This is a genomic window from Pseudomonas sp. App30 (assembly GCF_047947025.1).
Lineage (GTDB): Bacteria > Pseudomonadota > Gammaproteobacteria > Pseudomonadales > Pseudomonadaceae > Aquipseudomonas.
Genome location: NZ_CP133165.1, coordinates 1 through 228935, shown reverse-complemented (window position 1 = coordinate 228935; position 228935 = coordinate 1). Strand labels below are relative to the sequence as shown.

Genomic DNA, 228935 nt, shown 5'->3' with positions numbered 1-228935 from the left:
CGCCCCGGAAATACGCCCGCCGAGCAACGGCGAAGAGCTGTTCCGCACCCGCTGCGCGTCCTGCCACAGCCTGGGCCCCCTGGATGGCCAAGGCCTGGGCCTGCGCAGCATCGGCCCCGACCTGATCGGCGTGACCCGCCAGCGCGACCCCGAGTGGCTGAAACGCTGGCTGAAAGAGCCCGACCGCCTGCTGGCCGAGAAAGACCCGCTGGCCGTGCAGCTTTACCAGCAGTACGACAGCGTGGCCATGCCCAACCTGCGCCTGGACGACACCTCGGTGCTGTCTATCCTGGAGTTCCTGGACAGCGAGACCAACCGCCAGCGGCCGTTGCCCGCGCCGATGGCCGATGCCGAGCCTGCGCACGTGCACCAGGTCGATCACAGCCAGCACAACATGTCAGGTATGCAATAGAGGCAAATTACTATCATTGGCAGGTCCGTCATAGCGAATCATCAGTGGCAGGGGTCAAGACGGGTCTATATCTTCAAAGACAAAAAGCAGCCAGGAACGCCTGACATGCAGACAATAAACCCCACGGCCAGCGGTGCCGCCCAGCACGAGCCGCGCCCGGCCAGCTTCAACCTGCTGCGCTGGTTCTCCCTGGCCAGCCTGTTGATCATCGGCGCCGTGGCGCTGGGCCTGGGGTATGTGTCCACCGGCTTCGTGGTCAACCAGAGCGTGGAGCGCGATGCGCTGCTGACCGCGCAGTTCATCCAGTCCATCGGCGAGGCCGAGTTGCGCCACGCGCACATTCCCGGGGCCCTGACCATCGGTGATGTCCTCGACAACCTGCCGCACCCCGAGCTGGCCGGCTTTGACCCGCGCCTGCAGCTGGCGGCGCGCGACGAGTTCCTCGATCACCTGGCGCAGCTGCCCGACTTGCTGCTGGCCAGCGTGTATGGCCTGGACCACAAGGTGATCTGGTCCACCAACCCGCAGCTGGTGGGCGTGAACATCGAGGACGACGACGAGCTGGACGAGGCCTTCGAGATGAAGGTGCCGGTGGCCGCCAGTTACCACCGCATCGCCGAGGAGCGGCCGGAGCAGAAGCTGCTGCGCGAGCCCGAATACCTGTTCATCGAAAACTACATCCCGCTGTTCAACGCCGACCGCAGCAAGGTCGTCGCCATGGTGGAAATCTACAAGGAGCCGGCCGACCTGGTGGCCCGCATCCGCCGTGGCTACCTTCTGATCTGGCTGGCCACCATTGCGGGCGGGGCGCTGATCTATGGTGGCCTGTACTGGATAGTGCGGCGCGCCGCCACGTTGTTGCGCACCCAGGAGCGCCAGTTGGTGGCCAACGAAACCTTCGTGGCCCTGGGCGAGATGTCCTCGGCGGTGGCCCACAGCCTGCGCAACCCCCTGGCCACCATCCGCTCCAGCGCCGAGCTGGCCCAGGAGGTGGCGAGCGAGGACTCGCAGAAGAACATCGCCGACATTATTGGCCAGGTCGACCGCATGTCGCGCTGGGTACGGGAGTTGCTTGTGTCCCTCAAGCCCATGAGCACCGAACGCGAGGCGGTGGACCTGACCGCGGCCATCGAGCAGGCCTGCAAGCAGCATGAAGGGCTGATACGGCGCTGCAACGTGCAGTTGAACTGGTCGCCGCGCGGCTACCCGAAGGTGCTCAGCCACCAGATGCAGCTGATGCAAATTCTCAACAGTTTGTTTACCAACGCCGTGGAGGCCATGCCCGACGGCGGAATCTTGACCATCGAGGTGCAGGAACAGCCCGGCGGGCGCCTGACCCTGGCCCTGAGCGATACCGGCAAGGGCATGACGCGGCAGCAGGAACGCATGGTGTTCAAGCCCTTTTTCACCACCAAGCAGGGTGGGCTGGGCGTGGGCCTGTCGCTGGTCAAACGGATAATGGAACGCTTCGAGGGCTCGGTCGACCTGACCAGTCAGGAGCAGGAAGGAACCCGTGTGTGTCTTAATTTCAGAGTGGCAGCGGGAGGGGACTATGGAGCACAGCATACTGCTGGTCGAGGATGATGAAATCCTGGCGCAGAACATACAGACCTATCTGGAGCGCAAGGGCTTCGAGGTCAGTGTCTGCCACAGCGCCGAGGATGCGCTGGAGCAATTGCGCAGCTTCCAGCCCGACGCCGTGCTGACCGACAACTCGCTGCCGGGCTTGAGTGGCCATGACCTGATCCAGAAGCTGCGCATCAGCGCGCCGGATCTCAAAGTGATCATGATGACCGGCTACGGCAACATCGAGGACGCGGTGGTGGCCATGAAGGAGGGCGCCTTCCACTACGTGACCAAGCCGGTGGCGCTGCCTGAGCTCAAGCTGCTGCTGGACAAGGCCCTGGCCACCGACCGCATGGAGCGCACCTTGTCGTTCTACCAGGACCGCGAGGCGCAGAAGTCGGGGATCCAGGCGCTGATCGGCGAGTCGCCGGCCATGCTGACCATGAAGAACACGCTGATGCAGCTGCTCGACGCCGAGCGGCGCATGCCCAACAACGACCTGCCGCCCGTGCTGGTGGAAGGCGAGACAGGGACCGGCAAGGAACTGGTGGCCCGCGCGCTGCACTTCGACGGCCCGCGCGCCAAGGGCCCGTTCATTGAGTTCAACTGCGCGTCCATTCCCTCGAACCTGCTGGAATCGGAGCTGTTCGGCCACGAAAAGGGTGCGTTCACCGACGCCAAGGACCGCCGCGTGGGCCTGGTGGAGGCCGCCGACGGCGGCACGCTGTTCCTCGACGAGGTGGGCGAGATGGACCTGCTGCTGCAGGCCAAGCTGCTCAAGCTGCTGGAAGACCGCACCATTCGCCGGGTGGGTTCGGTGAAGGAGCGCAAGGTCGACCTGCGCATCATCAGCGCCACCAACTGCAACCTGGAGCAGATGGTGCAGCAGGGCAAGTTCCGCCGCGACCTGTTCTTCCGCCTGCGCATCATCTCCATCAAGGTGCCGCGGCTGTTCAGCCGCGGCAACGACATCCTGCTGCTGGCCCGGCACTTCCTGGCGGCCCACGGCAAGCGCTACGGCAAGCCGAACCTGTACTTCAGCGACCAGGCCCAGGAGCTGATGCTCAGCTACAGTTGGCCGGGCAACGTGCGCGAGCTGCGCAACATGCTTGAGCAGACTGTGCTGCTGGCACCCAGTGACTGCGTGGGCGCCAGCCAGTTGAACGTCTGCCACAGCCTGACCGACACGCCCATCGCCCCGCCCCGCGAGGAAGTCAGCGAGCCGCGCCCGGTGTTCGAAGACACGGCCAGCATGACCCTGCCGGCGGTGGAGCGCGACATGGTGCGCAAGGTGCTCGACAAGACCGACTGGAACGTTACCAAGTCCGCGCGGCTGCTGGGCCTGAGCCGCGACATGCTGCGCTACCGTATCGAGAAACTGGGCCTGATGCGCCCTGACAAGCGTCAGTGGTAGCCCTTCGCCTGCGCGGGGTCGGCCAGGCAACTGGGGTCCGGCACCCGCGTATCCACGTACACCCCCAGCCTTGGGTCATAGATCCGCGCCACCACCTCGCTGCGCTCGGCCAGCGCGGGTAGTTGCGAGTCGTAGAACTGATGGGGGTATTCCACCACCTCGAAGGCCTGTGGCGGCACATCGACGAAGGGCTGCGGGGGTGAGGAGTGGACCGTGGGGTAGTAGGTCTGCGCCATGGCCAGGGGCGACAGCAGCAGACAGCAGACGAGCAAGGACAGGCGAAGCGACATGGTCATGACGGCACCGTTGGATACACCCCCACGTACAACCCCAAGGCCATCAATATAGCACCTGTTAGCCTGCACAGCAGTCTTGTGGGAGCTGGCTTGCCAGCGAGCTTTTAGGCCCCAACAGCTCGCTGGCAAGCCAGCTCCCACAGGATGCCGCCTTGACGCGGTTCTGCGGGAGCACCGCAGGCCGCGTCCGTCGGTTACAGATCGTTCACGAACGGCTGCAGCGGGCCTTCGGTGGCCTTGCGCCCTTCGGCGCCGATTTCCCGCAACGGCACCAACGCATCCTGGGCCCGCGGCGTGGTCACGCCCGCGTCCGGCGCCCGGGCGGTCACGCTGTTCTCATTGCCCGTCTCACCCTGGGGTATGACCAGCGAAGGGTGGTCGAACGGCGCCCGCTCCCACGCCACGCGCGGGTCGGTGAGGGCCACTTCCATGAACTTGACCAAGGCGTCCTCTTCGTCCGGGGTCAGGTTGAGGGAAGTCATGTCGGCGTCCAGGTTGGAGCCGTTGTGCTGGTTCACCGTGGGGTGGTCGAAGCCGCTGGTGTTGTTGGCGTCCTGGCCACGGCGGTCGCCGCCGCGGTTGTAGAACTCCACCACCTGCTTGAGGGTGGAGCGGCTGCCGTTGTGGAAGTACGGGCCGGTCAGGGCGATGTTGCGCAAGCCCGGGGTCTTGAACGCACCGTCCACAGCGTCGCGGAAGCCCACCGGCGGCTTGGCCGTGGCGTCGCAGGGGATGGCCGCGGTCAGCGGTATCTCGAACTTGCACACGTCCACCTCGAACGGGTCGGGCACGTTGCCGCCTTGCAGCAGGGTGTTGTATTGGCGGGTGAACGACAGCGGGTTGCCCCAGGGGTCGCTACCGCCCACGGCCAGGTCCTCGGCCGTGGGGCGCACGCCGGTGTTGTAGAAGCCGTTGTCATACAGGGTGGTGAGGTTGTCGGCCATCAGCATGCGCTCGATGCGCTCGCGCGGTTCCAGGCGCAGGCGGGTGCCGGCGTTGGTCAGCTCCGGGCCACCGTGGCAGTTGACGCACTTGCCCTTGCCCAGGAACAGGTTCATGCCCTGGACCTGCTGGGCGTTCATGGCCTGGGTGTTGCCCTGCAGGTAGGCGTCCAGCGGCGTCTGGTCAGACACCAGGGTGGCCTCGTACAGCTGGATGGCCAGGCCGAAGAACAGCGGGAAGTTGGCTTCGATCTGGGTGTAGTTGGCGCCGCCCAGGGACACCGGTTGCGTGGCGTTCCACAGGCGCGGCTGGAAGGCTGCCTTGACCATGTCGCGGTAGGTGGGCCGGCGTGGCCCGGACATGGCGGCCAGCACCGAGTCGGTGGGGGCGATTTTCTGCCGGCTGAGGATCAGGTTGTCGAGGATTCGCCGGCCGATGTCGGCAAAGGTGCGGCCGCCACAGGACATTTCCACCGGGCTGCCGGGTGGGCCCACGGCCTGGGACGCTGCCGAGGCGTCGACCAGGGCCAGGCGCACCTTGCTGGCCACCGGGCTGCGGTCGGCGGTGACGAAGATGCCGGCGTCGGGGTCGCGGTTGCCGAACGGCGAGAAGCCGTTGAACACGTTGTTGGCGCGCCCGTCCCAGAAGTTGCGCACGTTGAACACGGCGTTGATGGTGGTGGGCGCGTTGCGCCCGGTGCTGCGCCGCACGTTGATGTTGTTGACCTGGAAGATGCCGTCCGGCTGCTGGGTGCACTTGTCGAACCGCGACTGCTTGGGCTTGGTGTAGTTGGCGTCGAACACGCCCTGGGAGCCCACCACGTCGTCGGTGGAATAGACGATGGGGGAGTTGCGGTCCAGCGGGTCGGCCAGCACGTGGGTGGGGAAGTCCGTGCGCTTGAGGGTGTAGTTGGGGCCGCCCTTGCCACCGGACAGGGTGGTGTAGGAGGGCACGTCGCCGGGAATGTCACCGGCGGCGAACGGCTTGTTGAACAGCGACGCCACGTTGGCGTTGGTGTTGGCCTGGCCAGGGTTGAGCTGGTTGGTGATGCGGTGGTCGACGCCGGCGTGGAAGTGGCACGAGGCGCAGGCGGTGCTGCCGTCGCTGCCCACGTCCATGTCCCAGAACAGCGCCTTGCCCAGGCGCACGGCGGCGTCGCGGTTTAGCACATAGTCGGTCATCAGGTCCACCTTGCGCCCGCCCTCGTAGCCGGAAGGGTCGGGGGGCAGCACGCCCTTCAGGGTTTGCAGGGTAGGGGCATCGACCACGGGGGCGGCGGGCTCGGTGGCCGCCAGGGTTGCCGCCATGGGCAACCAGCACGCCAGGCCCAGGGGCGGGATCAGGCTACGGTAGGGAAGTGTGCGCATGTGAGGGCTCGCTATCGGTTGGTTGTTGCTGTTTTTATTGTTCGTTTCCCTGGCGGTTATTCTTTTGCGCGCACAGCGGCAGTCCCGGGATATCGGGGCTGATAAAAAGCGCTAAGTTGCCTGATTGAAACTATAGCGAAGTTCACGGCGAATTTTGCACGTCTTTTTCAACTTTCTAACAATTAATTTAAGTTGGGGCTGTTTGCCATTATGTGGGGAATTTGCCCCGAAAGTGGCGTCGCAGGGCCCAGTGGCTGGGCGGTTTGGCAGGCGCTGCGGGGCTTGTGCAAGTTGGCATAGTTGTCGCTAGTTGCAAGTCTATTTGTTTGAAGTTTGCGCACTTGCTGTTTGTCGTGCGGCTCGTGCATCATGTTCAACCTCTTGCCCGGAAGCGCTTCGGTTGAATACTTCACCTGCCATCTCCTTGATTACCGCCGTCGACGTCTCACGCCTGGATGCACGCACCGGCACGCCACTGTTGCAGCCCCTGCATTTCACCCTGGCCGCCGGCGACCGGGTGGCAATAACCGGGCCGTCCGGCTCCGGCAAAAGCGTGCTGCTGCGCACCCTGGCGCTGCTGGACGCCACCCAGGGCGGCGAGGTGCACTGGCAGGGCGCGGCCATCAGGGCCACGCAGATCACCGCCTACCGCAGCCACGTGTGCTACATCGCGCAGAAACCGGCGCTGCTGGACGGCAGCGTCGAGGACAACCTGCGTTACCCCTATTCCCTGAAGGTGCACGCCAGGGCGCGCTACCAGCGCGAGGCAGCGCTGCAACTGCTGGCGCAGGCCGGCAAGCCCGCCAGTTTCCTCGACAAACAGGCCAGTGAGCTGTCCGGCGGTGAAAGCCAGGTGCTGGCCCTGGTGCGGGCCCTGCAGCTGAACCCCCAGGTGCTGTTGCTGGATGAACCCACCGCGGCCCTGGACCCGGAATCGGCGCGCCAGGTGGAAGCCCTGGTGGACGCCTGGTTCGACGGCGGCCGGGCGCTGATCTGGGTGTCCCATGACCCGGCGCAGGCCCAGCGGGTGAGCAACCGCCAGCTCGTGATGAAGGCGGGGAGCCTGACATGAACTACCAGAGCCTTTCCAACCTGGACATTGCCATTGCCGCGGCGCTGATCCTGATCAACGGCATCCTCTCGCTGTGCCTGAACCTGGGCCTGGGGCGGCAGCTGCTGGTGGCCTCGGTGCGCACCGTGGTGCAGTTGCTGGCCATCGGCTACGTGCTGACCTGGATCTTCGCCAACGCCCAGTGGTACGTGGTGTTGCCGGTGATGTGCTTGATGACCCTGATCGCCGGGCTGTCGGCGGCCGGGCGCGGCAAGCGCACCTACGTCGGGCGCCGCGCCGACAGCGTGTGGTCCATCTGGGTGAGCAGCTGGCTGGTGGCGGCGGTGGGGCTGTTCGCGGTGATCCGCATTCACCCCTGGTACGAGCCGCAGTACGCCATCCCGATCCTGGGCATGATCCTGGGCAATACGTTGACCGGTGTGTCCCTGGGCATCGAGCGCATGATCCAGGAGCTGACCGCCGGGCGCGGGCAGGTCGAAATGACCCTGGCCCTGGGCGGCACCCGCTGGGAGGCCGCCCAGCTGGCGGCGCGCCAGGCGGTGCGGGCGGGCATGATCCCGACCCTGAACCAGATGACCGTGGTGGGGCTGGTGAGCTTGCCTGGCATGATGACTGGCCAGGTGCTGGCAGGGGAAAGTCCTTTGCAGGCAGTGCGTTACCAGATAATCATCATGTTCCTTATAGCAGCGGCGTCGGCGTTGGGCACGGTGGTGGCGGTGCTGTTGACCTACCGTAGGCTGTTTTCGCCGCAGCATCGGTTCCTGCCCGCGAAGCTGATTACCCGCGACTGAGCGCAGCGTGCGATCAGGCAGTTGATCTGCTTGTGATCTGCTTGTGATTGGCTTTTGATCTTGATCTGGCTTGTGATCTTGATTGTATGCCCCGTAAAGCGCCCGGGCCGACTGGAGGCGTCGATCAACGGGCTGCCCGAAGGGCCGAGGCCGCAGGCCGAAGAGACGGTAACCCGCAGGCTTCTATAGCGGGTGCCGTCTGCCCGTTGAGCGGCGCCGGAAGGAGGGGACCCGTAGCGCAGCGGAGGGCCCAAGCAGGGGCAAGCCTTTTTTGCTTACTTTTTGTGGCGTTTGACAAAAAGTGAGTCGCCGTAAGGGCGAAACGGTCGGTGGTCGCACCACGAAAATGGATATATCCAGAAACGTCAGAAGCGGGATCCGACCATCGTGAACATATCCATTATCACGGGTGATGCAAAATCACCTTTCCGGCCTTACGTGAACTGACCCCCGAATGTTGGACACCTGACCTCGCCGGAGGGTGTTCAATGACGAAGTACGACCGATCGCTCAAACAATCACTGATTGAGGAATGTCTGTCTGCGGGCAGTGTTCATGAGGTGGCAATCAAGCATGGCCTGAGCCCATCGATCCTGCGCCGCTGGGTCAAAGGCTATGAGACGCACGGCGCCGCAGGTTTGGCTGCCAAATACAGCCACTACGATGCCCAGTTCAAAATGAAGGTGTTGCAGTGCATCGAGCAAGAGGGGCTGTCAACCCAGCAAGCGTGCATACGGTTTGATATCCGCGGCCCGAGCAGCATCAGGCAATGGAAAACGCGGTACGATGCAGGCGGAATTGAAGCACTTCAATCGCATCGTCACCGAGAGCCCAGCGTGTCCCGCAAAACCTCCAAAGCACCCACAGTAAGTCCTGAGAACCATGCGGACGCTGACCTGACACCTGAGCAAATGCTCAAGGAGCTGGCCTATCTGCGCGCCGAGAATGCCTATCTAAAAAAGCTCGATGCCTTGATCCAGGCGGATCCTCGGACTGCGCAATCAAAAAAACGCAGGCCGTCCAAGGATTGAGGCAGGTATATCCACTTGCTTTGCTGCTTCGTGCTGCCGGGTTGGCGCGCAGCACCTTCTACTACCAAGGCAAGGCACTGCTGACTGACAAGCATTCTGATCTGAAAGACCGCATACGCAGCGTCTATCACAAGCATCGAGGGCGCTACGGCTATCGCCGCATCACCGCAGCCCTTGGGCGCACTGGTGAGTCGGTCAATCACAAGAAGGTGCAGCGTCTGATGCAGTTGATGGGCCTAAAATCGCTGATCAGGGTGAAGAAGTACCGTTCTTATCGGGGCGATGAGGGGCTTGCCTCACCTAATCTGCTTAAGCGCGAATTCAAGGCAGAAGCCCCCAACCAGAAATGGGCGACCGATGTGACGGAGTTCAACGTAAGAGGGCAGAAGTTGTTTCTTTCGCCTGTGATGGACCTGTACAACGAAGAAATCCTGGCTTACCAGACCAACCGCCGCCCTGAGTTCAATATGGTTTCGAGCATGTTGGAGCAAGCTTTTGGGCGGCTTAATCAAGGTGACAAACCGATCCTGCACTCTGATCAAGGCTGGCAGTACCGCCAGCCGACCTACCGGCACATGCTGGCCGAAAAAAACATTGAGCAGAGCATGTCGCGCAAGGGCAATTGTCTGGACAACGCCGCCATGGAAAGCTTTTTCGGCACGCTCAAGAGTGAGTTCTTCTACCTGGAATCTTTTGAGAGCGTGGAGCAACTGGCATCAGGGCTAGAGAGCTACATCGCCTACTACAACCAGGAACGCATAAGCCTCAGATTGAATGGCTTGAGTCCGGTACAATTTCGGACCCAAGCACGGAAACACTAACCCTTGTCCAACATTAGGGGGTCAGTTCAACGCCGGGTCACTTTTTGACAAACGCCTCAAAAAGTAACCAAAAAAGGCTTGCCCCTGCTTGGTCCCTCCGCTTCGCTGCGGGTCCCCTCCTTCCGGCGTCGTCCAAGCGGCCGACGGCCCGGAATAGAAGCGCCTCCGGTTCCGTCTTCCCCGGCTACGCCGTGGACCGCTCGGCCGACGCCTCCAGTCGGCCCTGGCGCTTTACGGGGCACACAATCAAGATCAAAGGCCGCACGGGATCAAGATCAAAGGCGGTCCGTGTGAAGGCAGCCTGCGAAGCAGGCGAAATGCTGGCCCCCAAGGCTTTTACTTCCCGCCAAAATCACTTCAATTTCAGGTGCTTGGGGCAGGGATTAAATGCGCAATGTAATGATTACGCTTGCAGGGGTTGCACTCACCGGGGCCACGCTGTGCGCCCAGGCCCGGGACCTTCGGCCCGATGACCGCTACATGTGCGCCTGGGGCGCCGGCACCGCGGCGCGCGCCCAGGAACTGAAGCTGGCCGGGGTGTCGCGCTACGCCGCGCGGGAAAAGATCCACACCATGAAATTCAGCAAGGGCTGGATGCGCATGCTGGCCCTGGGCATCACCGAGCAGACCTACGACAACGCCACCCGCGCCAGGCCTGCGGTGGTGCACGACACCTTCTACGAAGGCTGCCTGCACTACAAGCTGGCGCGCAAGTAGAGCCGATCGCGCCTATCCTTGGCCATTCAGCCAAGGCAGAGGTGAATTATGACCGATCATTCCAATTCCCTGATCGACACGGCCCGGGCGTTGATGGCGGCAGGCAAGGGCTTGCTGGCCATGGACGAGAGCCTGGGCACCTGCAACCGCCGGTTCGCGCCCCTGGGCATCGCCCAGACCGAGGAGAACCGCCGGCGCTACCGCGAACTGCTGGTGACCACCCCGCAGCTGGCGCAGCACATCAGCGGCGCCATTCTCTTCGAGGAAACCCTGTACCAGCACGCCAAGGACGGCACGCCCTTCGTCGATATCCTCAAGGCCGCCGGCATTGTCGTCGGCATCAAGGTGGACGCCGGGGCGCAGCCGCTGGCCGGCTTCCCCGGCGAGCGCATCACCGAGGGCCTGGACGGGTTGCGCGAACGCCTGCAGCAATACGCAGGCCAGGGGGCGCGGTTTGCCAAATGGCGCGCGGTGCTGAGCATCGACACCGGCCTGCCCAGCCGCACCGCCATCGAAGCCAACGCCCAGGGCCTGGCGCGCTATGCCGCGCTGTGCCAGGAGGCCGGCGTGGTGCCCATTGTCGAGCCGGAAGTGCTGATGGACGGCGACCACGACCTGGCGCGCTGCCAGGCAGTGACCCGCGAGGTGCTGGACGTGGTATTCGCACAGCTGCACCGCCATGGCGTGCTGCTGGAGGGCATGTTGCTCAAACCCAACATGGTGCTGCCGGGCGAGGGCGGCCCGCAGGTGTCGGTGCAGGCCGTGGCCCAGGCCACCGTCGAGACGCTGCGGCGCGCGGTGCCGGCGGCGGTGGGCGGCATTGCCTTCCTGTCGGGCGGGCAGTCGTCGGCGCTGGCCACCGAACACCTCAATGCCATGCACCAGGGTGCGCCCTTGCCGTGGCCGCTGACCTTCTCCTACGGCCGCGCCTTGCAGGACGATGCCCTGCGCCTGTGGGCCGGCGACGACGCCAATGTGCAACGCGCGCAGCAGGCGCTGCTGTTGCGCGCCCGCTGCAACGGCGCCGCCGCCCAGGGCCAGTACCGCCCGGCCATGGAAGGCTGATTACTCGGGCGGGTCGTTGCGGGTTTCGACCGACCAGTACACCGAGCGCTGGTAGTGGGTGTACAGCACCGTCTCGTGCTCGCGGCTCAGCGGCGCCGTCTCGTCATAGGGCGGCGACGCCTGCACCGTGGCGCGGTCGATGTCGAGGAACACCTTCTGCTCTTCCCAGGCAATGGAATCGATCCATTCCGGGGCAATCAGCACCTTGTGGCCCACCCACCAGTTGCTGGTGTTGATGACCAGGTACTGCACCGCCCAAGAGTCCTCGTTCACCAGCAGCGTGGCGACGTGGCCGATGTCGCCGTCACTGGCGTGGATATGGTAGCCGCTGACTTCCTCGCCGCTGCGCAGGCGCACGTCGTCCTTGGGCTCACGCGGCGCGGCGGCGGGTTCGATGGCCGTGTCCCAGACCCCGCCCGTGCCCCAGTAGAAGGGCAGGCCGTAATAGCCCAGGTGGTCCATTTCGTGCTGGCGCGAGACGGGCCTGGCGGTGTCGATGTCCGGGCTGGCCTTGACCTGCTCGCGGGTGATATTGACGGTGAGGCGGTGGTTGCTCCAGTCGCACTGCTGGATGGAGGCGGGGGCGATCAGCACTTTGCGGCTGGCCAGCCACGAGCCGGTTTCCACCACCAGGTAGCGAACCACCCAGGTGGCGTCGTCGAAATAAACGTCCTTGACCTTGCCGATGTCACCGTCGGTGGCACCCAGGGTGTAGTGTTCCAGGTCATGCAGGTTTCTTAACATGGGGAATGTCCTGTCGCAGGGGGCAGTACAAGAGTAGGCCCTGCCCCTGAGCACAAGTTCCCGGCCTGACAGGCGTCAGGCCTGGGCGACATCCACCCATTGCGCGTTCACCAGCGTGGCCATGCGCTGGGGGCAAAGGCGCACTGCGGCATTGGTGGCGCCGCCGGCCGGCAGCACTTCGGCAAAGGCCTGCAGCGACACGTCGCAGTACACCGCCACGGCCGCCGGCAAGCCGAACGGGCACACCCCACCTACCGGGTGGCTGGTGTGCGCCTGCACCTCGGCGGCGTCGAGCATCTTCGCCTTGACCCCGAACCGTGCCTTGAACTTCTTGTTGTCCAGGCGCGCATCGCCGCGGGTGACGATCAGGATCACCTGGTCATTGACCCGCAACGACAGCGACTTGGCGATCTGCCCCGGCTCGACGTTGTGCGCGCTGGCGGCCAGGGCCACGGTGGCGGTGCTTTCGGCCAACTCAATGACCGAGAGGTCCGGGGCGTTCGCCGCCAGGAAGGATTTGACGGTTTCCAGACTCATTGCTGCTCCTTGGTTCGCGGGCCAAAACGGTCCATACCTTACCATAGCGCTGCAGCACCGGGGTCAGCCGGGGCACCGTGGCTGCGGGCTCCGGCACCGTTTCACCGTCCATGGCCCGGCGCAGCTTGTCGCTGTCCAACGCGCCCACCCATTTGGCGATGGCCAGGGTGCCGACGCCATTGCCGATGGTGTTGGTGATGGCCCGCGCTTCCGACATGAAGCGGTCCACGCCCAGCAACAGCACCATGCCCGACACCGGGATGGTGCCCAGCGAGGCCAGGGTGGCTGCCAGGATGATGAAGCCCGAGCCACTGACGCCCGCCGAGCCCTTGGAGGTGAACATCAGCACCGCCAGCACGATCAGCTGGTCGCTCAGGCTCAACGGCGTGTTGGTGGCCTGGGCAATGAAGATTGCCGCGATGGTGTAGTAGATCGCCTGGCCATCGGGGTTGAAGCTCAGCCCCGCCGGAATCATCATGCCGGCGACCGGCTTGGAGCAGCCGGCCTGCTCCATGCGGGTGATCATGCGCGGCAGCACCGATTCAGAGCTGCTGGTGCCCAGCACCGTGAACAGCTCTTCCTTGATGAACCGCAGGAACTTCCACAGGCTGAAGCCGGTGTAGCGGCAGATCGGCCCCAGCACCAGCACCACGAACAGGATGCAGGTCAGGTACACGCAGGCCATCAGCTTGCCCAGGGCGAACATCGAGCCGAAGCCGTACTTGCCGATGGTGAAGGCAATGGCGCCGAACGCGCCGATGGGCGCCAGGCGCATGACCATGTTGACGATGTTGAACATGCCCTTCATCAGGCTGTCGACCACGTCGATGAACACCTTGGCGCGCGGCCCGGCGTTGGCCAGGGCCACCCCCAGCAGAATCGAGAACATCAGGATCTGCAGGACGTTGCCCTTGGCGAAGGCGTCGACGATGGTGTCGGGGATGATGCCCAGCAAAAAGTCCATGAACGAGGCGTGGGGCGCCGCCGCGGTGTAGGTGGCGATGCTGGAGGTGTCCAGCGCCTTGGGGTCGATGTTCATGCCGGCGCCCGGCTTGAACAAGTTCACCACGATCAGCCCCAGGCCCAGCGCCAGGGTCGAGACCACCTCGAAGTAGAGCAGGGCGCGCACGCCCACGCGGCCCAGTTCCTTCATGTTCTCCATGCGCGCGATGCCGCTGACCACGGTGAGGAAGATCACCGGGGCCAGCAGCATCTTGATCAGTTTGATGAAGCCGTCGCCGATGGGCTTGAGCGCAGCCCCCGTGTCGGGCCACAGCACGCCCACCAGGGCGCCAAGGGCTACAGCGATGAGTACCTGTACATAGAGTTTGCCGAGTATGCGTTTCATGACGGACCCTGATTCTTGTTGTTGTCAGGCGCCGCCCCGGCGCGGGCGCGGTGATTCGTGCAGCGCCGGGGCCGCGGTGTGGCCAGCGTCGGGGAAATCAGCGCTGCAGCAGTTCGATCACCGCGGCGGTCACCTGGCGGGTAGTGGCAGTGCCGCCCAGGTCCGGGGTGTGCACGCCGGCTTCGGTGACGGCTTCGATGGCGGCCATCAACTGCCGGGCCGCGGCGACCTCTCCCAGGTGTTCGAGCATCATGGCGGCAGTCCAGAAGGTGGCGATGGGGTTGGCCACGCCCTTGCCAGTGATGTCGAAGGCCGAGCCGTGGATGGGTTCGAACATCGACGGGAAGCGCCGGGTGGGGTTGAGGTTGGCGGTGGGGGCGATGCCCAGGCTGCCGGACAGCGCCGCGGCCAGGTCGGAGAGAATATCGGCGTGCAGGTTGGTGGCCACGATCACGTCCAGGCTGGCGGGCTTGAGCACCATGCGCGTGGTGACCGCGTCCACCAGTTCCTTATCGGTGACCACGTCGGGGAAGTCCTTGGCCACTTCGTGGAAGATCTCGTCCCACAGCACCATGCCGTGGCGCTGGGCGTTGGACTTGGTCACCAGGGTCAGGTGCTTGCGCGGCCGGGTGCGTGCCAGTTCGAAGGCGAAGCGGTGAATGCGCTCGACGCCGGCGCGGGTGAACACCGAGACCTCGGTGGCCACTTCTTCGGGTAGCCCGCGGTGCACGCGGCCACCGTTGCCGGAGTATTCGCCTTCGGAGTTTTCGCGAATCACCACCCAGTCGATCTCGTGGCCGTTGTGCAGCGGGCTCTTCACCCCGGGCAGCACGCGGGCCGGGCGCACGTTGGCGTATTGGTCGAAGCCCTGGCAGATGGGCAGGCGCAGGCCCCACAGGGACACGTGGTCGGGCACGTTCAGCGCGCCCACGGCGCCGAAGAAGATCGCGTCGAAGGTTTTCAGTTCCGCCAGGCCGCCTTCGGGGATGTAGTGGCCGCGCTTGAGGAAATTGTCGGAATTCCAGTCGAAGTGCTTGAACTGCAGGGCAAAGGCGCCGCTGCGACGGGCCAGGGCGTTGAGGACTTCGACGCCGGCCTCGATCACTTCCACGCCAATGCCGTCACCAGGCACGGCAGCAATGTTGTAGGTCTTCATGGCTCTCTCCAGGGTCTGTTGTTGTGCGCCGGCACTGGGCTGCGGCGGGTGATTGGAGTATATGTAGTGAGCCAAAGCCATTGGTTAACCACAAATCACTACATCATTAACCTGGAGTTATGAATGAACCAGGCCCAGGACCTGTCCTTTTTCCATCTGTTGGCCAAGCAGGGCAGCCTGGTGGCCACCGCGCGCGAGCTGGGCGTGACGCCACCGGCGGTGAGCAAGCGCCTGGCGGCACTGGAAGCACGGCTGGGCGTGCGCCTGGTCAACCGCACCACCCGTTCCATGAGCCTGACCCCGGAGGGCGAGCTGTATTTCGCCCACGTGGCGCGCATCCTCGCGCAGATCGACGAGGCCGAGCAGCTGGTGAGCAGCAGCCGCGCCACGCCCAAGGGCCTGATCCGGGTGAATGCCTCGCTGGGCTTTGGCCGCCGTCACATCGGCCCGGCGCTGGCGGCGTTCTTCAGCCACTACCCGGAGGTGGAGATCCAGCTGGAGATCAGCGACCACCCGCTGGACCTTGCCACCCACGGTTTCGACCTGGGCATCCGCTTCGGCAGCCTGCCGGACGCCGCGCTGCATGCCCGCAAGATCGCCTCCAACCGGCGCCTGTTGTGTGCCTCGCCGCTGTACCTGGAGAAGCACGGCACGCCTGTGAAGCTCGCGGATCTGGCCCGCCACAATTGCATTTTCATTCGCCAGAACGAATCACCCTACGGCGTGTGGAGCTTCAACCACGGCGGCCGCACCGAGAACGTCAAGGTGCACGGTGCCCTGGGCTGCAACGACGGAGAGGTGGCGTTGAACTGGGCGCTGGAAGGCTACGGCATTCTGCTGCGCGCCGAGTGGGACATCGCCCGCTACGTGCGCAGTGGGCGACTGCGGCTGGTGTTGGAAGACCAGACCCCGACCCGCGCCGACGTCTACGCCGTGTACCCGCAGCAGCTGCACCTGTCGGCGCGGGTGCGGCGCCTGATCGACTTCCTGATCGAGCGCTTCCGCCATATCGATGGCGTGTGATCAGCCGCGCTTGCCAATGCGGCTGATGCTCACGCACATCGCCAGCCCGGACGCCACCGCGGCCACTGCCAGGGCCATGTGCATGGCCCGCGCTTCCAGCACCGCGGCATCGGCCAGCGCCTGGCCCGCCGGCGGGTGCCCCAGGTACGCCGCCAGCACCACGGCCACCAGCGCTGCGCCCAGGCACTGGCCGAAGGTGCGAGCGATGGCCAGCACCCCGGAGGCGTTGCCGCTGCGTTCACGCGGGACGTTGGCGAGCATCTCGCGGTTGTTGGGGCTCTGGAAGAAACCGAAGCCCACGCCGCACAGGCATTCGCGCCAGAGAATGCCGAACGTACCGGCGTCGGCCGGCAGCAAGGCCATCAGCACCAGCCCCAGGGTCAGCAGGCCCAGGCCGATGGTCGACAGCACGGCGGGCGGATGGCGGTCGGCCAGGCGCCCAGCCTGGGGCGCAGCCAGGATGATGCCCACCGGCCAGGCGGTGAACAGCAGCGCCGCGCCCAGCACGTCGTAGCCGTAGGCGTTCTGGAACAGGAACGGCAGCGACAGGATGGCAATGCCCTGGCTGACGAACGCCGTCAGCGACGTCAGGGCGGCCAGGGAAAAGCGCAGGTACTTGAAGATTTCCAGGGGCAGCAAGGGCACCGGCGCGCGGCGTTGGCGCCAGATGAACGCGGCGCCGGCGGCCACCATCAACAGTGAGTAAGCGCCAGCCTCGCTGGCAGCCGCCGCGCCGGTGGCCATGATCGCCGCGCCCATGGTCACGGCCGACAGCACGGCGCCGGCGTAGTCAAAGGGCTCACCGCTGCTGGCCCGCTGCCCGGGCACATAGCGCCAGCCCAACAGCGCGGCGGCGATGCCCAGCGGCAGGTTGATCGCGAACAGCCAGGGCCAGCTGGCCAGCCACAGCACGGCGCCGCCGAACGCCGGGCCCACGGCGGTGGCCAGGGCCACCAGCAGGGCGTTCAGGCCCAGGGTGCGGCCCAGCAAGCGAGTGGGGAACACCGTGCGGTAGATGGCCGGGCCGATGCTAAGCGTGGCAGCACCGCCCACGCCCTGGACCACGCGCATGGCCACCAGCACGTCCAGCGACGGCGCCAGCGCGCAGCCCAGCGAAGCCAGGGTGAATAGACTGACGCCGCCGACGAACAGGCGGCGAAAGCCGATGCGCGTGGCCAGCGAGGAGAAAATCATCAGCGTCATGGCGGCCGCCAGCAGGTAGCCGTTGGCGACCCAGATGGTGGTGGCGGCGGGTACGTTGAAGGCATGGGCCATGGAGGGCAGGGCGATGTTCACCACCGTGCCGTCGATCACGGCCATGGCGGTGGCGGTCATGATCGCCACCATCGCCAGGCGTCGTTGGGCGCCGGGCAGGCCGTCGTCGTTGGGTAAATCCTGGAACAGCGACATGCAGATCCCTTGCAAAAGGAGGAGGGCAAGGAGGATAAGCCAGACGGGCGGCGCTGTCTTTGTGGGAGCTGGCTTGCCAGCGAGTTTTTAGGGCCTCAACAGCTCGCTGGCAAGCCAGCTCCCACATTACGTAGCAGCGGCCGCAGGCCGCGTCAGGGCTTAACGATAACGCTCAAGCCAATGGGCATAAGGCGCTGGCAGGGTCCACGAGGCTTTATCCACGCCCAGCTCCTTCGCCGCAAAGTACGACCAGTGCGGGTCGGCCAGGTGGGCACGGCCCACCGACACCAGGTCCAGCTGGCCGGCGCTGACGGCGTCGTGGGCCAGTTGCGGGGTGCCAAAGCCCCACGCCGAGGTCACCGGCAGGTCGGCCTCGCGGCGCACGCGCTCGGCGATCGGGCCGAGGAACGCCGGGCCCCACGGGATGTTGGTCTCGGCGATGGTGAAGCCGACGCTGACGCTCAGCAGGTCCAGGCCACCGGCCTTGAAGCGGCGGGCCAGTTCGATGGACTCGGCCAGGGTCTGCTCGTCGCGACCGTCGTATTCGATCACGCCGAAACGGGCGGTCAGCGGCAGGTGCTCCGGCCACACTTCACGCACCGCGGCCAGGGTTTCCAGGAGGAAGCGGCTGCGGTTGTCGAAGCTGCCGCCGTAGGCGTCGGTGCGCTGGTTGGCGTGTTCGGAGAAGAAGCTCTGGCCCAGGTAGCCGTGGGCGAAGTGCAGCTCGATCCATTCAAAACCGGCGTCACGGGCGCGGCGTGCGGCGTCGACGAAGTTCTGCTTGACCCGGGCGATGTCGTCCAGGGTCATGGCGCGCGGCACTTTCGGCAGGTGGTGGCCGAAGGCGATGGCGGACGGCGCAATGGTGTCCCAACCGTTGGGGTCACCAGCGGCGATGTGGTCGTCACCTTCCCACGGGCGGTTGGCGCTGGCCTTGCGGCCGGCGTGGGCGATCTGGATGCCCGGCACCGAGCCTGCGGCCTTGATGGCCTGCACCACGGGCACGAACGCCTGGGCCTGCTCGTCGTTCCAGATGCCGGCGCAGCCCGGGGTAATGCGGCCTTCGGGGGCCACGGCGGTGGCTTCGACCACCACCAGGCCGGCGCCGCCACGGGCCAGGCCCGCCAGGTGCACGTGGTGCCAGTCGTTGATCAGGCCGTCGGTGGCCATGTATTGGCACATGGGCGGGATGGCGATGCGGTTGCGCAGCGTCACGTCCTTCAGGGTGAAGGGTTGGAACAATGCAGACATGGGAAAACTCCAGGGGATAGCTATTTTCGCTTGTTCGATCATAATCGAACTATGGCAATTTATGGAAGCCTCGATATCATGTGCGCCATGCGAGCCTATACCCACCCCAATCCCGAAGACTTCACCCTCGAGCGGCTGTTGTACGCCTTGAGCGACCCCGTGCGCATGGACATCGTCCGGCACCTGGCCGGCGTGCCCGAAGCCACCTGCGGCGAACTGGACGGCGGGCGGCCGAAATCGAGCATGTCCCACCATTTCCGCGTGCTGCGCGAGGCAGGGCTGGTGCAGACCCGCAACGTCGGCACCACGCACATGAACTCGCTGCGCAGCGCGGCGCTGGAGAGCCGTTACCCGGGGTTGCTGGCCAATATCCTGTCGCACCGCTAGCCGTGTTTTATATTCCTTAAGAATATAAACAAATAATATTATATTCCTTTTGGTTTTTTAGCCTTGCTGCAAGACTTCTGGTGCAGGCACTTTGCCTATCTGCCCCTACAGGAAGTCGAGCCCATGAAAAAACTTACGGCCCTTGCGGCCCTGTCCCTGGCGTTGCTGTCCGGTATCGCCCACGCCGACCGTCTTGAAGACATCCAGAAAGCCGGCGTGCTGCGCGTCGCCGCCTTCGACAGCAACCCACCGTTCGGCTTCATCGACACCAAGACCAAGCAGCTCGCCGGCCTGGACGTGGACTACGCCAAGGCCATCGCCGCCAAGCTGGGCGTGAAGCTGGAACTGCAGCCCACCAACCCGGCCAACCGCGTGCCGCTGCTGGTGGCCAACAAGGTCGACCTGGTGCTGGCCAACTTCACCATCACCAAGGAACGCGCCGAGCAGGTCAACTTCAGCACCCCGTACTTCGCCTCGGGGCAGCAGTTCATCGTCAAGAAGGGCACGCTCAAGAACGAGAGCGACCTCAACACCTGGCGCGTGGGCGTCGACAAGGGCACCACCAACGAAGGCGTGCTGCGCGAGAAATTCCCCGGCGCCAAGGTGGTGGCCTACGACGACACCCCGTTTGCCTTCACCGCGCTGCGCAACGGCAACGTCCAGGCCATCACCCAGGACGGGCCGAAGCTGATCGGTCTGCTGGCCAACGTGCCGGACCGCGACAAATATGAAGTGCCACCTTTCACCATCTCCGACGACCTGATCGGCGTGGGCTTGCCCAAGGGCGAGACCGCCCTGACCAACTTCGTCAACGACACCCTGGTGGCGCTGGAGAAAGACGGCCAGGCCCAGAAGATCTATGACACCTGGTTCGGCCCGACCACCAACACGCCACTGGCGCGCCTGTTCAAGATCGGCGACAAGGGCTGACCCCGCCCTTGTGACTGCACACGGCATGCGCCTGCACGGGCGCGTGCCTGGTTTCGTTTGACCTGGATACGCGCCTACATGTTTGGTGAATTGCTTGCCCCCCGCTATTTGCAGTGGCTGGCCGACGGCTTCCTGCTGACCCTGGGGCTGTCGCTGCTGGTGTGCCTGGTGGCCACGGTGCTGGGCGCCTTGCTGTACCTGGCGCGCAGTGCGCCGTCGCGGCTGCTGGCGTGGCCGGCGCGGGCCTACCTGCTGGTGATCCGCAACACGCCGCTGCTGGTGCAGTTGTTCTTCTGGTATTTCGGTGCCACCGCGTTGCTGCCCGACAGCCTGGTGACCTGGCTCAACACCCCGCGCAGCCTGGCCCTGGGACCGCTGGCGGTGGAGTGGCCATCGTTTGAATTCATCGCCGGCTTCTGGGGTTTGACCCTGTATACCACCGCCTTCGTCGCCGAAGAGCTGCGCGCCGGCATCGACTCGGTGCGCAAGGAACAGCGCGCCGCCGGCCTGGCCCTGGGCCTGCGCCCGGCGCAGGTGTGGCTGCACGTGGTGCTGCCCCAGGGGTTGCGCACGGCCCTGGGCCCGTTGCTGGGCCAGTACATGAACGCGGTGAAGAACTCGTCGCTGACCATGGCCATTGGCCTTGCGGAACTGTCCTACACCTCGCGGCAAGTGGAGACCGAAACCTTCAAGACCTTTCAGGCGTTCGGCTACGCAACCCTGCTGTACATCCTCACCATCGCCCTGATCGAAGCGGCAGGGCAGTTGATCCAACACAGTCGGCGCTACCGCCGGGGAGCGGCCTGAGCCATGGACTTTTCTGTCATCGTCGACAACCTTGGCTATTTCATGTGGGGCGCCTACCCCGACGGCCCCTTGGGCGGCGCGGCGCTGACCCTGCTGCTGAGCCTGCTGTCGGGCATCGCCGCCGGCGTGCTGGGGCTGATCGGCGGCATTGCCCTGGTGACCAGCCGCGGCTGGCTGCGCTGGGTGTTGGTGGGCGTGCTGGGTTTCCTGCGGGCGATTCCGGTGCTGATGCTGATGTTCTGGAGCTATTTCCTGCTGCCGATTCTGTTCCACGTCAACGTGCCGGCTTTGGCCACGGTGGTGTGCGCGCTGTCGCTGATCGGCGGCGCATACCTGTCGCACTCGGTGGCGGCGGGCATCAACAGCCTGCCGGCCGGCCAATGGGCCGCGGCCAGGGCGCTGGGGCTGCGGCCGGCGCAGGTGTTGTGGCTGGTGATATTGCCCCAGGCGCTGCCGCTGATGCTGCCTTCGTTCCTCAACCAGTGGGTGTCGCTGATCAAGGACACCTCGCTGGCGTACGTGATCGGGGTAGGGGAGCTGTCCTATGAGGCCACGCAGGTGAGCAACCGGGTGATGGTGCACCCGGTGGAGATTTTCCTGTTCGTGGCGCTGGTCTATTTCGTGCTGTGCAGCGCCCTGCAACTGGCGGCCAGCCGGGTGGCCCGGCGTGGCGCCAGTACCGCCCCGTAGCCGCTGCCGCAGGCTGCTAGGGGTTTTATGTGGGGCTGGAAATAATTAGACACAAAGGGCAACGGCAGCCCCTTCCTATCACGTATTTTTCACATCGGCTGGCGTACTTTGAAAGTGCTCCAGATGCTTTGCCAGGCCCGCTTTCCCCCATCGCCCGCCTGGCGTGCACAGAGCGCAGTCGGTATCACACACTTGCCCCAGCAGCACCCGGGTGGCAGCCCAGGAAGGGTCGCTGACTGGGGCAAGGGTGCCCTAGCTGAGCCAGGTCGTCACCACGCGCCGGTCCAACTCTTCCCAGTCCGCCATCCCCAGCACCCGCACCGTGTTCAACCCTCGCAAGTACCCGCGCAGCTGATTGGCCACCGCCCGCTGGGTGTCCGGGTCGGCAGTGTTCGCGCGCAGCACGTCTTCGTACTCGATCAGGTAATCGGCCACGCGCTCCTTGAACTCGGGTAGCACGGCGGCGCGAATCAGGTCGAACGTTCGCATGCAACATCCTTTTTTCGTTGTCATTGGACTGTCGGCCAGTCTGCACGCGCTATTGCCTCGGGATCAAGCGCCTTGAGCGGGGCTGGCGAGGGCAAGATGAAACTTGTCGGTTTTGTGACACTGGTTTATTGACGCTCCGGGGGGTGATGGCAAAATGCTCACCCGCGCGGCGCCCCAAGCCCGCGAATCTGGAAAAAGTGTCGCCTGGACACTTTGCTATTTGACCAAGGAAGTTACCCATGAAGTTCGCAAAAACCCTGGCCCTGGCCGTTTCGCTCACCCTGGGCGGCTGCGCCAGCTTTACCAAGGACGAAGTGGCGCCGGTGACGATGCCGTCCATGGCCAGCTACGCCAACAAACCTAACGTGTTCGTGGATTTCGATTTCTACCAGGGCACGCCAGGCAGCAGCAACGCGGTGGAAGTGCCCCAGGCGCGCAACCAGTTGCGGCCGCAGTTGGAAAAGTCGCTGAACGACTCCAAGCTGTTCGGCCGCGTAACCCTGGACGAATTCAACAAGCAGCCGGGTGACTACACCCTGCACTTGAAGGTCTACAACCACCCGCCAAGCGGTGGCCAGGTGGTTTGGGCGTTCCTGAGCGGTTTCACCCTGATGCTGGTGCCGGCGCTGGGCACCGACCAGTACACCATGACCCTGGAAGCGCAGGATGCGCGGGGCAAAACGTTGAGCACCGAGAGCAACCACGATGCGATCAATACCTGGATGGGGGTGTTGTTTGTGCCGCTGATGGCGAATACGCCGAAGGAGGCGGTGAGTGATACGTTTACGCGGCAGGTGAACGCGTTGCTCAAGCAGATGGTGGATCGGCAGAGTTTGAAGTATTCGGGGTTGGATGTGCGTGTTCCACGTGCATAAAGCAAGTTCGCGCGCCGCAAAACCGCCGTTGATCTTGATCCCGTGCGGCCTTTGATCTTGATTGTGTGCCCCATAAAGCGCCAGGGCCGACTGGAGGCGTTGGCCAAGCGGTCCCCGGCGTAGCCGGGGAAGACGGAACCGGAGGCGCTTCTATTCCGGGCCGTCGGCCGCTTGGGCGACGCCGGAGGGAGGGGACCCGCAGCGAAGCGTAGGGACCAAGCAGGGGCAAGCCTTTTTTGCTTACTTTTTGTGGCGTTTGACAAAAAGTGAGCCGGCGTAAGGCCGGAAAGGTGATTCTGCATCACCCTTGGTAATGGATATGTTCACGATATGTGGATCCCGCTTTTGAGGGTTTCGAACATATCCAATTTCGCGGCGAGACCACCGACCGTTTCGCCCTTACGGCGACTCACTTTTTTTCAAACGCCAAAAAAAGTAAGCAAAAAACGCTTGCCCCTGCTTGGGCCCTACGCTGCGCTACGGGTCCCCTCCTTCCGGCGCCGCTCAACGGGCAGACGGCACCCGCTATAGAAGCCTGCGGGTTACCGTCTCTTCGGCCTGCGGCCTCGGCCCTTCGGGCAGCCCGTTGATCGACGCCTCCAGTCGGCCCTGGCGCTTTACGGGGCATACAATCAAGATCACAAGCAAGATCAAGATCAAGAGCCAGATCACAAGCAGATCAACAGCAGATCAAAATCCGATCGAGAGCTACCGCAATTACTTCTGCGCCAGCGCCTGGGTGAACAACGGATCGCTGTACAGCGCTTTGAGCAGGTCACGCACGAGCGGGTTATAAGCATTCGCCGCATTCGCGACGGCAATCACCCCGAAAAAACTACTGCTCCACTCGCTGTTCACCGTCTTGGTAGCGTCATACTTCACCACCGAACCGTCCAGCAAGGTGAACCGCGCCGCCAGGGTGCCATTGCCTGTCACCAGGCCTGCAGCCAGGTTGGTTTCGGTTACCAGCACATTCAGATGGCGTGGCGACTGCGGGTTAACCAGCCCGGCGCGGGCCAACTCACCGTTGAGCGCGTCCTGCACGTGGCCGGCAATGCTGCCGCTGGGCGAGCTGATGGGGTTCATGCGCACGAACATCGAGCCCTGGCCCGGCGCCGCAGTCACCTGGGCCGGGGTCACCGGTTGCAGGGGAGCGTGCTGCTTGAGGGTCTGGACGTTATCGAAGTTGGGCTCGTAGGGGGTCATGGTGGCGCCACAGCCTTGCAGCAACAGGGCGAACAACGGCACCAACAATAAAGCTTTTTTCACAGCGGTTCCTTGCTTGGGGGTATTCAGAGGGCTTGATTATCGGGGGCAGGGCGCGACAGGGCAACCATGGGTGATGGCATAACGATATCTTTCATGTTCACGCTCCCTGACGCGGCCTGGGGCCGCTGCTACAGGAGTGCTGAACGGTTGCTGAAGCGGCGGCTGGTTTATCGCACGGCGCCGGCCCATGTCGTTAGGCTGCGCTGGCGCTTCGGGCGCCAATGACCTGGACGATCAAGGAAACCTACATGGACCGTTTTTTCCGTTATCACCCTCGGCTGGTGCAGCTGCAGCTCTACGGCGTCATCTGTCCGTTGATGTGCGTCTATGCGTATTTGTCCTTCCGCTACGTGCCGCTCATCGCGCTGTTTGCCTTTGGCGCGGTGTCATTGCTGGTCTTGCTGCTTATCCCCTTATTTCTGTGGTGGGGACTGTTTGGCCTGGTTCGCCTGTTCAGGTATTTCAGTGGGGAACAGGTACGGATCGGCTTCAAGACCTGGCTGGGTATCGGCGGTAGCCTGGCTGTCATGGCGTTGATGCTGCTATGGAAAAAAACGCCCGGCGGGAAATTGATGTGGCTGGCTGCCGGGGGGGCTTATTTGCTGGTGGCTACGCATTGGACGTGGCTGTATCGGAAACACTACCGACAAACCATCCTGGCCTCCCGAGGATTTAACTGGGTGGTCATCATGATGCTGCTGGTTGGATGTGGTTACGCACTCAACGTGCCGCTGGGGATCAACTTCGGCCGGCTTTGACCGCCGTCATACCCCGTAGCAGCGGCCCCAAGGCCGCGTCCTCAGGCGCCGCGTGCCCACGGTCCTGGTGGTGTCGTACTTGACCACCGAGCCGTCAAGCAGGGTGAAATGCTCACCCTAGCTAAGGTAGTCTACCGCCCGTTCATCTCCCTCACTGCCAAGCGACACCCCATGACACCCGAGCCGCCCGCCAAACTCACCAGCCAGTCCCCCGTGCCGCTGTACGCGCAACTCAAGGAACACCTGCGCTCGCGCATTCTGGATGGCACCTACCCGCCCAGCAGCCGCATGGGTTCGGAGAGCGAACTGGGCGCAGCGTTCGGCGTCAGCCGCATTACCGTGCGCCAGGCGCTGGGCGACCTGCAAAAGGAAGGGCTGATCTTCAAGATCCACGGCAAGGGCACCTTTGTGTCCAAGCCCAAGGCATTCCAGAACGTCAGTTCACTGCAAGGGCTGGCCGAAGCGCTGGCGGCGTCCGGGCACGAAGTGGTCAACCGCATGTGTGGCTTCGAGTACGTGCCGGCGGATGCCATCGTCGCTCAGCGGCTGGGGCTGGAGGAGGGGCAAGCAGTGGCGGAGATTCGCCGGGTGCGGCTGGTCAATCGCGAGCCCGTGTCGCTGGAAATCACCTACTTGCCCGAAGCGGTGGGGCGCCGCCTGGCCTCGGCGGACCTGGCCACCCGCGACATTTTCCTGATTCTGGAAAACGACCTGGACATTGCCCTGGGGCATGCGGACCTTGCCATCGACGCCACCGAAGCCGATGCAGCCATGGCTGCCGCGCTGGGCGTGAAGGCGAAGGCGCCGATCATGCGCATCGAGCGCTTGACCCACACCGCCGACGGCCAGCCGCTGGACTTCGAATACCTGTATTACCGCGGCGACGCGTTCCAGTACCGTCTGCGCATCGACCGCTGACAGCCAATATATCGTTATAGCCAAACAGTATTTACGGCTCTCCCGTGATAACCAATAACATCCTCCCCTATCTTGTTATAACAAGTTGCATCAAGGTGCGGCGGCGACCTGTTGGGTGCCGCGCAAGAGGAGCAGGGGATGACCGAGTTCAAGACAATCGAGCGCGAGTACGACATCGTCGTCATCGGCGGTGGCACGGCCGGCCCCATGGCGGCCATCAAGGCCAAGGAGCGCAACCGCGACCTGCGCGTGCTGCTGCTGGACAAGGCCAACGTCAAGCGCAGCGGCGCCATCAGCATGGGCATGGACGGCCTCAACAACGCGGTCATTCCCGGCCACGCCACGGCGCAGCAGTACACCAAGGAAATCACCGTCGCCAATGACGGCATCGTCAACCAGACGGCCGTGCTGGCCTACGCCGAACACAGCTTCGAAACCATCGAGCAGCTCGACCGCTGGGGCGTGAAGTTCGAAAAGGACGAGACCGGCGACTACGCGGTGAAGAAGGTGCACCACATGGGCGCCTACGTGTTGCCGATGCCCGAAGGCCACGACATCAAGAAGGTGCTGTACCGCCAGCTCAAGCGGGCGCGGGTCGAGATCACCAACCGGGTCATCGCCACCCGTTTGTTGACGGATAGCGAAGGCGCGGTCAGCGGCGTGATGGGCTTCGACTGCCGCACCGCCGACTTCCACGTGATCAAGGCCAAGGCGGTGATTCTCTGCTGCGGCGCCGCCGGGCGCCTGGGGCTGCCGGCTTCGGGCTACCTGATGGGCACCTACGAGAACCCCACCAACGCCGGCGACGGTTACGCCATGGCCTACCACGCAGGCGCGGAGCTGGCGAACCTGGAGTGCTTCCAGATCAACCCGCTGATCAAGGACTACAACGGCCCGGCCTGCGCCTACGTCACCGGCCCGCTGGGGGGCTACACCGCCAACAACAAGGGCGAGCGTTTCATCGAGTGCGACTACTGGAGCGGCCAGATGATGTGGGAGTTCCACCAGGAACTCGAGGGCGGCAACGGCCCGGTGTTCCTCAAACTCGACCACCTGGCCGAAGAAACCATCCAGAACATCGAGCAGATCCTGCACAGCAACGAGCGCCCCAGCCGTGGCCAGTTCCACGCAGGGCGCGGCACCGACTATCGCCAGCAGATGGTGGAAATGCACATCTCCGAAATCGGCTTCTGCAGCGGTCACAGCGCCTCCGGCGTGTGGGTGAACGAGCGCGCGGAAACCTCGGTGAAAGGCCTGTACTCGGCGGGCGATATGGCCGCAGTGCCGCACAACTACATGCTCGGCGCCTTTACCTACGGCTGGTTCGCCGGCGTCCACGCTGCCGACCACGTGGCCACCGTGGCTTTCCAGGCGCCGTCTGCCGAGCAGGTGGCGGCTGAACAGGCGCGGGTCTACGCGCCGTTGCTGCGTGAACACGGCCTGCCGCCAGCGCAGGTGGAATACAAGCTGCGGCGCATGGTGAACGATTACCTGCAACCGCCCAAGGTCACCCGCAAGATGGAGATCGGCCTGCAGCGCTTCGCGCAGATCGAGGCGGACCTTGCCAGCATGAAGGCCAGCAACCCGCACGAACTGATGCGCGCCCTGGAAGTGACGGTGATTCGCGACTGCGCGGAAATGGCCGCGCGCGCCTCGCTGTTCCGCGAGGAAAGCCGCTGGGGCCTGTACCACCACCGCGTGGACCACCCGCTGCGCAACGACGCCGACTGGTTCTGCCATTGCCACCTGAAGAAGGACGCCGATGGCCGCATGGTCAGTTTCAAGCGACCGGTGGAACCCTATGTGGTGGCCCTGGATAACGACGAGCGCACCGCCTACAACCGGCTGCGGGTGGCCCCCGGCCAACCTGCCTGACTTCTGCCCGCCATCGAGGACTGCACCATGGCCTTTGCCCCCCAGGATATTTTCTTCCGCAGCACCGCCCCGGTGACCGTGGACAGCGACAAGTGCATTGCCGAGAAGGGCTGCACCGTGTGCGTCGACGTTTGCCCGATGGACCTGCTGGCCATCGACCCCACCACCCACAAGGCGTTCATGCAGTTCGATGAATGCTGGTACTGCATGCCCTGCGAAACCGACTGCCCCACGGGCGCGGTGAAAGTGGAAATTCCTTACCTGTTGCGCTGAACACCCGCCGAGGGGATAACCTATGATGCTTCGTACCACACTGGCCGGCCTGCTGCTGGCGGCCACCGCTTTCGGCGCCCAGGCGCAGACCATCCGCATTGCCATCGGCACCCAGGACACCACCATCAATTGCGCCGCCGGTGGCCTGATGATTCGTGAGCTGGGCCTGCTGCAGAAGTATTTGCCCCATGACGGCCAGTACAAGGACGCCCAGTACGACATCCAGTGGAAGAACTTCACCAGCGGCGCGCCCCTGACCAACGAGATGGTCGCTGGCAAGCTGGACTTCGGCGCCATGGCCGATTTCCCCGGCGCCCTCAACGGCGTGGCCCATGAGGCGGCGGGGCATCACAGCCTGTTTATCAACGTGTTGTCGGGCAGCGTGCAGGGCAGCGGCAACGGTATCGTGGTGCCCAAGGACTCGTCGGTGCAGTCGATTGCCGAACTCAAGGGCAAGACCGTCTCCGTGCCGTTCGCCTCCACGGCCCACGGCATGCTGCTGCGCGCCGTGGCGGCCCAGGGCTGGGACCCGGAGCGCGACCTGACCATCATCGCCCAGCCGCCGGAAGTGGCCGGCTCGGCGCTGCAGGCGGGCAAGATCGACGCCCACGCCGACTTCGTGCCGTTCGCCGAGCTGTTCGTCAGCCGAGGTTTTGCGCGCAAGATCTACGACGGCTCGCAAGCCAAGGCGCCGACCTTCCATGGCGCCCTGGTGGAACAGGATTTTGCCCGCCAGTACCCGGAGATCGTCGTCGCCTACCTGCGAGCCACGCTGGAAGCCAACCGCCTGCTGGCCGAGCAGCCCGAGCAGTACAGCGAGTTGATCGAGCAAGTCACCGGCATCGACGCTGCGGTGAACTACCTGTACCACGGCCCGCTGGGCCTGCAGACCCGCGACCTGACCTGGAAGCCTGAATACCGCCAGGCCGTGAGCACCGCCATCGATACGCTCAAGCTGTTGAAGAAGGCTGACCGTGGCTTGAACACCGACACCTTCATCGACGACCAGTACCTGCGGGCAGCCTTCAAGGCCAGCGGCGTCGATTACGCCAAGGCCCTCGCCAACTATGCGCCGCAGCCGCTGGTGGCCAAGGACGCCGTGACCGGCCAGCCGATCACCGATTTCAAGCGGGTGGCGCAAATCTGGGTCAAGGGCGAAGCCAAGGTGCGCAGCTATGCCACGCCTGAAGAGGCGCTGGTGCAACTGGCGGCGCTGAAGCAGGCCGGCACGCCGATCCGTGGCTTCTACGCCCAGGCCAGCGACAGCGGCATCAAGTTGCTGGCCGACGACGCCTGGTTCGTCAAGACTGCCCAGGGCCGGGTCGACGCTTTCCTGCTCAAGGACCAGGCCAGCCGTGACGCGCAAAGCCGCGGCGGGCAGGTGCTGGACTTCGCCGGCGTTACCGGCACCGCTGCGCTGACTGCGCGCTGAGGACCAGCCATGAGCCATTCCAACCCGGCCCGCTGGGGCCTGCGCGGGCTGTCGATACTGGCCTGCCTGCTGTTCTGGCAGGTCGCGGCCGGCCACCACCTGGACCTGGGGTTAGTGACCTTTCGCAACGTGCCCACCCCGGGCGAGGTGTACGCGGCGCTGCACGAACTGCTGTCGTCCGCCGCCCTGGCCCGCCACGTGGCCGCCAGCCTTGCGCGGGTGGCGGCCGGCTATGCCACGGCGGCGCTGCTGGGGGTGGCGCTGGGTGTATTGATTGGCCGCTGGCGCTGGGCGTCCGACCTGCTGCTGCCGCCACTGGAAGTGCTGCGGCCGATTCCGGCGGTGGCGTGGATTCCCCTGGCGATCCTGATGTTCCCCTCATCGGAGCTGTCGATGGTCTTCATCACCTTCACCGGCGCGCTGTTCCCGATCCTGCTGAACACCGTGCACGGCGTGGAGAACGTCGACCGCCGGTTGGTGGCCTCGGCCCGCAGCCTGGGGGCAGGGCGGCTGGCCATCCTGCGCGAAGTGGTGCTGCCGGGCGCCGGGCCCAGCATCGTCACCGGCCTTGCCATCGGCATGGGCACCTCGTGGTTCTGCCTGGTGACCGCCGAAATGATCTCCGGGCAATGGGGCCTGGGCTATTACACCTGGGAGTCGTACACCTTGCAGAACTACGCGGACATCATGGTCGGCATGCTGCTGATCGGCCTGTTCGGGCTGCTCAGCAGCCTGCTGGTGAAACGCCTGGGCGCCTGGTGCATGCCATGGCACAGCCAGGCGGGGGCGCAGCAATGAGTGCCGGGCGCATTGAAGGCGAACGCGTGGGCATTCGCCTGGGCGCTGGTGCCGAGGCGTTCGAAGCGGTGCAGGCGCTGGATTTCAGCATCGAGCCGGGCCAGTTCGTGTGCATCCTGGGGCCTTCGGGTTGCGGCAAATCCACCTTGCTGGGCGCGCTGGCCGGCCACCTGCAGCCCAGCAGTGGCCAACTGCGCGTGGACGGCGCCGCGGTGGACGGGCCATCGCCGAGCCGTGGCATGGTGTTCCAGCACCACACCTTGCTGCCCTGGCGCAGCGTGCTCGACAACGTCGCCTTCGGCCTGAAGATGCAAGGCGTGGCCACTGCCGAGCGCCATCGCCAGGCCCTGGAAATGCTGCGCTGGGTGGGCCTGGAGGATTTTGCCGGGCATTGGCCGCGGCAGCTCTCGGGCGGCATGCAGCAGCGTGCCGAAATCGCCCGGGTGTTGATCAATCGGCCGCGCCTGCTGCTGATGGACGAGCCCTTTGGCGCCCTGGACGCGCAGACCCGTGCGCGCATGCAGCAACTGCTGCTGGATATCTGGGGGCGCATCGGCACCACCGTAGTGTTCGTCACCCACGACATCGATGAGGCGTTGTTCCTGGGTAACCGCATCCTGGTGATGAGCGCCCGGCCCGGGCGTTTCATCGCCGACCTGCAGCTGCCGTTCCAGCGGCCCCGGCAGCCGGGATTGCTGACCAGCCCCGAGTTCGTCGCCCTCAAGCGCCACTGCCTGGAGCTGCTGGAACACGGCCCCGACGCGCCGGCGTTGCCGCGCCTGACCCCCCTTGGCCTGCCCCTGCCACACGACCTGTCCCGAATTGCACTGTGAGCCAACCATGACCCTGAGCACCGACAACCCCGATATCCTTGACCTGCAACCGCGCCTGGAAGACGCCGACCCGGTGGTGCGGCGCATCGCCGTGATCGCCCTGGCCGACCTTGAAGACCCCGACAGCCTGCCGTGGCTCGTCGCCACCCTCAAGCACGACCCCGCCGCCAGCGTGCGCGCCGAAGCCGCGCGCCTGCTGGAAGCCTGGGAAGAACAGCCGGTAGTAGCCGGCCTGTGCGAAGCCCTGGCCGACACCGACGCCCAGGTGCGCGAAGCGGCCGCGCAAAGCCTGTCCCAGCTGAAGACCGAAGCCGCCGGGCGCTGGGTGTTGCCCTGGGCGCGCCACGCCGATCCCTTCGTGCGTGCCAGTGCCTTGCGCGCCTTGCGCGAGCTGCGCCTGGCGGACAGCGCCGAGGTGGCCCGCGAAGCGTTGCAGGACGCTGCGGCCGACATTCGCCGCGAAGCCGTGGGCATTCTGGGGTGGTTGAAGCACACCGAAGCGCTGGCCGACCTGGCCCGACACCTGGCCAACGACGACGACCTGGAAGTACGACGCATGGCCGCCGGCGCCATTGGCTTTGCCAGCACCCCGGCAGTGACCGACGCCCTGACCGCCGCGCTGGGCGACCCGCACTGGCGGGTGCGCGAGGAAGCTGCCAGCACGTTGGGCAAGGTCGGCGACGACGGCGCCGGCCCGGCGTTGGTGGCCGCGGCAGACGACGCCTATTGGCAAGTGCGCCTGCGCGCCGTGCGCTCCCTGGGCCGCCTCAAATACCGCCCGGCACGGGCCGCGGTCGAGGCGTTGCTGGCGCACAGCATCAGCAACCTGCGCAAGGAATCAGCCCTGGCCCTCGGCGAGTTCGGCGACGCCCGCGCCTTGCCGGCCCTGTGGGCGGCCGAAAACGATGGCGACCCCGAAGTGCGCAAGGCCGTGCGCATCGCCCTGTCGCAGCTGCAGCCATGAGCACGCCCGTGGCCGTGCGCAACAGCTCGCACAGCGGTTTGCTGAAGGTGGAGTGGCCCGGCGGCAGGGTACAGGTGCTCACCCATGGCCAGTTGCGCGCACGCTGCCCCTGTTCCCACTGCCGAGCGGCACGGCTGCGTGGGCGAATCGACGTGGTGAACCCCGAGGTGCGCATCACCCAGGTGGTGGACCAAGGGTATGGGCTGCAGGTGGTGTTCAGCGATGGGCATGACCGCGGGATTTACCCGTGGGCGTATGTGGCGGGGCTGGGTTAAGGAGTGTGGAGTACATGTGTACTCCTTCAGGCAAGGCTCAGGACGCAGCCTTCGGCAGCTGCTACGGGGTGGTGCTTCTAGGCGGTTTTGATGCGGCGTGGCACACTGGCGCCCCGTTTTTTCATGGACTCGATTTATGCCCGCTCCCCACGTCTCGCCCGCGCTCTGGCAAGCCATCACCGAAGCCGCCGGCGCCTCCCTGCTGACGCCCGGCGGCCAGCGCAATTTCCTCGTAGGCGAGGGCGGCGAGACGCACATCGACGTGTTCACCGGCGCCGAGCGTGCCACCCGCGTGCGCCTGCCGCGCCGGGCCTTCGAGCAGACCCTGGGTTACCTGGCCAGCAACGGCCACCTCGACCGCCCCAATGCCGTCGAGGTCAAGGCCAACCAGGACCCCGAGCGCGCCGGCCCGCTGTGCCGTGCCGCACGCCAGCGCCCCGACGGCAGCTTCGGCGCCCGGGTGGTGACCTACGTGCTGCCGATCCTGGAGTTCTGCGACGTGGTGGGCATTAACCGCACGGCGCTGCCCAGCGTTGCCTGGCTGGAGCCTTCCTGACGATGTTGACCTTGCAGCAATTCCTCGGATTCCTCGCAGCCGCGCTGCTGATCACCGCCACGCCCGGCCCGGACAACCTGATGGTGCTGGGCATGGGCATGTCCAAGGGCCGGCGCCAGGGCATCGCCTTCGGCTTGGGCTGCGCCTTTGGCTGCCTCAGCCACACGCTGCTGGCGGTGGTCGGCGTCAGCGCCTTGATCGCCGCGTCGCCCACCGCCTTCACTCTGCTGAAGATCGCCGGCGGCCTGTACCTGATCTGGCTTGGCTACAACGCCTGGCGCAGCTCGGGCGCGGTGAAGGTCGGCGCGGTCAAGGTCGCGGACGAGTCGCTGGCAAAGCTGTTCTTCAAGGGCTGCTTCGCCAACGCCATCAACCCCAAGGTGGTGCTGTTCTTCCTGTCGTTCCTGCCGCAGTTCGTGGTCGCCGGCAACGGCAGCGTTGGCGCCCAGGTGGCGCAGCTGGGGCTGACCTTCACCCTGCAGGCGGCGCTGCTGTTCGGCCTGCTGGGCTATTTTTCTGGCGCGCTGGGGCAATGGCTGAACCGTCGGCCCAAGGCGGGGGTGATCCTGGATCGGGTCGCGGGCACGGTGTTTATCGGGTTGGGGTTGAAGATCATGTTGACGCGCTGAGCGCTTAGGCCGCGCAATTTTCGCCGGGAGCGCTGGCGAGTGAAGAAAAAATGGTGATAATCCCCTTAAGTTAAGATTTTCTTGGGTCGCTGAAGAAAAAATGCCCGGCGACGCGAGCAATTAAGGATTTACCAAGTGAGTGCTGGACCACACCCACCTGGGAGCCACTTGCCAGCCTTGCGCCCTAGCGCGCCGCCAACAACCGCTTCACCGTCAACGCCAACGGCACCGTGAAGAAGAAGTGCGACATGAAGCCGCCGATGATCACCGCCGGGTCGTAGTAGTTGGGGTGGTTGTCGGAGGCGATGGAGATGGCCACGTGCATCGCCAGCCAGGCGATGACTGCGTAGAACAGGGCGATGAAAGTGGCTTCATAGCCGCGACGGCGGAAATACGGCCAGATCAGCGCGAACAACACGCCCCAGCCGATGGCGAAGGCGAAGTGAATGACCGTACCCAGCACCGACGCCCACAGGCCCAGGGCCTCCTGCACGTCCTTGCCGAACACCAGCCCCGTGGCGTTGCGCGGGATGCCGGCCAACGGCAGCAAGTGCTGCACGCCCACCCAGATCAACGCCTCGTAGACCCAGATGCACACCGCGCCGGTCAGGCCGCCCAGTGCACCGGCGCGCAACAGGGTCTTCAGGGTGTGTTTGTCCAGGCTGGCGCCTGTGCTGCGGCCGCTGGCGTTCAAGCTGAAATCTGCTTCGTGACTCATGCGCTCACCTTTTTATTGTTGTACGGAGGAACCGTCCGACAGCCGAACGTTGGGCACGACTATAGGCCTCGGGTGGTGGGCGCCTCCTCCGGGAAATGCTTAAGCAGGTATCGGTTCTTTTTATCGGCTTGAAAGCGCTCAGGTGGCGCTGAGCAACCGCTCCAGCTGCGCCCGTTCCCAGCCGCTCAACAGCTCCACGGGGTTGCTGCCGTAGGGCTTGGACGCGTCGAAGCGATAGGCCCGGGCATCCGGGCCGTGGCAGCTCTCGCAGTACTCCGGCACGGCGCCGTCGCAGTGCAGCGTAATGACCCAGTCATCGACGTCGAAGGTCACGGCGTCCAGCCGTTGCAAGCGGCGTTCGCCCATGGCGACGTCGCGCAGCACTTGGTAAACCTCGCGCGCAGCGAGGGGTGTGGTCGGCACGGTGGCAGCCCCTTTCATTCTGACGACGCGGGGCAGGGTACACGAACAGGGGGCTTGCCGCTCGCCCGAGGCATGCGGCAAGCGGCAAGCGGCAAGCGGTGGCTATTTGAAACGCGCCGCGAACAGCGGCACCTGGTCAGGCTTGATCAGCTGGAAGGGCACGAAGGTATCGCCACTCACCTGTTCGCCCTGGATCATCTTCAGCGCGATGGCCACCGCCGCCTGCGCCTGGGCCTTGGGGTCCTGGAACACCGAGGCGGCGAGCAGGCCCTTGTCGATGGCGGCCAGGCCATCGGGCAGGCCGTCGATGCCCACCACGGGAGTATCTTGCTGGCCGGCCTGCTTCAAGGCCATGGCCGCGCCGATGGCCATCTCGTCGTTGTTGGCGGCGATGCCGTCGATGCGGGTGCCGGCCAGCAGCCAGTTGCTGGTCAGGTCCATGCCTTTGTCACGCTGCCACAGGGCCGTTTGCTCGCCGACGATCTTGATGTCCGGGTACTGCTTGAGCACCTGCTTGAGCCCTTCGGTGCGGCCCAGCGTGGCGTTGTTCACCAGGTCGCCCATGATGATCGCCAGGTTGCCCTTGCCACCCATTTTCTCCGCCAGGTAGCGCATCTGCAGTTGGCCGGCCTCGATGTCATTGGAGGTCACCGCCGCCACGCCGGGTGGCAGCGTTTTCTCGTCCGGGCGGCGGTTGACGTACACCAGCGGCACCTTGGCGGCGGTGGCCGCGCGGGTGATGTTCACCGCGCCGGCGGTGTCGGCGGGCAGCACGATCACGGCGTCGACCTTCTGCGCCAGGAAGTCCTCCACCTGGCTGAGCTGGCGCACCACGTCGCCCTGGGCGTCCTGCACCTGCACCTGGATGTGCTGCTCCTTGGCGGCGTCCACCAGGTTGTTGCGGATATAGGTCATGAAGTTGTCGTCAACCTTGGCGATGGTGATGCCGACGCGGTAGTCGGCCAACGCCAGCTGGCTGGCCAGCAAGGCAGCGGCGGCAAGAAGCAGTCTGGAGCTACGCATGGGGAGTGTCCTGTTGTTGTTATGGGGTGGAATACAGGCTTAAAGGTGCAAGGTGAACGCCTCGCGGAACCGCTGCAACGCCAGCACCGAGTCGCCCGAGGCCCAGCCTTCGAGGCCGACCACGCCGGTGTAGCCCAGCGCGTGCAGGGCCCTGGCGATGGCCGGGTAGTTGATCTCGCCGGTGCCGGGCTCCCTGCGCCCGGGCACGTCGGCCACCTGGATCTCGCCGATGGCGGGGCCGGCGCGGCGCAGCAACTCGATCAGATTGCCCTCGCCAATCTGCGCGTGGTACAGGTCCAGGTTGAGCTTGAGGTGCGGGCTGCCGACGGCCTCGATCAGGGCCAGGGTGTCCTCGGCGCGGGCGAAGGGCACGCCGGGGTGGTCCACGGCGGTGTTGAGGTTTTCCAGCAGGAACACCTTGCCGTGCGCTTCGCCCAGGCGGGCGAGCTGCTCCAGGGTGTTGCAGGCCTGCAGCCACATGCGCCCGGTGGTGACCTGCACCGGCCGCACCGGCAAGCCGCCTTCGCCAAGGCCGGTGCCGTGCAGGTTGAGGCTGGGGCAGCCCAGTTGCTCGGCCACGCCCAGGGACTCGCGCGCGGTTTCCAGCAGGCGTTGGATGCCGTCGGCCTCGGTGAGGTTGCCCTCGATGTAGCCGGTCATGGAGGTGAAGCGCGCGCCGGTGGCCACCAGCGCGGCGATGTCCTTGTTAGTCCAGTCCCAGATCTCGGCGGCAAAGCCCTGCGCATGAATGCGCCGCACGCGCTCCACGAACGGCAGGTCGAGGAAGACCATTTCGGCGCTGATGGCGAGGGTGAACGGGCAGTGGCTCATGCCGACACCCCCGCCAGCTGGATGGCCTTGCCCTGTTGCACAGACTCGATGCAGGCGCGGGCGATGGCCAGCGCGGCGCGGGCGTCGGCACCACTGGCCAGCGGCGTGGCACCGGTGCGCAGGCAGTCGACGAAGTGGTTGAGCTCGGCCACGTAGGCGTCGCGCAGCAGGTCGGTGTCCAGGCGCTGGGTGTCGGCCTGGATGCCGTCGGCCAGGTAGCGCACCAGCTCGGACTGGGCAACGCTGCCCATGGTCAGCATGCCGGCGCTGCCGAACACTTCGCCGCGCACGTCGTAGCCGTACACGGCCTGGAAGTTGGCCTCGGCGGTGGCGATGGCGCCGTTGTCGAAGCGAATCGTGACCACGGCGGTGTCCAGCAGGCCCTTGGCCTTGAAGGCGGGCGCCACCAGCGCGTCGGCCATCACGAACACCTCCACCGCCTGGGCGCCGGGGTTGAGGTAGCGCAGGGCGTCGAAGTCGTGGATCAGGGTTTCCAGGAAGATCACCCACTGGCCAATGCCCGCCGGGTTGTTCAGCGCCGGGTCACGGGTGACCGAGCGCAGCAGCTGCGGCGTGCTGATGCGCCCGCCGACCACGTCCAGGTGCGCCTGGCGGAAGCTGCGGGCGAAGCGGCGGTTGAAGCCCACCTGCAACGGCACCCGGGCGTCTGCGGCGGCAGCGATGGCGCGGTCCGCTTCGTCCAGGGTGATGGCCATGGGTTTTTCGCAGAAGATGCCCTTGCCGGCGCGGGCGGCGCTGATCACCAGCTCGGCATGGCTGCGGGCCGGGGCGGCGATCAGCACGCCGTCGATGTCCGGGTCGTCGAGCAGCTGCTGCGGGTCGGTGTAGACCTTCTGCACGCCCAGTTGCCCGGCCAGGCGCGCGGCCTGGCCGGGGGTGGGGTCGGCAATGGCAGCCAGGCAGGCGCCGGGAATATGCAGTGCGGCGGTCTGGCCGTGGAAGCTGCCCATGCGGCCGGCGCCGATCAGGCCCAGGCGAATGATCTTGCTCATCGATGACGCTCCTTTTTTGTTGTTGGGCGAAAGCGTGGTCACGCTTGGACAGGGAGAGAGCAAGGCCTGTGCCAGCGCCATAAGTTGCTGATTGCCTTGGGCTTTATGGGTTTTGCATGGCCTGGGGGTGTCTATTTCCAAGACATGTCTACACTGACATGTCCAGAATCCAGACACTGCCAAGGCCCGCCATGACGCCCATGGAGTTGACCCAGGAAGCCCTCGACTACATCACCACCCTCGACCCGCGAGAGCTCAGCGACGGCCCCGTCGCCGGCCTCGAACAGGCCTGGCAGGCTTGCCTGGAGGGGCAAACGGCGCGGCCGCCCAAGGTCCGCCCGCTGATCTGGGAGTCCTGGCGGCGCAGTTGCGCCGCCGGCATCGATCCGCAAGATGCCGCCTACCGCTTCGTCAGCCCCCAACGCCTGACCGCCAAGCTGCACGAGCACCGGCTGTTGATCGACACGGCGATGGAAATCATGGGCGGCCTGCTGGCCTACAACCCGCGCGGCCACATCAACCTCACCGACGCCGAAGGCACCACCCTGTGCTTCTGCGGCCTGGAGCTGACGCCCATCGGCAGCCAGCTGCTGGAGTCAACCCAGGGCACCAACTGCACCGGCCTGGCCATTGCCGAGGACCGCCTGGTGTACGTGCTGGCCGAGGAAAACTTCGCCAGCGCCCTGCGCCAACGCCGCATGCATTGCGCCGCCGCGCCGATCCGCGACGCCAAGGGCCGTACCCTGGCCATCCTGACCCTGACCGCCGAGCCCGGCTGGTTCCACTTCCACACCCTGGGCACGGTGCAGGCGGCGGGCGAGGCCATCTCCCGGCAGCTGGCGCTGCACGGCCTGCTGCAGGAACAGCGCAGCGTGCTGGAACTGCTCAACGAAGGCCTGGTGGTGCTCGATGAGGCGGGGCGCATCAAGGCCCTCAACCACTACGCCCGCCAGCTGTTCAAGGCCGGCCCGGAGCTGGTGGGCAGCCCTTTCGCACAGCTGGGGCGCAGCGACCTCAATGCCGAAATCTGCCAGCACGCCGGCGACGGCCTGCGCGACCTGGACTGCACCTTCCAGCTGCACGACGGCAGCCAGCTGGCCTGCCTGGTGTCGGTGTGCCTGGTGGGGCGCCAGGGGCGGGTGGTGTCGGTGCGCGAAAACCGCCGCATCCGCGAGATCACCCGGCGCATCATGGGCGCCCAGGCGCGCTACACCTTCGACACCATCCTGGGCGGCTCACCGGTGATGCAGCACGCCCTGCGCCTGGGGCACATCGCCAGCCAGAGTGATTCCACCACCCTGATCCTCGGCGAAAGCGGCACCGGCAAGGAGCTGTTCGCCCAGGCCATTCACAACGCCAGCCCGCGCAGCGGCGGCGCCTTCGTGGCGGTGAACTGCGGGGCCATTCCCCGTGACCTGGTGCAGAGCGAGCTGTTCGGCCACAGCGAGGGCGCCTTTACCGGCGCGGCCCGCGGCGGCTCGGCGGGCAAGTTCGAGCTGGCCGACGGCGGCACCATCTTCCTCGACGAGATCGGCGACATGGCCTTCGACGCCCAGGTCAGCCTGCTGCGCGTGTTGCAGGAAGGCGAGGTGACGCCGGTGGGCGCGCGCAAATCGCGGCGGGTGGACGTGCGCATCATCGCCGCCACCCACCGCAACCTGAGCCAGGCCGTGGCCGAGGGCGCCTTTCGCGAAGATCTCTACTACCGTCTGAATGTGCTCAACCTCAGCGTGCCGCCGCTGCGCCTGCGCCGCGAGGACATTCCGCTGCTGGCGCAGCACTTCCTGCAGCGGTGCGCACGGTCGTTGCGCAAGGCGGTCAGCGGTTTCGCCCCGGCAGCCCTGGAGGTGCTGGCCGCCCATGGCTGGCCGGGCAACGTGCGCGAACTGGAGAACGCGGTGGAGCGGGCGGTGCACATGGCCTCCGGCAGCCTGATCGAGCCAGCCGACCTGCCGCTGGAACTGATGCACAGGGGCCGCCGCGACGCGGGCCAGGACCCGGCGGGCGGCATGGACCTGGGCACCCAGGAGATGAGCGCGATCATCGGCGCCTTACGCAGCACCGGCGGCAACGTGCGGGTGGCGGCGCAGCTGTTGAAGGTGTCGCGGGCGGGGCTGTACGGCAAGATGGAGCGGTTTTCGATTCGCGCGGGGGATTTTCGCTGAGGTCTTGCTGATACGTATTACGGTATGAATCAACGCACAACAATAACAAGGAGAGGGTATGGAACACTCGCTGCTGGCCTACGAACGCAGCACGCCGACCCCGGCGGACCTGCGCCAGTGCCTGCGTTTCTCGGACGAGGAGGCGCGCATCTGGCTGGACGACCAGAGCATGGTCATGCTGCATTCAACGGCCTTGGGCGCGTTGCGCCAGGAGCTGATCGACAGCCTCGGCCAGGACGGCGCCCAGCGCGTGCTGACGCGCATCGGCCACGCGGCCGGCAGCCAGGACGCCCTGCGCGTGCGCAAGCGCTGGCCCGGCTCGGACCCGCGCAGCGCCTTTATTGCCGGCGGCCGGCTGCACGCGCTGCAAGGCATCGTGCGGGTGCAGACCCTGCAACTGGAGCTGAACCTTGCACAGGGGCATTTCCACGGCGAGTACCTGTGGCACGAGTCCCGCGAGGCCCACGAACACCTGGCCCGCCACGGCGTCGGCGACCAGGCGGTGTGCTGGATGACCCTGGGCTACGCCGCCGGTTATGCCAGCGCCTTCCTGGGCCGGCCGGTGGTGTTCCGCGAGGTCGAATGCGTGGCGGCGGGCGGGCATGCCTGCCGCATCGTCGGTGACACCGCCGGCCACGCGCCCGGCCTTGAACTGGCGGCGCAGGCCCCGGTCGCCGCCTGCAGCCATCCCCAGGAAGCAATGATCGGCATCTCCACGGCCTTCCAGCTGGCCCGCCACCAGATCGCGCAAGTGGCGCCCACCCGGGCGACGGTGCTGTTCAGTGGCGAGTCGGGGGTAGGCAAGGAGGTGTTCGCCCAGTGCCTGCACCGCCTCAGCCCCCGCGCCAACCGGCCGCTGGTGGCGGTCAATTGCGCGGCGCTGCCGGAGAGCCTGCTGGACGCCGAGCTGTTCGGCGCGCAGAAGGGCGCCTACACCGGCGCCAGCCATGACCGCGCCGGCCGCTTCGAACGGGCGGCGGGCGGCACGCTGTTTCTCGATGAAGTGCAAGCCCTGAGCCTGGGCGCCCAGGCCAAGCTACTGCGGGCGCTGCAGGAAGGGGAAATAGAGCGGGTGGGTGGCACCCGGCCGATCAAGGTGGACGTGCGCGTGGTGGCGGCCACCAACGCCAACCTGCGGGCGGCCATTGCCCAGGGCACCTTTCGCGAGGACCTGTTCTTCCGCCTCAACGTCTTCCCCATTCACCTGCCGCCCCTGCGCGAGCGGCGCGACGACCTGCCACTGCTGATGGAGCACTTCCTCGCCCACTTCACCCAACTGCATGGCAAAGCGGTGAGCGGCTTCAGCGCCGCGGCCGTGCAGGCGCTGCTGGCCCACGACTACCCCGGCAACGTGCGCGAGCTGCAGAACCTGGTGGAGCGCGGGGTGATCGCCGCGCCCGCCCATGGCGCCATCGGCCCCCAGCATGTGTTCCCGGGTGGGGAACAGGCGTATGTCTGCGTAGGCACGGCACCGCTGCGGCAGGCAGTGCGGCAGCAACAGTTGCAGCAGTATCACCAGGTGCTCCACGCCTGCGGCGGCAACCTCTCGGCGGCCGCGCGCCAGCTGGGCATGACCCGGCCGCAACTGGCCTACCGGCTCAAGGCCCACGGCCAGCGGTGAGGGTCAAGGCTGGTGCGGCGCAACCATGACCTTGCAGTGGTGGGTGCGCTGGCGCAGGGCGTCGAACGCCTGGGGCAACTGCGCCAGCGACACGGTGCTGCTGACCAGGGCCAAGGGCGCCGCGCCGGGCCCCTCCAGCACGTCGACCGCGGCGCGGAACTCGTCGCGCTCGAAGAACGCCGAGGTCACCAGGTTGACCTCCTTGGACACCGCCCGGAACGGGACGAAGCTATCGGCCACGGTGCACAGGCCCAGCACCACCACGGTGCCACGGGGCCGCACGTGCTCCAGCGCCTGGGCAATCAAGCCGGGGCGGCCCACGCATTCGAAGACGATGTCCGGCGGCCCGCCCAGCTGCTCGGGGATGCGCCTGTGCAGGCTGCCGTCGTCCACCAGCAAGGCACTGGCGCCCAGCTGCAGGGCGCGCTCGCGTTGCCAGTCGCCCAGGTCGGTGACGGCCACCTGGGCAGCGCCCAGGCGCCGGGCCCAGAACGCCACGGCGAGGCCAATGGCCCCCGCGCCCAGCACCAACACCTTGGCACCGGGGCGCAGCTGCGCGCGCATGACCCCGTGCAACGCCACCGCCAGGGGTTCGGCCAGGGCGCTGTCCGCCACGCCCACGCTGGCGGGCAGCACCACGCACTGGTGCCAGCGGGCGGTCGCCCACTGGGCGAAACCACCGCCCTGCAGGCTGAACCCGGCGCACCAGGCCGGCCTGCCGCGCTGGCACTCGGGGCAATGGCCGCAACCGCGCAAGGGCGCCACCGCGACGTGGTCGCCGACGCGCACCCCCTGCACCTGGTCGCCGCATTCCACCACGCGGCCGCTGTACTCGTGGCCCAGTACGCTGCCGGGCGCCAGGCCGAACGCCGGTTCTTGGGTCATGTGCAGGTCGCTGCCGCAGATGCCGCAGCGGCACACCTCGATCAACACCTCATCGGCCCGGGGCACCGGCATGGGCAAGGTGTGCAGCTGCATGGGCTGCTTCAGCGCCTTGAAGACAATGGCTTGCATGTGCACCTCCTCAGTCCACGCGGCCGAGCATCTGCCCGCCATCGATGACGATCTGCGCGCCGGTGATGTAGCTGGCCGCCGGGGAGGCGAGGAACAGCGCCAGGCCCTTGATCTCCTCCGTGGAAGCGATGCGGTGTTGCGGCACCCGTGTGGCGAAGGCGGCGCGGTCCGCCGGGTTGCGCAGGCGGCCGCCGGCGATGTTGGTCACGAACGGCCCCGGGGCAATGGCGTTCACGGTGATGCCATGGCGCGCCAGCTCCATTGCCGCCTGGCGCACCAGCGCGGCGGCGCCGGCCTTGGCCGGCATGTACGGGGTGCCGACGATGGCTTCGTTGAGCATCGCCGCGTTGGAGGTGGTGACGATGATGCGCCCCTGGCCCCTGGGCTTCATCAGCCGCACCGCGGCCCTGAGCGTGGTGAACACCGAGGTCAGGTTGGTGGCCAGCACCTTGTCCCAGTGGGCCTCGTCGAGCGCCTCCAGCGCGCCTTGCGGGCAACGCTGGCCGTCGCAGTCGAGAAAACCGGGGCCGGCGTCGATGCCGGCGTTGGCGAATACCACGTCGAGGTGGCCGTAGTGCGCGCCCACCCGCTCGAAACAGGCGTACAGGGCCGCGCGGTCGGTGGCGTCCACCACCTCGCCGCGCACCGCCAGCCCCTGGGCTTGCAGGCGGGCCAACTGGTCGTGCAGTTGCGCGGCGTCAATGTCCAGCAAGGTCACCTGGGCGCCGCCTTCGGCCATCACCTCGGCGTAGGCCAGGCCGATGCCGCTGGCGGCGCCGGTCACCACGCAGGTCAGGCCGTCCACGGAGAATCGTTGCACTGTGTTCATGGTGATTCCCCCGGCACTCAAACGAATAGCGCGGTATTGATCGGCAGGCCGTGCTGCCGGCAATGGTTGACGTAATGGTTGATGAACCAGAACACGTCGGTGGTTTCGGTGTGGTTGCCGCACTCGTCGAAGAACTCGATGGGCCCGTGTATCCAGAACAGCGCCTTCATGCCGTCGGGGCCTTCGGCGTACAGGGTGTGGGCGGTGCCCGGGGTCTCGTACACGTAGCTGCCGGGGCGCGCCAGCCAGTCATATTCCTCGTAGCCCCAAGTGCCTTCCAGGGTCACGGCCTGCACCGCCGCCCGGTGCCGGTGGGTGCCGATGCGCCCGCCGCCCTTGACCCAGAGGATGTTGCAGACGCTGCCGGTGCGCACGTCGAAGCTCAGGTGGCGGATGGCGGCGCTGTCGCCGAAGGGCACCCAGGGCGACTCATCCTCGCCGGTGCCGATATGGCCGCCGTGCAGGCCGAAGCGCTCGATCATGGCGGCGTGGGGTTCTGGGGGGAGCTGGACGATAGAGGGGGAGGTAGGCATGGGACGGTTCCTGCTGATTGTTATTAGGTAGCAGGGCGGTTGCATGGGCTGTGCCAGGCGGGCAGGGGCCCGGATTTGCGAGGGGAAAGGGCGGCGGGAGTTGAGCGGATTGGTGCGGTTTGATGATCAAAAGTGGTGAAAAGGTGAAAGCCGGCAAGTCCTGTAGCCGCTGCCGCCAGGCTGCGTTGGCCCCTGCGTGCGCTGAAGCTCTATCCACGGTCATTTAACCGACACATGTGCAGGCTACAGTGGCCGCAGGGTCAATCATTCGGAGCAGCGCATGAAGGCAATGGACATTGCTACAGCCAGGCGCAAGGGCATCAAGCTTCGCGCCACGGTCATTTATCGCAGGGACGGCGAAGTGTTGTTTGTGCGCAAGCGCAACGCGAAGTGGAACCTGCCAGGGGGCAGGGTCGAGGCGGACGAGACGCCGTTGCAGGCGGCGCAACGGGAAATGGCCGAGGAAACCGGCCTGGCCTTCGATGAACTGCGCTACATCTCCGAGTACCGCGAAGACAAGGTCATCCATTACCTGTTCGAAGCGCGCAAGTCGGCTGACAAGCCGCGCCCACTCAACGAAATAGACGCCTGCCGCTGGATCAAGCCCCGTGACGTGGCCAAGCGCCGCGTGCGCCGGCCGATCAAGACCCTGCTCAAGCGCTGCGCATAACACGCCAGCCACCCCCGTAGCAGCTGCCGCCAGGCTGCGTCAGCTTGGTCGCCCGCCAGGCCCGGCGTAGCAGCTGCCGCCAGGCTGCGTCAGGCACACCTCGGCGCCCGTGACGCGGCCTTTGGCCGCTGCTACAGGGGTTCTGCGGCTGGCGGCAGGGCGCATTGGGTTGCCAACGCCGACCAATCCAGCTCCCCAAGGCCTGCGTCCACGCACGCCGCCATGACCTGCTGCACCCGTGCCGCCCCCGGCAATGCCAACCCTTCGGCGCCGGCGGCCTGCAAGGCCAGGCCGACGTCCTTCAACCCCAGGCGCAGGGCAAACCCCGGCTCGAAGCGCTGCGCGACGATGTTGCCGGCGTAGCGCTGGTAGCTGGCGCAGGCGAACAGCGTCTGGGTGACCACCTCGGTGAACACCGCAGGCGGCAGCCCATGGCTGCGCACCAGGGCGCAGGCTTCGGCGATGGAAGCGATGGCCTGGGCGATCATCAGGTTGCCGGCGATCTTGGCGATACTCGCCTGGCGCGGCTGCGTGCCTAGGCGCCAGGTGTGCTTGCCGAGGGTGTCGAACAGCGGCTGCACCTGGGCGACGGCCTCGTCCGCACCGGCCGCCAGAATGTTCAACTGCCCCTGGCGGGCCACGGCAGGAATGCCGAACACGGGCGCTGCGACGAAACCGATGGTCGCCTGCCGATGCAACGTCTCCAGTTCACCGACCATCTGGGGGGAAAGCGTCGACATCACCACGTGCACCTTGCACGCGACCGAAGGGTGAATGACAACTGGCGCCACCAGCGTCTGCCGCACTGCAGCGTCATCGGCCAACAGCGTGATCACCACGTCCTGCTCGAACGCCTGCGCCACGCCCGCCAGGGCCCGCACCCGTCCTAGCCCCTCAAGCGCACCGGCGCTGCGGTTCCAGGCGCTGACTTCATGGCCTGCCTCCACCAGCACCGGGATGATTGCCCGGGCCATGCTGCCAATACCGACGATTGCTACTTTCATGGAAGCTCCGTTGCCTGTGCATGTGCCGAGCATTGTCGGCGCCCGGCGCCTTGCTTGAGGACTGACAGGGGTGCATATTCGGCGTGCATTTTTGTAAGGGCGGCACATGAACTGGAGTGACATCAGGGTTTTCCTGGCAATCGCATGGGCCGGCTCACTGGGCGGCGCGGCGAAGGCGCTTGGCATCAGCCACCCCACGGCAGGCCGACGCCTCAAGGTGCTGGAGCAGGACAGCGGCGGCGCCTTGTTCCGGCGCGTGGGCGAGCGTTTGATCACTACCCAGCTGGGCGACTCGGTGCTGGCGCTGGCCGAGGAAATGGAAGCCAGCGCGCTGGCCATCGACCGCACCCTGGCCGGCAGGCCCCGGGAGGTGGAGGGCATCCTGCGGATATCCTCCGCGGACTGGTTTGCCGCCCATGTGCTCACGCCCGTGCTGGCCGAGCTGAGCCGTCGCTACCCCTTGATCGTGCCCGAGATACTGCCCGGGGCGCGCCAGTTCGACCTGGCCCGGCGCGAGGCCGACCTGGCGTTTCGCCTTGTGCCGTTCACCGAGCCCGACATTGTCCAGCGCAGGGTCATGAACATGGCCTACGGGCTCTACCGCAGTGCCCGCCACTGCGTGCCGTTCGACCCCGGGCAACCTGGCCAGGCGCTGATCCTGATGAACACCGCGCAGCTGCATTACCCCGACGTCGCCTGGCTGCAAGCGACAGTGCCGCACGCCAGGACCGTCGCGCACAGCAGCAGCCGCTCCGTGCAGGCGCAGCTCTGTGCCCAGGGCCTGGGCCTGGCGGTGTTGCCGCGGCCGGTCGGCGACAGCCTGGCGTCATTGACCCGCGTGGCCACCGCCGATCCGCCACCGGCGCGGGACATCTGGATGGGCTACCACCAGGACCTGCGCCGCAGCGACAAGCTGCGGGCCCTGGCCGACCTGGCAGGCGAGATGCTGGCCAGTGGTTAAGGGGGAGGGCGGGCTCGGCGTTTTGATATAGTGCACGGCTGCCTTCCCAGGAACCGCCCCATGAACCGCCCGCTGTTTATCTCTATGGATGGCCCCAAGGGCACCGGCAAGACCACGCTGCTGGAAACGGTGACCCAGGCCCTGAGGGCCACCGGCCAGAAGGTCGTCCGCCTGTGCGAGCGCAATAACGATCCCTACCGGCGCGAGACCATGGCCCTGGTCAATCAGCTTGCTCGCCAGCCGTGCGCGGACCTGGAGTGGCAGGTGTGCGAGCGGCTGGCGCAGAGCCGCGCGTGGATAACCGAGCAGGTGCTGCCCAAGCAGCCGGCCGGCAGCATCATCCTCATCGACCGCTGGTACCCCTCCGATGCCGCATTCCGGCGGCTGGTGCCGTTCGCCGACATCCTGCGCTTGAACCTGGCGCTCGACGTGCGCGTGCCCGACCTGCACATCGGCGTGGTCACCACGCCTGAAATTTCCTGGGCGCGGGCCGCCGCGCGCAGCCGTGGCCTGGGCAGCACGGTAATCCTCGACCAGCAGGAGCAAGTGGCCTGCACCCAGGCGTTCGAACGCGCGGCCGCCGAGCAAGGCTGGCTGGTGTGCCGGAACGAGGGCAGCGTCGACGACGCGAGCCGGCAGATAGCCGCCACCATCAATCACCTGCTGTAACCCGTCGCATCACCCCCAAGGCGGTTTGACAACAAATCTGCATTCCGTTTACGTTAACGTCACATCTGCACAGGTGGCACATCAAGCAGGAAGCGACATCAGCACACAATAAGCACAACAAAGGTTTACGCCATGAACCCGCTGAGCTATTCCCACGGATCGACACACCCTCCACTGTTCAACCAGACCATCGGCGCGGTCTTCGATGCCACCGTCGCGCGGTTTCCCGAGCGGCCCGCCCTGGTGGTCCACGACCAGGCCGTGCGCTGGTCATGGGCCACGCTCAAGGCCAACGTCGACCGCCATGCGCGGGCGCTGATGGCCCTGGGCGTCCAGCCGGGCGATCGCGTCGGCATCTGGGCCTCCAACCGCGCCGAGTGGTGCCTGACCCAGTTCGCCTCGGCCAAGGTCGGCGCCATCCTGGTGAACATCAACCCGGCCTACCGGGCCAGCGAGTTCGAGTACGCGCTGGCGCAGTCAGGCTGCAGCTGGCTTATCGCCGAAGCCGCGTTCAAGTCCTCCGACTACCACGCGATGATCAACCAGGTGCTGCCCGAGCTGGCCGCTACTGCGCCCGGAACCCTGTGCATCGAGCGCCTGCCCAGCCTGCGCGGGGTAATCAGCCTGGGCGCCGAGCCGCCTGCCGGCATGCTCGCCTGGGCGGCGTTGCAGCAGCTGGCCGAGTCGGTCAGTGACCAAGCGCTGCAGGCCCGCCAGGCCGCGCTGCAACCCAGCGACCCGATCAACATCCAGTACACCTCGGGCACCACCGGCGCGCCCAAGGGCGCAACGCTCAGCCACCACAACATCCTCAACAACGGCTTCCTGGTGGGCGAAAGCCTGGGCCTGTGCGAACAGGACAAGGTGGTGATCCCGGTGCCGCTCTACCATTGCTTCGGCATGGTCATGGGCAACCTGGGCTGCATGACCCACGGCAGCACCATGATCTACCCCTGCGCAGCGTTCGACCCACTGAAGGTGCTGGAAGTGGTGGCGGCCGAGCGCGCCACCGCGCTGTACGGCGTGCCCACCATGTTCATCGCCCAGCTGGACCACCCCCGGCGCGCAGCGTTTGACCTGTCCAGCCTGCGCACCGGCATCATGGCCGGCGCCGCGTGCCCGGTGGACGTGATGCAACGGGTGATGGAACAGATGCACATGGCGCAGATCCAGATCGCCTACGGCATGACCGAGACCAGCCCGGTGTCGCTGCAGACCGCGGCCCACGACGAGGTGGACAAGCGCGTGGCCACCGTCGGCAAGACCCAGCCGCACCTGCAAAGCAAGATCGTCGACGCCAGCGGCGCCATCGTGCCCAGGGGCGAGGTGGGCGAACTGTGCACCCGCGGCTACAGTGTGATGCTCGGCTACTGGGGCAACCCCCAGGCCACCGCCGAGGTGCTGGACGGCGAGGGCTGGATGCACACCGGCGACCTGGCGACCATGGACGCGCAGGGCTACGTCAGCGTGGTGGGGCGCATCAAGGACATGATTATCCGCGGCGGCGAGAACATTTACCCGGGCGAGATCGAAGCGTTCTACCGCGGCCACCCTGCGGTGGCGGACATCGCCATCATCGGCGTGCCCGACCCCAAGTACGGCGAGGCCCTTGTGGCCTGGGTGCGCTTGCATCCTGCCCAGCATGCAACGCAGGAGGCGTTGAAACTGTGGGCCAGGGAGCGCATCGCCCACTACAAGATTCCGCGGGACTTCACCTTCGTCGAGGCGTTTCCCCTGACCGTCACCGGCAAGGTGCAGAAATTCAAGATGCGCGAAATCACCCTCCAGGCGCTAAAACTCGGCTAAGCCCACCGTTAGATGGCAAAATTGCCGGGAACCGATGATTTGGAGACCCCCATGCTGCGCGTGCTTGAACGATGGCTCGACCCTTTCCCACCCGATGAACTGCCGCCACCGCCCGAGGGCCTGGCCCGGTTCATGTGGGCGTGCACGCGCGGCGCGCGGGGCTACGTGCTGGCGCTGGCGCTGCTCAGCGCCGGCGTGTCGATCTACGAAGCCTGGCTGTTCTCCTTCCTCGGCCAGGTGGTGGACCTGCTGTCCACCTGGCAGGCCGGTGGCGACGCCGCCGCGCAAGAGCGCCATGTGCTGTGGGGCATTGGCCTGGTGCTGCTGGCCAGCATCGGCCTGGTGGGGCTGCGCACGATGGTCCAGCACCAGGTGCTGGCCATCAACCTGCCGCTGCGCCTGCGCTGGGACTTTCACCGGCTGATGCTGCGCCAAAGCCTGTCGTTCTTCTCTGATGAATTCTCCGGGCGGGTGACCACCAAGGTCATGCAGACCGCGCTTGCCGTGCGCGACGTGCTGTTCACCATCATCGAGATCGTGCCGGGCATCGGCGTGTACTTCATCGCCATCATCGCCCTGGCCGGCGCCTTCGACCTCAAGCTGGTGCTGCCTTTCATTGCCTGGATCGTGCTGTTCGGCCTGGCCATGCTGTACTTCGTGCCACGCCTGGGCAAGGTCGGCCAGGAACAGGCGCACGCGCGCTCGTCGATGACCGGGCGCATCTCCGACGCCTACACCAACATCACCACCGTGAAGCTGTTCTCCCACTCCAAGCGCGAGGCGCAGTTCGCCCGCGCCGCCATGGAAGACTTCAAGGACACCGGCTTCCGGCAGATGCGCCTGGTGAGCCAGTTCGAGATCGTCAACCAGACCCTGGTGGTTGCGCTGATCATCGGCGCCGGCGGCTACGCCCTGTGGCTGTGGCACCAGGGCCAGGTCGGCACTGGCGCGGTGGCGGCGATCACCGCCATGGCCCTGCGCATCAACGGCATGTCGCACTGGATCATGTGGCAGATGACCTCGCTGTTCGAGAACATCGGCACCGTGCAGGACGGCATGGCCACCCTCACGCGCGGCCCCAAGGTGCAGGACCGCCCCGACGCCGGCACCCTGGTCACCCGCGGCGGCGCCGTGACCTTCGACCACGTCAGCTTCAACTACAACGGCGAACGCCAGGTGCTCGACGGCCTGAGCCTGAACATTCGCGCGGGCGAGAAGGTCGGCCTGGTCGGCCGCTCCGGCGCCGGCAAATCGACGCTGATCAACCTGCTGCTGCGCTTCTATGACGTCGACAGCGGCACCATTCGCATCGACGGCCAGGACATCGCCCACGTCACCCAGGACAGCCTGCGCAGTGCTATCGGCATGGTCACCCAGGACACCTCGCTGCTGCACCGTTCCATTCGCGACAACATCGCCTACGGCCGCCCCGACGCCACCGACGCGCAAATCCGCACCGCCGCGGCCAACGCCCAGGCCGATGGCTTCATCGCCCAGCTCAGCGACCGTGACGGCCACTCTGGCTACGACACCCTGGTGGGCGAGCGCGGCATCAAACTGTCCGGCGGCCAGCGCCAGCGCATCGCCATCGCCCGGGTGATGCTCAAGAACGCGCCCATCCTGCTGCTGGACGAAGCCACCAGCGCCCTGGACTCCGAGGTGGAAGTGGCCATCCAGGAGAGCCTGGACGAGATGATGCAGGGCAAGACCGTGATCGCCATCGCTCACCGGCTGTCGACGATCGCGGCGATGGACCGGCTGATCGTGATGGATGAGGGGCAGATCATCGAGCAAGGCTCCCACGCCGAGCTGCTGGGGCGCAACGGGGTGTATGCGCGGTTGTGGCAGCATCAGAGTGGCGGGTTTTTGGGTGAGGATCGCGGGGTGGTGGAGGAAGTGGAGTAGGGGGTCGTGCGCCTTGGACGCGGCCTTTGGCCGCTGCTACGGGGATACGACCAAGGGCCAATTATGGAATACAAGGCTCTAATGAATGGAATTTCACCCAATTAATCTATTTCAGGACGAAGGCTAGAATCCCGCCCCAGCCGTGTGGCCACGCCTGCTGAAGGCCATCACGTTCAACCTTCACACCCATACCCACCTGCGCACGAGCCCGGTTTTTTCGGGCTCGCGCATTCGTGCACCTTGACGAATGCCGCAGGGTCCTGGAGCTTCCATGAAAAGATTATTTCCCCTCGTGCTGGCAGCGGGCCTGCCGCTGTCGGCGCTGCTGCTGGCGGGGTGCAGCCCCTCCCAGGCGCAACCCAAGGCCGCCACGGCGGTTAAGGTCGGCTACTACGAGGTGGCCGCCGCGCCCCTGACCCTCACCACCGACCTGCCAGGCCGCACCGCAGCCTTGCGCGTGGCGGAAGTCCGGCCGCAGGTGGCCGGCATCCTGCAGCGGCGCCTGTTCACCGAGGGCAGCGAGGTCAAGCAGGGCCAGCCGCTGTACCAGATCGACCCGCGCACCTACGTCGCCCAGCAAGCCCGCGCGCAGGCCAACCTGCGCAGCGCCCGCAACCTGGCCCAGCGCTACGGGCGCCTGCTGCAGGCCCACGCCGTCAGCCAGCAGCAGTACGACGACGCCGTCGCGGCCTGGAAGCAGGCCGAGGCCGACCAGCGCGTTGCCGACATCAACGTGCAGTACACCCAGGTGCTGGCGCCGATCACCGGGCGCATTGGCCGCTCGGCGGTGACCGAAGGCGCGCTGGTGACTGACGGCCAGAGCAGCGCCATGGCCACGGTCAACCAGCTCGATCCGATCTACGTGGACGTGACCCAGCCCGTGACCCGCCTCCTGGCCCTGAAGCGTGCGCTCAAGGCCGGCGACTTGCAGACCGCTGGCGCCGACCAGGCCGAGGTAAGCCTGACCCTCGACGACGGCAGCGCCTACCCGTTGAAGGGTACCTTGAAATTCTCTGAGGTCAGCGTTGACCCAGGCACCGGCTCCGTCACCTTGCGCGCGGTGTTCCCCAACCCCGAGCGGGCGTTGCTGCCCGGCATGTTCGTGCACGCCCAAGTGAAGGAGGGCGTGCGCGAGCAGGCCCTGCTGGTGCCCCAGCAGGCCATCGTGCGCGACAGCCGCGGCGTGGCCACCGCCTGGGTCATCACCGCCGACAACCACGTTGAACAGCGCGACCTGCAGACCCTGCGCACGGTCGGCAACGCCTGGCTGGTGGACAGCGGCGTGCAGCCGGGCGAGCGGGTCATCACCGAGGGGCTGCAGTTCGTGCAGGCCGACTCGCTGGTGGACGCCCAGCCAGCGGACAACGTCCAGCTGCACACCGCCCTGACGGCAAACTGAGAGGTCGACCATGTCCCGCTTTTTCATTGATCGACCGATCTTCGCCTGGGTGATCGCCCTGGCCATCATGCTCGGCGGCGTGCTGGCGATCCACGGCCTGCCGGTGAACCAGTACCCCAACATCGCAGCGCCCGCGGTGCAGATCACCGTGACCTACCCGGGCGCCTCGGCGCAGACGGTGCAAGACACCGTGGTACAGGTCATCGAGCAGCAGCTTAACGGCCTCGATGGCCTGCGCTACATCAGCTCGGCCGCCAACAGCGACGGCAGCGTCGAAATCACCGTCACCTTCGACCAGGGCATCAACCCCGACATCGCCCAGGTGCAGGTGCAGAACAAGCTGCAACTGGCCACCCCGAACCTGCCCGAGGAGGTGCAGCGCCAGGGCATTCGCGTGGTGAAATACCAGGCCAACTTCATGTTGCTGGTCAGCCTTTATTCCAAGGACGGCAAGCTCAACTACGGCGACCTGGGCAACATCATCGTCTCCAGCTTCCAGGACCCGCTGTCCCGCACCCAAGGGGTGGGCGACTTCTTCGTCTTCGGCTTCCAGAACGCCATGCGTATCTGGCTCGACCCGGCCAAGCTCAACAGCTACCAGCTGATGCCCAGCGACGTGACGGCGGCCATTGCGGCGCAGAACGTGCAGGTGTCCTCCGGCTCGATTGGTGGGCTGCCGACGCGCAAAGGCGTTGAACTCAGCGCCACGGTCATCGGCAAGACCCGCCTGCGTTCGGCGGATGAGTTCAAGGAAATCCTGGTCAAGGTCCAGCCCGACGGCTCGCAGATCCGCCTGAAGGATGTGGGCGAGGTGGTGCTGGGCAACGAGACCTACTCCTACGACGTCAACTACAACGGCAAGCCCGCCGCAGGCATTGCCCTGCGCCTGGCCACCGGCGCGAACATGTTGGACACGGTAGAGCGCGTCAAGAAAACCGTGGACCAGCTCAAGCCGTACCTGCCGCCCGGTGTCGAGGTGGTCTACCCCTATGACACCAGCCCCTCGGTCAAGGCCTCGATCGAGTCGGTGGTGCACACGCTGTTCGAAGCCATCATCCTGGTGTTCCTGGTGATGCTGCTGTTCCTGCAGAACTTGCGCGCCACGCTGATCCCGACGCTGGCGGTGCCGGTGGTGTTGCTGGGTACCTTCGGGGTGCTGTACGCCTGTGGCTTTACCATCAACGTGATGACCATGTTCGCCATGGTGTTGGCCATCGGCCTGCTGGTGGATGACGCCATCGTGGTGGTGGAGAACGTCGAGCGGCTGATGGCCGAGGAACACCTGTCGCCGCGCGAGGCTACCTACAAGTCCATGCAGCAGATCTCCGGGGCGCTGGTGGGCATTGCCCTGGTGATCAGCGCGGTGTTCATGCCGATGGCGTTCTTTGGCGGCTCGGCGGGGATCATCTACCGCCAGTTTTCCATCACCATCATCACGGCGATGGCGCTGTCGGTGCTGGTGGCGCTGATCTTTACCCCGGCACTGTGCGCCACGCTGCTCAAGGCCCACCCGGCGGCCGGCGAGAAGAAACAGAAAGGCTTCTTCGCCTGGTTCAACCGCGTGTTCGAGCGCAACACCGGGCGCTACGAAGCCGCTGTCAGCAGGATTCTGCGCAACCCCCGGCGCACCTTCGTGGTGTATGTGCTGCTGTTGGCCGGCGTGGCAATGATGTTCCGGCACCTGCCCACCGCGTTCCTGCCCGATGAAGACCAGGGGCTGCTGATCGTGCAGATCCAGACCCCGCCCAACAGCAGCGCCGAGCGTACCGAGGCGGTGCTGAACCAGGTGCGTGGCTACCTGCTGGACCACGAGCAGGCCGGCGTGGTCTCGGCGTTCTCCATCAGCGGCTACAACTTCGCCGGGCGCGGGCAGAACTCCGCCGTGGTATGGGTGCGGCTCAAGCCGTTCGAAGCGCGCACCGGCGGCGACAACACGGCGAACGCCATTGCCCAGCGCATCACTCAATTCGCCAGCACCGTGAAGGACGCCAGCATCGTCTCGATCGTGCCGCCGGCGATCATGGAAATGGGCAACGCCACCGGCTTCGACCTGTTCCTGCAGGACAACGGCGCCCGCGGCCACGCCGCCTTGATGCAGGCGCGCAATCAGCTGATGAAGCTCGCTGCCAAGGAGCCGGCATTGGCTATCACCAGGGCCAACGGCCTGGACGACGAAGCGCAGTACCAGGTGACCATCGACGATGAAAAGGCCCGGGCGCTGCAAGTGTCCATCGAGGCCATCGACAACACCATGTCAGTGGCCTGGGGCTCGACCTACGTCAACGACTTCATCGACAAGGGCCGGGTGAAGAAGGTCTACGTCCAGGGTGAAATGGACGCGCGGCTGTCGCCCGAGGACTTCGACAAATGGTACGTGCGCAACGACGCCGGGCAAATGGTGCCGTTCTCGGCGTTCGCCTCGGGCCAGTGGGTGTACGGTTCGCCGAAGCTTGAGCGTTACGGCGGTATTCCGGCGGTGGAACTGCTGGGCCAGCCGGCACCGGGCTACAGCACGGGCGATGCCATGGCGGCCATCGAGCGGGTAGCCGCCCAGTTGCCAAGCGGCTTCGGGGTGTCCTGGACCGGGCTGTCATTTGAAGAGCGGGCGGCCGGTTCCCAGGCGACGATGCTCTACGTGCTGTCGCTGATGATCGTGTTCCTGTGCCTGGCGGCCATGTATGAAAGCTGGTCGGTGCCGGTATCGGTGATGCTGGTGGTGCCCCTGGGCGTGCTGGGCGCCGTGGCCGCCACCTTGGGCCGCGGCCTTGCCAACGACATCTTCTTCCAGGTGGGGATGCTGACCACCATGGGCCTGGCCGCGAAGAACGCCATCCTGATCGTCGAGTTCGCCAAGGACCTTCACGACAACCAGGGCCGCACCCTGGTGCAGGCCGCCACCGAAGCGGCACGCCTGCGCCTGCGGCCGATTATCATGACCTCGATCGCCTTCGTCATGGGCACGCTGCCGTTGGCCCGCGCCCATGGGCCGGGCAGCGGCAGCCAGCACTCGATCGGCACTGCCGTGGTCGGCGGCACCCTGGCAGCGACCTTCCTGGCGATTTTCTTCGTGCCGTTGTTCTACGTGGCGGTGATGCAGCTGTTCAAGCCCACGCCACGCCACGCCAACCTGGAAGGGGCCCGCCATGACGCCTAAGCCACTGCTGCTCGCCCTGGCAATGACCTTGGGCGGTTGCAGCCTGATCCCCGCGTACCAGCGCCCGGCCTTGCCGGTGCCCGCGCAGTTCCCCCAAGGTGGCGCTTATGCGGCGCCCGTGGCGGGCAGCGGCGCCCAGGTCAACTGGCAGCGCTTCTTCAAGGACCCGGCGCTGCACCAGCTGATTGACCTCGCCATCCGCCACAACCGTGACCTGCGCAAAGCCGTCCTTAACGTCGACGCCTACCGCGCCCAGTACCGCATTCAAGGCGCTGCACTGCTGCCGGAAATCGGCGTGGATGCCAGCGCGGGTCGCTCACGCACGCCGGCGGACCTGTCGTCCACCGGCCAGCAGCTGACCACCGGCAACAACAGCCTGCAGGTTGGCCTGACAAGCTATGAACTCGACCTGTGGGGCCGCGTGCGCAGCCTGGACAAAAGCGCGCTGGAGACCTACCTGGCCAGCGAACAGCACCAGCGCACGGTGCAGCTGGCGCTGGTGGCCAACGTCGCCGTTGCCTACCTGACCTGGCAGACCGACCAGCAACTGCTCGGCGTCACTCAATCGACGCTGCAGAACTACCGCCACAACCTGGCGCTGGTACAAGCCAGCAGCGAAGCGGGTACGGCCTCGGACCTCGACGTGCGGCAAGCCCGCACGCTGGTCGACAGCGCCCGTGGCCAGCAGCAGGCCTACCTGCGCCAGGTGGCCCAGGACGTCAACGCCTTGCAACTGCTGGTGGGCACGCAGCTGCCGGCAGCGCTGCCCAGCGCCAGCCTCGACCAGCAGGTGCTGGCGCCGATTCCTGCCGGGCTGCCGGCGGCCAGCCTGCTGCAGCGGCCCGACATCCAGGCCGCCGAGCACCAACTGCTGGCCGCCCACGCCGACATTGGCGCCGCGCGCGCCGCGTTCTTGCCCAGCATCACCCTGACCGGCAGCGGCGGCACGGCCAGCAGCCACCTCAGCGGGCTGTTCGACAACGGCTCGGCAAGCTGGAGCTTCGTCCCGCAGATTCACCTGCCGATCTTCACCGGCGGCCGCCTGCAGGCCAGCCTCGACTACGCCAACATCCAGCAGGACATCGGCGTGGCCACCTACGAGCAGGCCATTCAGGCCGCGTTCCGCGAGGTGGCTGATGGCTTGGCGGCGCTGGGCACTTGGGACGAGCAACTGCGCAGCCAACAGGACCTGCTGCACACCGCCGAGGCCTATGCGCAGATGGCCCAGCAGCGCTATGACGAGGGCGTGGACAGCTACCTGGTGCTGCTGGATGCCCAGCGGCAGCTGCTCAGCGCACGGCAGCAGCTGCTGACCGACCGCCTGGCCCAGCTCACGGCCCAGGTCCAGCTGTACAAGGCACTGGGAGGAGGGTGGTCGCCGCCGGCGGCAGGCTAGCCAAAATCGCGCCCAAGCCTTGCCTGGGCGCATCACCGATTGGTGTATGATTCAGCGCTACACAGGGCAAACGCCCACCTATTGCAGCCTCGGATTCCACAATGCCCACCCCAAGCTTCGACGGTATCAGAGAGTTCGTGACCTGCGCCCGCACCCTCAGCTTCACCACTGCGGCCCTCGAGCTGGGCGTCACCAGCTCCGCCGTCGGCAAGAGCGTCACCCGCCTTGAGGCCCGCCTGGGCGTCAAGCTGCTGCACCGCAGCACCCGCCGCCTCATCCTCACCAGCGAAGGCGAGGCCTACCTGGCCAGCTGCCAACGCGCCATGGACGCGTTGGCCGAGTCCGAGAGCTTCCTCACCACCGGCCAGCAGGAGCCCGTGGGCCGGCTGCGCGTCGACCTGCCCGCCGCCTTCGGCCGCCGGCACATCGTGCCGACGCTGGTCGCGCTGTCGGTGCGCTACCAGCAACTGGACCTGTCGGTGAGCTTCAGCGAGCGCCTGGTCGACATCATCAACGATGGCGTGGACCTGGTGGTGAGGATCGGCAATCTCAAGGACGACGGGGAAATTGTTGCGCGCAAACTGGGCAGTCAAAGCCTGCTGATCTGCGCCACCCCCGACTACCTGGCCCGGCGCGGCACGCCCAAGGTCGCCGAGGACCTGCTGCACCACGACTGCATCGTCGGCTGGCGCAACGGCACCCGCAAGACCTGGATGCTGCTGCAGCCCAACGGCAACGTGGTGGAGCAGGAAGTGTGCGTGAAGCACGAGATGGGTGACGGCGAGATGCTGCTGGACATGACCCTGGCCGGCGGCGGGCTGGCGCAGCTGCCCACCTGGCTGGTGCAGGACTTCATCGACCAGGGCCGGCTGGTGCCGGTGCTCGACGCCTATGCGGGCGCCGAAATGCCGATCAACGTGCTCTGGCCGCGCACCCGCTACATCCAGCCCAAGGTGCGGATGATCGTCGATGAGCTGGTGGCGCTGTCCCGGCGCGAGGCGAAGGTGTTTCGCCCGGATTGAACAGGGGCCTGCACAGGGCAGCCCCCCGGTTGTTTACTCCGCTGCCGAATAGACCGGATAGTCCACATAGCCTTTGGCACCACTGTTGCCGTAGAACGTGGCGCGGTCCGGCGTCGCCAGCGGCCAGTCGTTGCGCAGGCGCTCAACCAGGTCCGGGTTGGCAATAAACGGCCGGCCAAAGGCCGTCAGGTCTAGCTCGCCGGTCTCCAGCGCCCGCTGCGCCGAGTCCCGCGCAAACCCACCGGCAGCAATCAACGTGCCCTGGTACGACGCCCGGAACGTGCGGGCAAAGCCCTCCGGCATGCCCTCGGCACCAATGGTCAACTGGTCGCTGAGGTGCACATAGGCAATGTCGCGCTGCTGCAGCGCCTTGGCCACCTGCACCCAGGTCTCGGCTTCATCCTCGAACGCGGCCATATCAAACAGCCGGCCAAACGGCGAAATACGCACGCCGACCTTGCCCCGGCCAATGGCCGCAGCTACCGCATCAACGGTCTCCAGCAACAGCCGCAGGCGGTTCTCGATCGAGCCACCGTACTCATCCGTGCGGTCGTTCACCGTAGGGTTGATGAACTGCTCGAACAGATAGCCGTTGGCGCCATGGATCTCCACGCCATCAAAGCCCGCCTCGATAGCGCGCCGCGCCGCCAGCACAAAGTCCGCCACCACGCCCTTGACCTCAGCCGTCGTCAACGCCCGCGGCACCGACGCCTGCACCGGTCCCGGCTGCCCGTGCTCGTCATAGGCATATGCCATGGAATGGGCCGCCTGCTTGCCGCTGGCCGACACCGGCGCCTCACCCTCGGCCTGCAACGTGGTGTGCGACACACGCCCCACATGCCACAGCTGCGCAAAAATCCTGCCGCCCTCGGCATGCACCGCAGCGGTCACCGTCTTCCAACCGTCCACCTGCGCCTGGGTGTACAGCCCCGGGTTGAACAGATAGCCGCGGCCCTGCAACGACACCGGCACGCCCTCACTGATAATCAGCCCGGCGCTGGCACGCTGGCGGTAATAGCGCTCGGTAAGCTCATCGGGCACCGTCGTCACGGCGCGGGCCCGGGTCATGGGCGCCATGACCACGCGGTTCTTCAGCTGGGTACCAGCCAAGGTGTACGGCGAAAACAAAATACTCATTGGGGGCTCTCAAGTGAAGCGCTGCGATGCGCTGACCCTGGCCACCATACGCACAAAAAATGCGTAGATAACCGGGCTCCAAGGCCAAGCAGTCTGGAATGCGCGTCCAGAATCGCCCGGCACACTTCATCCTCCGGGGCTCAAGTGCCTGGAATCCAACCCGGATTATCTTTCCCCTGCGCAGGGTTACAGTAATCACCATCGAGCGTTGCTCGCATCAAACAGAGGTCAAACACGATGGACACCACACTCAAGGCACTGCTCGACCGCGAAGCAATTCGCAACCTGCGCACCCTGTACGCCCACCACCTGGACAGCAACAACATCGCCCAGCTTGACCAGGTGTTCACCGAAGATGCAGTGGTGGAAGTAACGGTTGGCCGAATGGAAGGGCTTGACGCCATTCGCGCCGGCTTGACGGACGCATTCGCGCTGTACGACCGCGATCATCGGGGCAGCTACCCGTTCCTGCACGTGATCGCCAACCACTGGATCAACGTCACCGGGCCGGATACGGCGGAGGGGCGCTGTTACCTGGTGGATTTCGAGACGGCCAAGAAGCCTGATCCGAACCCGTTGCTGCTGCTGGGGGTGTATGCGGATGAGTACCGGCGGGTGGCGGGGGAGTGGCGGATCAGTTGGACGCGGTTGGAGGTTGTTTGGCCGGGGAGTGGGGAGTAGTGGCCTGTGAATGACGGTATGCTGCCAGCCTTACTCGTCAAGGACAGAGCACAGGAATGGCATCCATCAATCTCCACTTCATAGACGCCCGCGGCCTACTGGCCGACCACCGCGACTGGCTTCAGGCGCGCCTGACAGCCACCCACCACAAGGCCAGCGCGTTGCTACCGCTGCGCCCGCTGGATGTGATCGTGAAAGCCGGCAGCCAGGTTATTCCTGAAAAGGGGCACCTGGGATACGCGCCTGAGCCTGGGCTGATCTATTTGACTGTCGATCCAGCGAGTGACGTTTTCAGGGCGAATGAAAATGCCTCGCTGGAGCGGATGTTCGCGCATGAACTTCACCATGCGGCGCGTTGGGATGGGCCGGGGTATGGGTCGACGCTAGGCCAGGTTCTGGTTTCCGAGGGGCTTGCGGGTGTGTTTGCGCAGGAGGTTTGGGGTGGTTGCCCTGAGCCGTGGGAGCGGGTTGATGTGGAGGTTGTACGGCGGTATGTCGATATGGCGGCGGCCTACTGGGACCGGGAGGATTATGGGCATGGGGCGTGGTTTTTTGGAGTGGGTGAGTTACCTAGGTGGTTTGGGTATTCGCTTGGGGTTGGGTTGGTGAGGCGGTATTTGCGGGAGCATGAGGGGGGTAGTGCGGCAGGGCTTGTGGGGGTGGAGGCGGGGGTGTTTCGGGGTGGGCTTGGGGGGATTTGATGGGTTTGGGGCTCGGCGTTGGTTCGGCGGGGATATTTGCCAAGTGCGGCTAATGCAGCCGGCCGTGATGGGATCAAACAACTGATAGCCCTAACCCGTGCCGCGCTGCTAAACGAAGGATAAGCTAATGGTCTCCCTCAACGTGTGGGGATCAGGATGCCAGCGCTGTCTCCTGAGCCGCATTGGGTTGAATAATGCCCAGCGTCTGTAGATCCTCTACGTACCGGCCGATGAGCGATGCGGTGATCTGAGCGGCCTCTCTAGGCTGAGCGTGCCCTTGGGCCAGGGCGATCTGAAATCTGTGAGAGGGGATAGCGGAACCTCGCTGGACGCTGCTGGGGCTTGATAGGCTATGGATCAAGGGAAGCATCGACTGAGTTTTGATCCGCTCTGGCAAGCCACGCATGCCTTGTTCGAAACGTTGCACCTACTCGTCATAGTCGTCGACGATGTGAATAGGTACGCCGCGTGCGATCATCCAGGAAATGATCACATCGAGTGAAACCCCGTCATCGTGGTAGTTGACCAGGTTGAATGATCGGTATCCGGTCGGCTGCTGCTCAAGGCTTGTCTTGATGATTGCCGCCGAGGTGAAGTCGACAGGCAAGCCGTCGTAGTGCGCGTCTTTCACCGATTGGCCTACTTGTGCTTGATAGAATGACTTTGGTGCCAATCCCGTAGCAGCCACGCTCAGCAGCAACCGTGTAAACATGTCCGGCACGTTAAGCTGACCGGCTTCGCTGCGGTGCGCAAGTATCATGCTGGAGCGGTAGACCGTCACCGGAAGGCCGAGGCGCTCATGTGCCTCTCTCAACAGGACTTCACTGGCCCACTTGGTCAAACCATAACCTGCCGCGTACGTATCCTCAGCGGAAATGAGCGGGGCCCATTTGCGAATGTCTTGGTCTTCATCGAGCGGGTGCTCTGGGTGTTCCCCGTTCAGCGTTGCTACAGCGATGCTGGACATGAAGCTAATCGGCTTTTGATGATGCGTAAGCGCCAAACTGATCAGTTCTGCGGTGCCATTGACGTTCGCATCAAACAGGCTCGCATACGGCAGCAAGTGGTTTACCAGCGCGCCGGCGTGGATGATGCTGTCGACCTCTTTGGTCAATCGGCCCCACGTATCGAAGTCGACCCCAAGGTGCTCTTCGCCAATGTCGCCGGTAACGATCTCAAGGCCAGCTTCAAGCTGCAAAATCCTTTTTCCTAATTGGCTCTCGCCGCCGCCAAACGCTGCCATTAGCCGAGTGCGAGCCAGCCCCGAATCCTTGCCTCGAACAAGACAGATTAACTTGCCACCCTCTCGATGTATGCGTTCCAGGATATCAAGACATAGGAACCGGCCCAGAAAACCGGTGGCCCCCGTCAGCAGCACCGTTGGAGGTGAAACCTGTGCGCGGTTAATTGGGAGGGTGCTGGACAGGACCTCCGCGGAAACGAATTTTTCCAGCGTCAGGTCGGAAGCTGGAATAACACCGCGTCTTTTCCGTGTATTTGTTGGGCCGTGGCCCTGGCCTTACCCGAGCTGACTTTAGTCTGGATATAATCCGCTACATGCTGCAGGTCGTACGCAGTACTGATGATGACATCGACTGGCACGGTGATCCCGAAGGCCTCTGACAGCAAGGAGGAAAGTGTAAGTGCCGAGAGTGAGTCGCCTCCCAGGTCACGGAATTGCATGTCGGCGCGGATCTCCCCCGACGGGCTGCCCAGCACGGTTTGGGTCGCTTGTAATACGACATTAATCGCTGGGCTGTCTTTGGCGTTGCGATGAACATCCAAAAGCAGGCGAGCTTCACGGGATTTGATTGCTTCGTGCAGCTCACCCAACTGCCCTTCGTAGCGCTGTCGAAGCCGAGTCCACAGCGGTTTGCCGTGGTCGGAAAGCATGCCATTTTGTTGGGTGAATCGTTCGCTTGTCAGGACAAAGTCCCTGGGGATTTCAAAACTACGCAGCCCTGCTTCCTTCGCCGTCCCTCGTATGCTTTCCATGAGACGGGCGCGTATCGTCCGCTCGTCATCCTTGCACACCTCACGCAGCCGTCCGGTTGGAACAATGATCGCAAGGGGAAACGACCAACTGCTCTCGGCATGTACAAATATGCTGTCCAGCTCGGGGATCCCGGCGAAGAGCGTTTCGAGCCTGGCCAATGTGACGAACTCTCCTTGAGAGAGCTTCACCACGTTTTTACGCCGATCCAGAAAGTGCAGTACGTTTTGACCGTGCTCAGCCACAATGTCACCGGTACGGTAGTAGCCGCCTGCATCGAAGAGCGCTTCGGTGAGTTCAGGGCGTTTGTAGTAACCTGGAATGATCGACGATGTCTTGAGCAGCAGTTCGCCGCGAGGGTAGGGGCGATCAGTCAGGTAGTAGCCCAGCTCAGGAACGTCAATAAGCCTGTAATCCTCCACGGGTGGGCGCAGCAGCTCGTTATCAATCCAGATCGCTCCCGCTTCTGTCGAACCGTAGACGTTATGCAGCGGGACACCTAGTAAGCGCTCGGTGAACGTTTTTAGTTCGGGCCCGATCGGAGCGGAACTGCAACTTGCCCAGGTCACGCAGCCTCCCATGTCCTGGTGCCGCATCAGATCAAGGATTTCGAGCGCGCGCGGGTCACCGTCCGCGGCGTTGTGCCTGGCCAGCTCTGCTTGATATTTCTGGTAGAGCATCTCGCAGACGCGGGGCACCAGGGACAGCTCAGTCGGTTTGACCAGCGAGATGTCCTCGATCAGTGTCGAGAGGTTCGCCTGCGCCGTGAAGAAGCACGTTCCTCCTCGGGTTAGCGTACTCTTGAGCGAGGAGTGACCCGCTACGTGACTCATCGGCATGTAATGGAAGGTCAGGGCTCGCTCTTCTGAAAAGATGGTCGCCCACGAGCCGCCCCACATCCCGGCGGCCAACCTTTGGGTATACATCGCCCCTTTGGGGGATCCGGTACTTCCCGAGGTGTAGATCAGCATGGCTAGCTCGTCGTCGCTTTGTTCGCGTGCATCCAGGGGCACCGCAGGTAGTTCTTGGCCAGCCTCGACAAGATCGTGAAAAAGAGCGAGTTCAACCTGGCTACCCTCGTCGCGAAGCTTAAGTGCTGCGGCCTGAATGACCAGGAGCTGGGCACTGCTTGTTTCTGCAGCGTCCAACACAACCAACCTCATGACAGAAGGCGTACGGGCGATACAGGCGACGGCGGTCTCCAGCTGCTCGATGCTGCAGGCAAGGAGACTAGGCTGGGTTTCTTCGAGAATGGCGAGTAGATCGGGTAGGGAGGTGCCGGTCTGCAAGGGGACAGTCATCACGCCTAGCCTGATGCAGGCGATATCCAACGTTGCATAATCGGCATTGGTGAAGGACAGCATTGCCACAGTACTGGCGGCACGTAATGGGGCTGGGTGGTGATGGTAAAGGGCAGCTGCCACATGCCCCGTCCTTGCCCATAGTTGTGAATAGGTCAGCGTTTCGTAGCGAGGTTCAAGGTGAACAGTGCGCTCCCCGAATTGATCCAAAGAGGTACGTTTCACTCGCGTCCCAATGGCTGAGCGATCCGCATATTTTTCGAATACGGCAGCGACGACGGTGGCCAAACTCATGACAGAATCCTTTGTACTGTATGGCTAAAAAAGGTGGGTAGCGCCGGATTACTCGGGCAGTTTGCGGGGCAACCAAAGCATGGCGAGCACCGCCACGATGAACGTCAGCAGCCCTGCGATTCCAAGTGCGGTGTGCATACCTGCAACAAAGGCTTCCTTGGCGAGGGCGATAGCGTCCAGGGGGATTGAAGCGTGATCGAGGGATTCGTTCAGCGTGCTGGCTACGCCTGGGCCATAAAGTCTGAACCACAGGGCAGCAACTGAACCCAAGACCGAAATGCCCAGGGCATTGCCAATCTCATTGCTGGTTTCCGCGATCGACGCTGCCGCGCCTGCACGTTCTGGAGGCACTGCTGAAACCGCGATTTCCGCAACCAGGCTGAATGACAAGCCATAACCGACGCCCGCTACGATCGTGGACGCGACGTAGAACGCGGCACCGTCCGAAGTCGTGGTTAGTAATAGCAAGCCCATACCAGCAGTGATCAACAAGTGAGTTGCAACCAGCGCCCACTTACGACCAATTCGATCGACGATGTGGCTTGTCCAGATGCACGTGGCAGTAAGCACCAAGGCGCCGGGGATCGTCAGCAGGGCCGTGGTGAACACATCGAACCCAAGCACCGATTGCATGTAGACGCCCGCCAGGTACCCGGCAGACGACCACACAACCAGGGACAGCAGGCCCGTGAGGATGGCGATGGTGAAAATGCGGTCTTTAAACAGCGTCACATCCAACAGTGGATGCTCCAATTTTCGCTGGCGCAGGGTGAACCAGATCAGGCCTGCGATCCCTACCGTTCCGATCAGCAATTGTTGGTTCGACAGGCCATGCACGGCGCCAGTCTTGAGCGAGTACGTAAACAGCAGGATCCCTGCGAACGACAGCAGCAAGCTGAGTAGATCAATTTTTCCTTCAGTTGGGGCGTGTACTTCCTTGAGAAGCTGAGGAGCAAACAGGACGAACAACACAACTACCGGCACATTGATCAGGAACACGGAACCCCAGGTAAAGTGCTGAAGGAGCATCCCGCCGATCAGCGGTCCTACCGCGAAACCAGCCGCAAAGGTGGCAGCGAAGATCCCGATTGCCTGTGCACGCTGTTTTGGATCGGGGAACAAATTGGAGACGATTGCCAGTCCTGAAGGAAGAAGCGTGGCACCGCCCAAGCCCATCAGCGCTCTAAATGCAATCAGGCTGGTAGGTGTTTCCGAGAAAGCCGCTCCAATTGAAGCGGCGCCGAATACGCAGGCACCGACCATCACCAATCGCAGCCTTCCAAAGCGGTCACCGATGTTGCCGAAGGCAACCAGCAACGACCCTACGACAAATCCGTAGATATCAAGAATCCACAGGGCCTGGTCTGCAGTGGGGGTTATCGCCGACGTGATGTGGGGCATCGCCAGGTAAAGTACGGAGCCATCCATGGCGACCAGTGCCACAAGTCCGAGAACTGTGAACAGTCCGAGCCACGCCTGCCTGCTGGCAGGTTGGGCGAAAGTTGCCTCTTGCATATTGAAAGTCCTGTTGTGGTAGATGGTTCAGTGCTAGGAGAAAAGCGCCGCTGCTGCTTCGCCCAGGAGCCTTTCGCCTCCCAGCGTGAGCACGGATTCAGGGTGAAACTGGAAGGACTTAAATGAGGGGCCGTGTATGGCGTGGATCTCATTAGTCACAGGGTCGCGGCACAGATACGCTTGAATGCCCTGGGGGAGACTCACAGCTGGCAAAGCGTGTGTTGCCGAAAAGGCGTTATAAAAGCCAACCTTTACTTGCTCACCGAAGAGGTCGATCTGCTTCTGGGTACCCTGGTTAGGGCGCGGCTTTTGCGTCACCTGGAGACCCAGGTGGCGACACAAAATCTGATGACTCAGGCAAATGGCCAGGAACGGCTTGCCTTGATGGAGAAGCGTTTTGACAGCCTTTTGAATCTGGTTGACGCGAACATCGCTTTCGTCGTTGGGATCGCCTGGCCCAGGGCCAAGAACACACAGATCAAAACAAGCAGGGACAAACGCCTCTGTGGCAGGGATAACGGTAACGTCCAAGCCAAAGGAGCTGAGTTGATGGCAGATCATCGCCGTGAAGGTGTCTTCGGCATCCAGCACCAGAACCTTACGACCCATCAGCGTGGAGTGGTGTTGCTTTCGCAGCGATGGAGCCGACTGCCAGTACCGGGAGATGGATTCATTACGACGGTGCAGCGCTTCAATTACTCGTGGGTCTTGAGCGATGTTACTCAGGACAAGCGCATCGTCAGTGCCGGTCTCCGGCATGCCCGGCGTTTTTTCCAGAACTCCCAACGCGCTTAACATGCCTGCTGCTTTGGCACGGGTTTCAGCGGCTTCTGAGTGAGGATCTGAGTTTCGTACCAGTGTCGAGCCTGTGGAGATACGCAGGGTTCCATGCTTGTTGATGTCTGCTGTGCGAATCAGGATGGACGAGTCCATGGTCTCGTTTCCAACCTTGTCGCGACCAAACAGCGCAATGACGCCGCTGTAGTAACCGCGCCCCTCGGGTTCATATTTTTTGATCACGCGGCATGCATTTTCCAGCGGGCTACCCGTGATTGTCGGGGCGAAGAGCGTCTCCCTCAGAATTTTCCACGGCGCGAGCGTTGTGTGACCGCTGATGAGATATTCGGTATGTGCAAGCTTTGCCATGGGCTTGAGGTAGGGGCCACGAACAGTCGCGCCTTCACCGCACACCCTACCCATCATTTTCAGCTCCTCATCGACCACCATGAAGAGCTCTTCGCTTTCCTTGTTGTCCGCCAGGAAATCCAGGACACCCTCAACGGTTGGGCCCATTGGCGGATAGCGAAAGGTTCCACTAATAGGGTTCATAGTTGCCAAACCTGCTGCAAGGCTCACATGGCGTTCAGGCGTGGCGCCTATGAACACTCGCTCTCCGGTGTCGACTAAAAACACCCAGTAAGCTCCCGCGCTTTGAAGCAGCAGCCGGCGATAAAGCGACAGCGCCTTGGCTCGTGAGTAATTGGCAATTGATGCGACATAGGAGCGCTTGAGCACGAAATTTGCGCCGGCGCCGGTGCCGATTTCCTCGCGAATAATTTGCAGCGCTGTTTGCGCATAATCCTCATCCTCGCGGTCGTAGTGTCCACCGTTGAGGCTGATTTCCGAGTCGATTATTGCGTTAAGCAGCACTTCTTTGCGGACACGGCTTGTGGTGCCAATCTTCATGACCGAAAGGGGTTCACGGTCATCGACGCATTCAAAGCCACGTTCGGTAATCTGGCGGTACGGGATAATCGCCAGGAGCTCGCTGCCTTCGCTTTCAGCGCCTTGGGCCCGTCGGCATGCAGGAATGTCCTGGAGCTTCGCCACCTGAGTCATGACACCGGTAATCAGTTCAACCTGGTCGGCGTCGGTTTCAGGGCGATAGAGCAGGGCGTATGCGTCCGAACTGCCGCCCAGGATGGAGGCGAGCAGCTCGTCTTTACCCAAATAGCCATCGGAGTCGTTCATACCAGCGTCTCCTGGGTAGTGCACAACACTGCACAACGTTGAGCCGCGTAGGTGAGCGCTAGCTGGTGTTCCTGCTCCGAGAAGTCGGCCACGGCATCGGCCACCAGAAACGTCTGGATGTCATTGGTGAATGACTCGATGGCAGTGGAGAGCACTCCAATATGCGCATATACCCCGCAAATCACTAATTGATCGCGCCCTGCATCGCGCATCCGCTCCAGGAGCCCGGACTGAAAGAATGCGCTGTAGCGCAGCTTCGGCGTCATCCAGTCGCTTTCGCTTTGTTCAAGCTCATCAACGACTTTCCGGTCTTCAAGATCGACCTTCATGCCGGGGCCCCAGAAGTCGTTCAAGAGGCCGCGCTGCTCGGCGGTCATTCCGCCCGGCTGAGCTGAAAATGCCACAGGAACAGCATTTTTCCGGCTGCGAGAGCAAAGCGCCGCAACATTCGACACGAGCTCATCACGCAGAGGGGCTGCGAAAGGTTTAAGGAAGTACCGTTGCATGTCATGCACCAGCAGGACAGCTCGGTTTGGGTCGATGGCCCACTGTGCTTTGTTGGCCGGTAGTTGAGCCAGCTTGGGCATGGGATAAGCTTGGATGGACGGAATACCTGCCATGAATCACTCCTTGATCAGCAACAGACGGTAGCCAGTGAATCGGCCTGGCTAAGAGGGGGCCGTAAGCGCCTCAAAAATACTGTCACTCTGCGACAGATTATGTCAACAGACATTATGCATTCGATGACATTAGGTCTGCGATGACATTTCTTGTTACATTTTGCCTGGTAGTCTGTGCTGCGTCCTGACCCCAAGCGACACCTATCACCATTGCGTTAGCGCCAAAAGGAACCAATCGATTCACCCGGTGACAAATGTATTTACGGGAAAAAAATCCCTAGGCGTCAGAATTGGATTCCCGTAGCATCGGACGTTGTGAGGTTCAGTTGGTTTAAGTGCGGGCCGACTATCAAAAATAGAGGGGCACAGTGAAGACATCAGAAGAGTTGGGACGGCGCGAGCGAAAAAAACTTATGCTTCGCGAAGCTTTAATTGAAGCTGCATATAACTTGTTTGAGGAAAAGGGGTTTGAAGAAACCCGGGTTGAAGATATAACGGACAAGGTGGACGTCTCGTCTAGAACCTTCTTTCGATATTTTTCCTCCAAGGAAGATGTTGTTCTCGACTATCAAGAAGTTGAACATGACGAAGTGATCGTCGCACTGCGCGCTCGCCCCAACGGGGAGCCGATTCTAACGGCTCTGCGACGTGCGGTGGTTGAGGTTGTGCATGGGTGTGAGATGGGCTCGTATGGCTTGGACTCAAACCGATTTAAAGTGCTGAAACATTTGATTCGAGGCCATCCACTTGTATGTGCTCGCAACTTGGAGAGGACTCAGGCGCGCAAGCAACTACTCGTCGAGGTTTTAGCAGGAAAGATGGGTGTAGATCCAGCGACTGATACCCGGCCTGGTCTCGTAGCAGGAGTACTGGAGTATGCTTACAGCGCCGCATATGAGATATGGAAAGATATCCCTGATGGCGCCGTCATGTACTCAAAAATTTTGGATGAGGTATTTGAAGCTGTTGAATCAGGCCTCAATTATCCTTGTCCAACCGTAGATGCTTAGCTGCGCATTGCGGCAATGCGCCAACGATACCCTGGATGTCCGGAACCGTTACCGCACTCACTAGATCCCGGAGGCTCAACCTCCGGCAGGTCGACTGGATAATCGTCGAGAGCAAACAATATGAGCGCGTCACTGGCCCAGCAGGATATCGGTCGGTTCATGATGCAGCGGTACAACTGGCAAAGGCCGCATCAGTTCAACGATGGGTTGCCGCTGGCGATTACCGGATGAAGCTAACGCAGTGCCCGGGACCAGTTGACCACCATAGTGAGATGTTTTAACTGGCTCATGCGCCTCAAGCTACCAAGGCACATGAGATTACTGCTCCGACTAGGTACGAAAATCCTACACGCTATCTCACCCCAATCAACGCATCCACCAACCCCTTAGCCCCCTCAACATGATGCAACGCTGACCAAACCAACCCTACGTCACTCACTATATGAATCCCTATGAAGATAGACCGGGTGGCCAGCCAGCAAGGCATAGCCACGGAAAACTCCAGTTGAGCAGGTGACCAAACCCGGCCGCTGTGTAAGCGGCGAGGGGAGGTTAGTCACCTGTCCAGAAGGGTGCAAGCGCGAAAATGTAAGCGATTTATTCGATTATCGCAGAACTTGTAAGACGTTTCTGAGGAGAATTCCGACAGTTGTATTTCCAGGTGGGTACGTGTTTTTAGGGGGATCACATCCCTGGCGCCTTGTGCCGAACATATGGCGCACGATTGCGAGTGGACTTCAGCGGTGGGGCTCGCCTAATACCGAAGGTTCTTACTGCACCCGATCAACGTGGGTTACACCAACCAGAGCACAGCCTTCCGGTCGTTTCCGACTGAACGCACCGACTCCTTTCACCACCCCGAGGACGATAAGGCCAATGCCAATTGCTTCTGGCACTGTCGGGTATCGGTGGTGAAACGCCAGGCCCAAACAAGTCGCAAACACCATCTCCATTGAGAGCAGTTGGCTGGCCAAGGTAATCGGCAGGCGCTGGGAGGCGATTGTCCACGCGCCGGCTCCAAGAATTGATGCAACTACGGCAAGCATGGCCGCAGGGAGCAAGAGATGGGTAGCGGTATTGATATCCAGATGGAGGCCCGCCTCGCCAATCGTGAATACACCTAGTTGCATCCCTAGCGGGATAGCGACTAGGGTTTGGACACTGCCTCCGATCATCATCAATGCTGTCCAGACCCAAGCGTCCATGGACGGCCGTCGCGCTAGGGCCTTTTGGTTTGCCAAGCCGAACCACGTCCAGAGTGCCACCGCAGAAATGGATGCCGCAACGCCCAACAAGAGCGTCGAAATGGGGGTGTGAACCGGGAGCGTAAGCGTCTGAACGTTCACCAGTATCAGGCCGGTGGCAGCCATGCCGAAGGGAAGGTAAAGGTAGCGCCAAAGCGTACCTCCACCCAGGTTCCCGCTTATCGCAAGTATTACCGGAACAAGACCGAGAAATGCGGGGGCGATGACTGGCCCGGCGTAGGTCGCGGCGATCATCACCGCCATGAAATAGCCTACATAGCCAATGAAGCCGATGGCTGCTGCGGCGACCCAGTCTTGCAGGACCAAGCCACGCACACCCTTGCTGCGGATGGCCAAAATCGACACGCCGATTAGCCCTGAGATGATGAATCTACAAGCGGCCAGGTCGTAAATGGTAAAGTCGCCAATCACCAGCGGTGCGACAAAATTCATCGACCATGTCAACGCCGCAAAGAGGGCCGCGGCTATTCCCACGGTTGATGTACTGCTAACGCCAAGTGATGGGCTCATGGGGAAACTCATTCGAATGTAAGAGAGGCGGCGACGGGCTGCTGAAGCGATTGTCTATTGCTTACAGGTGCGCGCTAAAACGGCGATCCTGCTCTTCAATTCGGAAGAGTCCAGATAGCAACCTTGGAAAAAACGGTCACCGCTTGAAGTATCAAACCCATTCCTGCCATGCAAAATCCGCCTGTTATTGAAGGCCAGCATTTCACCGGGTTGAAGTTTTATTGTGATGAGGTGATCAGGATGCTCCAGTTGCGCCACAAACAGCCGGATTGCCTCTCGCATCTTTTCCATTCGCGAAGGGGGCACGTCCAGTGGAGCGGAGGTGCTATTGGACCAGTTTATGTACCGGGGTATCTTGTGATGATCACACTCGATCAACGGGTGCCTGGCCGTGTAATCACTATCGGCATCCTGAAAGCGATAAGGTATTGTCTCGGAGCACAGGATATTGTACGCGTCCGGATGGGATTCTTTAAGCTTGATGGCTACGTTCAGGCCATCCGACAACAGCGACTCCCCACCACTTGCTGAATTAATTCGACAATGAAGCAGCTGAAACCCTGGTGGGAGTTCGTAATGCGGCATGTCCGTGTGCAGGGGTAAGTAGTATGATGTGTAAGCATTGCTGTTGGGGTTGGGCTTGGAGCGCACGTCGAAGCTGAATCCAAAGTTGCTAGAACGGATCACTCCGATTTTCTGCCCGAACTTAATGCACGCCCCGTCCTCATTCGGCACCCCGCTGACAACTGACCATCCCATTTCGTCCATATTCGATAGCCATTTGAAGAAGTGTTCCTCGTTGTCCATTAACGACTGCCAGTCCCCGCGCAATGGTGCGCGGCCTCTGCTGATGGGCGTGGCTAAAGCATTTCCCGGCTCTGGACTTAAGGTGTAACAGTGCGCTCGCAACCAGCCCGGGGTGTAGAGGCTTCGATGGCCAGCGTCGGTCGATTGTTGATTTGCGGTCGGCCAGATTATTGCCAAGGCACCGTGACTATCGAGGCTGACTGATAGTGGTTGTATCGTCACGGGAATGCTGAGCGGATGAATGAGACGTTCCATGGATGTTGGGTGACGCGAAGTAGGGGACGGGCAGTTTTCCCGCAACCAACCATGATGAAAATAACTAAGATGACCGTCGTACCAGGTCACGGCCACATGGGAGGAACTTACTTCGTACGACTGAATCCGGTCGTGCGAGCCATAGTTTTTCAGGTCTGCCATGGCGTTCTGGTGAAACGCGCCGTCCAGAGGCAAAGCTGCATTTTCTGTTCCGCATTGCTTTGCGATTACTGATTTCATGAGTCACACATCCATTGTGAGAGTAAGAGAACCGTCGCCACGAGTTGATTTTCGAGTAAACCACCCTGAAATGGAATTCCTTCATTTTTCTCAACAGCTGTTCCATAATGGAACGAAAGGAGGGGTGGATGGACCGATATAGCGACATGGCAGTCCTGGTTGCAGTAGTTGATGCACGTGGATTTTCACCTGCAGCTAGGCAACTGAATATGACCCACTCTGCACTCAGCAAGAGGGTGCAGCGCCTGGAGGAACGCTTGGGCGTCCAGTTGCTGCTCCGTACAACGCGGCAGATGAGCCTTACGGAAGCCGGGGAGCTTTACGTTGGCGAAGCACGGGAGATTCTGGAAACCATCAGGGCGCTGGAGTTGTCTGTCGTCTCTGAATCCGAGACGCTTCGCGGGCAATTGAAAATATCCGCTTCCAATGTATTTGGCCGCTATCATGTAGTGCCAATGCTGGTCGATTTCATGAAAGCACACCCTGACATCAAGGTCGATCTGGTATTGACGGATGACTTTGTTGATATTCGGCGAGAAAAAATCGACGTAGCAATACGCCTTGGCGAAATGGGTACTCCCGGGGCGGTCTCATGTGCAGTCGGGGTCAGTGAACGTGTCATCTGCGCCGCTCCAGAATATCTACACCGGTTTGGTCAGCCCTCCAATCTTGCCGATCTGGCAAAGCATATTTGTTTAGGCTTGAACTTTGAAACAAGTTTTAATGATTGGGGTGTTTCTCAGTCAAGCGGCCGCGCACTCACATTTTCCGACAGGTTTTCATGCAACAGCGTCGAAGCGCTTTATGCGGTGTGCCTAGCGGGTGAAGGGGTATCTCAACTGCCCACGTATATCGTCAAGGATGATATTAAATCTGGTAGGTTGCATCGGCTGTTCGAGGGGGTATTTACCCCGCCTTCTTCAACTGTTTATGCCGTCCGATCAGAAAGTAATTTCGTGCCGGGGAAAACCAGGGCATTGATTGCTTTTCTTCAAGAGCGGTTTCGGGCATACGAGGGCGTTTGAAGTTTGGCCACGGAAAGCTTCAGTTGAACGGGTGACCAAACCCGGCCGCTGTGTAAGCGGCGAGGGGAGGTTAGTCACCTGGTCGGACAGGCACGCTGATCTCCCAGTGTCCAAGCTTACTTACTCGCCACCCTATGCCGCGCATACATCGAAGTAGCTCCCCCAGAACCACCCCGAGCCTGCAACTCAAACGCCTGCGGATAAGCCTTGATCAAGTCACTCAACTTCTTGAACCCATGAGTCCGAGGATCAAACTCCGGCCGCAGCTTGGTGATGTTCGTGCCCAGGGCACCCAACTGCGCCCAGCCATCCTCATCGGCAATGTCATCGAGGATCTTGGTAATGAAACTGATCGGCGCCTTGGGCTTCTTGGGTTTTTCTGCAGCAACCGTTTTAGCTGCATCCGGCACCACGGCTGACTCAACCGATGGCTCAGGACTTAGCGCCGGCGCAACTTCATCGCGCAGCAGTTCGATGTAGATGAACTTGTCGCAAGCCGCCACGAACGGCTTGGGCGTTTTTTCTTCGCCGAAGCCGTACACGGTCAAGCCTTCTTCGCGCAGCCGTGAGGCCAGGCGGGTGAAGTCGCTGTCGCTGGACACCAGGCAGAAGCCGTCGAAGCGCCGGGTGTAGAGCAGGTCCATGGCGTCGATGATGAGCGAGCTGTCGGTGGCGTTCTTGCCCTTGGTGTAGGCGAATTGCTGGATGGGCTGGATGGAATGGTCGAGCAGCACTTTTTTCCAGCCGCCCAGTTGTGGGCCGGTCCAGTCGCCGTAGATGCGTTTGACGCTGGCGACGCCGTATTTGGCGATTTCCTCGAAGAGGCCTTCGACGATGGCGGCTGGGGCGTTGTCGGCGTCGATTAGGACGGCCAGGTGTTTTTGGGCGGTGGTTGCGTGGGTGGCCATTGGGCGTCCTTGATGGCGTGGGGGCTGAGGTTACCTTACACCATGGTGGGTGTGGTGATGCGGTTGGCCAGCGCAGCCTTCGGCAGCGGCAACGGAATTGGGCGCTGGGTGAAATGTTGGCGGTGGTTGCCCAGGTGGTTGTGCAGATTTCGCGTAGCGGCGCATTAAAAGCTCGCTGGCAAGCCAGCTCCCACAGGACGCCAGCCTGCGCGAGATTGCAGAGGTTTGGGTGGAGCAGACCGGAGCCTGGCGAACCAGCCCACAACCCAATACGCGATTTAACATAATATACATTATGCGTAGTGTCGTATACGAAGGTCTGGGCCAGGTGTGGCGCTTTTCAAACGCCGAATCCAGCCCAAACCCACCCTCAGGGATAATCAACACCACCGTTCGGAAACCTGCACCGACCAATCCGCTTCAACGCCAATCCCCAGCCGCTCAACGCTCCGTGCTTCCGAATCGCCAACAACGCGTAATTCGAACAGCTCGGCTCGAACCTGCACGCATCCCTCAACCGCGCCGGCGCGACACGTTGGTAAAGCCGAATGCCGTACACCGATGCACGAACCATCATGCCGGCTTGCGCAACGATATGACGTGGTAGCTCGCCAGCGAGTCTTTCTTCCCGCGCAAGGCGTCGAGGCATCCGGCCTTGACCGCGACGCCAATCGAGTCGATGCGGTAGAACTCCCAGCCTTCGGCCGCGTGTTGGTTGACGACGTGCTGCAGGTACAAGGCGGCTTCGTTGCCACGGTGCTTGCTGGCCTGGACCTGAATGGTCGGCGGCACTTGGACCATCTTGTAGGTATACATCGCGCTTCCTTGGGTCTGCTGCCTGGTGATAGGTGTCTCGGACGTTAACGAATCCCGTTGATTGAATGCACGCCAGACGTTGTGTGGTGCTGGGGATTTTCCGATTTGCCGTATTCACCGGGACGCACGGCTAAAGAATGGCCGATGAATGCCGATTTATCATTGAAATTCAAAGCGTTGCAGCATGAAAAGCGCGCTCCTACGCGAAATCCAGGCGTGCCCGTAGGGGTAATGGGCACAGATTTCACGTAGGAGCACGCTTAAAAATCGAGAATTTGAGCCAAGGAGCGGTCGTTTGATGTTCTACCAGGTGAAGTGGCCGGTCATGATGTTACTTGCCGTGGCAGCCGTTGGCCCCGTACAGGCAGCGGATATGGTGGGCGCCGTAGCAGACGGCGTCGCCCAGGCCTCGCATGCGCTGACGTGCAGCTTGTTTGCCCATGACAAGGGGGCCACGGGCAAGGCCATTCAGCGGTCCTGTGTACGGCAGGCGCAGCAGGATTTTGCCCGCCAGCCGGATCGTCGCACGCTGCAGGACTGCATCAAGCCGGGTAACCTGATTGACGATGACGTGCGCAATTGCATGAAAGGGTTGTAGGATAGGCACCCTCCTTCATCGTCTTTCCCAGCCTCCAGCGTTAACTCAACTAAAGAACTATTTAGTTGAGTTATCTTTGCACGTTCGTCTCGCCGTTCGCCTCCCTCACTTGCCAAGCCACCATCCGTTATCCATCGCTTCGCAAGGCGTGACCATCATTTGATACGTATTACGTACGATTCCAATGCCCGCCTCCGCGCTGGGCCGCTGCTACGGTACGATGTTGCCCAAAGCCCCGTAGCAGCGGCCGCGAGGCCGCGTCCCTTGCCAGCTCCGTGGCGGGCCATGACGCGGCCTGTGGGCCGCTGCTACAGGTCTAGTAACAGTGTGGGGGTTTTCGCGCGTGAACAGCACACCATCATCACGTTGTTGCGCGCCCGCTCGCGGTCTGTCAGTAGCATGTCGCGATGGTCCGGCACGCCATCCAGTACCCGCGTTTCACACATTCCGCACACGCCCTGCTCACAGGACGACGGCACCTCGATGCCGACGTCGCGCAACGCATGCATGATCGAACGCTTCGCCGGCACGTCCACCTCCAGGCCGCTGCGGGCGAGGATCACTTTCAGCTCACCGCCCTCGCCCTCTGCCACCGGCAACGGCGCTGCGCTGAAGCGCTCCAGGTGCAGGCGCTGCCCCAGTTCCTGGGCCTGGAAGCGCGCGGTCAGGGCGTCCAGCAATACGCCGGGGCCGCAGCTGTAGGTCTCGGCGCCGGCGGCGGCGCGGGCGGCGATGGCGTCCAGGTCCAGCAGGCCGAACTCGTCGGCCGGGAGGATTTGCACGTGGTCGCCGACATGGGGCAGCAGGCGTTCGAGAAATGCCATGGAGGCCCGCGAGCGCCCGCCGTACACCAGGTGCCACGGCACCCCTGCCCGCTCGGCCGCCAGGATCATCGGCAAAATTGGGGTGATGCCTATGCCACCGGCGACGAACTGGTAGGCCGCCGCCGGCGCCAGGGCGAAGGCGTTGCGCGGCGTACTGATGGCCAGCATTTGCCCCACGCGCAGCTCTTCGTGGATCTCCCGTGAACCGCCACGGCCCGTGGCCTCGCGCAGCACGGCAATGTGCAGGTGGCGGCGGTCCGACGGATCGCCGCACAACGAGTACTGCCGCACGGTGCCCGACGGCAGGCGCACGTCAATGTGCGCCCCCGCCTGCCACTCGGGCACGGAATCTGCGCCCAGCGCCCGCAGTTCCAGGGCCATCACGCCCTCGGCCTCCAGGCGCATGGCGCTGATCAGCACCTCCCGGTCCTGGGCCGGGCGGTTCATGCCGCACCTTCCGGCACTGCGCGGTCGATGAACTCGCGGAACGCGCGGCGGTAGTTGAGGGTGAACAGGTCGGCGGGCACCGAGTGCTCGACGAACACGCCGTCCCAGTCGATTTCCCGCGGGAAGATGCCGGCGGCAATGGGCATGTCTTCCAGGTAGACCATCTCTTCGATGCGCAGGTTTTCCTCGAGGCTGGCGCCCTTGAAGTCGACGGCGTTGGCCACGCCCCAGAAGATTTTCACCTCGTCGTAGGCCACCGGGCACGGGAAGCCGGCGACCACGCGCTTGCCCAGGCGCTCGTAGTCGTAGGTGATGGTGGCCAGGCCCGGGGCGGCGCAGTGGTAATACATCATGCAGTCGCCGTCGTTGGCCCACTCGCCATCGCCGGCGTCCAGTGGCCGCTCCATGACAATGTCGAGGCCGTCGCGGCGCACCTTCAGCGGTTCCACCACGTGCTTGCTGGGGCCCATGGAGACAAAATGCACGAAGGGGAAATGCGCCACGTCGCGGAAGTTCTCGATGGCCACGGCCACGCCGGTGGGCGAATGCAGCGGCTCGGCGGCCAGCCATTGCAGGTCCACGTCTTTCCACTGCTGGGGATCGTAAAGGTCCTCGACCGGGTCTTCCAGCACCGTCCACACGTGGGCGAAGCGCTCGATGACGCGGTAAGTGGCAATCTTCGCCTGGGGCGGGATCTTGCACTGGTCTTCCAGCGACGGCACGTGGCTGCACTTGCCGTCGGCGGCCGCGAACTGCCAGCCGTGGTACGGGCAGGCAATGTTCTCGCCGTGCACCTGGCCCAGGGCGAAGTCGGCGCCGCGGTGCGGGCAGCGGGCGTCCTGCACCACGGCCTGGCCGGAGGCGGTGCGGTACACCACCAGGCGCTGGCCCAGCAAGGTGGCCGATTGCGGCGTGGTCAAGTCGACGCTGCGGGCCACCGGGAACCACTGGCGGCGCATGGCCGCTTCGGCGCGTTGGCGTTGAGTCATTGTATTGGTCATGTTCGTGTCCTCATCAGGCCTTGCTTAGATACCCACCACCAGCGCACCACCGTTCACCGCCAGCACCTGGCCGGTGATGAACGCCGCCTCGTCACTGGCCAGGAACGCCACGGCGGCGGCGATTTCCTCGGGGTGCACCAGGCGGCCGAGGGGAATGTTGGCTTTTTCGCCTTCCACGTACTCCTCCGGCACCATGCGCGTCAGGATCGCGCCCGGGGTAATGGCGTTGACCAGAATCCCCTGCCCCACGAACTCCTTGGCCATGGTTTTCATCAGGCCCAGCTGCGCGGTCTTCGAGACCATGTAGGCGTAGGAGTGCCCGTCCGGCACCTGGCCCCACTGCGAGTTGATGAAGATCACCCGCGGCGCGCGGCTGTTGCGCAGCGCCGGCAGTGCCGCGCGGGTCAGGTACAGCGGCGCGTGCACGTTGATCGCCAGCAGTTGGTTGAAGTTGGCGTCGTCGGTGGCTTCAAGGCCGGTGAGCGAGTACATCATCCCGGCGTTGTGCACCAGGATGTCCAGCTGGCCGAAGTGCTCCACGGCCTGGGCAATCAAGCGCTCGGCGTTGTCGCGGGTGGTGATGTCGCAGGCCAGGGCGATGGCGGTGCCGCCTGCCTCATTGATCTCGACAGCGGTGGCCTGGGCCACGTCGGCGTCGATGTCGTTGACCACCACCGCGGCGCCACGGGCGGCCAGCAGGCGGGCGTGGGCACGGCCGGCACCGCGGCCGGCGCCGGTGACCAGGGCCACGCGGCCAGTGAACGTCTGCGCCTCGGGGGCCAGGTCCAGCACGGGCTGGGGGGCGAGCTTGGCGGCTTGGGCGGAAACAGTCGCTGTCATTTTATTGTTCTCCAGGTGGCCAGGGCGTCACGCTTTGTGCGGTTCGGTGATGTAGAGCATGTTGCCGTCGGGGTCGAACATCGGCCGGTAGCGGTAGTGGGTGCCGCTGGGGTGCTGCCAGGCGATGGGCTGGTCGGTCACCCACTGCACCTTGCCGTCCAGGTAGGCGATGGCCTCGTCCAGGTTTTCCACCTCGAAGGCGAAGGAGTCGAAGCCGGGCTGGTCTTCCACGTTCACGGCGGTGCGGCGTGCCACGCGGGCCGGGTTGTCGGTGTGGAACAGGTACAGGGTCAGGTTGCCGGTCTCGATGGCGGCCCAGCGTTCCTCGGCCACGTAGGGCAGGAAGAAGCCCAGGCCCAGGGTGCCGTGGTAGAAGTCCACCAGGCGCTGTACGTCGTGGGTGAGGATGTCCATGTTGTCGATGCGTTTGAGCTTGAGCATGCGCGGTTCTCCGTTGGGTATCGGTCAGGAATGGTTGACGTGGGCGCAGGGCCCGCCCGCCAGGGCCTGCAGGGTGCCGGCCGGCACGTCGAGCACCACCGTGACCAGGGTCTGGTACTGGTCGGCGCTGCTGGCCGGGTCCGGGTGGCAGCACACGGCACCGGTGCTGCCCAGGTGGCTGTTCATGGCGGCGATGATCTGGCCGGCGGCAAGGTCGCGGCGGTTGGCCAGGCGCCGGGTGAGCAGGTCGTGGCGCACCAGGGTGTCGGGGTACGTGGCCCACTCGGTGTCGCCGGCCTTGGCGCGGCCATCGAGGAAATGGTTGGTGTGCACCAGCAGGCCGTCGGCGCCGGGGAACACGAAGGCCGGGCCTTCGGGGTACAGCTCCACCGACACCGCGCTGCTCTCCCCGCCCTTGGCGGTGACCACGGTCAGCACGCTGGACGCCGAGAAGCGGGTAGCGGCCAGCAGCTGCAGGGCGTCGTTGAAATCGGCGGTGCTGTCCAGCAGCCAGCGCGACGCCACGTGCACCGGCACGCCGATGCCCTGGCCATCGGTGGCGTGGTGAAGAATGTTGAAGTGCACGCCCAGGCCTTGCCGGTTGACGCCGATCTTGCCGACGATGCCGTACTCGGTCACCGTGGTGGTCATGCGCCCATCGCCATGGGGGATCTCCCACACCAGCCACTGCGGGGCGAATTGTGCGTACCAGTCCCAGGTCTGTACCGAGATGGGCATGGGCGACTGCGGGTCGAGAAGGACGACGGTGGAGCACTCGCCACGCAACGTGGCACCGGCGTAGGCAAGGATCTCGGTGCGGGCGTTGATGGCGCCTAGCTCGCGAGGGTCCAGCCCTGCCCCTTCGGCCATGCCGAGGATTTCGGCGTGCAGGGGTGGTGCGAAGGCGGCGATTTTCTCCAGCGCCTGGGCGCCCAGGCCCAGCAGGTCCACAGGGCGTTGCGCGGTGCGCTCGAACAGGCCGCGGTAGGCCTGCACCGATGCCTTGATCTGCGCGGCGTGGCATTCGCCGAACTCGCGGCCACGGCCATGGGGATCGCTGACGGTGGAACGGAAGACGTAGGTCATCGTGTGCGCTCCAGCTGCGGCGCCACCTGGGCGGCGACTTCATCCAGGCGCGCGAACCACACGTCGCCGTCGCTGACCAGGCGCTCGACGAAGCGCTCCAGTTGCTCGAAGCGGGCGGCGCGGCCGATCACCTCCGGGTGCATGGTGAAGGTGGTGTGGCGGCCGTCGCGGCGCGCCGACTCGTACTCGGCCAGCCACACGTCGGTGAGGGTGCGCGGGTGGGTGAAATTGCCGCCGTTGTCGATGCCCCAGCCGAACATCGGCCAGTCGTCCAGCGACCAGTGCACCGGCAGCTCGAGGATCTGCTGGCCGTTGCAGCGCTCGAAGTACGGGCGGTCGTCGCCCATGCAGCTGGAGTCGTACTGGAAGCCGTGCTCGACGATCAGCGCGAAGGTCTCGGGGGTCAGTTCCCACGACGACGAGCGATAGCCGGCGGGCTTCGGTGCGCCAGCGCGTTGCAGGGCTTCCAGGCCGCGGTGCATTTCGTCCTGCTGCTCCTGCACCGACACCTTGTCGCTGCGCAGGTGCAGGTGGCCGTGGTGGCCCACTTCGTGGCCGGCCTTGAGCAACTGCTCGACCAGGCCGGGGTGGCTGTCGGCGGTGTGGCCGGGCACGAAGAACGAAGCCTTGAGGTGGTGGCGCGCCAGCAGCTCGAGGATGCGCGGCACGCCACGGGTCACGCCGAAGCGCCCTTCGGACAGCGCGGTCAGGCGCCGCGCAAAGCTGGGGCTGTCGCCCAGCAGGCCGGCTTCGGCGTCGACGTCGAAGGTCAGGGACACAGCCACGGGGCTGCGGTTCGGCCACACGGGGCCGAATGAGTGATCAATGCTCATGGCGAAGTTCCTTGAAGAAAAGTGTTCCCGTAGCCGCTGCCGAAGGCTGCGCTGGCCAGGGAGTTCAACCGGGATGTCTGCGTTGCAATGCGGGCCAGCGCAGCCTGGCGGCAGCGGCTACGTGCGCAGGGGCACGGCCGGAGGCTGCTTGCGGTCCTGCCACTGGCGCCAGCGGTACATGACCTGGGAAACCGCCAGCACCGCGATGGCGATGGCCACTTCCTTGTAGCCGCCGTAGCCGGTGATGGCGCTGCTGGTGATGCCCACCAGCAGGATCAGCCCGTCGAACAGCGCCAGCGCCGCGGCGATGCCGAGCCAGCGTCGTGGCAGGCGAATCGGCCGTGGGGTGTCGGGCTGGTCCTTGCGCAGCACCACGAAACCGGCCACCGCCAGCAGGTGCGCCAGCACGTAGCCGACGTTGCCCGCCACGATCACCGCCAGCGCGTTGCCCACGAACAGCACCAGCGCCACGTTGATCAACAGTTGCACGGTCACCGCCCGGGCGGGCACGCCGTTGCGGTTGAGCACGCCGAACTGGCGCACGGTGAGGCCGTCGCGCGAGCTTTGGTACAGCGCCCGCGCCGCGTCCGCCGTACCCATCACCGAGAGCACCAGGATGCCGGCGATCAGCACCAGGGTAATGGCCGCCGCCCCGCCGCCCAGCAGCGCCACGGCGCCGGCTTGCAGAAAACCGTTGGGCTGGTTGGCCAGGGTCTGCTCGCCCAGCAGGCCGGCCAGGCCCAGGGGCGTGAGGGTGAACACCAGCAGCAGGATCATCGCCGACACGCGCAGGGCCTTGCGGGTGTCGCGCACGGTGTCGCGGTACTCGGGAATGAACGACGCCGCCGCCTCCACCGCGTAGGCCGACCAGGCCATCACGAACAGCCACGCCAGCACCGTGCGCGCGCCTTCAACGCCGGCGGGAATGCGCCAGGTGAAGCTGGCGCTGCTCCACAGGTGCGAGGCGAAGGCGCCGCTGCCGAAGATCACCACCGGAATCATCAGCAGCACCCCGGCCAGGGTGATGAGGATCATGGTGAAGCGCAGCTCGATCATGCTCAGCGCCCACGACAGCAGCGCCACGCCCAAAGCGATCAGCTTGGGCAGGTCCAGCTGCACCAGGCCCAGGTCGAGGCTATAGGTTGCGTTGGGCCAGAACTGCTCGGTGAGGATCTGCGCCACCGCCAGGCCCCAGATGGCCGGCGCCGTGGCCCAGGCGAACCAGTAGGCATAGGTGGCCAGCGGGCCCAGCGCCGGTGCACGGCGGCTCCAGGCCTCGTTGGCGTACAGGGCGATGCCGCCGGACTTGTGGCTGAACATGGCGCCCATTTCCGAGTACACCCAGTTATGCAGGGCGGCCACCGCGGCAATGGTGGCCCACAGCGCCACCGCCGCCCAGGCGCCGATGGCGCCCATGGAATAGCCCAGGCCCACGAACAGCGCCGCGGGCAGGCTGAGGGTGATGGCGACGCCATCCCACCAGCGAATCGTCTTCTCGAAACCTTGCTGCGGCGCGTGGCCGTCGGTGCTCTCGTGCATGGTGTTTCACCCTCATTCGCTATTTTTTTGTAACAGCTTGTGATGGGTCAATAATAATCATCTTTTCTGCGCATTAGCACGGTTTTATTGCCACAAAACTGCGCAATGCGCAGATTATGTCGCGCATGGATACGCGATAATTCCATTGATTATAGCTGCACCAATACGGCGCGCAGGCCGCAGACGGCTTGCAGCGGACAGGTGGGGGCGCGGTGCCCCAGGTCGGGGCACCGATGCGTGTCGCAATCAGATAAATGAAATATTGCGCAATACGCGTAAAAAGCCGTGCCGTTATGCGCAGAAGCCAGGTCGGAGGTTACAGCTCGATCTCGGAGGCGGGAATGGTGAAGCGGATCTTGTGCACCTTCACTTCCTGCATCAGCCGCACCTCCTCTACCCCCGGCAAGGCGCGAATGCGCTGCTTCAGCGCCCACAGGGCGTCGTTGTCGCGGCACAGCACCTGCACGCAGATGTCGGCGGTGCCCATGGTGGTGGACAGGTAGCTGACCTCGGTCCAGCGCCCCAGGGTGTCCACCACCCGTTCGTGGTCTTGCGGCGCGACGTTGACGAACATCAGCGCCAGCTTGGCGTCGCCCAGCTTGGCCGGGTTGGTGAACGCCAGGATCTGCAGGATGCCCTGGTCCTGCAGGCGCTTGACCCGGGTGCGTACGGTGGCTTCGGGCACCGACAGGTTGCGGGCCACTTCACGGAACGGACGACGACCGTCTTCCTGCAACTCGCGGACGATGTCCGAGTCGAGGGCGTCGAGTTTTGACATCGGCATAATGGGGTCTCAAAGGCTGCGTACGGGGAACCGATCTGCAGGCTATCAGACTGCATGGAGCGCCGAAACGCCCCATTCACCCTTACTGCGCCTTCAAGGTCAGGACACTGAAGGTGTCCGGGTGGAACTGCGGGTCAGGCTTGGGCACCGCCGTGGTGGGCGCCGGTTGGGTGAAGTCCATCGCCAGCAGGTAGACGCTGGCCCTGGCGGCGTCGAACACCATGTTGTGCGCCCATGGCCGCGTGCCCAGGCTGCCCAGCAGGCGGAAGCTGCCGTCGGCGGCCTTGCCCACCACGCCCAGGCTGGTGTCGGCGCCGCTGGGAATCAGCAGTTGCTGGCGGGCGGCGTCGAACGCCATGGCGTTGACCGCACGGCCGATGGGCAGCGTCTGCAACGGCGCGCCGCTGGCAAGGTCAGCGATCACCAGCTGCGGCTGGCCACCGCGACAAGCGATGAACAGCCGACCGCCCTGCTCGTCCGCCGCCAGCGCGCTGGGTTGATGGCAACCGGGGAAGCTGAGCAAGCGCTGTTGCGCCAGCAGCGGGCCACTGAGCACGGCGACCTGGTCCTCGTCGCGCAGCGGCACGATGAAGCGGCCATCGCTGAGGCCGATGGGACCGTCGAGCTTGCGCGCGGCAATATCGCGCTGGCCCACCAGCCGGTCGGTGGCCGGGTCCAGCAGGTACAGCGTCGAGTGGTCGCCGCGACGCCCGCTGGTGATGATCACCCGGTCACTGTGCGCGTCATACAGCAGGTTGTTGAGGTTGCCGCTGTCCACCGGCAGGCGCTGGAGCACCTTCAACTGCGCAAGGTCGAGGATGCCCAGGGTGCCGTCCATGTTGGCCACGTAGGCGCGGTTGTGCCCGGGCACGAACGCCACGGCGTTGGCGCCAGTAGTGTTGGCCAGGGTCGGCAGCGCCTGCTGCTTGTCGACGTCGAACGGTGTCAGGCCGTTCTCGCGCCGGGCAATCAGCAGCAGCGGCCGGGCCGGGTCCAGCGCGGCGAAGCCCCAGCTGTGGCCGCTGCCAGGCAAGGTGCGCACGGCGCTGATACGGTACAACAGGCCATCGTCGGCCTGGGCCTGGGTGCCCAGCAACGCCAGGGCCAGGGCCATCGTTTGCAATGTGCGCATGGCTTAGAACTCCAGCGTCGAGGACAGGATGAACTGGCGCACATCGCCCATGGAGATGAAGTACTGGTTGACGCTGGAGGTGTAGTAGGTGCGGTCAAACAGGTTCTTGACGTTCAGCGACAGGTTCACCTTGTGGCCGTCCAGGTGCGTGTCGTACGAGGCGAAGGCATCCACCGTGGTGTAGGCCGGCAGGTAGAAACTGTTGGCCGAGTCCCCCGGGCGTTCGCCCACGTAGTGCGCGCCGCTGCCGACCCGCAGGCGGTCGCCGCCAAAGATGTTGCCGAAGTCGTACACCGCAGACAACGAGGCGGTCTGGCGTGCGGTGTTCCACAGGCGGTTGCCCTCGTACAGCTGGTCCTTGGTGGTGATGGCGTCCAGGTAGGCGTAGCTGCCGATCAGGCTCCAGGCGTCGGTGATCTCGCCGCTCACGTCCAGCTCCACGCCGCGCGAACGGGCGGCGCCGCTGGTGCGCCAGTCGGTGGTGGCGGTGGCGCTGTTGTACTGCGAGACCAGCACGTTCTTCTTGTCGATGTCGAACAGCGCCAGGGTGCCGGTGATGCGCCCCGGGATCTCCAGCTTGGCGCCGATCTCATAGGACTTGGCGTGCTCGGGCAGCACCGAGGAGTCGATGGTCACGCCGCTGGACAGCTGGGCGATGCTGGAGGTCGGCTTCAGCGATTCGGTGTAGCTGCCGTAGAACGACAGCATGTCGTTGTACTGGTACACCAGCCCGGCGCGGGGCAGGAACTTCTGGCCGTTAATGTCGGTGTTGGCCTTGAACGGGCGGCCCTTGCCGGCCAGTTGGTCATACATCTGGTAGCGGCCACCGAGCACCAGGGTCCACTGGTCGGTGAGGTGCACGGCGTCCTGCAGGAACAGCGACTGGGCGCGCAGCTTGTCGGTCTGGTCGCTGTCGCTGGCCGACACGGTGGAAGACGGGCTCAGCTGGCCATACACCGGGTCGTAGACGTTGAAGCCGCTGGTGGGCGTCTCGCGCAGCAGGTCGGCGCGGTAGATCTTGCGCTTCTCGTTGTCGGCGCCGAACTGCAGGTCGTTCTGCAAACCGGCCACGCCAACGCTGCCTTCCATCGAGGCAATCACGTAGCTGTCGGTGCTCACCGCGCCGTGGGTGGCGTCGTTGCTGCGGGTGGCGGTGCCGTCCGCGGCGATCTTGGAGATGCGCAGCTGGTTGGCGTCGTAGGTCTCGCGGTTCCAGCTGTAGCCCAGGTGGCCCTTCCAGTTGTCGTCGAACTGGTGGTCGATCAGCAGCTGGGTCAGGTCCGAGCGGCCTTCCATGGTGTTGAACTTGTCGTCCAGGCGCTCGGTGCGCGGGATGTCGAGGATCTTGCCGTTGCTGCCCAGCGCCGTGCCGCGGTCGAAGGGCGTCAGGTACTCGCGGTGCTCGTAGGACAACACCGCCTGGGTGTCGTCGCCGTACCAGGCCAGCGACGGCGCCACCAGGGATTCGCGGTGGGTGCCGAAGTTGCGCCAGTAGTCCTCGTCCTCGTAGTCCACCACCAGGCGGTAGGCCAGCGGCGTGTCGCCGATCGGCCCGGTGCTGTCCAGGGTGCCGCCGCTGCCGTCACGGCCGTGGGCGTAGCCCGAGGCGCGCGCGGTGATGGCGTTGTAGGCCTGCAGCGACGGCCGCTTGCTGACCACGTTGACCACCCCGCCCGGGTCCATGATGCCGTACAGCAGCGACGACGGCCCCTTGAGCACCTCGACGCTGTCGGCGGCGGCGTTGTAGCCGCGGCCCTGCACCAGCGGCATGCCGTTGTGCATGATCGAACCGTCGCGGTTGCCACCGAAGCCGCGCTTCATGATGGTGTCCTGGGTGGACGCCAGGGTGTTGCCCTGGGTGATGCCGCTGACGTTGGCCAGGGCGTCGTCGAGGTTGCGCGGCTTCTGGTCGCGCAGCACTTGGCTGGTGACCACGTTCACCACCTGCGGGGTGTTCAGCGTGGGTTTGTCGCTGTGCAGGATGGAACTCGAGGTCGGCGGCGCCGGCTGGTAGCTGGTGTTGATGTCGGTGCTGGAGTCGATCTCGGTGGCGCCCAACTGCAGGTCGCCGCTGGCCACCAGCACGTAGGCGCCATTGGCCTGCTTCTGCGCGGTCAGCCCGGCGCCGCCGAGCAGCACGGCCAGGGCGCCGTCGACGCTGTAGTCGCCTTCCAGGGTCGGCCCGGTGCGGCCATCGGTGAGCTGGGCGTTGCCGGCCAGCTCGATGCCGGCCTGCTGGGCGAAGCGCGCCAGTTGCAGGGTGAGGTTGCCTGCGGGCACGTGGAACGTCTGCACCCCCTGGGCGGCCTGGGCGCTGGCCATGCCCAGGGCGGCCACGCTGCCGAACGCCAGGGGAATGACCATGGCCAGGGGCGAAAGGTTGAATCGACGGGTGCGTTTTTGGATCGAAGACATGGGGCCGGTTCCGCAACGTTGGGTAGGTGAAATGGCGTGCTTTCCCTGACACCGAACGAGGCCCTCGAAAAGGGAACCGCGTGTTGAAAAAAAGTTTTCCCAGGCGCGCCCGTGGCTCAGGCGCGCGCCTCCAGGCTGACCCACCAGGGCAGCACGCGGCTGACCCGCACCGGCAAGGCGCTGGCCAGCGACGCCAGCGCACGGTCGGTATCACGAATGGAAAACGTCCCCACCACCGGCAGCTGCGCCACCCGTGGGTCGCAACCCAGGTAGCCATGGCGGTAGCGCGCCAGCTCTGCCACCACCTGCCCCAGCGGCGTGCCGTCGGCCACCATCACCCCGTTGACCCAGGCGCGGTGTGCCTCGTTGGCCGGCAGCAGTGGCCCCAGGCCCTGATGGCCGACGCGCAACTGCTGGCCCTGTTGCACGCGCTGGCTGCGGCCATTGCAGGCCACCTCTACCACGCCGGCGTACACGTCCAGGCACAGGCCGGCTTCGGCCAGGCGCAGGTTGAACAGCGCCTGCTGCGAGGTCAGTTCGGCCACCGGCGTGGTGATGCGGAAGGTGGCGCCCCGGCGCTGTTGGTCATCCAGCAGGATCTCGCCGCTGATCAGCTTGAGGCCGCCGTCGTGCTGCAGGTCCACGGCGCTCAGGGTGTTCAGCCACAGCTGCCCTCCCCCGGCCAGCGCCACGTGGCGGTGCTCGCCCGTGCGGGTAGCGTAATCGGCGAACCAACCGCTGCCGCCCGCGTCCAGCGTGCGCCAGCCCAGCCAGGACGCCAGCCCCAGGCCACCCAGCGACAGCAGCGTGCGCCGCCGGCTGATGCCGGCGCTGCCACCTGCCCGCAGCGCCGCCAGGGCGCCGTGTTTCTCGGCGCTGTCGCCGAACTGGCCAAAGCGCCCGCCCACCCGTTCCACCAGGCTCCAGGCGTGGCGGTGCTCGGGGTGCTGGTCATGCCAGTGGCGCCATTTGGCCTGGTCCTGCTCGCTGGCACGTTCCGAGCGCAGCAAGGCGTACCAGGCGGCGGCCTGCTGCAGCACCTGGTGCTGGGAATGGCTCATGGCGCCAGGCCCGCTTCCAGCAGCAGGCACTGGAACATCGCCTGGGCCATGTACTTCTTCACCATGCGCTCCGACACCTGCACCCGCGCGGCAATCTCGCGGTAGCCCAGGCCATACAGCTGGGCCAGCAGGAACGCCTCGCGCGCCTTGCCCGGCAGGCGCCGCAGCATGGCGTCGATTTCCTCCAGCGCCTCCAGCACCAGCGCGCGGTATTCCAGCGACGGCTCGACGAACTCCGGCTGCGCCGCCAGCGCCTCCAGCCACGCCCGTTCGATGCGCTGGCGTCGCCACTGGTCGATGCACAAGCCCCGCGCCACCGTGCACAGGAATGCCCGAGCATCGCCGCTGCCGGCGAACTGGCGCGGCTTGAGCAGCAGGCGCACGAAGGTGTCGTGGGTCAGGTCGGCGACGTCCGCGGCGTTGAAGGAATGGCCGAAACGCCGGCTCAGCCAGTGCTGCAGCCACCCGCCATGATCGACATAGAGGTGGCCGACGTCAGCGGCAGACGGGGCGCAAGGGCTTGGCGTGGACAAGGGCGGATCAACCAGGGGTGCGAATGAAGGTGCGGATAATAACCACTCTCATAAAAGCTGTCGACGGCTGCCTGGGCCTGCACTGCTGAATGGCGTTCACAAGGGTACGCGGCGCTGGCTATCTAATCGTCACGGGCCTGTCGCCCTATAGTGCCGGCACAACGTTCAGGAGGCAGTCATGACAGAAGTAACCGTGGTAATCGGCGCCGGATCCATCGGCCAGGCCATCGCCCGCCGCGTCAGCGCCGGCAAGCACGTGCTGTTGGCCGACCTGCGCCAGGCCAACGCCGACGCGGCGGCCAAGGTGCTGGCCGACGCCGGGTTTGCCGTGAGCACCGCGAGTGTCGACGTGGCCTCCCGGGCCTCGGTGCAAGCCCTGGTAGCCACCGCCGTGGCCATCGGCGACATCACCGGGGTGGTCCATGCCGCCGGCGTCTCCCCTTCCCAGGCGCCGCCGGCCACCATCCTGGCCGTGGACCTGTATGGCACCGCACTGGTGCTGGAGCTGTTCGGCGAGGTCATCGCCAAAGGCGGCAGCGCCGTCGTTATCGCCTCGCAGTCGGGCCACCGCCTGCCCGCGTTGTCCCAGGCGCAGAACCGAGCGCTGGCCCTGACCCCGACGGACGAGCTGCTGGCGTTGCCCATGCTGCAACCCGACCAGGTCACCGACCCGCTCAACGCCTACCAGCTGTCCAAGCGCGGCAACTCGCTGCGGGTGGCGGCCCAGGCCCTGCGCTGGGGCAAGCGCGGTGCGCGGGTCAATACCATCAGCCCGGGCATCATCTTCACTCCCCTGGCCCGGGACGAGCTCGACGGCCCGCGTGGCGCCGGCTACCGCGCCATGATCGCCGCCAGCCCGGCGCAGCGCGGCGGCACGCCCGACGAGGTGGGCGCGGTCGCGGCCTTGTTGATGGGCCCTGAAGGCACTTTCATCACCGGCAGCGACCTGCTCATGGACGGCGGGGTGACCGCGCACTATTGGTACGGAGACGCCGCCAATTAAGGCCGGCCCCTACCCTTGCGTACGCACCCAGTCGCGCGGCGCCTCGGCGAACAAGCGCAACGCCAGCGGCGGATGGCGGTTGGCCGGGTAGTAAAGGCAGGCGCCGGGGTAGTACGGGCCCCAGTCGGGCAGCACGTGCACCAGCCGCCCGTGCCGCAGGTGCTCCTCGACCTGCTGGCGCGGCAGCCAGGCGATGCCGATGCCCGCCAGCGCCGCCTCGGTCATCAGGTTGAGGTTGTCCATGGTCATGGGCCCGTCCACATCGAGACTGGCGCTGCGGCCCAGGTGCTCCAGGTCCCAGCGCAGCAGCGCGCCGCTGGCGAAGCGAAAGCGAATGCAGCGGTGGGCCTTGAGGTCTTCAGGGGCTTGGGGCGCCGGGTGCCGGGCCAGGTAATCGGGCGAGGCCACCGCAGCAAAACGCACGTCGGGGCCGAAGCGCACGGCGATCATGTCCTTGGGCACATCGTCAAACAGGCGGATGCCGGCGTCGAAGCCCTCGGCGACGATGTCCACCAGGCGGCTGTCGGCGGTGCACTCGATATGGATGTTGGGATGCGCTTCAAGGAACCGCGGCATCACGTGCCGCACCAATAACGTGAAGGACGATTCCGAGGCGCTGAGGCGAATGGACCCCGAGGGCGTGTTGCGTGCCGAGGTCACCTCGTTGACCGCGCCCTCCAGGTCGTCCAGCAGCGGCTGCACGCGCTGGAACAACTGCTCGCCGGCTTCGGTCAGGGCCACCGAGCGCGTGGTGCGGTTGAACAGCCGCAGCTCCAGCCGAGCCTCCAGGCCACGCATGGCATGGCTCAGCGCCGACGCCGAGACGCCCAGCGTGCGCGCCGCACCGCTGAAACTGCGTTGCTGGGCGATGGCCACGAATGCCGTCAACTCCGGGAGCCCTGTTCGAATCATCAGCGCCTGCGCCCACACCGTCCAATTGACCTGCAGTGTATCTGCCGCGCCGCTGATTGCGAAGGCGGCCATTGATGAGCACAGCTCACATCTTCATTCACGATATCGGCATTATTCAACTCAATACCCGCTGGTAACATGCGCCTCGACTGACAACGCCCCTCCCTGACATTGCGCGCCGCAACGGCGCCCGCTTGCCCCAACCACAACAAACACCGTTTTTTCCTTGCTGGTCCTGCCCAACTTTTTATTGCTCCTGACAGCGCTGCCTGCTGTCCGGGCCCGTTTCGAGGTTTACATGCAACTCAAACCAATAGCCCCCGCACTCGCCTCGGCGATTGCCATTGCCACGCTGCTCAGTGGCTGCAACAAGGAGCAGCCGGCTGCCGCCAAGGCCCAGGTGCCGGAAGTCGGGGTGGTGACGCTGCAGCCTGGCACCGTCAACCTGTCCCAGGACCTGCCGGGGCGCACCAGCGCCTACCGGGTCGCCGAGGTGCGGCCGCAGGTCGATGGCATCGTGCTCAAGCGCCTGTTCCAGGAAGGCAGCGACATCAAGGCAGGCCAGCAGCTGTACCAGATCGACCCGGCCACCTACGAGGCCACGCTGGCCAACGTCCAGGCCAGCCTTGAGCAGTACCGCTCGCTGGCCACCCGCTACCGTCAGCTGATCGACGAGCAGGCCGTCAGCAAGCAGGAATACGACAACGCCCGCGCCCAGCAGCTGCAGGCCGAGGCGCAGGTGCGCAGCGCCCAGATCAACCTGCGCTACACCAAGGTGCTGGCGCCCATCAGCGGGCGCATCGGGCGCTCCGAGGTGACCGAGGGCGCGCTGGTGGCCAACGGGCAAACCACCGCCCTGGCCACGATCCAGCAGCTGGACCCCATCTACGTCGACGTCACCCAGTCCTCGGCCGACATGCTCAAGCTGCGCCGGGCGCTGGACGCAGGCCAACTGCAAACCCAGGGCGGCACCAAGGCCAAGGTCAGCCTGACCCTGGAAGACGGCCGGCTCTACCCGCAACAAGGCACCCTGGAGTTCTCCGAAGTGTCGGTGGACCCCAGCACCGGCTCGGTGACCCTGCGCGCGGTCTTCCCCAACCCCGACCGCCTGTTGCTGCCGGGCATGTTCGTGCACGCGCAGATCCCTACCGGTACTGCGCAAAATGCCATTCTTGCCCCGCAACTGGGTATTACCCGCGACCTCAAGGGCCATTCCACCGCGCTGGTGGTGACCCCCGACAACAAGGTCGAGCTGCGCGAACTGACCGCCAACCGCACCATCGGCACCCAGCTGCTGGTGGAAAACGGCCTGAAGGCCGGCGACAAGGTCATCGTCGAAGGCCTGCAGTTCGTCAAGCCCGGCGCTGAAGTCGTGCCTCATGAAGTCAAGGCAACCCTGGTGTCCGACGCCAGCGCCCCTGACGCGAAAGCGGAGTAACTCATGTCCAAGTTTTTCATCGACCGGCCCATTTTCGCCTGGGTCCTGGCGCTGGTGATCATGCTGGTGGGTGGCCTGGCCATCCTCAAGCTGCCGATCAACCAGTACCCCAACATCGCCCCGCCGGCCATCGCCATCCAGGTCAGCTACCCCGGTGCCTCGGCGCAGACCGTGCAGGACACCGTGGTGCAGGTCATCGAGCAGCAGATGAACGGCATCGACCACCTGCGCTACATCTCCTCGGCCAGCAACGCCGACGGCAGCATGCAGATCATCGTCACCTTCGACCAGGGCACCAGCCCCGACATCGCCCAGGTGCAGGTGCAGAACAAGCTGAGCCTGGCCACCCCGCTGTTGCCCCAGGAGGTGCAGCAGCAAGGCCTGCGCGTGACCAAGTACCAGCAGAACTTCATGATGTTCGTGGGCCTGGTGTCCACCGACGGCAAGTCGAGCAAGGAAGACCTGGCCAACTACATCGTTTCCAACATGCAGGACCCGATCTCGCGCACCCCGGGCGTGGGTGACTTCCAGGTGTGGGGCACCCAGTACGCCATGCGCGTGTGGATCGACCCGGCCAAGCTCAACCAGTACCAGCTGACCCCGGTGGACGTGACCGAGGCCATCCAGGCGCAGAACGTGCAGATTTCCTCCGGCATGATCGGTGGCCTGCCGGCGGTGAAAGGCACGGTGTTTGACGCCACTATCATTGGCAAGACCCGCCTGCAAAGCGCCGAGCAGTTCAAGGAGATCCTGCTCAAGGTCAACCCCGACGGCTCGCAAGTGCGCCTGAAGGACGTCGCCACCCTGGGCCTGGGCGGTGAAAACTACAGCGTCAACGCCCAGTCCAACGGCGCCCCGGCTTCCGGTATCGCCATCCGCCTGGCCACCGGCGCCAACGCCCTGGACACCGCCAAGGCGATCCGCGCCACGGTGGACAAGCTCAAGCCGTTCTTCCCGCCGGGCGTGAAGGCGATCTACCCGTACGACACCACCCCGGTGGTCACCGAGTCGCTCAAGGGCGTGGCCCATACCCTGGGCGAGGCCATTGTGCTGGTGTTCCTGGTGATGCTGCTGTTCCTGCAGAACCTGCGCGCCACCATCATCACCACCCTGACCGTCCCCGTGGTGCTGCTGGGCACCTTCGGCATCCTCGCCGCCACCGGCTTCACCATCAACACCCTGACCATGTTCGGCATGATCCTGGCCATCGGCCTGCTGGTGGACGACGCCATCGTGGTGGTGGAAAACGTCGAACGGGTGATGGCCGAAGAGCACCTGTCGCCCAAGGAGGCGACGCGCAAGTCCATGCAGCAGATCCAGGGGGCACTGGTGGGCATCGCCCTGGTGCTGTCGGCGGTGTTGCTGCCCATGGCCTTCTTCGGTGGCTCCACCGGCGTGATCTACCGCCAGTTCTCCATCACCATCGTCTCGGCCATGGCCCTGTCGGTGTTCGTGGCGCTGGTGTTCACCCCGGCGCTGTGCGCCACCTTCCTCAAGCCCATTGACGAACACGCCCACGGCCAGCCCAAGCGCGGTTTCTTCGGCTGGTTCAACCGCCAGTTCGATGCGGCCACCGCCAGCTACGAGCGCGGCGTGGGAAGTGTCATCCGCCACAAAATGCCGGCCTTCATGGCCTACGCGCTGCTGGTGGTGGGCATGATGTGGATGTTCACCCGCATCCCCACCTCGTTCCTGCCCGAGGAAGACCAGGGCGTGATCTTCACCCAGGTGCAGACCCCGCCCAACACCTCCGCCGAGCAGACCCAGAAGGTGCTCGACCGCATGTCCAGTTACTTGCTGGACAAGGAGCACGGCGAGGGCAACGCCGTCAGTTCGGTGTTCACCGTCAACGGCTTCAACTTTGCCGGCCGTGGCCAGAACTCGGGCATCGCCTTCGTGCTGCTCAAGCCGTGGGACGAACGCAACGCCGACAACTCGGTGTTCAAGATTGCCGCACGCGCGCAACAGGAGTTCTTCAAGTACCGCGACGCCCTGGTGTACGCCGTGGTGCCGCCTTCGGTGCTGGAACTGGGCAACGCCACCGGCTTCGACTTCTACCTGCAGGACGAGGCCGGCGTCGGCCACGCCAAGCTGATGGAAGCGCGGAACAAATTCCTGGAGCTGGCGGCCAAGAGCCCGATTCTCGCCGGCGTGCGCCCCAACGGCCTGCCCGACGAGCCGCAGTACCACCTGACCATCGACGACGAACGCGCTCGTGCCCTGGGCCTGTCGCTGACAGACATCAACACCACCTTGTCGGTGGCCTACGGCAGCAGCTACGTCAATGACTTCATCGACCGTGGCCGGGTGAAGAAGGTGTACGTGCAGGGCCAGCCCGACTCGCGCATGCACGCCGAAGACCTGGACAAGTGGTTTGTGCGCAACAGCAGCGGGCAGATGGTGCCGTTCTCGGCGTTCGCCACTGGCCAGTGGGTGTACGGCTCGCCCAAGCTCGAGCGCTACAACGGCGTGTCTTCCACCGAAATCCTCGGCGCCCCGGCCCCTGGCCACAGCTCCGGCGAAGCCATGGCCGAGGTCGAGCGCATCGCCCAGCAACTGCCGTCGGGCGTGGACATCTCGTTCACCGGCCTGTCCTACGAGGAACGCCTGTCCGGCTCCCAGGCGCCCGCCCTGTACGCCATCTCGATCCTGGTGGTGTTCCTGTGCCTGGCGGCGCTGTATGAAAGCTGGTCGATTCCCATCGCGGTCATTCTCGTGGTGCCGTTGGGCGTGATCGGTGCGCTGGTGGCCACCAGCCTGCGCGGCCTGTCCAACGACGTGTTCTTCCAGGTCGGCTTGCTGGTCACCGTGGGCCTGGCGGCGAAGAACGCCATTCTTATCGTCGAGTTCGCCAAGGAGTTGCACGAGCAAGGCCTGAGCCTGTTCGAGGCAGCCACCCAGGCCTGCCGGATGCGCCTGCGGCCGATCGTCATGACGTCCCTGGCGTTCATCCTCGGCGTGGTGCCGCTGACCATTTCCACTGGCGCCGGCTCGGGCAGCCAGCATGCCATCGGTACGGGCGTCATCGGCGGCATGATCACCGCGACGCTGCTGGCGGTGTTCTGGGTGCCGCTGTTCTTCGTCAGCGTATCGACGCTGTTCAAGGGCGCGCGCAAGGACAAGCCCGCCGCCTCCATCGAGAGTGAGACTGCCTGATGAGAAAGACCCTGATTGCCCTGGCGGTGGCCGTGACCGTGCTCGACGGCTGCTCGCTGATTCCTGCGTACCAGCGCCCGGCGCCGCCGGTGCCAGCGCAGTACCCCCAGGGGGCCGCGGCTGCCGCGGCCGCCCCGCAAGGCTGGCGCAGCTTCTTCCACGACCCGGCGTTGCGCCTGCTGGTGCAGCGCGCCGTGGACAACAACCGCGACCTCAAGGTGGCGGTCCTCAACGTCGAGGCCTACCGCGCCCAGTACCGCATCCAGCGCGCCGACCTGCTGCCGGCGGTCAGCGCCAACGCCACGGCGACCCGCGCGCGCACCCCGGCCGACCTGTCCCAGAGCGGCGCGACCAGCGTCGCCGGCCAGTACGGGGTGAACCTGGGCGTCAGCGCCTATGAGCTGGACCTGTTCGGCCGCGTGCGCAGCCTGAGTGACGCGGCCCTGCAGACCTATTTCGCCCAGGATCAGGCCCGCCGCGCCGCGCAGATCAGCCTGGTGGCCAGCGTGGCCAACGCCTACCTGACCTGGCAGGCCGACCGCGAGCTGCTGGGGCTAACCCAGGACACGCTGGCCGCCTACGAGCAAAGCCTGCACCTGACCCGGCGCAGCAGTGACACCGGCGTGGCCTCGGCGCTGGACGTGGCCCAGGCGCGCACTGCGGTGGAAAGCGCCCGGGCCAGCCTGGCCACTTACCAGCGCCAGGTGGCCGAGGACGAGAACGCCCTGGTGTTGCTGCTGGGCGCGCCATTGCCGGCCGACCTGCCAGCGCCGCAGCCACTGGCCGCCAACCAGCTGGAAGAGGTGCCCGCAGGGCTGCCGTCGGACCTGCTGGCCCGCCGCCCCGACGTGCTACAGGCGGAATACGCGCTCAAGGCCGCGAACGCCGACATCGGCGCAGCGCGGGCGGCGTTCTTCCCCAGCATCAGCCTGACCGCCAGCGCCGGCACCGCCAGTGCCAGCCTGGGCGGGCTGTTCAAGGGCGGCGCCGGGGCCTGGACGTTCGCGCCCGCCATCAACCTGCCGATCTTCAACGCTGGCGCGCTCAAGGCAAGCCTGGACTACGCCAAGCTGCAGAAGGACATCGGCGTCGCCACCTACGAAAAAGCCATCCAGACCGCGTTCCGCGAGGTCGCCGACGGGCTGGCGGCGCGGCAAACCTACCAGCAACAGCTGCAGGCGCAGCAGGACCTGGTGGCCGCCAGCCAGGCCTACTACCACCTGGCAGACCGGCGCTACCGCATCGGCGTCGACAGCCACCTGACCCTTCTGGATGCCCAGCGCTCGCTGTTCAGCAACCAGCAGGCGCTGATCAGCGACCGGTTGGCGCAGTTGCAGGCCCAGGTCAACCTGTACCGTGCCCTGGGCGGCGGCATGGGCTAAAACCTGAACTCCCCGGCGGGGCATGGTGACTAACCTGCTGTGCCCCTAAACCGAGGAAACCCCATGCCCAGCAAAAAAGTCGCCGACGTGGTCATCGAAACACTCCAGGCCGCCGGGGTCCGCCACTGTTACGGGATTGTCGGCGATACCCTCAACCACGTCACCGATGCCATTCACCGCAGCGACATCCAGTGGGTGCACATGCGCCACGAGGAGGTCGCCGCCTTCGCCGCCGGCGCCGAGTCGTTCATCAGCGGGCGGCTCACTGCTTGTGCTGGTTCGTGCGGGCCTGGCGGGCTGCATTTCATCAACGGCGTGTTCGAGGCCCAGCGCAACGGCGCGCCGATGGTGCTGATCGCCAGCCAGGTGATCACCAGTGAGCTGGGCATGGATTTCCCCCAGGAGGTGGATTTCAAGGCTATTTATGGCCCCTGCACGGTGTTCTGCGAGCAGGTCTACACGCCCGGCCAGGCCCGGCGGGTCACCGCCCTCGCCGCCCAGACCGCGCTGAACGAAGGCGGCGTGGCGGTGATCATCCTGCCGTCGGACATCAGCATGGCCGAGGTCAAGGATGACCTGCCCTTCGCCGCGCATCACCCCCGCCCGCTGAGCCAGCCCAACCCCGACGAGCTGGCGCAGGTGGCGGCGTTGCTGGCCGCCGGCAAGAAGGTCTCCATCTATGCCGGGTTCGGCTGCGCCGGTGCCCACGACGAGCTGCTGGAGCTGGCGCGGCTGCTCAAGGCGCCCATTGCCCACACCTCGCGGGCCAAGGATTTCGTCGAGTACGGCAACCCCTACAACATGGGCATGACCGGCGTGTTCGGCGTCGAGTCGGGCTACCACGCCATGATGGAGTGCGACACGCTGCTGTTGCTGGGGGCCGACTTTGCCTGGAAGCAGTTCTACCCGCAGAAGGCCAAGGTCATCCAGGTGGACCGCAAGGGCGCGCACCTGGGCCGCCGCCACCCGGTGGACCTGGGCGTGGTGGGCGATGTGCTGCCGACCTTGCGCGCGCTGCTGCCGCTGATTAAGGAAAAAACCACCGTGGCCTGGCTGGAAGAATGCCTCAAGCATCGCCAGGACACTTTGAAGACCTTGGCCCACGACCAGCGCCACACCGACGGCGAACTGATTCACCCGCAGTACCTGACCCACCTGCTGGACACGCACGCCAGCAGCGACGCGCTGTTCACCGCCGACGGCGGCTCGCCCATGGTGTGGGTGCTGCGCCATATCAACGTCAACGGCGCCCGGCGCACGCTCACCAGCCTGCGCCACGGCACCATGGCCAACGCCATGCCCCAGGCGCTGGGCCTGCAGAAGGCCTACCCGGACCGCCAGGTCATCTCGCTGTCGGGCGATGGCGGCCTGGCCATGCTGCTGGGGGATTTGCTCACTGCGGTGCAGGAAAAGCTACCCATCAAGGTGGTGGTGTACAACAACGCCTCGCTGAACTTCGTGCAGATCGAGCAAAAGGTCGAGGGCCTGCTGGACAACTACACCGACCTGCACAACCCCGACTTTGCCGAAGTGGCGCGGGCCATGGGGCTGTGGGGGCGGCAGGTCAGCGAGGGCGCCGAGCTCGAGGAGGCCGTGCAGGCATTCCTGGCCCAGCCAGGGCCGGCGCTGCTGGACGTCAAGGTCAACCCCGAGGAGCTGGTGATGCCGGCCAAGGTCGAGTTCGCCCAGGTGGCCGGCATGGCGCTGTACTCGGCCAAGGCGGTGCTGGGCGGGCGTGGCGGGGATGTGAAGGACCTGCTGGTGAACAACTTCCTCAAGTGAGGGCCGTCAGCCCAGCAGCATCGCGATCGCCGGTGCCAGCACCACGGTCAGCACGCCGCTGAAGATCATCGTCAGGCTGGCCACCGCGCCCTCCTCCGGGCCCACGGCGCGGGCGATGCTCAAGCCAAAGCCATGGGCTGCCGCGCCAAACGGCGCGCCCCTGGCCACCCGCGAGCGCAGCGGCAGCAGCGTCAGAATCATCTCGCCCAGCACAATCCCGAACAGCCCGGTGATGATCACGAACAGCCCGGTCAGCTGCGCCGTGCCACCCAGGTGCGCCGAGGCCTCTACCGCAAACGGCGTGGACACCGAGCGGGCCAGCAGGCTGCGGGCGATGTGACTGTCGATGTGCAGCGCCTTGACCAGCAGTTCGGTGGTGGCGATGGACACCACGATGCCCGCCACGCTGCCCAGGCACAGGGCCAGCCAGTATTTCTGGATCAGCCGCCGTTGCTGGTAGATCGGCAAAGCGAAGGCCACGGTGGCAGGGCCTAGCAGCCACACCAGCCAATGGGCGTCCTGGAAGTACAGCGGGTACGGCGTGGCGGTGACCTGCACCAGCACGATCAACAGCAGCGAGGTGACGATGGCGGGCATCAGCCACACGCGCTTGTAGCGCTTGTAGACCGCCTGGTTGGCATAGAACAACCCCACGGTCACCAGCAGGAACAGCAGCGAGATCAGCGACGCGCTCATTGTGCCAACTCCTGTGGGCCGGCCACCGGGCGCTTGCCGCGCTGTGCGGTCAGGCGCTGCAACTGGCGTTTGCGGGTCCAGGCGCACAGCCACTCGACGGTGAAGGCCGTGGTTACCAGCACCGAGACGAAGCCCACGCCGATGGCGACCATCAGCTTCAGGCCTTCGCTTTCGAACAGGCTGGTGTACTGCACCACCGACACCACCAGTGGAATGAAGTACAGCAGCATGTTGGCCAGCAACAGCTCGCCGCCCTGCTCGAACAGGGTCGGCTTGACCACCCCGCTCAGCAGCAGCGCCACCAGCACCAGCAGCCCGAGGATGCCGCCGGAAATGGGCAGGTGCGCCAGTGTGGCAACCCGGTCGGCCAGGGACCAGACCAGTATCAGCAGCAGGATCTGGCCGATGATTTGCAGCCAGCGCAGCGCGGTCCGCGAGGGACGTGAGGGAGTAAGGGGGCGGGTCGACATGGGGCGTTCCAGGGTGCAATGAACCAGGTGAAGTGACGCCATGCTAGCCAGTTGACCTTGAAAGATATAATGAATTAACTTCATCAAAATCATGCCAATCTGGAATGCACCATGGACATCCGTGCCCTGCGCTATTACGTGGAAGTGGTCGACCAGCAGAGCTTCACCCGCGCCGCCACGCGCCTGCACGTCACCCAGCCGACGGTGAGCAAGATGGTCCAGCAGCTGGAGCAGAGCTTTGGCGTGGCCCTGCTGGCCCGCGACGGCAAGCGCTTCCAGGTCACCGATGCCGGACTGGTGGTGTTGCAACGGGCCCGCGAGATCATCGCCCTGCACGACGCCATGAAGGTGGAAGTGCGCGACCTGCAGCAGATCGAGCGCGGCGTGCTGCGCATGGGCCTGTCGCCCTTCACCCACACGGTGTTGGCGCCGGTGCTGGCGGCGTACCACGCCAACCACCCGAAAATCGAGCTGAAGCTGTTCGAGATTGGCAGCAACGCCACGGTCGCCGACCTGCGCGACGGCGCCCTGGAGCTGGGCACTTTGCTGGACTTTCCGCGGGTGGCCGACATCTGGGCCGAATTCGACTCGCTGCCGCTGTTCGAGTCGCCCTTGTGCCTGCTGGCCCCGGCGCAGTCCGTGTGGCAGGGCCGCGACTTCGTCGAACTGCGCGAGCTGGCCGACTGCGACTTCATCTTCTACGGCGATGCCTTCGCCCTCAATGACCTGGTCACCGACGCCTGCGCCGAGGCCGGTTTCGTGCCGCGCATCAGCGGCCGCAGCGGCCAGTGGGACTTCATCGCCTCGCTGGTGGGCCTGGGCGTGGGCATCGCGCTGCTGCCGCAGATGTACTGCCAGACCCTGCGCCCCGAGCAATTCACCATCGTGCCGGTGCGCTCGCCGGCGCTGATCTGGAAGCTGGTGCTGGCGTGGCGGCGCAACGGCCAGCTGTCGTTTGCGGCCCAGGCGTGGCTGCAGCTCGCCAGAACCCTGCTGTCCCAGCGCGCCTGACGCGGCCTGTGGGAGCTGGCTTGCCAGCGAGCTGTTGGGGCCAGAAAAGCTCGCTGGCAAGCCAGCTCCCACAAAGACAATGCCGAAGTCTGCGTCCGCCACCCTGACGCGGCCTGCCGGCCGCTGCTACATTGTTAACAACGATTGCAGCCACCCAAGGGTCTACGATGGCCGCAGAGATTACCGCCGCCAGGCTGCGGAGCAACCCCGGCTGGGCCATTGCCGCCCTGGCGCTGGGGCTGGTGCTCACGGGACTGGCGGTATGGCAGCGCCTGGACACCAACCAGCAGGAACTCGACGAAGCCGTCGCCCAGCAGGCCAACCAGATTGCCGACCGGGTGGTGGAGCGCCTGACCTTGTACCAGTACGGCCTGCGCTCCCTGCGCGGGCTGTGGCACACCGTGGGCGTCGATAGCCTCAGCCCCGCGCAGTTCGCCACCTACAACGCCACCCGCAACGTGGTGCTGGAGTTCCCCGGCGCGCTGAGCTTCGGCATCGTGCGCAAGATCTCCGCCGCCCAGGTCGCCAACTTTACCCAACAGGCCGTGCAGGAAGGCGAAACCGCGTTCACCGTGCACGGCTTCGCCCCTCACGACGGCGATGTCTACGTGATCCGCTACGTGCAGCCGCCCGGCCCGCGCAACATTGCCCAGGGCCTGGACATTGCCTCCGAGCCCAACCGTCGCAAGGCCGCCGACGCCGCCTTGCTCACCGGCGAGCCGCAGCTTACCGGCCCCGTCACTCTGGTGCAGAGCGAGGGCGAGGTACGCCGTGGCTTCCTGATGGTGATGCCGGTGTACCAGACGCCCACCCCGCCTGACGGCTATGCCCAGCGCACCGCGCAGGGCATCGGCTGGACCTACGTGTCGCTGTTGATCAAGGACGTGCTCAAGGACCTGAACTGGCACAGCGCCGGCACCCAGCTGGAAATCGCCGACATCACCGATACCTCGGCGGCCCCGCCCTTCTACGTGCAGGCACGCAGCCCCGAGGATGCAAAGGCCGTGGCCAGCTCCAGCATCGAACGGCAACTGTTCGGCCGCACCTGGCACATCACCCTCACGGTGTTCCCACCGTTCGTCCGCCAGCTGCACCCTACCCCGCCCGGGCTGATCCTGGCCCTGGGCCTGCTCAGCAGCCTGCTGCTGGCCCTGGTGGTGCAACTGCTGCGCCAGCGCCTGCTGCGCGACATCACCGAGCAGAAAGCCCACCACGCCAAGACGCAGCAACTGGCCCAGGTGCTGGAAAGCGAGGTCAACCAACGCACCCAAGCGCTGCAGAGCCTGGACCTGCTGCTGAAAAACATCCTCGACGCCGCCACCGGCGTGTCGATCATTGCCACCGACCCCAACCGCATCATCCGCGTGTTCAACCGCGGCGCCGAGCGCATGCTGGGCTACAGCGCCGAGGAAGTCATCGGCCGCTTCACCCCGGAGCTGATGCACGACCCCGACGAGTTGCGCGCCCAGAACCAGCAGATGGCCGCCCGCTACGGCGGCGAGTTCAGCGGCATCGACGGCTACGTCGCGCAAACCCGCAACCAGGCCGAGCCGTCGGTGTTCCAGTGCCATTACCGGCGCAAGGACGGCAGCTACCTGCTGGTGCACCTGGTAGTGACGGTGATGCGCGACCACGCCCAGGCCATCACCGGCTACCTGGGCTTCGCCATCGACGTCAGCGCCCAGCGCGAGCTGGAAATCAACCTGCAGAAGGCCAAGGTCGAGGCCGACAAGGCCAACATGGCCAAGTCCGCGTTCCTGGCCAGCATGAGCCACGAGATCCGCACGCCCATGAACGCCGTGCTGGGCATGCTGCAACTGGCCGCGCAGTCGGGCCTGAACGCCGACCAGCAGGACTTCGTCAGCCGCGCCCAGACCGCCGCCACGCTGTTGCTGGGGCTGCTCAATGACATCCTCGACTATTCCAAGATCGAGGCCGGCAAGCTGCAGGTCGACGAACACCCGTTCAACCTCGAAGAGCTGCTGCGCGACCTGGGCGTGGTGCTGTCCGGCAACCAGCCGCACAACGACGTCGAGCTGATGTTCGACATCGACCCGCAACTGCCCCTGGGCCTGATCGGCGATAGCCTGCGCCTGCAACAGGTGCTGATCAACCTGGCGGGCAACGCGCTGAAATTCACCTCGGCCGGCCAGGTGGTCATCAGCGTGCGCCAGGTGCGCTGCAGCGCCAGCCGCGTGGGCATCGAGTTCGCCGTGGCCGACAGCGGCATCGGCATGGACGCCGAACAGTTGGCGCGGATTTTCCAGGCGTTCAGCCAGGGCGATGCCTCCACGGCGCGCAAGTTCGGCGGTTCGGGGTTGGGGCTGTTGATCTGCAAACGGCTTACTGACCTGATGGGCAGCGACCTGCGGGTGGACAGCGAACCGGGCCTGGGCAGCCGCTTCTGGTTCGAACTGGGCCTGGCCATCGACCCGGCGCAACAGTCCGCCAGCCCGTTGCCGCCGTTGCAGGTGCTGCTGGTCGACGACAACCCCCTGGCCGGCGCCCTGCTCAAGCGCAACCTGGAAGGCCTGGGCTGGGCGGCCGAGCGCATCACCCGCCTGGACCAGGGGTTCACCCAGGCATTCGATGTGCTGGTGGTGGATTGGCGCCTGCTGGAGGCGCAGCCGCCCCCGGCGTTGGGCCCGCTGAAGGCCATCGAACAGCTGGTGGTGCTGGTGACCGCCTTCAGCCGCGACGCCGCCACCCAGGCCTTGCACGGCGCCGGGCTGCGGCCACCGCTGTTGCTGACCAAACCCCTGACCCCGCGCCAGCTGGCCAGGCACCTGGCCGACCTGCGCCCGGCGCCCAGCCAGCCCCCGGCAAAACCCGCCGCCGCCCCTGCCCGGCCCAAACGCCTGGCCGGCCTGCGGCTGCTGCTGGTGGAAGACAACGCGGTAAACCAGATGGTCGCCGCCGGCCTGCTCAAGGCCGAGGGCGCCAGCGTCGACCTGGCCGACTGCGGCATGGCCGGGGTGGAGCGCGCCTTGCACGCCCAGCCGCCCTACGACCTGGTGCTGATGGACCTGCGCATGCCCGACATCGACGGCCAGGAAGCCACCCGCCGCATCCGCCAGGCCATCCCGGCCGACCAGCTGCCCATCGTCGCCATGACCGCCAACGTCTCCGAGCAAGACCGCGAACAGTGCCTGGCGGCGGGGATGAATGAACATGTGGGTAAGCCGATCAATCTGGAGCGGTTGGTGGAAGTTATCCGCAGGTTCCGTTAACCCCCCCCGAACGCAGCCTGTAGCAGCGGCCGCAGGCCGCGTCACGCCCCGCCGCGCAACTGACCGTTCACCAAACGCCGAATGCCCAAGGGGTTGCCATCCTTCAACGCATCGGGCAGCAGATGGTCCGGGTAGTTCTGGTAGCACACCGGCCGCAGGAAGCGATCGATCGCCGCCGTGCCTACCGAGGTACCGCGCGCATCCGAAGTTGCCGGATACGGCCCGCCATGCACCATGGCATCACACACCTCGACGCCCGTGGGGTAACCGTTGATCAACAGCCGCCCAGCCTTCTGCTCCAGCACCGGCACCAGCGCCGCGAACCTGTGCAGGTCTTCGGGCTCGGCAATCAACGTGGCCGTCAACTGCCCCTGCAACTGGCCAAGCGCCTGGGCCAGTTGTGCCTCGTCCGCCACGTCCAGCACCACCGTGGCCGGGCCGAACACCTCTTCCTGCAGCACCGGGTCCTGGTTCAGCAACAACGCCACGTCGGCCTTGAACAGCCGCGGCCCGGCCTGGCGCCCGGCCTGCGGCGCGCCTGCCAGCAGGGTTACCCCGGGCGTGCCCGTGAGCCGCTCGACGCCGTGACGGTAGCTGTCCAGGCCGCCGGCGTTGAGCAGGGTCTGCGGCGCTTGCTCGGAAAAGAACTGCGCCAGCGCCGTGGTGAAGGCGCTAAACGCCGGGGAGCGGATACCCACCACCAGGCCGGGGCTGGTGCAGAACTGCCCTGCGCCCAGCATCACCGAGGCGCCCAGTTCCCGGGCGATGCTTGCGCCCCGCGCTGCCAAGGCCTGGGGCAACAGCACCACCGGGTTGATGCTCGACATCTCGGCGAACACCGGGATAGGTTGCGGGCGCGCCGCCGCCATGTCGCACAGGGCGCGGCCGCCGGCCAGCGAACCGGTGAAACCAACGGCCTGAATGGCCGGGTGCTTGACCAGCGCCGCGCCCACGCCAGCGCCATAGATCATGTTGAACACCCCCGCCGGCATGCCGGTGCCTTCAGCGGCGCGCGTAATGGCCAGGGCCACGCACTCGGCGGTCGCCATGTGCCCGCCGTGGGCCTTGAACACCACCGGGCAGCCAGCGGCCAGCGCCGCCGCGGTATCGCCGCCTGCGGTGGAGAACGCCAAGGGGAAGTTGCTGGCCCCGAACACCGCCACCGGGCCCACGCCCAGGCGGCACTGGCGCAGGTCCACGCGCGGCAACGGTTGGCGCTCGGGCATCGCGTGGTCGATGCGCGCGCCATAAAAGTCGCCACGCCGCAGCACACTGGCAAACAGCCGCAACTGGCCGCTGGTGCGCGCGCGTTCGCCCTGGATACGCGCGGCCGGCAGTGCGGTCTCGCGGCCCACCAGGGCAATGAAGTCCTCGCCCAGGGCATCCAGTTCGCTGGCAATAGCGTCGAGGAACTGCGCGCGGCGCTCGGCCGGCAACTGCCGGTAAGGCGTGAAGGCGGCCGCAGCGGCTAGCGCAGCGGCGTCTACCTCGGCTTCGGTGCTCTGGAAAAAACGGTAAGGCAACGGCTCGCCGGTGTGGGCGTCCAGGCTCTGCAGCAGCGTATTGCCCTGCTGGCTGCGCTGGCCGCCGATAAAGCTGTGGCCGGTCATCTGGGTCATGGTGCGGGTTCCTTGAAAAAGCTGGCAGCGGGTTCAGGTGATGGCGCCGATCTGCCACGGCACGAATTCGTTCTGGCCATAGCCATGCTGTTCGCTCTTGCTGCGTTCGCCGGAGGCGATGCGCAGCATCAGCCGGTAGATATGCTCGCCACGCTCCTCGATGGTCATGCTGCCGTCGGCAATGCCGCCGCAATTGACGTCCATGTCCTCTTCCTGGGTTTCCCACAACCGCGTGTTGGTGGCCAGCTTGATCGACGGCGACGGCGCGCAGCCATAGGCCGAGCCGCGGCCCGTGGTAAAGGCAATCAGGTTGGCGCCGCCCGCCACCTGGCCGGTGGCCGAGATGGGGTCGTAGCCAGGGGTATCCATGAACACTAGGCCGTGGGCGGTGACGGTTTGCGCGTACTCGTAGACGTCCACCAGGTCCGAGGAGCCGGCCTTGGCCACCGCCCCCAGGGATTTCTCCAGGATGGTGGTCAGGCCGCCGGCCTTGTTGCCGGCCGAGGGGTTGTTGTTGAGCTGCGCGTTCATGCGCTCGCAGTAGGCTTCCCACCAGTGAATGCGCTGGATGAGCTTTTCGCCCACCGCGCGGCTTACGGCGCGACGGGTCAGCAGGTGCTCGGCACCGTACACCTCCGGGGTCTCCGACAGGATCGCGGTACCGCCGGCGGCCACCAGGCGGTCCACGGCGTTGCCCAGCGCCGGGTTGGCAGTGATGCCCGAATATCCATCGGAGCCGCCGCACTGCAGGCCGATGATCAGGTGCTTGGTGCTGACCGGCTCACGTTGCACACGGTTGGCCTCGGCCAGCAGCGACTTGACCTGCTCGATCCCGCTGGCAATGGTCTTCGAGGTGCCGCCGGTGCCCTGGATGGTGAAGGTGCGCAAGGTGTTGTTGCGCTCCAGCCCCTGGGCGGCCAGCAGGTCGGGGATCTGGTTGGTCTCGCAGCCCAGGCCAATCATCAGCACTGCGGCGAAGTTGGGGTGAATGGCATAGCCGCCCAGGGTGCGGCGCAGCATGGCCAGCGCCTCGCCGCCCGGGTCCACGGCGCAGCCGAAACTGTGGGTCAGCGCCACCACGCCGTCGACGTTCGGGTAGGCGGCCAGCGCCTCGGGGTGAATGTCGCGGCGGAAATGGTCGGCGATGGCCTTGGCGACGGTGGCCGAGCAGTTTACCGAGGTCAGGATGCCGATGTAGTTGCGCGTGGCCACGCGGCCGTCCTCGCGCACGATGCCCATGAACGTGTCTTCGCGGCGCTCGCCAACGCCCAGGGCGTCGACGCCGAAGGCGTAGTCGCGGGAAAAGTCACCCATGGCCAGGTTGTGCACGTGCACGTGCTGGCCGGCGCTGATCGGCTGGCTGGCGAAGCCGATGATCTGGCCGTAGCGCCGCAGCGGCTGGCCGGCCGCTATGTCGCGGGCGGCAATCTTGTGCCCGGCTGGAATCGGCTGCTTCACCACCAGGCCTTCCACCGCCAGTTCAAGGCCCAGGGGCAGCGGCTGGCGGGCGATCAGTACATCGTCCAGCAGGTTCAGGCGAATCACGGCATTGGCAACGCTGTTGCCTGTTTTTGTTATGAGTTCCATGGTGTTTAACCTTCCAGGTAACGGCGAATTCAAGCGAAACCACGTTCGCGATAGTCGATGATGGCGGAGAACAGCATCAAGCCCATGGCCATCACCACGAAGAAGATCAGGGCCAGGAAATACGAGCCGGTGAACTGCACGATCAGGCCGATCAGGATGGGCACGATCACCCCGACCATGTTGCCGCAGAAGTTCATGCTGCCGCCCAGCACGCCCGCCTTGGACTTGCCGCCCAGAATGGCCGGCAGGCACCAGTACATGCCACACCAGCGCAGGAAGAACAGCGCCACGCACAGCAGGGTGATGACCGTGCCCGCGTCGGGAATGTAGGCCACCAGCAGGATGCACAGGGCGGTGACCGCCGCGGCGCTGCCGAACAGCGTGCGCATGACGCGGTTGGGCTCGCCGCCGGCGCTCTTCCACTTGTCGGCCAGCCAGCCGCCGAACAGCTCGCCAATGAAACCGCACATGAAGATCAGGAAAGTGGCGCCGCCCATGGCCTTGATGTCCAGGTTATGCACCTTGTGCAGATAGCTCGGCATCCAGGTCAGCAACCCGTAGAACACGCTGTTGTAGCAGGCGTAGCCAGCGAACATGGCCAGCACCGAACGGCTTTTCAGCAGTTCCTTGAGCACCGCGGCACGCTCGCCGTGGGTGCGCTTGGCCTGCGCGTTGGCGTCGGTGATGTAGGCCAGTTCCGCGTCGTTGACCTTGGGGTGCTCGGCCGGGCTGTTGCGGATGTACCACCAGGCCCAGACGCCCACCACCATGGTGCCGACGCCGGCGATGAAGAAGGCGATGCGCCAGGACTCGAACCAGGTGATCAGCGCGGCAATGATGATGGCGCCCAGCGCCGTGCCCAAGGGCGCGCCGCCGTCCACCAGGGTGGCGCCGCGGCCCCGTTCATTGGGGGTCAGCCAGGCGCCGTTGAGCTTGGCGCCGGCGGGCATGATCGGCGACTCGGCCACGCCCAGGCCGATGCGCGTGGCCAGCAGCATCATCCAGCTGTGGGCGCCGCCGGCGATGGCCTGGAAGAAGCCCCAGCCCACGGTGGCGACGCCAACGATATTGCGCACCTGGAAGCGGTCCAGCAGCATGCCGCCGGGGATCTGCATCAGCGCGTACGACCAGAAGAAGGCGCTGAGCATCAGACCTTCCAGGGCCGGGGTCATTTCGAATTCGGTGGAAATCAGCGGCATGGCCACCGACAGCGACGCGCGGTCGATGTAGTTGATAGCCGACAGCAGCAACAGGATCAGGAAGATGCGCCAGCGCACGGTGGTGGCGCCAGTGGGGGTAGCGGCCGCTTGCAACGGCATGACCCGTTCGGTCTTGGTGTTCATACGCTTCTCGCTTTTTATGATTGTTATCAGGCAGCAATGGGGCCGCCCGGTGCAGGCGACCCGCGAGAACTTCTAGAGCGCAGTGACAGTGCCGGCGGCCATCTCGCGCTCACCGGCTTGTATTCCATTGACCAACGGCCGTCCGAATTCGCCCATGCTGATCTCGAATTCATCCCCTACCTGGGTGTGCACGTTATCGGCCACCGACAGCGTCGCGGTGCCGAAGAAGTGCACGTGCACGTCGCCCGGGCGCAGGAACTGCGCGTACTTGAAGTGGTGGTACTCAAGGTTTTCCAGGCTGTGGCACATGTTGTCCTCGCCGCTGAGGAACTCTTTCTCCCACAGCACCTGGCCGTTGCGCCGAATGCGGCTAGTGCCGGTGAGGTGGGCCGGCAGCTCGCCTACCCGCAGCTCCGGGCCGTAGCTGCAGTTGCGCAGCTTGGAATGGGCCAGGTATAGGTAGTTGCGGCGCTCCATCACGTGGTCGGAGAACTCGTTGCCCAGAGCGAAGCCTACGCGGTAAGGCTTGCCGTCGCCGCCTACCACGTACAGGCCGGTCAGCTCGGGCTCCTCGCCGGCATCTTCGGCGAACGGCGGCTTGCTGAACGCCTCGCCAGGGCGTACCACGATCGAGCCGTCGCCCTTGTAGAACCACTCCGGCTGCACGCCGACCGTCCCGGGGGCCGGGCGCCCGCCTTCGATGCCCCACTGGAAGATGCGCGCGGTGTCGGTCAGCGCGGCTTCGTCCTGGATGTTCTGCTGGTGCATCTTGTCGCGCGTCGAGGCGCTGCCCAGGTGGGTGAGCCCGGTGCCACTGACCAGGCAGTGCGCCGGGTCTTCGTGGTCCAGGGGCGGCAGCACACGCCGCTCTGCCAGCAATTGGGTGTAGCTGTGCGGGGAAACGTCGGTGCCCCGGGCGTGGACTTCCGCCACCAGGCTGCGGCCGTTGGCGATGGCGTCCAGCGCCAGTTCACGGGTGGTAGAGGTGTCGCGCACCACCTGGATCGAATCCCCTTCGATCACGCCGACGAAGCGCTGGTGAGGTCCGGTTTCGAATTGAATCAACCGCATGCTGTGGTCTCCGCTGTTATTTTTATGCAGGGTGCGTTGAGCACCGCGTTGGGCATCACTTTAATTTCGCCACAGGTTGTTGCCTAATGAGAGCTGCTGATCCACCGATAACTTTTAGTGATCCCCCACCATGCTGCCGTCCCTCGCCACCATCAACTCGCGCCTGCGCCTCAAGCAGCTTCGGCTGCTGATTGCCCTGGATGACTATGGCTCGCTGCACAAGGCCGCGGAAGCGGTGGCCATCACCCAGCCGGGCGCGACCAAGGCGTTGCACGAAATCGAGTCCACCCTCGGCACGCCGCTGTTCGAGCGCACCAGCAAGGGGCTGGAGCCCAATGACCTGGGGCGCTGCGTGATTCGCTACGCGCGGCTCATCCACACCGACGTGGCGCACCTGCGCGAAGAGCTGCTGGGCATCATGCAGGGCCACGGCGGGCGCTTGTCGGTGGGCGTGATCATGGGCGCGGTACCAGCGTTGGTGGAGTCCCTGGCACGCCTGCGGGCACGCCAGCCGCAGTTGTCGGTGGAAATCGTCGAGGACACCAGCGCGCGGCTGCTGTCGTTGCTCGATGAAGGCCGCCTGGACATGGCCCTGTGCCGCACCAGCGTCAGCAAGAACCCGGCGCTGTATGACTGCCGCTCCCGCGAGCAGGAGCCGCTGATTGTGGTGGCCAACCCGGCGCACGCGTTCGCCACGCTCGACACCGTCAGCCTGGATGAGCTGGCGGCGTCACGCTGGGTGGTGTTCCCGGTGAACATGCCCATGCGCCTGACCCTGGAGCGCGAATTCCGCGAAGCGGGCCTGGCCTTCCCGACCTATTCCATCGAGACCTCATCCACCTTCACCACCCTGTCGCTGTTGCTGCAGGACCCCAACCTTGTGGCGGTAATGCCCGAGGACGTGGCGCGGATGGCCGTGGACTTCGGCATGCTGGTGCACCTGCCGTATGCGCTAACCTCGCGCAGCGAGCCGTATGAGATCGTTACCCGCCATGGCGTCAGCCTGCCCGCGCCCGCGCGGTTATTGATTGAAGAGCTGACCCAAGCAGCCACTTAACTACGACGGTCTTCTGTGGGAGCTGGCTTGCCAGCGAGTTTTGGAAGTTTTAAAAACTCGCTGGCAAGCCAGCTCCCACAAAGAAGTTTGGCGTGGTGTCAGGGGTATTGCGCGCCGGCCACAGCCACGTGAATCAGGTACAGCGACGTATTGGCGGTGATGAACAGCCGGTTGCGCCGCGGCCCGCCGAAGGTCAGGTTGGCGACCTTCTCGGGCAACAGGATCTTGCCCAGCAACGTGCCTTGGGCATCGAAACACTGAATGCCGTCGCCGGCGCTGGTCCAGATGTTGCCCTGCACGTCCACCCGAAGGCCGTCGGGAATGCCCGGCTCGATCTGCGCCAGCACCCGCGACTTGCCCAGCCAGCGCCCGTCCACCACCTCCATGGCGCGGATATGATGGGGCGCTGCGGGGTCGTGGGTGCGCGCCGAATCGGCGATGTACAGGGTCTTGCCGTCCGGCGCGAACGCCAGGCCGTTGGGCTGCACGAAGTCGTCGGCCACGCACACCACCTCGCCGCTGTGCGGGTCGATGCGGTAGACGTTGCGGCCGGCCTGTTCGGGCTCGGCCTGGTAGCCCTCGTAGTCGCTGAGGATGCCGTAGGTGGGGTCGGTGAACCACACCCCGCCGTCGCGGTGCACCACCACGTCGTTGGGCGAGTTCAGACGCTTGCCGTTGAAGGCATCGGCCAGCACCGTGATCGAGCCATCCGGCTCGGTGCGGGTAACGCGGCGGGTGCCATGCTCGCAGGTCACCAGGCGGCCCTGCTGGTCGCGGGTGTTGCCGTTGGCGAAGTTGGAAGCTGCGCGGTACACCGACACCCCCTGCTCCGGCGTCCAGCGCAGGATCCGCTGGTTGGGAATGTCGCTCCACAGCAGGTAGCCGCCATCGTTGAACCACACCGGCCCCTCGGCCCAGCGGCAGCCGTCATACAGGCGCTCCAGCTGGGTGTTGGGCAGGGTCAGGCTGCGAAAGCGCGGGTTGGCGTATTCGTAGATGTCTTCAATCATTCTGCAATCCTTGGTCACAGGGCGCGCTTGCGGCCGCTGACGGCGGCAATCACCGCGATAATGATCAGGCCGGTGAGAATCATGCGGACCCCGGCGCTGGCGCCGAAGGTGTTGAGCATGCTCACCAGCAAATACAGGAACAGCGCCGCGCCCCACAGCCCCGGCACGTTGGAGAAACCGCCGGCCACCGAGGTGCCCCCGATCACCACCACGGCAATCGAGGCCAGCAGGTACTCATCGCCCATGCTCAGCGACGCGCCGCCGGAAAAGCCCGCCAGCAGCACCCCGCACAGGCTGGCGAACACCGCGCTCAACACGTAGGTGGCAAAGCGCACGCGTTCCACGCGCACCCCGGCGAGTTCGGCGGCGCGGGCGTTCTGGCCGATGGCCAGGGTCCAGCGCCCGTACCGGGTACGGGTCAGCAGATAGCTGCCCAGTACCGCCAGCAGCACCACGAAAATCGCCAGGTACGGCACGCCCAGCACATGCCCGGTGGTGAATTGATAGAAGCCGTCCGGCGGCGCGATGCGCACGCTGCGCCCGTAAGCGATGGCCAGCGATTGCAGGAGGAAGCTGGCCGACAGCGTGGCAATGATCGGCGGAATGCGCAGCACGCGGATCAGCGCGTAGTTGCCACAGCCCACCAGCACGCCCAGCGCCAGCACCCCGGCGATGCCCAGGGCAATGTTCAGGTCCTGGCCGGCCATCAGTTTCATGCCCACGGCGCCGCTCAAGGCGATGTTGGCCGGTATCGACAGGTCGATGTTGCCCGGCCCCGTGGTGATCACGAACATCTGCCCCAGGCCGACGATCACGAAGAACGCCGAGAAGCTCAGCGCCCCCGACACCAGCGCGCCAGCGCCTTCGCCGCGGGTGAACACCAGGGTGGCGAGCCACACCAGCAGCGCGGCCAGGAATGCCCACAGCCAGGGTTTGCCCAGCAGCCGATTGAAACCAGTGGCGGTAGTCATACCGGGCGAGCCTCCAGGCGGTTGACGGCGGTGCGCAGGGCCAGCACCAGGATCAGGATCGCGCCCTGGGCGCCGATCTGCCAATCGGGGGAAATGCGGATGAACGACAGCAGCGAGCCGGCCAGCACCAGGGTCAGCGCGCCCATTACCGCGCCGATGGGTGACACCCGGCCGCCGACGAACTCGCCGCCCCCCAGGATCACCCCGGCTATGGACAGCAAGGTGTAGCGCAGCGCCATGCTGGCGTCGGCCGAGGTGGTCAGCCCCACCAGGAACAGGCCCGACAGCACGCCGAAGCTACCCGCCAGCGCATACAGCGTGACCTTGATGCGCAACAGCGACCAGCCGGCCTTGGCGATGGCCAGGGGGTTGCCGCCGGCGCCGCGCAGCACCACGCCGAGGGTGGAGCGCATCAAAAAGGCATGCACCGCCACCGCCAGCACCGCGCAGACGATGATGGCGAACGGCACCAGTGGCGTGCGGATCTTCACCAGCGCCTGCAGCCACTGCGGCGCGCTGCCACCTGGTGCAGGGAGCAGCAACACCGCCGCGCCGCCCCAGATGAACGACATGCCCAGGGTGACGACAATGGCGGGCAACTGGCGCAGATGCACCAGTGCCCCCAGCAACGCATACACCACCACGCAGGCTACCAGCGCCAGGCAACCGAGCAGCGGATGCTGGTTGAGCAAGGTGGCGGCCACGCAGGCGACGAAACTGATGAAGCTGCCCAGCGACAGGTCGAGGTCGTTGACGGTGATGATCAGCATCTGCGCGATGGTGGCCAAGGCAATCGGCACCGCCAGGTTGAGCATCAGGTTCATGCCCATGTAGCTCATGGCCCGCGGCTGCATGATGAAAATGGTGGCCAGCAGCACCACCAGCGACAGCCCCGGCAAGGCGCTGCGCAACAGCCGCGCGCGGTTCACGGCGGCGGGCGCTGCCTGCGCCTGCACGGCTTGGCCTTTCAAGGGCAAGGGATGGGGCGCATTCATGCCACGGCCTCCTGGAACGAGCTGCGCAGCACCTGCGCTTCGCTCAATTCATCACGGGGGAAGTCAGCCACCACCTGGCCGTCGCGGAACACATAGATGTGGTCGCAATAGTCCAGCTCTTCAAGCTCGGTGGTGTACCAGATGAAGGTGCGGCCGCGCGCGGCCTCCTCCTGCACGATGGCGTAGACCTCGCGCTTGGTGCCTACGTCGACGCCGCGCATGGGGTCGTCCATCAGGATCAGGGCACTGTCGGACGCCAGCGCCCGCGCGAACAGGGCCTTTTGCTGGTTGCCGCCGGACAGTGACAGGATCGGGTTGGCCATGTCGGGGGTGCGAATGCCCATGCGTTGCTGCCAGTGGGCGGCCATGGCCTGCTCGGCCTGCGGGTCCAGCAGCACGCCGCGCTTGAGCGCCGCCAGCGAACTGATGGTGATGTTCTGGGCAATCGACCACAGCGCGAATACGCCATCGGTCTGGCGGTCGCCGGCCACCAGGGCCACCGGCAGGCCCTGGGCGACGCGCTGGCGCAGCACCTGGATCAGCAGCTGGCTTTGGCCCTGCCCGGCCAGGCCGGCCAGCCCGACAATTTCGCCGGCATGGGCGGCTATGTGGCGGCCATCGGTTTGCCGCGTCGGCCGCTGGTTGACCACCACGGCCTGCTCGCGCTTGGACACGAAAGCGCCCGCGCCGGCATGGGCCTTGGCGCCACTGCCCATGCACTCGACCAGCGAGGCATGGTCGAAGGCGCTGGCAGCACGCACCGCCACCACCTGGCCGTCGCTCATCACCGCGATACGGTCGCAGGTGGCAAGCATCTCGCCGAGGATGTGGCTGATCAGCACCACGCAGCCACCGCCCGCCACGTAGCGACGCACGTGGGCCAGCAACTGCCCGGCCACCCGTGCGTCCAGGGACGAGGTGGGCTCATCGAGGATCACCAGCGCCAGGTGCTCGCCCGCCACGCAGAAGGCACGGGCGATTTCCACCATCTGCCGCTGACCGATGGGCAGGTCGGCCACCACCTCGTCGGCGCCAATGCCATGGCCGGGGAAAATGCTGTCCAGGCTGGCGCCGATCAACGCCGCCGCCTTGCGCCGCCAGCCAAAACCACGCAGGCCGGGGCACATCAGCCGGGTGTTTTCCGCCACGCTCAGGTTGGGGCACAGCGACAGTTCCTGGAACACGCAGCGAATGCCGTGCTCGCGGGCCACCTGCACGCAGTAGCCGGTGCGCACGTCCTGGCCGGCCATGTGCAAGGCGCCGGCATCCGCCGCCAGGGTGCCCGCCAGCACTTGCATCAGGGTGCTCTTGCCGGCGCCGTTGTGGCCAATCAGGCCCAGGCACTCCCCGGGGTGGAACTGCAGGTCCACGTTGCTCAGCGCGCGCACCGCGCCGAAGGTCTTGCCCACGCCCTGCAGGCTGACCAGGGCCGCTTGATTGGCTTGCATCGCAGGTCTCCTTTAGCGGGCAGTCGGGCTGGTCAGCTTGGCGACATCGCCGACGCTGTAGGCCTGGCTGACGATGCCGCCTTTTTCCACGCCCTTGAGCGAGGATTCCAGCGTGTCCTGGGTAACGCTCAGCGCCGGCGACAGCAGGTCATGGGGCAACTGTTTGCCATCCAGCAGCTGCTGGGCCACCCAGAACGCCAGGCTGCTGATGCTCGGGGCGCTGGAAATGGAGAAGCTCTCGTAGCCGTTGGCGTCTTTCTGTTTCTTCCACCACGACAGCTCTTCCTCGCGGTTGCCGAAGATGATCACCGGCGCCGGGCGGCCGGCCGCGCTGAACGCCTGGGCGACGCCAAAGCCGTCATCGCCCTGGGTGACTACCGCATCGATCTTCGGCAGGCTGGGCAATATGCCGGCCACGGCCTTCTGCGCGGCGGTCTGCGACCAGTTGCCGTTCACCGAGCCGATGATCTTCAGTTGCGGGTACTGGGTGGCGCCGGCGCTGATGCCCGAATGAATCAGCTCGTCCACCGACACCCCGGCCAGGCCGCGCACTTCCAGTACGTTGGCGCCTTGCGGGAAGCGCTTGGCCAGGTAGTCCATGGCCTGCTGGCCGCTTTGCTTGAAGTCCATGGAAATGCGGTAGGCGCAGGGCTCGGTGACCACGCCGTCGAACGAGACGACGATGATGCCGGCGTCGCAGGCCTGCTTCACCGCGCCGTTGAGCGCGGTGGGCGACGCGGCGTCGATGACGATGGCGCTGTAGCCCTGCAGGATCAGGTTCTGGATTTGCGCGGCCTGTTCGGTGGCCTGGTTCTCGCCGGTGGTGAACGAGTCCGCGCCGGCAATGGTGCCGGCCTTGACCGCCTGTTCACTGGTCTGCTGCCAGCTGGCGAGCATGCCCTGGCGCCATGAGTTGCCGGCGTAGTTGTTGGACAAGGCGATGGTTTTATCGGCCGTGGCGGCCTGTGCGAACATGAACGGCGTGATCAGCAATGCAGTGGACAGCAGCGCGGAGCGCAGCGGGTGACGTTTCATGATTTTACCCTTGTTATTTTTGTGGGCATCAGGCCGCCGAAGGCTTCGGTCGTGCCGGTCTTACTGAAACTGCGCCCCCAGTCTGCGCTGGCGGCCAGGGCCTGTCCGGGGGCGTTGCTGCATACTTGACACCCTTTGCGCGCACATTACTTGCGGGATCCCGCAAAAGGTTGGCGCAAGCCTGCAGGCCACTTTCAGTCATACTCAGGCCAGGCTTCCCATAACAACAAAGGCCGACCACCATGGCGCCACGCGCACCCATTGCCGCCGAAAACGTGCTGCATCACTTCCTTGGCATCTCCCGGGCCCTGGCCGGGCGCCTGGATTTCCAGTCGATGATCGATGCCGTTTCCGAGGAAATTCGCCACATCCTGCCCCACGACCACCTGGACGTGAGCCTGCTGCTGGACAACCACAGCCACCTGTCCGCCTACGAAACCGGCGTGCACACCGCCTGGGGCGACTTCGCCAACCACCCGCTGCCCATCGCCCAGAGCCCGATCCGCGCGCTGCTGCGCGGTGACGAAACCTATATTCTCAGCGACGACGCCATGAACGATGCGCGCTTCCAGTTTCCCGGCGCCATCAACCACCCGATCTTCGACGCGCGCCTGCGCAGCCGCCTGCACGTGCCGTTGCGGGCGCGCGGCGAGGTCATCGGCGCGCTCAGTTGCTCCATGCACACGGCCAATTTCTACACCCTCGACGATGTGCGTCACACCCAGCACGTGGCGGACCTGCTGGCCTCCTACCTGTACGCCCTGCACCAGACCGAGCAGGCCAAGCAGCTGGCCATCGCCGAGGCGCAGATTCGCGCCCGCGAGGAGGGCCTGAGGCTGGGCGTGCTGCGCCTCACCGAAGAGCTGGAAAACGAACGCCAGCGCATCGGCATGGACCTGCACGACCAGACCCTGGCCGACATGACCCGCCTGTACCGGCGCATCGGCCGCCTGCAGTTGCAGGGCAACGCCGGCGGCGCGGAACTGGCGCAGCTGGGCGGCGCGCTGCAGGACAGCATGCAGGAGCTGCGCTCGATCATCGACGCGGTCAAGCCCACGGTGCTGCAGCTGTTCGGCTTCGAGGAAGGCCTGGAAGACCTGCTGCTGCGCAGCGTGCGCAACAGCGGCCTGGACATCGCCACCCACCTGCGCGACAGCACCGATGGCCTCGCCAACCGCCTGGCCGAACCGCAGCAGATCGCCCTGTTCCGCATCATCCAGGAGGCGCTGAACAACGCCATCAAGCACGCTGCGCCGCAGTCCATCGCCGTGGACATCACCACCACCGACAGCCACCTGCACCTGACCATTCTCGACGACGGCCTGGGCCTGGACGGCGCTGGCCCGCTGGAGAGCAGCGGGTTGAAGAACATGCAGGTGCGGGCGCAACTGCTCAGCGCCCAGGTGCACATCGGCAAGGGCCCGCATGGCAAGGGCACCTGCGTGAAAATCAGCCTGCCGCTGCCGGCCCACGCCTGAACAGGAGCCCTGCCCCATGGATATTCTGCTGATTGAAGACGACCCGGTGCACCGTGCTTTCCTCAAGGAAGTGATCGAGGTGGCGCTGCCCGAATGCTCGCGGCTGATGGAGGCCGAGGACGGCCACGTGGGCGAGCGCCTGGCCGGCGAGTTCGCCATTACCTCGGTGGTGATGGACCTGCAGATGCCGCGCTGCACCGGCGTGGAGGCCGCCCGCTCGATCTGGCGCGAGCGCCCGGAAACCTCGATCATGTTCTGGTCCAACTACGCCGACGAAGCCTACGTGCGAGGCATCTCGCGCATCGTCCCCGAGGGCGCCGCCTACGGCTATATCCTCAAGACTGCGTCCGAGGACCGCCTGCGCCTGGCGCTGCGCAGCCTGTTCATCGAACAGCAGTGCGTGATAGACCGCGAAGTGCGCGGCGTGCAGCAGAAAAGCCAGAACCACGTGCTGGGCCTGACGGACGCTGAGTACGAAGTGCTGCAGGACATTGCCCTGGGCCTCACCGACCGCATCATCGGCCAGCGCCGCAACCTGTCGCTGCGCAGCGTGCAGAACCGCCTGCAGCAGCTGTACGAAAAACTGGGCGTGCGCCAGCCCAATGACGACATCGACAGCCAGCCGGCCTTCAACCTGCGCGCCCGCGCGGTGCACGTGGCTTTGCTGCGCAAACTGCTCAACCGCACGGCGCTGGAACAGGCGGAGATAGAGCTGCAAGGGTGGTTGAAGGACCCGCGGCAGGGGTTTCGTTGACCCCTCGTCGGGCCACCGTAATGGGCATAACGTTATTCTTATTTCTGCAATAATCAACCACCTGTCGGCACCCATTCGATTTCATCTGCACGCCTGAAAACCGGTGCTTAACTGAGGAAGCCACCGGGCAGGTGGCACGACTTGCACCCCAAGATGCGGAGCCGAACAACCCGTAATCATTAGGCCAATACCTAAACGCCAGGCGCCACGGCGAACGGTTTCGTGCCTGCGGGCTTCGCGCTCCACCCACCGTCTGCCTTGTGACTAACGCAACTTGATCCTTAACCATTGCTTGCATTGGAGGCAACAATGTCTGAATCAACTCTGCACACCGTCGTTGGGCTTTTCCCCGTTTCCCTGGATGTGGGCACCCACAAGCCTGGGGCCCAGCAGCTGCAGCTGGACCTGCTGGTGAACACCCCGCGCCGCGTGCTGACCGGCGCCGCCACCCTGACCCAGGCCATCAACCCGCCGCTGGACCTGCATGTGCAGGTCGCAGGCGACTACACCTACCTGGGCCTGATTCCACCGACCGATGCGCGCATCCTGCTGACCCTGCAGGGCCGCAAGGCGGGCCAGGGGCCGACGGCGCCGATCATCTTCAAGGCGCAGCTGGTGCTGGAGCCGAACTGGCAGCTGGGCGTTGCCAGCTACTCGTATGAGGTCAACGGCCAGTGGCATTCGGTCGAGCAGGTGCCGGTGAAAGTGGACGCCCAGCGCATCCGCGAACGCGGCCATGTCGACCAGGCCGCGCGCTTCCACCAGGCCACGGTGGAAGCCGCCATTGCCGGCGGCGACCTGGTGCAGCTCAAGCGCCTGGCCGGCGACCATGCGGGCGCGGCCTTGCACAGCGCCATCGACCAGAACAAGGCGGCTGCCAGCAAACCCGCCAAATCCGCCAAAGCCTGAGCAAGGAGCACTGACATGGCTAACGCTATCGGTCTGTTTCATACCCGCCTCAACGTGCGCAAACCCATCCTGGGTGCGCCGGAGCTGACCCTGGACCTGGTGGTCAACACGGTGACCCGCCAGGTGTTTGGCAGCGCCCGCATCACCCAGCCCACCCACCCAGTGCGCGAATTCCACGCCGACCTGTGGGGCGAGTTCGCCGAGCTGCCGTTCGGACCAGGCGGCGTCAACCAGCTCAGCCTGCACCTGGACGGCAACCCCAGCGGCCGCACCAGCGAGCTGGCCGAGACCTTCCACCTGCAGGCGCTGCTGGCCGGCGACTGGGCCCAGGGCAACGCCAGCTACCGGTTCTTCGACAACGGCCACTGGACCAACCTGGCCAGCGTGCCGGTGCGCCAGGCGCCGGACGTGGCCTTGCAGGCGGCTGCCAACGAGCGGTTGCATGAGGTGATTCGGCAGTTGGAATCGGCTTAGGGCCAGGACGCGGCCTGCGGCAGCTGCTACGAAAACGCGGTCCTGTAGCAGCGGCCGCAGGCCGCGTCACTTCAGGCAGGCAAACGCCACCGGCCGGATGATCCGCGTTTCCTGCGCCACCACCAGGTGCCGCGTGGCCTGCAAATAGGCAGCAAACCCCACATCCCCGTCACGCGCCAGGCTGCGGCGCTCGAAATCGGCCAAATCCTCATAGCTCCACAGGTGCACCACCTGGTTCAGCGGGCCGATGCTGCTGGTGTAGAACGCCAACGGCCGCCCCAGGTGCCGCAGCAGGATCGGCATCGCCAGGCGCTCGAACACTTCCAGAAACTCGGGCATGCCCCGCGGCACGATGGTATAGACGCGATGGTCGACGATCATGCTGGCTGCTCCTCTGCCTGTTGCTGCAACACCCCCGCCAGGTGCCGCCCGGTGATGTAGCCGAAGGTCATGATCGGCCCCAGGGTGATGCCGGCGCCGGGGTAGTTGCCGCCCATGATGCTGGCGCGGTCGTTGCCCACCGCGTACAGGCCTTCGATGGGCCGGTCGCTGGCGTCCAGCACCTCGCCCACCACGCTGGTACGCAGGCCGTCGAAGGTACCCAGGTCGCCCATCAGGGTTTTCACCGCGTAATAGGGCCCGTCGCCAATGGGCGCCACGCAGGGGTTGGGGCGTTGCTGCGGGTCGGCCAGGTAGCGGTTGAACGTGGTGCTGCCACGGCCGAACGCTTCGTCGCGGCCTTGGGCGGCGCCTCGGTTGTAGCTGGCGACGGTGCGCGCCAGGCCCTCGGCGTCGATGCCGGCCTTTGCGGCCAACTGCGCCAGGGTGCGGCCCTTGAACAGGTAGCCCTGGCGAATCAGCTTGCCCAGGGGCATGGGCGATGGCTTGGCGTAGCCCAGGCCGTACTTGCCCAGCGTTTTCGCGTCGCACACCAGCCACATGGCCGTGTCGCTGCGTGCGGCGTCGTTGGCGATCATCGCCTCGCCGACGTCGTGGTAGCTGTTGGCCTCGTTGGTGAAGCGCTGGCCGCTGGCGTCCACGCCGATCACCCCGGGCTTGTAGCGGTCCAGCAGGTGCGGGAAGGCGGTAAAGCGGCCCTTGCCCATCGGCACCTTCGACACCGGCATCCACGCGGCGGCGGCTTGCAGGCGAATGTCCACGCGCCCGCCCACGGCTTCGGCCAGGCGCGCGCCGTCGCCGGTGTTGCTGTCGGGCACCGGCGAGAAGTGCTCGCCGCCGCGCTTGACGTGGGGGTAGGCCTCGCGCAGCCGCTGGCGGTCGTGGGAGAAGCCGCCGCCGGCCAGCACCACCGCGCGGCGCGCGTGCAGGCGGCATTCGCCCTGGGCGCTGGTGGCGAGCAGGCCGGTGATGCGGCCCTGGTCCTTGAGCAACTGCCGCGCCGCAGTGCCGGTGAGAATCGGAATGCCCAGGTCCAACGCCGACTTGGCCAACCGCGCGGCCAGGGCGTTGCCGCTGGTGACCTGGGTGCCGCGGCGGTACAGCAACATCTCCTTGAGGTGGGTGGCCAGGCGCCGGGCCACGTAGACGAACGAGGTCAGCGAGCGCGTGGCGTTGAAGAAGTGCTTGAGGTCGGCGTTGGACGAATTGAACATCATGCCGATGAAGGTGATGGTCTTGAGCGGTGGGCGCAGGCGCGCCATGTCGGCGCCCAGCTGGCGGATATCGAACGGCGCGGCGAGGATCGAGCGGCCCACGTCGACGCCGCCCGGGGCGTCGGGATGGTAGTCGGGGTACAGGGTGGGGACGAACTGCACGGCGGTCTCGCGCTGGAAGAAATCGACCATCTGCGGGCCGTGCGCCAGGAAAGCCTCGATGGCCGCGTCGTCATAAAAGGCCCCGGCCTGGTCGCGCAGGTAAGTGCGCGCCAGCGCCAGGCTGTCGTTGGCCTGCTGGGCCTTGCCCAGGCGGTTGTTGGGTATCCACAGCACGCCGCCGGAGAACGCCGTGGTGCCGCCGAAGCAGTCGGCCTTCTCGATGACCACCACGTCCAGGCCGGCCTTCTTCGCCGTAATGGCGGTGCTCAGCCCCCCTGCCCCGGCGCCTACCACCACTACGTCGCAGGTCCGGTTCATGGCCGTGCCCCTTCGAAGCCTGGGCGTGGCAACAGGGCCATGGGCATGCTTTCGAAGCCGCCGTCCACCAGCAGTTCGGCGCCGTTGATGTAGCTGGCGCGCTGGCTGGCCAGGAACAGCACGGCGTCGGCAATGTCCTGGGGTTCGCCGATGCGCCGGCTGGCGGTCATGGCGCTGCGCTGCTGTTCCACCTGCGGGTCGGCGTAGAAGGCCGCCGACAGCGGCGTGCGGATCAGCCCCGGGCACACCGCGTTGCTGCGCACGCCGCGCGCGCCCCACTCTACCGCCAGCTGGCGCGACAGCATGCTCACCCCCGCCTTGGCGGTGCTGTAGGCGCCGCTCCAGGGTTGCGGCGCGTGGGCGGCAATGGACGCGACATGGATGATGCTGCCGCTGCCTTGGGCCAGCATCGGCTGGCCGAACGCCTGGGCGCACAGCAGGTAGCCGCTGAGGTTCACCGCCAGCACCTGGTTCCAGTGTGCCAGGCTGATGTCTTCCAGGCGGCCGGGGCGCATCACGCTGGCGTTGTTGACCAGCACGTCGCAACGGCCATGGCTGGCCAGCACCTGGGCGGCGGCCTGGCGCACGCTGGCGGCATCGCTGATGTCGCAGGCCAGGGCGCTGGCCGCGCCGCCCAGGGTGGCGGCCAGGGAGTGGCAGGTGTCCAGGTCAAGGTCCAGCAGCACCAGGGTGGCGCCCTGGGCGGCCAGTTCGCGGGCCACTATGGCGCCAATGCCACCGGCGGCGCCGGTGACCACGCAGACGCGTGAGGCCAGGTTGAGCCAGTCATTGTTCTTGTTGTGCATGGTTTTCTCCAACGGGCGCCGCGACAGGCGGCGCTTCCACAGGCCACAGGGTAGGCCTGGCGCCCACCGGGCTTGAATGGACAAAACCTGCAAAGGCCGGCACATGCCGATCAAACTACGCCGCCCGCCACGACGCTGTGGCACAGTAGCGGTGCCCATAACAACAACACCTGACACCATGGCCGCCATTCCCAACTACGCCCTGTACGGCGAGCGCATGCAGCCGATCTGGCATGACGCGCTGCACGTCGAATCAATTTCCCTGCGCTCCGGCGCGCACCACTGGGAGATCGCCCCCCACCGCCATGAAGGCCTGTTGCAGCTGCTGTACCTGCAACACGGCAGCGGCCAACTGCGTTTCGACGGCCAGGTGCTGCGCGTGCAGGCGCCCTGCGCGATCATCGTGCCGGCGCCTATCGTGCATGGCTTCAGCTGGGACGGCGCGGTGGAGGGCCAGGTGATCACGGCCGTGCAGACCCTGCTGCAGGCCATGGCCGACGCCGTGTCGGCGCCGCTGGCGGCACGGCTGCTGCAGGCACAGGTGGTGGACCTGCCCACCTGGCCCGCCGCAGCCGACCCGCTGCTGCCCCTGTTCACCAGCCTGCGCGATGAGTACCACAACCGCGCCAGCGACCACGTGGCCTGCAGCATGGGCCTGCTGCTGGGCCTGCTGGTGCAGGTGCTGCGCCACGGCCGCTGCCCGCAGGGCGTGGACGAGGCGCCGGCGTCGCGGCGCTCGCAGCAGATGGTGCGGTTTCGCGAACTGGTCGACATGCACTTCCGCCAGCACCGGCCGCTGCAGGCCTATGCCCGGGAGCTGGGCATGACCCTGGTGACCCTGGGGCGCCTGTGCCAGGAGCACCTGGGCATGCCGCCCATGGCGCTGATCAACGCCCGGCTGGTGCTGGAAGCGCGCCGCGAGCTGGCCTATTCCAGCCTGAGCATCAAGGCCATCGGCCATGGGTTGGGGTTCAACGACGTGGCGTACTTCAGCCGCTTCTTCCGCAAGCACACCGGGCTGTCGCCCAGCCAATACCGCGAGCAGACGTAGCAGCAACTGTCTTGTGGGAGCTGGCTTGCCAGCGAGCTTTTATGGCCCCAACAGCTCGCTGGCAAGCCAGCTCCCACAGGATGTAGCAGCGGCCGATGGCCGCGTCCCGGGCGCTGCGGGGTGCCAGGCGGACCGCGTTTGTAGCCGGACGCCGCCTGCGGCAGCTGCTACGGTAAGTGGGGGAAGGTTGGGGGTGTTGCATGGTGCTGCGTAGAGGGTTTCGCTTGTTCGGGGGTATTGTGTTCGGCGGCGTGCTGCTCTACTTGGCGCTGTGCGCGGCGTTGCTGGTGTTCCAGCGGGCGCTGATTTATCACCCGCAGCCCAACGAGGGCGATACGCCGGCCTCGCTCATGGCGTTCACGGTGGACGGCGTGCGCCTGCAAGCCTCGGTGCGCCCCCATGACGGGCCTGACGCGGTGCTGTACCTGGGTGGCAACGCCGAGGACGTGTCGCTGAACCTCGCCGACTTCTCGGCAACTTTCGCCGACCAGGCGCTGTACCTGCTGCATTACCGCGGCTTCGGCGGCAGCGGCGGCTCGCCCACCCAGGCCGCGTTGCAGGCCGATGCGTTGGCGCTGTATGACCTGGTTGCCGCCAGCCACCCCCACGTGACGGTGATCGGCCGCAGCCTGGGCAGCGCCGTGGCGGTGTACCTGGCCAGCCAGCGGCCGGTGGCGCGATTGGTGCTGGTGACGCCGTTCAACAGCCTGGCGGAGCTGGCCAGCCAGCGCTTCGCGCTGTTCCCGGTGCAGTGGATGCTCAAGGACCGCTTCGACTCATGGCGCTACGCCCCCCAGGTCAGCGCCCCTACCCGCCTGGTGGCGGCCGCCGACGACAGCTTGGTGCCGCGGGCCAGCACCGAGCGGCTGTACGTGCATTTCGCCCCGGGCGTGGCGACGCTGCAGTTCATCCCGGCCTGCGACCACAACAGCATCTCCGACAGCCCGGCGTATTTGCCGGCGCTGAAGGCTCGCTGAAACCCTGACGCGGCCTGCGGCCGCTGCTACGTTGATCCGTGTCACATTAGTGAAATATACAAGGCTTACCATGGCGCAGATGACTGCTATATGACAGTTTGAAGACAGCTGACCACTGACACAGGGAGTGACCATGGAATCGTCTCTAGACGCGCTTCGCCAGCAAATTCAGCAAGCCGAACCGGTGCTCAAGCGCCTGGACGTGGCCATGGAGAACCTGACGTTCGACCCACTGCAGCCCGCCAGCGTCGACGCTGCCAACGCCACCGTCTCCCACCTGATCGCCACCTTGCTGGCCGGGTTTAAACACAACCCCATCCTCGGCCCCCTGGCCAATGACCTTGAAGCCCAGTACCTGGAAGGCATCCGCCTGAAAGTACGTGCGGCCCGCGCCCAGGCGGCCTGACGCCTAGCCCTTCACCCGCGCCAGCTCGGCCTTGAGCCGGGCAATCTCGTTGCTGTCGCTGCCGTGCATGGTCACCAGCGCAGCGATGCGCTGGCGGCATGCCCGCAGTTCGGCATTGGTTTCATCCAGCTCGTTGGCCAGCAGCGTGCATTGATGTTCCAGCAATTCCAGGTGGGACGGAAAGGGTTCGAAACCAGTGGCGTCTACGAGGTCGTTTGTCATGAGCATGGGGCACCAACGGGGTGGAGTACAAATGTTCTCCGCGCAGAATAACCGCAACCACTGGATGCATCAACAGTGTTTCGTCGGCACTTCAATACGCAAACGCGTGCCCCAGCTCCTGCTCCATCCACGCCAGGAAGCGCCGCACCCGCGGAAAGCTGGAGTGTGCGCGCGGAAACACCAGGTGATGGGCCGCCACCGGCGCGCTGAGTGACGCCGGCGTCACCGCCACCAACGCCCCCGAGGCCAGGTATTTCTGCGCCAGCAAGGTGCTTTCCAAGGCAAAGCCCAGGCCCAGGCTGGCCGCCTCCAGGGTCATGTACGAGCGGTCGAAGCTCAGCGCATAAGGCTTCTCCGGCAGCGCCAGGCCGTGCTGGGCGAACCATTCGGGCCAGGTCAGCAAGGTCGAGGCCGACAGGATCAGGTCGCTGCCCAGCAGGTCGGCGGCCTGCCGCACCGGGTGGCGGGCCAGCAGCGCCGGCGCCGCCAGCACCGCCACCGACTCGTCGCGCACGGTGCGCACCTCGTAGCTGGGCCAGGCGGGCCGGCCGTGGCGAATGTCGACGTCGATCTTGTCGCGGCTGAAATGCAGCGCCTCGTAGGAGCACGACAGGTTGATCTGGATGTCCGGGTGGCTCTGGCGGAACGCCTCCAGGCGCGGCATCAGCCACAGCAGGCCGAAGCTGGGCGAGGCATGCAGGCGCAGGCAGTCGATGCTGACGTCGCTGGCCGCCCGCTCGGTGGCCACCGCCAGGGTCTGCAGAATGCCGGAGACCTCCTTGAGGTACTGCTCGCCCACGGGTGTCAGGTGCACGCCACGGGCGCCACGGGTAAACAGCTGGCGGCCGATCAAGGCTTCCAGGTTGGCCAGCTGGTGGCTGACCGCCGAGGGCGTCAGGTCCAGCACCTCGGCGGCCCTGGCCACGCTGCCGAAGCGCGCGGTCTGTTCGAAGGCCTGAATTGCTTTCAGGGGTGGCAGTGGCGGCATGACCGGGGACATGGCGAATCCTTGCGCGTGGGTCTTGTTATTGATGGCTTCATTCAAGCACCGCTGGCCGCGAGTGCTGAATTTTTTTCAGCCACCGATGATGTTTAGCGCATTGCTCAGGGCCGCCGCCCGGCACAAGCTGAGTCATCGGTTGAGCACAACCGACCCATAACAACAATCAGAGGGACTGCACATGTTGCTCAAAGACAAGGTTGTCATCATCACCGGCGCCGCCTCCGCCCGTGGCATCGGCCGCGCCACCGCCACCACCTTCGCCGCCCAGGGCGCGCGGGTGGTGATCCTTGACCTGGACGCCGCCGCTGCCCGCGACGCCGCCGCCACCCTGGGCGAAGGCCACCTGGGCCTGGCCGCCAACGTCGCCGATGAAGGCCAGGTCAGCCAGGCCGTGGGCCAGGTGCTGGAGCAGTTCGGGCGCATCGACGTGCTGGTCAACAACGCCGGCATCACCCAGCCGCTGAAGACCCTGGACATTCGCGGCAGCGACTACGACAAGGTGCTGGACGTGAGCCTGCGCGGCACCCTGCTGATGTCCCAGGCGGTGATTCCGGCGATGCGCCGCCAGGGCGCGGGCAGCATCGTCTGCATGTCCTCGGTGTCGGCCCAGCGCGGCGGCGGCATCTTCGGCGGCCCGCACTACAGCGCCGCCAAGGCCGGCGTGCTGGGCCTGGCCCGGGCCATGGCGCGGGAGCTGGGCCCGGACAAGGTGCGCGTCAATTCCATCGCCCCCGGGCTGATCCACACCGACATCACCGGCGGCCTGCTGCAGGACGAGCGCCGCCAGGCCATCCTCGACGGCATCCCCCTGGGCCGCCTGGGCCAGGCGCAGGACGTGGCCAACGCCGCACTGTTCCTGGCCAGCGACCTGTCTTCCTACCTGACGGGCATCACCCTGGACGTGAACGGCGGCATGCTCATTCATTGAGCCACCCACGCTGGCCCTGGTGCCAGCGTTGTTCTTATAACAACAAGAGAACAGACCATCATGACCACTCTATCGCTCGACGCGGTGGTGTCCGTGCGCTCCAACGCCTATCGCAAGACGGCGTGGCGGCTGATGCCGTTCCTGATGCTGTGCTACCTGTGCGCCTACCTTGACCGGGTCAACGTCGGCTTCGCCAAACTGCAGATGATGAACGACCTGGCCTTGAGCGAGGCGGTCTACGGCCTGGGCGCCGGCATGTTCTTCATCGGCTATTTCCTCTGCGAGGTACCCAGCAACCTCATCCTCCACCGCGTGGGTGCGCGCCGCTGGATTGCGCGCATCATGATTTCGTGGGGCGTCATCTCCGCCCTGTTCGCCTTCGTCGAGACCGCCTGGCAGTTCTATGGCCTGCGTTTCCTGTTGGGCATCGCCGAGGCCGGCCTGGCGCCGGGGCTGCTGCTGTACATGACCTACTGGTTCCCCTCGTACCGGCGGGCGCGCATGACCGTGCTGTGGTTCGTGGCCATTCCGTTGTCGGGCATGCTCGGCGGGCCGCTGTCGGGGCTGATCATGGCCAAATTCGCCGGCGTGCATGGCTGGGCCGGCTGGCAGTGGCTGTTCGTCATCGAGGCCGTCCCCACCGTGGTGGTCGGGCTGCTGGTGCTGACCTGCCTGAAGGACGGCGTGGCCCAGGCCACCTGGCTGCGCGACGACGAAAAGGAGCTGGTGCGCCAGGAGCTGGCCGAGGACAACAGCCGCAAGGTCAGCCATGCCTCGGTGGGCGCGTTCCTGCGCGACAGGCGCCTGTGGCTGCTGGCCGGCATCTACTTCTGCGTGGTCATGGGCCAGTACGCCCTGACGTTCTGGCTGCCCACCCTGATCCGTAACGCCGGGGTCGCCGACCCGCTGCACATCGGCCTGATGACCAGCCTGCCCTACCTGTGCGCCATCGCCGCCATGCTGCTGATGGGCCGCAGCAGCGACCGCCAGGGCGAGCGGCGCTGGCACCTGATAGTGCCGATGCTGGCCGGCGCCGTGGGCCTGGCGCTGGCGGCGCTGCTGGGCAGCAACCTGCTGCTGTCGGTGCTCAGCCTGTGCCTGGCGGCCGCCGGGGTGCTGAGCGCGTCCTCGCTGTTCTGGATGCTGCCTACCACCCTGCTGGGCGGCGTGTCGGCGGCGGCCGGTATCGCCGGCATCAACAGCTTCGCCAACCTGGCCGGCTTCTGCTCGCCCTACCTGATCGGCTGGGTCACCACCCGTACCGGGTCCAGCGCCATCGGCATGTACCTGATCACCGCCGTGCTGTGCCTGGGCGCCTGGCTGGTGCTGCGCATTCCGGCCGCTTCGGTCAACCGTTGAAACCATGGAGTCTTGATCATGACAGCTACTTCCGCACACCCGTCCAGCGTGCCCCTGGCACAACGCGCGTACAACATTCGCCAGCACGCCCTGCGCATGGGCCAGGTGCAGGGCCAGGGCTACGTGGGCCAGGCCCTGGGCGCCGCCGACCTGCTGGCCGTGGCCTACTTCCACGCCCTGCGCTACCAGCCCCACGATCCGCACTGGGAGCAACGCGACCGCTTCTACCTGTCCATCGGCCACTACGCCATTGCCCTGTACGCCGCGCTGATCGAGGCGCAGGTCATTCCCCTGGATGAGCTGGAAACCTACGGCTGCGACGACAGCCGCCTGCCCATGTCGGGCATGGCCGCCTACACCCCCGGCATGGAAATCACCGGCGGCTCGCTGGGCCACGGCCTGGGCATCGCGGTGGGGGCCTGCCTGGGGCTCAAGCGCAAGCAGTCGGCTTCGTTCGTCTACAACCTGCTGTCCGACGGCGAGCTGAACGAGGGCTCGACCTGGGAGGCGGCGATGTCGGCCTCGCACCGCAAGCTCGACAACCTGATCGCCATCATCGACGTCAACAACCAGCAGGCCGACGGCCACAGCAGCGAGATCCTCGCCTTCGAGCCCATCGTCGACCGCTGGCAGGCGTTCGGCTGGTTCGTGCAGCGCGTCGACGGCAACGACCTCGACGCCCTGGTGCAGGCCTTCGACACCGCCCGCAGCCATACGGGCGCGCAGCCGCGGGTGATCATCTGCGACACCCGGATGGGCAAGGGCGTGAGCTTCCTGGAACAGCGCGAGAAAACCCATTTCATCCGCGTCGACGAACACGAATGGCAAGTGGCCCTGGACACCCTCGAGCACGGGAGCAGCAAATGAACAGCATCAACCAGACCCCAGCGGGCAAGAAGCGCCTGACCACCTCGGCGATGATCGCCTCCATTGCCGCCGAGGGCCAGCCGGTGCGCCCGGCGCCGTTTGGCCACGCCCTGGCGGCGCTGGCCGAGCAGCGCGCCGACATCGTCGGCTTGTCGGCCGACCTGTCCAAGTACACCGACCTGCACGTCTTCGCCAAGGCCCACCCCCAGCGCTTCTACCAGATGGGCATGGCCGAGCAGCTGCTGATGAGCGCCGCGGCCGGCATGGCCCGCGAAGGCTTCGTGCCGTTCGCCACCACCTACGCGGTGTTTGCCGCGCGCCGGGCCTATGACTTCATCTGCATGGCCATTGCCGAGGAGAACCTCAACGTCAAGATCGTCTGCGCCCTGCCCGGCCTGACCACCGGCTACGGCCCCAGCCACCAGGCCACCGACGACCTGGCGATCTTCCGGGCCATGCCCAACCTGATGGTGATCGACCCCTGCGACGCCTTGGAGATCGAACAGGCCGTGCCGGCCATCGCCGCCCATCAGGGCCCGGTGTACATGCGCCTGCTGCGCGGCAACGTGCCGCTGGTGCTGGATGAGTACGGCTATACGTTCGAGATCGGCAAGGCCAAGACCCTGCGCACCGGCAACGACGTGCTGATGATCAGCACCGGGTTGATGACCATGCGCACCCTGGAGGCGGCCGAACAGCTGCGCGCCGACGGCATCGACGTGGCGGTGCTGCACGTGCCCACCATCAAGCCGCTGGACGCGCAGACGATTCTGGCCGAGGCGCGCAAGCCAGGCAGGCTGGTGGTGACAGCCGAGAACCATTCGATTGTCGGTGGCCTGGGCGAAGCCGTGGCCGGGTTGTTGATGCGCAATGGTGTGACCCCGACGTTCCGGCAGATCGCCCTGCCCGACGCGTTCCTGGACGCGGGGGCGCTGCCGACCTTGCATGACCGTTATGGCATATCCACGAGTGCGGTGTGCGCGCAGGTGAAGGGCTGGTTGTAGGCGGCGCGTTCGGACGCGGCCTTGCGGCCGCTGCTACAGATGGATTCGCGTAGCAGCTGCCGCAGGCTGCGTCTGGTATCACGCGATGCCAAGGATGCTACCCACCCTTGGCCATCCCCGCGCTATCGGCGATCTCGTTCCACAGGTGCATCGCCGCATACGCCCGCCACGGCCGCCAGGTCTCGGTGTCAAGCGGCGCCTCGCGGCGGGCAATGGCCTGCATCAGCACCAGGTCGGTGCCGGGCCAGGCATCGGCGTCGCGCCAGGCGCGCATGGCCACGTATTCCACCGTCCAGGGGCCAATGCCCTTCATGGCCAGCAGGCCCTTGCGCAGGGCCGGAACGTCCGGCGTCTCCGCATCGATATCCAGCACCCCCTCCGCCACCGCACGGGCAAACGCCTGCAGGGTCTCCACGCGCTTGCCGGGCATGCCGATCTTCTCCAGGTTGGCGTCCGCCAGGGCCGCCGGCGTGGGGAACAGCCAGGCCGTGTCGGGGTGGAACGGCGCCTGGGCCGGCGCACCGGCGCGCTGCACCAGGCGCCCGACGATGGTGGTGGCCGCCTTGACGCTGACCTGCTGGCCAACAATGGTGCGCACCACCAGTTCAAAGCCCGACCAGGCCCCGGGAATACGCAGGCCCGGCGCCTGGGCGACCAGGCGGCGCAGCCCGGGGTCGCGGTCGAACGCCTCGCGCAGGTGCTGCGGATTGGTGTGCAGGTCGAACAGGTGGCCAAACCTGGGCGCCATGTCCGCCAGGAAACGGCTGGCTTCGCCTTCCACCCTGGCGATCAGGCAGGGGCGCGTGGGGTCCTTGCGCACCGTGAGCAGCCCTGGCGCGCCTTGCCAATGCAGGGTGCGGATATAACGGTCGCCGTCCACGGTCTCGACGCCACCGGTGGAACGGCCGCCGAAGAAGCGCAGCATGCGCGCCCAGTCGAAGGGTGGGGTGAAGGGTAGTTCCAGCTCATCGGCAGGGGTGCCTGCGGTGATTTTCATTCAGGGCCTCAGCAACGTTCGGCAGGGTCAAGGCGCCCGTCCAGGGCGAAGGGTTCCTGCAACACGACTTCGTGCAGGCCGGCGGCCAGCGCAGGGTTCATCAGCAGGTTCCAGCTGTGCCGGGACACGCTGGACGGCACCACCACGAACGGATGCTGGCCCAGCAGTTGCGCGCCGAACTGCTGCTGGCTGCGGCTGGGCGTGCCCGGCACCAGCCAGTTGGGGTTGGGCATGGCGTGGGGTTCGAGCACATGCACGGCCGAGGCATCCAGCACCCGCACCTGGGTGAGCACGTGGGCCTTGCTGTCCAGCGCCGCGAAGCCCTTGTGCACCGCCACCTCGAGAATGGCCGTGGCCGGGTCGAGGCTGGCGTATACCGTGGCCAGGCCCTTGGGGTTCCAGCGCCCGCCGCCGCGTTCGGCGCCCAGCCCGGTGCGCCAGCCAGGGGCGTGCCGGGCGGCGTCCAGCCGCCAGAAGTGTATTTCACCGCTCAGTGGATGCCTGGGCATCAATACACTCCGTAGTCCATGCGGGTGAGGAAGTCGTTCACCAGTTCAACGCCTACCGCGTTGGCGATGAGGCCCAGCGGCGCTTCGCCGTCCAGGCCCCGCGCCGGCTGCACCAGCCACTGCTCGGCCAGCGCACGCGAGCCCAGCACGTCGGTGGCCTTTTCCATGATTTCGGCGTAGTACAAGGCCCGCGTGCTCTGCTCGGCGGATAACGCCCGGGCCGGCTCCTGCAGGCGGCGCGCCAGGGTGCGATCCGAGGCGCCGATGATCTTCGCCAGCACGCCACCGCGCCGGAAGGCCTCGCTGGTGTTGACCATGCGCAGCACGTCCGCCAGGGGGAAGCCCGCCTGCACCGCGTGGTAGACCGCCATGCGGTCGTCGCCCCTGCCCTTCAGCAGGTAATCCACCAAGGGGCCTTCCACCGTTTCACCAAGGCCATAGACGGCAGCCTGCTCGCGGGTTTCGATAGGTGGGCGGCGCTTGGTTTTCCGGGGCTCGGGCTTGTGCCCGGTGTTGTCGCTGGCTGCGGCGTTCATGGTGCCTCCTGCAATCTTGCCAATTGGCATATAACTTACTGCCAAATGGCCAAGGTCGCCAGGCTGCTTGTATTGCCAGAAATGTGTAACAGTGGGTCGTCAGCCGACCTTGTGAATGGCAACGCCTGGCTGCAAGGTCTGGGCGATGGCCACTACCAGCGCATCGATGGACCAGGGCTTGAGCAGGTAGACCAACGGCGGCGGCAAGCCGGAGACGTCGAGCAAATAGCCCGAGGTCAACACAAAGCCGGTGCCCGGCCATTTCTGCTGCACCATGGCAGCCAGCTCCATGCCCTTGATGCTGCCAGGCACGCCGTGATCGGCAATCACCAGCCCACAGTTCGCCACGGGGCTGAGCATGTGCACCAAGGCGTCCTCGGCGTTGTCGAAGGCGATGCACGAAGCCCCCAGTTCGACGACGATGTCCACCATCAACTGCCGCAAGGTGGGGTCATCCTCGACAACGACCACCTCGCCCTGGATCGGCCGCAGCCCTTTCCATTGGATATTCACGGCGTGCTCTTCTTCCCCTTCAAACCCCGAGTGTTTCACCCTTGAGAGTAGCGGTCGATGGTAGCCGAAGGCCAGTGAGTTCATGACGCCGGGGCGAACCAGGCCATGGTGATGTCGGCGATGAAAGTGCCATCGGGCAAGCGAATACGTTGCTGCAAGCGCCCCTCCTCGACAAAACCGAAGCGTTGGTACAGCGCGATGGCCCGGTGGTTGGTTTCGCGAACGCGCAGTTCCACCTTGAGCACCCCGGGGTGGGCTGCCGCCCATTCCAACAAGTGGGTCATGAGCTGGGCGCCAATGCCCCGGCCGGTATGCCCTGGGTGCACGACGATGGTCAAGCTCATCACATGGGCCAGGGCTTCCAGGCCCAGGGGTTCAAGCAATGCATGGCCGACCACCCGGCCGTCGCGCTCGGCCACCAGGTACAGGCCATTGCCTGCCAGCGCGGCAATCTTGCGGGCAAAGGCTTCGGGCTGCAGTTCGTGGGGGTGTGAGACCAACAGCCCTGGGGTGCGCGCGGTGTCGCGTTCGGCGGTGCAGAGGGTGGTCGCATCGGTGACCAAGGCTGGGCGGATCATTGGTATCACTCCCTGTAGCAGCGGCCGTCAGGCCGCGTCCGCGTACATTGCGGTGGGTCAATGGACGCGGCCTTTGGCCGCTGCTACAGGGTGGCGGCAGGCGCGTCCAGCGTCAATGTTGCGTCATGTCTAGCGCGGGACGCCGCCTTCGGCAGCTGCTACGAGGTTTATATAGACTGATCTGTCTATGTTGCCGCCGGAGAGGATACTGCCACGCGTTTGCCTTGCATTGCCTCGCGTTCCTGCATCAGCGCAGCCAGGGCCGCGGCGCCGGCGCCTTCGGCGAGGTTGTGGGTGTCGGTGTAGTAGACGTTCACGGCGTCGGCGAGCTGTTGCTCGGTGACGGCAACGAAGCGTTCTGCACCCGCCGCGTACATCGCGAACGCCTCGGCGATGGGCTTGCGCACGGCCAGGCCGTCGGCGAAGGTGTTGGCGGTGGCCGTCTCCTGGACGGTGCCGCTGTCGAAGGAGCGCTTGGCCGCCGCCGCTTCGCTGGCCACCACCCCCACCACTCGGGTGTTCAACCCCAGCGCGTCACGGGCGGCGATGACCGCGCAGATGCCCGAGCCGCAGCCCACCGGCACATACAGGGTGTGCAGGTCCGGCACTGCGTTGAACAGCTCCAGGGCGTAAGTGGCCACGCCCTTCACCAGTTCGCCGTGGAACGGCGGCACCAGGAACAGGCCTTCGCGCTGGGCCAGGCGCGCCGCTTCCTCGCGGGCCTCGTCGAAGTCGCGGCCGTATTCCACCAGCTCGCCACCGAAGGCACGCATGGCGCTGTTCTTCTCCAGCGAATTGCCGAACGGCACCACGATCAGCGCCCGCAGCCCGGCCACCCGGGCCGCCAGCGCCAGGCTCTGGCCGTGGTTGCCGCGGGTGGCGGTGACGATGCCGGCGGTGTCGGGATGGGCCTGCTTGAGCCAGTGCATGAAGGTGATGCCGCCGCGCACCTTGAAGGCGCCGGTGGGCGTGTGGTTCTCGTGCTTCACCCACACCTCGCAACCCAGCCGCTGGGCCAGCAGCGGCCAGGCGTACTGGGCGGTGGCGGGCATCACCGGGTAGACCTGGCGGGCGGCGGCTTCGATATCGTGGCGGGTCAGCGTGAGCATGGGGCAGTCCTCCTGGGTTTCCCCCACTGTAGAGGGCAGGGCCGCGCACAGGCTTTCAAAAAACTGACCTGACCTTTTGGCCGCAGTTTGCGTAGGATGGCCGGCATGACCCAGCCATTACGCCCGTCCCCTGCCAACGAACCGGTCCGCCGCGCCGAAGCCGGGCCGTGGGCGATCGAATTGCTGCCGGCCAATGCCTACGACGCGCGCTATGTCGCCAGCCAATCGGCAATCGGCTTCGCCTTCGACAGCCAGCGCGGCGTGCACGCCATCGGCAGCGACCGGGTGCGCCCCTTCCTGGCCACGCCCAACGGCCTGGCGTTCGTGCCGGCCGGCTGCGATGTGTATTCCACCTCGGCGCGCGGCGGCGAATACCTGCGCGTGGTGCGCACCGATGGCCTGCCGCTGGCCGGCGCGCAGCCGTTCAACAACCGCAACGACCGCCAGGCCACGGCGCTGGCCCTGGGCATGCGCCGGGCGCTGCTGCGGGCCTCGCCCACTGATGAGTGGGAGGCCTGGGCGCTGGCCCTGGCGGCGCGCGCAGCCGATGAGGCGCTGCCTGCTGCCCACGGCGACGCCATGACCGCGCGGCGCCTGGGCCTGCTGGATGAATTCATCGACGCCGGCCTCGACGGGCCTTTGAGCGTGCAGGCCATGGCCACGCTGCTGGGGCTGTCAGAAGGGTATTTCCTCCGTGCGTTCAAACAGGCCACCGGCCAGAGCCCCCACAGCTACCTGATCGACCGCCGCCTGGCGCGGGCGCGTGAGCTGCTGCGTAACCGCCGCGCGCGCCTGGCCGACATTGCCCTGGCCTGCGGTTTCGCCTCCCAGGCGCACTTGGCCACGGCGTTCAAACAGCGCCTGGGCCTGAGCCCCAGCGCGCTGCGGGGTTGAGCCTCAGCCCTGGCGCGGCAAGGCCTGGTAGGCTTGCTGCACCGCGTCATGGCCGTAGCGCCGCTCCAGCTGGCGCACCATGAAGTGCCCGCGGGCCATGTCCTGGAAGTGATCGATGAACGCCAGGTTGATCAGCGAGCCGCCCACCGCGCCAAGCGCCGGAATCGCCTGGGCCGCGGCCTTTTCGCCGACGTTGACGCTGAAGCGCTCGGCAATGGCGCTGATCAGCTTGATGATCGAACCATCGCTCAACGACTTCGCCAGCGCCGCGCGCACGGTGTAATAGCCGGTTTCCGACTCGTCGTCGCTGGCCGAGCGGCCGCCCAGCGCGAACACCGCCAGGCAGGCCTGCTTGGCCTCTTCGCTGTCGATGCGCTCGCCATGGCTGCGGGCGATGTCGGCGATGGAGCGGAGCATGATCGAGGTCGACAGCGGCAGCTCGACGCTGAGCCCGGCGAAGCCGAAGAAGCCGCCCACCCCGCCGCTGACGGCAATGCCCGCCTTGTGCCACAGGTTGGAGGACCTCTCGCCAGGCACGTCCTTGAGGGTGAACACTGCGGCGTCCAGCGCCTTGACCAACGCCGAGCGGGTCACCGTGGCGATTTGCCGGGTGACGCTGCCCGGCAGGTGCCGCAGCGCCGCCTCCACCGGCATGCCGATGATGCTGGTGACCTTGGCGACGAAACCAGGGTTTTCCAGCAGGTGCTTCGCCACTTGCAGTTGGGCGAGGTCTTCGGGGGCAAGGTTCATGGCAGTACTCATCTCGAAGTTGCAGGCACCGTAGCCGCTGCCGCCAGGCTGCGCTGGCCCTCGGCGGCGCTGATTACCCCCAGTGTACACAAGGCCCGGCGCAGAGCTGCGCAAGCCGCTACAGGTTTCATTTTGCCTTGGCCTGCGCGTTCGCTAGGATCAGGGATTGGCCCGACGAGACCCTGCGATGAGCACATCCCACGCCCCCTGGCGCTACATCCTGCTGCTGGGCGCCTGCACTGCCCTGCCGCCGTTGTCCACCGACATGGCGCTGCCGGCCATCAGCCAGGTGGGCAGCGCGTTGCACAGCGATTCTGCCGCGGCGGCGCAGACCATCACCCTGTTCATCCTCGGCTTTGTGCTCGGCCCGCTGCTGTTCGGGCCGCTGTCGGACCGCCTGGGCCGGCGGCCGATCCTGTTTGCCGGGCTGGCGGTGTTCACCCTGGCGGGGCTTGCCTGCGCGCTGGCCCCGAGCATGCCCGTGCTGCTGGCCAGCCGCCTGCTGCAAGGCGCAGCGGCGGGTGCGGCGGCGGCCATGCCCATCGCCATCGTGCGTGATGCCTTCACCGGCACCCAGGGCCGCTCGCTGCAAAGCGCGCTGGTGGCCATCAACAACGTCGCGCCGCTGCTGGCCCCGCTGCTGGGCGCCGGCATCCTCAGCCTGGGCAGCTGGCGCAGCATTTATGCGACCCTGGCGCTGGCCGGCGTGGCGCTGCTGGCCAGCGCCAGGCTGTCGCTGCGCGAATCCCACCCGCCGGCCAAACGCAGCGCCCAGCCGCTGATCGCCACCTACCGCCAGGTGCTGCGCAACCGCCGTTTCGTGGTGTGTGCGCTGATCCTGGCGCTGAACTTCGCCGGCCTGTTCGCCTACATCACCGCCTCGCCGCTGGTGTTCATGGACGCTTTGGGCCTGAGCAGCCAGGGCTTTGCCGTGCTGTTCGCAGTGACCGCGCTGGGCACCCTGGGCGGTTCGTGGCTGAACGGGCGGCTGATTCGCAGCGGTTGGGGCGAGGCGCGCATCATTGGCCTGAGCCTGCTGGCCAGCCTGGGCTGCAGCCTGGGGCTGGTGCTGTGCAGCGCGTTCACCAGCGCGCCGATGCTGCAACTGGCGGCCCTGGTGGTGCTGAGTAATGTGTGCACTGGACTGGTGATGCCCAACGCCACCCACGCCTCGCTGGAAGGCCTGCACCAGGTGGCCGGCTCCGGCGCCGCGTTGCTGCGGGCGATGCAGATGGCCGGTGGCGCGGCCTCGGGTTTCCTGGTGGGTTTGCTGTACGACGGTCATTCGGCCCATGCCATGGCCGGGGTGATGCTCGGTTGCTCGGTGCTGGCGCTGCTGTGCTTTGCCGCAGGCTACGGGGCTATCAATCAGGTTGATAGTCCAAATCTGCCTGATCAATTACCCCTTGAGCGCGAACCTTCATAAGCTGCCTGCATTCCATTTGCCAACGGACGACGCCGCCATGAATGTTCACCTGACCCTTGCCGCCATTTTGGTGCTGTTTTTCTCGGTGGCGCTGATTCACGTGTAGACCCTGTGACGCGGCCTGTGGCCGCTGCTACACGATGGTGGCGTAGCAGCTGCCGAAGGCTGCGTCCGGCGGCCTACCTGCGGGGGCGTGGGGGCGTGGGGCCGTGACGCAGCCTGGCGGCAGCTGCTACGATCGGTGGTTCAGGCATTTGTTTGGACGCCCCATGCTCGCCACCCTTCGGCACTACCCTCTCGCCGTCAACCTGCTGTTGGCCAGCGCCTTCCTGCTAACCCTGGGCCGGGCCATCACCCTGCCCTATCTGGTCATCTATCTGACGTCGCACTACGGTTTGGACGTATCCGCCGTGGGCGCGGTGATTGGCGGCGCGCTGGTGGCGGGCTCGGTGCTGAGCCTGTATGGCGGCTACCTCACCGACCGGCTCAGCCCCTACCGGCTGATCCTCGGTTTTACCGGTTGCTTCGTCGCCGGTTTCGTGGGCATGTGCCTGACCTCCAGCCTGACGGTGTTCTTCCTGTTCCTGGTGGCCTTCAACTTCGCCTATTCGGTGATCGACGTGGTGGCCAAGGCCAGCTTCGGCCGGCTGCTGCCCGACCACGAGCAGGCCCGGGTGTTTTCCCTGCGCTACACCCTGATCAACATCGCCTACGCCGTGGGCCCGTTCATGGGCGCGGGGCTGGCGGGCGTCAGCCTGCAACTGCCGTTCATGCTGTCGGCGCTGCTGGGTGTGGTGTTCCTGGGGCTGTACGCGCTGTACGGTGACCGCCACTTGAGCGGGCCCGAGGCGGCCAGCGAAGGCTTTTCCTTCATGCGCGTGGGCCAGGTGCTGCTCAAGGACCGGCGCCTGGTGTGCTTCACCGTCGGCGGCATTCTCAGCGCGGTGGTGTTCGGCCAGTTCACCGCCTACCTGTCGCAATACCTGGTGCTGACCAGCGACCCGCAGCAGGTGTACGCGGTGATCAGCACCGTGCTGGCGGTGAACGCCAGCGTGGTCATCGGCCTGCAGTACGCGGTGGGCAAGCACATCGACGCACAGCGGCTGACGCCCTGGCTGATCGTCGGCCTGGCGCTGTTCCTGGCCGGCCTGGTGGGCTTTTCCGTGGCCCATAGCCTGACCGCCTGGGCGCTGGCGATGTTCATCTTCACCCTGGGCGAGATCATCGTGTTCCCGGCCGAGTACATGTTCATCGACCGCATCGCCCCCACGCACCTGCGCGGCATGTACTACGCGGCGCAGAACCTCTCCAACCTGGGCGGCGCCCTGGGCCCGGTGGTGTGCGGCCTGGCCCTGGCCTGGCTGGCGCCGGCGGCGATGTTCTACGTGCTGGCGGCGTTCCTGGTGGTGGGCGGCGCGTTGTACGTGCTGGGCGGCTCGCTGGCCGAGAAGGTTGGCTGAAGCGCCGGGTTGGCGGTATGGTGCCCGCCTTTCATAAAGCTGACCCCCGAGGTGCACATGCTGACTTTCACTCCTGACCCGGACGCAGACTCCATCTCGTCCGACGTTGCCAGCTTCAACGGCATCCTGGTCTCCACCCAGATCCCCACCCGCGCCGACGGCAGCCTGGAGCTGGGCAGCATCACTGCCCAGAGCGAATGCACCCTGCAGGCGCTGAAAGTGGCCCTGGAGCGCGCCGGCAGCTCCATGGACCGGGTGATGCACCTGACCATCTACCTCACCGACATGGCCGACCGCGCCGCGTTCAACGAGGTGTACCAGCGCTTCTTCGCCAAGCCCTGGCCGGTGCGCGCCGCGGTGGGCGTGGCGTCGCTGGCGGTGGAAGGCATGCGCGTGGAAGTCACCGCCATGGCCGCCAAGGCGTAAATCCAGTAGCAGCGGCCGCAGGCCGCGTCCCGCACGCCAAATTCAGCGCCGCCAGCGGACGCCGCCTGGCGGCAGCTGCTACGGGAAAACTGCCACTGCTTCTATTTCACCGCTACAATGCCCGCCTTGACCGTGCAAAAGCCTGACTAAAAAACCATGTCCCTACCCAAGCATCACCTGGAATTGCTGAGCCCTGCCCGCGACGTAGAGATCGCGCGCGAGGCCATCCTGCATGGCGCCGACGCCATCTACATCGGCGGCCCAAGCTTCGGCGCGCGCCACAACGCTTCCAACGAGGTGGCCGATATCGCCCGCCTGGTGGAATTCGCCCGCCGTTACCACGCCCGCGTGTTCACCACCATCAACACCATCCTGCACGATGACGAGTTGGAACCGGCGCGCAAACTGATCCACCAGCTGTACGATGCCGGCGTCGACGCGCTGATCGTCCAGGACCTGGGGGTGATGGAGCTGGACATTCCGCCCATCGAGCTGCACGCCAGCACCCAGACCGACATCCGCACCCTGGCCCGGGCCAAGTTCCTCGACCAGGCCGGCTTCTCGCAGCTAGTGCTGGCCCGCGAGCTGAACCTGCAGGAAATCCGCGCCATCGCCGATGAAACCGATGCTGCCATCGAGTTCTTCATCCACGGCGCCCTGTGCGTGGCGTTCTCCGGCCAGTGCAACATCAGCCACGCGCAGAACGGCCGCAGCGCCAACCGTGGCGACTGCTCCCAGGCCTGCCGCCTGCCCTACACCCTGAAAGACGACCAGGGCCGCGTGGTGGCATTCGAGAAGCACCTGCTGTCGATGAAAGACAACAACCAGAGCGCCAACCTGCGCGCCCTGGTGGAAGCCGGCGTGCGCTCGTTCAAGATCGAAGGCCGCTACAAGGACATGGGCTATGTGAAGAACATCACCGCCTACTACCGCCAGCGCCTGGACGATATCCTCGAAGGCCGCCCGGACCTGGCCCGCGCCTCCAGCGGCCGCACCGCGCACTTCTTCGTGCCCGACCCGGACAAGACCTTCCACCGCGGCAGCACCGACTACTTCGTCACCGACCGCAAGGTGGACATCGGCGCCTTCGACACCCCCACCTTCACCGGCCTGGCCGTGGGCGTGGTGGAAAAGGTCGGCAAGCGCGACCTGCTGGTGGTCACCCATGAGCCGTTGACCAACGGCGACGGCCTCAACGTGCAGATCAAGCGCGAAGTGGTGGGTTTCCGCGCCAACATCGCCGAGCCCAAAGGCGAGTTCGAGGAAGACGGCGAGAAGCGCTACCGCTACCGCGTCGAGCCCAACGAGATGCCGGCCGACCTGTACAAGGCGCGCCCCAACCACCCGCTCAACCGCAACCTGGACCACAACTGGCAACAGGCCCTGCAGAAGACCTCCGCCGAACGCCGCATTGGCGTGAACTGGAAGGCGCAGTTGCGCGAGGATCGCCTGCAACTGACCGTCACCAGCGAGGAAGGCATCAGCGCCAGCGTCAGCCTGGACGGCCCCTTCGGCGCGGCCAACAAGCCCGAGCAGGCGCTGGACCAACTGCATGACCTGCTGGGCCAACTGGGCACTACCCAGTACCACGCCACCGACATCAAGCTGGACGCACCGCAGGCGTACTTCATCCCCAACTCGCAGCTCAAGGCCCTGCGCCGCGAAGTGATCGACGCCCTGACCGAGGCGCGCGTCGCTGCCCACCCGCGCGGTGGCCGCAAGGCCGAGACCGTGCCGGCACCGGTGTACCCCGACTCGCACCTGTCGTTCCTGGCCAACGTCTACAACCAGAAGGCCCGCGACTTCTACCACCGTCACGGCGTGAAGCTGATCGACGCCGCCTACGAGGCCCACGAGGAACCGGGCGAAGTGCCGGTGATGATCACCAAGCACTGCCTGCGCTTCTCCTTCAACCTGTGCCCCAAGCAGGCCAAGGGCGTGACGGGCGTGCGCACCAAGGTCGCACCGATGCAGCTGATTCACGGCGATGAAGTGCTGACCCTGAAGTTCGACTGCAAGCCGTGCGAGATGCACGTCATCGGCAAGATGAAAGGCCACATCCTCGACCTGGCACCGCCGGGCAGCAACAAGAGCGTTGTGGGGCACATCACCCCGGAAGACCTGCTGAAGACCATTCCGCGCGCGCCGCATTGATCGGCTGCCGTGGGAGCGGGCTCTGCCCGCGAAAAATGCACCGCGTATTGCCTGACATACCGCAGTGTTCTTTTCGCGGGCAGAGCCCGCTCCCACATTATTTCAGGCAGTCCAGGACTGCCTGGGCCGTGCGCTCGAAGGTCAACGGCGTCACGGTTACATAGCCATTGAACACACCGTGAGTCTCGGTGCCCTCTTCGTCGAAGCTCTCCGTGCGCGACATGTTCAACCAGAAATACTCGACGTTGCGCGGGTCTTGCTGCCCCGTCACCTGAATACCGTTCAGCCTGCCCGTGCCCTGGGACGTGTACTGCGTGCCCTTGCAGGCCGCCGGTTCCACGTCGGGGAAATTGATGTTCAGGCAACTGCCCGCCGCCCAGTCCGCCTGCGCCACGCGCGCCAGCACATCCACCCCCAGCGCCTCGACGGTAGCCCACTTCACCGGTTGGCCTTTGGTAAACGCCTGGCTCAGGGCAATCGACGGAACACCCAGCAACATGCCCGCCATCGCCGCGCCCACCGTGCCGGAAAACGCCGTTTCCACCCCCAGATTGGCGCCGCGGTTGACCCCGGACAGAATCAACGTCGGCTTGTGCGGCATCAGGTGCTGCAACGCCAGCACCACGCAATCGCCCGGCGTCCCCTGTACGGCAAAGCGCCGCTCGCCCAGGGTTTCCACGCGCAGCGGGTGGTGAATGCTGATGGCATGGGACACGCCACTCTGGTCGTGGGCCGGTGCCACCACCCAGACCTCGCGGGCCAGTTTCGTGGCAATGGCTTCCAGCGCGGCCAGGCCAGGGGCGCTGATGCCGTCATCGTTGGTCAGCAGAACGCGGTCGAACAAGGGGGTGTACGGGTCCATGTGCATCTCCAGGTGAAAGGCGGTCAGGCCGGTTGCGAAATCTCGATCAGGTTCAGGTCCGGGTCACGTACATACACCGAGCGGATCGGCCCGGTGGCGCCGGTGCGCATCACCGGCCCTTCGAGGACAGGCCACTGCTGGGCGTGCAAGTGTTCGATCACCTGCTCCAGGGGCGTGCTGGCAATGAAGCACAGGTCCAGCGCGCCCGGCACCGGCAGGTGCGCCTTGGGCTCGAACTCGTGGCCGCGCACGTGCACGTTGATCTTCTGCCGGCCAAACACGAAGGCCAGGCGGCCCTGGCCGAAGGTTTCCAGGCGCATGCCGAGCACGCGGGTGTAGAAGTCCTTGCAGGCGTCCAGGTCGATGGTGGTGAGGACCAGGTGGTCGAGGTGGTCGATCATCAGCGAAGCTCCAAGGCGGTTGGCCCCTGATGATGCCCTGCTGGCACGCCAGTGAAAATCACGACGTTTGTCGATACCCGCGTCAGGGCTTGCGCTCCGCCAACTGCTCCAGCAGTTGCGCCGAAGGCACGAAGAACAACCCGCCGGTCACCGCCGTGCTGTAGTCGAGCAAGCGATCATAGTTGCCGGCCGGGCGGCCCACGAACATGTTCTCGAGCATTTTTTCCAGGGCCGACGGCGAGCGCGCATAGCCAATGAAATAGGTGCCGAACTCGCCCATGCCGGGGCGGCCGAACGGCATGTTGTCGCGGAGGATTTTCACTTCCTGGCCGTTTTCAGTGAGCGTGGTCAGGGCGCTGTGGGAGTTGCTGGGCTTGTGGGCGTCGTCCAATTCCACGTCCGAGAGCTTCCTGCGGCCGATCACCCGTTCCTGGTCTTCCACGCTCAGGGCGTTCCAGGCGGTCATGTTATGCAGGTACTTCTGCACCATCACGTAGCTGCCGCCGGCGAACGCCGGGTCTTCGCTGTCGATCAGGGTGGAATCAGTCAGTTTGCGGCCGGCGGGGTTCTCGGTGCCGTCGACGAAGCCGACCATGCTGCGCATGTCGAAGTTGCGGAAGCCCTGCACCTCGTCCACCACCAGGATGGCATCGCCCAGGGCGGTGCACAGCTGGGTGGCCAGTTCGAAACACAGGTCCATGCGGTCGGCGCGGATGTGCAGCAGCAGGTCACCGGCCGTGGCGGGCGCACGGCGGCCTTCGGGGCCGAACTCGCGGAACGGGTGCAACTGCATCGGGCGCGGCGCGCCGAACAGCACGTCCCAGGCTGTGGAGCCGAAGCCGCACACGCAGGACAGCTTGCCGTCGGGCACGCGCTTGCCCACCGTGCGGGTCAGCGCCGCCACGTCGCCACACCAGCCGCGCACCGTGTCGGCGGCCTCGGCGCCCAGCGCCACGGTGGCGACGATAAAGATGACGCTGCTGGTGATGGGACTGCAGACGGCCTGGGGTTCGGGAAGGAGGTCAGTCATGGTCGGCCTTCAGGGCTGGGAAAACCATTGCTCAGCGTAGCTTGCGCCGGTGGTTGCCGGGGCTTTTTCCATTGTCTCTGCACGTTCCGGCGGTAGACTGCGGGCATTTACCCACCAGGGAAGTCTTTGCCATGATCGATCTCCACCAGCCCCTGGGCGCCCTCACCGCCCTGCGCAAACTCCACGGTTCCACCGTGGACGGCAAGCCCGTGGTGTTCCACTGGTCCGGCCAGGCCTGGGCGCGGCGCGAAGGCGAGCCCGACCGTTTGCTGTTCAAGGTCGAGGGCATGAACATTCGTCAATGCGGCAGCCTGCACGACCCCCAGCGCGGCGCCGGCTTCCGGCTGGTGTCGCGCGAACTGATGCTGTACCTCGACCCGGTGACGGGCGAACCCTTGAAGACCTGGCACAACCCCTGGACTCAAGCTGCCGTGCCGGTGATGCACGTGGCCAACGACCCGGTGAACCTGCGCCCGTTCTTCGAGCGCGACCCTCAGGGCCAGCCTTTGGCCTCCCCCTTCCGCGTCCAGGGCGAGCGTGTATTCGCCGCCAGCGAGATCCCGCTGTTCTACCCCAATCCCTTGGCGGGCGATTACCAGGAGTACGTCGGCAACCACTACCACGCCATGGAAATCTTCGATTTCGTGGCCGACCGCGAGGCGCTGCTCAGTAAAGACACCGACAGCGCGAATGCGGCGTTGGCATGGGTGCGTATCGCGCCGTGGCTGCCGTTCATGCGCATGGGCAGCCGGCCGGGGTTGATGGTGTTCAACGCCATGGGGCAGACCGTTGCAGGTATCGAAGCCTTGCCGGCGGTGCTGCGCGAGGCGATTGGCCGGGATTACCCGGAGTACCGTGAGCCGCCGGCGCTGGATGATGTGCGCCCGAACGCTACCAGTTGGACAGTCGCGCAGCGACTCAAAGAAGCACAGCGCCCGCGCACCTGATCTTGACCTGGCTTGTGATCTGTTTGTGATCTGCTGTTGATCTGGCTTTTGATCTTGATTGTATGCCCCGTAAAGCGCCCGGGCCGACTGGAGGCGTTGATCAAGCGGTCCCTGGCGTAGCCGGGGAAGACGGAACCGGAGGCGCTTCTATTCCGGGCCGTCGTCCGCTTGAGCGACGCCGGAGGGAGGGGACCCGTAGCGCAGCGGAGGGCCCAAGCAGGGGCAAGCCCTTTTTGCTTCCTTTTTGGGGCGACCCCCCCGTGTCAGCCTACCTGTCACCTTTGTTGATTGACTCAATCATCCAAGGGGGCGAAGGTGCAAGGCAATGACGAAGCGTTATGACAATGACTTCAGAGACTGGGCGGTTCAGCAAATGATGCCGCCCCTGAACCGCTCCGTGGCAGAGCTCGCCGTCGCAATCGGCGTCACTCCACAGTCGCTTAGGAACTGGAGACAAATGGCTAGAGATAAAGGGTTGATCGTTCCTGGAAACAACAAGACCAGCGATCAATGGTCCAGCGCTGACAAGTTCAACGCTGTCATGGAGACCGCGCCGCTGAGCGAGGTCGAGCTTTCCCAGTACTGCCGGATCAAGGGTATTTTTCCCGAGCAGATCCAGCAATGGCGCCTGGCCTGTCAGAACGCCAACGCGGCGCTCGATGTTCAACCCAGCAAAAAGCAGACTGCCGATTCACGGCGAATCAAGGAGTTGGAGCGACAATTATCGCGCTCTGATGCCGGTCGCAAGGAGGCGGAGGCTTTGCTGGAACTCAGAAAAAAAGCCAATGCGATCTGGGGCAAGGACAAGGAAGGCTGATCAGCGCCCCCGATCGCATGCAGGCTCTGGTATTGATCGCTGCTGCCGTCGACGCCGGCGCACGCCGGTTTCGTGCTTGCAACGAGCTGGGATTGTGCCTTCGGACCGTGCAGCGTTGGCGTCACAGCGACGCCGACAAGCGTCAGACAGTCCCGCGCAAACCGCCGCCGAACAAGCTCAGCGAAGCCGAGCGCCAGGCTGTGATGGACGCGGCCAACCAGCCGGGTTATTCGAGCCTGACGCCGCATCAGATTGTGCCAAAGCTGGCGGACGAAGGGATTTACCTGGCCTCGGAGTCGACGTTTTACCGAGTATTGAAAGCGCACAACCAGCTCACGCGACGCGGCCGTGCAAAGGCCCCCAAGCGTCGCATCTTGACCACGCATCGGGCGGATGGCCCCAACCAGGTCTGGTGCTGGGATATCACCTGGTTGCCGAGCACGGTGAAGGGTCGTTTTTTCTACTGGTACATGGTCAAGGACATCTACAGCCGCAAGCTGGTGGCCAATGAAGTGCACGAATCCGAATGTGCGGAACATGCCTGTGTCTTGCTGGAAAAGGGCTGTTTACGCGAGCGTACGGCCGGTCGAGCGCTGGTGCTGCACTCGGACAACGGCCATGTGATGAAGGGCTCGTTGCTGCGCGAGAGCATGATTTCACTAGGTGTCGAGCCTTCGTTCAGCCGTCCGCGGGTGAGCAATGACAATGCCTATGCGGAGACGCTTTTCCGCACGGCCAAATACTGCCCGCAATGGCCTGAACGTCCCTTTGACAGCTTGCTTGAAGCGAGGCTGTGGGTGCAGAAATTTGTTGAATGGTACAACGAGGAACACCGCCATAGCGGCCTGAAGTACGTAACACCGAACGAGCGTCACGAAGGCTTGGCCCCCAAATTACTGGAGGCCCGAGATAGGTTGTATGCAGCTGCCCGGGAAAGGAACCCGGTTCGGTGGAGCCGGAACACGCGTAATTGGCAGCTTGCCGAGGCGGTGTATTTGAACCCGGAGCGGCCTGATGCCGGGGTTGCTATCGTGAGTTGAGGCAGGAATTAGGCGACAGGTACATTGACACGTACCGCGACTGCCAAAAAGGGAGTCGCCGTAAGGGCGAAACGGTCGGTGGTATCCCCGCGAAAATGGATATGTTCGAAATCGCCGAAGCGGAATACAGAATCCGCGAACATATCCATTACTACGGGTGATGCAAAATCACCTTTTCGGCCTTACGTGAACTGACCCCCTAATGTTGGACAAGGGTTAGTGTTTCCGTGCTTGGGTCCGAAATTGTACCGGACTCAAGCCATTCAATCTGAGGCTTATGCGTTCCTGGTTGTAGTAGTCGATGTAGCTCTCTAGCCCTGATGCCAGTTGCTCCACGCTCTCAAAAGATTCCAGGTAGAAGAACTCACTCTTGAGCGTGCCGAAAAAGCTTTCCATGGCGGCGTTGTCCAGACAATTGCCCTTGCGCGACATGCTCTGCTCAATGTTTTTTTCGGCCAGCATGTGCCGGTAGGTCGGCTGGCGGTACTGCCAGCCTTGATCAGAGTGCAGGATCGGTTTGTCACCTTGATTAAGCCGCCCAAAGGCTTGCTCCAACATGCTCGAAACCATATTGAACTCAGGGCGGCGGTTGGTCTGGTAAGCCAGGATTTCTCCGTTGTACAGGTCCATCACAGGCGAAAGAAACAACTTCTGCCCCCTTACGTTGAACTCCGTCACATCGGTCGCCCATTTCTGGTTGGGGGCTTCTGCCTTGAATTCGCGCTTAAGCAGATTAGGTGAGGCAAGCCCCTCATCGCCCCGATAAGAACGGTACTTCTTCACCCTGATCAGCGATTTTAGGCCCATCAACTGCATCAGACGCTGCACCTTCTTGTGATTGACCGACTCACCAGTGCGCCCAAGGGCTGCGGTGATGCGGCGATAGCCGTAGCGCCCTCGATGCTTGTGATAGACGCTGCGTATGCGGTCTTTCAGATCAGAATGCTTGTCAGTCAGCAGTGCCTTGCCTTGGTAGTAGAAGGTGCTGCGCGCCAACCCGGCAGCACGAAGCAGCAAAGCAAGTGGATATACCTGCCTCAATCCTTGGACGGCCTGCGTTTTTTTGATTGCGCAGTCCGAGGATCCGCCTGGATCAAGGCATCGAGCTTTTTTAGATAGGCATTCTCGGCGCGCAGATAGGCCAGCTCCTTGAGCATTTGCTCAGGTGTCAGGTCAGCGTCCGCATGGTTCTCAGGACTTACTGTGGGTGCTTTGGAGGTTTTGCGGGACACGCTGGGCTCTCGGTGACGATGCGATTGAAGTGCTTCAATTCCGCCTGCATCGTACCGCGTTTTCCATTGCCTGATGCTGCTCGGGCCGCGGATATCAAACCGTATGCACGCTTGCTGGGTTGACAGCCCCTCTTGCTCGATGCACTGCAACACCTTCATTTTGAACTGGGCATCGTAGTGGCTGTATTTGGCAGCCAAACCTGCGGCGCCGTGCGTCTCATAGCCTTTGACCCAGCGGCGCAGGATCGATGGGCTCAGGCCATGCTTGATTGCCACCTCATGAACACTGCCCGCAGACAGACATTCCTCAATCAGTGATTGTTTGAGCGATCGGTCGTACTTCGTCATTGAACACCCTCCGGCGAGGTCAGGTGTCCAACATTCGGGGGTCAGTTCAACGCCGAGTCACTTTTTGACAAACGCCTCAAAAAGTAACCAAAAAAGGCTTGCCCCTGCTTGGTCCCTCCGCTTCGCTGCGGGTCCCCTCCCTCCGGCGTCGCCCAAGCGGCCGACGGCCCGGAATAGAAGCGCCTCCGGTTCCGTCTTCCCTGGCTACGCCAGGGACCGCTTGGCCAACGCCTCCAGTCGGCCCTGGCGCTTTATGGGGCACACAATCAAGATCAAAGGCCGCACGGGATCAAGATCAGAGGCAGTTCGTGGTGGTTTGAGGAAGTTATTTCACCTGCCCCAACCACTGCTCCACGGTATCACCACTGCTGATATTCCCCTGCACCAACCCATCCACCATGAACGTCGGCGACACATGAATGCCGTTCTGCCGCGCGTACTTGCAGTGCCACTTTGTCTCCCGGTCCAGATCAGGAATGGCAAACGCCGCGGCCAGTTGCACGCCGCTGTACTGCTCGATGCGGGCGATGATGTCATTGGGCGTGGCATCCCTATTCGGCCCGCTGGCGTGGTGGCTGAACTCGAACTCTTCGCGGTGCGCGGCCACGGCCGCCATCACCGCCTTGGCGTTGGCCTTGCCGCCGGGCAGCGTCGAGGCCGCCAGGATGCAGCGCACGATCACCCCGGAGAACAGGTGCCAGGGCTGGGACTGCAAACGCACCTTGATCGTGATGCGGTCTTCGCCAGCCAGGGCCAGCAGGTCGTCGAGCTTGTTGAAGGCGCGCACCGAGAACGGACAGGTGGGTTCGAGGAACACCTCGAACACCCGCGGGCCGTGGCCCCAGGTCAGTGGGTCGGCGTGCCAGGTGGTGTTTTCCATGGTCGATCTCCTTGAAGTCTGCGCCGCAGTATACCCAGCCCACACAAAACCCGTAGCAGCGGCCGCAGGCCGCGTCATGGGCGCGGTGTTGCCTGGGCAACAGTGATCCCACAGCCTGTTGAGCAGTGAACAGCAATAACAGCCCAATCCCCTCTGGAACCCTCGTCCCAGCAACTGGCACAAAGCCTGCAATATTCCATTCCAGCAGAAAAGCCGTACCCATACCGACTTTTCCGACATAACAACCGTCCTGGAGCCCCCTCATGAAACGCACCCTCTTCTACTCCCTGATCGGCGCCTGCGCCCTGACCCTGGCCGTGCACCCCAGCGCCCAGGCCGCGGATGCGCCGCCGGCCGAGGTGCACCTGGACTACGCCTACTATTCGCCGGTGAGCCTGGTGCTCAAGCACTTCGGCTTCCTCGAAAAAGCCCTGCCGCAGACCAAGGTGGACTGGGTGTTCAGCCAGGGCAGCAACCGCTCGCTGGAGTACCTCAACAGCGGCGGCGTCGACTTTGCCTCGTCGGCCAGCCTGGCGGCGGTGCTCAGCCGCGCCAACGGCGCGCCGATCAAGTCGGTGTACGTGTACAGCCGCGCCGAATGGACTGCGTTGGTGGTGCGCAAGGACTCGCCACTGCACAGCGTGGCGGACCTGAAAGGCAAGAAGATCGCCGCCACCAAGGGCACCGACCCTTACCTGTTTACCCTGCGCGCCCTGCAGCAGGCCGGCCTGAAGAAAGACGACGTGGAGCTGGTGCACCTGCAGCACCCCGACGGCCGCGTGGCCTTGGAAAAAGGCGACGTCGACGCCTGGGCCGGCCTGGACCCGCACATGGCCGCCAGCCAGGTGCAGGCCGGCGCGCGCTTGCTGTACCGCAACCGCGATTTCAACAGCTATGGCGTGGTCAGCGTCACCGAGCGCTACGCCAAGGAGCACCCGGACACCATCAAAACCGTCATCGGCGCCTATGAGCAGGCGCGCCAGTGGTCCGTCGGCCACCCCGAGGAGTTTGCCCAACTGCTGGCCACCGAAGCCGGCTTGCCGCTGGACGTGGCCAAGTTGCAGCTGTCGCGCACTGACCTGAGCAGCCCCCAACTAACCACCCAGGACGTCGCCGCCTCGAAGGCCGCCGCGCCCATCCTGGTGTCCGAGGAACTGGTACGCCGCGGCACCGACGTCAATCAGGTAATCGACCAGCTGATCACGCCAGGTTTAGACCAAGCGGTCGCCGACCAATGAGCAGCCGCTTCAAAGCCCTGGCCCTGCCCGTCGCCATCCTCCTGATCCTTGAAGGCGTGGTGCGCGCAGGCTGGCTGCCGGCCTACCAGATGCCCGCCCCCAGCGACGTCCTGCTGACCCTGCGCGACCTCGCGGAGGGCGCGCTGTGGAAGCACATCGGCGCCAGCCTGGCGCGGGTGCTGGCAGGCTTTGTGATTGGCGCCAGCCTGGCCCTGGTGTTCGCGGCCTGGGTGGGCCTGAGCCGCGAGGCCGAAGCCTACCTGGCGCCGACGTTTGCCGGCCTGCGCTCGATTCCCAGCCTGGCCTGGGTACCGCTGTTGCTGTTGTGGCTGGGCATCGACGAAACCTCGAAGGTCGTGCTGATCGCCATCGGCGCGTTCTTTCCGGTGTACCACAACGGCGTGGCGGCGATCCGCGACATCGACCGCAAACTGGTGGAGGTCGGCCGCATCTACGGTTTCAATCGCTGGCAACTGGTGCGGCGCATCCTGCTGCCGGCCGCCCTGCCCGGCCTGTTCACCGGCTTGCGCAGCGGCCTGAGCCTGGCGTGGATGTTCCTGGTGGCGGCCGAGCTGATCGCCGCCACCCGCGGCCTGGGCTACCTGCTGAGCGACGGCCGGGAAACCTCGCGCCCCGATATCGTGCTGGCGGCGATCATCGTCCTGGCGCTGCTGGGCAAGCTCAGCGATGGCCTGCTCGCTGCGCTGGAAAAGCGCTGCCTGGGCTGGCGTGACACCTTCACCGGGCAGCCGGCGGAGGGCTGATCGGCCGGGCATTAGTTTATGAATTTAAGTTATTTAAATTTATTCTCTTATAGCTATATCTTCAGCGCACCTACCCGCTACAGCAAGGCAGAACCCCCATGGCATCACTGAGCACCGCGTTTCCCCGCCTGAGCCAACTGACCACCGCCCTCGGCCTCGGCCTGTCGCTGCTGGCGGGCAGCCTGGTGATGCCCAGCGCCGCCCAGGCCGAGGGCCAGCTGCGCATCGCCGAGCAGTTCGGCGTGGTCTACCTGCTGCTCAACGTGGTGCGCGACCAGCAGTTGGTGGAAAAATACGGCAAGCAGGAGGGGCTGGACATCAAGGTGGACTGGACCCAACTGTCCGGCGGCTCGGCGGTGAACGACGCGCTGCTGGCCGGCGCCGTGGACATCGCCGGCGCCGGTACCGGGCCGCTGCTGACCATCTGGGACCGCACCTACGGCCGCCAGAACGTCAAGGCCGTGGCCTCTTTGGGCAACTTCCCGTACCTGTTGGTCAGCAACAACCCCAACGTCAACACCATCGCCGACTTCACCGCCAAGGACCGCATCGCCGTGCCTGCGGTGGGCGTCTCGGTGCAGTCGCGCTACCTGCAGTATGCTGCGGCGAAGCTATGGGGCGACAAGGATTTCGCCCGCCTGGACCAGTACTCTATCAACCTGCCGCATCCGGACGCTGCCACGAGCATCACGTCGGGCGGCACCGAGGTCACCGGGCACTTCTCCAATCCGCCGTTCCAGGAGCAGGAACTGGCCAAGGCCGGCGTGCACACCGTGCTCGACACCTACGACCTGCTGGGCCCGAACTCGCCCACCGTGCTGTTCGCCACCGAGAAGTTCCGCAACGACAACCCCAAGACCTACCACGCCTTCATCGAGGCGCTGACCGAGGCCGCCGCCTACATCCAGAAGGACAAGGCCGGCGCCGCCGACACCTACATCCGCGTCACCCACGCCAAGATCGACCGCGACCAACTGCTGAAGATCATCAGCAACCCGCGCTTCGAGTTCACCATCAACCCGAAGAACACCTACCCGCTGGCCGAGTTCATGTACCGCGTGGGCGCCATCAAACACAAGCCGGCGTCGTGGCAGGACTACTTCTTCGAAGACGCCAAGCCGCTGCAGGGCAGCTGACCCCCCCTACCGTCTCATCCCGCCGATTCCTTGTGGGAGCTGGCTTGCCAGCGAGCTGTTGAGGCCCAACAGCTCGCTGGCAAGCCAGCTCCCACAGGTCGGTGGGTGCTTATCACAGGAGCTTTCCCCAATGACAATCAACAAACGTTTGCCCCTGCTTGCCGCGCTGTTGCTGTGCAGCACCGCCACCCTCGCCGCCGGCCTGCTGGACAAGGGCCGCAGCGACGGCCTTACCGCCGGCATCGCCAACGAACAGCCCTACGCCTACCTGGGCACCGACGGCAAGGCCACCGGCGCCAACATCGAAGTGCTGCAGGCCATTCTCACGCCGCTGGGCATTACCCACATCGACACGCCCATCACCGACTTCGGCTCGCTGGTACCGGGCCTGGCCGCCGGGCGTTTCGACCTGATCGGCGCCGGGCTGTTCATCAACCCCAGCCGCTGCAAGGTCATCAGCTTCTCCAACCCGGTCACCCGTTCCGGCGGCGCCTTCATCGTCAAGGCCGGCAACCCGCTGAAGCTGCACAGCCTCAAGGACGTCGCCGCCAGCGGCAAGGCGCGCCTGGCCACCCAGACCGGCTCCAACCAGGTGCAGGAAGCCAAGGACAGCGGCATCGCCACCGCCAACGTGGTGCTGTTCGACAAGGACACCGAGGCCCTGGCCGCCCTGGAAGCCGGCCGCGTGGACGTGGTGTATTTCCCCGACGCCGAGATCATCGGCCTGCTGGCCAAGGCCAACAGCCCGAGCATCGAACGCGCGCTGCCGTTCCAGCAGATCCCCGACGCCAACGGCAAGCCCAGCTGGAACTACCACGCCTACGGCCTGCCGCGTAACGACCCGGCGTTCGCCCAGGCCTTCAACGAACAACTGGCCAAGCTGCGCGCCTCCGGTGAGCTGCTGAAAATCCTGAGCAAGTACGGCTACACCGAGAACGAACTGCCAGACCCGGCCGTCACCGCCGCGCAGCGTTGCAGCCTGTGACCCCGGACAGCGCGCTGTTCATCGCCACGCAGCTGGGCCATGGCGCGCTGGTCACGGTGGAAATCACCGTGCTGGCTGAAGTGCTGGTGCTGGCCCTGGGCTTTGCCATCGCCCTGATGCACCTGTCGCGTTCGCGGCTGCTGCGCGCCTTCGCCGTCACCTACGTGCAGGTGCTGCGCGGCTTGTCGGCGCTGGTGCTGCTGTTCTACCTGTTCTTCATCCTGCCGCTGTTCGGCGTTCGCCTGCCGCCCATGGCCACCGGGGTCATCGGCTTGGGCCTGACGTTTTCCGCCTACGCCTCGGAGATCATCCGCGCGGCGCTGGCCAACGTCAGCCAGGGCCAGCGCGACGCCGTGCGCGCGCTGGACTTTGGCCGGCTGGCGGCACTGCGCCGGGTGCTTTTGCCGCAAGCGCTGCCGTTCATGCTGCCGCCCCTGGGCAACCAGCTGGTGGAATTGATGAAGACCACCTCGCTGGTGTCGTTGATCACCCTCACCGACCTGACCTTCTCCGGCAGCCAGCTGATTACCACCCTGGGCAACCAATCGCTGATCTGGAGCATCGTGCTGGTGTGTTATTTCGTCATGGCCTGGCCGCTGAGCTGGCTGGTGCGCCGCTATGAAACCCACAGCACGGCCTGGCGCCGGGCCAAGGAGTAGCCATGGACTTCGATTTCGCGTTCGCCTGGTCGATACTGCCCGACCTGCTGGCCGGGCTGCTGGTCACCGTCGAGGTGGTGCTGCTGGGCTTCGTGCTGGCCGTGGTGCTGGGCCTGGTGCTGGCGCTGGCCGGCCGCGCGCCCTGGGCCGTGGTGCGCCGCGCTGCCGCGGGGTACCTGAGCTTCTTGCGCCTGACGCCGTTGATGGTGCAGCTGTACGCGCTGTTCTTCGTGCTGCCGCAGGCGGGCATCACCTTGCCGGCGTTCGCCACCGGGGTCATCGGCCTGGGCCTGTATTACAGCGCCTACATCGCCGAAGCCTACCGCGGCGCCATCGACGGTATCGCCAGCAGCCAGTGGGAAGCGGCCCGCGCCCTGGACTTGAACACTGCCCAGACCTGGCGGCGGATCATCCTGCCCCAGGCCTGGAAGCCCATGGTGCCGGTGCTGGGCAACTACCTGATCGGCATGTTCAAGGAGACCCCGCTGCTGGCGGTGATCACCATTCCCGAGCTGTTCCAGGCCGCCAAGCAGGTGGCCGGCATGACCTACCGCTACAACGAACCCTACACGCTGATGGCGCTGCTGTTCCTGCTGATCAGCGTGCCCACCTCGCTGTTGTTCAACCACCTGGAGAAGCGCAGCCATGCCTGATTCCCCCGCACAGATCCGCCTCACCCAGGTGGTCAAGGACTTCGGCAGCACGCGGGTCATCGACCACTTGGACTTGAACATTCCCCAGGGCCAGAAAGTGGCCCTGATCGGCCCCAGTGGCTCGGGCAAGTCCACGGTGCTGCGGCTGATCAAGGGCCTGGAAAGCTACCAGCACGGCCAGATCGAGGTGGCCGGCGCGCCTGTGCCGGCGCCGCGCCGTGGCTGGCGCTGGCGGCCCGAGCCGGTGGTGCACCGGGTGGGCATGGTGTTCCAGCAGTTCAACCTGTTCCCACACCTGAGCGTGCTGGACAACGTCATCGAGGCGCCGCTGCAGGTACTGCGGCTGAGCCGCGAGGAAGCCCTGGAACGCGCCCATGGCTACCTGGCCATGGTCGGCATGGCCCACAAGGTCCACGCCTACCCCGCCACCCTGTCTGGCGGCCAGCAGCAACGGGTGGCCATCGCCCGTGCCCTGGCCATGCGCCCGCAGGTGATGCTGTTCGACGAGGTAACCTCGGCCCTGGACCCGGAACTGGTGGGCGAAGTGCTGGGGGTGATCCGCCGCATCGCCCACGAGCAGCAGATGACCATGCTGCTGGTGACCCACGAAATGAAATTCGCCCGCGACGTGGCCGACCGCGTGCTGTTCATGGAGCACGGGCGCATCGTCGCCGATGGCTCGGCGGACCAGATCCTGGTCAATCCCCAGAACGAGCGCACCCGCCGCTTCCTCAACCTGGTAGCACAACACTAACCCGTAGCAGCGGCCAAAGGCCGCGTCCGGGGGCCCCAGGGCATGGTTGCGAGGGCGCGGTGACCGCGGACGCGGCCTTTGGCCGCTGCTACGGGGGTCAGGCCCATACCCGCCACCACGGTGATTTCTGCTGCGCCTTCGTGGGCAAAACATCGGGCATATCGCGCAGGCGAATCCACGGTTCGTCCTGCCAATACAACACCTTCACCTGCCCCCCTTGCGTGCACATGGACGTCACGGCCGGCACCGTGCCCGGCGCGCTGCTGCGCAACATGGGCACCACTTCCAGCGTCAGCCACTGGCGCAGCGCGCGGTTCTCCGGCATCTGGCTGTGCATGATCAAGGTCACCGCCCCGGTCTCGCTGACCAGCAGGCGCTTGCCCCACTCACCTTCCACCTGCACCCACACCTCGCGGTGCTGGTCGGCGTCCAGGCGGCGGATGCGGCGCTCCACGAAGTGCACGCCCATCAAGCGGCCCAGGTCGTGAATGCACAGCCAGGCCTGGCCTTCGAGCATCAGCGCGCGCAGCGGGAGTTGGTGGCGGAAAAAGGTGGTGGCGGCGAGTGCATCCATGGCGAAAGCTCCTTGCGGGTGAAGGGCTGCCACGGTCATTGGAGTTAGGGTGGCAGCTGCGTGCAGGTTAGCGAACCGGGCTAGAACCGGCAGGCCCGAAGGCCTCCCACACGCAGCTGCCATAACACTTATCCCAGGCGTGAACGCCCGAAACAAGCGGTATGGTGCTGCAGTGTACTAGCACAGGTCGCTAAACCTGATCCCCGAGGCTTCGGAGACGCTGCGCAGGGTAAGGGTGCACCGGGGCAGTGGCAATCAAAGGAGTGTTAAGGGTTGTGTCCAGGGATCCAGCAAACCGCAGTCCACCGGGCACGACAGCGGACGCAGCCTGCGGCAGCTGCTACGAAGGCGTTGTTCAAGCCTGCGTCAGGGGCCGTCACGCGGTCTCGGCCACCACCACCTGGTTGCGCCCCTGGGCCTTGGCCCGGTAAAGCGCCTTGTCGGCGCTGTTGATCAGCTTGTGCAGGTCCAGCACCGCGCCGTCCACCTCGGCCACGCCAAGGCTGGCGGTGATGCTCAGCACCGGGTCGGCCTGCAGGCCGGCGATGGTCTGCAGCACTTGCCGGGCGATGTCCCGGGCCTGCGCCAGGGTGGTGTCGGGCAGCAGCACGGCGAACTCCTCGCCCCCCAGGCGGCCGTGGATATCGGCGGCGCGGAACGAACGGGTGATCACCTGGCCAATCTGCCGCAGTACCTCGTCGCCCGCCTGGTGGCCGTAGGTGTCGTTGATGTACTTGAAGTGGTCCATGTCCAGCATCACCGCGCACAGCGGCAGCTGGTTGCGCCGGCAGTAGGCGAACAGCTGCTGGGCATGCTCGAAGAAGGCGCGGCGGTTTTTCAGGCCGGTGAGTTCGTCGGTCTGAGCAGCGTAGGTGGAAATGCGGTGGGCGCTTTCCATCTCGTGGGTCAGGGTGTAGGCCTTCACCAGCGCGTCGGACAGCTTGTGGGTGGCGCGCACCACGAACGAGGCGAACACCAGCGTCGCCAGGGCCATGCCCACCTGCACTTCGGACGCCTGGAACAGCAGCCAGAACGTGGGCGGCAGCAGCACCAGCAGAATCGACATGACCGTCATGTGCCGGTACGCCGAGTAGCACGACACCGCGCTCACCGACATGCCCACGGCGAACAGCATCACCAGGGCCTGGGCCAGCAGGTCGCCCGCCGGCATCACCGCCAACGCCCCTGCGCCCCAGATGGTCGCGGACAGCGCCAGGGTCAGCCAGTACGGCCGCTCCCAGCGCTGGGGCGTGCGCTCGGCCTCGGGGCTGCGGTAGTAGCGCAGGAACAGCAGGGTGCGCAGCAGCGTCGAGGCGCTGAGCAGGCCCAGCCAGGTGACCACGGTGGCGTGGTCGAAGCGGTCCCAGCACAGCCAGCTGAGCATGAGCGCGGCCAGGTAACTGCCAAACACGGCCGACACCGATTGGCGGAACAGCTGTTGCAGCTGGTCCGTGCGTACCTGTGCAGCGATGTGTACGTCCTGTTGACGCCCCCGGTGATCCATTCGATCCGCCTGATCCTGCGACGAAAAACCGATTGTCGCATTGGGTTGGTTGGGTCACAACCTAATCCGTGGTGGCCTTGGACGCAGCCTGCGGCAGCTGCTACGAGGGTTCGTGTAGCAGCGGCCAAAGGCCGCGTCCGCAGGCGACGCGATCACCCCTGACGCACGGCGATGCCGTCGATTTCCACCAGCGCGCCGGGCAGCGGCAGGCCGGCTACCTGGATGGCGGTGCGCGCCGGCTTGTTGGGCTGCTCGGCGGTGCCGAAGAACGGCGTGTAGCCGGCCTGCAGCCCAGCAAAATCAAGGCGCCCGTCCAGCTCGGGCCCCCCCACCAGGAACACTCGCAACTGGACGATATCGCCCAGGCCCAGGCCCTGCTCTTCCAGCACCGCCTTGAGCTTGCGCAGCACCGATTCGGTCTGGGTGCGGGTGTCGCCATAGGCCGCCGAAGTGCCCTGGGGGGCCTGCAGGTCGGCTACATCGGGCAAGGCGCCGCTGAGGAACACCAGCTGGGCATTGGCCGGCACGCTGACGGTCTGGGCGATGGGGGCCGTGGCCGAGCCGGTGCGAACGATGGTTTGGGTCATGTCTGTGCTCTCTGTGGGAAGTTGAAAAAACGCTTACGAAGCCAACGCCGTCTGGCGGTGGCGAATCACCTGTTCGGCCAGTTGCCCGACCACCCGCCGCGCGGCGTTGGCCGCCGACTCCTGCCAGATGCCGATGCCGCTCTGCCCCAGGCCGTCGCTGGCCAGGTACACGCGGCCCTGGGGCACTTCCAACAAGGCGTGGGCGGCTGCCGGGAAATGCTCGCGTTGCAGCCACGGCCCTTCGCTGTAGGCCACCTGCTCCCAGGACACCGCCAGCGGATGGCGCAGGTGCCGGGACTGGCCAGGGTGCAACAGCTCCACGGCTTCGGCGGACGCCGCGTATTGCTCGGCCAGGGCCTTGTGGCCGAACTCGGCGGCGCCCTCGCCGGTCACGTAGCCGGCCACCAGCAGGCCTTGCGGGCTGTTGAGGTCGTTGCTGGGGTACCACAGCAGGCGCGCCGGGTGCTCCAGCCAAGACAGGCCGCCGTAGATGCGGTCTCGCTGCTCCCAGAAGCGCGGCGCCTGCCACGCCACCTTGGTGGCCTGGTCGTTGCGGGTGCTGTGCAGGGCCGCTTTGAAAGGCTCGCTGAAGTCGGTGTCCAGGCGCGCCAGCAGCGGCAGCGGCAACGTCGAGATCAGGTAGTCGCCGCGTTCCAGGCGGCTCTCGCCACTCGCCGCGTCATCGTAGGTGACGCTCACCCCTTCCCCGCTTTGCCGCAACTGGCGCACCACCGCGCCGAACTGCAGCTCATCCTGCAGCCGCTGTTCGAACGCCGCGGCGATGCGGTCCATGCCGCCCACCGGTTGCAGCATGGTCGCGGAGAACTCCGGGTACTCAGTGTGCAGCAGTGCGCCCCACAGCTCCGGGTGCAGCAGCCGCTCCAGCGCCACGGGCGCGCCGAAACCCGGCAGCGCGCCGGGCGCCGGCGCGGCAATGCCGTGGCCGGCACGCAGGCTGCCTTCGTACACCAGTTCCTGGGACAGGTCGCCGTAGCCTTGCAGGAAGGTCAGCAGGCGGCTGCGCTCCTCGGCCGACAACTGATCGTCCAGGGCGTCGCGGTTGATGGCGGTGGCCAGCAGGCCGGCCAGGTGGCCACGGGTGTCGTTCAAGGCCTGGCGCACGCTGAACGCCGGTTGTTCCAGGTCCGGCCGCAGCTGGGCGCTGTGGCTGGTGTTGACCAGCACTTCCAGGGGCACGCCCAGCTGGCTGCAATAGTCGAGGATGGTCTTGTGCTGGCTGGGGAGCCGCGCCGGGCCTGCGTTGAAGTACAGGCCCGGGGCGAACTGCGCGGTCTGCCGGCGGCCGTCCAGGTACTCGACTTCGTCGCCGTGGCGCAGGGTCCAGCTGCGCCCGCCTACGCGCTGGCGCGCTTCCAGGATGCGCACCTGGAAACCGGCGCGCTTGAGTTCGAACGCCGCCACCAGGCCGGCGATGCCGGCGCCCAGTATCAGCACCTTGGCGCCCTTGCCGGCCTGGCCGTTGTAGTCCAGCGGCTGGTGTTGCAGGTGGGTCGAAGGGCCCAGGCCCAGTGCTGCCAGGGCGGCCTTGGCGGCTGTTTCGCCGCCTACCGCGTTGATGCTGGCCAGCGCTTCACGTCGTGTCAGGGTCATGGTCGCGCTCCTCTCAGTCCGGCAGGCCCGGTGGGTTGATCAGCGAATGGTCGATACGCTCGTCGGCCAGGCCCCAGCGCTGCAGCACGCTGGCGTACTGGCCGCCGGCGATGGCGCCTTCCAGCGCGGTCTGGATCGGCGTGACCAGGCCATTGCCCTTGCGCGTGGTCACGGCGATATCGGCCTTCAGCGGCCAGCCGCCGTTCACCAGGCCCACCTGCTTGATGCCGCCGCGGGTGGCGGCGATGTAGGCCAGCAGCGAGTTGGGCGCGAAGAACGCGTCCACCCGGCCCGATTGCACGGCCAGGGTGGCGGCGGCCTGGTCGTCGAAGTACACCAGGGTCGCCGGCGCCAGCCCGGCCTTTTCATTGGCCTCGTTCCAGGCCAGCAGCACCTTCTCCTGGTTGGTGCCCGAGCCGACGATGACTTTCAGGCCGGCGATGTCCTTGGCTTCCTTGATGGAGGTGATGGCGTTGCTGGCTTTCACGTAGAAACCCAGCACGTCCTGGCGGTAGGTGGCGAAGTCAAAGCGTTTCTTGCGCGACTCGGTCACGGTGACGTTGCTCAGCACCGCGTCGTACTTGCCGGAGCTTACGCCTAGCGGCCAGTCCTCCCAGCTGGTCTGCACCACTTTCAATTGCAGGCCCAGGCTGTCGGCGATCAGCCGCGCGGTGTCTGCCTCGCTGCCGATGGTGGTCTTGTCGTCGCTGGCCAGCAGCGCCAGGGGTGGGCCGGAGGCGCCGGCGATGGCGACGGTGAAGGTGCCCGGCTCGACGAATTTATAGCCCGCCGGGATCTGCGCAATGGCGGCCGGGTTGCGCGGCGCATCGATGTGCGCCTGCTGCGGGCTGAGGTCAAACGGCGCCGGGGTTTCTGCAGCCAGCGCCGGCAAGGCGGCGGCAAGGGCCAACAACGCGAAGGCATGTTTCATGACAGTCATTCCTTTAACAGGGGGGCAGTCAGCACCTTGCCCAGGAAGGCAGCGGTGCGCGGGTGACGCGGGTGTTGGAAAATCACTTCGGGTGGGCCCTGCTCCACCAGCTTGCCGTCCACCAGGAACACCACGTGGTCGGCCACCTCGCGGGCGAAGCCGATCTCGTGGGTCACCACCACCAGGGTGGTGCCGGTGGCGGCCAGCTGGCGGATCACGTCCAGCACCTCGCCCACCAGCTCCGGGTCCAGGGCCGAGGTCGGCTCGTCGAACAGCAGCACCTTGGGCCGCAGCGCCAGGGCGCGGGCGATGGCCACGCGCTGTTGCTGGCCGCCGGACAGCTGCCGCGGGTAGGCGTCGGCCTTGTCCTGCAGGCCGACTTTGGCCAGCAGCGCCAGCGCCTGTTCGCGGGCGTCGGCGCGGCGCCACAGCTTGTGCGCCAGGGGCGCTTCGGTAAGGTTCTCGAGCACCGTCAGGTGGCCGAACAGGTTGAAGTTCTGGAACACGAAGCCCACGTCCAGGCGGCGCTTGAGCACCTCGCGCTCCTTGAGCTCGTGCAGCTGGTTGCCCTTGCGCCGGTAGCCCACGTACTCACCGTCGATGGTGATGTGCCCGGCGTCGATCTTCTCCAGGTGGTTGATGGTGCGTAGCAGCGTCGACTTGCCCGAGCCCGACGGCCCGAGGATCACCGTGACCTGGCCAGGTTCGACCGTCAGGTCTATATCATTCAGCACCCACTGGCTGCCGAAGCGTTTGCTCACGCCCTGAATCTCGATGCGCCCCTCAGCCATGGGTGTGCTCCTTCAGCCAGCCCCGCAGGCGTTGCAGCGGCGTGGGCGGCAGGTTGCGCAGCGCGCCGCGGGCAAAATAGCGCTCCACGTAGAACTGCAAACTGGTGAGTGCGCTGGTGATCAGCAGGTACCACACCGTGGCCACGATCAGCAGCGGGATCACCGCCTGGGTGCGGTTGTAGATCACCTGCACGGTGTAAAAGAGTTCCGGCAAGGCCAGCACGTAGACGATGGAGGTGCCCTTGACCAGCCCGATTACCTCGTTGAACGCCGTGGGCACGATGGAGCGCAGCGCCTGGGGCAGAATGATGCGGAAGATCCGCCGGCTGGCCGGCAGCCCCAGGGCGGCGGCCGCTTCATGCTGGCCGTGGTCCACGCCCAGGATGCCGCCGCGGATGATCTCGGCGGTGTAGGCCGCCTGCATCATGCCCAGGCCCAGCACCGCCACGGTGAACTGGCTGAGCACGTCCACCGTCGACCACTTGATGCCCAGCTCGGTAAACGGCACGCCCAGCCACAGGTATTCGTACAGGTAGGCGAAGTTGTAGAGGATGATCAGCACCAGCAACGCAGGCAGTGAGCGGAACACCCAGATGTACGCCCAGGCCAGGGCCGCCAGCAGCGGCGAACGCGACAGCCGCGCCAGCGCCAGGCCGGTGCCCAGCACGGTGCTGAGCAGCGCCGCCAGCACCGTCAGCGCCAGGGTCTTGCCCAAGCCCTTGAGCACCGCCGGGGCGAGGAAATACTCGGCGAACACGCCCCACTCCCAGCGCGGGTTGGTGGCCAGGGAATGGACGATGCCCACCAGCACCAGGGCGGCGAAGGCCGAACCGACCCAGCGCCACGGGTGGCGCGCCGGGACGATGTGCAGCGTGGTGTCGACCCTGGGCGTGGCCACGGCGGGCCGGGCTGGGGCGCGGTAGTGCGCGGCGTCGGAAACGATAGGCATGGCAGGCTCCTCAGAAGGTGTACGTCAGGCGGGTGTAGTAGTAGCCACCGGTGAAGCCGTACGGCGAATAGGTGCCGTAGCTGCTGACCATGGTGGAAGACGGCACGCCCTGTTTCTTGGGGTAGACGTCAAACAGGTTCTTGGCGCCCACGGCCAGGCTCAGGTCCTTGGTCAGGTGGTAGCCCACGTCCAGGTCGGTGATCCACTGGGCTTTCCACACCCGGTCCAGGGAACGGTCGTCGGCGTCGTTCACCTCTTTCCACGAGCCGTAGCGGGTGAAGCCCAGGTTCACGTCGAACCTGCCGATGCTCCAGGCGCCGCCCAGGATCAGCTTGGTCTTGGGTTGCACGCCGGTGAGCAGGTTGCGCGCCTCGCGGTCCATCAGTTGGTACTGGGTGCCGCCGATGTCGGTGGCCGCGGTGTAGCTGAGGATCTGGGTTTCGTTCCAGTTGAACGCCGCGGTGTATTTCAGCGCGCCCCAGGCGCCCAGGTCCTGCTTGTAGTTGCCCACCAGGTCGAGGCCCTTGGTGCGGGTGTCGGCGCCGTTGAGGAAGTACTGGCCGCCGGAGGTGGAGGTGATGCCGTTGCTCTGCAACACCTGGGTGACCTCGTCGCCCAGCAGCGTGCCGGTCAGGGTGATGCGGTCGCGGATGTTCACCACGTAGGCGTCGGCGGTCAGCGTCAGGTCGTCGGTGGGCGTGTAGGTCAGGCCCAGGCTGAAGTTGGTCGAGCGCTCGGGCTTCAGGGACTTGGCGCCCAGGGCCTTGGCCGCTGCCGAATCCACCGGCAGCACGCCGTAGTTGATGGACTGGTAGACGCCATCGACCACGCCGTAGGTGGTGGAACGGGCGCTGAACAGGCTGTCGGCCAGGGACGGCGCGCGGAAGCCGTTGCTGACGGTGCCGCGCACGGCGAACTTGGGGGTGAATTCGTAACGGGTGGTCAGCTTGCCACTGCGGGTGGCGCCCACGCCTTCGTTGTAATGCTCGTAGCGCACGGCGGTGCCCAGGTACCACTGCGGCAGCGGGTTGATGCCCAGGTCCAGGTAGCTGGCGACGTCGTTGCGGCTGGCGCTGGCCTCTTCCGCCGGCGAGATGCCGTTGGTGACCTGGGCGCCGGAGGACGCGCAGTTGCCGGCCGACACGCAGTAGCCGCCGTCGGCGTACGAGGCGTAGTCGCCCTTCTTCACTTCATAGCTGTCGCGGCGGTGCTCCAGGCCCCAGGACACGTCCATGGGCTTGCTCAGGCCCACGTCGTAGTTGCGCTTGAAGTCGAGGTTGGTGGTCAACTCGTCCGACACCCAGGTGCCGTTGGTGAAGCTGTTGGGCGTGGCCTCGCCCAGGGACGGGTTCTGGTTGTGGAAGCTGCCCTGGGTGGCTTCGTTGCGGCCATAGGTGGTGGACAGGTCCCAGTCCCAGGCACCGACGAGCCCCTTGGCGCCGAAGGCGGCCTGGTAGTCGTCCTCGGTGATGGTCCAGGTCGGCGTGTAGCCGCCGGGGTAGCCGTTGGGGCCGGTGGTGATGGTGTTGGTGATGGTCGGCAGGCGGAAGTTCTGGCCCTGCTCGGCCTCGCGGTGCGACACGGTGCTGAACGAGTACAGGCTCAGGTCATCGTTGAGCGGCAGTTCGGCGTTGTAGGCCAGGTTGTACAGGTCGATCTTCGGCGTGCCGTAGCCGCCGTAGGTGGAGGTGCCGGCCTTGTTGTAGGCCTGGGCATAGGTGTAGCCGTTGGCGCTGGCCTTGTTGTCGTCGTTCTGGTTGCGCGCGTCCAGGCTCAGGTGGACGATGCCGCCGTTGCCGATCTCGAAGCCCTTGTCCAGGCTCTGCTGCACGGTCTGTTTCTTGCCGTCGTAGCCCTGGCCGACATTGGTCACCGAGGTGCCGCTGGCGTCGGCCTTGAGGATCACGTTGATCACCCCGGCGATGGCGTCCGAGCCGTACTGGGCGGCGGCGCCGTCGCGCAGCACTTCGACATGGTCGATGGCGCCGATGGGGATCATGTCCAGGTCCACCGGGGCGGCGCCGGTGTTGATGCCGTTGATGTTCAGGGTGGCGGCGGTGTGGCGGCGCTTGCCGTTGACCAGCACCAGCACCTCGGCGGCGTTCATGCCGCGCAGGTTCGGCGCGCGGGCCATGCCGCTGGCGTCCCAGCCGGTCTTCTCCGGCAGGCTCAACGACGGGATGACGGCGCTGAGGGCTTCCATGAGGCCGGGTTTGCCGGTGGCTTGCAGCTGCTTGGCGCTGACCACGTCGATGGGCACCGGGCTGCTGGTGACGGTGCGCTGCTCGGCGCCGCGGTTGCCGGTGACCACCACGGTGTCCAGGGCGCTGTCGTCGGCCTGGGCGGCGCCGGCGAACAGCACGCCGGCCACGGCCAGGGCCAGGGGGCTGAAGGTAACCGTGGGGGTGAAAGGATTGCGTCCACTGCGTTGGCTGACGAATTCCATGGGTGTTGCGACTCCCGTCCAACACCTGCACGCGGGGTGCCCGTCCGGGGCACCGATAGGCTGCAGGCCTGATCTGATGGATACCATCCGGGGGTGGGGGTAGGTGGTCTGGGATTTAAGATAGGGGAATAACGGTGAGGCGTATAATTCTATTTGAGCATATGTATCTATGATTTTATTTTATTGTTTTTCGCTTATTACATTACATAAATGAATTATATTTTTGGTGTGTACCCGCCCACGTAGCAGCGGCCGCGAGGCCGCGTCCAAGGCCACACCGCGGTAGCGCTGGACGCGGCCCGGCGGCCGCTGCTACAGGGAGGTTTTAGGGTTCACCGCGGTGTGCCGGAAACAGCGCGGCGCCCAGGACGCGGCCTGCGGCCGCTGCTACAGGAACCGCGTTGCGTGGGGGGTAGGAGCCGGCCTTGGCCGCGATGCAGGCGACACGATCGGCGGGGTATACGCATTCGCGTAGCAGCTGCCGCAGGCGGCGTCCGGGTTCACCGCGGTGTACCGGGAACAGCGCGGCGCCCAGGTCGGGGCCTGCGGCCGCTGCTACAGGAACCGCGTTGCGTGCGGGGTAGGAGCCGGCCTTGGCCGCGATGCAGGCAACGCGATCGGCGGGGTATACGCATTCGCGTAGCAGCTGCCGCAGGCGGCGTCCGGGTTCACCGCGGTGTGCCGGGAACAGCGCGGCGCCCAGGACGCGGCCTGCGGCCGCTGCTACAGGAACCGCGTTGCGTGCGGGGTAGGAGCAGGCCTTGGCCGCGATGCAGACGACGCGATCGGCAAGGTATACGCATTCACGTAGCAGCTGCCGAAGGCTGCGTCCGGGCCCAGCGCGCCGCCACCTGCCCCTCAGTTTTTATAGTCGACGTCGGTGCGTTCCAGCTGGCGGATCAACGCGTTCCAGTGGCGCGCCACGCCGGGGCCGTCGCCGGCGGAATGGCCCTTGGCCTGTTCTTCCACCTTCGCTACCACTTCCCGTGGCGGGAACACCAGCTCCCCGTTGCCAGCCGCCTGGGCCGCCACCTGGATGGCGCAGGCGCGCTCCAGCCCGTGCAGCTGCTGGAAGGAGTGCTCGACGCTGATGCCGCCGGTGAGCAGGCCGTGGTTGCGCAGAATCATCACGCTTTTGTCGCCCAGGTCGGCCACCAGGCGCTCGCGCTCGTCCAGGTCCAGGGCGATGCCCTCGTAGCCGTGGTAGGCCACGCGGCCAGAGAAGGCGATGGCGTGCTGGGAGATGGGCAGCAGGCCGTCCTTCTGCGCCGACACGGCAATGCCGTCGCGGGTATGGGTGTGCAGCACGGCCTTGAGGTCCGGGCGGGCGCCGTGGATGGCGCTATGAATCACGTAGCCGGCGTAATTGATGCCCAGGCCGGTGGGGTCGTCGACAATAGTGCCGTCGAGGTCGACCTTGACCAGGTTGGAGGCGTTTATCTCGTCGAACAGCAGGCCGAAGGCGTTGATCAGGAAATGCTCGTCGGGGCCGGGCACGCGGGCCGAGAAGTGCGTGTAGATGTGGTCGGTCCAGCGGTGCAGGGCCGCCAGGCGGTAGGCGGCGGCCAGCTTGACGCGCACCTCCCACTCCTCGGGGCTGACGCGGTCGCGGACGTGGGTGGCGGTAGGTTGAAGCGGTAAGGATGTGACGCTGCTCATGGGCACTGCTCCCTGTGGGGCCGAGGACTGTCGTGCACGCAGCCTAAGCGCCTCGGGGAGCATTTAAAAATCACATTTTATTCTAAGCTAATTATTATATTTTTTTATGTTGTCAGGCGGCATCACGGCTTTTCTTCAGCGACCGGGCCACCAGCTCGCCGAACGCCTCAACCGGCCCCTGCAGGTTGCCGAGGAACCGCGGGAAAATCAGCCATAGGTCCATCACCGGCTTGAAGTCCTTGAGCGGCACCACCGCCAGCAGGTCGCGGTGGGCGCTGCGCTCCAGCAGGTCGCGGGGCACCAGGCCCAGGCCCATGCCCTCGGCCACCAGGCCCAGCTGCAGCTCGGTGCCGAAGGTTTCCAGGTTGATCTTCAGGCCCAGGCCCTGGTCCGACAGCGTGCGCTGCAGGCCGGCGCGGAAACCGCAGCCGTCGGGATTGAGCACCCAGCCGCCGTCGTAGACATCGGCCAGCTTGCACGGGCGCTTGGGCACGCGGTCCTTGGCGCAGACCACCACCAACTCCATCTTGCCGATGGACTCGCCGATGATGTTGTCCGGGAAAATCTTGCCCGCCGGGAACAGCGCGGCGGCGGCGTCCAGCTCGCCCTTCTCGATCTTGCCCACCAGGTGGCTGCCCCAGCCGGTGGCCACCTGGGCGCGCAGCGCCGGGTACTGGTGGCGCAGGTGCTTGAGGGCATCGAGCAGCACCACGTCGCCGATGGTCTGCGGCACGCCCAGGCGCAGCACGCCGGTGGGCGGTGCGTCGCTGGCGACCAGTTCGCGCAGGGCGTCCATCTCGCGCAGGATGGTGCGGCACTGGGCGTACACCTGGTGGCCGATTAGCGTCGGCTTGAGCGGCTTGGTGTTGCGGTCGAACAGCTCGACCCCCAGCGCCTGCTCGAAGTTCTGCACGCGCCGGGTGATCGCCGGCTGGGTCAACTGCAAGGACTCGGCGGCATGGCTGATCGATTGGCAACGGATCACTGCGACAAAAGCATCGATATCATCAATTTTCATTCGGGCCGCACATGGTAAAGATGGGACAAGATGTGCGAAAAGCATAGTCCCATTCGCCCTGGGCAGGCAACGGCGATTCGGTTATGGCCTCATGACAGGAAAGCCAGGGCTTCATCCAGCAGCAACTGCGGCGCCTCCTCGGCAATGTAGTGCCCGGCAGCCAGCGCCTTGCCGCGCACGTCGCTGGCCACCTTGCGCCACTCCTCCAGCGGCTGGAAGCAGCGGCCCACCACGCCTTCGGCGCCCCACAGGACCAGCAGCGGCAGCTCCAGGCCATGGCCTCGGGCGAGGTCGGCGCGGTCGTGCTCAAGGTCGATGGCGGCGCTGGCGCGGTAATCCTCGCAGATGCCGCGGGCGCTGCCGGGCCGTTGCAGGCAACGCAGGTATTCGCCGAAGGCCTCGTCGGTGAACGGTGCCAGGCCGGCGCTGCGGCTGCCCATGACGCTGCGCAGGTAGCCATCGGGGTTCGCTTCGATCAGGGTTTCCGGCAACGGCGCCGGGCGGATCAGGAAGAACCAGTGCCAGTAGGCGCGGGCGAAGGCTTCGTTGGTCTGCGCGTACATCGCCAGGGTCGGCGCAATGTCCAGCAGCACCATGCGCCGCACCACGCCGGGATGGTCCAGCGCCAGGCGGTGCGCCACCCGCGCGCCACGGTCGTGGGCCAGCACCGCGAACTGCTCGAAGCCCAGGGCGGCCATCAGCGCCACGTTGTCCTGGGCCATGACACGCTTGCTGTAGGCGGCGTGGTCGGCGCTGGCCGGCGGCCGGCCGCTGTCGCCGTAGCCGCGCAGGTCGGCGGCCACCACGGTGAAGTGTTGGGCCAGTTGCTCGGCCACCTTGTGCCAGATCACGTGGGTTTGCGGGTGGCCGTGCAACAGCAGCAGCCCGGGGCCGCTGCCGCCGATGCGGTAGGCGATGTCGACGCCGTTGACGTGGGCGTGGGCCTTGCGGAAGCCGGCGAACATGAAGAGTGATCCTTTTTATTGGGAGGGCTGCCAAAGCATATTAGCAACGGCAATCCAATCAATAGCGCCGCCGTGGCCGCATAAGCCACGAATCGTGAACGCCCCCGGCCCTTCAACGATCGCGACCGGGTGTAGGGGTGCCGGCCGCAATCGTTATATAGTTTTATATATAGCGAACAACCATAACAACAAGGGCACCCTCATGCTGCTGCGCCAACTCACCTACCTCGTCACCCTCGCCCAGGAGCGCCACTTCGGCCGCGCCGCCCAGCAATGCAACGTTTCGCAGCCGGCCCTGTCGGAAGCCATCCGCACTTTGGAGCAGGACCTGGGCGTCGCCGTGGTGCAGCGCAGCCGGCGTTTCGAAGGCTTCACCGCCGATGGCGAGAAGGTGCTGGTGTGGGCGCGGCGCATCCTCGCCGACTGCGGCGCCCTGCGCCAGGAAGCGCGCAACCGCGAGCAGGACCCGGCCGGCGTGCTGCGCCTGGGGGCGATACCCACGGCGCTGTCCATGGTGCCGCTGATGACCGACCCGTGCCTGGGCAGGTACCCACGCATCAACCATCAGGTCCACACCCTGGCCACCTCGGAAATCGTCCAGGGCATCAGCAACTTCGAGCTGGACATCGGCCTCACCTACCTGTCGGACCCGCGCCTGCAAGCGTTCGAGACCCACCCGCTGTTCAAGGAACGCTACGTGCTGATCGCCCGCGACGACACCGGCCTGCGCGGCAGCCAGGGCATCGGCTGGGACGAGGTGGCCGCCCTGCCCCTGTGCCTGCTGACCCGCAACATGCAGTGCCGCCAGGGCATCGACCAGGCATTCGCCGACGCCGGGGTGCAGGTGACGCCGCGGGTGGAGACCGACTCGATGATGGTGCTGTACGGCCACGTGCGCTGCTCGGGCCTGTACAGCGTGGTGCCGCACAGCGCCCTGGCGCTGACCGAGATGCGCGACGAGATCAGCGCCATCCCCATCCTGCCCGAGCTGCAGCGCGAGATCGGCCTGGTGCTGCTGCACCGCGACCCGCAGCCGCTGGTGCTGGCCAGCGCCGTGGCGCTGTTCACCGGGCTTGGCCTGCAGCGCCGGGTGGACGCCCTGCTGCAGTGTTGATAGGCGGCCCTGATCTACAGATCGGAACAAGCGATTGGCCCTGGCGGCGCCCATGCCGGAGGATCGGCGCCAGACAGCACAGCCTGTCTTCCAATCCTTCAGGAGGCTCCAATGGCGAAGATTGTTTGCGTACTCTACGACGACCCTGTCACCGGCCAACCTCACACCTACGCCCGCGATGGGCTGCCGCACTTGGACCGCTACCCCGACGGCCAGACCCTGCCCACCCCCAAGGCCATCGACTTCACCCCGGGCACGCTGCTGGGCAGCGTTTCCGGCGAGCTGGGCCTGCGCAAGTACCTGGAGAGCAACGGCCACCAGTTGGTGGTCACCTCCAGCAAGGACGGCGTCGACAGCGTGCTGGAGCGCGAACTGCATGACGCCGAGATCGTCATTTCGCAGCCGTTCTGGCCGGCCTACATGACCGCCGAGCGCATGGACAAGGCGCCCAGGCTGAAGATGATCGTCACCGCCGGCATCGGCTCCGACCACACCGACCTGCAGGCGGCCATGGACCGCAGCATCACCGTGGCGGAAGTGACCTACTGCAACAGCAACAGCGTCGCCGAACACGTGGTCATGACCACCCTGGCGCTGGTGCGCAATTACCTGCCTTCGCACCAGTGGGTGCTCAAGGGCGGTTGGAACATCGCCGACTGCGTGGCGCGCTCCTACGACGTGGAGGGCATGCACGTGGGCACGGTGGCCGCCGGGCGCATCGGCCTGCGGGTGCTGCGCCTGCTCAAGCCGTTCGACATGCATTTGCACTACATGGACCGCCACCGCCTGCCAGAGGCCGTGGAGAAAGAGCTGAACCTGACCTACCACGCCACCCTGGAAAGCCTGGCCAAGGCCTGCGACGTGGTGACCCTGAACTGCCCGCTGCACCCGGAAACCGAGCACATGATCAACCAGGAGTCGCTCAAGCATTTCAAGCGCGGCGCCTATCTGATCAACACCGCGCGCGGCAAGCTGTGCGACCGCGACGCCGTCGCCGCGGCCCTGGAGAGCGGCCAGTTGGCCGGCTACGGTGGTGACGTGTGGTTCCCGCAACCGGCGCCGGCCGACCACCCGTGGCGGCGCATGCCCCACCACGGCATGACCCCGCACATCTCCGGCACCAGCCTGTCGGCGCAGGCGCGCTATGCCGCCGGCACCCGCGAGATCCTGGAGTGCTACTTCGAGCAGCGGCCGATCCGCGAGGAATATCTCATCGTGCAGGGCGGCCAGCTGGCGGGGGTAGGCGCGCACTCCTACAGCGCCGGCAACGCCACCCAGGGCTCCGAAGAAGCCGCACGCTTCAAGCGCTGAGGTGCCCATGAGCCAGACTCCGTCAGGCATTACCCTGAACGCGGCGTCGGCGGCGCGGGCGCGGGCCGGCCAGCTATTGCTGACCGGCCTGGGCACCCTGCTGGCCGTGGCCCTGATCGCCACCCTGGCCAGCCGTAGCGGCCAGCCCTTGCTGATCGGCTCGTTCGGCGCCACCTGCGTGCTGCTGTTCGGCTTCCCCAAGGGGCCGTTCTCGCGGCCGCGCAACGTCATCGGCGGGCACCTGCTGTGCTCGTGCACCGGGCTGGCCTGCCTGGCGCTGCTGGGCCCGGGCATTTTGCCCATGGCCGTGGCAGCGGCGCTGTCGGTGATGTTGATGGGGCTGACCGACACCACCCACCCGCCGGCGGGCGGCAACCCCATCATCATCTTCATGACCTTGCCGGGCTGGGATTTCGCCCTGGTGCCCACCCTGGCCGGCGCGGTGCTGCTGACCGCGACCGCCTGGGGGTACTGGCGCCTGGTTGCCTTCAGCAAGCGTGGCTGAAGCAGTGGCCGCTGCCTGGACGCAGCGGCCTCTACGCAAACGCTATATAGTTTTGTATATTGCGATTCTCAATTCCCTTCCGCGCACAGCACGGGAATGAAGCACAACAAGGACCCGCCGATGTACATCATGCCTTTCGACCCCCGGCTGGACGCCAGCCCCCCTGCCGCCGCGCCGCAGTTGCCGGTGCGCGAGCACATCCTGCAGGCCGCCTGCCAGGTGTTCGCCCGCGAAGGCTTCGATGCGGCCACGGTCAACGGCATCGCCCAGCAGGCCGGGCTGCCCAAGCCCAACGTGCTGTACTACTTCAAGTCCAAGGACAACCTCTACGCCCAGGTGCTGGAAAGCATTGCCACGCCGTACCTGGACGCGTGCCTGTCACTGCACGACGACGACCAGCCGGTGGCAGCCCTGACCCGCACGGTGAGCGCCATGGTGCAGCTGTTCGAGCGCCAGCCGTTTGCGTCCAAGGTGTTCATGGTCGAACTCAAGGAAGGCGCCACGCGCCTGCCGCCCGCCTACGCCGAACGCTGGGCGGCGCGGGTGCGCGAGCACATCGAGCGGCTGGGCCGCTGGGTCGACGCCGGCCTGCTGGCCCCGGTGGACCCGCGGCACCTGTTGCTGTCGACCTGGGCCATCGCCCAGTCGTGCATCAGCCTGGGCTGGCAGGTGCCAGGCCTGCGCGGCCGCGAGCAGCTGGAAGCGATCGACTACGCCGCCGCCACCCAGACCGCCACGCGGCTGCTGGTGGAAGGCCTGACACCCGTGCAGCCAGCGGCCCAGCGCAAGCGCGCCTGATACACCCCACCTACTGACAACCCCCTGGGTTTCGTACCTGTTTTGCGGGCGGTTTTGCCGTGTTCAGGTGCTGACATTTGATAACCCTATATTATCAACTCTTTATAAATTGAAATTACCGCAAAATAACAAGCGACAAATCATATGTAATTACAGGGTACGTAATACAGTACGAAATCGTAGCAGCTGCCGCAGGCTGCGTCCTGTGCACCACCGAATAACGGACACGCCAATGACGCGGCCATGCGGCCGCTGCTACGGTGGAGAAAAAAAGGAGGGGTTAGAGGCTGCCCAGCGTGTCCCACAACAGCTTCAGGTTCAGCACCACGATCACCGCAGCCACCAGCCAGGCCAGCACCTTGGTCACCGGGCCGATGACCAGCTCGCCCATGCTGCGGCGGTCGGAGACGAAGCTCACCAGCGGAATCACCGCGAACGGCAGCTGCATCGACAGCACCACCTGGCTCAACACCAGCAGGCGCGCGGTGCCCTCCTCGCCGTACAGGCTGGTGACCGCGATCACCGGCACGATGGCGATGCCACGGGTCAGCAGGCGCCGCGCCCAGTCGGGGATGCGCAGGTCGAGGAAGCCTTCCATGACGATCTGCCCCGCCAGGGTGGCGGTCACCGTGGAGTTGATGCCCGAGGCCAGCAGCGCCACGCCCAGCAACGCCGAGGCGATGCCCACGCCCAGCAGCGGCGACAGCAGGTGGTAGGCCTGCTCGATCTCCACCACGTCGGTATGGCCGCTGCCATGGAAGACGGCAGCAGCCGTGATGAGGATGGCGGCGTTGACGAACAGCGCCAGGGTCAGGGCGATGGTACTGTCGGCCACCGCCCAGCGCAGGCCGCTGCGACGGCCTTCCGGGGTGCGCGGGTAGGCACGGGTCTGGACGATGGAGGAATGCAGGTAGAGGTTGTGCGGCATCACCGTGGCGCCAATGATGCCGATGGCGATGTACAGCATGGCCGGGTGGGTGACGATGCTGGCCTGGGGGATAAAGCCCTGGAACACTTCACGCCATTGCGGCTGGGCCAGCACCAATTGCGCGGCAAAGCAGGCGAATATCAGGGTCAGCAAGGCAATGACGAAGGCTTCCAGCGCGCGGAAGCCGCGGTTCATCAGCAGCAGGATCAGGAACACGTCCAGCACGCAAAGCACCGCGCCCCACAACATAGGTATGCCGAACAGCAGCTTGAGGGCGATGGCGGTGCCGATCACCTCCGCCAGGTCGCAGGCGATGATCGCCGCCTCGCAGGCCAGCCACAGGGCAATGCACACTGGCTTGGGGTAGCGCTGGCGACAGGCCTGGGCCAGGTCCAGGCCGGTGGCGATGCCCAGGCGCGCGGCCAGGGCCTGCAGCAGCACGGCCATGATGTTCGACAGCAGGATCACCGACAGCAGCGTGTAGCCAAACTGCGAGCCGCCGGCGATGTCGGTGGCCCAGTTGCCCGGATCCATGTAGCCCACCGCAACCATGTAGCCGGGCCCGGCGAACGCCAGCAGACGGCGCAGCCAATGGCCATTTGCGGGCACGGCGACGCTGCCGTTCATCGCACCCAGGCTGGGGCGGGCGGCAAGGGGGAGCGTGCGCCTGTGGCGGGCCGTGTAGTCGGCCTGGTGGTTATCCGTATTCAAGGTCGCGCTTCGCTGTTACTGAGTCGAAAACTGCCGGCGAAACAAAGCGCCTATCTGCTGAACGTAGCGGCTTTGCGGAAATTTACTCGCCTGGCGAATTATTTCCGACCACAGGGCTGGGTGAAGGTCGATTGCAGGCGATCAGCGGCACCTTCACTGGGCGAGCGGCCCCGTGCTGGGATACCCTTGCCAGCCTTCCCCGCCTGGCCACCGGAGCCGCCGTGACTGATTCTGCCCACCGCCCCACCCTCACTACCTCCACCCTGCTGGGCATCGCCCAGATCATCGCCTGGGGTGGCTCGTTCTATCTGATTGCCGTGCTTGCCGCGCCCGTGGTGGCCGACACGGGCTGGAGCCAGGCCTGGGTGTACGGCGCACTGTCGCTGGCCATCCTGCTGTCTGGCCTGTTGGCGCCCAGTGTTGGCCGCCTGGTGGCGCGCCTGGGCGGCCGCCGGGTGCTGGTGGCCAGCGCGCCGATACTGGCCGCCGGCCTGGCGCTGCTGGCGGTGGCGCCCAACCTGCCGTGCTTCTTGCTGGCCTGGGTGGTGATCGGCATTGGCATGGCCGCCGGGCTCTATGACCCCTTGTTCGCGGCCCTGGGCCAGCGCTTCGGCAGCGACGCACGCAGCGCCATCACCCAGATCACCCTGGTGTCGGGGTTCTGCACCTCGATCACCTGGCCGCTGGTGGCGGCGCTGGTGGCGCACCTGGGCTGGCGCGGCGCCTGCCTGACCTACAGCGGCCTGCTGCTGGTGATAGTGCTGCCGATTTACCTGCGCACCCTGCCACCGCTGGCTGCCCTGCCCGCCAGCCACGCGGCGGCGCCCGGTGCCAGCGGCACGGCGCCAGACCGCCGGGTGTTCCTGCTGCTGACGGCCAGTTTCACCCTGGCGGCGGTTATTTTCACCGCTATTTCAGTGCAACTGATCAGCCTGCTGCAAAACCTCGGCTTCAGCCTTACGGCAGCCCTGGGCGTGGCCGCGCTGATCGGCCCCAGCCAGGTGGGCGTGCGGGTGTTGCAGGTGGTGCTGGGGCGCAACGCGCATCCTATCTGGAGCACGCTGGCGTCGGTGCTGCTGGTGGCCGCGGGCCTGGCAGGGCTGCTGTTCGCGACCCAATGGGCGCTGGTGGCTATCGTGGTGTACGGGCTGGGCAGCGGTATTCGGTCGATTGTGCGCGGCACCCTGCCTCTAGCGCTGTTTGGCCCGGCCACCTACGCCGTGGTGCTGGGGCGTATCGCGCGCCCGGTGTTGATTGCCCAGGCGCTGACGCCGCTGCTGGGTGGGTATCTGCAGGCGCATTTCGGTGCCACGGCGACGCTGGCGGTGCTGGGCGTGCTGGCGTTGGTCAACGTGGGGACGGTGGTGGCGTTGCAGCGCCACATGCCGCGCCACTGATGCCGTAGCCGCTGCCGCAGGCTGCGCTGGCCCTATGCCTCGCTGCACATCTCCAGCGTACGCGATGGCCAGCGCAGCCTGGCGGCAGCGGCTACGGGCGATAGCGGCGGACTCATTGGGTTTGCTGCAGCTTCAGGCCATCGCGAATCGCCTGCACCTGCGCCTCGTTGTCGGCGTACCCCTGCGCCGACCCGGCATACGACAACGAATACGCCGCCCCCGGCGCGCTGCCCGCCACCAGGGTCTGGGTCATCACGTGGCCGCCGTTGAGGCTGATCTTGCAGGTGGTTTCCACCGCGGCGATGTCGCCCAGCTTCGAGTCGTGGACCTTGGTGCACACGCTCTGGTAACCGCCATGGCTGAAGTTGATCTGCAGCGCCTTGCGCATTTCCAGCACCACGCCGCCCAGGTTCACCTGGTGGTCCGGCGCCAGCGCCGTGCGGGTCAGTTCCACCACCATCTGCGGGTCACCGTTGGCGTCATTCTTCGCCGCGCGCTGGCGGTGCACGGCCGGGTCGCTGCCGGCAGGCAGCTCCTCGACGCTCCAGCCCGCCGGCCAGGTGATCACCACCTCGTCGGCCAGGGCCAGGGGCGCGGCCAGCAACAGGCCAAGGGCAAACACGGTACAGCCACGGTGCGGGAAGGTCATGGAAAGCGCGGGGTCCGTTGATAAAGGGGGCCGATGAAACCGCGAGCGTGACGCAACTTAGACTTCAAGTAAAACATTTCACCCGCCTGCTACCCTCAGATCGTGTTTAATTGCGCCTATTTAACTGCCCGAGGTACTGCATATGCCTGCCCTGCCCTTGAAAAAACTGCTGGGTGCCACCGCGCTGCTGCTTGGCTGCGCCGTGTCGCCGCTGGTGTTCGCCCATGCCCACCTGAAAAGCGCCACGCCGGCGGCCGACGCCACCGTCAGCGCCCCGGCCGAGCTGAGCCTGGTGTTTACCGAGGGCGTGGAGGAAAGCTTCACCAAGGTTGACCTGAGCCGCGACGGCGAGCCCGTGCTGGTCAAGAGCATCGCCACCCAGGGCGCCGACAAGAAAACCCTGATCGTCACCCCGGCCGCACCGCTGGCCGCAGGCACCTACACCGTGAAGTGGCATGCCCTGTCGGTGGACACCCACAACAGCGACGGCAGCTACAGCTTCAAGGTGGCCCCGTAACCCCATGAGTGCTTTGGTCGTCGTTCGTTTCGTGCATTTCTGCGTGGTGCTGCTGGTGTTCGGCACTTTGGTTTTCCGCCCGTTGCTGCTGGGCGACGCCCGCCAGCAGGCGCGCCTGCGCCAGTGGCTGGACCCGCTGCTGTGCCTGCTGGCCGGCATCGGCCTGATCACCGCGGTGGCCTGGTTGATGCTGACCGCTGCCGACATGGCCGGCAACTGGCAGTCGGCGCTCAACAGTGACGTGATCATGAAGGTGCTGACCCAGACCTTCTTCGGCAAGGCCTGGTTCGTGCACCTGTTCGCCAGCCTGGTGCTGCTGATGTGCCTGCGCATTCCCATGCGCCTGCCCACCTGGCTGCCCCTGGGCCTGAGCACCGTGCAACTGGCCACCCTGGCGCCGGTTGGCCACGCCGCCATGCTCAGTGGCGTGCCCGGCGCGCTGCTGATGCTCAACCAGCTGGTGCACCTGCTGTGCGTGGCGGGCTGGATGGGCGCGCTGATGCTGCTGATGATCATCCAGGCACGCCCGGCCGGCTACGACCTGCGCGGCACCCTGCTGCGCTTCAGCGGTTATGGCCTGGTGCTGGTGGCCGGCATCCTGGTTACCGGCCTGATCAACGTGCGCGTGCTGACCGGTGCGCTGTGGCCCACGCCCATGGACTCGGGCTTTGCCCTGGTGCTGGCGGTGAAGGCCTCGATCGTGGCGTGCATGCTGGCGTTGGCACTGTTCAACCGCGCGGCGCTGGCCAATCAGCGCATTGCCCTGAACACCTTGCGCCAGACGGTGCTGGTGGAGTGGCTGCTGGGGTTGGGGGCGTTGGCGGCGGTGTCGTTGCTGGGTACGTTGAGCCCGGTGCCGTTGGTGTAGACAATAACCGTGGGAGCCGGCTTGCCGGCGAGCTTTTGACCTCAAAGGCTCGCTGGCAAGCCAGCTCCCACAGGCTGTCCATTACCCTCATAAATCGTAACGGTCTACCGCGCGGCGGCGTTCGTTGTCGTCGCGCACGTCGTAGTTGGCGGTGGTCTGGATATTGGTGTGGTGCGCCAGTTTCTGGGCGATGGACAGGTCGTGCTCTTCGATCACCCGGGTGATGAACGAGCGGCGGAAATCATGCGGCATGATCTTCACGCCGACCTGGGTGCCGCGCTGGCGGGCGATGTAATAGATCGCGTGCTTGGTGATGCGCTCGCGGGTGATGTGGCTGCCGCGGCGGATGCGGTTGAACAGGAACGTGTCGTCCTGCTCGCCCTCGCCCAAGTGCTCGCGGCGAAACGCCAGCCAGGCTTCCAGCTTCTCGAACGCCCAGGCCGGGGCGTATTTCACCAGTTGCTTGTTGCCCTTGCCGGTAACCTGCAGGCTGCGTTCCTGGAAATCGATTTGCGCCAGGTCAAGGTTCACCGACTCCGACTTGCGCATGCCCGAACCGTACAGAATCGCGATCACCGCCGCGTCGCGCAGGCCCTGGGGCCGCGGGTCGGCGGCGCACACGTCCATCAGTTCGCGGATCAGCGTGCGCTTGAGGTTGCGGCCCTGGCTGAGCCGCGTGCCGGCGGCCGGCTTGACCGAGCGCATTTTCAGCAGGTGGTCCTGGTCGATCAGGCTCAGGCGCCAGGCCTCGTTCATCACCCCACGAATGGCGTTGACGTACAGCGACGAGGTATTGGGCGCATAGCCGTCGGTGCGCAGGGCGGCCACCAGGCCGGTGATATGGCCCGGTTGCAGCACGTGCCAGGGCACGTCGCGGATGTCGGTGTCGGCGAAGCCTAAGCGATCGGCGGCGTCCTGCAGCACGTATTTCATGGTCAGCTGGCTGGATGGCACCAGCCGCGCCAGGTACTGGACCAGGGGGTTGCGCACGTCCGGCAACGGGTCTAGGGCGGGGATTTCAGGCAAAACGCGGGGTTCCTCGTGGGCTTCAAAGCGCGGCCATGTTAACAGCCCCTGGCAAATGATGGGCGCTCACCCTTTTGCAGCAAGCTGATGAAAACCCGACCGATTTTGGTGCTGACACGTTTCAGCCGGCCCACAATAGCGCTATGCTGATTTCTTTGTCCCGGTCATCCATGGAGGTAGCGTCATGAGCCAAGATCCACTGAGCAGTCTGTACCCCACAGCAGCGGATATCCCCGAGCAGTACCGCCTGAGCGGCCAGGTCGAGCAACGCGACTACCTGGTCGATGGCGAACTGCGCCGCTGGGAAGGCCCCCTGGCCACCGTCCGCAGCCCGATTTTCCTCGACACCCCCGAAGGCGACCAGCAGGTGATCCTGGGCAGCACGCCGCTGCTCGACGCCGACACCGCCCTGACCGCCCTGGACGCCGCCGTGCGCGCCTACGACAAGGGCCGCGGTGCCTGGCCGAACCTGCGCGTGGCCGAGCGTATTCGCCACGTCGAAGGCTTCCTGGCACGCATGCGCGAGCAGCGCGACGCGGTGGTCAACCTGCTGATGTGGGAAATCGGCAAGAACCTCAAGGACTCGCAGAAAGAGTTCGACCGTACTTGCGACTACATCGTCGACACCATCAACGCCCTCAAGGACGTGGACCGCAAGTCCAGCCGCTTCGAGCTGGAACAGGACACCCTGGGCCAGATCCGCCGCGTGCCGCTGGGCGTGGCGCTGTGCATGGGCCCGTACAACTACCCGCTGAACGAGACCTTCACCACGCTGATCCCGGCGCTGATCATGGGCAACACCGTGGTGTTCAAGCCGGCCAAGTTCGGCGTGCTGCTGATTCGTCCGTTGCTGGAAGCGTTCCGCGACAGCTTCCCGGCCGGCGTCATCAACGTCATCTACGGCAGCGGCCGCGAGACCGTCAGCGCGCTGATGGCCAGCGGCAAGATCGACATCTTCGCCTTCATCGGCACCCACAAAGCCGCCAGTGACCTGAAGAAACTGCATCCCAAGCCGCACCGCCTGCGCTCGGCCCTGGGCCTGGACGCCAAGAACCCCGGCATCATCCTGCCCGAGGTGGACCTGGACAACGCCGTCAACGAGGCCATCACCGGCTCGCTGTCGTTCAACGGCCAGCGCTGCACCGCCCTGAAGATCCTGTTCGTGCACGAGAACGTGGTGGGCAGCTTCATCGAGAAATTCAACCAGAAGCTGGCGGCGCTGAAATCCGGTATGCCGTGGGACGCTGGCGTGTCGCTGACGCCGCTGCCGGAGTCGGGCAAGACCGAGTACCTGTCGGGCCTGGTCGCCGACGCCGAGGCCAAGGGCGCCAAGGTGGTGAACGCCGGTGGCGGTGCCATTCGCGGCAACTTCTTCTACCCGGCCGTGCTGTTCCCGGTCACCCCGCAGATGCGCGTGTACCAGGAAGAGCAGTTTGGCCCGGTGGTGCCGATCGTGCCGTTCCGTGACCTGGAGACCGTGATCGACTACGTGCTGGAGTCCGACTTCGGCCAGCAGGCGAGCATCTTCGGCACTGACGCTACCCAGGTGGGCAAGCTGGTGGACATCTTCGCCAACCAGGTCGGCCGCATCAACATCAACGCCCAGTGCCAGCGTGGCCCGGACACCTACCCGTTCAACGGCCGCAAGAACTCGGCCGAAGGCACCCTGTCGGTGTTCGACGCCCTGCGCACCTTCTCGATTCGCACCCTGGTGGCCACCAAGTTCCAGGACGCGAACAAGACGTTGATCAGCGACATCATCCACGACCGGAAGTCGAACTTCCTGACCACGGATTACATCTTCTGATGTGATCGGCCGCAGGACGCGGCCTGTGGCGTGCCAGCAGAATCGCGGCGCTCGGGACGCGGCCTGTGGCCGCTGCTACAGGATTTCGCGTAGCAGCTGCCGAAGGCTGCGTCCGGCTGGCTACAGCCAGACAGCATCCCACAGCGGATAATCGCCCAGGCGCTTCACCAGGCCGGCGCGCAAGGGATTGGCGACGACGTACCGCGCCATCTGCTTGAGGTTGTCTTCCTTGCGCAACGCACGGTCGTGGTAGCCCCTTTTGCGAAAAGCGCCCGGTGCGGCCCAGATGCTGGTTAATGCTCTGGCTACTGCGCGCCTTCACCCTGCACATGACCTCACCCAACGACTTTTCTCGCAACGCGATCAACCAATGCAGATGGTCCGGCATCACCACCCAGGCCAACGACTCGACCAGCCCTGCCTCGTGCGCCGAGCGCAGTTTATGGACCACCAGCCGGCCCGCCCGCAACTGCTCGAAATATCGCGTGCGCCCCTCGGTCACCGTGGTGAGCAGATAGATGCGGCCCGGTTCGCTGCAACGGCCGGTGCGCAGTGTGTAGGCGCGGCGTTTGCCTTCCATGGTAATGCCTCCCTGGCTGAAGACAGTACGGTAATGGCGAGGCTAGGGAATGGCTACCTTGGGTGCGTTGCGGGGGATTTCGGACGCGGCCTGTGGCCGTTGCTCCAAATACACTTGCGTGGACCCGCGAAATGGCGGTGTCAGTAAGTTTTTTCTGAGCGCCGCAGGCCACGGGGAATGGTGGCCAGGGGCCTTGCAACCGGGCGAGATGTCGCAGGCTAGCGCCACGCAAACGGTTGCGCTATCGGTTTTCAGGTGCGATAACTAAAAAGGTAACGCGACTCGACACCCGATAAAAGCCAGAAACCACGCCCGCATCACTGTCGTTTTCCGTCGTTTTATGACCGCTCACCTGAGCCTGCCCTTCAACCTCCTCGAGGCCATTCATTGGTGCGCCCAAGCACCTGCTGCACACAAGGAAACGGAACATTGAGCGATCAATCCACTCCGCACTCTCCCCTCGCCCGCCTATGCGCCAAAATCGGCATTCCCTACCCGCTGTTCTGGGGCTTCGTCGGCCTGTTGATCTTCATGATCGGCGACGGCGTCGAACTCGGTTACCTCTCGCCCTTCCTCGGCCAACGCGGCCTGCCTGAACACCAGATCGCCATGGTCTTCACCCTGTACGGGGTCACGGTCGGCATTTCCTCCTGGCTGGCCGGCGCACTGTCCAACCTGTGGGGCCCGAAACGGGTGATGACCCTCGGGCTGATCATCTGGAGCGTCTTCGAGGCGCTGTTCCTGGTCTACGGCCTGCAGAAGCTCAGCTACCCGATGATCCTGCTCACCTACGGCCTGCGCGGCTTCGGCTACCCGTTGTTCGCCTACGGCTTCCTGGTGTGGATCGCCGCCGCCACGCCGTCACGCAAGATGGGCCTGGCGGTAGGCTGGTTCTGGGTGGCCTACGCGGCGGGCCTGCCAACCCTGGGCTCGCTGGTGGCGAGCATCAGCATCCCCATCATCGGCGCCCTGCAGACGTTCTGGCTGTCGTTCGGCCTGGTGGTCATCGGCGGCATCATCGGCCTGGTGGGCATGCGTGAAAGCCACGGCCTGCAACGCCTGGCGCCCGAAGGCGAGAAACCGCTGGTGTCGATGGCGAAGAACATCACCATCATGTGGACCCAGCCCAAGGTGACCCTGGCCGGGTTGGTGCGGGTGATCAACACCGCGTCGATGTTCGGCTTCCTGGTGGTGCTGCCCGGTTTCTTCATGCACACCGTGGGCTTCACCCTGGAGCAATGGCTGCGCCTGCTGACCATCGTGTTCGTGTTCAACATCATCGGCAACATGGGCTCGAGCATCGTCAGCACGCGCATCGGCTACCGCAACACCATCCTCTGGCTGGGCGCAGTGGGCAGCACCATCAGCACGCCGCTGTTCTTCTTCATGCCCCAGGCGTTCCCGCACAACTTCCTGCTGGCCTCGGTGTTCGGCGCGTTCTACGGGCTGACGCTGGCGTGCTTCGTGCCGCTGTCGGCGCTGGCACCGGCCCTGGCGCCGCAAAACAAGGCGGCGGCGTTGTCAGTGCTGAGCCTGGGTGCGGGTGCCTCCACGTGGGTGGGCCCGGCGGTGGTGGCGATTTTCAGCGACCGTTACGGGCTGGAAGGCGTGGTGTGGGCGTTTTCGGGGTTGTATGCGCTGAGCGCGGTGATGATGGTGTTCCTGCGTGACCCGGAACCGGTGCATGAGCCGGTGCTGACCCAGGCCACGCGCCGAATCAAGGTGCGGGTGCCGCGGTTGGATTACCGCTGGGCTCATGCGACGCGCGCCGATTAAGCGGCGCTGGTGACGCGGCCTGCGGCCGCTGCTACGGGGCTTGTAGCAGCGGCCAAAGGCCGCGTCCTGGCATTAAACCCGTTCCAACGCCAACGCCACACCCTGCCCGCCACCAATGCACAAGGTCGCCAACCCCTTGCGCGCATCGCGCTTGATCATTTCATGCAGCAGGGTCACCAGCACGCGGCAGCCCGACGCGCCAATGGGGTGGCCCAGGGCGATGGCGCCACCGTTGACGTTGACCTTGTCGGCGTCCCAGCCCAACTCCTGCCCCACCGACAGCGCCTGCGCGGCGAAGGCTTCGTTGGCTTCGATCAGGTCCAGTTGGTCGAGGGTCCAGCCGGCTTTCTGCAGGCAACGGCGGGTGGCGCTGACCGGGCCGATGCCCATGATGGAAGGGTCGACGCCGGCGTTGGCGTAGGCGGCGACGCGGGCCAGCACCGGCAGGTGCAGTTCCTGGGCCTTGGCAGCGCTCATCAGCAGCACGGCGGCCGCGCCGTCGTTCAGCGACGAGGCGTTGCCGGCCGTGACCGTACCGTCCTTCTTGAACGCCGGCTTGAGCTTGGCCAGGCTGTCGGCCGTGGTGCCGGCGCGTGGCTGCTCGTCGGTGGCGAAGGCGATGGGGTCGCCCTTGCGCTGGGGAATCAGGATGGGGGTGATCTCGGCGACGAAGCGCCCGCCTTCGATGGCGGCCGCAGCCTTGGCCTGGGACTGCGCGGCGAAGGCGTCCTGGGCTTCGCGGCTGATACCGTATTTTTCCACCAGGTTCTCGGCGGTGATGCCCATGTGGTAGTCGTTGAAGGCGTCCCACAGGCCGTCGCTGATCATGCTGTCGACCATGCTCGCGTGGCCCATGCGCAGCCCGGTGCGCGCGCCGGGCAGCACGTAGTTGGCCAGGCTCATGTTCTCCTGGCCGCCGGCGATGATCACGTCGGCGTCGCCGCAACGAATGGCCTGGGCCGCCAGGTGCAGGGCCTTGAGGCCCGAGCCGCAGACCTTGTTCAGGGTCATGGCCGGCACGGCCACGGGCAGGCCGGCCTTGATGGCAGCCTGGCGGGCCGGGTTCTGGCCGGCACCGGCGGTGAGCACCTGGCCGAGGATGACTTCGTCCACCAGGCTGCCGTCGAGGCCGGTCTGGGCCAACAGTTGGCGGATCACCGCGGCGCCCAGGTCGACGGCGGGAATGGTGGCCAGCGAGCCCTGGAAACTGCCGACCGCGGTGCGGGTGGCGGCGACGATGACGACGTCTTGCATGGTGTGAACCTCGTTGTTATTGGACGATTCGATACGATACGGGCATCGGTGGATTGTCACGCCATTAGATTATTTTGATAATTTTGTTTTTCAAAGCAGTTCATCAGCTTTGCTTATCAATGATCGCCTGCGCGCTGCGCAGCGCCAGGGCCACTGCCGTGAGCGTCGAGTTGACCGTGGCCGAGGTCGGCATCACCCCGGTGCCGCACAGGTACAAGTTGTCATGCTCATGGCAGCGGCCAAATCCGTCGCACACCGAGGTGCGTGGGTCGTGGCCCATGCCCAGGGTACCGGTGATGTGCTGGTTGTTGGAGAACTTGCCATCGGCGCTGTGGCGCAGGTTAGTGCCGCCCATTAGCTGGGCGATGCAGAGGAAGTCCTGGCGCGAAGCTTCGGCGCCGCGCCGGGTGTAGTCGTCTATCGCGTAGTGCAGGCGTGGCGTGGGCAGGCCCAGTTTGTCGCGGCGGTCGCTGAGGGTGACGCGGTTATCCGGGTGGGGCAGCAGCTCCAGCACGTCTTTCACGCTCATTTCGAAGGCGGCGCGGTGGCGCAACTGGGTCTTGAACGCTACGCCATAGACCCCAGCCTTGAGCAGCGCCTCGCTGGCCGTGTCGACCCGCGAGACGTTGGTGAAATCCAACCGGTAGGCGGCGCGATGGCGGCGGAAATCGCCGTCGCGCAGGGTGTTGATCGAACTGGGGCTTTGCGGGCCGCGGCCCAGCCAAAGCTCCTCGTCGGCGTCGAAACTGAGCGAGGTGCTGGGGTGGTCCATGAGGTTGCGGCCCACCTGCCCCGAACCGTTGGCCAGGCCGTGGGGGTAGCGGTCGCTGGCCGACATCAGCAGCAGCTTGGGGCTTTCGATGCCGTTGGCGGCGACGATAAAGGTCTGGCCGGTGACCCGATGGCTCTGCTTGTCCGGGTCATAGTAATGGGCGGCGACGATGCGCCCCTGGGCGTCGTGCTCCAGGCGATAAACCACGGCCTTGATCTGCAGGCGCACGCCCGCCGCCACGGCCTGCTGGATGGCGATGCCGCCGTGGTATTGGGCGTTGATCGGGCAAATGGGCTGGCAGCTGTTGCTGGCGCAGCACGGCGGCCGGCCATCGTAGACCTGACTGTTGCGCGCGGCGGTGTTGCCCACCACGCTGTAGGCCGGCGCCAGGCGTTCGCGAATCCGTGCCATGGCGTAGGGCTCGGCCACCGGCGCCATGGGCAGCGGCTGGCTGCGGGGCGAGCCGGTGTTGGCGGCGCCGGACACGCCCATCAGCACCTCGGCCTGCTGGTAGAACGGCTCCAGGTCGGCATAGCTTAGCGGCCAGTCGACGCCCACGTCGTACAGGCTTTTCAGGCGAAAATCGTTCGGCAGCAGGCGCCAGGCCTGGGCCGCCCAGTGCCAACTGGTGCCGCCCACGCCGCGGATGTACTGGGTGTCGTAGGGGTACGGGCCGGCCTGGTCGAGGTAGCCGTTGGGCTCGGGCTGGTAGATAGGGTGCGGCGCCCAGTCGTGGTACGGGTACGGCGCCAGCCAGTCGTGCTTGCGCGGCGCGGCGCGAAACGCGGCCACCACCTGGGCGTGGTCGATGGGCCCGCCCGCCTCCAGGATCAGCACCGACAGGCCGCGCTCTGCCAGGCGCCTGGCTGCGGTGGCGCCGACAATGCCGCTGCCGATCACCACCACGTCGGCGCTCAGGGCCTCAGGCATTGCCCGCCACCGGCTTTTGCGTCCAGCTGCCGTAGCCACCCAAGGCAAAGCTGGGCGGCTGCAGCACGTCGCTGACCATTTGCGCGTTCAGCGCCTGTTCGTAGGCCACGCAGCGCGCCTGGGCGCCGCTGCCGACGATGCCCATGAACCAGGCGCGGGCGATGGCCCGGGGCACTTTGGCCAGCGGCGATTGTTCGCTGTCGAGGGTGTGCTGCAGGGTCTCGGGGCTGATGCGCCGGGCTTCGATCAGGCTGAGCAGTTGGCGGGCCTGCTGGGGAAAATCAGGGTGCAGGTCGCACAAGGCCCGGTACAGGGCGGCGGCCAGGCTGGCGTCCAGCGCCTGCTGGCCGGCGATCAGCGCCGACAGGGCGAGGAAATCGGCCTGGGCCGGGCTGTCGACCGGCTCAGCCAGGGCAAAGCCGATGTGCGAGGCCGTCCAGGCGCCCAGCATGGCCGTCAACAGGGTTCGGCGGGTGGGGTTCATGGCATCCATTCTCCGGGGCATCGCTGTTGGAACACGGCGAGCCGGAGAAATTCACGGGATGCGCAATAAACGCCATCGCTGAATTTTTGTGGGAGCTGGCTTGCCAGCGAGCTTTTGGGCCTCAAAAACTCGCTGGCAAGCCAGCTCCCACAGGGTTTACGCGACGGCGGCGGCGATCAGGGTGCTGGCGGCAGCCTTTTCGACCTTGATGGCAATGAACTTCGAGGTCGGGGTGAAGGTGCGGTCGCCGTAGCTTTCCAGCGGCACCAACGGGTTGGTCTCCGGGTAATAGGCAGCGGCCTGGCCTTCGGGGATGTCGTAGGCGATCAGGGTGAAGCCTTTGACCCGACGCTCGCGGTTGTCATCCCACAGCGCCACCAGGTCGACCTTGTCGCCCGGCGCCATGCCCAGCTTGCGAATGTCCGCCTCGTTGACGAACACCACGTCACGCATGCCGTACACACCGCGGTAGCGGTCGTCGAGGCCGTACAGGGTGGTGTTGTACTGGTCGTGGGAACGCATGGTCTGCAGGATCAGGTCCGGCGCGACGTTCATCTTGCGCACGCCGGCGTTGACCAGGTCTTCAGGCAGCAGGCTGGCAGTGAACTGCGCCTTGCCGCTGGCGGTTTTCCACACGCGCTGGGCAGCGGTGTTGCCCAGGTGGAAGCCGCCCGGGTGTTCCAGGCGCTTGTTGAAGTCGGTGAAGCCCGGCAGGGTGTCGGCGATCAGGTCGCGGATGCGGCTGTAGTCGCCCACCAGCCAGTGCCAGTCCACCGGGTGGTTGCCCAGGGTGGCGGCGGCGATGCCGGCAATGATCGCAGGCTCCGAGCGCAGCGCCGGCGAGCGCGGCTTCAGCTGGCCGTGGGAGATGTGCACCATGCTGAAGGTATCTTCCACGGTGATGCCCTGCGGGCCATTGACCTGCACGTCGATCTCGGTACGGCCCAGGCACGGCAGAATCAGCGCGTCCTTGCCGGTGACCAGGTGGCTGCGGTTGAGCTTGGTGGCGATATGCACCGTCAGGTCGCATTTGCGCAGGGCTTCGTGGGTGCGCGGGGTGTCCGGCGTGGCTTGGGCGAAGTTGCCGCCCAGGCCGATGAACACCTTGGCTTCGCCACGTTCCATGGCGCCGATGGCCTGCACGGCGTTGTGCCCCACTTCGCGCGGCACGGTGAAGTTGAAGCGCTTTTCGATGGCGTCCAGCAGGGCTTTCGACGGCTTTTCGTCGATGCCCATGGTGCGGTCGCCCTGCACGTTGCTGTGGCCACGCACCGGCGACAGGCCAGCGCCCGGGCGGCCGACGTTGCCGCGCAGCAGTTGCACGTTGATGACTTCCTGGATGGTCGGCACCGAGTGCTTGTGCTGGGTCAGGCCCATGGCCCAGCACATGATCACGCGTTCGGCCTTGCGGTACATGCTGGCGGCCAGTTCGATATCCGCCAACGGCAGGCCCGACTGCTCGACAATGTGCGCCCAGGTAGTGGCGTCCACTTCAGCCAGGTAGGCGTCCATGCCGGTGGTGTGCTCGGCAATGAAGGCGTGGTCGAACACCGCGGGTTCGCCATTGGCCTGGGCCTCGCGCTCCCACTGCAGGAGGAACTTGGCCATGCCGCGGAACAACGCCATGTCGCCGCCCAGCGCGGGGCGGAAGTAGGCCGAACTGGTGGGCTTGGAGCCGTTGCCGAGCATTTCCAGCGGGTGCTGTGGGTGCTGGAAGCGTTCCAGGCCGCGCTCCTTGAGCGGGTTGATGCAGATCACCTGGGCGCCACGCTCCACCGCTTCACGCAGCGGCTCGAGCATGCGCGGGTGGTTGGTGCCGGGGTTCTGGCCGATGACGAAGATGGCGTCGGCGTGCTCCAGGTCGTGGAACACCACGGTGCCCTTGCCCACGCCCAGGGTCTCTTTCATGCTCACGCCGCTGGCTTCGTGGCACATGTTCGAGCAGTCGGGGAAGTTGTTGGTGCCGTAGGCGCGCACGAACAGCTGGTACAGGAAGGCGGCCTCGTTGCTGGCGCGGCCCGAGGTGTAGAACTCGGCCATGTCCGGCGACGGCAGCGCCTTCAGGTGCCTGGCGATCAGCGCGTAGGCGTCTTCCCAGCTGGTTTCCACGTACTTGTCACTGGCGGCGTCGTAGCGCACCGGGTGGGTCAGGCGGCCCTGGTACTCAAGCCAGTAGTCACTTTGCGAGGCCAGCGCCGTTACCGTGTACTTGTTGAAGAACGCCGGGTTCACCAGGCGCCCGGTGGCTTCCCAGTTGACGGCCTTGGCGCCGTTCTCGCAGAACTTGACCATGCCGTTTTCCGGCGACTCGCCCCAGGCGCAGCCCGGGCAGTCGAAACCGCCGTTCTGGTTGGTCTTGAGCATGGCGCGGATGTTGGTGAGCGCCTTCTTGCTGCCCAGCCAACTGCGCGTCACCGCTACTAAAGCGCCCCAACCAGCTGCGGCACCTTTGTAGGGTTTATAGCGTTCGTGCGTGGACATGGGGCGCTCCGTTTTCGGCAGTGAATTCAGAATCTCAGGCTATTCCCGGCCCTGCCAGCTGTCCAATTGCTATTAGTGAACGCGTGATCGACGCCATCTATCACACCTTGATAGACGCCATTGATCATGTCTTCACTCGAAGTAATTAGACCTGCCCCCACCACACCCTTATTCTGGACGCACGAATGAGCTGTTCAACGAGGTATGCATGTCTGATCGGACCCTGGTAGACGGTTTCGCCCGGCGCGTGGACTACGTGCGCCTGTCGGTGACCGACCGCTGCGATTTCCGCTGCGTGTACTGCATGGCCGAGGACATGACCTTCCTGCCGCGCCAGCGCATTCTCAGCCTGGAAGAGATCGGCGAGCTGGCCGAGCGCTTCGTCGCCCTGGGCACGCGCAAAATCCGCCTTACCGGCGGCGAACCGCTGGTGCGCAAGGGTATCGTCGAACTGTGCCAGCGCATCAGCGCCCTGCCCGGCCTGCGCGAATTGTGCCTGACCACCAACGGCTCGCAGCTGGCGCGCCTGGCCCAGCCACTCAAGGCCGCGGGCGTCAAGCGCCTGAACATCAGCCTCGACAGCCTGGACCCGGCGCGCTTCAAGGAGTTGACCCGCACCGGCGACCTGCAGGCAGTGATAGACGGCGTCGATGCCGCCAACGCCGCCGGCTTCACCCACACCAAGCTCAACTGCGTGGTGATGAAGGGGCGCAACGACCACGAGATCAACGACCTGGTGGCCTTCGCCATCGACCGCGGCGTGGACATCTCCTTTATTGAAGAGATGCCATTGGGCACGATCAGCGAGCACAGCCGCGCCGAGGCGTTCTTCTCCAGTGCCCAGGTGCGCGAGGTGATCGCCCAGCGCTACACCCTGATCGACTCCGCCGAATCCACCCAGGGGCCGTCGCGCTACTGGCGGCTGGCCGAGGCACCGCACATCCGCATCGGCTTCATCTCGCCCCACAGCCACAACTTCTGCGCCACCTGCAACCGCGTGCGCGTCACCGTCGAAGGGCGCCTGTTGCTGTGCCTGGGCAACGAGCACGGCATGGACCTCAAGGCCGTGCTGCGCGCCAACCCCGGCCAGCCGCACAAGGTCGAACAGGCGATTGTCGAGGCCATGAAGCTCAAGCCGTGGCGGCATGACTTCCAGCTCAACGACGACGTGCAGGTGGTGCGGTTCATGAACATGACCGGCGGTTAGCGCCCACGGCGCGCCCGTAACCGCTATCATCGAACCTGCTCCCCCTGCCCAGCCCCGGTGTTGCCTTGGATATCAAACAGCTCAAGTTCCTCATTGCCCTGGACCAGACCCGGCACTTCGGCCAGGCCGCCGCGCGCTGCAACATCACCCAGCCGACCCTGTCCATGCGCCTGCGCAACCTGGAAGACGAACTGAACATCGTGCTGGTCAACCGTGGCCAGCGCTTCGAGGGCTTCACCCCGGCCGGCGAGCGCGTGCTGGCCTGGGCGCGCACGCTGATCGCCGCCCACGACGGGCTGTACGCAGAAGCGGCGGCCTGCCGCGGGCAGTTGATCGGCGACCTGCGCCTGGGCGTGGTGCCGCTGAGCAGCTTCAACACCACGCAGTTCATCCAGGCCCTGGCCAAGGAGTTTCCCGAACTGGGCTTCAGCGTTTCCACGCTGACCAGTGACGACATCGTCGCCGGCTTGGCCAACAACCACATCGACCTGGGCATCTGCTACCTGGACCAGGTCAACGCCAGCCACTTCGAGTACTTCGAACTGTCCTCGACGCGCATTGGCGTGCTCTACGACAAGCGCTATTTCAACTTCGCCAGCGCGCACATCAGCTGGGAAGACGCCGCCGAACTGCCGCTGGGGATGATCCTCAACGGCATGCACTTCCGCAAATCCGTGGACCTGAGCTTCCGCAGCCGCGGCCTCAGCCCGCGCCCGGTGCTGGAAAGCGACTCCACCTTCCAGCTGATCCAGGCGCTGCAGGCCGGCTTCTGCTGCGCAGTCATGCCCCTGGACGGCGGCTTCGAGGGCTTGAGCGAACACATCGGCGTGCTGGAGCTGCCCGACGCCGAAGTACTGGCGCCGCTGGGCCTGATCATGCGCCGGACCGAGCCGCGCTCGGCCATCGCCGAAAAATGCTTCGCCCAGGCACGGCAGTTGCTGGCTTCGTGACAAACACCGCGTCGTCTGCATCGCGACCAAGGTCGGCTCCTACCACGGACCGCGTAGGAGCCGACCTTGGTCGCGATGCAGACGACGCGGTCTGTGACGTAGCAGCGGCCGCAGGCCGCGTCCCCAGCATTGTTGCGCGAACAGGAATACACCCTTTCTTTTTGATAGGTAGCTAACAAACAGACCCGCTGATACATTGCTCGGCGTCGAGATTGCCAACTGCTCGACGCCCCTATTGGGCCATTATCCCTGCTCCCCCCTGGTGGTAATGGCCCTTTTTTACGCCCTCCACATTCGCCCCACCGCCAGGTGAAATTTTATTCATGCTGGGCGTTATGTACGTTCTGGTTCAATGCTGGCCATCGCTATATACTTTTTGATACACCGCCAGCAATCGAATCCCACTGATGTCACGCGCCGCCCCGCTCTACCCCGCAGCTTTCAGCCTGATCGCCGTGACCCTCGCCAGCCTGGTGGCCCTGACCATCGGCCGCTACCCGCTGCCCCTGTCGCAACTGCTGGATTTCATCGCAGCCTGGCTGGGGCTGACCACGCTGCCCGCCGACCAATACGCCCTGCTGCACAGCCTGGTGATCGACAGCCGGCTGCCGCGCATCATTGCCGCGGTGCTGGTGGGCGCCGGGCTGTCGGTGTCGGGGGCGGCCTACCAGGCGGTGTTTCGCAACCCGCTGGTGTCGCCCGGGCTGCTGGGCGTGTTGAGCGGCTGCGCGTTCGGCGCCGCCGTGGGCATTGTCGCCAACCTGCACGGCGTGTGGATTCCACTGCTGGCGTGCCTGACCGGGCTGGCGGCGGTGGCCCTGGGCGTGACCATCGCCAACCTGTTCGGCATGAGTTCGATCCTGATGCTGGTGCTGGGCGGCATCGTCGCCAACGCACTGTTCACCTCGCTGCTGTCGATCACCCAATACCTGGCCGACCCGCTCAACCAGCTGCCCACCATCGTCTACTGGCTGCTGGGCAGCGTCAGCGCCGTGGACCAGCAGGCGCTGAAGCTGACCGCACCGCTGTTGCTGTTGGCCATCGGCGTGCTGTGCCTGCTGGGGCGCGCCATCGATGCGCTGTCGCTGAGCGATGACGAGGCGCTGAGCCTGGGCGTGCCGGTCAAGCGCATTCGCTACGGGGTGATTATCCTGGCCACGCTGATCAGCGCGCTCACCGTGAGCATCGCCGGCATGGTCGGCTGGGTGGGCCTGCTGGTGCCGCACCTGGCGCGCCTGCTGGTGGGCCCGGGCAACGCGCGGCTGCTGCCGGTCAGCGCCGGCCTGGGCGCCTGCTTCCTGCTGGCCGCCGATGCCCTGGCGCGCAGCCTGGGCGCCGGCGAGATTCCGCTGGGCATCATCACCGAACTGCTCGGCGCCGTTGCCTTCGTGCTGGTGCTGCACCGCGTGCGCCGGGGCTGGCTGTGAGCGCGCCGCTGCTGCAGGCCGAGGGGCTGGGCTACCGCATCGGCGAGCGCTGGCTGTTCGAAGACGTCAACCTCAGCGTGCAGGCGGGCGATTGCATCGCGCTGCTGGGCGCCAATGGCGCGGGCAAGAGCACGCTGCTGAGGCTGCTGCTAGGGCTGCTCAAGCCCAGCGCCGGCCGCGTGCTGGTCAACGGCCAGCCGCTGACCGCGCTGGACCGCCGCAGCATCGCCCGGCTGCTGGCCTACGTGCCGCAGACCCACGTGCCGAGCTTCCCCTACAGCGTGCGCCAGATCATTACCCAAGGCCGCCTGCCGATCACCGGCCTGGGCCGCGCACCCAGCAGCGCCGACCACGACGCCGTGGCCCGTGCCCTGCACGAGCTGGGCATCGAAGCACTGGCCGAGCGCACCTACACCGAGCTGTCCGGCGGCGAGCGCCAGTTGGTGCTGATCGCCCGCGCGCTGGTGCAACAGGCGCGAATGATCCTGCTGGACGAACCCGTCACCGGCCTGGATTTCGGCCACCAGCTGCGCCTGCTCGAACGCCTGCAACAGCTGGCCGCCAGCGGCCTGGCCATCCTCACCACAAGCCACCGCCCGGAACAGGCGCTGGCCGGCGCCAACCGCGCCTGGGTGCTGCACCAGCAGCGCCTGATCGCCGACGGCACGCCCCATGACGTCATCGACGCCGCCTTGATGCAGCGCCTGTACGGCGTGCCCGTGCGCCAGATCGACAGCGACCGCCATCGTTTTTTTGCCCCCTTGTAAGCCGCCCCTTTCAGAGAGAGTCCTGCATGAAGCACCTCCCCTATGCCCCGCTGCTGCTGGCCGCAGCCGTCAACCTGGCCCACGCCGCCGACAGCGCGCCCGTGCAGCTGGGCGCCGTCACGGTCAACGGTGTCCAGGACACCCAGGCCGAGCAGGACGCTCGCGCCGCCCGGGAGAAAAGCGCCAACCTCGGCCCGCTGGGCGAGCGCCGGCTGCTGGACACGCCCTACTCGCTGAACGTGGTGCCCCACGACCTGATCCAGGACCAGCAGCTGAAAAGCGTCAAGGACATCCTGCGCTACCTGCCCTCGGTGCAAGGTGACGGCGCCCGCCCGCAAAGCCGCGGCCTGCAGGGCAGCGTGGTGCAGAACACGCGCCTGGACGGCCTCAACGTGGTGTCGACCACCGACTACCCCGCCGAGCAGTTCGACAACGTGCAGGTGCTCAACGGCCTGGCCGGCTCGCTGTACGGCCCGGCCAACCCTGCCGGCACCTTCAACTTCATTTCCAAGCGGCCCACCGACGAGCGCCTGAACCGGGTGACCGTGGGCGTGGGCACCGGCCTGAGCTGGCTGAAAGCCGCCGACCTCAGCGGCCCGTTCGACCCGGACGGCAAGATCAAGTACCGCCTCAACCTGCTCGACGAACAGGGCCACAGCTACGCCCCGGGCAGCACCCTGCGCCGCCAGCTGGTGAGCCTGGCGCTGGACTTCCAGCTGAGCGACAACGACGTCATCGAGACCAACTTCAGCCACTACAACTACCTGGCCAAGGGCCTGCCGGGCAAGTTCGCGCTGGCCTCCGGCGCCAGCTTCCCCCATGCCATGGACCCGACCAAGAGCAACCTGGGCCAGAACTACGCCGGCGACAACGACACCACCGACACCGCCAGCGTGCACTTCAAGCACGACTTCAACGGCAACTGGAAGCTGGACGTGGGCCTGCTGCGGCAGATCGCCGACCGCGAGTCCACGGCCGTCACCAACACCCTGGCCGCCACCGGCAACACCTACACCTCCACCGTCGCCACCGCCACGGCCAGCCGCTTCACCATCAACAGCTACCTGGCCAACCTCAACGGCAGCGAGTGGACCGGCTCGGTGCGCCATGACCTGACCTTCGGCCTGAGCGGCTTCGACTGGAAGAACTTCAACCCGGTCAACGGCGCCACCACCACCCTTGGCACCGCCAGCCTCAGCGACCCGCAGAACTTCGCCGAGCCCAATTACCCCGACTTTACCGACCGCTACCACTCGGCCACCGCCACCCAGCGGTCGCTGATCTTCGGCGACACCCTGACCTTCACGCCGCAGTGGAGCCTGATGCTCACCGGCAGCCAGAGCCAGATGTCGGTGCACAACTACAGCCTGGCCGGCGCCACCACCAGCGGCTCCAACGACCACGGCCTGAGCGGCGCCAGCAGCCTGATGTACAAGCCGGTCGACAACCTGACCCTGTACGTCACCTACGCCGACAGCCTGCAGCAGGGCGACACCGCGCCAAGCGGCGCCAGCAACGCCAACACCATCCTGGCGCCGTACCGCAGCAAGCAGTGGGAAATCGGCGGCAAGCTGGCCGTGGGCGGCGTCAACCTGTCGCTGGCGGCGTTCCAGATCAAGCGGCCGTACGCCTTCACCCAGAGCAACGGCGCCTACGCGGTGGCCGGCGAGCAGCGCAACCGCGGCCTGGAGTTCATGGCTGACGGCAAGGTCAGCAGCAACGTGCGGATGTTCGGCGGCATCACCTGGCTGGACCCCAAGCTGCTCGACACCGGTAGCGCCAGCACCGACGACACTCGCATCGTCGGCCTGTCGCGCTACACCGCCAGCCTGTTGACCGAATACCAGGTGCCGCAGGTCAACGGCCTGGCGCTGAACCTCAACGCCCGCTACGTCGGCGCACGCCCCACCGACAACACCGACACCCACTGGGTCAGCAGCTACGAGACCTTCGACCTCGGCGCCAGCTTCACCACGCGCCTGATGCAGCGCAACACCGTGTACCGCCTGGAGGTCACCAACCTGACCAACGAGCGCTACTGGACCAACATCGTCCCCGGCGGCCTCAACGGCTACAGCGCCGCCGGCAACGCCAGCGCCAGCCTGGGCGCGCCGCGCATGCTGCAGGCGTCGATCCAGGTGGACCTGTGAGGCGCCTGGCGGCCCTGGCCCTGGCCCTGCTGAGCAGCGTAGCGGTGGCCGGCACATTGACCGACGACAGCGGCCAGCGCGTCGAGGTGCCCGCCCAGCCCCGGCGCATCGCCGATGGCTGGTTCGCCCACCACGCGCTGATGCTGACCCTGGGCGCGGGCGAGCGCATCGTCGCCACGGTCAACCACCCCGACCGCCAGCCATGGATGTTCAAGGTGCAGCCGGCGCTGAACCAGGCGCAGATCGTCACGGGCACGGCGTTCAACGTCGAAAGCCTGCTGGCCGACAAGGTCGACCTGGTGTTCACCAGCACCGGCGACCGCCAGGCCCTGGCCTACCAGCAGGCCGGCATCGCGGTGGTGCACATGGGCTTCAACGACCTGCCGGGGCTGGAGCACAGCCTCGACGTCACCGCCCAGGCCCTGGGCACCGACACCGCGCGCCAGCGGGCCCGTGACTACAACGCCTGGCTCGAGCAGCAGGTGGCGCTGGTGCGCCAGCGCAGCGCCGGCCTGAGCGACGCGCAGCGGCCACGGGTGCTGCACATCGCCTCGCTGAAGCCGTTGAAGGTCGACGGCGATGGCACCCTGGTCGACACCTGGATCGACCTGGCCGGCGGCCGCAACGCCGCCACCGGGCTGCACGGCAACCTGCAGGTGGTGAACGCCGAGCAGGTGCTGGCCTGGCATCCGGACGTGATCGTGCTGGCGGCGGACGCTGGCGACATCAGCCAGGTGCCGTTGCTGGCACAGCTGCACAGCGCGAAAGTGCTGCGCAACCCGGCCGGGGTGTTCCCCTGGGACCGCTACGGCACCGAAGTGGGCCTGCAATTGTTGTGGGCGGCGCAGCAGCTGCACCCCGAGCGTTTCCAGGACATCGACCTGCAGCAGCAGACCATGGCCTTCTACCGACGCTTCTTCGATTACCCCCTGACCGCAGCCGAGGCCACCCGCATCCTCACCGCGCAACGCCCCTAACCCCGGGGCCGCGTCGTACGCCTCTGTAGCAGCGGCCGCAGGCCGCGTCCCGGCGCACCTGCGGTCCGTGTCGTATGCGGACGCAGCCTTCGGCAGCTGCTACGGGGGACACGCCGCGTCCGGGCGGACCTTGGACAGGCTGGGCGACAGGACGGCTGCAAACAGGTATTTTGGCGTTTTCCCGCCTTACCGGAACTGCCCACCATGCTGCCCATCGCCCGCCAGGCCCCGACCGTCGAAACCATCATCAGCGCCCACGCCGCCCTGCGCGCCCAGGGGCCGCTGGTGCAGTGCCTGACCAACGTGGTGTCGGCCAACTTCATGGCCAACGTGCTGCTGGCCGCCGGGGCGTCACCGGCCATGGTCGACAACCCCGAGGAAGCCGCCGGCTTCGCCAGCATCGCCGGCGCGGTGCTGGTCAACCTGGGCACCCCCACCACCGCCCAGGTCGATGGCATGCGCCTGGCCGTGCAGGCCGCCTACGACATCGGCAAGCCCTGGGTGCTCGACCCCATCGGCGCCGGCGCCCTGCCCTGGCGCGGCGGCGTGGCCGCCGAGCTGCTGGCCTTCCGGCCCACGGTGATCCGCGGCAACGCCTCGGAAATCATCGGCCTGGCCGGGCTGGGTGCCAGCCACGCCAAGGGCTTCGACAGCTCCAACGACCCGGCCGATGCCGTCGACGCCGCCATCAGCCTGCTGCAGCACGCCAGCTGCGTGTCTGCGTCCGGGCCTATAGACCATGTGGTCGGCAAGGTGCAGGACGACAAGGGCGACATCAGCCACTACCTGCTGCGCATCGCCGGCGGCAGCGCCCTGCTGCCCCGGGTGACCGCCTCTGGCTGCGCGCTGGGCGCGCTGGTGGCCGCTTACGCGGCCGCTACCCAGGACGGCTTCTGCGCGGTGGCCGCCGCCCACGTGCACTTCGCCCTGGCCGCCGAATACGCCGAGCGCCAGGCCCGCGGGCCGGGCTCCTTCGTGCCGGCGTTCCTCGATGGCCTGGACCTGGTGGACGCCCGCCTGATTCGCGCCAAGGCGCAGGTCGAAGGCACACGGCTGTAGCCGCGACCGTGGCCTTTGTGCCTGCAAGCGCTTATCATGCGCGTTTCCCCGGCCAGCCCATCCCCATGCGCAAACCCCCACCTCCCGAACCCAGCGCCGACGACACGTCCGGCGCGCAGGACATGCTGCAGGTGTTCCTGCAGCAACAGGGGCGCGTGGAAAAACAGCTGAGCCGCTGGGTGGCCTGCCGCGCCACGGCTGCCGACCTGTGCCAGGAGCTGTTCATCCGCCTGTGGCGGCGCAAGGACGTGCAGGTGCAGGACATGAGCCAGTACATGATGCGCAGCGCCCGCAACCTGGCCATCGACCATATCCGCAGCCAGCGCAGCCGCCTGCGCAGCGAGACCGCGCTGCTGCCCGAGCAACTGGTGGGCGCGCCCACGCCGCTGGAAGACGGCCACCAGGCCAACCACGAATTGCAGCAGGTGGACGCCGCCCTGCGCGCGCTGCCCGAGCGCACCCGCCATGTGTTCCTGCTCAACCGCATCCATGGCCAGAGCTACAGCGAAATAGCCCGCGCACTGGACATCTCCGCCAGCGCCGTGGAAAAACATATGATGCGCGCCTTGCAGGCCTGCAAGAGTAGCGTCGACGCCCCTACCGTGAAGGCCAGACAATGAACGTGGTCAGCCCCCCACCGCGCCACGCCGGCGAGGACGTGGCCCTGCTGTGGGTCACCCGCCTGGCGGCCGAACCCGACAACCCCGGCCTGGATGAAAGCCGCCTGCCGCTGCTGGACCAGCAGGAACTGCAGCGCTGGCTGAGCCACGATCCGGCCAACGCCGAGGCCTACCGCGATGCGCGCCGCCTGTGGCGCCTCACCGGCCCCGGCGCTGCGCAACTGGCCCGCGAGGAAGACGCCGTGCTACAGGCCCTGCTGCGGCGTGCCAAGGCGCCGGCCCGCCGTGGTCGCCGGGTGGCCCTGGCCCTGGCCATGGCCGCCAGCGTGGTACTGGCCGGCGTGCTGGCCATGGCCTGGCAGCCCGAACGCTGGCTCGATGACCTGCAGGCCGACTACCACAGCGCCCCCGGGCAGCTGCGCAGCATCACCCTGGCCGACGGCAGCGAAGTGCAACTGGACGGCAACAGCGCCATCGACGTGGCCCTCGGCGACCAGGGCCGCGCCGTGACCCTGCGCCGTGGCGCGGCGTTCTTCCACGTCAGCCACAATGGCCAGCCGTTCGTGGTGCACACCGGCGACGGCGAAGTACGCGTGGTGGGCACCCGCTTCGAGGTGCGCCGCGACGCCGCCGCCACCCAGGTCACCGTGGAAGAAGGCAAGGTGGCGGTGCAGCCGCAGCATGATGCCGCCCCGGTGATGCTCACCGCCGCCCAGCGCGTCGACTACCAGCAAGGCCACGCCGGCGCGCTGCAGAGCGTCAACCCGCAGCAGGCGTTCGGCTGGCGTGACGGCCATGTCAGCTTCCGTCGCCAGCCCCTGGCCGACGCCCTGGCCGTGGTTCAGCGCTACTACCCTGGGCGCATCGTGCTGCTCAACGCCGAGCTGGGCGCGCGCCCGGTCAGCGGCGATTTCACCAGCAACGACCCGCAGGTGATGCTCGCCGCCTTCCAGGGCCTGCTGGGCTATTCGGCGCAGCGGCTGCCAGGCGGCACGCTGATCATTCGCTGAAAGGGATGCAACATTAAAGATAATGAGATATATTCGCATCTTTAGCCCCTGACCCAGAGCCTGATCCGATGCGCTGCCGGTTGCGACTTTCCTTGCTGGCAGCAGCGCTGACGACGCCCCTGGGCCTGCCCACCGCGGCCCAGGCCGACGCCGGTGCCGCCCAGGGCGCCGAAGCGCGCTTGAGCCTGACGCTGCCCGCCCAGTCCCTGCCCGATGCCCTGGCCGCGCTCAGCCGCCTGAGCGGGCAGAACATTGTCTACGCCGACGACGCGCCCTACCAGCTGCAAGCGCCCGCCGTGCACGGCCAGTTCACCGTGGAACAGGCCCTGGCGCGGTTGCTGGCCGGCAGCGGCCTGGCCTACCGCCGCACCGATGCCCATATCCTGGCGCTCAGCAGCCTACCGGCCAACGACCAGCAAATCCTGCTGCAGCCGCTGAACATCGACAGCGAGCGCCTGGCCCGTTACCAGCCCGCCAGCGTCGCCAGGGTCAACCGCAGCAGTGGCCCGTGGCTGGAACAGCCGCAGTCCATCAGCCGCGTCAACAATGACGTGCTGCGCGACCAGCAGCCGCGCAACCTCGACGACGCCCTGCGCAACGTCAGCGGCCTGACCCAGGGCAACACCCTGGGCAGCACCCAGGACACCCTGGTCAAACGCGGCTTCGGCGACAACCGCGACGGCTCGATCCTGCGCGACGGCATGCCCATGGTGCAGGGCCGCAACTTCAACGCCACCACCGACAGCGTCGAGGTGCTCAAGGGCCCCGCTGCCCTGCTGTACGGCATCCAGGACCCCGGTGGGGTGATTAACGTGGTCAGCAAGACCCCGCAGTTGACCGCCCACAACGAACTGCAGGCCAAGGCCTCAAGCTTCGCCCACGACCGCGACGGCAGCGCCGTGACCCTGGACAGCACCGGCCCGCTGGGCGACAGCGGCCTGGCCTACCGGCTGATCCTCGACCACCAGGACGAGGACTACTGGCGCAACTACGGCGTGCACCGGGAAACCCTGGTGGCGCCCTCGCTGGCCTGGTACGGCGAGCGCGATGAGGTACAGCTGGCGTTTGAACAGCGCACCTTCGTCACCCCCTTCGACCGCGGCACTGTGATCAACCCCGACACCGGCCACGTGCTGGACATTCCCTACACCCGGCGCCTGGACGAGCCGTTCAACGACATGACCGGCCGTTCGCAGCGGGTGCGCCTGAGCTACAACCATCAGCTGGCCAACGGCTGGCAGACCCACGCTGCCTACAGCTACAACGAGGAAACCTACGACGCGTACCAGGTGCGCATCACCGGCGTGAACACCAGCACCGGCACACTCACCCGCAGCATGGACGGCACCCTGGGCTCGGTCAGCCGCGCCCAGCAGGGCGAGGTGGAGCTGTCGGGCAACCCCACCTGGCTGGGCCTGGAACACGAAGTGCTGGTGGGCCTGAGCGAAGAGCACCGGCTGTACTACCGTGACGACCTGCTGCGGCAGAACAGCCTCGCGACCTTCAGCTACGTGAACCCGGTGTACGGCCGGGAAGTGGCGCCCACCAGCGTCTCCGATAGCTCCAGCGCACAGCTGGACCGGCTGCGCACCACGGCGCTGTACCTGCGCGATTCGGTGCACTTGAACGAGCAGTGGCTGGCCATCCTCGGCGCCCGCCTGCTCAGCTACGACCAGTACGCCGGGCGCGGCCGGCCGTTCCACGCCAACACCGACATCAACGGCAGCGCCTGGGTGCCCAGCGTTGGCCTGGTGTACCGCTTCGCCCCGGACTGGTCGTGGTACGCCAGCTACAGCGAGTCGTTCAAGCCCAACTCCAGCATCGCGCCGTTGAACGCCGCCACCGACCAGATCATCGACTCCACCATTCGTCCTGAGCAGGCCAGGGCCTGGGAGACCGGCCTCAAGTACGAACACCCCGACGGCCTGTCGGCCAGCGTCGCGCTGTACGACATCCGCAAGCGCAACGTGCTGGTGAGCGAGACCGTCAACGACCTGCCGGTGAGCCGCAACGCCGGCGCCGTGCGGTCGCGCGGCCTCGAGCTCGAGGCCAGCGGCAGCCTCGCCCCTGGCTGGGAGCTGATGGCGGCCTATGCCTTCACCGACGCCTGGGTCACCCGCGACCCGCAGCTACGCGGCAACCCGCTGCAGAACGTGCCCCGGCAGAGCGCCTCGCTGTACCTGACCCACGACCTGGGCACGCTGCTGGGCGGCGACCGCCTGCACATCGGCGGCGGCCCGCGCTACGTGGGCGAGCGCGCCGGCGACCCGCAGGACAGCTTCAAGCTGCCGGCCTACACCGTCACCGATGCGTTCGCCCGCTACGACACCCGCGTGGACGGGCACGAGGTGCGGGTGCAGCTCAACGTCAATAACCTGTTCGACCGCCACTACTACCCTTCGGCCGTGAGCAATTACGTGGTCGCCGTGGGCGACCCGCGGCAGGTGGTGCTGACCACCAGCCTGTCGTTCTGATTTTTGTGGGAGCTGGCTTGCCAGCGAGCTTCAGGGCCTCAACAGCTCGCTGGCAAGCCAGCTCCCACGGGATTTGAAAAAATATTCAAATTTTTACTGAGGTGTTTCCCGTCGAGCTCCGTGTTGTGAATGAAAGGCAATCCCATTTCCATTCACACCCTTCACGCAGAGCACCCGCATGACCGCCTCCTTCACCCCCAGCGGCTCCACCCCTACCCTTCGTTACCGCAGCGCCTGCGCCAGCGGCGTGTTGATGCTCAGCCTGGCGCAGCCCCTGTGGGCCGCCGACAGCGTGGAGCTGGGGGCCACCAACATCGACAGCACCGCCGTGGCGCCCACCACCACCGAAAAAAGCCAGACCAGCTACCAGGCCGTGGCCTCCACCGTGGCCACCCGCACCGAGACCCCGCTGATCGAAGTGCCCGCCTCGGTCAACGTCGTCACCCACCGCGTCATCGAAGACCGCGCGCCCCAAAGCCTTGACGAAGCCATCAACGCGGTCAGCGGCGTCAAGCAGGGCAACACCCTGGGCGGCACCCAGGACGCGATCATCAAGCGCGGCTTCGGTACCAACCGCGACAACTCGATCATGCGCGACGGCATGCAGTCGGTGCAGGCGCGCAACTTCACCCCCACCACCGAGCGCGTCGAGGTGCTCAAGGGCCCGGCGTCGATGCTCTACGGCGTGCAGGACCCAGGCGGGGTGATCAACGTGGTCACCAAGAAACCGCAACTCACCCAAGCCACCAGCGTGTCCGGCTGGGGCACCAGCTTCGGCGGCGGTGGCGGCCAGCTCGACACCACCGGCCCCGTGGGCGACACCGGCCTGGCCTACCGCCTGATCTACGACAAGCAGCAGACCGACTATTGGCGCAACTTCGGCAGCACCGACCAGGAGGTCATCGCGCCGTCGCTGTCGTGGTTCGGCGACGACACCACCATCACCGCCGCCTACGAGCACATGGAATACAGCGTGCCCTTCGACCGCGGCACGCAGATCAACACCACCACCGGCAAGGTCCTGGACATTCCGCGCACGCGCCGCCTGGACGAGCACTTCAACATCACCACCGGCCGCTCCGACGCATTCAACCTGACCGCCGAGCACCGCCTCAACGACGACTGGACCCTGAAGGCCGGCTACGGCTACAGCCGCAACTACTACAACGACCACCAATCGCGCTACATCTCGGCCAACTTCACCACCGGCCAGGTCACCCGCCGCGGCGACGCCACCCGCGACGCCCTGCAAGTGGCCCACACCGCCACCGTCAGCGCCCTGGGCGACCTGCAGTTCGCCGGCATGCGCCACGAGCTGCTGGTGGGCGTGGACTACATGCACAACGACCGCACCCTGGGCGACCTGATCCGCAACGTCAACGACACCGGCTTCAACTACAACGACCCGGTCTACGGCCAGGTGCCGGTGCCCAGCCGCGTCAGCGCCGCCAACAGCGACCAGACCGACCTGCTGCACACCCATGCACTGTTCGTGCAGGACGCCATTCACCTGACCGACAAGTGGATTCTGCAGGCCGGCCTGCGCTACGAGTCGTTCACCGAGCTGACCGGCAAGGGCCGGCCCTTCGTGGTCGGCGCCGACGTCGACCGCAGCAAGGCGGTGCCGCGCCTGGGCCTGGTGTACATGATCCAGCCGGACTGGTCGGTGTACGGCAGCTACACCGAGTCGTTCCGCCCCAACACCTCCATCGCCACCGTCATCGGTGACCTGGCGCCCGAAGAGGCCAAGGCCTACGAGATCGGCACCAAGTTCCAGAACGACTACCTCACCGCCAGCCTGGCGGCCTTCACCATCACCAAGAAAAACGTGCAGACCAGCGCCACCTGCGGCACCGAGACCTGCACCCGGCTGGGCGGCGAAGCCCGCTCGCGCGGCGTGGAACTGGACGTCAGCGGCCAGCTCAACGAGTTCTGGAGCCTGACCGGCAGCTACGCCTACACCGACACTGAATGGACCAAGGACCCGATTCTGCAGGGCACGCCGCTGGACGGCGTGTCGAAAAACACCGCGGCCCTGTACCTGACCCGTGACTTCGGCCACGTCGGCATCGGCGACCTGCGCGTAGGCGCAGGCGGCCGCTACATGAGCAAGTGGGGCGCCAACGACGGCACCGGCACCGAATACTGGCTGCCCTCGGCCAAGGTCGCCGACGCCTTCGTGGCCTACAAGATGAAGCTCGACCACAAGGACCTGACCCTGCAGCTGAACGTCAAGAACCTGTTCGACGAGACCTACTACGTCTCCAGCAGCGGCCTGGGCTCGCCGGCCATCGTCATCGGCGAACCGCGCCAGGTCATCGCCAAGGCCACCCTCGCCTTCTAACCCCAAGGACTGACCATGAACCTGATCACCCGCGCGCTGGCCCTCGCCAGCGCCGCGTGGCTGGCGCTGCCGGCCCACGCCGCCGTCGACCCGCAATTGCTGCCCTACACCGCCCAGGCGGTGCAGCCGCCCGCCCACGCCTCGTACCTGGCCGCCGACGGTGCCATCCGCATCGGCGGTGCCGAGCACGTGCGCTACATCGTCGAGCGCTTCAACGCCGCCCTGGTGCAACAGCACCCCGGCTGGCGCTTCCAGGACGAGTCCAAGGGCACCACCAGCGCCGTGCCGCTGCTGACCCACGGCGTCACCCTGTTTGGCGCCATGGGCCGCGAGATCAACCCGCTGGAGATCAAGGCGTACCGCAAGATCGTCGGCGCCGCGCCACTGGAGATCCGCATCGCCCTGGCCGCCAACGACACCTCCCAGCACCTGGCCACCTCGCTGGCGGTGTACGTCAACCGCGCCAACCCGCTGGCCCAGGTCAGCGCCGATGAGGTGCGCCGCACCTTGAGCCTCGGCAACCCCGAGGGCGACCTGTCCACCTGGGGGCAGTTGGGCCTCAAGGGTGAATGGCGCGAGCGGCGCATCCACCCCTATGGCACCCCGGAGTTCACCGGTTTCGGCACCTATATGCAAAGCAACCACCTGCAAGGCCGGGCTCTTGCGCCCAGCTACGAAGCCTACGGCAACACCGAGGCCATCCTCGCGCGCCTGGCCGCCGACCCGGCCGGGCTGGCGGTGGCGGCCATTGGCCTGGACAACGCGCAGATCAAGGCGCTGCCGATCCGCGACGCCCAGGGCCAACTGACCACCGGCACCGAGGCCCAGGTGCGCGACGGCCGCTACCCCTATGGCCGCTTCCTGTACCTGTACCTGCGCCGCGAGCCCGGCAAGGCCGTGGACCCGGTGGTGCGCGAGTACCTGCGCTTCGTGCTGTCGCGCCAGGGCCAGCAGATCATCGCCGGCCAGCCCAAGGGCTATTTCCCCTTGAGCGCCGCCCAAGCCCAGGCCGAACTGGCCAAACTCGACGAGGTTGCCCCGCTATGATCACGTTCCTCAAACGCGCGGCCTGCCTGGGCCTGTGCCTGCACCTGGGCTGGGCCCAGGCCGACACCCTGCAACCGCCCGCCAACGCCAGCTACCTGACGGCCGACGGTGCCATCGCCATCATCGGCAACGACGGCATGCAGCCGCTGATCGAGCAGCTGAACGCGTTGTTCATCCGCCAGCACCCCGGCTTCCGCTTCGCCGTCACCGCCAAGGGCTCCTCGGTGGGCCTGCCGGCGCTGACCGCCGGTGCCACCGCCATTGCGCCGCTGTCCCGCGAGCCGTGGCTGGGCGACCTGCACGGTTATGAACAGGTGTTCGGCCAGGCGCCGCTGGACATCCGCATCGGCTATTCGGGCCATGGCCCGCGCACCAACGGCAAGACCCCACCGGCGGTGTACGTGCACCCCGACAACCCGCTCAAGCAGCTGACCGTGGAGCAACTGGCGAAGCTGGCCACCGCCGGCCAGCCGGGTGGCGACATCAATACCTGGGGGCAGCTGGGCCTGACCGGTGACTGGGCGCTGCGGCGCATCCACGTGTACGGCCTGCGCGACGACGGCGGCTTCGCCACCAACCAGCGCATGGACCGCTTCGGCGGCCGGCCCTTCAGCCCCCATTACGAGGCGCTGGACAGCGTCGGCGCGGTGCTCAAGGCCGTGGCCAGTGACAGCCATGGCATCGGCCTGACCGGCTGGGCCAATGGCGCCAAGCTGGCCCCCGGCCTGCACATCGTGCCCCTGGCCAGCAAGGCCGGCGAAGCCGCCCATGGCCCGGCGCTGGCAGACGTAGCCGCGGGCGCCTACCCGCTGTCGTCGTACTTGCACCTGTTCGTCGGCAACGCCCCGGCGCCGTTCATCAAAGCCTACCTGCAGATGGCCCTGAGCGACGAAGGCCAGGCCCTGGTGCGCGCGCAAACGGCCAGCGCCGAAGGCTACGTGCCGTTGAGCGCCGCCGACCTGGCGCGCGAGCGGCAAAAACTGCGGGAACTGTAGCCACAATCCCGTAGCCGCTGCCGCCAGGCTGCGCTGGCCTGTGTGTTCGCTGACAATCTTCAGCGTGGCTCAGGGCCAGCGCAGCCTGCGGCAGCGGCTACGGTAGGTGCGGGATCGCCAATGCCCACTTACACTGGGAATCCTTACCCCCACCATCAAGGAAGAGCAGCATGAAAAAGGTCATCATCGATTCGGACATGGGCTGGGACGACGTGCTGTCGATCGCCTACCTGATGAAAGATCCCGGCATCGAGATCATCGGCCTCACGGTCACCGGCTGCGGCGAAACCGACCTGGGCTGGGGCACCATCATCGCCCAGCACCTGCTGGGCATCGGCAACCACAGCCACGTGCCGGTGGCCCGTGGCACCGACGTGCCGCTGGCCCTGAACAATGTATTTCCGCAGCTGTTCAAGAACGACATGAACGACATCATGGGCCTGCTGGGCAGCCTCAACCCCAAGGAACTGCCAACCCTGTCGCCGAAACCTGCGTGGGAGTTCCTGCATGACACGCTCAAGAGCGCCACGGGCAAGGTCACCATCCTGTCCCTGGGCGGCTTCACCAACTTCGCCAAGCTGCTGGACCTCAAGCCCGCCGTCAGCGACCTGGCCAAGATTGAACGCATCCATGCCATGGCCGGCGCCGTGTACGTGGACGGCAACGTCGCCGCCCTGAACGGCGCCCTGCCCGCTTGGGACCAGGGCAGCCGCTATAGCAGCAACCACTACGCCGAATGGAACGTGTTCGTCGACCCGCTGGCCACCGATCGCCTGCTCAAGTCCGAACTGCCGCTGACCCTGGTGCCGCTGGACGCCTGCAACCAGGTGATCCTGGATGCCAGCTACGAGGCGAAAATCACCGCCACCGACCCGGTCGCCAACCTGGTGCGCGGGATCTTCGACAAGAAGACCCACGAGAACGCCGAGGGCAACCTGCCAGTCCCGATCTTCGACCCGCTGGCTACCCTGCTGATGACCGGCGCCGTGACGGCCAACAAGGTCGACAGCCAGTACCTGTCGGTGGAGTTGGGCGAGCACGAGCATGACAACCATTGCGGGCAACTGCGCGTCGAAACCAGTGGCTCGCGCAAAGTGGACATTGTGTTGGGCGTGTCACAAACCCAATTCGCCCGGCAGTTCGCGCAAATCATCAACGGCGCTTGAGATGGCGGGGGGCGCGACTGTCATTTCTATCAGGTTACGCGCAGCCGGTCTTGGCTGAAGATAGCCCTATCGGGCGCTCACGCCCAGACCCTACGGGATGACCAGCAAATGACCGCAAACCCCACATCACCTTTGGTGGCCTATGTAAACCAGACGTTCTACAAACCTTCGCTCGGTACTTTCGCCGACTGTCAGGTGCTGGCGGGCCGCCTGGCCTTCGGCGATATGGTCGAGATCATCAACGGGGCCCAGCCAACTCCAGCGCAATGTACCGGTATCAGCGTCTCGCAAGTGCCTGGACTATGGCCGGTACCTGAATGCGAGCGTTCCCAAAGCGTCTTGCTGGGGTTCAAGGACCTGCCACAGCGAGACATCGAAGACGGATTCTATATTACCTCGCCCGGCGCCGATGTTTTGCGCAGCACCTTTCAGGGAGCAATTTCCAACCTCTCCGCGTTGCCCTTGGCTAACGGCTTTACCCCGCAATGCAACTTGCACGGCAATTCGGTAACAGTTCGACTTACGTTTGCTGCGGGGACGGGGCCAATCTTGCCTGGCGAAACCTTGGCAGGCGTCACGCTGCAGTTGGTACGCCCCGCGTATGCCGCGCTCGACGAGACCTATTATCTGAGTAACGCCAACGAGGTCGTAGCAAGCGTCAAGGTCACAGACCTGTAGAACCTGCATCCACCCGGGTCTACTGTACCGGTAGGAAATTCAGGAACAACAGGCTCTGGGCGTAATTCAGACCTATCCGTCTATACCGTTCATCCAGCATCTGCGCCACCAGGTCCAGCCGCGCCACGATCTTGCCGAATTCGGTGGCGAAGCTCAGGTTGCTGCCTTCCTCGGATATCGCGTTGGAGAACAGCAACGGCTCGCCCTGGGCGTCCTGGCGCTGGCCGAGCAGCCAGGTGGCCTTCTCGATGTTGCGCGCGGCGTTGTTGATGAACCGCGGGTTGAGGCTGTCGGTCATGTAGAACGCCAGGCGGTTGCCGTGGGCGGTCACCAGCATGCTGCCGATGGCGTAGATGAACGCGCCTACGCGGTCACCGAGGAATTCCGGGCTCATGGCGTAGCTCAACGCCGCCAGGTCCTTGCGCCCGCCCAGTTGCGGCAGCGGCTGCTGCTGTTCGATGGCCTGGCGCACCTGGCGCTCGGCGGTAGCGGCATCGAGGAAGCCGGAGCGCTTCCACTGCGCGGGGTTGCGCAGGTACAGCTTGTTCATCAGCAGGTACAGGCTCTGCAGGTTGTCGCGCATGGCCAGGGTGGCCATGCGGTCGACGCTGGTCTGGAAGAACTCGTCGGGCTTGCCATTGCCGATCTGCGTGGCAATGTCCTGGCCGGTCTGGCGGCTGCACCCTTGCACGGCAAGCAGGCAGGCCAACAGCGCCAATAAACGCGGCAAGGCGGAAAACGTCGAAATCATCGGGCTGGGCGAGGTGTCCTGGCGACGGCAGTGGCAGGTATAGAGGGCCAAATCGGCAAAAAGTGCGATCCACCGGCAAAACCCGACAAGAGGCCGCCATCACCCAGCAATTGGTCGGGATTCACGGCGCTGTCATCCGCAGCGCTTTGTGATTGCCCGCAGACCCGGTACCCTCTGCGTTCACGCCCTCCAGGATGAAGCCCTTGATACCGCTGCAGACGCTGCCGGTCCTCGACCCCACTGCCACGTGCGACACCTGCGCCGCCAAGTGCTGCCGCCTGGAGGTGATGCTGATCACCGACACCGGCGTGCCCGAGCGCTTCGTCGCCACCGATGACTGGGGCTCGCAGACCATGGCGCGCCTGGATGACGGCTGGTGCGCGGCCCTGGACCGCCGCACCATGAGTTGCAGCATCTACCGCGTACGCCCGCTGATCTGCCGGGAATTCGAAATGGGCGGCAGTGACTGCCTGGAAGAACGCCTGGTGCCCTGACCGCCCCTACCGCCTCATACCATCGCCCGTGGGCGCGGCCGCACGTGGCCCAGGGACGAGCGAATGCGCCCCACCAGCGAACTGGCCCCGTGCAGGTTGTCGTAATGGAACACCGCCGTGGCGCGGATGCCGTTGGGGTCGGCCGGCAGGTTGGTGTGCAGCGAGCGGTAGCCCCAGAACAGGTACATGTTCCCCGGTTCCATGGCCACCTGGGTAAAGCGCTTGTTGCCCTTCTGGTAGGCGTTGATCAGGTAGCGCTGGCTCCAGCGGTTGTCGATCTTCAGCTTGTCCAGCAGGTTCATGGCGTAGGTCTCGCGCAACGGCCGCTTGCTGGGCAGCATCAGCAGGTCGCCCTTGGCGCCCTCGGGCAGGCACACCGGCATGATGGTGGTGAGCACGTAGGAATCGTAATGGAAGATCATCGATTCGCGCCGGCCGCTGTCCCCCACCAGGCAACGCAACACCTGGTGCAAACCGTCGTCATTGGCGGCACGGCCAGTGGCCTGGGTGACCACGCGCTTGCACAGGTCGAGCATGACCGGTGAACGCCCCCAGTCATACAGCGTCGAGCCCACCACTGCCTGCTGCCCGGTCAGGGCCACATAGCTATTGCCCGCTGCGGCCACCGAGCGCCTGACCAGCCCGCGTATTTCCTCCAGCTCCTCGGGGCTCGCCCAGTTCGGCAGCACCGCGTACCCCTGTTGATCAATGGTTTGCGTCAATGCCTTGATCTGTTCGTCACTGAAATAGGTGTATTGCATGTCCATCTCCCCAACTCTCTTTTGACCCAAGGTTGTTAGAAGCCGCCAGTCGCGCGCCCAGCCGCGTGCCGTCCCAGGGGCAGTGCGTCAAGGCAGGTTCATCCAGCGGGCATATACAGGACAGTGCATCGAGGTGGGCGCTCCCACCTACGGCCGGGCAGTGTCGATTGATCCTTGAGCTCAGGCCTCTATGGCAGGCGAGGCGAATCGGCAGACAAGCTAAACCCGGCTCGTTGTGCGGTTACGGCTGCTCTGGTGGCAAGACACGAGCGGGCTCGTCCCTGACCTGGTACTGATCACGCCCAGGTCGCGCTGAAGCACTTCGCGGCCGCCCGGCACGCCAGGGAGCTCCCTACCGGCCTGCCGGCTGACCGCCGCTTCACAATGTTCATCCTTGGTACCGCGGCGCCCCTTTAAAGGCGCAACCTGCGGCGTTGAAGTGAGACTAGCAGTCGTTATCACTTGGACCTAACGAAGATGAAGAAATTGTCATGCCAGTCGTCGACTTGGAATGGATAAAAACCAGAAATGAGCTACCCGCCAAATATCCGTCAGCGAAGTGCTACTGCGGTGAAACACATGGGTAGCTGCGCGGCACGGTTTTCGTATTGGTCGTAGGCCTCTTCGCGGTTGGAATGGGGGTATTCCTGGAAATGGCGAAGCTGCAGGCCTGCCCGAATCAGCGCGGTGAAGATCTCGCCCAGGGTGTGGATGTGCCAGTAGGAAGGAGCCGCCATGGCCGGGGCATCGCCTTCATAGACGATGGCCTCCTCCAGCACCACGGGCGTGGCGCGGAAATAGGAATCGCTGGGGCTGAAAGGGTCCACGCCTGCCGGGTCGAACATTTCCAGGAACGGATGGGTCTCGTAGATCACCAACTGGCCACCGGGCTTCAGGGTGCTGGCCACGCACGCCATGAACGCTTGCAGGTCCGGCATCCAATTGAGCACGCCGATGGTAATCAGCGCGACATCGAACGTGCCTTGAAGCTCGACCGGCAGGTGGTGAATATCGGCCTCGATGAACTCGGCGGGGTGTGAGGAGGCTGCGGCCAGCTCACGGGCTTGCTGCAGAAATGCGACCGATTGGTCTACACCCACGGCGCGGCGTGCGCCCATGGCCAGCAGCGACAGGGTCTCGCGGCCGTTGTTGCAGCCCAGCTGAATGACGTCCCTGCCCTGCACGCCCACCTCCTGCAGGCATTGGGTAAGGGTGGTGTCGAGGCAGGAGTAGCGTGGGTCCTTGAAACTGGCCAGCAGGCGTTGCCAGGCCGGGGTCTGGCGATGCAGGTCGGCCGAGGCGTCCCAGGCGTGCTTGTTGCTGGCGATCATGTGCGCGGCAGTCGGGGTCGTCATGACAGGGGCTCCTTGTAGGGCGCCCAAGATAGCACCGCTTGCCCAGGGCATTCATTGCACGGGTTGTTTCAAGGAGTATCCAAACCCACGCCATTCCCGTAGCCGCTGCCGGAGGCTGCGCTGGCCATGGGGGCTCCTGGAGATCTCCAGCGCACATCACGGCCAGCGCAGCCTGGCGGCAGCGGCTACAAGGTTGGTGACAAGCCGCTAACGGGCTTCCAGCACCTGCACTGCGCAGCGGGCGATGCGGCGGCAGGCTTCTTCCAGGCGTGCGACGTCCTGCACAAGGCCCATGCGCACGTGGCCGGCGGCACTGGGGCCGAAGGCCTCGCCGGCCAGCACCGACACGCCATGCTGGTCCAGCAGGCGGTCGGCGAAGGCCTGGGCGCTGAGGCCGGTCTCGCGGATGTCGACCATCACGAACATGCCGCCGTCGGGCTTCACCGCGCGCACACCGGGGCAGCCTTCCAGCGCCGCGCACACCCGGTCGCGGCGCTGGCGGTAGGTGTCGCGCATGGCCGCCACTTCCGGCAGCGGCGCCTCGATGGCGACCTGGGCCGCGTGCTGGACGAAGTCCGGCAGCCCGTAGAGCATGCACAGCGCCAGGTTGCCCAGGTGGCCGGCCAGCTCCGGCGGCGCCACCACCCAGCCGACCCGCCAGCCGCTCATGGCGTGGGACTTGGACAGGCTGTTGAGGGTGGCGGTGCGCGCCGCCATGCCCGGCAGGCTCGCCGGGCTGATGTGTTCGCCGTCATACAGCAGCTCGCTGTAGACCTCGTCGCTGATCAGCCACAGGTCATGGGCGATGCACAGCTGTGCCACGGCCTGCCAGGTGGCGCGCGCGAGGCTGGCGCCCGTGGGGTTGTGGGGGCTGTTGAGCATCACCGCGCGGGTGCGCGGGCCGATGCGTGCGGCAAGGTCGGCGGGCTGCAGGGCAAAGCCATGCTCAGGCCGCAGCGGCACCGGCACCACCCGGGCACCACAGGCGCCGAACACGGCTTCGTAGGTGACGTACATGGGTTCGGCCACCAGCACCTCGTCGCCGGCCTCCAGCAGGCATTGCGCCACGCTGAACACCGCGCACTGGGCGCCCGGCAGCACCACCACCTCGTCGGCATCGACGGCGCGGCCGCTGCACTGGCCATGGTGGCGGGCGATGGCCTGGCGCAGGGCCAGGTTGCCACGCACTTCGGAATAATGGGTATGGCCGGCGCGCAGGCTCTGCACGGCGGCTTCGACCACCGGGGCCGGGGTGTCGAAGTCCGGGTCGCCCACCGACAGCAGGATCACGTCCTGCCCCTGTTCGATCAGGCGCAGGGCGCGGTAATGGATGTTCCAGGCGGCGGCGCCGTCACCGGCGATACGTTGGGTCAGGGCGGAATAGCGCATGCACATTTCCCTTATGCAGGCTTGCGGCCCCTGACCCTACCACCACTGCGGGCGCAGTTACATCATTGGTTAGATCACGAACCGCGCGACCATGCCGCTGAGGCCCACGGCCAGCCGCGACAGTTCGTGGCTGGCGGCGCTGGTCTGGTGCGCGCCGGCGGCAGACTGGTTGGCCAGGTCACGAATGTTGACCAAATTGCGGTCTACTTCGCGGGCCACCTGGGCCTGCTCTTCCGAGGCGCTGGCGATCACCAGGTTGCGCTCGTTGATCAGCGAGATCGACTCGGTGATCTGCTGCAACGCCGTGCCGGCCTGACGCGCCATGTCCAGGGTCGACTGGCTACGCTGGCTGCTCTGCTGCATCGACTGCACCGCTTCGCCGGTGCCGGTCTGGATGCCGCTGACCATCTGCTCGATCTCGCGGGTGGACTGCTGGGTGCGATGGGCCAGGGCCCGCACTTCATCGGCCACCACGGCGAAACCACGGCCCGCTTCCCCGGCGCGCGCCGCCTCGATGGCGGCGTTCAACGCCAGCAGGTTGGTCTGCTCGGCAATGGCGCGAATCACGTCCAGCACCTGGCCAATGTCACGGCCCTGGGCCGCCAGGCCTTCGATCAGCACCGAGGTCTGCTGCACGTCCTGGGTCATGTGCTGAATGGCGCCGACGGTCTCGCCCACGCGGTCGCGGCCTTGCAGCGCCACCTGGTTCGACTCCTGCGAGGCCTGGGACGTGGACACGGCGTTGCGCGCCACCTCTTCCACCGCCGCGGTCATCTCGTTGACAGCCGTGGCTGCCTGCTCGATTTCCTGGTTCTGTGCCAGCAGGCCCTTGGAGGCTTCCTCGGTCACCGCGCTCAGCTCTTCCGCCGCCGAGGCCAGCTGGGTGGCGGAGCCGGCGATCTGCTCGATGGTCTGGCGCAGGTTAGCCTGCATCTGGCCCAAGGCCTTGAGCAGTTGCGCCGGCTCGTCGCTGCCGTCGACGTGGATAGGCTGGGTGAGGTTGCCGTCGGCAATGGTCTGCGCCGCCTTCACGGCCACCTGCAGCGGGTTAACGATGCTACGGGTCAGCAGCCAGGCCAGCAGCACGGTCATCAGGCAGGCGAGCACCGAGACGATGATCACCCAGGTGTTGGCCAGGCTGTACTGGGCGGCGGCTTCCTCGCCGGCGGCCTTGGCGCCCGCCTGGTTGATGGCCACCAGGCGGTTGAGCTGGTCGCCCATCTTGTCGGAACCGTCCTTGATACCGGTGTTGAGCAGGGTGCGCATGTCTTCCAGTTTGTTTTGGTGCGACAGGTCCTGCAGGCGCGATTGCAGTTGCAAGTAAGTATTCAGCGAGCTTTCAAACTCGCGGTATAACCCTTGTTCTTCCGCACCCGCCGGCAACACCGCGTAGTTGCGTTGGGCTTCTTTCAACTTATTAACCAGGACGCCCATGCGTGTGTCGGTATCGGCAATCATCTCCGGTTCACGGTTAACCAATAAACGGAAAGAAGTGACGCGCAAACGTACAACACCCTCGACCATGTTTCCAAGATAACCGACGCTGGGTAGTTGATTGGTCTGCATGTCGATGGACGCCTGGCGAATGATGGCCATGCGGTTGGAGGCGAACACCCCCAACGCCACGACCAGCAAGGCAATAAAGGCAAAGCCGAGGAAAGCACGCGGGGCGATGTTCAGATTTCGTAGGGACATGAGGTAGCTCTCGACAAGAAGGTGGTACGGCATCCCTGCGATCCGATGAGGCACGCGCCACGCGCGCCGGAAAGTCACGTGGCTTGCCAGAGCTATCGGCAGAACTTTAGAAAAATGAGGCGGTTATTGAAAATAAATCGAGATTTCATTAACTAATGAGAGGTGAAACGTTTGCGCTCAAACCTATGGCACATTAATACCACTGCCACCGGTCGGGGATTTTATGACCTGCATCAAAAAACACGACTTGCGGATGATATTTAATTAAAAAAACTCCCCTGTAGTGCCCTTGGCAATGCTACTTTTACAGTCTTGAAAGGGTCGGGGACAGCACGCCGCTCGAAGAATTCCGGCGCACCGGCCAGGCTGCACGATGCAGAGGTGGCATATGAACAAGATGACCTTTCCCAACGCCTGCCAGGTCATGCGTTGGCACTTCCACCCCATGGGGTTCGAGGGCAGCATGGACGCGCCCAGCAGCATGGTGGCACGACTTTTTGACCGGGCCAGTGGCGAGACCTTGATCGCCATTGCCGGTATCCCCTGCGCCACGGTAATGAACGCCGCCGATGTGGAGCGCATCATCGAGGCGGTGGAGGCGGAGCTGGAGGCGTTCGTGCCGCCGCATTCGTTGTCGGCGTTTGGCTGAAGGTCCCCTGCCCCACAAAAAACCGATGCCATGGCATCGGTTTTTTTATGCTCGCTCCTGTAGCAGCGGCCGCCAGGCCGCGTCCGGGGCACCGCGCGCGCCTCTGACGCAGCTTTCGGCAGCCGCTACATCCTGTGGGAGCTGGCTTGCCAGCGAGCTGTTGGGCCATAAAAGCTCGCTGGCAAGCCAGCTCCCACAAGACAGTTGCTGCTACGTGGGAGTGCGCAGGTCATCGAAGAACGGTTTGTCGCCGGCCACGTTGTCGGAAGCGCGAGGCAGCGCGGCGCTGTCCTTGGTGGCCGGTTCCACGTACCAGTAGCAATGGCTGACCGCCCGCGTCACGGCCACGTAGGCCAGGCGCAGGGCTTCGTCCTGCTGGGCCTTGTCGTAGGCCTCCAGCTCGCCGGCCTTGCCCAGCCCTGCCGCGCGGTACACCTGGTTCTTGTATGGCGAACGGGTGACGTGCTGGCAGTCGCCCAGCAGGAACACCGCATCGGCCTGCAAGCCCTTGGCGCTGTGGTAGGTCAGCTGCTTGATCTGCCGCTCGCCGGCGGGCCTGGCCTGGTCGCGCTGCAGCAGGGGCAACAGGTGCTCGGCGGCCGCGGCGCGGTCGCTGCCCTTGCGGAACAGCAGCAGTATCGAGTCGCCGCGCTGGTAGTGCTCGGCCACGGTCAGGGCCATGGTCTCGTCGTCGCGGTCCAGTACCCGCACCGGCGTCAGCGTCTCGGGCTGCTCGCCGGCTGCGCGGGCCTTCTTGCCGGCGATGGCCGGGGCATTGCGCACCAGGTGCTCGGCGGCGTCGATGATGTGCTGGTGGCTGCGGAAGTTGTCGGCCAGCATCACGCGGGTGGTGGCCGGCGACGGGAACTGCTTGGCGAACTCCATGAAATACTTCGGCGAGCTGCCGCGCCAGCCGTAGATCGACTGCCAGTCATCGCCCACGCACAGCAGCGATGAATGCTGGGCCACGCGCCCCACCGACAGCTGCGGGCCGCGGCTGCGGATCTCGCGCAAGGTGGCGCGCAGCCAGGAGACGATCTGCGGCGACACGTCCTGGAACTCGTCGATCATCAGGTGCGACAGCGGCCGCAGCATCTCGTCGCCCAGCTGCCGCAGGTTCTCCGGGTTGTTCTCGCCGAACAGGGCGAACATGCGGTTGTAGGTCATCACCGGCGGCGACTGCTTGAGCAGATGCGCCTCGAAGGCCTTCCAGTACAGGCTCAGGGCCTCGAAGAACAGCCGGTCGGTGTCGTCGCTGGGGAAGCTCATCTGGTTGACCGCAGCCGTGACGTCCAGCCCCAGGTTCTCGATGAAACCGGCGGCGCCGACGAAGCAGTCCAGCAGCGGCGCGGCCACCAGCTCGCCTTTCACTTTATAGTCAAAGCCCGGCCCCGCCACGGCGTCGGCGGCCAGTGAGCCCAGCAGGCGGCGCGCCTGGGCGTAGTTTTCCAGCCAGATCACCGGTTTCGGGCAGAACGCCTGGAACAGCGTGCGCTTGATCACCCACTCGGCCCACACCGGCAGCTTGGCGCCGGGGCGCTTCATCTGCTGGTCCTGGGACGGGTCGAAGCCCAGCACCACCCAGGCGTCCATCTCGGCGATGTAGCCGTGGAAGTGGAAGCGGCTGCCGTTGATGTCCACGGTCTCGCGGCTGGGCTCGATGCCCTTGATCGGCCAGGCGCCGGCGTTGAACCACAGGTCTTCGACCAGGTCGCAGAGTTCTTCATCGCGGCGCGACGACAGCTCGGTCACCGCCACGCGTTTCTGCACGTCGGGGTGGTCGCGGTCCAGCTCCTTGAGCTGCAGGGCCTGGCGGCGCAGCTGGCCAATCAGCTCGGCGAAGCGCTCGTTGCCCTGCATCAGGTCGCGGTAGGCCAGGTTCATCTGCTGGCGCTGGGCGTCGTTGAGGCGCAGGTCGAAGGGGTTGCTGTCGGCGTCTTCCTCGGCCCCCGGCAGCGGCGCCTGGTTGCTGAGGTTCTCGAATGCACGCAGCTGGCCGAAGCCCGGCAGGCTGCGCACCAGCGGCAGGATGCGCGAGTGGAAGGTGCGCACCACCTCGCGCACCTGCTTGCCCGTGAGCTGATAGCCCCACAGGCCAAACACCTGCAGCACTTTATTGATGAAGTCCTTGCGCGACTCGCGGGTGAAGGTCACCACGGTCAGGGCGTCCAGTTCCATGCCCAGGTAGTGGTGCAGCACCAGCATGCGCAGCACCAGCGAGGTCGACTTGCCGGCCCCGGCACCGGCGATAACGCAGGTGGACGGGGTGTCGCTGAAGATCAGCTTCCACTGCGCGGCGCTGGGTTGCGCCGCCGCTGGCAGGCGTTCGGCGACGTCGGCCTTGATGCGCTTTTTCAGCTCGGCGGTCAGGCCCAGCTTCCAGGCGTCGAACAGGTAGTCGTCCACCCCCGGCACGCCGTGCTCGTCGGGGCGCGTGTCGCGGATCACCAGCACCTGCTGGCCCTCCTCGAAGCCCTCTACCCGCCCGCGCTCGTAGCCTTCGCGCAGGCCTTCGCCGTGGCCGCTGCGCTGGCCGGCGACGTGGCCGTGGAACCAGGAGTCGCGGTGCTGCGCGCTGAGGCGGCTGAGGCCGCGGCCCAGCAGGCGCGCCACCAGGCGTTTGAGCAGGGGCAGTTGGGCGGGAGGGAAAAGTTCTGCGGGGAGTTCGGACACGCGGGCACCAGCATGGATTCTGTAGCCTCAGACACTGCCAGCCAAACCTTGATGAATCAAGCGTTTACCGCACAAACCTACAAACGGCCGCAGGCTGCGTCCCAGGCGCTGGGATAGGTGGATGGCCGGACGCAGCCTTTGGCAGCTGCTACGGGGATGTATCTATTTAGTTGATTGGTTTGGCGAATTTTTTACGCTTTTTTTCGATCTATGAAAGAGCGACACTAGCTCCGTGATTCAAATCTTCCACTTAAGGAGTGCACCATGATCCAGCTCAGACCTTTCGCGTCCTTGGGTGGCGCCAACCACGGATGGCTCGACGCCCATCACCATTTCTCGTTCGCCGAATACCATGACCCCAAACGCATGAACTGGGGCAACCTGCGGGTGTGGAACGACGACGTGATCGCCCCCGGCACCGGTTTCCCGCAGCACCCGCACCGCGACATGGAAATCATCACCTACGTGCGTGAAGGGGCCATTACCCACCAGGACAGCCTGGGCAACAAAGGCCGCACCGAAGCCGGTGACGTGCAAGTGATGAGCGCCGGCACCGGCATCGTCCACAGCGAGTACAACCTGGAAAAAGGCGCAACGCGCATCTTCCAGATCTGGATTATTCCGGACAAACGCGGCGAAGCACCGTCGTGGGGCGCCCGGCCGTTCCCCAAAGGCGAGCGTGGCGAAGGCTTCGTGACCCTGGCCAGCGGCCGTGCCGAGGATGATGTGAGCCTGCGCATCCGCGCCGATGGCCGCCTGGTGGCCGCTACGCTGAAAGCCGGCGAAACCGCCGAGTACGTGGTGGACGAAGGCCGCAAGGCCTACCTGGTGCCCGCCACGGGCGTGATCGAAGTCAACGGCGTGCGCGCCGTGGCCCGCGATGGCGTGGCGGTGGAAGACGAGCGTGTGCTGCGGGTGACCGCGGTGGAAGACGCCGAAATCGTCCTGGTGGACGTGGCGTAACGAAAAAGGGCCTGCAGATGCAGGCCCTTTTTTTATGCAGCAAACGCGGCGTATCAGCTGATGGCAGCGTCTACCAGCACATGCGCCTCGCCGACCAGGCGCTGCAGGTGCGCCTCGTCGACAAAGCTTTCGGCGTAGATCTTGTAGATGTCCTCGGTGCCCGACGGCCGCGCGGCGAACCAGCCGTTGGCGGTCATCACCTTCAGGCCGCCGATGGCCTGGTCGTTGCCCGGCGCGTGGCTGAGGATCTGCTCGATCTTCTCGCCCGCCAGTTCGGTGGACTTGACCTGCGCAGGCGACAGCTTGCCCAGCGCGGCTTTCTGCGCAGGGCTGGCCTTGGCCTCGACGCGGGTGGCGAACGGTTCGCCCAGGTCACGGGTCAGTTCCTGGTAGGCCAGGCCCGGGTTGCGGCCGGTGCGCGCGGTGATTTCCGCGGCCAGCAGGGCCGGGATCAGGCCGTCCTTGTCGGTGGCCCAGACGCTGCCGTCGCGACGCAGGAACGAAGCACCGGCGCTTTCTTCACCGCCGAAGCCCAGCGAGCCGTCGAACAGGCCATCGGCGAAGTACTTGAAGCCCACCGGCACTTCGTACAGGCGACGGCCCAGGCGCGCGGTGACGCGGTCGATCAGGCCGCTGCTGACCACGGTCTTGCCCACGGCAGCGTCGGCGCGCCACTGCGGGCGGTGCTGGAACAGGTAGTCGATGGCGACGGCCAGGTAGTTGTTCGGCGCCAGCAGGCCGCCGTTCGGGGTGACGATGCCGTGGCGGTCGTGGTCCGGGTCGCAGGCGAAGGCCACGTCGAAACGGTCCTTGAGGCCGATCAGGCCCTGCATCGCGTAGGGCGAGGACGGGTCCATGCGGATCTGGCCGTCCCAGTCCACGCACATGAAGCGGAACGTAGGGTCGACGTGGGTGTTGACCACGTCGAGGTTGAGCTTGTACTGCTCGGCAATGGCCGACCAGTAGTTGACCCCGGCGCCGCCCAGCGGGTCGACGCCCAGGCGTAGGCCGGCGCCACGGATGGCGTCCAGGTCGATGACGTTGCCCAGGTCCGCCACGTAGGTGTTGAGGTAGTCGTGGCGGTGGGTGGTGCCGGCCTTCAGGGCCTGCTCGTGGCTGATGCGCTTGACGCCCTTGAGGCCGTCGGCCAGCAGTTCGTTGGCCTTGGCCTCGATCCACTTGGTCACGTGGCTGTCAGCCGGGCCGCCGTTGGGCGGGTTGTACTTGAAGCCACCGCTTTGCGGCGGGTTGTGCGACGGGGTGATGACGATGCCGTCGGCCAGGCCCTGGGTGCGGCCCTTGTTGTAGCACAGGATGGCGTGGGACACGGCCGGTGTCGGGGTGTACTCGTCATTGTGCGAGATCATCACCTGCACGCCGTTGGCGGCCAGCACTTCCAGGGCGCTGGCGGCGGCCGGGGTGGACAGCGCGTGGGTGTCGGCGCCCAGGTACAGCGGGCCGTCGATACCCTGGGCCTGGCGGTACAGGCAGATGGCCTGGCTGATAGCCAGCACATGCCATTCGTTGAAGCTTGCATCAAAGGAACTGCCACGGTGGCCGGAGGTGCCGAACGCTACGCGCTGGGTGGACTCGGCGGGGTCGGGCTGGACCGTGTAGTAGGCGGTCACCAGTCGCGGAATATCGACCAGCACGCTGGCTGGAGCTGGCTTACCCGCCAATGGACTGAGCTTCATGCATAACCTCGGAAAAGGGAAATCGGGGACACGTGGGGTCAGTTTACTGGCAGTTTGACCTCGACGCGACGGGTTCGATCCCCACCCCGCATGAAAATTGACACATTGGCAGCCCCCACCGGTTCAGTTGACCTGCCACCATTGCGGTAACAACGCCTTCACCCGTCCCTCGCTGAAGCGGTCGTCAATCAACATCACCACCCCTCGATCCTCCTGCCCACGGATCACCCGCCCTGCCGCCTGCACCACTTTATGCAACCCAGGGTACAGGTAGGTGTAGTCGTAGCCGGCGCCGAAGATCTCGCCCATGCGCGCCTTCAACTGCTCGTTCACCGGGTTGAGCTGGGCCAGCCCCAGGGTGGCGATAAAGGCGCCAATCAGGCGCTTGCCCGGCAGGTCGATGCCCTCGCCAAAGGCGCCGCCCAGCACGGCAAAGCCCACGCCCTGGCTGTGGTCGCTGAACTGCGCGAGAAAATCGCGCCGCTGCGCTTCGTCCATCTTGCGCCCCTGCAACCACAACGGCACCTGCGGGTGCCGCTCGGCCAGCACCTCGGCCACCTGCTGCAGGTAGTCGAAGCTGCTGAAAAACGCCAGGTAGTTGCCCGGCTGGCGGGCGAACTGCTCGGCGATCAGGTCGGTGATGGGCGCCAGGGACGCCTTGCGGTGGTTGAAGCGCGTGGAGATGCTGTCGACGATGCGCACCTGCAACTGCTCGGCGCTGAACGGCGACTGCACGTCGATCCACGCGCAGTCCGCCGGCAGGCCCAGCAGGTCGGCGAAGTAGCGCCGCGGACTCAAGGTGGCGGAAAACAGCACGGCACTGCGCGCCGCCGCCAGCCGCAGGCCGCTGAGCGGGGCCGGCACCACGTTGCGCAGGTTCAGCTGCGCCTGGCGCCGCCGCCCTGCCCCTTCGCGCTGCTGGATGTCGAACACGTAGTGCTCGCCGTACAGCTCGGCCACGCGAGTGAACTGCAGCGCGTCGAAGTAGAAGTCCAGCCACGCGCGGTCCAGGCCTTCGGGCTGCTCGTTGAACAGGTCGCCGATGGCGCTGACGCAGCGCAGCAGCGCCATCACGAACTTGTCCGGCAGGTGCGCGTAGGCCTGATAGGGCCCCAGCTGGTCCTTGTACAGCGCGTTCCATTCGCGGTTGAGGCGCTGCAGCGGGTTTTTCAACGCCGCCGGTGGGTCGCGGCGCAGCGCGCCCAGCTGGTACTGGTCGAGGCTGGCGCTGTACATGCCGCGGGTGCGGTCCACCAGGTTGTGCGCCTCATCGGCCAGCAGCGCCAGGCGCCACTGGTTGGCCTGGGCCAGGCCGAACAGCAAGGCACTGAGGTCGAAGTAATAGTTGTAGTCGCCGATCACCACGTCGGCCCAACGCGCCAGTTCCTGGCTCAGGTAATACGGGCACACCTGATGGGCCAGCGCCACCTCGCGCACCGCCTGCTGGTCTTGCAGGCGCACGTTGACCGCGGCGGCGCGGGCGGCGGGCAAGCGGTCGTAGAAGCCCTTGGCCAACGGGCAGGAGTCGCCATGACAGGCCTTGTCCAGGTGCTCGCAGGCCTTGTCCCGCGCCACCAGCTCCAGGCTGCGCAAGGGCAGGTTCGGGGCGCTGTCGCCCACCTGCCGCAGCGCCTCCAGGGCCAGCTGGCGGCCTGGGGTTTTTGCGGTGAGGAAGAAGATCTTGTCCAGCTGCTGCGGCACCAGCGCCTTGAGCAGCGGGAACAGCGTGCCCAGGGTCTTGCCGATGCCGGTGGTGGCCTGGGCCATCAGGCAGCGCCCAGTGCTGACGGCCTTGTAGACGGTCTCGGCGAGGTCGCGCTGGCCCAGGCGGAAGTCGCCATGGGGAAACTTCAGCTCGCGCAGGGCCTGGTCGCGTTCGGCGGCGCGCAGCATCTCCGCGCGCGCCCAGTCGAGGAACAGCGCGCACTGCTGGTGGAAGAACGCCTCCAGCTCTGCCGCCTGCCAGCATTCCTCGATCAGGGTCTGGCGGTCGCTGTCGACGTCCAGGTACACCAGCGCCAGGTTGAGCTGCGCCAGCCCGTCGCGCTGGCACAGCAGCCAGCCGTACACCCGGGCCTGGGCCCAGTGCAGGTGGCGGTGGTTGGCGGGCTGGCGCTCCAGGTCGCCGCGGTGGGTCTTGATCTCTTCCAGGCGGTTGCGTGCCGGGTCGTAGCCATCGGCGCGGCCGCGCACACGCAGCGCCTGGTACTCGCCCTCCAGCGCCACTTCGCTCTGGTAGCCGGCACCGCGCCCGGCCGTGACCCGGCGGTGGCCGGCCATGCCTTCCTGGGCGGTAGGCGACGGCGTGAAGCGCAGGTCCAGGTCGCCCAGCTTGGCGGTGAATTCGCACAGGGCGCGCACGGCAATGCGGTAGATCACGGCTGCGCCCACTGCACGTAGCAGACCTGCACCGGCATCTGGTGGCGGGCGCAGAAGTCCAGCCAGCGCAGCTGGTTGTCCTGCAGGCGGTCGCCCGGCCCCTTGACCTCGATCATCTGGTAGCGGCCCTCCTCGGGCCAGAACTGGATCAGGTCCGGCATGCCGGCGCGGTTGGCGGCGATGTCCTGCAGCAACCGTTCGAAGCAGTGCTGCAGGTGCGTGGCGGGCAGGCAGCGCAGGGCCAGCTCCAGCAGCTCTTCGGTGAGCGCATGCCAGTACACGAACGGCGACGCCAGCCCCCACTTGTCGCGGTAGCAGGCGCGGATGCTGTCCTGGTAGCGGCCGTCGTGCAGCTGCGCCAGGCAGGCTTCGAACAACGCCGCGCGGCGCTGGCGGAAGTCGGGCTGGTGCAGGTCGGTGGGGCCGCTTTGGAACGGGTGGAAGAACGCACCCGGCAACGCCGCGAAGATGGCCGGCCAGCACAGCAGGCCGAACAGCGAGTTGATCAGGCTGTTCTCCACGAAATGCACCGGCGCCCCTGGCTGATGCAGGTGCAGCGCCACCCGCTGCTCGACACTGAGGTCGGGCTGCTGCGGCAACGCCAGTTGCCATTCGTTGACCGCCGCCTTCGGCGCCCTGGGCAAGGCCGGCAGCCCCAGCTTGCGCCGCAGGCGCGGCAGCACGCGGGGAATCTGCTGGGCCTCGGCGGCGCTTTCCGGCGCTGCCAGGGCGCTTTCGGCCAACGCCAGGGCCTGTTGGTACTGCTCGCACAGTTCCAGCACCCGCACCCGCCGGGCCCGGGCACCGGGGTAGGCGCACTGGGTATAAATGGCCAGGGCATGCTCCATCAGGCCCTGGCGCTCGCATTGCTGGCCCACGGCGAACAGCAGCCGGTCACGACGGCCCTGCAGCCAGGGATTGGCGCTATTCAGGGCGGCGATGCGCAGTAGCAGCGGTTCCAGCAGGCCGCCCTCCTCCAGCGCCTGACGGCAGCCTTGCAGCTCGAGGCAGAAGTCAATGTCGGCGCGGCTCTGCAGCCCCCGCGAGGCCGGGTCCAGCTCCACCTGTTCATAGCGGTAGATGCCCAGGTCGGCCAGCACGAACTCCGACCAGTCCTGGCGCAGGTTGCCGAAGAACAGCAGGCGCAGGCGGTCACACAGCGGCCGCACCGGCAGGGAATAGACCTGGTCGTCCAAATTCGGGCACCAGGCGGCGAACGGCTGGGGCGCTGGCGCTGCGTCCAGCAGCTCCGCGAGCATCTGCTCCTTGCGCAGGGACGCGCGGCTGACCTGCCCCTTGAACAGCGCCAGCAGCTCGGTCTTCTGCAGCACCTCGAACAGCTGGGCCAGCGACAATGGCGCGCCACTGTCCACCCAGCCGGCCTGCAACAGCGGCTGCACCGCCTCACGGGTCGGGCCGATCTCGCCGTACACCAGCTTGCTGGCCCGGTACAGCGGGCCCTTGCGCATCACCATGCGCACCAGCAGCGCCTGGGCGCCGCGCGGCAACTGCGCGAAGCCGTCGAGGAAACGCTGCTCCTCGTCGTCCAGCAGGTCGGCGTAGCGCCGCCCCAGCCAGTCCAGCACGCGCTGGAAGTTGATGAGGTAGTAGAACGGGTCGTCGAGGTTGCCGGGGGTCACGATCAGTACAAGTGCCGAGGAGAAAGGCACTGGTTATACATACAGACCCACCCTTTTGGCAAAGCCTTTTGGACCGGTGGCCGGTTCAGGGGCTGGCGGTCTCCAGCCGCTTGCGCTCCTCGCCAAACGCCTCGGCCAAGGCCTTCATCAGCGCCTGCAAGCCCTCGTTGTCCAGGCCCAGGGCGTTGATGCGCAGGTAGCGGTCGTGCAACCCATGGGCACTGAACAGCGGCCCCGGTTCGACCACGTGCCCTTGGGCCAGCAGGCGTTCGAACACCCGGCGCATGTCCAGCGGAAATCGGCTGCGCAGCCACAGGCCAGTGCCGCCCGCCGCCTGCACGGCCATCAGGTAGCGACCCAGGCGGTTGCGCACCTGGCGGTCCAGGCGCCACAGCTGTTGCTGCAGGTGCATGCGCAACGCCGGCAGGTGGTCGTCGAGCACGCCCTGGTCCAGCAGGCGTGCCACGGCTTTCTGGCGCAGCGGCGGCAGGCGCATGGCGCGCCGCTGGAACGCGGTGACCAGGGCCCGCGCCGCCCCCGCCGCCAGCAGGTAGGCAAACGGCGCTTCGGCGCCCAGCCAGGGTTCCAGGGAACCGATCACCAGCACCCGCTGGGCCGCCATGGATTCGCGCAGGCTGCGCCCCGGCTCGAAGCCCAGGGCGCCCTGCACGTCGTTCTCCAGCAGCCACACGTCGTAGCGGGTCAACAGCAGCGCCAGGCTGTCAAGGTCGGCGGCCGGCATGCGCGAGCCCTGCACGCTGCTGAAGCCGGCGTCCATCACCAGCAGGCGCACCGGCACGGCATCCAGGTGCTCGCGCACGCAGTTCAGGTCCAGGCGGCCATCGTCGGCCAGCGGCAGCTCAATGATTCGCGCCTTGGCCAGGCGCAACGCCTGCAGGATCAGCGGGCAACAGGGCGAGGCCACCAGCACCGGCTCATCGGCCAGCACCAGCGCCTCGAACAGGATGTCCAGCAACCCGCGCAGGTCGTTGCCCAGGTACACATGGTCACCGTGCCAGGCGTGGCGCGGGCCCTGGGTATAGCGCGCGGCCAGGGCGCGGCGCAGCTCCGGGTCGCCGCAGGGGTGCCAGGCCGGTGCCGGCAGGTTGCCGTACTGGCGCTGCACCTGGCGCTCCAGGCGCAGCAATGGCACGTCCAGGGCAAGCAGGGCTGCCTGGCTGCCCACCTGGCGGCGGTGCTCGGCCTGGATGCGCTGCAGCAGGTCGCTGCCGTCCTTGGCCGGGATGGGCCGTGCCGGTGGCCGTGCGTAATAGCCGGACTTGGCCAGGGCGTACACCCGGCCCTCGTTTTCCAGCAGCGTGTAGGCGTACTGGATAGTGGACACCGACACACCCAGGCGCCCGGCCAGCGAGCGCAGCGACGGCAGCTTGAACGGCACCCCCGGCTCGCCGGCATCCACCAGCGCCGACAGGTAGCGGTACACCGCCTGGTAGGCAAAACCCTGCAGAGATTTGATGGTCATCAGCGGCCACACACCCGTTCCAGTGAAGTTGTCCCGGTGACCGGGTCCAGCGTCGGCACCCGGGCGCCGTCCGGATCACTCGCCCGCAGGCGCGCAATCAGGGTCTGCGGCCCGGGCCCACAGGCGCTGCGCTGGCCATACAAGCGGCGCAGCGCCACGATCGGCAGGCCACTGGTGTCAGCCAGCCAGCGGCCAAGACGCTCGTCGTTGCGGGTGCCCTGCAGCACCTGGTGCAGCGTGGCCAGGCTGTCGACCCGCCGCGGGTGGCACCGCTGCAGGTAGGTCGCCAGGTGCCGGCCGCTGTCGACGAAAGGCGCATGCAGCATGCACACCAGTTGCAGGTCCTCCACCTGGTACGCGGCCCGCCCATGCTCCTCGGCCAGCGCCCGGCGCTCCTGCAGCTTGTGCGGGTCGTCGTAGGCCGACAGCATCAGGTCCACCAGGTGCCCCGGCGAGCCCTTGCGCAGCATCAGTTGGCGCGCGGCCGCGAGGTATTCCGCGACCCCTTCGCCATAGCTGCGCTGCTGCAATTTTTCCGCGCCCAGGCCGCGCAGATGCGCCATCAGCAGCGGGTTGGCGCACGCCGTCTCACTGAAGCCCATGGCCAGGGCGGAAAAGCGGAAGCCCAGGAACTCCACCAGCAGGCGCCAGTGCTCCTGGGGCGCGGCGGCCAGCAGGTCGTGCATGTCCACCCGACACACCAGTGCCTTGCGCCGCGACCGTGGCAGGCGTCGGGTCACCAGTTTTTCCCCGTACAACTGCCGGTGGAACGCTTCGCCCACCAGGGCAATGACCTCCAGGGCCGCCTCGCCCTTGTCCTGTGGAGCTTCCGCCACGCCGAGGCCGGCCTGGCGCGCGGCGTGCAGCCCCCAGGCCAGGTAGCGGCGCCGGCGCCCGGGCGGCTGGCCGCAGACCAATGCATGCACGCCGCCGTTCCAGGCCATGGCGCGCTGGTAGAAGTCGGCACGGCCCAGGTAGCAGACATGGCACAGGCCGACTCGCCCCTGCCCACCGCCCAGGTGCCCGGCCACCAGGAAATCCGTGCGGTTGCGCAGGCGCGTGGCGGCGGACAGCGGTGCCAGCGGGTCGTAGGGCTGCACCTGCTGGTCATCCACCACCAGCAACTCCACCCGCGGGTCGTCGTGCAACGACAGCGCCCCATAGCCGCGCTCGATGTTGGCCATCACCTCGGCGCCCATGCCCGAGTGCCGGTAGGTGGCCACCCGCAGCAGGAAGGTCGCCGGGTAGCGCACCGCCAGGCTCAGCTGCGCCGCGCGCACCATGGCCAGGCACTGGCCGCTGGTGCTGCCGCCGCCGTGGGCCACCAGCACCTTGAACTGGGACAGCCGGTCCAGCCCGCCGGCGGCCACGCCAATGCGTTGCACCAGCAACTGCAACGCGGCCCGCTGGGCGTGGGTGAAGTGCGCCAGCAAGCGCTCCAGCACCTGCTGGTAGATGCCGTTCATGGCTTCGCGATGAATGACGCTGACGTGATGAATTGACACGCATGACACCGGCAAGTGGAGTGGTGATTGACCCTCGAGATGGTAGGTGGGGTGGCCGGGGGAAAAACAGTGACAGTAAAAGCGCAAAAACCAGTGCAGATGCTAGGTATGGCAAGGCACCCACGGCACAAGCGCCAGCCTAGAGGGCTCGCGCAACCGCCAGAGGCAAATTTGTAGGAAATTTCGGAGGAAGTTACGGAAGGATCTGGCGGTTATTTGGGAAGGATTTTGAACCCAACCCCCATCCCCAGACAAACAAACAAGGCTGGCAACGCCTATGGCCCAGGCCATGGCACGGTGCAACAAATGTAGATGCTGCCGCCAGGCTGCGTCGCGCCGTGCGGACGGCGCTCGATCTCGAGGGCGCCCCATAAACCCAAGCCGGGCCCGGGGCGCTCATGACGCGGCCTTCGGCCGCTGCTACGGGTGGAGTGCTTACTCAGGCGAGGCTCAACGCAATCCGCCCGCCGCATGGGCACTCGTCCATCAACTTGTGCGCCTCCACGAACTGCTCGAAGGCGAACACCCGGGTGATCTGCGGCACCAGCACGCGGTCTGCGGTCAGCTGGTTGATCTCGCGCAGCGCACGCTGCAACGCCGCCTGGTCCTGGCTGATGCCCAGTTCGGGCTTGCCGGTGAAGTTGCCCAGGCAGTGCACGTAGAACTGGATGTTCTTCTGGAACGCCGCACACGCCGGGAACGGGGTCTGGTTGCCGCCCTGCAGGCCGTACAGAATCAGGCTGCCGCGCGGCGCCAGCACGTCGCCCAGGATCGACATCTGCGGGCCGCCCAGGCCGTCCAGCACCATGTCCACGCCGCGGCTGTCGGTGTACTTGTTGATGGCCATCAACAGGTCCTGCTCTTCGGTGACGATGACCTTGCTGGCGCCCAGCGACAGCAGGTAGTCACGCTCAGCGGCGGACTTGGTGGCGGCAATCACCTTCAGGCCCAGGGCGTTGCCCAGCTGCACGAAGGACGGGCCGGCGCAGTGGCTGGCATCAGTGACCAGCGCGGTCTGCCCCGGCTTGGCGCGGGCCAGCTCGGTGTAGGCAAACGACGCGATCAGGTACGGCGTGTAGTGCACCGCCGCTTCGACCGGCGTGAGCACATCGGGGTAGCGCGTCAGGGCCAGCGCCGGCAGCACGATGACCTCGCCGTACACCGGGTACTGGTTGGGGCTCTCGGCCGGGAAGCTGGCGACCTTGTCGCCCACCGCGAAGCCTTCGACGCCGCTGCCGACCGCTGTCACCACGCCGGCCATCTCATGGCCAAGGCCTGCGGGCAGACGTGCCTGGGACGGGGCCAGGTTCTGGCGCCAGAGCACGTCATACCAGCTGATGCCGATGGCTTCGACGCGCACCTGCACTTCGCCCGGGCCGGGCAAGGCGGCCGCATGCTCTTCGCACTTGAGCACTTCGGCCGGGCCAAACTTGTGAAAACGGATCGTGCGGGACATCGCAAACCTCGCCTTTTTAACCTCTAATGCCATGAACTCTATCCGGGCTTTACCGGTTAGACCACCCGTGGCCATTAATAGTCGACATGCCTGACATTGATTGCGCGATGACTTGCGCGCCAGGCAAAACTGAATTTACCCGTGCAGATTAACAGCCTTTGCCCGTAAGATTCATGCATGAACCATTTGTCACCCTTGCATTGAAGCGAGCCCGATGAATCGAAACGACCTGCGCCGCGTCGACCTCAACCTGCTGATCGTCTTCGAAACGCTGATGCACGAGCGCAGCGTGACCCGCGCCGCCGAAAAACTGTTCCTCGGCCAACCCGCCATCAGCGCCGCGCTGTCGCGCCTGCGCGGGCTGTTCGACGACCCGCTGTTCGTGCGCACCGGGCGCAGCATGGAGCCCTCGGCACGGGCCGTGGAAATCTTCGCCCTGCTGTCGCCGGCCCTGGACTCCATCTCCACCGCGGTCAGCCGCGCCTCGGAATTCGACCCGGCCACCAGCACCGCGGTGTTCCGCATCGGCCTGTCCGACGACGTCGAATTCGCCCTGCTGCCGCCGCTGCTCAAGCGGCTGCGCGCCGAAGCCCCGGGCATCGTCCTGGTGATTCGCCGCGTCAACTACATTCTCGCCCCGCCGCTGCTGGCCTCGGGCGAAATCTCCATCGCCGTCAGCTACACCAGCGACCTGCCGGCCAACGCCAAACGCAAAGTGCTGCGCCGCAGCCGCCCCCGGCTGCTGCGCGCCGACACCATGCCCGGCCCCATCAGCCTCGACGACTTCTGCGCCCGCCCCCACGCGCTGGTGTCGTTCGCCGGCGACCTCAGCGGCTTCATCGACACCGAGCTGGAAAAACTCGACCGCAAGCGCCACGTGGTGCTGGCGGTGCCGCAGTTCAACGGCTTGAGCACTTTGCTGGCCGGCACGGACATTGTCGCCACGGTACCGGACTACACCGCCGAGGCGCTGACCGCGGCCGGTGGCGTGCGGGCTGAGGACATGCCGCTGGAGATGCCAGGGTTCGAGCTGCACATGGCGTGGCGGGGGGCGCAGGATAATGATCCGGGGGAGCGGTGGTTGAGGTCGCGGATTCAGATGTTCTTCGGGGACCCCGATAGCCTGTGA

The 228935-nt window shown here is 65.8% G+C and carries 202 protein-coding genes and 2 pseudogenes (1 of these 204 running past the window's edge); 102 read left to right on the top strand and 102 right to left on the bottom strand.

Annotated elements, in window-relative coordinates; translation table 11 throughout:
• From RAM80_RS01020 to RAM80_RS01010, 3 genes are all read left to right on the top strand, one after another.
• On the top strand, window positions 1–412 hold the end of the coding sequence (locus RAM80_RS01020; RefSeq protein WP_416424372.1) for an SCO family protein. 683 nt of this gene lie to the left of the window's left edge; the window shows 412 of its 1095 coding nt (coding positions 684–1095); its start codon lies beyond the left edge, outside the window; its stop codon occupies window positions 410–412.
• Between the two features lie 105 nt (window positions 413–517).
• Window positions 518–1996, top strand: coding sequence for a sensor histidine kinase (locus tag RAM80_RS01015; protein WP_416424371.1), 1479 nt, complete (start codon window positions 518–520; stop codon window positions 1994–1996).
• Window positions 1965–3392, top strand: a complete 1428-nt coding sequence (locus RAM80_RS01010) for a sigma-54-dependent transcriptional regulator (protein ID WP_416424370.1) — start codon at window positions 1965–1967, stop codon at window positions 3390–3392. The genes RAM80_RS01015 and RAM80_RS01010 overlap by 32 nt, the downstream gene beginning before the upstream one ends.
• On the opposite strand, the gene RAM80_RS01005 is transcribed toward RAM80_RS01010, so the two are convergent.
• Window positions 3383–3688 (bottom strand): hypothetical protein, encoded by a 306-nt coding sequence (locus RAM80_RS01005; RefSeq protein WP_416424369.1) that lies wholly within the window; start codon window positions 3686–3688, stop codon window positions 3383–3385. The genes RAM80_RS01010 and RAM80_RS01005 overlap by 10 nt on opposite strands.
• Before the next feature lie 194 nt (window positions 3689–3882).
• Window positions 3883–5937, bottom strand: a complete 2055-nt coding sequence (locus tag RAM80_RS01000; RefSeq protein WP_416427610.1) for a cytochrome-c peroxidase — start codon at window positions 5935–5937, stop codon at window positions 3883–3885.
• A 460-nt stretch (window positions 5938–6397) separates the two neighbouring features.
• Here RAM80_RS01000 and RAM80_RS00995 point away from each other — a divergent pair, with 460 nt between their 5' ends.
• From RAM80_RS00995 to RAM80_RS00975, 5 genes are all read left to right on the top strand, one after another.
• The gene (locus RAM80_RS00995; RefSeq protein WP_416424368.1) at window positions 6398–7069 is read left to right on the top strand and encodes an ABC transporter ATP-binding protein; all 672 of its coding nucleotides are present in this window, start codon (window positions 6398–6400) and stop codon (window positions 7067–7069) included.
• A complete protein-coding gene (locus RAM80_RS00990) occupies window positions 7066–7860 on the top strand; it encodes an ABC transporter permease (protein ID WP_416424367.1) in 795 nt (264 codons plus the stop codon). The genes RAM80_RS00995 and RAM80_RS00990 overlap by 4 nt, the downstream gene beginning before the upstream one ends.
• Before the next feature lie 488 nt (window positions 7861–8348).
• A protein-coding gene (locus tag RAM80_RS00985) for an IS3 family transposase (protein ID WP_416424366.1) occupies window positions 8349–9712 on the top strand; the annotation gives its coding sequence in 2 pieces (ribosomal slippage) (window positions 8349–8814 and window positions 8814–9712; 1365 coding nt in all).
• A gap of 387 nt (window positions 9713–10099) precedes the next feature.
• The gene (locus tag RAM80_RS00980; protein WP_416424365.1) at window positions 10100–10429 is read left to right on the top strand and encodes a hypothetical protein; all 330 of its coding nucleotides are present in this window, start codon (window positions 10100–10102) and stop codon (window positions 10427–10429) included.
• Window positions 10430–10477: 48 nt separating this feature from the next.
• Window positions 10478–11494: a class I fructose-bisphosphate aldolase gene (locus tag RAM80_RS00975; protein ID WP_416424364.1), complete on the top strand. Its 1017-nt coding sequence runs from the start codon at window positions 10478–10480 to the stop codon at window positions 11492–11494.
• On the opposite strand, the gene RAM80_RS00970 is transcribed toward RAM80_RS00975, so the two are convergent.
• The 4 genes from RAM80_RS00970 to RAM80_RS00955 all read right to left on the bottom strand — a co-directional run bounded on the left by RAM80_RS00970 (window position 11495) and on the right by RAM80_RS00955 (window position 15279).
• On the bottom strand, window positions 11495–12238 hold the full coding sequence (locus tag RAM80_RS00970) for a PRC-barrel domain-containing protein (protein ID WP_416424363.1): 744 nt from the start codon (window positions 12236–12238) through the stop codon (window positions 11495–11497).
• A gap of 75 nt (window positions 12239–12313) precedes the next feature.
• Window positions 12314–12775, bottom strand: coding sequence for a YbaK/EbsC family protein (locus RAM80_RS00965; protein ID WP_416424362.1), 462 nt, complete (start codon window positions 12773–12775; stop codon window positions 12314–12316).
• Window positions 12714–14123, bottom strand: a complete 1410-nt coding sequence (locus RAM80_RS00960) for a dicarboxylate/amino acid:cation symporter (protein WP_416424361.1) — start codon at window positions 14121–14123, stop codon at window positions 12714–12716. The genes RAM80_RS00965 and RAM80_RS00960 overlap by 62 nt, the downstream gene beginning before the upstream one ends.
• Before the next feature lie 97 nt (window positions 14124–14220).
• Window positions 14221–15279: a tartrate dehydrogenase gene (locus RAM80_RS00955; RefSeq protein WP_416424360.1), complete on the bottom strand. Its 1059-nt coding sequence runs from the start codon at window positions 15277–15279 to the stop codon at window positions 14221–14223.
• A gap of 123 nt (window positions 15280–15402) precedes the next feature.
• Between RAM80_RS00955 and RAM80_RS00950 the strand changes: the two genes are divergently transcribed.
• Window positions 15403–16302, top strand: a complete 900-nt coding sequence (locus tag RAM80_RS00950; RefSeq protein ID WP_416424359.1) for a LysR family transcriptional regulator — start codon at window positions 15403–15405, stop codon at window positions 16300–16302.
• Here the strand turns inward: RAM80_RS00950 and RAM80_RS00945 are convergent, their stop codons facing one another.
• Window positions 16303–17712 carry an MFS transporter gene (locus RAM80_RS00945; protein WP_416424358.1) on the bottom strand — a complete coding sequence of 470 codons (1410 nt, stop codon included), beginning with the start codon at window positions 17710–17712 and terminating at the stop codon, window positions 16303–16305. It lies immediately after the preceding gene.
• Window positions 17713–17871: 159 nt separating this feature from the next.
• The gene (locus RAM80_RS00940) at window positions 17872–18963 is read right to left on the bottom strand and encodes an NADH:flavin oxidoreductase/NADH oxidase (RefSeq protein ID WP_416424357.1); all 1092 of its coding nucleotides are present in this window, start codon (window positions 18961–18963) and stop codon (window positions 17872–17874) included.
• A 51-nt stretch (window positions 18964–19014) separates the two neighbouring features.
• Between RAM80_RS00940 and RAM80_RS00935 the strand changes: the two genes are divergently transcribed.
• The 4 genes from RAM80_RS00935 (at window position 19015) to RAM80_RS00920 (ending at window position 21777) form a co-directional block, all read left to right on the top strand.
• Entirely contained in the window at window positions 19015–19350 is a 336-nt protein-coding gene (locus tag RAM80_RS00935; protein ID WP_416424356.1) for an ArsR/SmtB family transcription factor, read from the top strand.
• A 123-nt stretch (window positions 19351–19473) separates the two neighbouring features.
• Window positions 19474–20280, top strand: coding sequence for an ABC transporter substrate-binding protein (locus RAM80_RS00930; protein ID WP_416424355.1), 807 nt, complete (start codon window positions 19474–19476; stop codon window positions 20278–20280).
• 78 nt (window positions 20281–20358) lie between these two features.
• A complete protein-coding gene (locus RAM80_RS00925; RefSeq protein ID WP_416424354.1) occupies window positions 20359–21087 on the top strand; it encodes an amino acid ABC transporter permease in 729 nt (242 codons plus the stop codon).
• A 3-nt stretch (window positions 21088–21090) separates the two neighbouring features.
• Window positions 21091–21777: an amino acid ABC transporter permease gene (locus RAM80_RS00920; protein WP_416424353.1), complete on the top strand. Its 687-nt coding sequence runs from the start codon at window positions 21091–21093 to the stop codon at window positions 21775–21777.
• Window positions 21778–22029: 252 nt separating this feature from the next.
• Here RAM80_RS00920 and RAM80_RS00915 read toward each other — a convergent pair whose 3' ends face one another.
• Window positions 22030–22266 carry a hypothetical protein gene (locus RAM80_RS00915; protein ID WP_416424352.1) on the bottom strand — a complete coding sequence of 79 codons (237 nt, stop codon included), beginning with the start codon at window positions 22264–22266 and terminating at the stop codon, window positions 22030–22032.
• Between the two features lie 239 nt (window positions 22267–22505).
• Here RAM80_RS00915 and RAM80_RS00910 point away from each other — a divergent pair, with 239 nt between their 5' ends.
• Window positions 22506–23141 carry a hypothetical protein gene (locus tag RAM80_RS00910; RefSeq protein ID WP_416424351.1) on the top strand — a complete coding sequence of 212 codons (636 nt, stop codon included), beginning with the start codon at window positions 22506–22508 and terminating at the stop codon, window positions 23139–23141.
• 717 nt (window positions 23142–23858) lie between these two features.
• On the opposite strand, the gene RAM80_RS00905 is transcribed toward RAM80_RS00910, so the two are convergent.
• Complete coding sequence (locus tag RAM80_RS00905; RefSeq protein WP_416424350.1) at window positions 23859–24410, bottom strand: hypothetical protein; 552 nt, start codon at window positions 24408–24410, stop codon at window positions 23859–23861.
• A gap of 248 nt (window positions 24411–24658) precedes the next feature.
• Between RAM80_RS00905 and RAM80_RS00900 the strand changes: the two genes are divergently transcribed.
• The 11 genes from RAM80_RS00900 (at window position 24659) to RAM80_RS00850 (ending at window position 33721) form a co-directional block, all read left to right on the top strand.
• The gene (locus RAM80_RS00900; RefSeq protein WP_416424349.1) at window positions 24659–25168 is read left to right on the top strand and encodes a hypothetical protein; all 510 of its coding nucleotides are present in this window, start codon (window positions 24659–24661) and stop codon (window positions 25166–25168) included.
• A 171-nt stretch (window positions 25169–25339) separates the two neighbouring features.
• Complete coding sequence (locus RAM80_RS00895; RefSeq protein WP_416427609.1) at window positions 25340–26086, top strand: GntR family transcriptional regulator; 747 nt, start codon at window positions 25340–25342, stop codon at window positions 26084–26086.
• 138 nt (window positions 26087–26224) lie between these two features.
• Window positions 26225–27961, top strand: a complete 1737-nt coding sequence (locus RAM80_RS00890; protein ID WP_416424348.1) for a fumarate reductase/succinate dehydrogenase flavoprotein subunit — start codon at window positions 26225–26227, stop codon at window positions 27959–27961.
• A gap of 27 nt (window positions 27962–27988) precedes the next feature.
• Window positions 27989–28234 carry a 4Fe-4S dicluster domain-containing protein gene (locus tag RAM80_RS00885; RefSeq protein WP_416424347.1) on the top strand — a complete coding sequence of 82 codons (246 nt, stop codon included), beginning with the start codon at window positions 27989–27991 and terminating at the stop codon, window positions 28232–28234.
• Window positions 28235–28256: 22 nt separating this feature from the next.
• A complete protein-coding gene (locus tag RAM80_RS00880; protein ID WP_416424346.1) occupies window positions 28257–29666 on the top strand; it encodes an ABC transporter substrate-binding protein in 1410 nt (469 codons plus the stop codon).
• Window positions 29667–29675: 9 nt separating this feature from the next.
• Window positions 29676–30464: an ABC transporter permease gene (locus RAM80_RS00875; protein WP_416424345.1), complete on the top strand. Its 789-nt coding sequence runs from the start codon at window positions 29676–29678 to the stop codon at window positions 30462–30464.
• The gene (locus RAM80_RS00870; protein WP_416424344.1) at window positions 30461–31297 is read left to right on the top strand and encodes an ABC transporter ATP-binding protein; all 837 of its coding nucleotides are present in this window, start codon (window positions 30461–30463) and stop codon (window positions 31295–31297) included. The genes RAM80_RS00875 and RAM80_RS00870 overlap by 4 nt, the downstream gene beginning before the upstream one ends.
• 7 nt (window positions 31298–31304) lie before the next feature.
• Window positions 31305–32261 carry a HEAT repeat domain-containing protein gene (locus RAM80_RS00865; protein WP_416424343.1) on the top strand — a complete coding sequence of 319 codons (957 nt, stop codon included), beginning with the start codon at window positions 31305–31307 and terminating at the stop codon, window positions 32259–32261.
• Complete coding sequence (locus RAM80_RS00860) at window positions 32258–32536, top strand: DUF971 domain-containing protein (protein WP_416424342.1); 279 nt, start codon at window positions 32258–32260, stop codon at window positions 32534–32536. Before RAM80_RS00865 ends, RAM80_RS00860 begins: the two co-directional genes overlap by 4 nt.
• A gap of 136 nt (window positions 32537–32672) precedes the next feature.
• The gene (locus RAM80_RS00855; protein WP_416424341.1) at window positions 32673–33092 is read left to right on the top strand and encodes a hypothetical protein; all 420 of its coding nucleotides are present in this window, start codon (window positions 32673–32675) and stop codon (window positions 33090–33092) included.
• 2 nt (window positions 33093–33094) lie between these two features.
• Window positions 33095–33721: a LysE family translocator gene (locus RAM80_RS00850; protein WP_416424340.1), complete on the top strand. Its 627-nt coding sequence runs from the start codon at window positions 33095–33097 to the stop codon at window positions 33719–33721.
• Between the two features lie 184 nt (window positions 33722–33905).
• On the opposite strand, the gene RAM80_RS00845 is transcribed toward RAM80_RS00850, so the two are convergent.
• The 5 genes from RAM80_RS00845 to RAM80_RS00825 form a co-directional block, all read right to left on the bottom strand.
• A complete protein-coding gene (locus RAM80_RS00845) occupies window positions 33906–34439 on the bottom strand; it encodes a hypothetical protein (protein ID WP_416424339.1) in 534 nt (177 codons plus the stop codon).
• Between the two features lie 138 nt (window positions 34440–34577).
• On the bottom strand, window positions 34578–34805 hold the full coding sequence (locus RAM80_RS00840; protein WP_416427608.1) for a hypothetical protein: 228 nt from the start codon (window positions 34803–34805) through the stop codon (window positions 34578–34580).
• Window positions 34806–34964: 159 nt separating this feature from the next.
• Window positions 34965–35885 (bottom strand): substrate-binding domain-containing protein, encoded by a 921-nt coding sequence (locus RAM80_RS00835; RefSeq protein WP_416424338.1) that lies wholly within the window; start codon window positions 35883–35885, stop codon window positions 34965–34967.
• Window positions 35886–35924: 39 nt separating this feature from the next.
• The gene (locus RAM80_RS00830) at window positions 35925–36716 is read right to left on the bottom strand and encodes a TIM barrel protein (RefSeq protein WP_416424337.1); all 792 of its coding nucleotides are present in this window, start codon (window positions 36714–36716) and stop codon (window positions 35925–35927) included.
• A complete protein-coding gene (locus tag RAM80_RS00825; protein WP_416424336.1) occupies window positions 36713–37729 on the bottom strand; it encodes a Gfo/Idh/MocA family oxidoreductase in 1017 nt (338 codons plus the stop codon). The genes RAM80_RS00830 and RAM80_RS00825 overlap by 4 nt, the downstream gene beginning before the upstream one ends.
• A gap of 191 nt (window positions 37730–37920) precedes the next feature.
• Between RAM80_RS00825 and RAM80_RS00820 the strand changes: the two genes are divergently transcribed.
• Both RAM80_RS00820 and RAM80_RS00815 read left to right on the top strand, forming a co-directional pair.
• A complete protein-coding gene (locus tag RAM80_RS00820; RefSeq protein ID WP_416427607.1) occupies window positions 37921–39894 on the top strand; it encodes a sigma-54-dependent Fis family transcriptional regulator in 1974 nt (657 codons plus the stop codon).
• Window positions 39895–39952: 58 nt separating this feature from the next.
• Complete coding sequence (locus RAM80_RS00815; protein ID WP_416424335.1) at window positions 39953–41515, top strand: sigma 54-interacting transcriptional regulator; 1563 nt, start codon at window positions 39953–39955, stop codon at window positions 41513–41515.
• A 3-nt stretch (window positions 41516–41518) separates the two neighbouring features.
• Here the strand turns inward: RAM80_RS00815 and RAM80_RS00810 are convergent, their stop codons facing one another.
• From RAM80_RS00810 to RAM80_RS00800, 3 genes are read right to left on the bottom strand one after another with little or no spacing between them, the layout of a single operon-like run.
• Window positions 41519–42529: a zinc-dependent alcohol dehydrogenase gene (locus RAM80_RS00810; protein WP_416424334.1), complete on the bottom strand. Its 1011-nt coding sequence runs from the start codon at window positions 42527–42529 to the stop codon at window positions 41519–41521.
• Window positions 42530–42539: 10 nt separating this feature from the next.
• Window positions 42540–43358 carry an SDR family NAD(P)-dependent oxidoreductase gene (locus RAM80_RS00805; protein ID WP_416424333.1) on the bottom strand — a complete coding sequence of 273 codons (819 nt, stop codon included), beginning with the start codon at window positions 43356–43358 and terminating at the stop codon, window positions 42540–42542.
• 17 nt (window positions 43359–43375) lie between these two features.
• Complete coding sequence (locus RAM80_RS00800) at window positions 43376–43891, bottom strand: 2,4'-dihydroxyacetophenone dioxygenase family protein (RefSeq protein ID WP_416424332.1); 516 nt, start codon at window positions 43889–43891, stop codon at window positions 43376–43378.
• A 280-nt stretch (window positions 43892–44171) separates the two neighbouring features.
• Here RAM80_RS00800 and RAM80_RS00795 point away from each other — a divergent pair, with 280 nt between their 5' ends.
• Complete coding sequence (locus tag RAM80_RS00795) at window positions 44172–44561, top strand: NUDIX domain-containing protein (protein ID WP_416424331.1); 390 nt, start codon at window positions 44172–44174, stop codon at window positions 44559–44561.
• A gap of 131 nt (window positions 44562–44692) precedes the next feature.
• Here RAM80_RS00795 and RAM80_RS00790 read toward each other — a convergent pair whose 3' ends face one another.
• On the bottom strand, window positions 44693–45565 hold the full coding sequence (locus RAM80_RS00790) for an NAD(P)-dependent oxidoreductase (RefSeq protein WP_416424330.1): 873 nt from the start codon (window positions 45563–45565) through the stop codon (window positions 44693–44695).
• 106 nt (window positions 45566–45671) lie between these two features.
• Here RAM80_RS00790 and RAM80_RS00785 point away from each other — a divergent pair, with 106 nt between their 5' ends.
• From RAM80_RS00785 to RAM80_RS00750, 8 genes are all read left to right on the top strand, one after another.
• Window positions 45672–46526, top strand: a complete 855-nt coding sequence (locus RAM80_RS00785) for a LysR family transcriptional regulator (protein ID WP_416424329.1) — start codon at window positions 45672–45674, stop codon at window positions 46524–46526.
• 60 nt (window positions 46527–46586) lie between these two features.
• Window positions 46587–47195, top strand: a complete 609-nt coding sequence (locus tag RAM80_RS00780; RefSeq protein ID WP_416424328.1) for a dTMP kinase — start codon at window positions 46587–46589, stop codon at window positions 47193–47195.
• Window positions 47196–47327: 132 nt separating this feature from the next.
• A complete protein-coding gene (locus tag RAM80_RS00775) occupies window positions 47328–49001 on the top strand; it encodes an AMP-binding protein (protein WP_416424327.1) in 1674 nt (557 codons plus the stop codon).
• A 51-nt stretch (window positions 49002–49052) separates the two neighbouring features.
• Window positions 49053–50906 carry an ABC transporter ATP-binding protein gene (locus tag RAM80_RS00770; RefSeq protein WP_416424326.1) on the top strand — a complete coding sequence of 618 codons (1854 nt, stop codon included), beginning with the start codon at window positions 49053–49055 and terminating at the stop codon, window positions 50904–50906.
• A gap of 271 nt (window positions 50907–51177) precedes the next feature.
• On the top strand, window positions 51178–52305 hold the full coding sequence (locus tag RAM80_RS00765) for an efflux RND transporter periplasmic adaptor subunit (RefSeq protein WP_416424325.1): 1128 nt from the start codon (window positions 51178–51180) through the stop codon (window positions 52303–52305).
• A 10-nt stretch (window positions 52306–52315) separates the two neighbouring features.
• Window positions 52316–55459: an efflux RND transporter permease subunit gene (locus RAM80_RS00760; RefSeq protein ID WP_416424324.1), complete on the top strand. Its 3144-nt coding sequence runs from the start codon at window positions 52316–52318 to the stop codon at window positions 55457–55459.
• A complete protein-coding gene (locus RAM80_RS00755) occupies window positions 55449–56855 on the top strand; it encodes an efflux transporter outer membrane subunit (protein WP_416424323.1) in 1407 nt (468 codons plus the stop codon). Before RAM80_RS00760 ends, RAM80_RS00755 begins: the two co-directional genes overlap by 11 nt.
• Window positions 56856–56956: 101 nt before the next feature.
• Window positions 56957–57877, top strand: coding sequence for a LysR family transcriptional regulator (locus tag RAM80_RS00750; protein ID WP_416424322.1), 921 nt, complete (start codon window positions 56957–56959; stop codon window positions 57875–57877).
• 33 nt (window positions 57878–57910) lie between these two features.
• Here the strand turns inward: RAM80_RS00750 and RAM80_RS00745 are convergent, their stop codons facing one another.
• Window positions 57911–59014 carry an alkene reductase gene (locus RAM80_RS00745; RefSeq protein ID WP_416424321.1) on the bottom strand — a complete coding sequence of 368 codons (1104 nt, stop codon included), beginning with the start codon at window positions 59012–59014 and terminating at the stop codon, window positions 57911–57913.
• A 237-nt stretch (window positions 59015–59251) separates the two neighbouring features.
• On the opposite strand from RAM80_RS00745, the gene RAM80_RS00740 reads away from it, so the two are divergent.
• The gene (locus tag RAM80_RS00740; RefSeq protein ID WP_416424320.1) at window positions 59252–59695 is read left to right on the top strand and encodes a nuclear transport factor 2 family protein; all 444 of its coding nucleotides are present in this window, start codon (window positions 59252–59254) and stop codon (window positions 59693–59695) included.
• A 56-nt stretch (window positions 59696–59751) separates the two neighbouring features.
• Window positions 59752–60396 carry a DUF2268 domain-containing putative Zn-dependent protease gene (locus RAM80_RS00735; protein WP_416424319.1) on the top strand — a complete coding sequence of 215 codons (645 nt, stop codon included), beginning with the start codon at window positions 59752–59754 and terminating at the stop codon, window positions 60394–60396.
• Between the two features lie 427 nt (window positions 60397–60823).
• Here the strand turns inward: RAM80_RS00735 and RAM80_RS00730 are convergent, their stop codons facing one another.
• The 5 genes from RAM80_RS00730 to RAM80_RS00710 form a co-directional block, all read right to left on the bottom strand.
• On the bottom strand, window positions 60824–61774 hold the full coding sequence (locus RAM80_RS00730) for a thioester reductase domain-containing protein (RefSeq protein WP_416424318.1): 951 nt from the start codon (window positions 61772–61774) through the stop codon (window positions 60824–60826).
• Window positions 61775–61851: 77 nt separating this feature from the next.
• On the bottom strand, window positions 61852–63984 hold the full coding sequence (locus tag RAM80_RS00725) for an AMP-binding protein (protein WP_416424317.1): 2133 nt from the start codon (window positions 63982–63984) through the stop codon (window positions 61852–61854).
• Window positions 63985–64032: 48 nt separating this feature from the next.
• On the bottom strand, window positions 64033–65499 hold the full coding sequence (locus RAM80_RS00720; RefSeq protein WP_416424316.1) for an MFS transporter: 1467 nt from the start codon (window positions 65497–65499) through the stop codon (window positions 64033–64035).
• A 33-nt stretch (window positions 65500–65532) separates the two neighbouring features.
• Window positions 65533–67470 (bottom strand): anthranilate synthase family protein, encoded by a 1938-nt coding sequence (locus tag RAM80_RS00715; RefSeq protein ID WP_416424315.1) that lies wholly within the window; start codon window positions 67468–67470, stop codon window positions 65533–65535.
• Window positions 67467–68090 carry an isochorismatase family protein gene (locus RAM80_RS00710; RefSeq protein WP_416424314.1) on the bottom strand — a complete coding sequence of 208 codons (624 nt, stop codon included), beginning with the start codon at window positions 68088–68090 and terminating at the stop codon, window positions 67467–67469. The genes RAM80_RS00715 and RAM80_RS00710 overlap by 4 nt, the downstream gene beginning before the upstream one ends.
• A 368-nt stretch (window positions 68091–68458) precedes the next feature.
• Between RAM80_RS00710 and RAM80_RS00705 the strand changes: the two genes are divergently transcribed.
• Complete coding sequence (locus RAM80_RS00705) at window positions 68459–69100, top strand: TetR family transcriptional regulator (protein WP_416424313.1); 642 nt, start codon at window positions 68459–68461, stop codon at window positions 69098–69100.
• A 770-nt stretch (window positions 69101–69870) separates the two neighbouring features.
• On the opposite strand, the gene RAM80_RS00700 is transcribed toward RAM80_RS00705, so the two are convergent.
• Window positions 69871–70875, bottom strand: coding sequence for a DMT family transporter (locus tag RAM80_RS00700; protein ID WP_416424312.1), 1005 nt, complete (start codon window positions 70873–70875; stop codon window positions 69871–69873).
• A 54-nt stretch (window positions 70876–70929) separates the two neighbouring features.
• Window positions 70930–72177: a TauD/TfdA family dioxygenase gene (locus tag RAM80_RS00695; RefSeq protein WP_416424311.1), complete on the bottom strand. Its 1248-nt coding sequence runs from the start codon at window positions 72175–72177 to the stop codon at window positions 70930–70932.
• Window positions 72178–72305: 128 nt separating this feature from the next.
• On the opposite strand from RAM80_RS00695, the gene RAM80_RS00690 reads away from it, so the two are divergent.
• Complete coding sequence (locus tag RAM80_RS00690; RefSeq protein WP_416424310.1) at window positions 72306–73202, top strand: LysR family transcriptional regulator; 897 nt, start codon at window positions 72306–72308, stop codon at window positions 73200–73202.
• A gap of 116 nt (window positions 73203–73318) precedes the next feature.
• On the opposite strand, the gene RAM80_RS00685 is transcribed toward RAM80_RS00690, so the two are convergent.
• From RAM80_RS00685 to RAM80_RS00675, 3 genes are all read right to left on the bottom strand, one after another.
• The gene (locus tag RAM80_RS00685) at window positions 73319–74110 is read right to left on the bottom strand and encodes an NYN domain-containing protein (RefSeq protein WP_416424309.1); all 792 of its coding nucleotides are present in this window, start codon (window positions 74108–74110) and stop codon (window positions 73319–73321) included.
• A gap of 370 nt (window positions 74111–74480) precedes the next feature.
• Window positions 74481–74684: a membrane protein insertion efficiency factor YidD gene (yidD, locus tag RAM80_RS00680; RefSeq protein WP_416427606.1), complete on the bottom strand. Its 204-nt coding sequence runs from the start codon at window positions 74682–74684 to the stop codon at window positions 74481–74483.
• On the bottom strand, window positions 74684–74926 hold the full coding sequence (locus RAM80_RS00675) for a DUF4177 domain-containing protein (RefSeq protein WP_416424308.1): 243 nt from the start codon (window positions 74924–74926) through the stop codon (window positions 74684–74686). The genes yidD and RAM80_RS00675 overlap by 1 nt, the downstream gene beginning before the upstream one ends.
• A 298-nt stretch (window positions 74927–75224) precedes the next feature.
• Here RAM80_RS00675 and RAM80_RS00670 point away from each other — a divergent pair, with 298 nt between their 5' ends.
• On the top strand, window positions 75225–75524 hold the full coding sequence (locus tag RAM80_RS00670; protein ID WP_416424307.1) for a hypothetical protein: 300 nt from the start codon (window positions 75225–75227) through the stop codon (window positions 75522–75524).
• A 308-nt stretch (window positions 75525–75832) separates the two neighbouring features.
• On the opposite strand, the gene RAM80_RS00665 is transcribed toward RAM80_RS00670, so the two are convergent.
• From RAM80_RS00665 to RAM80_RS00610, 12 genes are all read right to left on the bottom strand, one after another.
• A complete protein-coding gene (locus RAM80_RS00665) occupies window positions 75833–76795 on the bottom strand; it encodes a PDR/VanB family oxidoreductase (RefSeq protein WP_416424306.1) in 963 nt (320 codons plus the stop codon).
• On the bottom strand, window positions 76792–77796 hold the full coding sequence (locus RAM80_RS00660; protein WP_416424305.1) for a Rieske 2Fe-2S domain-containing protein: 1005 nt from the start codon (window positions 77794–77796) through the stop codon (window positions 76792–76794). Before RAM80_RS00660 ends, RAM80_RS00665 begins: the two co-directional genes overlap by 4 nt.
• Before the next feature lie 24 nt (window positions 77797–77820).
• Window positions 77821–78636 (bottom strand): SDR family NAD(P)-dependent oxidoreductase, encoded by an 816-nt coding sequence (locus tag RAM80_RS00655; RefSeq protein WP_416424304.1) that lies wholly within the window; start codon window positions 78634–78636, stop codon window positions 77821–77823.
• Between the two features lie 27 nt (window positions 78637–78663).
• Complete coding sequence (locus tag RAM80_RS00650) at window positions 78664–79077, bottom strand: VOC family protein (protein ID WP_416424303.1); 414 nt, start codon at window positions 79075–79077, stop codon at window positions 78664–78666.
• Window positions 79078–79101: 24 nt separating this feature from the next.
• Entirely contained in the window at window positions 79102–80163 is a 1062-nt protein-coding gene (locus RAM80_RS00645) for a C45 family autoproteolytic acyltransferase/hydolase (protein WP_416424302.1), read from the bottom strand.
• The gene (locus RAM80_RS00640; RefSeq protein ID WP_416424301.1) at window positions 80160–80996 is read right to left on the bottom strand and encodes a polysaccharide deacetylase family protein; all 837 of its coding nucleotides are present in this window, start codon (window positions 80994–80996) and stop codon (window positions 80160–80162) included. The genes RAM80_RS00645 and RAM80_RS00640 overlap by 4 nt, the downstream gene beginning before the upstream one ends.
• A gap of 117 nt (window positions 80997–81113) precedes the next feature.
• Window positions 81114–82535: an APC family permease gene (locus RAM80_RS00635; RefSeq protein ID WP_416424300.1), complete on the bottom strand. Its 1422-nt coding sequence runs from the start codon at window positions 82533–82535 to the stop codon at window positions 81114–81116.
• 316 nt (window positions 82536–82851) lie between these two features.
• A complete protein-coding gene (locus RAM80_RS00630; protein ID WP_416424299.1) occupies window positions 82852–83319 on the bottom strand; it encodes an Lrp/AsnC family transcriptional regulator in 468 nt (155 codons plus the stop codon).
• Window positions 83320–83401: 82 nt separating this feature from the next.
• Window positions 83402–84451 (bottom strand): YncE family protein, encoded by a 1050-nt coding sequence (locus tag RAM80_RS00625; protein WP_416424298.1) that lies wholly within the window; start codon window positions 84449–84451, stop codon window positions 83402–83404.
• 3 nt (window positions 84452–84454) lie between these two features.
• Entirely contained in the window at window positions 84455–86866 is a 2412-nt protein-coding gene (locus RAM80_RS00620; protein ID WP_416424297.1) for a TonB-dependent siderophore receptor, read from the bottom strand.
• Window positions 86867–86982: 116 nt separating this feature from the next.
• Window positions 86983–87927 carry a DUF4880 domain-containing protein gene (locus RAM80_RS00615; protein WP_416424296.1) on the bottom strand — a complete coding sequence of 315 codons (945 nt, stop codon included), beginning with the start codon at window positions 87925–87927 and terminating at the stop codon, window positions 86983–86985.
• Entirely contained in the window at window positions 87924–88460 is a 537-nt protein-coding gene (locus tag RAM80_RS00610; RefSeq protein WP_416424295.1) for a sigma-70 family RNA polymerase sigma factor, read from the bottom strand. Before RAM80_RS00610 ends, RAM80_RS00615 begins: the two co-directional genes overlap by 4 nt.
• A 178-nt stretch (window positions 88461–88638) precedes the next feature.
• Between RAM80_RS00610 and RAM80_RS00605 the strand changes: the two genes are divergently transcribed.
• Window positions 88639–89463: an SDR family oxidoreductase gene (locus RAM80_RS00605; RefSeq protein WP_416424294.1), complete on the top strand. Its 825-nt coding sequence runs from the start codon at window positions 88639–88641 to the stop codon at window positions 89461–89463.
• Between the two features lie 9 nt (window positions 89464–89472).
• Here the strand turns inward: RAM80_RS00605 and RAM80_RS00600 are convergent, their stop codons facing one another.
• Complete coding sequence (locus RAM80_RS00600) at window positions 89473–90375, bottom strand: LysR substrate-binding domain-containing protein (RefSeq protein ID WP_416427604.1); 903 nt, start codon at window positions 90373–90375, stop codon at window positions 89473–89475.
• A gap of 298 nt (window positions 90376–90673) precedes the next feature.
• On the opposite strand from RAM80_RS00600, the gene RAM80_RS00595 reads away from it, so the two are divergent.
• The 4 genes from RAM80_RS00595 (at window position 90674) to RAM80_RS00580 (ending at window position 98133) form a co-directional block, all read left to right on the top strand.
• Complete coding sequence (locus RAM80_RS00595; protein WP_416424293.1) at window positions 90674–91813, top strand: efflux RND transporter periplasmic adaptor subunit; 1140 nt, start codon at window positions 90674–90676, stop codon at window positions 91811–91813.
• Window positions 91814–91816: 3 nt separating this feature from the next.
• Window positions 91817–94969 carry an efflux RND transporter permease subunit gene (locus RAM80_RS00590; protein ID WP_416424292.1) on the top strand — a complete coding sequence of 1051 codons (3153 nt, stop codon included), beginning with the start codon at window positions 91817–91819 and terminating at the stop codon, window positions 94967–94969.
• A complete protein-coding gene (gene adeC, locus RAM80_RS00585) occupies window positions 94969–96351 on the top strand; it encodes an AdeC/AdeK/OprM family multidrug efflux complex outer membrane factor (RefSeq protein WP_416424291.1) in 1383 nt (460 codons plus the stop codon). The genes RAM80_RS00590 and adeC overlap by 1 nt, the downstream gene beginning before the upstream one ends.
• A 63-nt stretch (window positions 96352–96414) precedes the next feature.
• Window positions 96415–98133: a thiamine pyrophosphate-dependent enzyme gene (locus RAM80_RS00580; protein WP_416424290.1), complete on the top strand. Its 1719-nt coding sequence runs from the start codon at window positions 96415–96417 to the stop codon at window positions 98131–98133.
• Window positions 98134–98139: 6 nt separating this feature from the next.
• On the opposite strand, the gene RAM80_RS00575 is transcribed toward RAM80_RS00580, so the two are convergent.
• Window positions 98140–98829, bottom strand: a complete 690-nt coding sequence (locus tag RAM80_RS00575) for an LrgB family protein (RefSeq protein WP_416424289.1) — start codon at window positions 98827–98829, stop codon at window positions 98140–98142.
• A complete protein-coding gene (locus RAM80_RS00570) occupies window positions 98826–99299 on the bottom strand; it encodes a CidA/LrgA family protein (RefSeq protein ID WP_416424288.1) in 474 nt (157 codons plus the stop codon). Before RAM80_RS00570 ends, RAM80_RS00575 begins: the two co-directional genes overlap by 4 nt.
• A gap of 111 nt (window positions 99300–99410) precedes the next feature.
• On the opposite strand from RAM80_RS00570, the gene RAM80_RS00565 reads away from it, so the two are divergent.
• Both RAM80_RS00565 and RAM80_RS00560 read left to right on the top strand, forming a co-directional pair.
• Entirely contained in the window at window positions 99411–100310 is a 900-nt protein-coding gene (locus tag RAM80_RS00565) for a LysR substrate-binding domain-containing protein (protein ID WP_416424287.1), read from the top strand.
• Between the two features lie 167 nt (window positions 100311–100477).
• Window positions 100478–103540, top strand: coding sequence for a CHASE domain-containing protein (locus RAM80_RS00560; RefSeq protein ID WP_416424286.1), 3063 nt, complete (start codon window positions 100478–100480; stop codon window positions 103538–103540).
• Between the two features lie 41 nt (window positions 103541–103581).
• Here the strand turns inward: RAM80_RS00560 and RAM80_RS00555 are convergent, their stop codons facing one another.
• The 4 genes from RAM80_RS00555 to araD1 all read right to left on the bottom strand — a co-directional run bounded on the left by RAM80_RS00555 (window position 103582) and on the right by araD1 (window position 109160).
• A complete protein-coding gene (locus RAM80_RS00555; RefSeq protein WP_416424285.1) occupies window positions 103582–105159 on the bottom strand; it encodes an aldehyde dehydrogenase (NADP(+)) in 1578 nt (525 codons plus the stop codon).
• A gap of 33 nt (window positions 105160–105192) precedes the next feature.
• Window positions 105193–106746: a UxaA family hydrolase gene (locus tag RAM80_RS00550; protein WP_416424284.1), complete on the bottom strand. Its 1554-nt coding sequence runs from the start codon at window positions 106744–106746 to the stop codon at window positions 105193–105195.
• Between the two features lie 29 nt (window positions 106747–106775).
• A complete protein-coding gene (locus tag RAM80_RS00545) occupies window positions 106776–108089 on the bottom strand; it encodes an MFS transporter (RefSeq protein WP_416424283.1) in 1314 nt (437 codons plus the stop codon).
• A 72-nt stretch (window positions 108090–108161) separates the two neighbouring features.
• Window positions 108162–109160: an AraD1 family protein gene (gene araD1, locus RAM80_RS00540; RefSeq protein ID WP_416424282.1), complete on the bottom strand. Its 999-nt coding sequence runs from the start codon at window positions 109158–109160 to the stop codon at window positions 108162–108164.
• Window positions 109161–109290: 130 nt separating this feature from the next.
• On the opposite strand from araD1, the gene RAM80_RS00535 reads away from it, so the two are divergent.
• The gene (locus RAM80_RS00535; RefSeq protein WP_416424281.1) at window positions 109291–110217 is read left to right on the top strand and encodes a LysR family transcriptional regulator; all 927 of its coding nucleotides are present in this window, start codon (window positions 109291–109293) and stop codon (window positions 110215–110217) included.
• Between the two features lie 98 nt (window positions 110218–110315).
• On the opposite strand, the gene RAM80_RS00530 is transcribed toward RAM80_RS00535, so the two are convergent.
• From RAM80_RS00530 to RAM80_RS00510, 5 genes are read right to left on the bottom strand one after another with little or no spacing between them, the layout of a single operon-like run.
• Entirely contained in the window at window positions 110316–111227 is a 912-nt protein-coding gene (locus RAM80_RS00530) for an SMP-30/gluconolactonase/LRE family protein (protein ID WP_416424280.1), read from the bottom strand.
• A gap of 14 nt (window positions 111228–111241) precedes the next feature.
• Window positions 111242–112198: an ABC transporter permease gene (locus tag RAM80_RS00525; RefSeq protein ID WP_416424279.1), complete on the bottom strand. Its 957-nt coding sequence runs from the start codon at window positions 112196–112198 to the stop codon at window positions 111242–111244.
• Window positions 112195–113193, bottom strand: a complete 999-nt coding sequence (locus RAM80_RS00520) for an ABC transporter permease (protein WP_416424278.1) — start codon at window positions 113191–113193, stop codon at window positions 112195–112197. Before RAM80_RS00520 ends, RAM80_RS00525 begins: the two co-directional genes overlap by 4 nt.
• Window positions 113190–114641, bottom strand: coding sequence for a sugar ABC transporter ATP-binding protein (locus RAM80_RS00515; RefSeq protein WP_416424277.1), 1452 nt, complete (start codon window positions 114639–114641; stop codon window positions 113190–113192). The genes RAM80_RS00520 and RAM80_RS00515 overlap by 4 nt, the downstream gene beginning before the upstream one ends.
• 12 nt (window positions 114642–114653) lie before the next feature.
• Window positions 114654–115676 (bottom strand): ABC transporter substrate-binding protein, encoded by a 1023-nt coding sequence (locus RAM80_RS00510; protein ID WP_416424276.1) that lies wholly within the window; start codon window positions 115674–115676, stop codon window positions 114654–114656.
• A 242-nt stretch (window positions 115677–115918) separates the two neighbouring features.
• Between RAM80_RS00510 and RAM80_RS00505 the strand changes: the two genes are divergently transcribed.
• From RAM80_RS00505 to RAM80_RS00490, 4 genes are all read left to right on the top strand, one after another.
• Window positions 115919–117154: an ATP-binding protein gene (locus tag RAM80_RS00505; protein WP_416424275.1), complete on the top strand. Its 1236-nt coding sequence runs from the start codon at window positions 115919–115921 to the stop codon at window positions 117152–117154.
• Window positions 117155–117170: 16 nt separating this feature from the next.
• Complete coding sequence (locus tag RAM80_RS00500) at window positions 117171–117908, top strand: response regulator transcription factor (protein WP_416424274.1); 738 nt, start codon at window positions 117171–117173, stop codon at window positions 117906–117908.
• A gap of 309 nt (window positions 117909–118217) precedes the next feature.
• The gene (locus tag RAM80_RS00495) at window positions 118218–118817 is read left to right on the top strand and encodes a DUF1842 domain-containing protein (RefSeq protein WP_416424273.1); all 600 of its coding nucleotides are present in this window, start codon (window positions 118218–118220) and stop codon (window positions 118815–118817) included.
• Window positions 118818–118832: 15 nt separating this feature from the next.
• The gene (locus RAM80_RS00490; RefSeq protein ID WP_416424272.1) at window positions 118833–119291 is read left to right on the top strand and encodes a DUF1842 domain-containing protein; all 459 of its coding nucleotides are present in this window, start codon (window positions 118833–118835) and stop codon (window positions 119289–119291) included.
• 66 nt (window positions 119292–119357) lie between these two features.
• Here RAM80_RS00490 and RAM80_RS00485 read toward each other — a convergent pair whose 3' ends face one another.
• From RAM80_RS00485 to RAM80_RS00475, 3 genes are read right to left on the bottom strand one after another with little or no spacing between them, the layout of a single operon-like run.
• Complete coding sequence (locus RAM80_RS00485; RefSeq protein ID WP_416424271.1) at window positions 119358–119672, bottom strand: NIPSNAP family protein; 315 nt, start codon at window positions 119670–119672, stop codon at window positions 119358–119360.
• The gene (locus RAM80_RS00480) at window positions 119669–121384 is read right to left on the bottom strand and encodes an FAD-dependent oxidoreductase (protein WP_416424270.1); all 1716 of its coding nucleotides are present in this window, start codon (window positions 121382–121384) and stop codon (window positions 119669–119671) included. The genes RAM80_RS00485 and RAM80_RS00480 overlap by 4 nt, the downstream gene beginning before the upstream one ends.
• Window positions 121381–122190, bottom strand: coding sequence for an SDR family NAD(P)-dependent oxidoreductase (locus RAM80_RS00475; RefSeq protein WP_416424269.1), 810 nt, complete (start codon window positions 122188–122190; stop codon window positions 121381–121383). Before RAM80_RS00475 ends, RAM80_RS00480 begins: the two co-directional genes overlap by 4 nt.
• 178 nt (window positions 122191–122368) lie before the next feature.
• On the opposite strand from RAM80_RS00475, the gene RAM80_RS00470 reads away from it, so the two are divergent.
• The 3 genes from RAM80_RS00470 to RAM80_RS00460 all read left to right on the top strand — a co-directional run bounded on the left by RAM80_RS00470 (window position 122369) and on the right by RAM80_RS00460 (window position 124624).
• Entirely contained in the window at window positions 122369–123241 is an 873-nt protein-coding gene (locus RAM80_RS00470; RefSeq protein WP_416424268.1) for a helix-turn-helix domain-containing protein, read from the top strand.
• Window positions 123242–123441: 200 nt separating this feature from the next.
• On the top strand, window positions 123442–124218 hold the full coding sequence (locus RAM80_RS00465; RefSeq protein WP_416424267.1) for an alpha/beta hydrolase: 777 nt from the start codon (window positions 123442–123444) through the stop codon (window positions 124216–124218).
• Window positions 124219–124351: 133 nt separating this feature from the next.
• The gene (locus tag RAM80_RS00460) at window positions 124352–124624 is read left to right on the top strand and encodes a hypothetical protein (RefSeq protein ID WP_416424266.1); all 273 of its coding nucleotides are present in this window, start codon (window positions 124352–124354) and stop codon (window positions 124622–124624) included.
• Window positions 124625–124627: 3 nt separating this feature from the next.
• Here RAM80_RS00460 and RAM80_RS00455 read toward each other — a convergent pair whose 3' ends face one another.
• Complete coding sequence (locus tag RAM80_RS00455) at window positions 124628–124846, bottom strand: hypothetical protein (protein ID WP_416424265.1); 219 nt, start codon at window positions 124844–124846, stop codon at window positions 124628–124630.
• Between the two features lie 91 nt (window positions 124847–124937).
• Window positions 124938–125846, bottom strand: a complete 909-nt coding sequence (locus tag RAM80_RS00450; RefSeq protein WP_416424264.1) for a LysR substrate-binding domain-containing protein — start codon at window positions 125844–125846, stop codon at window positions 124938–124940.
• Between the two features lie 181 nt (window positions 125847–126027).
• Between RAM80_RS00450 and RAM80_RS00445 the strand changes: the two genes are divergently transcribed.
• From RAM80_RS00445 to RAM80_RS00430, 4 genes are read left to right on the top strand one after another with little or no spacing between them, the layout of a single operon-like run.
• A complete protein-coding gene (locus tag RAM80_RS00445; protein WP_416424263.1) occupies window positions 126028–126777 on the top strand; it encodes an SDR family NAD(P)-dependent oxidoreductase in 750 nt (249 codons plus the stop codon).
• 60 nt (window positions 126778–126837) lie between these two features.
• On the top strand, window positions 126838–128136 hold the full coding sequence (locus RAM80_RS00440; protein WP_416424262.1) for an MFS transporter: 1299 nt from the start codon (window positions 126838–126840) through the stop codon (window positions 128134–128136).
• A gap of 18 nt (window positions 128137–128154) precedes the next feature.
• Window positions 128155–129003: a transketolase gene (locus RAM80_RS00435; protein WP_416424261.1), complete on the top strand. Its 849-nt coding sequence runs from the start codon at window positions 128155–128157 to the stop codon at window positions 129001–129003.
• Window positions 129000–130007, top strand: coding sequence for a transketolase family protein (locus RAM80_RS00430; protein ID WP_416424260.1), 1008 nt, complete (start codon window positions 129000–129002; stop codon window positions 130005–130007). Before RAM80_RS00435 ends, RAM80_RS00430 begins: the two co-directional genes overlap by 4 nt.
• 97 nt (window positions 130008–130104) lie before the next feature.
• On the opposite strand, the gene RAM80_RS00425 is transcribed toward RAM80_RS00430, so the two are convergent.
• The 6 genes and pseudogenes from RAM80_RS00425 to RAM80_RS00400 all read right to left on the bottom strand — a co-directional run bounded on the left by RAM80_RS00425 (window position 130105) and on the right by RAM80_RS00400 (window position 134249).
• Window positions 130105–131004, bottom strand: coding sequence for a DNA-3-methyladenine glycosylase family protein (locus tag RAM80_RS00425; RefSeq protein WP_416424259.1), 900 nt, complete (start codon window positions 131002–131004; stop codon window positions 130105–130107).
• An 8-nt stretch (window positions 131005–131012) separates the two neighbouring features.
• Window positions 131013–131513 (bottom strand): RES family NAD+ phosphorylase, encoded by a 501-nt coding sequence (locus tag RAM80_RS00420; RefSeq protein ID WP_416424258.1) that lies wholly within the window; start codon window positions 131511–131513, stop codon window positions 131013–131015.
• Window positions 131513–132049: an antitoxin Xre/MbcA/ParS toxin-binding domain-containing protein gene (locus RAM80_RS00415; protein WP_416424257.1), complete on the bottom strand. Its 537-nt coding sequence runs from the start codon at window positions 132047–132049 to the stop codon at window positions 131513–131515. Before RAM80_RS00415 ends, RAM80_RS00420 begins: the two co-directional genes overlap by 1 nt.
• Window positions 132050–132148: 99 nt before the next feature.
• Complete coding sequence (locus tag RAM80_RS00410; protein WP_416424256.1) at window positions 132149–132562, bottom strand: response regulator; 414 nt, start codon at window positions 132560–132562, stop codon at window positions 132149–132151.
• 80 nt (window positions 132563–132642) lie between these two features.
• Window positions 132643–133140, bottom strand: coding sequence for a GNAT family N-acetyltransferase (locus RAM80_RS00405; RefSeq protein WP_416424255.1), 498 nt, complete (start codon window positions 133138–133140; stop codon window positions 132643–132645).
• A gap of 129 nt (window positions 133141–133269) precedes the next feature.
• Window positions 133270–134249, bottom strand: a pseudogene (locus RAM80_RS00400) (threonine dehydratase).
• A gap of 96 nt (window positions 134250–134345) precedes the next feature.
• Between RAM80_RS00400 and RAM80_RS00395 the strand changes: the two are divergent.
• A complete protein-coding gene (locus RAM80_RS00395; protein WP_416424254.1) occupies window positions 134346–135143 on the top strand; it encodes a helix-turn-helix transcriptional regulator in 798 nt (265 codons plus the stop codon).
• 3 nt (window positions 135144–135146) lie between these two features.
• On the opposite strand, the gene RAM80_RS00390 is transcribed toward RAM80_RS00395, so the two are convergent.
• A complete protein-coding gene (locus RAM80_RS00390; RefSeq protein WP_416424253.1) occupies window positions 135147–135893 on the bottom strand; it encodes an EcsC family protein in 747 nt (248 codons plus the stop codon).
• A 187-nt stretch (window positions 135894–136080) separates the two neighbouring features.
• Here RAM80_RS00390 and RAM80_RS00385 point away from each other — a divergent pair, with 187 nt between their 5' ends.
• The 4 genes from RAM80_RS00385 (at window position 136081) to RAM80_RS00370 (ending at window position 141359) form a co-directional block, all read left to right on the top strand.
• The gene (locus RAM80_RS00385; RefSeq protein WP_416424252.1) at window positions 136081–137319 is read left to right on the top strand and encodes a multidrug effflux MFS transporter; all 1239 of its coding nucleotides are present in this window, start codon (window positions 136081–136083) and stop codon (window positions 137317–137319) included.
• A gap of 269 nt (window positions 137320–137588) precedes the next feature.
• Window positions 137589–138779, top strand: a complete 1191-nt coding sequence (locus RAM80_RS00380) for an MFS transporter (RefSeq protein WP_416424251.1) — start codon at window positions 137589–137591, stop codon at window positions 138777–138779.
• A 57-nt stretch (window positions 138780–138836) separates the two neighbouring features.
• Window positions 138837–139205, top strand: coding sequence for a RidA family protein (locus tag RAM80_RS00375; RefSeq protein WP_416424250.1), 369 nt, complete (start codon window positions 138837–138839; stop codon window positions 139203–139205).
• 156 nt (window positions 139206–139361) lie between these two features.
• Window positions 139362–141359, top strand: a complete 1998-nt coding sequence (locus RAM80_RS00370) for a peptidase U32 family protein (RefSeq protein WP_416424249.1) — start codon at window positions 139362–139364, stop codon at window positions 141357–141359.
• Between the two features lie 97 nt (window positions 141360–141456).
• Here the strand turns inward: RAM80_RS00370 and surE are convergent, their stop codons facing one another.
• The 3 genes from surE to RAM80_RS00355 all read right to left on the bottom strand — a co-directional run bounded on the left by surE (window position 141457) and on the right by RAM80_RS00355 (window position 143652).
• Complete coding sequence (gene surE / locus RAM80_RS00365; protein WP_416424248.1) at window positions 141457–142221, bottom strand: 5'/3'-nucleotidase SurE; 765 nt, start codon at window positions 142219–142221, stop codon at window positions 141457–141459.
• A 23-nt stretch (window positions 142222–142244) separates the two neighbouring features.
• Window positions 142245–142622 (bottom strand): VOC family protein, encoded by a 378-nt coding sequence (locus tag RAM80_RS00360; RefSeq protein ID WP_416424247.1) that lies wholly within the window; start codon window positions 142620–142622, stop codon window positions 142245–142247.
• Between the two features lie 82 nt (window positions 142623–142704).
• Window positions 142705–143652, bottom strand: coding sequence for a Dyp-type peroxidase (locus RAM80_RS00355; protein WP_416424246.1), 948 nt, complete (start codon window positions 143650–143652; stop codon window positions 142705–142707).
• Window positions 143653–143783: 131 nt separating this feature from the next.
• On the opposite strand from RAM80_RS00355, the gene RAM80_RS00350 reads away from it, so the two are divergent.
• Both RAM80_RS00350 and RAM80_RS00345 read left to right on the top strand, forming a co-directional pair.
• Window positions 143784–144599, top strand: coding sequence for a DUF1838 family protein (locus tag RAM80_RS00350; RefSeq protein ID WP_416424245.1), 816 nt, complete (start codon window positions 143784–143786; stop codon window positions 144597–144599).
• 325 nt (window positions 144600–144924) lie between these two features.
• Window positions 144925–146456, top strand: a protein-coding gene (locus RAM80_RS00345; RefSeq protein ID WP_416422263.1) for an IS3 family transposase whose coding sequence is annotated in 2 segments (ribosomal slippage) — window positions 144925–145366 and window positions 145366–146456 — 1533 coding nt in all. Because the reading frame shifts where the segments join, the coding sequence is not laid out codon by codon here.
• Between the two features lie 216 nt (window positions 146457–146672).
• Here RAM80_RS00345 and RAM80_RS00340 read toward each other — a convergent pair.
• A protein-coding gene (locus RAM80_RS00340; RefSeq protein WP_416424244.1) for an IS3 family transposase occupies window positions 146673–148036 on the bottom strand; the annotation gives its coding sequence in 2 pieces (ribosomal slippage) (window positions 146673–147571 and window positions 147571–148036; 1365 coding nt in all).
• Between the two features lie 325 nt (window positions 148037–148361).
• Window positions 148362–148916 (bottom strand): DsbA family protein, encoded by a 555-nt coding sequence (locus RAM80_RS00335; protein WP_416424243.1) that lies wholly within the window; start codon window positions 148914–148916, stop codon window positions 148362–148364.
• A 263-nt stretch (window positions 148917–149179) separates the two neighbouring features.
• Here RAM80_RS00335 and RAM80_RS00330 point away from each other — a divergent pair, with 263 nt between their 5' ends.
• From RAM80_RS00330 to RAM80_RS00300, 7 genes are all read left to right on the top strand, one after another.
• On the top strand, window positions 149180–150154 hold the full coding sequence (locus tag RAM80_RS00330; RefSeq protein ID WP_416424242.1) for an aliphatic sulfonate ABC transporter substrate-binding protein: 975 nt from the start codon (window positions 149180–149182) through the stop codon (window positions 150152–150154).
• Window positions 150151–150918, top strand: a complete 768-nt coding sequence (locus RAM80_RS00325) for an ABC transporter permease (protein WP_416424241.1) — start codon at window positions 150151–150153, stop codon at window positions 150916–150918. The genes RAM80_RS00330 and RAM80_RS00325 overlap by 4 nt, the downstream gene beginning before the upstream one ends.
• 98 nt (window positions 150919–151016) lie before the next feature.
• Entirely contained in the window at window positions 151017–152054 is a 1038-nt protein-coding gene (locus RAM80_RS00320; RefSeq protein ID WP_416424240.1) for an ABC transporter substrate-binding protein, read from the top strand.
• Window positions 152055–152184: 130 nt separating this feature from the next.
• Window positions 152185–153039 (top strand): ectoine/hydroxyectoine ABC transporter substrate-binding protein EhuB, encoded by an 855-nt coding sequence (gene ehuB, locus RAM80_RS00315; RefSeq protein WP_416424239.1) that lies wholly within the window; start codon window positions 152185–152187, stop codon window positions 153037–153039.
• Complete coding sequence (ehuC, locus tag RAM80_RS00310) at window positions 153027–153698, top strand: ectoine/hydroxyectoine ABC transporter permease subunit EhuC (RefSeq protein WP_416424238.1); 672 nt, start codon at window positions 153027–153029, stop codon at window positions 153696–153698. The genes ehuB and ehuC overlap by 13 nt, the downstream gene beginning before the upstream one ends.
• 2 nt (window positions 153699–153700) lie before the next feature.
• A complete protein-coding gene (ehuD, locus tag RAM80_RS00305; RefSeq protein ID WP_416424237.1) occupies window positions 153701–154351 on the top strand; it encodes an ectoine/hydroxyectoine ABC transporter permease subunit EhuD in 651 nt (216 codons plus the stop codon).
• Complete coding sequence (locus tag RAM80_RS00300) at window positions 154344–155105, top strand: amino acid ABC transporter ATP-binding protein (RefSeq protein WP_416424236.1); 762 nt, start codon at window positions 154344–154346, stop codon at window positions 155103–155105. The genes ehuD and RAM80_RS00300 overlap by 8 nt, the downstream gene beginning before the upstream one ends.
• A 97-nt stretch (window positions 155106–155202) precedes the next feature.
• On the opposite strand, the gene RAM80_RS00295 is transcribed toward RAM80_RS00300, so the two are convergent.
• The 11 genes from RAM80_RS00295 to RAM80_RS00245 all read right to left on the bottom strand — a co-directional run bounded on the left by RAM80_RS00295 (window position 155203) and on the right by RAM80_RS00245 (window position 168140).
• The gene (locus tag RAM80_RS00295; RefSeq protein WP_416424235.1) at window positions 155203–155679 is read right to left on the bottom strand and encodes a Bro-N domain-containing protein; all 477 of its coding nucleotides are present in this window, start codon (window positions 155677–155679) and stop codon (window positions 155203–155205) included.
• A 376-nt stretch (window positions 155680–156055) separates the two neighbouring features.
• On the bottom strand, window positions 156056–157183 hold the full coding sequence (locus tag RAM80_RS00290; protein WP_416424234.1) for a diguanylate cyclase: 1128 nt from the start codon (window positions 157181–157183) through the stop codon (window positions 156056–156058).
• Window positions 157184–157335: 152 nt separating this feature from the next.
• A complete protein-coding gene (locus RAM80_RS00285; RefSeq protein ID WP_416424233.1) occupies window positions 157336–157770 on the bottom strand; it encodes a RidA family protein in 435 nt (144 codons plus the stop codon).
• Between the two features lie 33 nt (window positions 157771–157803).
• The gene (locus RAM80_RS00280) at window positions 157804–159381 is read right to left on the bottom strand and encodes a flavin monoamine oxidase family protein (protein WP_416424232.1); all 1578 of its coding nucleotides are present in this window, start codon (window positions 159379–159381) and stop codon (window positions 157804–157806) included.
• 13 nt (window positions 159382–159394) lie between these two features.
• Window positions 159395–160321, bottom strand: a complete 927-nt coding sequence (locus tag RAM80_RS00275) for an ABC transporter substrate-binding protein (RefSeq protein WP_416424231.1) — start codon at window positions 160319–160321, stop codon at window positions 159395–159397.
• The gene (locus RAM80_RS00270) at window positions 160318–161103 is read right to left on the bottom strand and encodes an amino acid ABC transporter ATP-binding protein (protein WP_416424230.1); all 786 of its coding nucleotides are present in this window, start codon (window positions 161101–161103) and stop codon (window positions 160318–160320) included. Before RAM80_RS00270 ends, RAM80_RS00275 begins: the two co-directional genes overlap by 4 nt.
• Complete coding sequence (locus RAM80_RS00265; RefSeq protein WP_416424229.1) at window positions 161096–162052, bottom strand: amino acid ABC transporter permease; 957 nt, start codon at window positions 162050–162052, stop codon at window positions 161096–161098. The genes RAM80_RS00270 and RAM80_RS00265 overlap by 8 nt, the downstream gene beginning before the upstream one ends.
• Before the next feature lie 10 nt (window positions 162053–162062).
• The gene (locus tag RAM80_RS00260) at window positions 162063–164498 is read right to left on the bottom strand and encodes a TonB-dependent receptor plug domain-containing protein (protein ID WP_416424228.1); all 2436 of its coding nucleotides are present in this window, start codon (window positions 164496–164498) and stop codon (window positions 162063–162065) included.
• Window positions 164499–165356: 858 nt separating this feature from the next.
• Window positions 165357–166157 carry a class II aldolase/adducin family protein gene (locus RAM80_RS00255; protein WP_416424227.1) on the bottom strand — a complete coding sequence of 267 codons (801 nt, stop codon included), beginning with the start codon at window positions 166155–166157 and terminating at the stop codon, window positions 165357–165359.
• A 112-nt stretch (window positions 166158–166269) separates the two neighbouring features.
• Window positions 166270–167175, bottom strand: coding sequence for a LysR family transcriptional regulator (locus RAM80_RS00250; protein WP_416424226.1), 906 nt, complete (start codon window positions 167173–167175; stop codon window positions 166270–166272).
• An 89-nt stretch (window positions 167176–167264) separates the two neighbouring features.
• On the bottom strand, window positions 167265–168140 hold the full coding sequence (locus tag RAM80_RS00245; RefSeq protein WP_416424225.1) for an alpha/beta fold hydrolase: 876 nt from the start codon (window positions 168138–168140) through the stop codon (window positions 167265–167267).
• A 202-nt stretch (window positions 168141–168342) separates the two neighbouring features.
• On the opposite strand from RAM80_RS00245, the gene RAM80_RS00240 reads away from it, so the two are divergent.
• From RAM80_RS00240 to RAM80_RS00225, 4 genes are all read left to right on the top strand, one after another.
• Window positions 168343–169254 carry a LysR family transcriptional regulator gene (locus tag RAM80_RS00240; protein WP_416424224.1) on the top strand — a complete coding sequence of 304 codons (912 nt, stop codon included), beginning with the start codon at window positions 168343–168345 and terminating at the stop codon, window positions 169252–169254.
• 111 nt (window positions 169255–169365) lie between these two features.
• On the top strand, window positions 169366–170565 hold the full coding sequence (locus RAM80_RS00235; RefSeq protein ID WP_416424223.1) for an NAD-dependent formate dehydrogenase: 1200 nt from the start codon (window positions 169366–169368) through the stop codon (window positions 170563–170565).
• A 7-nt stretch (window positions 170566–170572) separates the two neighbouring features.
• Window positions 170573–171070, top strand: coding sequence for an HPP family protein (locus RAM80_RS00230; protein ID WP_416424222.1), 498 nt, complete (start codon window positions 170573–170575; stop codon window positions 171068–171070).
• A 120-nt stretch (window positions 171071–171190) separates the two neighbouring features.
• On the top strand, window positions 171191–171868 hold the full coding sequence (locus RAM80_RS00225; protein ID WP_416424221.1) for a TetR/AcrR family transcriptional regulator: 678 nt from the start codon (window positions 171191–171193) through the stop codon (window positions 171866–171868).
• Window positions 171869–172148: 280 nt separating this feature from the next.
• Here RAM80_RS00225 and RAM80_RS00220 read toward each other — a convergent pair whose 3' ends face one another.
• Window positions 172149–173507 carry an Nramp family divalent metal transporter gene (locus RAM80_RS00220; RefSeq protein WP_416424220.1) on the bottom strand — a complete coding sequence of 453 codons (1359 nt, stop codon included), beginning with the start codon at window positions 173505–173507 and terminating at the stop codon, window positions 172149–172151.
• Window positions 173508–173779: 272 nt separating this feature from the next.
• Between RAM80_RS00220 and RAM80_RS00215 the strand changes: the two genes are divergently transcribed.
• Window positions 173780–174904 (top strand): MFS transporter, encoded by a 1125-nt coding sequence (locus RAM80_RS00215; RefSeq protein WP_416427602.1) that lies wholly within the window; start codon window positions 173780–173782, stop codon window positions 174902–174904.
• A gap of 112 nt (window positions 174905–175016) precedes the next feature.
• On the opposite strand, the gene RAM80_RS00210 is transcribed toward RAM80_RS00215, so the two are convergent.
• Window positions 175017–175553: a DUF4946 domain-containing protein gene (locus tag RAM80_RS00210; protein ID WP_416424219.1), complete on the bottom strand. Its 537-nt coding sequence runs from the start codon at window positions 175551–175553 to the stop codon at window positions 175017–175019.
• A 151-nt stretch (window positions 175554–175704) separates the two neighbouring features.
• On the opposite strand from RAM80_RS00210, the gene copC reads away from it, so the two are divergent.
• Together copC and copD are read left to right on the top strand one after the other, a co-directional pair.
• On the top strand, window positions 175705–176070 hold the full coding sequence (copC, locus tag RAM80_RS00205; RefSeq protein WP_416427601.1) for a copper homeostasis periplasmic binding protein CopC: 366 nt from the start codon (window positions 175705–175707) through the stop codon (window positions 176068–176070).
• A gap of 4 nt (window positions 176071–176074) precedes the next feature.
• Window positions 176075–176938, top strand: a complete 864-nt coding sequence (gene copD / locus RAM80_RS00200) for a copper homeostasis membrane protein CopD (RefSeq protein ID WP_416424218.1) — start codon at window positions 176075–176077, stop codon at window positions 176936–176938.
• Between the two features lie 87 nt (window positions 176939–177025).
• On the opposite strand, the gene RAM80_RS00195 is transcribed toward copD, so the two are convergent.
• Window positions 177026–177964, bottom strand: coding sequence for a site-specific integrase (locus tag RAM80_RS00195; RefSeq protein WP_416424217.1), 939 nt, complete (start codon window positions 177962–177964; stop codon window positions 177026–177028).
• Window positions 177965–178148: 184 nt separating this feature from the next.
• On the opposite strand from RAM80_RS00195, the gene RAM80_RS00190 reads away from it, so the two are divergent.
• Window positions 178149–179771, top strand: coding sequence for an NADP-dependent glyceraldehyde-3-phosphate dehydrogenase (locus tag RAM80_RS00190; protein ID WP_416424216.1), 1623 nt, complete (start codon window positions 178149–178151; stop codon window positions 179769–179771).
• 120 nt (window positions 179772–179891) lie between these two features.
• Here the strand turns inward: RAM80_RS00190 and RAM80_RS00185 are convergent.
• Window positions 179892–180351 (bottom strand): annotated as a pseudogene (locus tag RAM80_RS00185) (REP-associated tyrosine transposase).
• A gap of 429 nt (window positions 180352–180780) precedes the next feature.
• Between RAM80_RS00185 and RAM80_RS00180 the strand changes: the two are divergent.
• Window positions 180781–182127: an MFS transporter gene (locus tag RAM80_RS00180; protein ID WP_416424215.1), complete on the top strand. Its 1347-nt coding sequence runs from the start codon at window positions 180781–180783 to the stop codon at window positions 182125–182127.
• 72 nt (window positions 182128–182199) lie between these two features.
• On the opposite strand, the gene RAM80_RS00175 is transcribed toward RAM80_RS00180, so the two are convergent.
• The 4 genes from RAM80_RS00175 to RAM80_RS00160 all read right to left on the bottom strand — a co-directional run bounded on the left by RAM80_RS00175 (window position 182200) and on the right by RAM80_RS00160 (window position 188048).
• Window positions 182200–183381 carry an acetyl-CoA C-acetyltransferase gene (locus RAM80_RS00175; protein WP_416424214.1) on the bottom strand — a complete coding sequence of 394 codons (1182 nt, stop codon included), beginning with the start codon at window positions 183379–183381 and terminating at the stop codon, window positions 182200–182202.
• Window positions 183382–183484: 103 nt separating this feature from the next.
• Window positions 183485–185083: a GMC family oxidoreductase gene (locus RAM80_RS00170; RefSeq protein ID WP_416424213.1), complete on the bottom strand. Its 1599-nt coding sequence runs from the start codon at window positions 185081–185083 to the stop codon at window positions 183485–183487.
• Window positions 185076–185567 (bottom strand): sugar dehydrogenase complex small subunit, encoded by a 492-nt coding sequence (locus RAM80_RS00165; protein ID WP_416424212.1) that lies wholly within the window; start codon window positions 185565–185567, stop codon window positions 185076–185078. The genes RAM80_RS00170 and RAM80_RS00165 overlap by 8 nt, the downstream gene beginning before the upstream one ends.
• A 156-nt stretch (window positions 185568–185723) precedes the next feature.
• Window positions 185724–188048 carry an FdhF/YdeP family oxidoreductase gene (locus RAM80_RS00160; protein ID WP_416424211.1) on the bottom strand — a complete coding sequence of 775 codons (2325 nt, stop codon included), beginning with the start codon at window positions 188046–188048 and terminating at the stop codon, window positions 185724–185726.
• Between the two features lie 208 nt (window positions 188049–188256).
• Between RAM80_RS00160 and moaA the strand changes: the two genes are divergently transcribed.
• The 15 genes from moaA (at window position 188257) to RAM80_RS00085 (ending at window position 206919) form a co-directional block, all read left to right on the top strand.
• Complete coding sequence (gene moaA / locus RAM80_RS00155; protein ID WP_416424210.1) at window positions 188257–189255, top strand: GTP 3',8-cyclase MoaA; 999 nt, start codon at window positions 188257–188259, stop codon at window positions 189253–189255.
• A gap of 65 nt (window positions 189256–189320) precedes the next feature.
• The gene (locus RAM80_RS00150; RefSeq protein ID WP_416424209.1) at window positions 189321–190205 is read left to right on the top strand and encodes a LysR family transcriptional regulator; all 885 of its coding nucleotides are present in this window, start codon (window positions 189321–189323) and stop codon (window positions 190203–190205) included.
• Between the two features lie 407 nt (window positions 190206–190612).
• The gene (locus RAM80_RS00145; RefSeq protein WP_416424208.1) at window positions 190613–191632 is read left to right on the top strand and encodes a FecCD family ABC transporter permease; all 1020 of its coding nucleotides are present in this window, start codon (window positions 190613–190615) and stop codon (window positions 191630–191632) included.
• Complete coding sequence (locus RAM80_RS00140) at window positions 191629–192399, top strand: ABC transporter ATP-binding protein (protein ID WP_416424207.1); 771 nt, start codon at window positions 191629–191631, stop codon at window positions 192397–192399. The genes RAM80_RS00145 and RAM80_RS00140 overlap by 4 nt, the downstream gene beginning before the upstream one ends.
• 26 nt (window positions 192400–192425) lie before the next feature.
• Window positions 192426–194549 (top strand): TonB-dependent receptor, encoded by a 2124-nt coding sequence (locus tag RAM80_RS00135; protein ID WP_416424206.1) that lies wholly within the window; start codon window positions 192426–192428, stop codon window positions 194547–194549.
• Window positions 194546–195526, top strand: a complete 981-nt coding sequence (locus tag RAM80_RS00130) for an ABC transporter substrate-binding protein (RefSeq protein ID WP_416424205.1) — start codon at window positions 194546–194548, stop codon at window positions 195524–195526. The genes RAM80_RS00135 and RAM80_RS00130 overlap by 4 nt, the downstream gene beginning before the upstream one ends.
• A gap of 204 nt (window positions 195527–195730) precedes the next feature.
• Window positions 195731–196585 carry a hydroxyethylthiazole kinase gene (thiM, locus tag RAM80_RS00125; RefSeq protein WP_416424204.1) on the top strand — a complete coding sequence of 285 codons (855 nt, stop codon included), beginning with the start codon at window positions 195731–195733 and terminating at the stop codon, window positions 196583–196585.
• A 65-nt stretch (window positions 196586–196650) separates the two neighbouring features.
• The gene (locus RAM80_RS00120) at window positions 196651–197205 is read left to right on the top strand and encodes an RNA polymerase sigma factor (protein WP_416424203.1); all 555 of its coding nucleotides are present in this window, start codon (window positions 196651–196653) and stop codon (window positions 197203–197205) included.
• Window positions 197202–198215 carry a FecR family protein gene (locus RAM80_RS00115; RefSeq protein WP_416424202.1) on the top strand — a complete coding sequence of 338 codons (1014 nt, stop codon included), beginning with the start codon at window positions 197202–197204 and terminating at the stop codon, window positions 198213–198215. The genes RAM80_RS00120 and RAM80_RS00115 overlap by 4 nt, the downstream gene beginning before the upstream one ends.
• Window positions 198216–198283: 68 nt before the next feature.
• On the top strand, window positions 198284–200689 hold the full coding sequence (locus tag RAM80_RS00110) for a TonB-dependent siderophore receptor (protein WP_416424201.1): 2406 nt from the start codon (window positions 198284–198286) through the stop codon (window positions 200687–200689).
• Window positions 200690–200942: 253 nt separating this feature from the next.
• Window positions 200943–203033: a TonB-dependent siderophore receptor gene (locus RAM80_RS00105; protein WP_416427600.1), complete on the top strand. Its 2091-nt coding sequence runs from the start codon at window positions 200943–200945 to the stop codon at window positions 203031–203033.
• A gap of 15 nt (window positions 203034–203048) precedes the next feature.
• Complete coding sequence (locus RAM80_RS00100; RefSeq protein ID WP_416424200.1) at window positions 203049–204080, top strand: PstS family phosphate ABC transporter substrate-binding protein; 1032 nt, start codon at window positions 203049–203051, stop codon at window positions 204078–204080.
• On the top strand, window positions 204077–205075 hold the full coding sequence (locus RAM80_RS00095) for a PstS family phosphate ABC transporter substrate-binding protein (RefSeq protein WP_416424199.1): 999 nt from the start codon (window positions 204077–204079) through the stop codon (window positions 205073–205075). Before RAM80_RS00100 ends, RAM80_RS00095 begins: the two co-directional genes overlap by 4 nt.
• Window positions 205076–205245: 170 nt before the next feature.
• Entirely contained in the window at window positions 205246–206241 is a 996-nt protein-coding gene (locus RAM80_RS00090; RefSeq protein WP_416424198.1) for a nucleoside hydrolase, read from the top strand.
• A gap of 108 nt (window positions 206242–206349) precedes the next feature.
• On the top strand, window positions 206350–206919 hold the full coding sequence (locus RAM80_RS00085; RefSeq protein ID WP_416424197.1) for a hypothetical protein: 570 nt from the start codon (window positions 206350–206352) through the stop codon (window positions 206917–206919).
• 19 nt (window positions 206920–206938) lie between these two features.
• Here RAM80_RS00085 and RAM80_RS00080 read toward each other — a convergent pair whose 3' ends face one another.
• The gene (locus RAM80_RS00080) at window positions 206939–207670 is read right to left on the bottom strand and encodes a hypothetical protein (protein WP_416424196.1); all 732 of its coding nucleotides are present in this window, start codon (window positions 207668–207670) and stop codon (window positions 206939–206941) included.
• 212 nt (window positions 207671–207882) lie between these two features.
• Between RAM80_RS00080 and RAM80_RS00075 the strand changes: the two genes are divergently transcribed.
• On the top strand, window positions 207883–208164 hold the full coding sequence (locus tag RAM80_RS00075) for a YkgJ family cysteine cluster protein (RefSeq protein WP_416427599.1): 282 nt from the start codon (window positions 207883–207885) through the stop codon (window positions 208162–208164).
• 14 nt (window positions 208165–208178) lie between these two features.
• Here RAM80_RS00075 and RAM80_RS00070 read toward each other — a convergent pair whose 3' ends face one another.
• From RAM80_RS00070 to RAM80_RS00055, 4 genes are all read right to left on the bottom strand, one after another.
• The gene (locus tag RAM80_RS00070; protein WP_416424195.1) at window positions 208179–208925 is read right to left on the bottom strand and encodes a hypothetical protein; all 747 of its coding nucleotides are present in this window, start codon (window positions 208923–208925) and stop codon (window positions 208179–208181) included.
• Between the two features lie 551 nt (window positions 208926–209476).
• A complete protein-coding gene (locus RAM80_RS00065) occupies window positions 209477–210280 on the bottom strand; it encodes a class I SAM-dependent methyltransferase (RefSeq protein WP_416424194.1) in 804 nt (267 codons plus the stop codon).
• A gap of 207 nt (window positions 210281–210487) precedes the next feature.
• Window positions 210488–211669, bottom strand: coding sequence for a pyridoxal phosphate-dependent aminotransferase (locus RAM80_RS00060; RefSeq protein WP_416424193.1), 1182 nt, complete (start codon window positions 211667–211669; stop codon window positions 210488–210490).
• Window positions 211670–211738: 69 nt separating this feature from the next.
• Complete coding sequence (locus RAM80_RS00055) at window positions 211739–213364, bottom strand: methyl-accepting chemotaxis protein (RefSeq protein ID WP_416424192.1); 1626 nt, start codon at window positions 213362–213364, stop codon at window positions 211739–211741.
• A gap of 373 nt (window positions 213365–213737) precedes the next feature.
• On the opposite strand from RAM80_RS00055, the gene RAM80_RS00050 reads away from it, so the two are divergent.
• Window positions 213738–214013, top strand: a complete 276-nt coding sequence (locus RAM80_RS00050) for a DUF1652 domain-containing protein (protein ID WP_416424191.1) — start codon at window positions 213738–213740, stop codon at window positions 214011–214013.
• Window positions 214014–214223: 210 nt separating this feature from the next.
• On the opposite strand, the gene RAM80_RS00045 is transcribed toward RAM80_RS00050, so the two are convergent.
• Window positions 214224–216686, bottom strand: a complete 2463-nt coding sequence (locus RAM80_RS00045; protein WP_416424190.1) for a UvrD-helicase domain-containing protein — start codon at window positions 216684–216686, stop codon at window positions 214224–214226.
• Between the two features lie 264 nt (window positions 216687–216950).
• Here RAM80_RS00045 and RAM80_RS00040 point away from each other — a divergent pair, with 264 nt between their 5' ends.
• Complete coding sequence (locus tag RAM80_RS00040) at window positions 216951–217649, top strand: pirin family protein (protein WP_416424189.1); 699 nt, start codon at window positions 216951–216953, stop codon at window positions 217647–217649.
• A gap of 53 nt (window positions 217650–217702) precedes the next feature.
• Here the strand turns inward: RAM80_RS00040 and pgm are convergent, their stop codons facing one another.
• The 6 genes from pgm to RAM80_RS00010 form a co-directional block, all read right to left on the bottom strand.
• Entirely contained in the window at window positions 217703–219343 is a 1641-nt protein-coding gene (pgm, locus tag RAM80_RS00035) for a phosphoglucomutase (alpha-D-glucose-1,6-bisphosphate-dependent) (protein ID WP_416424188.1), read from the bottom strand.
• Between the two features lie 123 nt (window positions 219344–219466).
• Window positions 219467–221722, bottom strand: coding sequence for an ATP-dependent DNA helicase (locus tag RAM80_RS00030; RefSeq protein ID WP_416424187.1), 2256 nt, complete (start codon window positions 221720–221722; stop codon window positions 219467–219469).
• Window positions 221719–223362 (bottom strand): VRR-NUC domain-containing protein, encoded by a 1644-nt coding sequence (locus tag RAM80_RS00025; RefSeq protein ID WP_416424186.1) that lies wholly within the window; start codon window positions 223360–223362, stop codon window positions 221719–221721. The genes RAM80_RS00030 and RAM80_RS00025 overlap by 4 nt, the downstream gene beginning before the upstream one ends.
• A gap of 85 nt (window positions 223363–223447) precedes the next feature.
• Window positions 223448–224845, bottom strand: a complete 1398-nt coding sequence (locus tag RAM80_RS00020) for a GntR family transcriptional regulator (RefSeq protein WP_416424185.1) — start codon at window positions 224843–224845, stop codon at window positions 223448–223450.
• On the bottom strand, window positions 224845–226350 hold the full coding sequence (locus RAM80_RS00015; RefSeq protein ID WP_416424184.1) for a hypothetical protein: 1506 nt from the start codon (window positions 226348–226350) through the stop codon (window positions 224845–224847). The genes RAM80_RS00020 and RAM80_RS00015 overlap by 1 nt, the downstream gene beginning before the upstream one ends.
• A 439-nt stretch (window positions 226351–226789) precedes the next feature.
• Window positions 226790–227806 (bottom strand): zinc-dependent alcohol dehydrogenase family protein, encoded by a 1017-nt coding sequence (locus tag RAM80_RS00010; RefSeq protein ID WP_416424183.1) that lies wholly within the window; start codon window positions 227804–227806, stop codon window positions 226790–226792.
• Window positions 227807–228020: 214 nt separating this feature from the next.
• On the opposite strand from RAM80_RS00010, the gene RAM80_RS00005 reads away from it, so the two are divergent.
• Window positions 228021–228935, top strand: a complete 915-nt coding sequence (locus RAM80_RS00005; RefSeq protein ID WP_416424182.1) for a LysR family transcriptional regulator — start codon at window positions 228021–228023, stop codon at window positions 228933–228935.

Bases quoted from the DNA above. Each gene is read 5' to 3' on its own strand.
- RAM80_RS01015 (WP_416424371.1), top strand. From the start codon at position 518: ATGCAGACAATAAACCCCACGGCCAGCGGTGCCGCCCAGCACGAGCCG.
- RAM80_RS01010 (WP_416424370.1), top strand. From the start codon at position 1,965: ATGGAGCACAGCATACTGCTGGTCGAGGATGATGAAATCCTGGCGCAG.
- RAM80_RS01005 (WP_416424369.1), bottom strand. From the start codon at position 3,688: ATGACCATGTCGCTTCGCCTGTCCTTGCTCGTCTGCTGTCTGCTGCTG.
- RAM80_RS01000 (WP_416427610.1), bottom strand. From the start codon at position 5,937: ATGGCGGCAACCCTGGCGGCCACCGAGCCCGCCGCCCCCGTGGTCGAT.
- RAM80_RS00990 (WP_416424367.1), top strand. From the start codon at position 7,066: ATGAACTACCAGAGCCTTTCCAACCTGGACATTGCCATTGCCGCGGCG.
- RAM80_RS00980 (WP_416424365.1), top strand. From the start codon at position 10,100: ATGCGCAATGTAATGATTACGCTTGCAGGGGTTGCACTCACCGGGGCC.
- RAM80_RS00975 (WP_416424364.1), top strand. From the start codon at position 10,478: ATGACCGATCATTCCAATTCCCTGATCGACACGGCCCGGGCGTTGATG.
- RAM80_RS00970 (WP_416424363.1), bottom strand. From the start codon at position 12,238: ATGTTAAGAAACCTGCATGACCTGGAACACTACACCCTGGGTGCCACC.
- RAM80_RS00965 (WP_416424362.1), bottom strand. From the start codon at position 12,775: ATGAGTCTGGAAACCGTCAAATCCTTCCTGGCGGCGAACGCCCCGGAC.
- RAM80_RS00960 (WP_416424361.1), bottom strand. From the start codon at position 14,123: ATGAAACGCATACTCGGCAAACTCTATGTACAGGTACTCATCGCTGTA.
- RAM80_RS00955 (WP_416424360.1), bottom strand. From the start codon at position 15,279: ATGAAGACCTACAACATTGCTGCCGTGCCTGGTGACGGCATTGGCGTG.
- RAM80_RS00950 (WP_416424359.1), top strand. From the start codon at position 15,403: ATGAACCAGGCCCAGGACCTGTCCTTTTTCCATCTGTTGGCCAAGCAG.
- RAM80_RS00945 (WP_416424358.1), bottom strand. From the start codon at position 17,712: ATGTCGCTGTTCCAGGATTTACCCAACGACGACGGCCTGCCCGGCGCC.
- RAM80_RS00940 (WP_416424357.1), bottom strand. From the start codon at position 18,963: ATGTCTGCATTGTTCCAACCCTTCACCCTGAAGGACGTGACGCTGCGC.
- RAM80_RS00935 (WP_416424356.1), top strand. From the start codon at position 19,015: ATGGCAATTTATGGAAGCCTCGATATCATGTGCGCCATGCGAGCCTAT.
- RAM80_RS00930 (WP_416424355.1), top strand. From the start codon at position 19,474: ATGAAAAAACTTACGGCCCTTGCGGCCCTGTCCCTGGCGTTGCTGTCC.
- RAM80_RS00925 (WP_416424354.1), top strand. From the start codon at position 20,359: ATGTTTGGTGAATTGCTTGCCCCCCGCTATTTGCAGTGGCTGGCCGAC.
- RAM80_RS00920 (WP_416424353.1), top strand. From the start codon at position 21,091: ATGGACTTTTCTGTCATCGTCGACAACCTTGGCTATTTCATGTGGGGC.
- RAM80_RS00915 (WP_416424352.1), bottom strand. From the start codon at position 22,266: ATGCGAACGTTCGACCTGATTCGCGCCGCCGTGCTACCCGAGTTCAAG.
- RAM80_RS00910 (WP_416424351.1), top strand. From the start codon at position 22,506: ATGAAGTTCGCAAAAACCCTGGCCCTGGCCGTTTCGCTCACCCTGGGC.
- RAM80_RS00900 (WP_416424349.1), top strand. From the start codon at position 24,659: ATGGACCGTTTTTTCCGTTATCACCCTCGGCTGGTGCAGCTGCAGCTC.
- RAM80_RS00895 (WP_416427609.1), top strand. From the start codon at position 25,340: ATGACACCCGAGCCGCCCGCCAAACTCACCAGCCAGTCCCCCGTGCCG.
- RAM80_RS00890 (WP_416424348.1), top strand. From the start codon at position 26,225: ATGACCGAGTTCAAGACAATCGAGCGCGAGTACGACATCGTCGTCATC.
- RAM80_RS00885 (WP_416424347.1), top strand. From the start codon at position 27,989: ATGGCCTTTGCCCCCCAGGATATTTTCTTCCGCAGCACCGCCCCGGTG.
- RAM80_RS00880 (WP_416424346.1), top strand. From the start codon at position 28,257: ATGATGCTTCGTACCACACTGGCCGGCCTGCTGCTGGCGGCCACCGCT.
- RAM80_RS00875 (WP_416424345.1), top strand. From the start codon at position 29,676: ATGAGCCATTCCAACCCGGCCCGCTGGGGCCTGCGCGGGCTGTCGATA.
- RAM80_RS00870 (WP_416424344.1), top strand. From the start codon at position 30,461: ATGAGTGCCGGGCGCATTGAAGGCGAACGCGTGGGCATTCGCCTGGGC.
- RAM80_RS00865 (WP_416424343.1), top strand. From the start codon at position 31,305: ATGACCCTGAGCACCGACAACCCCGATATCCTTGACCTGCAACCGCGC.
- RAM80_RS00860 (WP_416424342.1), top strand. From the start codon at position 32,258: ATGAGCACGCCCGTGGCCGTGCGCAACAGCTCGCACAGCGGTTTGCTG.
- RAM80_RS00855 (WP_416424341.1), top strand. From the start codon at position 32,673: ATGCCCGCTCCCCACGTCTCGCCCGCGCTCTGGCAAGCCATCACCGAA.
- RAM80_RS00850 (WP_416424340.1), top strand. From the start codon at position 33,095: ATGTTGACCTTGCAGCAATTCCTCGGATTCCTCGCAGCCGCGCTGCTG.
- RAM80_RS00845 (WP_416424339.1), bottom strand. From the start codon at position 34,439: ATGAGTCACGAAGCAGATTTCAGCTTGAACGCCAGCGGCCGCAGCACA.
- RAM80_RS00840 (WP_416427608.1), bottom strand. From the start codon at position 34,805: ATGGGCGAACGCCGCTTGCAACGGCTGGACGCCGTGACCTTCGACGTC.
- RAM80_RS00835 (WP_416424338.1), bottom strand. From the start codon at position 35,885: ATGCGTAGCTCCAGACTGCTTCTTGCCGCCGCTGCCTTGCTGGCCAGC.
- RAM80_RS00830 (WP_416424337.1), bottom strand. From the start codon at position 36,716: ATGAGCCACTGCCCGTTCACCCTCGCCATCAGCGCCGAAATGGTCTTC.
- RAM80_RS00825 (WP_416424336.1), bottom strand. From the start codon at position 37,729: ATGAGCAAGATCATTCGCCTGGGCCTGATCGGCGCCGGCCGCATGGGC.
- RAM80_RS00820 (WP_416427607.1), top strand. From the start codon at position 37,921: ATGACGCCCATGGAGTTGACCCAGGAAGCCCTCGACTACATCACCACC.
- RAM80_RS00815 (WP_416424335.1), top strand. From the start codon at position 39,953: ATGGAACACTCGCTGCTGGCCTACGAACGCAGCACGCCGACCCCGGCG.
- RAM80_RS00810 (WP_416424334.1), bottom strand. From the start codon at position 42,529: ATGCAAGCCATTGTCTTCAAGGCGCTGAAGCAGCCCATGCAGCTGCAC.
- RAM80_RS00805 (WP_416424333.1), bottom strand. From the start codon at position 43,358: ATGAACACAGTGCAACGATTCTCCGTGGACGGCCTGACCTGCGTGGTG.
- RAM80_RS00800 (WP_416424332.1), bottom strand. From the start codon at position 43,891: ATGCCTACCTCCCCCTCTATCGTCCAGCTCCCCCCAGAACCCCACGCC.
- RAM80_RS00795 (WP_416424331.1), top strand. From the start codon at position 44,172: ATGAAGGCAATGGACATTGCTACAGCCAGGCGCAAGGGCATCAAGCTT.
- RAM80_RS00790 (WP_416424330.1), bottom strand. From the start codon at position 45,565: ATGAAAGTAGCAATCGTCGGTATTGGCAGCATGGCCCGGGCAATCATC.
- RAM80_RS00785 (WP_416424329.1), top strand. From the start codon at position 45,672: ATGAACTGGAGTGACATCAGGGTTTTCCTGGCAATCGCATGGGCCGGC.
- RAM80_RS00780 (WP_416424328.1), top strand. From the start codon at position 46,587: ATGAACCGCCCGCTGTTTATCTCTATGGATGGCCCCAAGGGCACCGGC.
- RAM80_RS00775 (WP_416424327.1), top strand. From the start codon at position 47,328: ATGAACCCGCTGAGCTATTCCCACGGATCGACACACCCTCCACTGTTC.
- RAM80_RS00770 (WP_416424326.1), top strand. From the start codon at position 49,053: ATGCTGCGCGTGCTTGAACGATGGCTCGACCCTTTCCCACCCGATGAA.
- RAM80_RS00765 (WP_416424325.1), top strand. From the start codon at position 51,178: ATGAAAAGATTATTTCCCCTCGTGCTGGCAGCGGGCCTGCCGCTGTCG.
- RAM80_RS00760 (WP_416424324.1), top strand. From the start codon at position 52,316: ATGTCCCGCTTTTTCATTGATCGACCGATCTTCGCCTGGGTGATCGCC.
- RAM80_RS00755 (WP_416424323.1), top strand. From the start codon at position 55,449: ATGACGCCTAAGCCACTGCTGCTCGCCCTGGCAATGACCTTGGGCGGT.
- RAM80_RS00750 (WP_416424322.1), top strand. From the start codon at position 56,957: ATGCCCACCCCAAGCTTCGACGGTATCAGAGAGTTCGTGACCTGCGCC.
- RAM80_RS00745 (WP_416424321.1), bottom strand. From the start codon at position 59,014: ATGAGTATTTTGTTTTCGCCGTACACCTTGGCTGGTACCCAGCTGAAG.
- RAM80_RS00740 (WP_416424320.1), top strand. From the start codon at position 59,252: ATGGACACCACACTCAAGGCACTGCTCGACCGCGAAGCAATTCGCAAC.
- RAM80_RS00735 (WP_416424319.1), top strand. From the start codon at position 59,752: ATGGCATCCATCAATCTCCACTTCATAGACGCCCGCGGCCTACTGGCC.
- RAM80_RS00725 (WP_416424317.1), bottom strand. From the start codon at position 63,984: ATGAGTTTGGCCACCGTCGTCGCTGCCGTATTCGAAAAATATGCGGAT.
- RAM80_RS00720 (WP_416424316.1), bottom strand. From the start codon at position 65,499: ATGCAAGAGGCAACTTTCGCCCAACCTGCCAGCAGGCAGGCGTGGCTC.
- RAM80_RS00715 (WP_416424315.1), bottom strand. From the start codon at position 67,470: ATGAACGACTCCGATGGCTATTTGGGTAAAGACGAGCTGCTCGCCTCC.
- RAM80_RS00710 (WP_416424314.1), bottom strand. From the start codon at position 68,090: ATGGCAGGTATTCCGTCCATCCAAGCTTATCCCATGCCCAAGCTGGCT.
- RAM80_RS00700 (WP_416424312.1), bottom strand. From the start codon at position 70,875: ATGAGCCCATCACTTGGCGTTAGCAGTACATCAACCGTGGGAATAGCC.
- RAM80_RS00695 (WP_416424311.1), bottom strand. From the start codon at position 72,177: ATGAAATCAGTAATCGCAAAGCAATGCGGAACAGAAAATGCAGCTTTG.
- RAM80_RS00690 (WP_416424310.1), top strand. From the start codon at position 72,306: ATGGACCGATATAGCGACATGGCAGTCCTGGTTGCAGTAGTTGATGCA.
- RAM80_RS00685 (WP_416424309.1), bottom strand. From the start codon at position 74,110: ATGGCCACCCACGCAACCACCGCCCAAAAACACCTGGCCGTCCTAATC.
- yidD (WP_416427606.1), bottom strand. From the start codon at position 74,684: ATGGTTCGTGCATCGGTGTACGGCATTCGGCTTTACCAACGTGTCGCG.
- RAM80_RS00675 (WP_416424308.1), bottom strand. From the start codon at position 74,926: ATGTATACCTACAAGATGGTCCAAGTGCCGCCGACCATTCAGGTCCAG.
- RAM80_RS00670 (WP_416424307.1), top strand. From the start codon at position 75,225: ATGTTCTACCAGGTGAAGTGGCCGGTCATGATGTTACTTGCCGTGGCA.
- RAM80_RS00665 (WP_416424306.1), bottom strand. From the start codon at position 76,795: ATGAACCGCCCGGCCCAGGACCGGGAGGTGCTGATCAGCGCCATGCGC.
- RAM80_RS00660 (WP_416424305.1), bottom strand. From the start codon at position 77,796: ATGACCAATACAATGACTCAACGCCAACGCGCCGAAGCGGCCATGCGC.
- RAM80_RS00655 (WP_416424304.1), bottom strand. From the start codon at position 78,636: ATGACAGCGACTGTTTCCGCCCAAGCCGCCAAGCTCGCCCCCCAGCCC.
- RAM80_RS00650 (WP_416424303.1), bottom strand. From the start codon at position 79,077: ATGCTCAAGCTCAAACGCATCGACAACATGGACATCCTCACCCACGAC.
- RAM80_RS00645 (WP_416424302.1), bottom strand. From the start codon at position 80,163: ATGACCTACGTCTTCCGTTCCACCGTCAGCGATCCCCATGGCCGTGGC.
- RAM80_RS00640 (WP_416424301.1), bottom strand. From the start codon at position 80,996: ATGAGCATTGATCACTCATTCGGCCCCGTGTGGCCGAACCGCAGCCCC.
- RAM80_RS00635 (WP_416424300.1), bottom strand. From the start codon at position 82,535: ATGCACGAGAGCACCGACGGCCACGCGCCGCAGCAAGGTTTCGAGAAG.
- RAM80_RS00630 (WP_416424299.1), bottom strand. From the start codon at position 83,319: ATGCCGATGTCAAAACTCGACGCCCTCGACTCGGACATCGTCCGCGAG.
- RAM80_RS00625 (WP_416424298.1), bottom strand. From the start codon at position 84,451: ATGCGCACATTGCAAACGATGGCCCTGGCCCTGGCGTTGCTGGGCACC.
- RAM80_RS00620 (WP_416424297.1), bottom strand. From the start codon at position 86,866: ATGTCTTCGATCCAAAAACGCACCCGTCGATTCAACCTTTCGCCCCTG.
- RAM80_RS00615 (WP_416424296.1), bottom strand. From the start codon at position 87,927: ATGAGCCATTCCCAGCACCAGGTGCTGCAGCAGGCCGCCGCCTGGTAC.
- RAM80_RS00605 (WP_416424294.1), top strand. From the start codon at position 88,639: ATGACAGAAGTAACCGTGGTAATCGGCGCCGGATCCATCGGCCAGGCC.
- RAM80_RS00600 (WP_416427604.1), bottom strand. From the start codon at position 90,375: ATGATTCGAACAGGGCTCCCGGAGTTGACGGCATTCGTGGCCATCGCC.
- RAM80_RS00595 (WP_416424293.1), top strand. From the start codon at position 90,674: ATGCAACTCAAACCAATAGCCCCCGCACTCGCCTCGGCGATTGCCATT.
- RAM80_RS00590 (WP_416424292.1), top strand. From the start codon at position 91,817: ATGTCCAAGTTTTTCATCGACCGGCCCATTTTCGCCTGGGTCCTGGCG.
- adeC (WP_416424291.1), top strand. From the start codon at position 94,969: ATGAGAAAGACCCTGATTGCCCTGGCGGTGGCCGTGACCGTGCTCGAC.
- RAM80_RS00580 (WP_416424290.1), top strand. From the start codon at position 96,415: ATGCCCAGCAAAAAAGTCGCCGACGTGGTCATCGAAACACTCCAGGCC.
- RAM80_RS00575 (WP_416424289.1), bottom strand. From the start codon at position 98,829: ATGAGCGCGTCGCTGATCTCGCTGCTGTTCCTGCTGGTGACCGTGGGG.
- RAM80_RS00570 (WP_416424288.1), bottom strand. From the start codon at position 99,299: ATGTCGACCCGCCCCCTTACTCCCTCACGTCCCTCGCGGACCGCGCTG.
- RAM80_RS00565 (WP_416424287.1), top strand. From the start codon at position 99,411: ATGGACATCCGTGCCCTGCGCTATTACGTGGAAGTGGTCGACCAGCAG.
- RAM80_RS00560 (WP_416424286.1), top strand. From the start codon at position 100,478: ATGGCCGCAGAGATTACCGCCGCCAGGCTGCGGAGCAACCCCGGCTGG.
- RAM80_RS00555 (WP_416424285.1), bottom strand. From the start codon at position 105,159: ATGACCCAGATGACCGGCCACAGCTTTATCGGCGGCCAGCGCAGCCAG.
- RAM80_RS00550 (WP_416424284.1), bottom strand. From the start codon at position 106,746: ATGGAACTCATAACAAAAACAGGCAACAGCGTTGCCAATGCCGTGATT.
- RAM80_RS00545 (WP_416424283.1), bottom strand. From the start codon at position 108,089: ATGAACACCAAGACCGAACGGGTCATGCCGTTGCAAGCGGCCGCTACC.
- araD1 (WP_416424282.1), bottom strand. From the start codon at position 109,160: ATGCGGTTGATTCAATTCGAAACCGGACCTCACCAGCGCTTCGTCGGC.
- RAM80_RS00535 (WP_416424281.1), top strand. From the start codon at position 109,291: ATGCTGCCGTCCCTCGCCACCATCAACTCGCGCCTGCGCCTCAAGCAG.
- RAM80_RS00530 (WP_416424280.1), bottom strand. From the start codon at position 111,227: ATGATTGAAGACATCTACGAATACGCCAACCCGCGCTTTCGCAGCCTG.
- RAM80_RS00525 (WP_416424279.1), bottom strand. From the start codon at position 112,198: ATGACTACCGCCACTGGTTTCAATCGGCTGCTGGGCAAACCCTGGCTG.
- RAM80_RS00520 (WP_416424278.1), bottom strand. From the start codon at position 113,193: ATGAATGCGCCCCATCCCTTGCCCTTGAAAGGCCAAGCCGTGCAGGCG.
- RAM80_RS00515 (WP_416424277.1), bottom strand. From the start codon at position 114,641: ATGCAAGCCAATCAAGCGGCCCTGGTCAGCCTGCAGGGCGTGGGCAAG.
- RAM80_RS00510 (WP_416424276.1), bottom strand. From the start codon at position 115,676: ATGAAACGTCACCCGCTGCGCTCCGCGCTGCTGTCCACTGCATTGCTG.
- RAM80_RS00505 (WP_416424275.1), top strand. From the start codon at position 115,919: ATGGCGCCACGCGCACCCATTGCCGCCGAAAACGTGCTGCATCACTTC.
- RAM80_RS00500 (WP_416424274.1), top strand. From the start codon at position 117,171: ATGGATATTCTGCTGATTGAAGACGACCCGGTGCACCGTGCTTTCCTC.
- RAM80_RS00495 (WP_416424273.1), top strand. From the start codon at position 118,218: ATGTCTGAATCAACTCTGCACACCGTCGTTGGGCTTTTCCCCGTTTCC.
- RAM80_RS00490 (WP_416424272.1), top strand. From the start codon at position 118,833: ATGGCTAACGCTATCGGTCTGTTTCATACCCGCCTCAACGTGCGCAAA.
- RAM80_RS00485 (WP_416424271.1), bottom strand. From the start codon at position 119,672: ATGATCGTCGACCATCGCGTCTATACCATCGTGCCGCGGGGCATGCCC.
- RAM80_RS00480 (WP_416424270.1), bottom strand. From the start codon at position 121,384: ATGAACCGGACCTGCGACGTAGTGGTGGTAGGCGCCGGGGCAGGGGGG.
- RAM80_RS00475 (WP_416424269.1), bottom strand. From the start codon at position 122,190: ATGCACAACAAGAACAATGACTGGCTCAACCTGGCCTCACGCGTCTGC.
- RAM80_RS00470 (WP_416424268.1), top strand. From the start codon at position 122,369: ATGGCCGCCATTCCCAACTACGCCCTGTACGGCGAGCGCATGCAGCCG.
- RAM80_RS00465 (WP_416424267.1), top strand. From the start codon at position 123,442: ATGGTGCTGCGTAGAGGGTTTCGCTTGTTCGGGGGTATTGTGTTCGGC.
- RAM80_RS00460 (WP_416424266.1), top strand. From the start codon at position 124,352: ATGGAATCGTCTCTAGACGCGCTTCGCCAGCAAATTCAGCAAGCCGAA.
- RAM80_RS00455 (WP_416424265.1), bottom strand. From the start codon at position 124,846: ATGACAAACGACCTCGTAGACGCCACTGGTTTCGAACCCTTTCCGTCC.
- RAM80_RS00450 (WP_416424264.1), bottom strand. From the start codon at position 125,846: ATGTCCCCGGTCATGCCGCCACTGCCACCCCTGAAAGCAATTCAGGCC.
- RAM80_RS00445 (WP_416424263.1), top strand. From the start codon at position 126,028: ATGTTGCTCAAAGACAAGGTTGTCATCATCACCGGCGCCGCCTCCGCC.
- RAM80_RS00440 (WP_416424262.1), top strand. From the start codon at position 126,838: ATGACCACTCTATCGCTCGACGCGGTGGTGTCCGTGCGCTCCAACGCC.
- RAM80_RS00435 (WP_416424261.1), top strand. From the start codon at position 128,155: ATGACAGCTACTTCCGCACACCCGTCCAGCGTGCCCCTGGCACAACGC.
- RAM80_RS00430 (WP_416424260.1), top strand. From the start codon at position 129,000: ATGAACAGCATCAACCAGACCCCAGCGGGCAAGAAGCGCCTGACCACC.
- RAM80_RS00425 (WP_416424259.1), bottom strand. From the start codon at position 131,004: ATGAAAATCACCGCAGGCACCCCTGCCGATGAGCTGGAACTACCCTTC.
- RAM80_RS00420 (WP_416424258.1), bottom strand. From the start codon at position 131,513: ATGCCCAGGCATCCACTGAGCGGTGAAATACACTTCTGGCGGCTGGAC.
- RAM80_RS00415 (WP_416424257.1), bottom strand. From the start codon at position 132,049: ATGAACGCCGCAGCCAGCGACAACACCGGGCACAAGCCCGAGCCCCGG.
- RAM80_RS00405 (WP_416424255.1), bottom strand. From the start codon at position 133,140: ATGATCCGCCCAGCCTTGGTCACCGATGCGACCACCCTCTGCACCGCC.
- RAM80_RS00395 (WP_416424254.1), top strand. From the start codon at position 134,346: ATGGCCGGCATGACCCAGCCATTACGCCCGTCCCCTGCCAACGAACCG.
- RAM80_RS00390 (WP_416424253.1), bottom strand. From the start codon at position 135,893: ATGAACCTTGCCCCCGAAGACCTCGCCCAACTGCAAGTGGCGAAGCAC.
- RAM80_RS00385 (WP_416424252.1), top strand. From the start codon at position 136,081: ATGAGCACATCCCACGCCCCCTGGCGCTACATCCTGCTGCTGGGCGCC.
- RAM80_RS00380 (WP_416424251.1), top strand. From the start codon at position 137,589: ATGCTCGCCACCCTTCGGCACTACCCTCTCGCCGTCAACCTGCTGTTG.
- RAM80_RS00375 (WP_416424250.1), top strand. From the start codon at position 138,837: ATGCTGACTTTCACTCCTGACCCGGACGCAGACTCCATCTCGTCCGAC.
- RAM80_RS00370 (WP_416424249.1), top strand. From the start codon at position 139,362: ATGTCCCTACCCAAGCATCACCTGGAATTGCTGAGCCCTGCCCGCGAC.
- surE (WP_416424248.1), bottom strand. From the start codon at position 142,221: ATGGACCCGTACACCCCCTTGTTCGACCGCGTTCTGCTGACCAACGAT.
- RAM80_RS00360 (WP_416424247.1), bottom strand. From the start codon at position 142,622: ATGATCGACCACCTCGACCACCTGGTCCTCACCACCATCGACCTGGAC.
- RAM80_RS00355 (WP_416424246.1), bottom strand. From the start codon at position 143,652: ATGACTGACCTCCTTCCCGAACCCCAGGCCGTCTGCAGTCCCATCACC.
- RAM80_RS00350 (WP_416424245.1), top strand. From the start codon at position 143,784: ATGATCGATCTCCACCAGCCCCTGGGCGCCCTCACCGCCCTGCGCAAA.
- RAM80_RS00335 (WP_416424243.1), bottom strand. From the start codon at position 148,916: ATGGAAAACACCACCTGGCACGCCGACCCACTGACCTGGGGCCACGGC.
- RAM80_RS00330 (WP_416424242.1), top strand. From the start codon at position 149,180: ATGAAACGCACCCTCTTCTACTCCCTGATCGGCGCCTGCGCCCTGACC.
- RAM80_RS00325 (WP_416424241.1), top strand. From the start codon at position 150,151: ATGAGCAGCCGCTTCAAAGCCCTGGCCCTGCCCGTCGCCATCCTCCTG.
- RAM80_RS00320 (WP_416424240.1), top strand. From the start codon at position 151,017: ATGGCATCACTGAGCACCGCGTTTCCCCGCCTGAGCCAACTGACCACC.
- ehuB (WP_416424239.1), top strand. From the start codon at position 152,185: ATGACAATCAACAAACGTTTGCCCCTGCTTGCCGCGCTGTTGCTGTGC.
- ehuD (WP_416424237.1), top strand. From the start codon at position 153,701: ATGGACTTCGATTTCGCGTTCGCCTGGTCGATACTGCCCGACCTGCTG.
- RAM80_RS00300 (WP_416424236.1), top strand. From the start codon at position 154,344: ATGCCTGATTCCCCCGCACAGATCCGCCTCACCCAGGTGGTCAAGGAC.
- RAM80_RS00295 (WP_416424235.1), bottom strand. From the start codon at position 155,679: ATGGATGCACTCGCCGCCACCACCTTTTTCCGCCACCAACTCCCGCTG.
- RAM80_RS00290 (WP_416424234.1), bottom strand. From the start codon at position 157,183: ATGGATCACCGGGGGCGTCAACAGGACGTACACATCGCTGCACAGGTA.
- RAM80_RS00285 (WP_416424233.1), bottom strand. From the start codon at position 157,770: ATGACCCAAACCATCGTTCGCACCGGCTCGGCCACGGCCCCCATCGCC.
- RAM80_RS00280 (WP_416424232.1), bottom strand. From the start codon at position 159,381: ATGACCCTGACACGACGTGAAGCGCTGGCCAGCATCAACGCGGTAGGC.
- RAM80_RS00275 (WP_416424231.1), bottom strand. From the start codon at position 160,321: ATGACTGTCATGAAACATGCCTTCGCGTTGTTGGCCCTTGCCGCCGCC.
- RAM80_RS00270 (WP_416424230.1), bottom strand. From the start codon at position 161,103: ATGGCTGAGGGGCGCATCGAGATTCAGGGCGTGAGCAAACGCTTCGGC.
- RAM80_RS00265 (WP_416424229.1), bottom strand. From the start codon at position 162,052: ATGCCTATCGTTTCCGACGCCGCGCACTACCGCGCCCCAGCCCGGCCC.
- RAM80_RS00260 (WP_416424228.1), bottom strand. From the start codon at position 164,498: ATGGAATTCGTCAGCCAACGCAGTGGACGCAATCCTTTCACCCCCACG.
- RAM80_RS00255 (WP_416424227.1), bottom strand. From the start codon at position 166,157: ATGAGCAGCGTCACATCCTTACCGCTTCAACCTACCGCCACCCACGTC.
- RAM80_RS00250 (WP_416424226.1), bottom strand. From the start codon at position 167,175: ATGAAAATTGATGATATCGATGCTTTTGTCGCAGTGATCCGTTGCCAA.
- RAM80_RS00245 (WP_416424225.1), bottom strand. From the start codon at position 168,140: ATGTTCGCCGGCTTCCGCAAGGCCCACGCCCACGTCAACGGCGTCGAC.
- RAM80_RS00240 (WP_416424224.1), top strand. From the start codon at position 168,343: ATGCTGCTGCGCCAACTCACCTACCTCGTCACCCTCGCCCAGGAGCGC.
- RAM80_RS00235 (WP_416424223.1), top strand. From the start codon at position 169,366: ATGGCGAAGATTGTTTGCGTACTCTACGACGACCCTGTCACCGGCCAA.
- RAM80_RS00230 (WP_416424222.1), top strand. From the start codon at position 170,573: ATGAGCCAGACTCCGTCAGGCATTACCCTGAACGCGGCGTCGGCGGCG.
- RAM80_RS00225 (WP_416424221.1), top strand. From the start codon at position 171,191: ATGTACATCATGCCTTTCGACCCCCGGCTGGACGCCAGCCCCCCTGCC.
- RAM80_RS00210 (WP_416424219.1), bottom strand. From the start codon at position 175,553: ATGACCTTCCCGCACCGTGGCTGTACCGTGTTTGCCCTTGGCCTGTTG.
- copD (WP_416424218.1), top strand. From the start codon at position 176,075: ATGAGTGCTTTGGTCGTCGTTCGTTTCGTGCATTTCTGCGTGGTGCTG.
- RAM80_RS00190 (WP_416424216.1), top strand. From the start codon at position 178,149: ATGAGCCAAGATCCACTGAGCAGTCTGTACCCCACAGCAGCGGATATC.
- RAM80_RS00175 (WP_416424214.1), bottom strand. From the start codon at position 183,381: ATGCAAGACGTCGTCATCGTCGCCGCCACCCGCACCGCGGTCGGCAGT.
- RAM80_RS00170 (WP_416424213.1), bottom strand. From the start codon at position 185,083: ATGCCTGAGGCCCTGAGCGCCGACGTGGTGGTGATCGGCAGCGGCATT.
- RAM80_RS00165 (WP_416424212.1), bottom strand. From the start codon at position 185,567: ATGAACCCCACCCGCCGAACCCTGTTGACGGCCATGCTGGGCGCCTGG.
- RAM80_RS00160 (WP_416424211.1), bottom strand. From the start codon at position 188,048: ATGTCCACGCACGAACGCTATAAACCCTACAAAGGTGCCGCAGCTGGT.
- moaA (WP_416424210.1), top strand. From the start codon at position 188,257: ATGTCTGATCGGACCCTGGTAGACGGTTTCGCCCGGCGCGTGGACTAC.
- RAM80_RS00145 (WP_416424208.1), top strand. From the start codon at position 190,613: ATGTCACGCGCCGCCCCGCTCTACCCCGCAGCTTTCAGCCTGATCGCC.
- RAM80_RS00135 (WP_416424206.1), top strand. From the start codon at position 192,426: ATGAAGCACCTCCCCTATGCCCCGCTGCTGCTGGCCGCAGCCGTCAAC.
- thiM (WP_416424204.1), top strand. From the start codon at position 195,731: ATGCTGCCCATCGCCCGCCAGGCCCCGACCGTCGAAACCATCATCAGC.
- RAM80_RS00120 (WP_416424203.1), top strand. From the start codon at position 196,651: ATGCGCAAACCCCCACCTCCCGAACCCAGCGCCGACGACACGTCCGGC.
- RAM80_RS00115 (WP_416424202.1), top strand. From the start codon at position 197,202: ATGAACGTGGTCAGCCCCCCACCGCGCCACGCCGGCGAGGACGTGGCC.
- RAM80_RS00110 (WP_416424201.1), top strand. From the start codon at position 198,284: ATGCGCTGCCGGTTGCGACTTTCCTTGCTGGCAGCAGCGCTGACGACG.
- RAM80_RS00105 (WP_416427600.1), top strand. From the start codon at position 200,943: ATGCTCAGCCTGGCGCAGCCCCTGTGGGCCGCCGACAGCGTGGAGCTG.
- RAM80_RS00100 (WP_416424200.1), top strand. From the start codon at position 203,049: ATGAACCTGATCACCCGCGCGCTGGCCCTCGCCAGCGCCGCGTGGCTG.
- RAM80_RS00095 (WP_416424199.1), top strand. From the start codon at position 204,077: ATGATCACGTTCCTCAAACGCGCGGCCTGCCTGGGCCTGTGCCTGCAC.
- RAM80_RS00090 (WP_416424198.1), top strand. From the start codon at position 205,246: ATGAAAAAGGTCATCATCGATTCGGACATGGGCTGGGACGACGTGCTG.
- RAM80_RS00085 (WP_416424197.1), top strand. From the start codon at position 206,350: ATGACCGCAAACCCCACATCACCTTTGGTGGCCTATGTAAACCAGACG.
- RAM80_RS00080 (WP_416424196.1), bottom strand. From the start codon at position 207,670: ATGATTTCGACGTTTTCCGCCTTGCCGCGTTTATTGGCGCTGTTGGCC.
- RAM80_RS00070 (WP_416424195.1), bottom strand. From the start codon at position 208,925: ATGCAATACACCTATTTCAGTGACGAACAGATCAAGGCATTGACGCAA.
- RAM80_RS00065 (WP_416424194.1), bottom strand. From the start codon at position 210,280: ATGACGACCCCGACTGCCGCGCACATGATCGCCAGCAACAAGCACGCC.
- RAM80_RS00060 (WP_416424193.1), bottom strand. From the start codon at position 211,669: ATGCGCTATTCCGCCCTGACCCAACGTATCGCCGGTGACGGCGCCGCC.
- RAM80_RS00055 (WP_416424192.1), bottom strand. From the start codon at position 213,364: ATGTCCCTACGAAATCTGAACATCGCCCCGCGTGCTTTCCTCGGCTTT.
- RAM80_RS00050 (WP_416424191.1), top strand. From the start codon at position 213,738: ATGCAGAGGTGGCATATGAACAAGATGACCTTTCCCAACGCCTGCCAG.
- RAM80_RS00040 (WP_416424189.1), top strand. From the start codon at position 216,951: ATGATCCAGCTCAGACCTTTCGCGTCCTTGGGTGGCGCCAACCACGGA.
- pgm (WP_416424188.1), bottom strand. From the start codon at position 219,343: ATGAAGCTCAGTCCATTGGCGGGTAAGCCAGCTCCAGCCAGCGTGCTG.
- RAM80_RS00020 (WP_416424185.1), bottom strand. From the start codon at position 224,845: ATGACCATCAAATCTCTGCAGGGTTTTGCCTACCAGGCGGTGTACCGC.
- RAM80_RS00010 (WP_416424183.1), bottom strand. From the start codon at position 227,806: ATGTCCCGCACGATCCGTTTTCACAAGTTTGGCCCGGCCGAAGTGCTC.
- RAM80_RS00005 (WP_416424182.1), top strand. From the start codon at position 228,021: ATGAATCGAAACGACCTGCGCCGCGTCGACCTCAACCTGCTGATCGTC.